General features: G+C 32.9%; 153 protein-coding genes, 1 tRNA gene and 1 pseudogene (1 of these 155 running past the window's edge). 57 read left to right on the top strand and 98 right to left on the bottom strand.

What is annotated here, in order from left to right:
* Positions 1-155 precede the first annotated feature (155 nt).
* Positions 156-1,487 (bottom strand): alkaline phosphatase D family protein, encoded by a 1,332-nt coding sequence (locus NTX22_02445; protein ID MCX6149366.1) that lies wholly within the window; start codon positions 1,485-1,487, stop codon positions 156-158.
* Positions 1,488-1,579: 92 nt separating this feature from the next.
* On the opposite strand from NTX22_02445, the gene NTX22_02440 reads away from it, so the two are divergent.
* A complete protein-coding gene (locus NTX22_02440; GenBank protein MCX6149365.1) occupies positions 1,580-1,984 on the top strand; it encodes a hypothetical protein in 405 nt (134 codons plus the stop codon).
* Between the two features lie 395 nt (positions 1,985-2,379).
* On the opposite strand, the gene NTX22_02435 is transcribed toward NTX22_02440, so the two are convergent.
* A complete protein-coding gene (locus NTX22_02435; protein ID MCX6149364.1) occupies positions 2,380-3,672 on the bottom strand; it encodes a hypothetical protein in 1,293 nt (430 codons plus the stop codon).
* A complete protein-coding gene (locus NTX22_02430) occupies positions 3,673-4,668 on the bottom strand; it encodes an NAD(P)-dependent oxidoreductase (protein MCX6149363.1) in 996 nt (331 codons plus the stop codon).
* 127 nt (positions 4,669-4,795) lie between these two features.
* On the opposite strand from NTX22_02430, the gene NTX22_02425 reads away from it, so the two are divergent.
* The 3 genes from NTX22_02425 (at position 4,796) to NTX22_02415 (ending at position 9,261) form a co-directional block, all read left to right on the top strand.
* Positions 4,796-5,986 (top strand): aminotransferase class I/II-fold pyridoxal phosphate-dependent enzyme, encoded by a 1,191-nt coding sequence (locus tag NTX22_02425; protein ID MCX6149362.1) that lies wholly within the window; start codon positions 4,796-4,798, stop codon positions 5,984-5,986.
* 119 nt (positions 5,987-6,105) lie between these two features.
* The gene (locus tag NTX22_02420) at positions 6,106-7,227 is read left to right on the top strand and encodes a hypothetical protein (GenBank protein ID MCX6149361.1); all 1,122 of its coding nucleotides are present in this window, start codon (positions 6,106-6,108) and stop codon (positions 7,225-7,227) included.
* A gap of 24 nt (positions 7,228-7,251) precedes the next feature.
* Positions 7,252-9,261, top strand: a complete 2,010-nt coding sequence (locus NTX22_02415; GenBank protein ID MCX6149360.1) for a peptidylprolyl isomerase — start codon at positions 7,252-7,254, stop codon at positions 9,259-9,261.
* A 49-nt stretch (positions 9,262-9,310) separates the two neighbouring features.
* Here the strand turns inward: NTX22_02415 and NTX22_02410 are convergent, their stop codons facing one another.
* Complete coding sequence (locus tag NTX22_02410) at positions 9,311-10,192, bottom strand: DUF4835 family protein (protein MCX6149359.1); 882 nt, start codon at positions 10,190-10,192, stop codon at positions 9,311-9,313.
* Between the two features lie 78 nt (positions 10,193-10,270).
* Between NTX22_02410 and NTX22_02405 the strand changes: the two genes are divergently transcribed.
* The 11 genes from NTX22_02405 to NTX22_02355 all read left to right on the top strand — a co-directional run bounded on the left by NTX22_02405 (position 10,271) and on the right by NTX22_02355 (position 26,081).
* Entirely contained in the window at positions 10,271-11,128 is an 858-nt protein-coding gene (locus tag NTX22_02405; protein ID MCX6149358.1) for a hypothetical protein, read from the top strand.
* A 50-nt stretch (positions 11,129-11,178) separates the two neighbouring features.
* Positions 11,179-13,152: a helix-hairpin-helix domain-containing protein gene (locus NTX22_02400; protein MCX6149357.1), complete on the top strand. Its 1,974-nt coding sequence runs from the start codon at positions 11,179-11,181 to the stop codon at positions 13,150-13,152.
* Positions 13,153-13,255: 103 nt separating this feature from the next.
* Positions 13,256-14,434: an isocitrate/isopropylmalate family dehydrogenase gene (locus NTX22_02395; GenBank protein ID MCX6149356.1), complete on the top strand. Its 1,179-nt coding sequence runs from the start codon at positions 13,256-13,258 to the stop codon at positions 14,432-14,434.
* Between the two features lie 12 nt (positions 14,435-14,446).
* The gene (locus tag NTX22_02390; GenBank protein ID MCX6149355.1) at positions 14,447-14,980 is read left to right on the top strand and encodes an HD domain-containing protein; all 534 of its coding nucleotides are present in this window, start codon (positions 14,447-14,449) and stop codon (positions 14,978-14,980) included.
* A 111-nt stretch (positions 14,981-15,091) separates the two neighbouring features.
* A complete protein-coding gene (gene lysF, locus NTX22_02385; GenBank protein MCX6149354.1) occupies positions 15,092-17,101 on the top strand; it encodes a homoaconitase in 2,010 nt (669 codons plus the stop codon).
* A 323-nt stretch (positions 17,102-17,424) separates the two neighbouring features.
* On the top strand, positions 17,425-17,949 hold the full coding sequence (locus NTX22_02380) for an ORF6N domain-containing protein (GenBank protein MCX6149353.1): 525 nt from the start codon (positions 17,425-17,427) through the stop codon (positions 17,947-17,949).
* 66 nt (positions 17,950-18,015) lie between these two features.
* Positions 18,016-19,449 carry an MmgE/PrpD family protein gene (locus NTX22_02375; protein ID MCX6149352.1) on the top strand — a complete coding sequence of 478 codons (1,434 nt, stop codon included), beginning with the start codon at positions 18,016-18,018 and terminating at the stop codon, positions 19,447-19,449.
* Between the two features lie 79 nt (positions 19,450-19,528).
* A complete protein-coding gene (locus NTX22_02370; GenBank protein ID MCX6149351.1) occupies positions 19,529-20,755 on the top strand; it encodes an aldolase/citrate lyase family protein in 1,227 nt (408 codons plus the stop codon).
* Positions 20,756-20,818: 63 nt separating this feature from the next.
* A complete protein-coding gene (locus tag NTX22_02365; protein ID MCX6149350.1) occupies positions 20,819-21,184 on the top strand; it encodes a four helix bundle protein in 366 nt (121 codons plus the stop codon).
* A 116-nt stretch (positions 21,185-21,300) separates the two neighbouring features.
* Positions 21,301-22,857 carry a citrate lyase subunit alpha gene (gene citF / locus NTX22_02360; GenBank protein MCX6149349.1) on the top strand — a complete coding sequence of 519 codons (1,557 nt, stop codon included), beginning with the start codon at positions 21,301-21,303 and terminating at the stop codon, positions 22,855-22,857.
* A gap of 32 nt (positions 22,858-22,889) precedes the next feature.
* Positions 22,890-26,081: an N-6 DNA methylase gene (locus NTX22_02355; protein ID MCX6149348.1), complete on the top strand. Its 3,192-nt coding sequence runs from the start codon at positions 22,890-22,892 to the stop codon at positions 26,079-26,081.
* 99 nt (positions 26,082-26,180) lie between these two features.
* Here NTX22_02355 and acs read toward each other — a convergent pair whose 3' ends face one another.
* Positions 26,181-28,073, bottom strand: coding sequence for an acetate--CoA ligase (acs, locus tag NTX22_02350; protein ID MCX6149347.1), 1,893 nt, complete (start codon positions 28,071-28,073; stop codon positions 26,181-26,183).
* 524 nt (positions 28,074-28,597) lie between these two features.
* Between acs and NTX22_02345 the strand changes: the two genes are divergently transcribed.
* A tRNA-Ser gene (locus NTX22_02345) sits at positions 28,598-28,686 on the top strand.
* 43 nt (positions 28,687-28,729) lie between these two features.
* Here the strand turns inward: NTX22_02345 and pgl are convergent.
* From pgl to gnd, 3 genes are read right to left on the bottom strand one after another with little or no spacing between them, the layout of a single operon-like run.
* Positions 28,730-29,491, bottom strand: a complete 762-nt coding sequence (gene pgl / locus NTX22_02340; protein MCX6149346.1) for a 6-phosphogluconolactonase — start codon at positions 29,489-29,491, stop codon at positions 28,730-28,732.
* Positions 29,491-31,011, bottom strand: a complete 1,521-nt coding sequence (zwf, locus tag NTX22_02335) for a glucose-6-phosphate dehydrogenase (GenBank protein ID MCX6149345.1) — start codon at positions 31,009-31,011, stop codon at positions 29,491-29,493. Before zwf ends, pgl begins: the two co-directional genes overlap by 1 nt.
* A gap of 9 nt (positions 31,012-31,020) precedes the next feature.
* The gene (gene gnd / locus NTX22_02330; GenBank protein ID MCX6149344.1) at positions 31,021-31,923 is read right to left on the bottom strand and encodes a decarboxylating 6-phosphogluconate dehydrogenase; all 903 of its coding nucleotides are present in this window, start codon (positions 31,921-31,923) and stop codon (positions 31,021-31,023) included.
* Positions 31,924-32,459: 536 nt separating this feature from the next.
* Between gnd and NTX22_02325 the strand changes: the two genes are divergently transcribed.
* The 3 genes from NTX22_02325 to NTX22_02315 all read left to right on the top strand — a co-directional run bounded on the left by NTX22_02325 (position 32,460) and on the right by NTX22_02315 (position 35,719).
* Positions 32,460-33,983 (top strand): DEAD/DEAH box helicase, encoded by a 1,524-nt coding sequence (locus NTX22_02325; GenBank protein ID MCX6149343.1) that lies wholly within the window; start codon positions 32,460-32,462, stop codon positions 33,981-33,983.
* A gap of 82 nt (positions 33,984-34,065) precedes the next feature.
* A complete protein-coding gene (locus NTX22_02320) occupies positions 34,066-34,743 on the top strand; it encodes an epimerase (GenBank protein ID MCX6149342.1) in 678 nt (225 codons plus the stop codon).
* Entirely contained in the window at positions 34,736-35,719 is a 984-nt protein-coding gene (locus NTX22_02315; protein MCX6149341.1) for a glycosyl hydrolase, read from the top strand. Before NTX22_02320 ends, NTX22_02315 begins: the two co-directional genes overlap by 8 nt.
* An 81-nt stretch (positions 35,720-35,800) precedes the next feature.
* Here NTX22_02315 and msrB read toward each other — a convergent pair whose 3' ends face one another.
* From msrB to NTX22_02280, 7 genes are all read right to left on the bottom strand, one after another.
* Complete coding sequence (gene msrB, locus NTX22_02310; protein MCX6149340.1) at positions 35,801-36,301, bottom strand: peptide-methionine (R)-S-oxide reductase MsrB; 501 nt, start codon at positions 36,299-36,301, stop codon at positions 35,801-35,803.
* Positions 36,302-36,420: 119 nt separating this feature from the next.
* A complete protein-coding gene (locus tag NTX22_02305; protein ID MCX6149339.1) occupies positions 36,421-37,860 on the bottom strand; it encodes an alpha/beta fold hydrolase in 1,440 nt (479 codons plus the stop codon).
* Between the two features lie 44 nt (positions 37,861-37,904).
* The gene (locus tag NTX22_02300; GenBank protein ID MCX6149338.1) at positions 37,905-38,408 is read right to left on the bottom strand and encodes a rubrerythrin family protein; all 504 of its coding nucleotides are present in this window, start codon (positions 38,406-38,408) and stop codon (positions 37,905-37,907) included.
* Positions 38,409-38,465: 57 nt separating this feature from the next.
* Positions 38,466-39,035, bottom strand: coding sequence for a hypothetical protein (locus tag NTX22_02295; GenBank protein MCX6149337.1), 570 nt, complete (start codon positions 39,033-39,035; stop codon positions 38,466-38,468).
* A 135-nt stretch (positions 39,036-39,170) separates the two neighbouring features.
* Positions 39,171-39,602 carry a hypothetical protein gene (locus tag NTX22_02290; GenBank protein ID MCX6149336.1) on the bottom strand — a complete coding sequence of 144 codons (432 nt, stop codon included), beginning with the start codon at positions 39,600-39,602 and terminating at the stop codon, positions 39,171-39,173.
* 10 nt (positions 39,603-39,612) lie between these two features.
* A complete protein-coding gene (locus tag NTX22_02285; protein MCX6149335.1) occupies positions 39,613-40,248 on the bottom strand; it encodes an outer membrane beta-barrel protein in 636 nt (211 codons plus the stop codon).
* A gap of 327 nt (positions 40,249-40,575) precedes the next feature.
* Complete coding sequence (locus NTX22_02280) at positions 40,576-41,169, bottom strand: superoxide dismutase (GenBank protein ID MCX6149334.1); 594 nt, start codon at positions 41,167-41,169, stop codon at positions 40,576-40,578.
* A 326-nt stretch (positions 41,170-41,495) separates the two neighbouring features.
* On the opposite strand from NTX22_02280, the gene nfo reads away from it, so the two are divergent.
* Positions 41,496-42,356 carry a deoxyribonuclease IV gene (nfo, locus tag NTX22_02275; protein ID MCX6149333.1) on the top strand — a complete coding sequence of 287 codons (861 nt, stop codon included), beginning with the start codon at positions 41,496-41,498 and terminating at the stop codon, positions 42,354-42,356.
* A gap of 63 nt (positions 42,357-42,419) precedes the next feature.
* Here the strand turns inward: nfo and NTX22_02270 are convergent, their stop codons facing one another.
* The 22 genes and pseudogenes from NTX22_02270 to NTX22_02165 all read right to left on the bottom strand — a co-directional run bounded on the left by NTX22_02270 (position 42,420) and on the right by NTX22_02165 (position 62,034).
* Positions 42,420-43,283 carry a DUF1460 domain-containing protein gene (locus NTX22_02270; GenBank protein ID MCX6149332.1) on the bottom strand — a complete coding sequence of 288 codons (864 nt, stop codon included), beginning with the start codon at positions 43,281-43,283 and terminating at the stop codon, positions 42,420-42,422.
* Positions 43,280-44,719 (bottom strand): replicative DNA helicase, encoded by a 1,440-nt coding sequence (dnaB, locus tag NTX22_02265; protein MCX6149331.1) that lies wholly within the window; start codon positions 44,717-44,719, stop codon positions 43,280-43,282. Before dnaB ends, NTX22_02270 begins: the two co-directional genes overlap by 4 nt.
* A 97-nt stretch (positions 44,720-44,816) precedes the next feature.
* Entirely contained in the window at positions 44,817-45,599 is a 783-nt protein-coding gene (locus NTX22_02260) for a uracil-DNA glycosylase (GenBank protein ID MCX6149330.1), read from the bottom strand.
* A gap of 1 nt (position 45,600) precedes the next feature.
* Positions 45,601-46,815 carry a bifunctional phosphopantothenoylcysteine decarboxylase/phosphopantothenate--cysteine ligase CoaBC gene (gene coaBC, locus NTX22_02255; GenBank protein MCX6149329.1) on the bottom strand — a complete coding sequence of 405 codons (1,215 nt, stop codon included), beginning with the start codon at positions 46,813-46,815 and terminating at the stop codon, positions 45,601-45,603.
* Positions 46,812-47,114: a DNA-directed RNA polymerase subunit omega gene (locus tag NTX22_02250; protein MCX6149328.1), complete on the bottom strand. Its 303-nt coding sequence runs from the start codon at positions 47,112-47,114 to the stop codon at positions 46,812-46,814. Before NTX22_02250 ends, coaBC begins: the two co-directional genes overlap by 4 nt.
* Positions 47,104-47,688, bottom strand: coding sequence for a guanylate kinase (gene gmk / locus NTX22_02245; GenBank protein MCX6149327.1), 585 nt, complete (start codon positions 47,686-47,688; stop codon positions 47,104-47,106). Before gmk ends, NTX22_02250 begins: the two co-directional genes overlap by 11 nt.
* A gap of 3 nt (positions 47,689-47,691) precedes the next feature.
* Complete coding sequence (locus NTX22_02240; protein MCX6149326.1) at positions 47,692-48,567, bottom strand: YicC family protein; 876 nt, start codon at positions 48,565-48,567, stop codon at positions 47,692-47,694.
* A 274-nt stretch (positions 48,568-48,841) separates the two neighbouring features.
* Positions 48,842-49,228, bottom strand: coding sequence for a hypothetical protein (locus NTX22_02235; protein MCX6149325.1), 387 nt, complete (start codon positions 49,226-49,228; stop codon positions 48,842-48,844).
* Positions 49,222-49,638 (bottom strand): HEPN domain-containing protein, encoded by a 417-nt coding sequence (locus NTX22_02230; GenBank protein ID MCX6149324.1) that lies wholly within the window; start codon positions 49,636-49,638, stop codon positions 49,222-49,224. The genes NTX22_02235 and NTX22_02230 overlap by 7 nt, the downstream gene beginning before the upstream one ends.
* A gap of 182 nt (positions 49,639-49,820) precedes the next feature.
* A complete protein-coding gene (locus tag NTX22_02225; protein MCX6149323.1) occupies positions 49,821-50,759 on the bottom strand; it encodes an alpha/beta hydrolase in 939 nt (312 codons plus the stop codon).
* Positions 50,760-50,806: 47 nt separating this feature from the next.
* A complete protein-coding gene (locus NTX22_02220) occupies positions 50,807-52,939 on the bottom strand; it encodes a BamA/TamA family outer membrane protein (protein ID MCX6149322.1) in 2,133 nt (710 codons plus the stop codon).
* 24 nt (positions 52,940-52,963) lie between these two features.
* Complete coding sequence (locus tag NTX22_02215; protein MCX6149321.1) at positions 52,964-53,617, bottom strand: hypothetical protein; 654 nt, start codon at positions 53,615-53,617, stop codon at positions 52,964-52,966.
* Positions 53,598-54,221, bottom strand: coding sequence for a L,D-transpeptidase (locus NTX22_02210; GenBank protein ID MCX6149320.1), 624 nt, complete (start codon positions 54,219-54,221; stop codon positions 53,598-53,600). The genes NTX22_02215 and NTX22_02210 overlap by 20 nt, the downstream gene beginning before the upstream one ends.
* Before the next feature lie 306 nt (positions 54,222-54,527).
* Entirely contained in the window at positions 54,528-55,493 is a 966-nt protein-coding gene (locus NTX22_02205) for a phosphate acyltransferase (GenBank protein MCX6149319.1), read from the bottom strand.
* A 66-nt stretch (positions 55,494-55,559) separates the two neighbouring features.
* Positions 55,560-56,783, bottom strand: a pseudogene (locus NTX22_02200) (NADP-dependent malic enzyme).
* 184 nt (positions 56,784-56,967) lie between these two features.
* Positions 56,968-57,522: a ribosome recycling factor gene (gene frr, locus NTX22_02195; protein ID MCX6149318.1), complete on the bottom strand. Its 555-nt coding sequence runs from the start codon at positions 57,520-57,522 to the stop codon at positions 56,968-56,970.
* A gap of 42 nt (positions 57,523-57,564) precedes the next feature.
* Complete coding sequence (gene pyrH, locus NTX22_02190; GenBank protein MCX6149317.1) at positions 57,565-58,284, bottom strand: UMP kinase; 720 nt, start codon at positions 58,282-58,284, stop codon at positions 57,565-57,567.
* A 59-nt stretch (positions 58,285-58,343) separates the two neighbouring features.
* Positions 58,344-59,213 (bottom strand): translation elongation factor Ts, encoded by an 870-nt coding sequence (gene tsf / locus NTX22_02185; protein ID MCX6149316.1) that lies wholly within the window; start codon positions 59,211-59,213, stop codon positions 58,344-58,346.
* 8 nt (positions 59,214-59,221) lie between these two features.
* A complete protein-coding gene (rpsB, locus tag NTX22_02180; GenBank protein ID MCX6149315.1) occupies positions 59,222-60,163 on the bottom strand; it encodes a 30S ribosomal protein S2 in 942 nt (313 codons plus the stop codon).
* A 115-nt stretch (positions 60,164-60,278) separates the two neighbouring features.
* On the bottom strand, positions 60,279-60,665 hold the full coding sequence (gene rpsI / locus NTX22_02175; GenBank protein MCX6149314.1) for a 30S ribosomal protein S9: 387 nt from the start codon (positions 60,663-60,665) through the stop codon (positions 60,279-60,281).
* Positions 60,666-60,680: 15 nt separating this feature from the next.
* Positions 60,681-61,106, bottom strand: a complete 426-nt coding sequence (gene rplM / locus NTX22_02170) for a 50S ribosomal protein L13 (GenBank protein MCX6149313.1) — start codon at positions 61,104-61,106, stop codon at positions 60,681-60,683.
* A gap of 148 nt (positions 61,107-61,254) precedes the next feature.
* Positions 61,255-62,034 (bottom strand): hypothetical protein, encoded by a 780-nt coding sequence (locus tag NTX22_02165; protein ID MCX6149312.1) that lies wholly within the window; start codon positions 62,032-62,034, stop codon positions 61,255-61,257.
* A gap of 93 nt (positions 62,035-62,127) precedes the next feature.
* On the opposite strand from NTX22_02165, the gene NTX22_02160 reads away from it, so the two are divergent.
* From NTX22_02160 to NTX22_02150, 3 genes are all read left to right on the top strand, one after another.
* Entirely contained in the window at positions 62,128-63,165 is a 1,038-nt protein-coding gene (locus tag NTX22_02160; protein ID MCX6149311.1) for an NAD-dependent epimerase/dehydratase family protein, read from the top strand.
* Positions 63,166-63,308: 143 nt separating this feature from the next.
* Positions 63,309-64,352: a deoxyhypusine synthase gene (locus tag NTX22_02155; GenBank protein ID MCX6149310.1), complete on the top strand. Its 1,044-nt coding sequence runs from the start codon at positions 63,309-63,311 to the stop codon at positions 64,350-64,352.
* Positions 64,353-64,666: 314 nt separating this feature from the next.
* Complete coding sequence (locus NTX22_02150; GenBank protein MCX6149309.1) at positions 64,667-65,080, top strand: hypothetical protein; 414 nt, start codon at positions 64,667-64,669, stop codon at positions 65,078-65,080.
* Positions 65,081-65,214: 134 nt separating this feature from the next.
* Here the strand turns inward: NTX22_02150 and NTX22_02145 are convergent, their stop codons facing one another.
* The 14 genes from NTX22_02145 to NTX22_02080 all read right to left on the bottom strand — a co-directional run bounded on the left by NTX22_02145 (position 65,215) and on the right by NTX22_02080 (position 78,663).
* Positions 65,215-65,487, bottom strand: a complete 273-nt coding sequence (locus tag NTX22_02145; GenBank protein ID MCX6149308.1) for a T9SS type A sorting domain-containing protein — start codon at positions 65,485-65,487, stop codon at positions 65,215-65,217.
* 35 nt (positions 65,488-65,522) lie between these two features.
* A complete protein-coding gene (locus NTX22_02140; GenBank protein MCX6149307.1) occupies positions 65,523-65,777 on the bottom strand; it encodes a hypothetical protein in 255 nt (84 codons plus the stop codon).
* A 104-nt stretch (positions 65,778-65,881) separates the two neighbouring features.
* Positions 65,882-66,412: a hypothetical protein gene (locus tag NTX22_02135; GenBank protein MCX6149306.1), complete on the bottom strand. Its 531-nt coding sequence runs from the start codon at positions 66,410-66,412 to the stop codon at positions 65,882-65,884.
* A 233-nt stretch (positions 66,413-66,645) separates the two neighbouring features.
* Entirely contained in the window at positions 66,646-67,545 is a 900-nt protein-coding gene (locus NTX22_02130; protein MCX6149305.1) for a hypothetical protein, read from the bottom strand.
* A 269-nt stretch (positions 67,546-67,814) separates the two neighbouring features.
* The gene (locus NTX22_02125; protein ID MCX6149304.1) at positions 67,815-69,545 is read right to left on the bottom strand and encodes a glycosyl hydrolase family 18 protein; all 1,731 of its coding nucleotides are present in this window, start codon (positions 69,543-69,545) and stop codon (positions 67,815-67,817) included.
* 27 nt (positions 69,546-69,572) lie between these two features.
* The gene (locus NTX22_02120) at positions 69,573-70,517 is read right to left on the bottom strand and encodes a class A beta-lactamase-related serine hydrolase (GenBank protein ID MCX6149303.1); all 945 of its coding nucleotides are present in this window, start codon (positions 70,515-70,517) and stop codon (positions 69,573-69,575) included.
* A gap of 18 nt (positions 70,518-70,535) precedes the next feature.
* Positions 70,536-70,985 (bottom strand): NYN domain-containing protein, encoded by a 450-nt coding sequence (locus tag NTX22_02115; protein ID MCX6149302.1) that lies wholly within the window; start codon positions 70,983-70,985, stop codon positions 70,536-70,538.
* 142 nt (positions 70,986-71,127) lie between these two features.
* Entirely contained in the window at positions 71,128-73,731 is a 2,604-nt protein-coding gene (locus NTX22_02110; GenBank protein MCX6149301.1) for a putative LPS assembly protein LptD, read from the bottom strand.
* Positions 73,732-73,824: 93 nt separating this feature from the next.
* Positions 73,825-74,787 (bottom strand): ROK family protein, encoded by a 963-nt coding sequence (locus tag NTX22_02105; GenBank protein MCX6149300.1) that lies wholly within the window; start codon positions 74,785-74,787, stop codon positions 73,825-73,827.
* A 42-nt stretch (positions 74,788-74,829) separates the two neighbouring features.
* Positions 74,830-75,441, bottom strand: a complete 612-nt coding sequence (locus tag NTX22_02100; protein MCX6149299.1) for a hypothetical protein — start codon at positions 75,439-75,441, stop codon at positions 74,830-74,832.
* A 32-nt stretch (positions 75,442-75,473) separates the two neighbouring features.
* Entirely contained in the window at positions 75,474-76,463 is a 990-nt protein-coding gene (locus NTX22_02095) for a Gfo/Idh/MocA family oxidoreductase (protein ID MCX6149298.1), read from the bottom strand.
* A gap of 1 nt (position 76,464) precedes the next feature.
* Positions 76,465-77,709, bottom strand: coding sequence for a glycogen-binding domain-containing protein (locus NTX22_02090; protein MCX6149297.1), 1,245 nt, complete (start codon positions 77,707-77,709; stop codon positions 76,465-76,467).
* The gene (locus tag NTX22_02085; protein ID MCX6149296.1) at positions 77,702-77,941 is read right to left on the bottom strand and encodes a hypothetical protein; all 240 of its coding nucleotides are present in this window, start codon (positions 77,939-77,941) and stop codon (positions 77,702-77,704) included. Before NTX22_02085 ends, NTX22_02090 begins: the two co-directional genes overlap by 8 nt.
* An 8-nt stretch (positions 77,942-77,949) precedes the next feature.
* Positions 77,950-78,663, bottom strand: coding sequence for a hypothetical protein (locus NTX22_02080; protein ID MCX6149295.1), 714 nt, complete (start codon positions 78,661-78,663; stop codon positions 77,950-77,952).
* Here NTX22_02080 and NTX22_02075 point away from each other — a divergent pair, their 5' ends adjacent.
* The gene (locus NTX22_02075) at positions 78,664-78,801 is read left to right on the top strand and encodes a hypothetical protein (GenBank protein ID MCX6149294.1); all 138 of its coding nucleotides are present in this window, start codon (positions 78,664-78,666) and stop codon (positions 78,799-78,801) included.
* A gap of 146 nt (positions 78,802-78,947) precedes the next feature.
* Here the strand turns inward: NTX22_02075 and NTX22_02070 are convergent, their stop codons facing one another.
* Positions 78,948-79,853, bottom strand: coding sequence for a DUF4097 family beta strand repeat-containing protein (locus NTX22_02070; protein ID MCX6149293.1), 906 nt, complete (start codon positions 79,851-79,853; stop codon positions 78,948-78,950).
* A gap of 369 nt (positions 79,854-80,222) precedes the next feature.
* On the opposite strand from NTX22_02070, the gene NTX22_02065 reads away from it, so the two are divergent.
* The 11 genes from NTX22_02065 (at position 80,223) to NTX22_02015 (ending at position 99,636) form a co-directional block, all read left to right on the top strand.
* Positions 80,223-82,802, top strand: coding sequence for a DUF3160 domain-containing protein (locus NTX22_02065; protein MCX6149292.1), 2,580 nt, complete (start codon positions 80,223-80,225; stop codon positions 82,800-82,802).
* A 17-nt stretch (positions 82,803-82,819) separates the two neighbouring features.
* Positions 82,820-84,220, top strand: a complete 1,401-nt coding sequence (locus NTX22_02060) for a T9SS type A sorting domain-containing protein (GenBank protein ID MCX6149291.1) — start codon at positions 82,820-82,822, stop codon at positions 84,218-84,220.
* Between the two features lie 19 nt (positions 84,221-84,239).
* Positions 84,240-86,780 (top strand): DUF3160 domain-containing protein, encoded by a 2,541-nt coding sequence (locus tag NTX22_02055; protein ID MCX6149290.1) that lies wholly within the window; start codon positions 84,240-84,242, stop codon positions 86,778-86,780.
* Positions 86,781-86,928: 148 nt separating this feature from the next.
* The gene (locus NTX22_02050; protein ID MCX6149289.1) at positions 86,929-89,016 is read left to right on the top strand and encodes a T9SS type A sorting domain-containing protein; all 2,088 of its coding nucleotides are present in this window, start codon (positions 86,929-86,931) and stop codon (positions 89,014-89,016) included.
* Positions 89,017-89,022: 6 nt separating this feature from the next.
* Entirely contained in the window at positions 89,023-90,978 is a 1,956-nt protein-coding gene (locus NTX22_02045) for a CocE/NonD family hydrolase (protein ID MCX6149288.1), read from the top strand.
* Positions 90,979-90,996: 18 nt separating this feature from the next.
* Complete coding sequence (locus NTX22_02040; GenBank protein MCX6149287.1) at positions 90,997-93,120, top strand: hypothetical protein; 2,124 nt, start codon at positions 90,997-90,999, stop codon at positions 93,118-93,120.
* A 9-nt stretch (positions 93,121-93,129) separates the two neighbouring features.
* Positions 93,130-94,410: a YCF48-related protein gene (locus NTX22_02035; protein ID MCX6149286.1), complete on the top strand. Its 1,281-nt coding sequence runs from the start codon at positions 93,130-93,132 to the stop codon at positions 94,408-94,410.
* Between the two features lie 119 nt (positions 94,411-94,529).
* The gene (locus NTX22_02030) at positions 94,530-94,934 is read left to right on the top strand and encodes a hypothetical protein (protein MCX6149285.1); all 405 of its coding nucleotides are present in this window, start codon (positions 94,530-94,532) and stop codon (positions 94,932-94,934) included.
* A gap of 121 nt (positions 94,935-95,055) precedes the next feature.
* The gene (locus NTX22_02025; GenBank protein MCX6149284.1) at positions 95,056-99,078 is read left to right on the top strand and encodes a T9SS type A sorting domain-containing protein; all 4,023 of its coding nucleotides are present in this window, start codon (positions 95,056-95,058) and stop codon (positions 99,076-99,078) included.
* Positions 99,079-99,249: 171 nt separating this feature from the next.
* Entirely contained in the window at positions 99,250-99,471 is a 222-nt protein-coding gene (locus NTX22_02020) for a hypothetical protein (GenBank protein MCX6149283.1), read from the top strand.
* Positions 99,472-99,636 (top strand): CBS domain-containing protein, encoded by a 165-nt coding sequence (locus tag NTX22_02015; protein MCX6149282.1) that lies wholly within the window; start codon positions 99,472-99,474, stop codon positions 99,634-99,636.
* A gap of 7 nt (positions 99,637-99,643) precedes the next feature.
* Here NTX22_02015 and NTX22_02010 read toward each other — a convergent pair whose 3' ends face one another.
* Together NTX22_02010 and NTX22_02005 are read right to left on the bottom strand one after the other, a co-directional pair.
* A complete protein-coding gene (locus NTX22_02010; protein ID MCX6149281.1) occupies positions 99,644-100,027 on the bottom strand; it encodes a hypothetical protein in 384 nt (127 codons plus the stop codon).
* 141 nt (positions 100,028-100,168) lie between these two features.
* Positions 100,169-101,122, bottom strand: a complete 954-nt coding sequence (locus NTX22_02005; GenBank protein ID MCX6149280.1) for a hypothetical protein — start codon at positions 101,120-101,122, stop codon at positions 100,169-100,171.
* Positions 101,123-101,687: 565 nt separating this feature from the next.
* Between NTX22_02005 and NTX22_02000 the strand changes: the two genes are divergently transcribed.
* Together NTX22_02000 and NTX22_01995 are read left to right on the top strand one after the other, a co-directional pair.
* Entirely contained in the window at positions 101,688-102,383 is a 696-nt protein-coding gene (locus NTX22_02000; GenBank protein ID MCX6149279.1) for a hypothetical protein, read from the top strand.
* Positions 102,384-102,736: 353 nt separating this feature from the next.
* Positions 102,737-103,840, top strand: a complete 1,104-nt coding sequence (locus NTX22_01995) for a serine hydrolase (protein MCX6149278.1) — start codon at positions 102,737-102,739, stop codon at positions 103,838-103,840.
* A 37-nt stretch (positions 103,841-103,877) separates the two neighbouring features.
* Here the strand turns inward: NTX22_01995 and NTX22_01990 are convergent, their stop codons facing one another.
* On the bottom strand, positions 103,878-104,771 hold the full coding sequence (locus NTX22_01990) for a DMT family transporter (GenBank protein ID MCX6149277.1): 894 nt from the start codon (positions 104,769-104,771) through the stop codon (positions 103,878-103,880).
* A gap of 74 nt (positions 104,772-104,845) precedes the next feature.
* On the opposite strand from NTX22_01990, the gene NTX22_01985 reads away from it, so the two are divergent.
* From NTX22_01985 to NTX22_01965, 5 genes are all read left to right on the top strand, one after another.
* Positions 104,846-106,177: an MFS transporter gene (locus NTX22_01985; GenBank protein ID MCX6149276.1), complete on the top strand. Its 1,332-nt coding sequence runs from the start codon at positions 104,846-104,848 to the stop codon at positions 106,175-106,177.
* Positions 106,178-106,392: 215 nt separating this feature from the next.
* Positions 106,393-107,802: a citrate transporter gene (locus tag NTX22_01980; GenBank protein ID MCX6149275.1), complete on the top strand. Its 1,410-nt coding sequence runs from the start codon at positions 106,393-106,395 to the stop codon at positions 107,800-107,802.
* A 39-nt stretch (positions 107,803-107,841) separates the two neighbouring features.
* Positions 107,842-109,998, top strand: coding sequence for a hydantoinase (locus NTX22_01975; protein MCX6149274.1), 2,157 nt, complete (start codon positions 107,842-107,844; stop codon positions 109,996-109,998).
* Positions 109,999-110,076: 78 nt separating this feature from the next.
* Complete coding sequence (locus NTX22_01970; protein ID MCX6149273.1) at positions 110,077-110,940, top strand: FAD-dependent oxidoreductase; 864 nt, start codon at positions 110,077-110,079, stop codon at positions 110,938-110,940.
* A gap of 167 nt (positions 110,941-111,107) precedes the next feature.
* The gene (locus NTX22_01965; GenBank protein ID MCX6149272.1) at positions 111,108-111,803 is read left to right on the top strand and encodes an N-acetylmannosamine-6-phosphate 2-epimerase; all 696 of its coding nucleotides are present in this window, start codon (positions 111,108-111,110) and stop codon (positions 111,801-111,803) included.
* Between the two features lie 8 nt (positions 111,804-111,811).
* Here the strand turns inward: NTX22_01965 and NTX22_01960 are convergent, their stop codons facing one another.
* Together NTX22_01960 and NTX22_01955 are read right to left on the bottom strand one after the other, a co-directional pair.
* A complete protein-coding gene (locus tag NTX22_01960) occupies positions 111,812-113,053 on the bottom strand; it encodes an Nramp family divalent metal transporter (protein MCX6149271.1) in 1,242 nt (413 codons plus the stop codon).
* 18 nt (positions 113,054-113,071) lie between these two features.
* The gene (locus NTX22_01955; GenBank protein MCX6149270.1) at positions 113,072-114,301 is read right to left on the bottom strand and encodes a CBS domain-containing protein; all 1,230 of its coding nucleotides are present in this window, start codon (positions 114,299-114,301) and stop codon (positions 113,072-113,074) included.
* 580 nt (positions 114,302-114,881) lie between these two features.
* On the opposite strand from NTX22_01955, the gene NTX22_01950 reads away from it, so the two are divergent.
* From NTX22_01950 to NTX22_01915, 8 genes are all read left to right on the top strand, one after another.
* Positions 114,882-116,183: an FAD-dependent oxidoreductase gene (locus NTX22_01950; protein ID MCX6149269.1), complete on the top strand. Its 1,302-nt coding sequence runs from the start codon at positions 114,882-114,884 to the stop codon at positions 116,181-116,183.
* Between the two features lie 134 nt (positions 116,184-116,317).
* The gene (locus tag NTX22_01945) at positions 116,318-116,884 is read left to right on the top strand and encodes a DUF1003 domain-containing protein (GenBank protein ID MCX6149268.1); all 567 of its coding nucleotides are present in this window, start codon (positions 116,318-116,320) and stop codon (positions 116,882-116,884) included.
* A gap of 5 nt (positions 116,885-116,889) precedes the next feature.
* On the top strand, positions 116,890-118,317 hold the full coding sequence (locus tag NTX22_01940; GenBank protein ID MCX6149267.1) for a phosphoglucomutase: 1,428 nt from the start codon (positions 116,890-116,892) through the stop codon (positions 118,315-118,317).
* 45 nt (positions 118,318-118,362) lie between these two features.
* Positions 118,363-119,733, top strand: coding sequence for a hypothetical protein (locus NTX22_01935; protein MCX6149266.1), 1,371 nt, complete (start codon positions 118,363-118,365; stop codon positions 119,731-119,733).
* A gap of 10 nt (positions 119,734-119,743) precedes the next feature.
* Complete coding sequence (locus NTX22_01930; GenBank protein ID MCX6149265.1) at positions 119,744-122,572, top strand: glycosyl hydrolase-related protein; 2,829 nt, start codon at positions 119,744-119,746, stop codon at positions 122,570-122,572.
* Between the two features lie 12 nt (positions 122,573-122,584).
* The gene (locus tag NTX22_01925) at positions 122,585-124,987 is read left to right on the top strand and encodes a glycosyl transferase family 36 (GenBank protein ID MCX6149264.1); all 2,403 of its coding nucleotides are present in this window, start codon (positions 122,585-122,587) and stop codon (positions 124,985-124,987) included.
* Between the two features lie 151 nt (positions 124,988-125,138).
* The gene (locus NTX22_01920) at positions 125,139-125,324 is read left to right on the top strand and encodes a hypothetical protein (GenBank protein ID MCX6149263.1); all 186 of its coding nucleotides are present in this window, start codon (positions 125,139-125,141) and stop codon (positions 125,322-125,324) included.
* A 17-nt stretch (positions 125,325-125,341) separates the two neighbouring features.
* On the top strand, positions 125,342-126,355 hold the full coding sequence (locus NTX22_01915; protein ID MCX6149262.1) for an aldose 1-epimerase: 1,014 nt from the start codon (positions 125,342-125,344) through the stop codon (positions 126,353-126,355).
* 92 nt (positions 126,356-126,447) lie between these two features.
* Here NTX22_01915 and NTX22_01910 read toward each other — a convergent pair whose 3' ends face one another.
* The gene (locus tag NTX22_01910) at positions 126,448-126,588 is read right to left on the bottom strand and encodes a hypothetical protein (GenBank protein ID MCX6149261.1); all 141 of its coding nucleotides are present in this window, start codon (positions 126,586-126,588) and stop codon (positions 126,448-126,450) included.
* Positions 126,589-126,599: 11 nt separating this feature from the next.
* Positions 126,600-127,001, bottom strand: a complete 402-nt coding sequence (locus NTX22_01905; GenBank protein MCX6149260.1) for a hypothetical protein — start codon at positions 126,999-127,001, stop codon at positions 126,600-126,602.
* Positions 127,002-127,429: 428 nt separating this feature from the next.
* On the opposite strand from NTX22_01905, the gene NTX22_01900 reads away from it, so the two are divergent.
* Entirely contained in the window at positions 127,430-128,104 is a 675-nt protein-coding gene (locus NTX22_01900; GenBank protein MCX6149259.1) for a M50 family metallopeptidase, read from the top strand.
* 37 nt (positions 128,105-128,141) lie between these two features.
* Here NTX22_01900 and NTX22_01895 read toward each other — a convergent pair whose 3' ends face one another.
* The 5 genes from NTX22_01895 to NTX22_01875 form a co-directional block, all read right to left on the bottom strand.
* Entirely contained in the window at positions 128,142-129,359 is a 1,218-nt protein-coding gene (locus NTX22_01895; GenBank protein ID MCX6149258.1) for an MFS transporter, read from the bottom strand.
* Positions 129,359-129,841: a transcription antitermination factor NusB gene (gene nusB, locus NTX22_01890; protein MCX6149257.1), complete on the bottom strand. Its 483-nt coding sequence runs from the start codon at positions 129,839-129,841 to the stop codon at positions 129,359-129,361. The genes NTX22_01895 and nusB overlap by 1 nt, the downstream gene beginning before the upstream one ends.
* A 117-nt stretch (positions 129,842-129,958) precedes the next feature.
* On the bottom strand, positions 129,959-131,053 hold the full coding sequence (locus tag NTX22_01885; GenBank protein MCX6149256.1) for a Glu/Leu/Phe/Val dehydrogenase: 1,095 nt from the start codon (positions 131,051-131,053) through the stop codon (positions 129,959-129,961).
* 36 nt (positions 131,054-131,089) lie between these two features.
* The gene (locus NTX22_01880) at positions 131,090-132,139 is read right to left on the bottom strand and encodes a YdcF family protein (GenBank protein MCX6149255.1); all 1,050 of its coding nucleotides are present in this window, start codon (positions 132,137-132,139) and stop codon (positions 131,090-131,092) included.
* Positions 132,139-132,942 (bottom strand): ABC transporter ATP-binding protein, encoded by an 804-nt coding sequence (locus tag NTX22_01875; protein ID MCX6149254.1) that lies wholly within the window; start codon positions 132,940-132,942, stop codon positions 132,139-132,141. The genes NTX22_01880 and NTX22_01875 overlap by 1 nt, the downstream gene beginning before the upstream one ends.
* A 294-nt stretch (positions 132,943-133,236) precedes the next feature.
* Here NTX22_01875 and NTX22_01870 point away from each other — a divergent pair, with 294 nt between their 5' ends.
* From NTX22_01870 to NTX22_01845, 6 genes are read left to right on the top strand one after another with little or no spacing between them, the layout of a single operon-like run.
* Positions 133,237-134,409, top strand: a complete 1,173-nt coding sequence (locus tag NTX22_01870) for a CHASE2 domain-containing protein (protein ID MCX6149253.1) — start codon at positions 133,237-133,239, stop codon at positions 134,407-134,409.
* Between the two features lie 3 nt (positions 134,410-134,412).
* Positions 134,413-135,345: a hypothetical protein gene (locus NTX22_01865; protein ID MCX6149252.1), complete on the top strand. Its 933-nt coding sequence runs from the start codon at positions 134,413-134,415 to the stop codon at positions 135,343-135,345.
* A 52-nt stretch (positions 135,346-135,397) separates the two neighbouring features.
* On the top strand, positions 135,398-136,762 hold the full coding sequence (locus NTX22_01860) for a C1 family peptidase (protein ID MCX6149251.1): 1,365 nt from the start codon (positions 135,398-135,400) through the stop codon (positions 136,760-136,762).
* A gap of 51 nt (positions 136,763-136,813) precedes the next feature.
* Complete coding sequence (locus tag NTX22_01855) at positions 136,814-137,326, top strand: hypothetical protein (protein MCX6149250.1); 513 nt, start codon at positions 136,814-136,816, stop codon at positions 137,324-137,326.
* A 40-nt stretch (positions 137,327-137,366) separates the two neighbouring features.
* Complete coding sequence (locus NTX22_01850) at positions 137,367-139,337, top strand: caspase family protein (protein MCX6149249.1); 1,971 nt, start codon at positions 137,367-137,369, stop codon at positions 139,335-139,337.
* 25 nt (positions 139,338-139,362) lie between these two features.
* Complete coding sequence (locus NTX22_01845) at positions 139,363-141,600, top strand: T9SS type A sorting domain-containing protein (protein MCX6149248.1); 2,238 nt, start codon at positions 139,363-139,365, stop codon at positions 141,598-141,600.
* Between the two features lie 111 nt (positions 141,601-141,711).
* Here NTX22_01845 and NTX22_01840 read toward each other — a convergent pair whose 3' ends face one another.
* From NTX22_01840 to NTX22_01675, 34 genes are all read right to left on the bottom strand, one after another.
* The gene (locus NTX22_01840) at positions 141,712-143,742 is read right to left on the bottom strand and encodes a thioredoxin domain-containing protein (GenBank protein ID MCX6149247.1); all 2,031 of its coding nucleotides are present in this window, start codon (positions 143,740-143,742) and stop codon (positions 141,712-141,714) included.
* A gap of 322 nt (positions 143,743-144,064) precedes the next feature.
* The gene (locus tag NTX22_01835; GenBank protein ID MCX6149246.1) at positions 144,065-147,238 is read right to left on the bottom strand and encodes an efflux RND transporter permease subunit; all 3,174 of its coding nucleotides are present in this window, start codon (positions 147,236-147,238) and stop codon (positions 144,065-144,067) included.
* Between the two features lie 6 nt (positions 147,239-147,244).
* On the bottom strand, positions 147,245-148,453 hold the full coding sequence (locus tag NTX22_01830; protein MCX6149245.1) for an efflux RND transporter periplasmic adaptor subunit: 1,209 nt from the start codon (positions 148,451-148,453) through the stop codon (positions 147,245-147,247).
* Positions 148,454-148,753: 300 nt separating this feature from the next.
* Positions 148,754-152,140 carry an efflux RND transporter permease subunit gene (locus tag NTX22_01825; protein MCX6149244.1) on the bottom strand — a complete coding sequence of 1,129 codons (3,387 nt, stop codon included), beginning with the start codon at positions 152,138-152,140 and terminating at the stop codon, positions 148,754-148,756.
* Positions 152,141-152,474: 334 nt separating this feature from the next.
* The gene (locus NTX22_01820) at positions 152,475-153,023 is read right to left on the bottom strand and encodes a hypothetical protein (GenBank protein MCX6149243.1); all 549 of its coding nucleotides are present in this window, start codon (positions 153,021-153,023) and stop codon (positions 152,475-152,477) included.
* A gap of 121 nt (positions 153,024-153,144) precedes the next feature.
* Entirely contained in the window at positions 153,145-153,336 is a 192-nt protein-coding gene (locus NTX22_01815) for a hypothetical protein (GenBank protein MCX6149242.1), read from the bottom strand.
* Positions 153,337-153,774: 438 nt separating this feature from the next.
* A complete protein-coding gene (locus NTX22_01810) occupies positions 153,775-154,935 on the bottom strand; it encodes a 6-bladed beta-propeller (GenBank protein ID MCX6149241.1) in 1,161 nt (386 codons plus the stop codon).
* Entirely contained in the window at positions 154,932-155,390 is a 459-nt protein-coding gene (locus tag NTX22_01805; GenBank protein ID MCX6149240.1) for a methylamine utilization protein, read from the bottom strand. The genes NTX22_01810 and NTX22_01805 overlap by 4 nt, the downstream gene beginning before the upstream one ends.
* Positions 155,391-155,616: 226 nt before the next feature.
* Positions 155,617-156,387: a DDE-type integrase/transposase/recombinase gene (locus tag NTX22_01800; GenBank protein MCX6149239.1), complete on the bottom strand. Its 771-nt coding sequence runs from the start codon at positions 156,385-156,387 to the stop codon at positions 155,617-155,619.
* Positions 156,314-156,559: a hypothetical protein gene (locus NTX22_01795; protein MCX6149238.1), complete on the bottom strand. Its 246-nt coding sequence runs from the start codon at positions 156,557-156,559 to the stop codon at positions 156,314-156,316. Before NTX22_01795 ends, NTX22_01800 begins: the two co-directional genes overlap by 74 nt.
* Positions 156,560-156,612: 53 nt before the next feature.
* Positions 156,613-156,840, bottom strand: a complete 228-nt coding sequence (locus NTX22_01790; GenBank protein ID MCX6149237.1) for a hypothetical protein — start codon at positions 156,838-156,840, stop codon at positions 156,613-156,615.
* Positions 156,782-156,946: a transposase gene (locus tag NTX22_01785; protein ID MCX6149236.1), complete on the bottom strand. Its 165-nt coding sequence runs from the start codon at positions 156,944-156,946 to the stop codon at positions 156,782-156,784. Before NTX22_01785 ends, NTX22_01790 begins: the two co-directional genes overlap by 59 nt.
* A 76-nt stretch (positions 156,947-157,022) precedes the next feature.
* Entirely contained in the window at positions 157,023-157,625 is a 603-nt protein-coding gene (locus NTX22_01780) for a redoxin domain-containing protein (GenBank protein MCX6149235.1), read from the bottom strand.
* Complete coding sequence (locus NTX22_01775) at positions 157,618-158,757, bottom strand: 6-bladed beta-propeller (GenBank protein ID MCX6149234.1); 1,140 nt, start codon at positions 158,755-158,757, stop codon at positions 157,618-157,620. Before NTX22_01775 ends, NTX22_01780 begins: the two co-directional genes overlap by 8 nt.
* Before the next feature lie 61 nt (positions 158,758-158,818).
* Positions 158,819-159,115: a hypothetical protein gene (locus NTX22_01770; protein ID MCX6149233.1), complete on the bottom strand. Its 297-nt coding sequence runs from the start codon at positions 159,113-159,115 to the stop codon at positions 158,819-158,821.
* A gap of 71 nt (positions 159,116-159,186) precedes the next feature.
* Positions 159,187-161,004: an O-antigen ligase family protein gene (locus NTX22_01765; protein MCX6149232.1), complete on the bottom strand. Its 1,818-nt coding sequence runs from the start codon at positions 161,002-161,004 to the stop codon at positions 159,187-159,189.
* 95 nt (positions 161,005-161,099) lie between these two features.
* Complete coding sequence (locus NTX22_01760; GenBank protein MCX6149231.1) at positions 161,100-161,555, bottom strand: methylamine utilization protein; 456 nt, start codon at positions 161,553-161,555, stop codon at positions 161,100-161,102.
* A 626-nt stretch (positions 161,556-162,181) separates the two neighbouring features.
* Positions 162,182-162,655, bottom strand: coding sequence for a hypothetical protein (locus NTX22_01755; protein MCX6149230.1), 474 nt, complete (start codon positions 162,653-162,655; stop codon positions 162,182-162,184).
* A gap of 95 nt (positions 162,656-162,750) precedes the next feature.
* On the bottom strand, positions 162,751-163,842 hold the full coding sequence (locus NTX22_01750) for a hypothetical protein (GenBank protein MCX6149229.1): 1,092 nt from the start codon (positions 163,840-163,842) through the stop codon (positions 162,751-162,753).
* A gap of 512 nt (positions 163,843-164,354) precedes the next feature.
* Entirely contained in the window at positions 164,355-164,492 is a 138-nt protein-coding gene (locus NTX22_01745; protein ID MCX6149228.1) for a hypothetical protein, read from the bottom strand.
* Positions 164,493-164,969: 477 nt separating this feature from the next.
* Positions 164,970-165,548, bottom strand: coding sequence for a hypothetical protein (locus NTX22_01740; GenBank protein ID MCX6149227.1), 579 nt, complete (start codon positions 165,546-165,548; stop codon positions 164,970-164,972).
* An 8-nt stretch (positions 165,549-165,556) separates the two neighbouring features.
* Positions 165,557-165,988, bottom strand: coding sequence for a hypothetical protein (locus tag NTX22_01735; GenBank protein ID MCX6149226.1), 432 nt, complete (start codon positions 165,986-165,988; stop codon positions 165,557-165,559).
* 234 nt (positions 165,989-166,222) lie between these two features.
* A complete protein-coding gene (locus tag NTX22_01730; protein ID MCX6149225.1) occupies positions 166,223-166,903 on the bottom strand; it encodes a response regulator transcription factor in 681 nt (226 codons plus the stop codon).
* A gap of 1 nt (position 166,904) precedes the next feature.
* Complete coding sequence (locus NTX22_01725) at positions 166,905-167,876, bottom strand: sensor histidine kinase (protein ID MCX6149224.1); 972 nt, start codon at positions 167,874-167,876, stop codon at positions 166,905-166,907.
* 494 nt (positions 167,877-168,370) lie between these two features.
* Positions 168,371-169,060: a hypothetical protein gene (locus tag NTX22_01720; protein MCX6149223.1), complete on the bottom strand. Its 690-nt coding sequence runs from the start codon at positions 169,058-169,060 to the stop codon at positions 168,371-168,373.
* Between the two features lie 283 nt (positions 169,061-169,343).
* Positions 169,344-169,502 (bottom strand): hypothetical protein, encoded by a 159-nt coding sequence (locus NTX22_01715; protein ID MCX6149222.1) that lies wholly within the window; start codon positions 169,500-169,502, stop codon positions 169,344-169,346.
* 432 nt (positions 169,503-169,934) lie between these two features.
* Positions 169,935-173,138 (bottom strand): biopolymer transporter Tol, encoded by a 3,204-nt coding sequence (locus NTX22_01710; GenBank protein MCX6149221.1) that lies wholly within the window; start codon positions 173,136-173,138, stop codon positions 169,935-169,937.
* An 82-nt stretch (positions 173,139-173,220) separates the two neighbouring features.
* Positions 173,221-175,326, bottom strand: a complete 2,106-nt coding sequence (gene rnr, locus NTX22_01705) for a ribonuclease R (protein ID MCX6149220.1) — start codon at positions 175,324-175,326, stop codon at positions 173,221-173,223.
* Positions 175,326-179,777, bottom strand: a complete 4,452-nt coding sequence (locus NTX22_01700; GenBank protein ID MCX6149219.1) for a hypothetical protein — start codon at positions 179,775-179,777, stop codon at positions 175,326-175,328. The genes rnr and NTX22_01700 overlap by 1 nt, the downstream gene beginning before the upstream one ends.
* Positions 179,774-180,256: a D-glycero-beta-D-manno-heptose 1-phosphate adenylyltransferase gene (rfaE2, locus tag NTX22_01695; protein MCX6149218.1), complete on the bottom strand. Its 483-nt coding sequence runs from the start codon at positions 180,254-180,256 to the stop codon at positions 179,774-179,776. The genes NTX22_01700 and rfaE2 overlap by 4 nt, the downstream gene beginning before the upstream one ends.
* 26 nt (positions 180,257-180,282) lie before the next feature.
* The gene (gene rfaE1, locus NTX22_01690; GenBank protein ID MCX6149217.1) at positions 180,283-181,296 is read right to left on the bottom strand and encodes a D-glycero-beta-D-manno-heptose-7-phosphate kinase; all 1,014 of its coding nucleotides are present in this window, start codon (positions 181,294-181,296) and stop codon (positions 180,283-180,285) included.
* A 90-nt stretch (positions 181,297-181,386) separates the two neighbouring features.
* Positions 181,387-182,469, bottom strand: a complete 1,083-nt coding sequence (locus NTX22_01685; protein ID MCX6149216.1) for a hypothetical protein — start codon at positions 182,467-182,469, stop codon at positions 181,387-181,389.
* Positions 182,470-182,553: 84 nt separating this feature from the next.
* Positions 182,554-183,369: a 3-methyl-2-oxobutanoate hydroxymethyltransferase gene (gene panB / locus NTX22_01680; GenBank protein ID MCX6149215.1), complete on the bottom strand. Its 816-nt coding sequence runs from the start codon at positions 183,367-183,369 to the stop codon at positions 182,554-182,556.
* An 8-nt stretch (positions 183,370-183,377) separates the two neighbouring features.
* On the bottom strand, positions 183,378-183,924 hold the 3' portion of the coding sequence (locus NTX22_01675; protein MCX6149214.1) for a hypothetical protein. 146 nt of this gene lie beyond the right edge of the window; 547 of the gene's 693 nt are visible here — the last part of the coding sequence; its start codon lies beyond the right edge, outside the window; it ends in the stop codon at positions 183,378-183,380.

Raw genomic sequence — 183,924 nt, 5'->3', positions numbered from 1 at the left:
GAACCCAACAGCATTGCGAGCTAAATTGTATCTTACTGCAAATCGTGCAGCTTTTAATCAACTGGAAAATCTCAAAGTTTCTTTCGCTATGAAATTCTAAAAAATATAACTATACGCATCGGGTTGCGTAAGGTGAGTTATTAAATCAATGTGAATTATTTCTTCAAATCATTTGCACTGATATCGTAACTCCACATCTCAATTCCTTCACTATTGAATATTTTACAGTTAAGAACACGATTATTGTTTGGACCAGTTATTTTCATCATTCCAAAATTTCTTTCAGTAACAAGTGTACCAGGTAATCGTAAAGAATTTTTAGAAGGATCTGGTTTAAACACGCCAGCAGAAAATGTTGAAACGGTAAAATCATATAGCGGGTAGTTTCCTTCCCTTTCCATTTTTGTTACTTCAGTAAAATGTCTATCACCAGTAAGAAATATCACACCAGTTATATTTTCATTTTCAATCAATGATAATAATTTATCTCTTTCTTCCGGGAAAGAAACAAAATTTTCCACATCTTTATCCGGAGAGAGAACTTGTCCACCAGTAACAATAAATTTGAAATTTGCTTTAGAGAAAACCAGTGCATCTATTAGCCATTGAATTTGTTCCTCGCCAAACATTTCTTTACTACCAGTTTTTCTTTCGTCCGGCGAGCGATAATACCGATCATCTAAAAGAAAAAATTCTGCATCACCCCATTCAAACCGGGAAGTTATACCTGGTTTACCATTTATTCCATAAGAAAGCGCGGGCCAAAAAAGTTTAAATGTTTCTAAAGTTAAATCCTTATGAATAAAGCTTCGATCGCTGTTGTTCGGTCCAAAATCATGATCATCCCAAATTGCATAATTATGTGTTGAGCCTAGTAAAGGTTGAAGTTCTGGAAGAGATCGAGTGTGAGTGTAACGCTTTAAAATTCCTGTTCGGGTGTTCCAGTCCGGTTCTCTCAAATAACAATTATCCCCCATCCAGATCATGAATTCCGGTCTTTTAGAAAAAATGCTTTTATAAATTTCATAATCACCACCATAAGGTTTCCCGGGTCGATCGTATTGTTCTTCATTAACATATGCGCAACTTCCGATTGCAAAGGATAATTCTGGCGGGTCTCCTCTCCATTGCCATAACTTTAGCGTTTGAAACTCAAGCGGATAATTTACTTTAATTGAATTTCCATCAATATAAACTTCATAGGAATATTTTTTACCTGGTTCAACTTCATCAGCAATTATAGTAGCCGTGCAGGCTTTCTCCTTTAACGTTTCAACTTCATCCGTTTCATATTTCTTACTAGTATTTGATTTATCCCAATATTTAATTTTCACTTTAGCTGGTTTTTTGGTTTGCACCCAAATTGCTACTTCGCGCATTTCTGAATAGCCAAGCATTGGACCAGATTGGAGATTAGAGTTTTGTGCGTTTATTACCACAACACATAAAACTAAAAACAATACTAAATGCTGAAACATCTTGTTCATTTAATTCCTCTAATTGGTTTTAATATTTCCGTTGATAAAATAACAATCTACCTTTATCTTTGAAAGTGTTTTTTATAATAATGGTAATTCTAATGAAATACTTTCTTAGTCTCTGCCTCTCCACATTGTTAATGATTTTTTCCATCAACTGTAAAGATACGGTTACAAATGAAGACCTTGATAAAAAAATAATCCCGGATAAAAATGTTAGTTACATTCAACATATTCAACCTGTTTTCGATTTAAAATGTAACACTGCTAATTGCCATAGCAGTGAAACACGTGCTGGAGGATTAAGTTTTACTTCATACCAAAATACAACTTCAGATTTAAGTATTGTGTTTCCGGGTCAACCTCAAAACAGCAGATTAATTAATTCAATTGAAGGTCCTTCATCATCATCTTATCCAATGCCACCGATCGGCTATCCTCCGCTTACAAAAAATCAAATAGCGGGCATTACTACTTGGGTAAAAGAAGGAGCCTTGAATAATTAGCATCAACTCGGGAATTTATTTTTTAGAAATTTTTGCGTCAGAATCATTTGCTATAAAAAGCAAAACATTCCATCAAACTTTATTTACGGCAGGATATTATTACTATATCGGAAGTGCACAGAAAAATTTATCCCAAAGGATTGAAAGACATCTAAAAAAAGAAAAGAAAGTTCATTGGCACATCGATCATCTCACCTCATTAGAGCAAAACAAAATCCAAAGAGTTTATATTTTTGAAAATGCAGCTAAGGACTTTGAATGCAATTTAGTAGAACATCTTTTAATTACTTACAAACTTGAATTTCCAGTAAAATATTTTGGGAATTCCGATTGTAATAATTGCACTTCACATTTGCTGTTCAGCAAAAAGAAAATAGCTTTTAACTGGAAGGATTTTAAACCAAAACTCGTTCTTTTTTCCGATATGTAATTTCCCACACAAAGAATACAATGATTGGAAGATATTCAATCGCTAATATCCAATAAGATGTTTCCCAGATTCCTTTAAGAACATAATTGATTAGCATTATATTGGCAAGATTAACTAATGTAATAAAAGCAAGTCCACCCCACCGAAAATTTAATGGAAGCAAAATAGCAATCCAGGTTAAATACCAAGGATGAACCGTAGGAGAAAATAAAAAGAACAGCATGAAAATAAGGTACACTTTTTCTAAAAATTCTTTGCGTAAGAAGAACAGAAATCCTCCGCAAATTACAAATAGTACTAAAGAAATTAATCGTGCATTCTGATTGTTTTTTGTAATTTCCAAAATGATTGTAAAAATAGAACTATTGGCAATCCAGTTTGAAGAAAATTGAATTAGTGACTCAAAAGGAAAAACTCCATTTAGAATAAATAGAATGTAAGTTATGATAAGTACTAATACTGGAACAATAATTACAATTATTTTATTCTTCCCTTTTTCGTCCTTAAAAACAAATGGAAGTATCATTCCTGAAACAAATTTAGAACTTATGGATAAACCTATCATCAAATAAGATTTTACCTTTTTGCCAGTTAAATAAAAAAAGAAAAAGAGTAGTAGCAGCGGAAAACCAGTTCCATCAACATGACCATCAACCATAAATTGCATAATAGGTAATGGGCAAAGTGAATATAGAGCTAAATTGATTGCTGGAAGATTTAGTTTCTTTAATAATAAGTACAATAAAAAGATTGAAAGCAATTCTGCAATGAAAAGCAGAATTTTAATTCCGTATACATTCTCTCCAAATAATTTATATCCAAAATAAAACATTAACTGCGAATATGGTGGATAGATAGTTTTCATTGTTGGATGATTTATTTTAGCAGGGAAAGTTTCAGAATGGAGAAAATTCAAAGCCGTATCTGCAGGCGAATACCTGAACGGATTAATCCCATTAGCCATTACTTTACCATCCCAGATATACCGGTAAATGTCGTCTGAAGCTATTGGCTGAACTGGAAATAAGCTAAGTCTAAAAATTATACCGGAAAGTATAATAATAGTAATTAGTATTTGGTTTGCTTCAATCTTCCTTAACAACAACCATAGCACAACAAAAATAACTGAGTTAAAGATCGAGATAAAAGTAAACAATACAATTGGCGGATACGAATTAGAATAAATTGAAAGATAAACTGCTTCTGAAATAATAAGTAAAATGATCAGCAGAATATTTAATAATTTATTATTCAACATTTACTTCAGCCAACCAACTTCTTTATACCAATCGCAGGTTCTTTTTATACCATCCTCAATAGAAATCTGCTGACGATAACCAAGTTCATTTACTGCCTTGCTTACATCGCAGGTCCAGTACGGTTGAACAAGATCTCTGGCTTTTTCCAAATTTAAAGTTGCAGGTTTTGAACTAAACATAGAAAAGAATTGGGCAATTGCAGAAATATTGTAAACAATAAAATGAGGAACTTTAACTTTTATTGGTTTTATTAACAAAACTTTAGAAGTTATATCTCCAATCTGTTTCCAGTTATAAGTTTCTTCAGAACTAAGGAAATAAATTTGTCCGGCTGATTTTTCACTTATCGCAGCCAAATACAACCCATTTACCAAATCCTTAACGTGTATAAGTCCAAGGTATTTATCTTTCATACCAAGAGTTGTCATCAACCCTTTATTAAAAGTTTGAAAGAAAATAAATATTTCAGTGTCTCTTTCACCATAAACTGCATGAGCCCTGCAAATAGTAATTGGCAATTCTTTCATAAAAGATTGAGCAGCTTTTTCCTCTGCTAATTTACTTTTACCATAAGTGGTAATTGGATGCGGTATTGTTTCCTCATTCACAGGTATTCCATCCAAGGAAGGACCGCAAGCTGTTAGACTGCTTACAATAACAATCTTTTTTATTGAATCTTTTGAATCGAGACATGCTGTTAACAGATTTTTTGCAGGTTCAACGTTACCTTTAAAATATCCTTCCGCTTCTTTAGATTTTACAACTCCAGCAACGTGGAAAATATAATTTGATCCTTTAACAACTTTTTTCATTCCTTCAATATCAAACAAACCACAATTATTAATTTCAACATCTTTTCCTTTAAGCCATTTCAAATCGCTCGATTGCCTGGTTATACATTTAACTTTCATACCCTTTTCTAAAAGTAAATCGACTAAGTGACTACCCACAAATCCATTTGCACCGGTTACAACTGCAACACTTTTGTTTTCCATTTTTAATTCCATTTGATTTTGAACCTGATTATAGATAGTTTTGCAATAAATTATTTTGAAAAATACGTCTTAAAATATAGATATTCGTAACCATTTCATACTTTAGTTAATATCCTGGAGGTTTATTTTGGATCTCTTCACAAAGTGTTTTGAATTTAACAGAGCAGATGAAGTTAAAGCTGCCGGACTTTATCCTTACTTTAGACCAATTGAAGAAAATGAAGGACCGGTTGTTAGGATTGGTGGAAAAGAAGTAATTATGGCTGGCTCAAATAATTATCTTGGATTAACTGCACATCCCAAAGTTAAAGAAGCTGCGATTAAAGCGATTGAAAAATATGGAACAGGCTGCTCTGGTTCCCGCTATCTTACCGGTACAATAGATTTACACGTTCAGCTTGAAGAAAAATTAGCAAAATTTTTTAATTCAGAAGCAGCTCTTCTTTTCAGTACCGGCTACCAAACAGCCCAGGGAATACTTGCAACTTTAGTTCAACGTGGAGAATATATTGTTTCTGATAAAGACAACCATGCCTGTATAGTTGCTGGTAATTTAATGGCAAAAGGAGCTACTGCAGAAGTTGTTCGGTATAAACATAATGATATGGATGATTTGGAAAGAGTTATCAAAAAACTTCCCGCCGATGCAGGAAAGTTAATTGTAAGTGATGGTGTGTTTAGTACCGGTGGCGAAATTGTTGACCTTCCTATGTTAAATAAAATCGCAAAAGAAAATAATGCAAGAATTTTAATTGATGATGCACATTCAGTTGGAGTTATTGGAAAAGGTGGTAGAGGAACAGCAAGCGAATTTAATCTTGAGGATGAGATTGATATGACTATGGGTACTTTTAGTAAAACCTTCGCTTCGCTTGGTGGATTTGTTACCGGTAAAGAAAGAGTTATCAATTATTTAAAGCATCATTCACCGGCTTTGATATTCAGCGCATCGCCAACTCCAGCATCTGTTGCATCCGCTTTAGCTGCGTTAGAAATTCTTGAAGCAGAGCCGGAAAGAGTAACCAGACTGATTCGTAATGCAGAAATGGTAAGAGTTGGATTTAAAGAAGCTGGATTTACCGTTATTGAAAGCAGAACTGCTATTGTTCCTGTAATAGTTGGGGATGATTTGCTTGCTTTCAAATTTGGCAGAATGTTATTTGATGATGGAGTTTTCGTTAATGTGTTTATATCACCAGGTGTTCCTCCTGGAAGACAAATGATGAGAACAAGTTATATGTCAACGCATGAAGATCAGCATTTGAATTACATTATTGATGCATTTAAGAAAATTGGAAAACAGTTAGGTTTAATTTAACACCCAATCTTTCCCAGCCTGCATATAGTGGGCAAAAGATTTTTTAGGGAAAAAAGGCGTTGATTCAATAAATATTCTTATCTTATTTCCTTAAAAGATAATTTGGAAAAGAGGATTTAATGAGCGCTATAACCATCCGAACCGTTTCTTCTAAAAAAGATTTGATGCAATTCATAAAACTCCCATGGAAAATCTATGCGGACGATTCTTATTGGGTTCCGCCAATTATAATGGATAGGAAAAAAATTCTTAGCAAAGAAAAAAATCCATTCTACAAACATGCGGAGATGGAAATGTTTCTTGCGGAACAAGATGGTAATGTTGTTGGAAGAATTGCAGCAATCAAAAATGATCTTCATAATAAATATCATAACGATAAAGTTGGTTTCTTCGGATTCTTTGAATGTATAAATGACCAAAATATTGCTGACGCACTTTTTGATAAAGCAAAAATTTGGCTCAAATCAAAAGGATGCGATGCGATGAGAGGTCCTGCTAATCCTTCCAGTAATGATGAGTACGGAATGCTGCTGGAAGGCTTTGATGATTCCCCAAGATTGTTAATGACTTACAATCCCCAATACTACCTGGATCTTTGCGATAACTATGGACTGAAAAAGGTAAAAGATTTGTATGCTTATAAAATAAGTAACGATAAAATAATTAAGTCAGAAAAGCTAAAGCGCGTTTCTGATATTGCGGCAAAGCGCTCCGGTATTAAAATTTCTCAAATCAATATGAAAGATTTTCGGGCTGAAGTAGAGAAAGTTAAATATGTTTATAACAAAGCCTGGGCACCTAACTGGGGTTTTGTTCCTTTTACAGATGAAGAAATTGATACCATGGCAAAGGAGCTTAAACCATTAGCTGAACCATCCTTAGTTTTATTTGGTGAAATTGATAACCAGCTTGTTGGATTCGCTCTTGTAATGCTTGATTATAATTCGGTTTTTAAAGAAATGAATGGACATCTTTTCCCATTTAACTTTATTAAGCTTTGGACTAAAAAGAAAAATATTAAATGGGCAAGAATTATTACATTAGGAATAATTCCTGAGTTTCAAAAGCGTGGATTGGATTCTGTTTTTTATTGGGAAATTGTACAGAGAGCTGAAAAGATCGGGATTTTGTTAGGCGAAGCGAGTTGGATTTTGGAGGATAACGAGATGATGAATCGCGGCGCTGAAGTTATGAAAGGTGAGTTGTACAAAAAGTACAGAATCTATGAGATGGGAATTTGATAAACATTTTTATAAATAATTAAAATGTTTCTAAACTCACTCCGTAATTTTTTTTTAAAAACTGTTTTCCTTGGCGGGATTTTAACTTCTTTACTCTGCGCTCAATATTCCAAAGATGATTATGAACTGGTGAAAACCACTTTTACCAGAACTTTCGATCCAGAAATAATTAATAAATATCTATATTCAGAAAATCCACAAAAAGTAAAAGCTGGTTTATTTAGTGTTAGCCATTGCAACAACCAATCATTCGTAAATGAAATAGCAAATCTGGATTTTAATTCCTTTGGTGATTTAATTTCATTTACACTTAGTCAACTCGGTGAGTCAAAAATTTCCACAGAATTTTTGTTTAGCAAACTTTTAGAAAATTCAAAATACCAGCGTAGCATTTTTGAGGCAATTGGTAAAACCGGAACCAAAGAAACACTTGAGTTGCTGCTAAATAAATATTTCATTGGCAAAGAATTCGACTTTACCGGAATATCACTAACTATCGCCAATTTCAATTCCAGAGGAATTAAAGTAACAGATGGAAAAGATATTGAGCTACTCCAAAAAGAATTTACGAGCAATGAATATCCAATCCAAAGAAAAATTGACGCTTTGTTTGCACTTTATAGAATTGGTCCACAAAAACTCATTCAATCTGATTTAGTAAACCTTCTTAACGAAAGAGATTTTGGTGAAGAATCGATTATCCTTAAACAGTATGCTTTAAGTTCGCTAAGAAAGTTGGAATATTTTACGGATGATTTTCCAATGGTTGAAACACTCCTGCATTACCCTGATTGGCGAATAAGAACGGAAGCAGCAAAAGTAATTTGCTATTATAAATTCAAAAATAAAGATGAATTGAAAAAATATCTTTCTTTATTAAATGATGAAAACCCAAATGTTGCCCGCCAAACCGCCATCGCATTAAAAAACGTTTCAATAGACAGCACCTTACAGAATTATTTGAAATCAGAAATTTGGAATTGCTTATTAAATCATTCAGCTTATACTGCAAATACAATTGGAGAACTTTTCATTACTTACTGTCATCTCTATCCACAAGAAATTTTTGAAGCTATTAGACAATTATCTGGAAAAGTAAAAAGAGTTTTCTTTTATTCATCTCTCTCCGAAAATTTTACCTTTCCCCATCAGAATTTAGATTATTTATTAAAGGAATTTCCCAGAGCTAACAAAAATGAAAAACTGGAAATATTAAATGCACTTATTTCATTGCAAAAATTTTTTCCGCAAAATCCAGACTTTAGGAAAATATTACTCGGCAATCTTAACAGCTCAGATCCTTCAGTTATATCAACAACAGCAGATGGACTTGACTCGGTATTCATTGCAAATAACCGGGAGAATTTGTCGGGAATCATTCTGAATCTAACAAAAAAATATTTAGACAATCCAAAATATTCGGAAAGCATAATTTCGCTGGTTAATCTTTCTAAGAAAATAAATGATGAGTTTCCCAAAAAAGTTCTAACGATTTTAGAAAATTCTGAAAGTTTTACTTTGCGTAAATTTTATTGTAAAGAATCTGGAGTTAATTTTAACGAAACAAAGCCATTAGAAAATTTTGATCAACTTTGGAAGTTTGCCTTCAAATATAAAAAAGCAATCGTAAATACCAGCAAGGGAAATTTCATTATTGAATTTAACCCGGAAGTTTCTCCAATCTCAGTTGGAAATTTTTGTTATTTGGCTTCAAAGAAATTTTACAACAATTTAATTTTTCACCGCGTTGTTCCAAATTTTGTAATTCAGACTGGTGACCCTGAATCCACTGGCTGGGGCGGTCCTGGTTACGAGATCAACTCTGAATTCTCAGCAATTCCATTTAACCGAAGTTATGTTGGAATGGCGAGTTCAGGAAAAGATACTGAAGGCTCCCAATGGTTTGTTATGCACAGCTATTTTCCACATTTATATGGCAGATATTCCAATTTTGGCAAAGTTGTAAAAGGAATGGATACAGTTGATATGATTGATCAGGGGGACAAAATTATTAAAATTGAATTACAGAAATAATTCCCTTCCCACAATTCTCAATCTGCATTCCGAAATCCTCAATCTGCAATCATTCGTTTAGCATTGCTTCATCATACTTTTGTGTATGTGGAGGGTCTATTTTCTTTAGTGATTTAAAAATCATTTTATCAGGATAATCTTTTAAATAATTTACAATTTCACTACTCTTTGCGTCAAAAAATGTTTTTATAAGCACACCACCGATATCAACTTTAGCTTTAAGAGTTTCTAGATTTTTAATAAGTTTAACAATATTCTGAACCGCTTCTTCTTTTTTTGTAGTAAAAATATCTAATCCATTGTAATGATAATTAAAACAATCTTCTCTAAACGGTCTGTATTTTTCGCTTACCAAATCCTCAATCAACCCACGGCGGTTATAGGAATTGCCTTTTGTTTCCCATCCAGCAGATGAAGAATAACTTGCATCAAACACAGCTTGATTGTAAGCTTGTGTAAAATATTGAGAGCCACCTAATTCAGTAAAGGAATCCTCATTCAATCCAATAATCAGGAAAGCATAATAATCTAAAAAGTCGGTTAGCGGATCGTAGTCCGGACTAAAATACATCGATTGTCCGGATTGATACTGAAACTCCCAGGTATTATCGATGACATTCAACATAATTGTTGGGCTGCCACTTTTCTCAACCGGGCGCAAACTTGTAATATTAATTTGTGCTGAATAATGAGTTTCATCGCTGGAACCGGAAAAGAAAATATTAAACGAACATTTAATTTTGTCAAAATTCCATGCATCCCCAGAAAACCGAGTGTTGTTAAGATAGTTTTGAATATCTTCTGAAAAATTTATGATTCTGTCTTTTGAACCAATAGATAATTTTTCAACATTTGTAGTTACAGTGGCATCTAATTCCTGTGAAATTAAAAAACCCGGTAAAAAAAGGAAAGCGAGAATAAATTTCTTCATTTAGATAATATCTCCAAAAAAGGTTGATTTAATATATAAATTTGAATATTATTATTCCACACTAATAAAGAATCTATTATGAGGGGCAGATTCAGCATAGTTCTCTTGGTAATACTTTTTGCACATTGTATTATAGCACAAATAAATCCCGGTGCTCGCCAGATTGCGTTATCAAATTCAGATGTAGCGCAAAGCGATGATGTGTTTTCCAATTTTTCAAATCCCGCCGGCTTATCTCAAATGAACTGGAGAGAAATCGGAATATATTATTCGCCGGCTCCCTTTGGTATGAAAGAATTAGCAAACGGTTATATCGCTTACATTGAACCGACTGATTATGGATCATTTGGTTTGGGAGCAATGACTTACGGTTTTGATCTTTATAAACAAAATAAAATCAGCCTGAGTTACTCAAATCGATTTGAAGAAAAATTTTTTGCGGGTATTACAATTAATTATCACACTATTGCCATAAAAAACTATGGCAGTGCCAATTCTCTTTCTCTAAATTTTGGCAGTATGATTTATTTAATCAGCAATTTAAAATGGGGATTTGCATTCCACAATGTGACCAGGGCAACATTTGGAGATGAAAAAAATCAGATACCCACAGTACTACAAACAGGTTTCAGCTATTCTCCTTTGGATAATGCAACATTAAATACAGCGGTAGAAAAAGAATCGGAATTCCCTTTATCAATTCGATTCGGTCTGGAATATTCTCCGATCAAATATTTTTATTTACGTTCAGGATTCTCCACTGAGCCGGAAAAATTTTCCGCCGGGGTTGGAATAAACTATACTTTTATTCAACTGGATTATGCGGTTTTCACTCACGCTGAATTAGGTTTAACACACCAGGCTGGAATAATTATAAACTTTTCCGGTGATGAGTTGAGAAATGAAAAAATAAAAAAGCATCTCGGTCTTGAATAATAACTCTTACTAATTATATGACATTAAAATTTTTGTTTTTAATTCTGGTGATGAATTTTATCACTGCTCGTTCATTTTATTGCCAGGAAGATTCAACTTATCAATCGGATGAATTAATTGAAAATCTGATTGAAGAATCCACGATTGATGTTGAAGATTCACCTTTGCTTGATGAGTTTGAGATGTTGAAGGAAAATCCAATTGATCTGAACTCAGCTGAATTGGATGACCTGCTTAAAATTCCCGGTATAGATTTACAATCAGCAAAAGCTATTTTAGATTATAGAAAAAAAGTTGGTCATATATTTTCTATCACTGAGCTTTATACAATAAAAGAACTTGATAAGGCAATTTTGGAAAGTGCCATTCCATTTCTAACAGTTGAGACAAAACAAACACAAACAAAAATTGAAAAGCAATCATCAAAGTTTTATGATCGATTGAATACTTTCAAATTGAACGTCCGTTCCCGTATTATCAAAGATATTCAAACAAGAAAAGGATTTAGCGAAAATAAATTTGCGGGATCAAATTATAAAACTTATAATCGTTTTAAATTGCAATATGATAAAAACATTCAAATCGGGTTTCTATCTGAAAAAGATGCTGGTGAAAGAAGTTTGGCTGATTTTACAGCCTATCATTTTGATTTAAAAGATTTTGGAATTCTCCGCCGATTAGTAGTTGGTGATTATAATCTTGCGTTTGGAGAAGGATTAGCGTTGTCTTCACCCTATGGATTTTCGAAAGGTGGGAATGCAGTTACTTCTGTCATTAAATCAACAAAAAATATTATACCATACCTCAGTTCAAATGAAAATCAATTCTTTAAAGGTGCGGCGTTTAATCTTATGTACTCGAATATCAATTTAACAACATTTTATTCTAATAATAAGTTGGATGCTTCCATCGATTCATCTTCAATGGAAATCAGTTCATTGGTTATAGATGGTTACCATCGGACCGAAAATGAAATTGCGAAAAAGCAGATTGTTAATGAACTTTTTTATGGTTGTCATTTAAATTATTCTGTGAAGGATTTATTCTCAACTGGATTACTTTTTTATCATTCTGAGTTTAATATTCCATTTCAACCATCCAATCCATTTGATATATTTGGTAACAATTTTAATTGCTTTTCTTTTAATTACAAACTCCATCTAGATAATTTTTTCTTCTCAGGTGAAGCAGCATGGAATAATTCTTTAGCTTCAATCAACACAGTACAATTAAAACTAACTAACGAATTAACGACTGTTATTTCCATTCGCAGTTATCCGCAGGATTATTTTCCGCTTCACTCGTTTGGCTTTGGAGAAAATTCCGGTTCAACAATAAATGAATTTGGAATTTACACCGGCATCAATTTTAAAACAAAAATAGGCAACTTTAATTTCTTCTTCGATCAATTTAAGTTTCCGGGTGCCACTTACAATAATCCGCTTCCATCAAAAGGAATTGAATTTTATTTGGATTATGAAGTTAAACCAATTAAAAAAGTCGAACTAAACCTTCGCTATAAAAATGAACAAAAGGAAGTAGCTGAAAATTTCAATACTGAAAAAAAATTATACCCTCGTGTCATTCAAAGTTTAAAGACAGAAATTGGTTACCAGGTTTCATCGGCGATAAAATTGAAAAGTAGATTTGATTACACAAATTATTTTATAACTGATGCTGGAATAAATGAACATGGTTATATGTTTTATCAGGATATTAAATACAAACCATCCAAACAATTTTCGTTGAATTTACGGATGATTTATTTTCAAACAGATTCTTACAATTCCCGGTTATATGAATATGAAAATGATCTGAACGGAGTTTTAGCAAATCCTGTACTTTTTGGTACTGGAATCAGGTGGTATTTCCTTGCCAAATATCAACTTCAAAAATTGATAACAATTTCTATTAAATATTCCGAAACAACTAAACCGAATGAAAAAACTTTAGGATCAGGATATTCTGAAATCCAGGGAAACCTAGATAATAGAATAAACCTTCAACTTGATTTCCTTTTCTAATAAAATTATTAAAACCAGTACTTTCTAATCTTGCTTCGCATAACAGAATTATATAATTTATCCCTACTTAAAATTAAACATTCTGAACAAAAAGGAATCATTTATGAGAACAATAGTTGCGATGCCAGGTGATGGAATTGGCAAAACCGTATTGCCGGAATCAATTCGTATGTTAAAAGCAGTTGGATTTGAAGCAAATTATGTTAAGGCTGATATTGGGTGGGATTTTTGGTGTAAAGAAGGTAATGCTCTTCCACAAAGAACATTAGATTTATTAGCTGAACATAAGATTGGATTATTTGGTGCAATTACCAGCAAACCCAAAGATGCAGCGGAAAGAGAACTCAATCCTGCATTACAAGGTAAAGGTTATACTTACTTTAGTCCTATAGTTGGATTAAGACAAAAATTTAATCTTGATATTTGTATTCGTCCCTGCCAGTCATTCAAAGGTAATCCTCTTAATTTTATCCGGTACGGAGCAGGAAATAAAATTGAAGAACCAATTGTTAATACAGTAATTTTCAGACAAAATACAGAAGGATTATATTCCGGTGTTGAATGGACAAATCCGCCGAAAGTAGTCCGTGATGCCTTTGAAACTAATCCGAAGATGAAAACATTTTCACACATCCCAAGTGAAGAGATGGCGATATCTACAAGAATTGTAACTAAAAAAGCATCTGAAAGAATTATAAGAGCCGCGTTTGAGCATGCAAAGAAATTTGATTATAAAAATGTTACTATTTGTGAAAAACCAAATGTACTCCGCGAAACTTCCGGAATGATGTTCAGAATTGGTAAACAAATTGCCAAAGAGTATCCGGAAATCCAGTTGTGGGATACAAACATCGATGCGCAAATGATGTGGTTGACAAAGAACCCGGAAATATATGGTGTAATTGTGGCTGAAAATATGTTCGGTGATATTATCAGCGATGGCTTTGCAGGACTTATAGGAGGATTAGGATTTGCCTGCAGTGCAAACATTGGAGAAGAAGTTGCTGTTTTCGAACCAACGCATGGCTCTGCTCCAAAATACCAGGAGCTTAATCCATCAATCGTAAATCCAATTGCAATGATACTAAGTGCGTGTATGATGCTTGATCATTTAAATGAAAAAGAAAAGGCTGATAAAATTAGAAAAGCCATTGCTAAAGTTGTTGAAGAAGGTAAAGTAAAAACATACGATATGATGAAGCTAAAAGGTGGACCAGATGTATTCAAACATGGCGCTTGCACAACTCAAGATATGACAGATGCAATAATTGCAAATATGTAATTGGAGTTAGAAATGAAAGAAAAAGTTTTAAAAATATGGCCCGAAATTAATTGGATTCTAGATGAAGAGCTTCGTGAAAAAGTTTTAAACTGCTGGATTTATGCAATTGAAAAAAGTGTTTTATCTCCAGAAGATTTGGAGGTAATTCCTTTTTCACTTCTGATTAAAGATTGTAAAATTCCTTTTATGACTCATAAAAGAACGTGTGTTCAGTTAGCAGTTGAAATTGCAAAAATAATGCAGAAGAATTTTGGTGAAGAAATAAAAATTGATATGGATATTTTAATTGCAGGCGCCATTTTAATAGATGTTGGTAAATTGATTGAATATGATAAAATTAATGATGAGCTGACAACAAGTAAAGCAGGTAAATTACTTCGCCATCCATTTAGCGGAGTAGCGTTAGCAGATAGATTTGGATTGCCAACAGAAGTGCTGCACATAATCGCCTATCATGCAAAAGAAGGCGATCTTGCAAATAGAAATGTTGAAGCAATAATTGTTCATCATGCAGATTTTGTTTCGTTCGATCCTTTTAAGGCATAAAAAATAGAACACGGATGACACGGATTCCGCAGATTTTAATCCGTGTTGATCCGCTCAATCAGCGTCATCAGCGTTCCATACTTCTTAATTTTTATATTGAGGTATTAAATAATGAGTCAAACATTAATCGAAAAAATAGCTCAGAAATTTGCTGTTGGAGTAGATCCAAACCATAAAGTTCAAGCAGGTGATTATTTATCAATTCGCCCGGCGTACATAATGACGCACGATAATACCGGCGCTGTAATTCCAAAATTTATGGGACTCCATGCCTACGGCAAAAGTATTGGTGCCACTAAATTAGCTAATCCTCGTCAGGTTGTTCACACTTTAGATCATAATGTTCAGGACAAATCTGAAAAGAATTTAGAGAAATATAAAAAGATTGAAGAATTCTCAAAAAAAATGGGAGCAGATTTCTATCCTGCTGGTCGTGGAATTGGTCATCAGATTATGTGTGAAGAAGGATATGCGTTTCCCGGTACAATGGCAGTAGCCTCAGACAGCCATTCAAATATGTATGGTGGGTTAGGATGTTTAGGAACTCCAATAGTTAGAACTGATGCTGCGGCAATATGGGCTACAGGAAGAACCTGGTGGCAGGTTCCGCCAATTGCAAAAGTTATATTGAAAGGCAAACTCCAAAAAGGAGTAACAGGCAAAGATGTAATAATCGCGTTATGCGGTTTCTTTAACCACGATGAAGTATTGAACCACGCAATTGAATTTGTTGGAGAAGGCGTTAAATATCTTTCGATTGATGAAAGATTAGCAATAGCGAATATGACGACAGAATGGGGTGCACTTGCCGGCGTTTTCCCTATTGATGAAACAACAATTACCTGGTTAAAGAAACGTGCTGAGTTCATCTCCAGACGCGGTTTGGAGGGTGTTAATTCAGATGTTGATGGAAGTGTGGGAAGGGATAACACTGATGTAATTCACCCAAGAATAAATAAAAATAGAATTGAAGAATTAATAAAAGAAAATTTGCAAGCAGATGCAGATGCGTACTATGCAAAGACAATCAGTTTGGATTTATCTTCTGTTCAACCATATGTTTCGGGTCCTAATACTGTAAAGGTGATGAATTCAATTCAATCATTTAAAGAAAAAGAAGTTAAAATTAATAAAGCTTATTTAGTTTCCTGCGTTAATAGCCGGGTTGATGATCTTGCAGAAGCAGCAGAAATAATTAAAGGAAAGAAAGTTGCTGATGGAGTTAGTTTTTATTTAGCGGCAGCTTCCAGTGAAGTGCAAGCCGAAAGTGAAAAACGTGGTGACTGGCAAACATTACTTGATGCTGGTGCTATTCCCCTTCCATCTGGATGCGGTCCTTGCATTGGATTAGGTACTGGATTACTTGAAGATTGTGAAGTAGGTATTTCTGCTACCAACAGAAACTTTAAAGGCAGGATGGGTTCACCAAACGCATTTGCATATTTAGCATCTCCTGCAATTGTTGCGGCATCTGCTGTTGCCGGCAAAATTGATTTTGATTGGAACTCCAAATCAACTGAACTCATCGGAAGCATTATTGAAAACGAAAAACATATTTCTCAAACTTCATCTGTAAAAATAATAAATGGTTTTCCTGAAGTTATTGAAGGTGAAATAATTTTCTGTCATCAGGATAATTTGAATACAGATGGAATTTATCCTGGCAAGTACACTTACATAGATGACTTCACTCCCCAGCAGCAAGCGGAAGTTGTTATGGAAAATTACGATCCAGAATTTGTTAAACTTGCAAAATCAGGTGATATACTTGTGGGTGGATTTAATTTTGGAACAGGCAGTTCACGCGAGCAGGCTGCAACAGCATTGAAGTACAAAGGAATTAGTTTGGTTATAGCCGGTTCATTTAATGAAACATATAAACGCAATGCGCTGAATAACGGCTTCCTTTGCATAGAAGTGCCGGAACTTGTAAACGATCTTAAAAAGAAATACGGTAAAGATAAATTAACCATCACTACAAAGCTGTTTGCCAAAATCGATTTTAAGAATTCCATTATGGAAACAGATAGTAAAAAATATTTGATGAGTCCAGTAGGTGAAGCCGCTCAAGAATTAATTGTGGATGGCGGATTGGAAGAGTGGGTAAAGAAGAATTTGTAGTATACCTCATATTGTCATTGCGAGGAACGAAGCGATTAAAAGAGAGAAACAGGTAAAAGCAGGTTCACGAAAGAAGAAATTAATAATTAATATGAATCCTGAATGGAATGATTTATATAATAAAATAATATGAGATTGCTTCGCTAGATAGCAACGACAAAATATTATTTTGATGAATTTTTTATAATTATCATTCAATTAGCGTAAATAAAAATTAAAGAGAATTTATTATGGAAAAATCAATCTCACGTCAAATTTCAGAGATTGCATTTAATGACAATACATGGTTCTTAAAAAGTAATTAATTCACTTATAAAGTCATTATGGTAACAAAAACACTAATACCACCAGAAAGCTTAATTGATAAAATTCTTGTTATAAGAAATCAGAAAGTTATTCTTGATAGAAACCTTGCAGTTTTATACGGAGTAGAAACCCGCGCTTTAAAACAAGCGGTTCGTAGAAACATCAGAAGATTCCCTGAAGATTTTATGTTTCAATTATCAAAGGAAGAATTTCTTAACTGGAGATCACAAACTGTGATGTCCAAATCTGAAGAAAAAGGATTACGATACCATCCATTTGCTTTCACGGAACAGGGTGTAGCGATGCTTTCTTCTGTACTGAAAAGCGAAAGAGCGATAGAAGTGAATATTTTAATAATGCGTGCTTTTGTAAAACTAAGAGAAATAATTTCAACTCATAAAAAAGTTGAAGAGAAACTGAAAGAATTAGAAAGTAAACTTCAAGAACACGATAATCAAATTGTTCAGATTATTCAAGTAATAAATCAACTAATTACATCTCCAGCTCCATCTAAAAAGAAGATTGGATTTACAATAGATTAATATCAGGAACATAAATAAGTTTGTTAGTCAAATTTTTTTAAACCAAACAATTAAACATAAAACACTATGAACAAATCAATCTCACGTCAAATAGCAGAATTTGCAGTTGGTCTTAAATACGAAGACCTTCCTAAAGAAGTCATTCACGAAGTAAAAAGATATCTTTACGATTCGGTTGGCTGTGCTTACGGCGGCTATCATACAAAAGATGTAAATATTTTAAGGGATATTTATAAGGAAATGGCTGGTAAACCGGAAGCGACTCTTTTTGTTTTTGGAGATAAAATTCCTGCCGTAAATGCATCACTCGTAAATTCGCTTATGATCCGCGCACTTGATTTCAACGATATCTATTGGAAAGAAGATCCATCACATCCATCCGATATTATTCCGGCAGCCATCTCTGTTGGGGAAATGGTTGGGGTTTCAATGAAAGAAATTATTGTTGCAATTGTTCTTGCTTATGAATTTGAACAACGATTATGTGAGTTTGCTGTTCCCGGTGTACGAGAAAGAAAATGGCATCACGCAACTTTAACACAGTTTGTTTCTCCAATTGTTGCAGGTAAAATGCTTGGACTATCTGTTGATCAAATGGTAAACTCAATTGGAATAAGCGGAAGCCATAATCATACAATCGGATGCCCAACCGCTGGAAAATTAACAATGATGAAAAATACTGTCGATCCGATGGCGACGCAGTCTGGTGTATTTGCTGCGTTGATGGCACAGAAAGGATATTCTGGGACCGAAGCGGTCTTTGAAGGTAAAGAAGGATTTATGGATTGCTTTTTCGGGTGGGATACTAAAAATCAAAATGTATCTCCAGCAAGGATGCAGGGAAGAGAAGGCACATCTGAATGGGGCTGGAATTTGGATAAACTAATTGGTAACCTTGGTAAAAGTTATAAAATTCTTGAGTGCAGTATGAAAGCATTTCCAACTGAGGCTTTGACCCACACACATATTTCCTGCACACTAAAAGTTGTTACAAATAATAATATTAGTTACGATCAGATTGAATCAGTTATAGTAACAACAATCGCCCGTGCCTGCGATATTCTTTTTGATCCGCATAAATATCGACCTGAATCCAGGGAAACCGCAGATCATTCACTTCCCTATTGCATTGCGGCAGCGCTGGTTGATCATAAGATAACAACACAATCATTCTCTGATGAGAAGCTAAAGGATCCAAGGATCTGGGAAGTTATAGATAAGATAAAAGGAGAAGCATCTATGGAATTTGAAAAGATGTTCCCGGCTAAACAGCCTTCTAAAGTAGTGATTAGAACCAGGGATGGAAGAGAATTTACAGAGTATCTAGAGTTTCCGAAAGGTGATCCACGCGAACCGATGACAATGGAAGATTTAGAAAATAAATTCAATGCACTTTCAACTCAGTTGTTGGATGTTAAAAAACAAAAAGAAATAAAAGAAATGATTTTTGATTGCGAAAAATTTTCAGGTAAAGAGTTCATGGAAAAACTAATTGTTTAGTTGTTAAAGATATCTTTCCAACAATTTAGCAATTACACAATTTATCAATTGAATTATGAAATTATAACGAGAAATAAAAATGGAAACCAAAGTTTTAAAATCTTCCGCAGGTAAACGCGGAGATAAAATCCGCTCTGATTGTTTTATAGAAATTGAATTAACAAACACTGGCGGGATCAAGTTAGACTTGAAAAGTAAAGTTGCCTCAATGTATGGCGAATCAATTAAAGCACTCATTCACGAGATGAGCAAATTCTACAATCTGAAAGACGCAAATATTTTAATGGAAGACAGCGGCGCACTATTATTTGTCATTGCTGCACGGTTTGAACTGGCAATAAAAAAACTTCTTTCCGGAACGCATAAAGAATTCCTTCTTCCTATGAACGAAAAGAATCTTTACAAAACCACAAAAGATAAACTTAGAAGAAGCCGGCTTTATCTGCCTGGAAATGAACCTAAATTTTATACGAACGCCGGTCTTCACCAGCCTGATGGAATTATATTGGATCTGGAGGACAGCGTTGCACTAACTGAAAAGGATGCAGCGCAACTTGTGGTAAGAAATGCGCTTCGGAGTGTTGATTTTTATGGTGCTGAAAGAATGGTGAGAATTAACCAGCTTCCAAAGGGACTTGAAGATTTGCATTATATAATCCCGCATAATGTTCATGTAATTCTAATTCCAAAATGTGAATCACCTGAGCAGGTTAAAGAAGTTGAAGTGGAAGTAAATCGATTGAAAAAAATTAATGGTGTGAAGGATGATATTTTCTTTATGCCGATTATTGAAAGCGCCAAAGGTGTTCTGAAAGCATATGAGATTGCTACTGCTTCTCATTGTAATTGTGCGCTGGCGATTGGTTTAGAAGATTACACTGCCGATCTTGGAACGCAGCGTACAGATGAAGGGAAAGAAAGTTTCTTTGCAAGATCAATGTTGGTAAACGCTGCAAAGGCTGCAGGAATTCAGGCAATTGATACTGTCTTTTCAGACGTTAATGATATGGACGGTTTGCGTAAAAGTGTAATTGAAGCCAAGGCTTTGGGATTTGAAGGAAAAGGATGTATTCATCCACGCCAGGTAAAAGTTGTTCACGAAGCATTTGCTCCGACCCAAGAAGAAATTGACAAAGCGAAGAAAATAGTTTTAGCATTTGAAGAAGCAGAAAAAAAAGGGATTGGTGTTGTTTCACTTGGAAGTAAGATGATTGATGCTCCGGTTGTAAAACGAGCGCTAAGAACAATCAATTTAGCATTAATGAATAGCCTTTTAACAAACGAATGGAAAACAGGAAATAAATAAAGTTCATGGAATTATAATCTTAGTCATTAGATAGTCAATAATTGTCATTAAGTTGGAGGGCAAATGAAATTGGATGAACTTCAAGTTTATCAATTATCAATGCAAATTGGAGAACAAGTTTGGAATATTATTGATAAATGGAATTATTTTGATAAAGATACTATCGGCAAACAACTGATAAAATCGGTGGATTCTATAGCTGCTAATTTAAGTGAAGGATTTGGAAGGTATTTTTATAAAGAAGAAAGACAATTTTGTTATTATTCAAGAGGCTCCTTGTTTGAAACAGTTACTCGGATAACGAAAGCACATAATCGAAATTTAATTAATGACAATTCCTACGAATTATTTATAAAGGATATAAACCGACTTGGCGTAAAGTTAAACAATTACATTAATTCAATTAGCAAGAAAAATATTGAAAAATAACAATCAAATGATGTTATATAAATAACAACCTAATGACAGCAAAGTGAATAACAGCGAAGCAAATGACAACTTAATGACTAAAAAAACAATGTAACAATTTAACAATAGAGTTTATTATGAAATTAGTTAAAAACGCTGCCGGAAGATTTGTACCAACGCTTATTAATGGAAGAAAAGAAATTCCGTTCGAAGGTGTTGATAAATACAAACCAAAGGGTAACAAAGCAAAACCACCAATAAAAACTTGCATCGATTATCCAAAGGATGTAAACAAAGTAATTAAGAATTTGAAGGAAGCTCTGAAGCGAGCGGGATTGAAAGATGGAATGACAATCTCTACTCATCACCATTTAAGAAACGGAGACGCTCTTACAAATATTTTGTTTGATACAATAAAATCTATGGGAATAAAAAACATACGCTGGTTCCCAACTGCTTCATTCCCCTGCCACGAACATTTGATCAAATATCTTGAAGATGGAACAATCCATCATATTGAAGGAAGTATGAATGGACCACTCGGAAGATTTACCACTAATGGAAAGATGAAAGGAATTGGTGTACTTCGTTCGCATGGCGGCAGATACCAGGCTATACAGGATGGCGAAGTTAAAATTGATATTGCTGTAATCGCAGCGCCAACAGCAGATCCTTTTGGAGATGCGAACGGAGTTACTGGAAAATCTGCTTGCGGATTAATTGGCTTTTCTCTTGCCGATTCTGAATATGCAGATAAAGTAATAGTTGTTACAGATAACCTCGTTCCTTTTCCATGCGTGCCCTGGCAAATACAAGGAAACAATGTAGATTATGTTGTTCAAATCGATTCACTTGGTGATGCGAGTAAAATTGTTTCCGGCACTACAGAGATTACTAAAAGTCCAGACAGACTAATAATTGCCGAATACGTTGCGCAATTTATAGAAGAAGCTGGAATAATGAAAGATGGCTTTTCATTCCAGGCTGGCTCCGGTGGAACTAATTTAGCATTTGTTCTTTATCTGAAAGAAAGAATGAAAGCAAAAGGAGTAAAAGCAAGTTTCGTACGTGGCGGCAGCACAAAATATTTAGTACAGCTTCTGGAAGAAGGATTAACGAATTATATTCTTGATGGACAGACTTTCGATCTTGAAGGTGTTCGTTCAATGAGAGAAAATCCCAGACACGTTAATACAAGTCCGTTTACAAGCTATAATTTTCATGGTAAAGGAAATTTTGCTTCGATTATTGATGTAGCAGTTCTTGGTGCTACAGAAGTTGACATAAATTTTAATGCAAATGTTGTTACACATAGTGATGGTTATCTTCTTCACGGAATTGGAGGATGGCAAAATTGTCTTTACGCAAAGTGTTCTATCCTTGCCATTCCTTCATTCAGAGATCGTATTCCAGTTATTCTTGATGAAGTAACAACTATTTGCGGACCCGGAGAATTAGTTGATGTTATTATTACTGAAAGAGGAATCGCAATAAATCCAAAACGAAAAGACTTGATAACAGCAGTAAAAAATTCCAATCTTCCAATCAGAACGATTAAGCAAATACGTGATGAAGTTTATGAAATTTGTGGTGGGGCTCCGTCGAAACCAACAGTAAACAAAAACAAAGTAGTTGCAGTTGTTAAATGGGTTGATGGAACAGTGCTCGATTCAGTCTTTCAGGTAGTTGATTAGTTGAATAATAATATTATCAGTATTTTGCAAATATGATAAAAAAATACTTAACAAATTTATTTAAGACCCATCAAACAGGCGACGCACGTGAAGAATCCTACTATCCTGCACTCAAATCTTTTTTAGAAGAATTCTCAGAAACAAAACGAAAACATAAAATCGACATTACTGTTTTACCAAAACAGACTGAAGCTGGAAATCCAGATTTTAGAATTTGGGATGGTAAGCAAAAAATAGTTGGTTACATTGAAGCTAAGGATTTAGGTAAAAATCTTGATGTTGTTGAGGAATCAGAACAGCTTGAAAGATATTTAACCACTTTCCCAAACGTTATACTAACTAACTTTACAGAGTTTCGGCTTTATCGTGACGGCGAAATGATAGAGAAGGTTTCTGTTGCAAGACCATTCGTTATAAAAAAATTATCTACTATTCCACCTTCGGAGAATGAAGATAAATTTTTTGTATTGCTTGAAAGATTCCTTGATTTTTCTTTACCAAAAAAATTTACTGCCAAAACCCTTGCCGTTGAATTAGCAAAAAGAACTAAGTTCCTTAAAGATGAAATTGTTACAGAGGAACTAAGAAAAGGAACAACATCTATTCACGGATTTTATGAAGCTTTTCAAAAATTTCTTATTGCGGGAATTGATGAAGATGAATTTGCCGACCTCTACTCTCAAACAATTACTTATGGTTTATTTGCAGCAAGACTGAGAGCCGGCGATGATTTTACCAGAACTTTAGCATTCTCTTACATCCCAAAATCTATTGGAATATTAAGAGATATTTTCAGATTCATCTCGATGGAAGATATTCCAAAACAGATGGAATTAATTATTGATGATATTGCAGAAGTTCTTTCCTGCGCCAATCCTAAAATTATCCTTGATGAATATTACCAGAAAGGAAAAGGAAGCGATCCTGTTTTACACTTCTACGAAACTTTTCTGTCTGAATATGATCCTTCAACAAGAGAAAAAAGAGGAGTTTATTACACACCTGAACCAGTAGTTTCATTTATTGTTCGTTCACTTCATGAAATACTTAAAGATAAATTTGGTTTGAGTGATGGATTAGCTTCTAAGAATGTAACGCTTCTCGATCCTGCAGGTGGAACTTTAGGTTTTATGTACCAGGCTATTGAAATAGCAGTTAAAGAAATTAAAGAAAAAATTGGTGATGGAGCTGTTAGAAGTTTTATCAAAGAACGTGTCTTACCAAACTTTTATGCATTTGAATTGATGATGGCTCCTTATGCAATTGGACACATGAAGATTTCCTTTCTGCTATATGAACTTGGTTACACGATGGATGATGAAGATCGTGTAAAGTATTATCTAACCAATACGCTTGATATGGAGGAGCTTGATGAATCAAAGTTCCCTGGAATGTCTTCTTTATCCCACGAAAGCCACGAAGCAGGAAAAGTAAAAAAGGATGTTCCAATTTTAGTTGTACTTGGTAATCCGCCATATTCAGGTCATTCATCAAATACAGGCAAATGGATCTCGGATGCGATAAAAGAATATTATCAAGTTGATGGCAAACCGCTTGGAGAAAAGAATCCTAAATGGCTTCAGGATGATTATGTTAAATTCATTCGATTTGCGCAATGGAAAATTGACCAGGCTGGTGAAGGTGTTCTGGGTTTTATTACTAACCATAGTTATTTGGATAACCCTACTTTCAGAGGAATGAGACAGAGCTTAATGAACAGCTTTGATGAAATTTACATTCTTGATCTTCATGGTAACAGTTTAAAAAAAGAAAAATCTCCTGATGGAAGCAAAGATGAAAATGTTTTTGATATTCAACAGGGAGTTGCAATTGCTTTCTTTATTAAATACAAAAAAGAAAATAGGATCAATAAAGTATTTCATTCAGAGATTTTTGGTTTAAGGGAAAATAAATATAAATGGCTTTTGAAAAACAATATTAACACAGTTAAATGGAAGAAAGCCGTCCCTTATCCTGAATTTTATCTTTTCCAACCAACAGATAATAAGTTGCTTAATCATTACAGTTCGTTCTCAAAGATAACAGAAATATTCCCGGTTAACAGTGTTGGTATAGTTACGGCGAGAGATAATTTTGTAATTGATTTTGATAAAAAGAAATTAGAGAGAAGAATTGAAGAGTTTCGCAATCCTAAAATTGATGATGATATAATCAAGCAGACTTATGATTTAAACGAAAATCAAAGCTGGAAAATAAAAGTTCAAAGAGAAAAACTTCAAAAGGATTTGGATTGGAAAGATTCCATAACTAAAATTCTTTACCGTCCTTTTGATGTACGATGGATTTTATATCATGATGAAATGGTTGAAAGGTCAAGAAGAGAGGTTATGGAAAATATGGACGAAAACATTGGTTTAATTGCAAGACGTCAGATGCTGCCAAATAAACCGATGAATTATTTTTTTGTTAGCGATAAGATAATTGCCGATGGCGTTATCCGTTCTGATAATAAAGGGGGAGAATCTCTCTTCCCTCTTTACATTTATATAAAATCAACATCAAAGAAAAAAGCCAAATTCACCCAGCTTTTAATATTTGAACCTGAGGAAGAATATGTTACAACACTGCCAAACATTTCTAAAGATGTTATTTCTTTATTATGTAGTTCTTTTGGAAGACCATTTTATGATCCTTTATACCGTGTAAGACAGGAAGAAGAAGGAATTTCAGATTTCAAAAAGGTTGAAGGATTCGGTTCTAAGAATATATTCTATTACATCTATGCTGTTCTTTACAGCAACACTTACCGCACAAAATATGCTGGGTTTTTAAAAATAGATTTTCCCCGCATTCCATTTACTAAGGATTACAAACTATTTATTAAGCTTGGTAAACTGGGAAAAGAACTAGCTGATTTGCATTTGCTTCACTCAAACATGTTGGATAAAACAATTTCAAGTTGCCCGATAAATGGAAATAACAAAGTTGAAAAACTAAAGTATGAACCTGCCCGTTCCGCAGGCGGGGATGGAAAAGTTTGGATAAACAAGGAACAGTATTTCACCGGAGTTAAACCCGAAGTTTGGGAATATCAAATAGGTGGTTATCAGGTTTGTGAGAAATGGCTTAAGGACAGAAAAGAAAGAACTCTTAATCTTGATGAAATTCAGACTTACTGTAAAATTGTTACTGCACTTTCAAAAACAATTGAACTGCAAAACGAAATTGACCAATATTATAAAGATGTTGAAAATACGATTTGAAAATTAAAACTTTTTGAAAGTCGATTGCAAACTACCGGCTGCCTTTTCATTACTTGATAGCAAAAGACATATCTTAGAGATATGTCTTTTCTCAAATATTTAATCCTCCATTGTAGAAATGTTACCAGGATCCACTCCCAACACTTTTGCTTTTAATACACGGCGCATTATTTTTCCGCTTCTTGTCTTAGGAAGCGAATCAACAAATTCTACGTGCTCTGGTTTTGCAATCGGACCAACTTCGTGCCCAACATGCTGGCGCAATTCCTCCGCAAGCTTATCGCTTTTTACAAATCCAGTTTTTAGAATTATAAAAGTATAGATTGCATTACCTTTTACATCGTGAGGTAATCCAATTGCTGCAGCTTCTGCTACAGCTGGATGGCTACCTAATGCGCTTTCTATTTCTGCTGTGCCTAATCTGTATCCAGATACTTTAATAACATCATCAACTCTACCAATAATCCAGAAGTAACCATCTTCATCCCTGCGTGCAGAATCGCCAGTCATATATACTCCTGGGAATTTGCTCCAATACTGATTTATATATCTATCCGGATCGTTATAAACAGTTCTTAACATTGCAGGCCAGGGAGTTTTGATTATTAAAAATCCTTCTTCATTTGCTTTAACTGGTTTGCCAGTTTCATCAACTACATCCATAATAACTCCTGGAAAAGGTTTTGTTCCTGAGCCGGGTTTTAATGGAACGGAAGGAGTTGGCGTAATCATAAACATTCCAGTTTCAGTTTGCCACCATGTGTCCATAATCGGGCATTTACTTTTTCCAATAACCCTGTGATACCATTTCCAAGCTTCAGGATTTATCGGTTCACCAACAGAGCCAAGCAGCCTAATTGAGGATAAATTATACCGGTTGGGCCATGCTTCACCAAACCGCATTAAACCACGAATTGCAGTGGGAGCTGTATAAAGAATATTAATTCCATACTTCTCAATCATCTGCCACCAACGATGTGGAAATGGATGTGTCGGAGCTCCTTCATACATAAAGGAAGTTGTTCCATTTAAGAGAGGACCATAAACAATGTAACTGTGTCCAGTGATCCAGCCGGGGTCTGCTGCGCACCAGTACCTGTCTTCCTCATGAATATCAAAAACATATTTGAGTGTAGCATACACACCAACCATATATCCACCGTGGGTATGAAGAATTGCTTTTGGCTTTCCAGTTGTTCCGGAAGTGTAAAGAATAAAAAGAGGATCTTCTGAATCAACAATTTCTATATTGCAACTATTTCCTCCAATAGGTAAACTCATCAAATCGTGATACCAGAAATCCCTACCCGCTTGCATATTGATCGGCTCGCATGTTCTTCTAACAACTAAAACACTTTCCACAGTAGCTGCACGCTGAAGAGCCTCATCTGCAATAGCTTTAAGCTGAACAACTTTTCCACGCTGATAAGAGCCATCAGCAACAATTAAAACTTTTGATTGGCTATCTTCTAATCTTTCGTGAAGAGCTTCAACAGAAAATCCTCCGTATACAACCGAATGAATTGCACCAATACGCGCACATGCAAGCATTCCAATCATTAACTCAGGAATTCTGCCCATATAAAGTGTAACTCTATCACCTTTTTCCACACCCAAACCTTTAAGCACATTTGCAAATTTGCAAACTTCCCTTCGCAAAGCAAAATAAGAGAATGAGCGGAACTGACCATCTTCTCCTTCCCAAATTAACGCAAGTTTATTTCTACGAAAAGTTTTTGTGTGTCGATCAAGGCAGTTATAAACTATATTTGTTTTAGCACCTGTAAACCATTTATAAAATGGTTTGTTAGTATCATCCAAAACTTTATTCCATTTTTCAAACCAATGAAGTTCTTCGGCTTCTTTTTCCCAGAACGATTCCAAATTATTTTCTGCCAGTCTTTGTACTTCGTCCCAATTTTTTGAATGAGAATATTTTATAACTTCTTCCGATGGATAAAAGACTTCGCCTGTAAGTTGATTTGGATCCATAATTAAGTGCCCTCCAAAATTATTTACTGAAATGAAATTTGTATTAAATTATTTTGTTAAGAACTTTGAAATAAATTAACTTTTGCATAAAACAAAATCAATAGTGATTATTTTTAATTTAACAATTATAAAATTGCATTTATAATAAATTATTATAAGAAACTTCTGAAAAATTAATAATTAGTTGAGTGTCATTCCCACGAACCTGCCGGCGGGAGTGGGAATCTAAAATAAAATCAATGGATTCCTGCCTGCTTACCAGTAGGCAAGCTTTGGCAAGAATGACATATTGAAATTTTTAGAAGTTTCTATAAATTATATTATGGTTCTTCTGAACGAGTGGTTAATTAATGTGATTAAGGTTGTAATAGATAAAGGGCAATAATAATTTGCTTAGAGCTAAAAAATAAGAATTAGTAAAAAAGTAAGGGGCAAAGAAATACAAATAGAAGTAAACTTCCATTTTCTATTTTAGTTGTTTAGTGTTATATTTGGCAGGTGTAAGTTGAAGTTCAGTCAAACCTGGAGAGGTGGGTGAGTGGCTGAAACCAACGGTTTGCTAAACCGTCGTAGGGATAAAACCTTACCCCGGGTTCGAATCCCGGCCTCTCCGCAAGAAAATAATGAGCTCAAGATCATTTGATTTTGAGCTTTTTTTATTCTTCTCTTATAATTTTATCATTATCTAAATTTAATAATTGCGCTGCCGTTTTATCAAGCATCCAAATTAATTCTCCATTGGAAGGAATAACCAGTTTCGCGGGAAATATTTTCGTGCTATTCTGTCCCTCAATAATTTCAGAAGCGATCCTGGCTTTATTATCTCCGGTTACTAAAAAAACAATAAGCTTAGCATTGTTGATTATTTTTCCGGTAAGTGTGATCCTATTTTGGTTTGTTTGTGGATGTTTAGAAACGATGCACAAATCAGTTGAATGAAACAACCCGAGTTGATTTGGAAAAATTGAAGCAGTATGTCCATCCTCCCCAAGCCCAAGTAATACTAAATCAAAAGATGGAACATTATTTTCTCTTTGAACATTATCTTTTATTATCTCAGCATACCGCTTTGCTTCTTCGTTTGGGTTTGCTTCTCCGTGAATTCTAAAAATATTTTTTTCAGGTATTGGTACTTTTACTAGAAATGAATCATAAATCATTTTGTAATTGCTATCGATGTGATCCGGTGGAACGCAGCGCTCATCAACCCAGAATAATTTTATTTTATTCCAATTGATTTTACCGGAATAGTTTTCAGAAATGTATTTAAAAATTTGTTTGGGTGTAGAACCTCCGGAAAGAGCCATTGTAAAGAAATTACCATCAGGAATTTTTTCAATTTTGCTCTTCAAAAACTCTGCAGAATTAATAGCTAATTTTTCAATACTCGGGAATATTTTAATTTTTTGCTTTTTCATTAAAGCTCACAATAAATGCCATCATCAGCTAAATTTTTACAAGGATAACGCCATGTCATTTCTTTTTCTTCAATAAGATCGTCCGCATGTTCAGGTCCCCAAGTACCTGCTGGATAACCATAAAGCGGAACATCGTTATCATTTTCCCAACATTCCAGAATCGGAGTTAAAAATTTCCATGCTTCCAATACTTCTTCTGTTCGTGCAAACAGAGTAGAATCACCTTTGATTGTATCGTGGATGAGCCTTTCATACGCTGATGGAATTCTTAAATTAGTAAGATCGGAGTAATGAAAATCCATATTAACATTCTGCACTTCGAAACCAGTACCGGGAGTCTTCATTCCAAATTTTAACAAAATTCCCTCATCAGGTTGTATCCTAATCACCAATTGATTACATGAGTGGCAATTATCATTTTGCGAAAAAAGAAAATGTGGTGTTGGTTTAAAATGAATTACAACTTCAGTAACACGAGTTGGTAATCTTTTTCCTGTACGGATGTAAAACGGAACACCTCCCCACCGCCAGTTATCAATATAAAATTTAAGTGCAGCATAAGTTTCTGTAACTGATTGCGGATTTACACCTTTCTCTTCTCTATAACCGAGCTCGGATTTTCCCTTAATTGACGCAGCAAGATACTGTCCGCGCAAAGCAATATTTTTAACTTCATCTCGTTTGATTGGTTTGAAAGATTGAAAAACTTTTAAAATTTCATTTCGTATTGCTGATGAATCCAATGATGATGGAGGTTCCATAGCCGTTAAACCAACAATTTGTAAAAGATGGTTTTGCACCATATCTCTTAATGCTCCGGAAGAATCATAATAACCACCGCGTTTTTCAACGCCAATACTTTCTGCAGATGTTATTTCTATATGATGAACAAAATTTCTATTCCAAAGAGGTTCAAAAATTCCATTTGAAAATCTTGTTACTAAAAGATTTTGGACCGTTTCTTTGCCAAGATAATGATCAATTCTGAATATTTGTTTCTCATTCCAATCTTTCAGCAATTCGTCTTTAAGTTTTATTGCTGATTGTAAATCATAGCCGAAAGGTTTCTCGATAATCAATCTCTTCCAGCCATCAGCTTGATTATTTAATTCAACTGCACTAAGATTCTTGGGAATGATACCATACAAACTTGGTGGAGTTGATAAATAAAATATTGTGTTGCCATTTATTTGGTAGGTTTTTCTTATTTCTAATATTTTTTTTTTAAGATTTTGATATGTTTCTGGTTCATTGAAATTGAGTGAAGTATAATAAAATTTACTTATGAATTCATCAATCTTTGAAAGATCATCAATTTCTTTGAATTCATTAATCGCGAGCTTCATTTTATTTCTAAATTCCTCATCGGTGAATTCCGATCTGGAAACTCCAAGCAAAGCAAATTTTTTTGGCAACAAATTTTCAACGAATAGAGAATAAATAGCCGGAACTAATTTTCTTTTTGTAAGATCACCTGAAGCCCCAAAGATTACATAAATATGCTCATCAATATTATTCACATTAACACCTCAATTTTTAGATTTAACTGCGTGTCCGCCGAACTGATTTCTGAGCGCAGCTAAAACTTTCATTGCAAAAGAATCTTCCTGCCTGGATTGAAATCTTGTATAGAGAGAAGCTGTAATAACATGAGCCGGAACATCAAAATCAATTGCTGTTTGAACAGCCCATCTTCCTTCGCCACTGTCCTGTACATAATCTTTTAGTCTTTCCAATTTTGGATCATCTTTAAATGCATTAACTGCTAATTCCAAAAGCCAGCTTCTAACCACACTTCCATATTGCCATACATTTGCAATCTTTGTTAAGTCAAGGTTAAACGGAGACTTTTGAAGTATTTCAAAACCTTCGGCATAAGCTTGCATCATTCCATATTCAATTCCATTGTGCACCATCTTTACAAGATGCCCAGTACCGGATTGCCCACAATAAACATAACCGTTTTGCGGTGCAAGTGATTTGAAAATAGGTTCAACATAATCTGCAGCTTCTTTTACACCACCATACATCAAACAGTAACCGTTTTGTAGCCCCCACACACCACCACTTGTACCACAATCCAAATAATGGATTCCTATTGAAGCTAATTTTTCAGCACGTAATTGTGTGTCTTTCCAATATGAATTTCCCCCATCGATAATTATATCATTCCTATTTAAATAGTTTTTTATAATATCAATATTTTCGTCCACAGGTTTTCCGGATGGTACCATAAGCCAAACTATTTTCCTACCAGGAGGAAGTTTGTTTACTAAATCCTCCAATGATGCTGCTGCAATGGCTCCTTTCTCTTCAGCATCCTTTACAGATTCAATCGTTCTGTTCCATACAACAACCTCATGTCCGTCGTTCAACAATCTTTGAACCATATTAAAGCCCATTTTACCCAAGCCGATAAATCCTATTTTCATTTGCTTCTCCATATTATATTTTTATAAAAACAATAGAAATAACTACATGGTTTCATTTAATTGTTACGCGAAAGTTAACAATATCTACTTTCAATTAAAATCCTGGAAAGAAATGCACTTGATAGAAGTTTCTTCCTTTAGTGATTGTATTACTTGCTCTTCAGTTTTAGATTTAAAAGGATTTAGCACCAATACACAAGAACTCTACAAATTACTTTGCTCCCTTCGTAAATGAATTAGAATTGTAAATAAAATAACCTGATAATTCCGGACCGGGCATGATTTCATATACTCTACACTAAAATAATTTACACAATAAGAAGAAAAAGTCAAGTTATAAATTAACGAGAGGTTGTTTATTAAAATGTAATTAATGTAGAAAATGAAAATTTTATTTATTAATAAAAGGAAAACTATTTGTATGAGGTTTTCTTCTGAACATCGTTTTCCTATTATACAACACCTTCCACATATTTTTCATTTTTTCCATATATTAAGGATGTAGTTATAATTGTTTAACAACCAAATAATTCATCTTGCTTAAAAAAATCACTTCAAAACTCAAAGCCTTGTTCGGCAGCAATACAAAATCAGTTATTGCACCAGCAAATATTTCAACCAAAGAATCTAAATCTTTACCACACGAGCATAAACCATATTTGCACGAAAAAGCCAGCGGGACGCACCTTCCAAGGAAACAGTTTAAGAAAGAAACACGTGAAGAATATCGTTTGCGACATGAAAAGCTTGAACAAAAGCAGCAGTTCAATAAAAAACCACTGCAAATAATTCCTTCAGAACCATGGGATGATATTGTCTTCAAAGTACCGGTTGTTGATGGCAAGACACGCTTCCATGATCTTGATATGTCCAAAGAAATTCTTCATGCTGTATTTGATCTAGGATTTCAATATTGCACAAAAGTTCAAGCCGAAACTCTCCCCAAGTCGCTTGTTGGTGATGATGTTACAGCTCAAGCACAAACAGGTACCGGAAAAACTGCTGCATTTCTAATTACTATTTTCGATCATATTCTCAAAAATCCATTAGAAAAAAAATCCAGGCATGGCACACCGCGCGCACTCATCCTTGCACCAACCCGTGAACTTGTTTTACAAATTGAGAAAGATGCACACGGACTTGGGATGTATGTTCCTTGTTCAATTCTATCTTTGCTTGGTGGTATCGATTATATGAAGCAACAAAATGTTCTGCGCAATGAAACTTGTGATATTCTTATCTGTACACCGGGACGCTTAATTGATTTTATGAAAAAGAGACTTGTAGACTTAAGTAAAGTGGAAATTCTTATAATAGATGAAGCGGATAGAATGCTTGACATGGGATTTATTCCTTCTGTTAAACAGATTGTTATTAACACACCTCAGAAAGCAAAAAGACAGACAATGTTTTTTAGCGCAACCTTAACTGGTGATGTAAAGCGACTGGCAGAATCATGGACCCGGCAAGCATTTGAAGTAACGATAGAACCAGAGGAAGTTGCTGTTCAAAGTATTGAACAGATTACTTATATAACTACCGTTGCCGAAAAACCCACACTATTGTATAATCTTATCATGCAAAAAAATCTTGAACGTGTTTTGGTTTTTGTAAATAGAAAAGATCACGCAAGACGATTAAAAGAAACTTTTGAAATGTATGGAATCAGTTGTGCTTTACTTTCTGGAGATGTTGAACAGACCCAAAGAATTAAGCGATTAGAGAAATTTCGGGATGGTAAAGTGCGCGTGCTTGTAGCAACCGATGTTGCTTCACGCGGAATTCACGTAGAGGCAATTTCGCATGTTATAAATTATAATATGCCTCAGGATGTAGAGGAGTATGTGCATCGCATTGGTCGCACAGGACGCGCTGGTGCGACAGGTATTTCTATAAATTTTGCAGACGAAGAAGATTCTCACGAATTGCATAAACTGGAAGAATTTCTCAATAAAAAAATCTCCTGTATCTTTCCGGAAGATAGCTTACTTATACCAATTCCAGAAATGTATCGGAAAATAATTCCGCAAAAATATCAAAAAAGAAAGTTTAAAAAATGAATTAGTTTACGAAAAATAACATTCGTCATGTAAACTTGTCAAGTATTTTTATTCCAACTTTATTCTATTTGAAAAATAAAATATGAAAATAAAAGCAATAATCTTTGGTGCAACAGGTATGGTTGGAGAAGGTGTTTTGCTTCAAGCTATTCAAAATCCTGATGTTGAATCAGTTTTAGTAATTGGAAGAAGATCATGCGAAATAAAGCATAATAAACTAATGGAACTGATCCATAACAATTTCTATAACTACACCAACATTGAATATTCTCTTGCAGGTTACAATGCTTGTTTCTTTTGTCTGGGTGTTTCTTCTGTAGGAAAGAACGAAGTTGAATATAACAGGATAACATTTGAGTTAACAATGCAAGCAGCAACAACTTTGTCAAAGCTCAATCCCGAAATGACCTTTTGTTACATATCGGGATTAGGAACAGACAGCACGGAAGCAGGACGCGTTATGTGGGCAAGAGTGAAAGGGAAGACAGAGAATCAATTGAAAACATTACCCTTCAAAGCAGTATATTTGTTCAGACCCGGATTCATAAAACCAATTGAAGGACAAAGAAATATAAAATCATATTACAAAGTATTGGGGTATGTGTATCCATTACTTAAAATTGTTTTTCCAAATCTCGGATGTAAATTAGAGGATGTAGGTAATGCAATGATTCAGGTTTCTAAAGATGGCTATTCAAAACAAATTCTTGAAAACAAAGATATTGACCAAATAGCCAGAAGCAGGAAATCAGATGCATAAATTATCCCAGGCAATAGTTAGCAAACCTTTCAATATTATTATTTGCATTTACATATCAGATCGATGGAGCGTGTGGGTGTTTCACTTTTGTAAATTGTTTATCGTAATTATTTTGCTATACATCTTCCCGGGATGCAAAGACAAGTCCACAGAAAACGATGGTAATAACGAAATACCAATCAACAAAAGTCCGAAACGTGGAATCGCATTCGATCTTACTTCAACTGCAGATATGGCTTCCCTTTCTAAGGGTGTAAGTTGGTGGTACAATTGGTATTTAATTCCAAACAGCAAAGTGCCAGCCAAATATAACCAAACATATGGGATGGATTTCATCCCGATGTTATGGGGAGGAAATCCAAGCAATACTGATTTGATAATCATAAAGAATTTCATTCTTTCGCATTCTGAAGTTCAGTACTTACTTGTTATGAATGAACCCAACTTAACTAACCAAGCTAATCGAACACCTATTCAGGCAGCAACAGATTGGTTAAAGTATGAGCAAATAGTTTCGGATCTTTCCGCCCAAGGACGAACAGTTTATCTTGTCGGACCCGCAATGAACTGGGGAACTATGCCCAATTACCAGGATCCAATTGTGTGGCTTGATGCTTTTTATTCCGCTTATAGAACTGCGAATGGAGGCAGAGATCCAAAGATCGATTACCTCGCATTCCATTGGTACGATTACGGATTAAGCAGCCAGTTAGACAGACTAAAAAAATATGATAAGCAAATTTGGATAACAGAAATGGCTAATTGGAATTCTCAGATTAACTCTTATGCAAAACAAGCAGTTCAAATGCAGGAAATGGTTAATATTTGCGAGACACGAACTGATGTCTTCCGGTACGCCTGGTTTTATGGCAGAGGATCATTTCCGGATAATCACTTCTCTTATTTATTCACAAGTAAAGATGGCGATTTATCTGAGATCGGGCAACTTTACATCAATCTCCCCTACACAAAATAAAATTATAATGTTGGATGCAAACCCAATTAATTTTATAAGTACAAATGGTTTTGCTGTATTTGCAAAAATTACTTTTTCATACTATTTTTTTTGAAAATTAAGTGAAGCAGAGTTTAAGCAATAACGTTTTCCGGTCGGCTTTGGACCATCATCAAAAATATGCCCAAGATGTGCACCACAGCGTTTACAAATTATTTCGTCTCTAACCATTCCATGACTATAATCTTTCTGAATTTTTACATTATCCTTATTTGCAGTATCATAAAAACTGGGCCAGCCACAACCCGCATCAAATTTAGCATCGGATTTAAATAATTCTGCTCCGCACACAACGCACTTATACATACCGTTTTCGTATAAATCATAATACTTTCCAGTGAATGGCTTTTCTGTTCCTTTTTCCTGGGTAACAAAATATTGTTCTGGAGTTAAGATTTTTTTTAACTCCTCTTTTGTCTTTAAAACTTTATCATCCATTTTTTTTCCTTTGCTATTTGCACTATTTACATTTTTAGTCTGTCCAAAGTTTACTTGGGTTAACATTTGAACTAACAGCACAATTACAAAAACAAATCTATTCATTTTCATCCTTTCAAGATTTATTAATATGTAAATGATTTTTAGTTGAAAATAGTTCCTTGTAAAAAGCGGTGGGAAAAGAAGCAAGGTTGGAGAATAACTCCAACCTTAATTGGAATAGTTTATTTTTGAATAACTTCTTTAATCCAGTTACCAATTATTTCCAACGCGTTCGGAGAAAATGTTTCTTCAATACTTTGGTATTCGGAAATCTTTCCGGTTTTAGTGGGTTGGAATAAATGATTCAATCCAGGCAACTCAATTATTTTATAATTTTTATTCTTTCCCTTTTTTAAAGCTGCTTCAATAGCAGACAGATTTTCCTTCGGAGGAACTTGCAGATCCTTTTCACCATTTAACGCAAGAACCGGACAAGTAACTTTCTGCAATGTTGGGCGTGGATCGAAACTAATAAAATATTTGAACCAGGGACTACTTAAAGTTTTTACCTGTTGATTAATAAATTGATTCAAATCTGGTATTTGCTTTTTATCCTCTTCATTTAAGGAATTATAATATTCTTTAAGTAGAGTTTCGGTTTTTTGCCGGATAAGAGTTGTATCAGATTCTGATTTCAGTACTGCATACAATTTTTTATTCAGATTTAATGCAAGTTCAGCTTTCTCAGATTTTTCACCTTCAGCTTCCATAATAAGTTTTGCTTGGAGAGCAAGTAATTCATCACCGGGTATTCCGGTGCCAGCAAGTAAAACTATAAATGCAATATCTTTATTATTTATGGCAACCATCGGTGCAATAATCCCACCTTCACTATGTCCAATCAAGCCAATCTTTTTCTGGTTAATTTCCTTTCTCGTTCTCAGGTATTCCACTGCACATTCAACATCTTCGGCAAAATCTTTTGTTGTTCCTTTTCTGAAATCACCAGTTGATGCGCCGGTTCCTCTATCATCAAAGCGAAGAACAGCAATTCCATTTTTAGTCAGATAATCTGCAATTATTAAAAATGGTTTATGATTAAATACCATCTCGTTTCTATCCTGGGGTCCGGAACCTGATAACATAACAACCGCAGGAAAATTTTTACCATCTTTAGGATAAGTTAATGTTCCAGCAAGTTTTATTGAAGCTTTTGTGTTCTCAAAAATAATGTCATCAGAATTATATGGATAAGGTGGTTTAGGTTCTTGAGGTCGTTTTGGTTCTTCAACTTTATCAACTTTTTTTACTTCCAATGGAAATGTTCCACCACCCTGTTTCCAAACACCAACTATTTTCATACTGTCTTTAAACAGCAATCCCTCAAACTTACCTTTAATTAAAATTGAATTTAGAAACAACGAATCGCCTGTGAACAAAACTTCATCCACTGGTATATCTTTAGCACCTTGATCAGGACTATCAATTAACGCCGTAAGCTTTTCTTCTTTCATATCAATCCTAAATACAATTTTCAACTCAAAGGATTGAATTTTCAGTTTCCCAAGCCAGGTGCCGACAAAAACTTTACCATTTTCCGGGAGTTCATATTTTGCTTCAACTTTGCATAAACTAATTAAGGAAAAAAATAATATCAGAAAGAGAGTTTTGAATATTTTCATCATTCCTCCAAATGAAATGTGATTATTTTCTAACGAAAGAATTTCTAAAATTTGATGAATTTATCTTTCTTCACACCACAAACGGGGCACTCATCCGGCGCTTCGCCAATTACAGTATGTCCGCAGGTTGGGCAAATATATACATTAGCTTCTGGGATATCTTTGCCAGCTTCAACTGATTTTTTAGCATCACCATACATTACTTCGTGTATTTTTTCTGCTTCCAAAGCATAGTGGATACTTCGTGTTGCTGCCTTTTCCTCCTGTAACTTAGCAACTGCATCAAATGCCGGATACATTTCAGTTACTTCATAATTCTCGCCACCAATGGCAACTTCAAGGTTAGCCACCGTATCATTTATCTTTCCTAATGCTCTAAAGTGGTTAGTGGCATGCACTTTTTCTGCAAATGCAATAGCTTTAAATAATCGGGCAATTTCTTTAAATCCCTCTCGTTCAGCTTTATCAGCAAAGATAGAATATTTCATAAAAGCCTGGCTTTCTCCTGCAAATGCTGCTTCTAAGTTAGCATAAGTTGATTTTTTCATTTCTTATTCCTTGTGTAATTTTATTATAAAATAGTGTTTTTACTTTCAAATAGGATATTATTTTATTTGAGTCGATTTCCATTGAACATATTCTTTAACATCTTTATTTAATTCATCAAATGTATTTGAAGATTTAACTTTATTGAAGATAGAGTTATTATTTTTTATTTGATCCAGCATTGCTTGGTTGGCTTTACCGATTTCAAAGGAAACCAAAATGTAAGCCTTCCAGTTTTCACCATCTTTTACCACTTCTTTTTTTTGCACGTTGCTGTTGTTTATATTTTGCGTTACAATCAACTTTATAAGAAGGTCGAACTGCTGCAGTAAATTTTGGTCATTACTTAAACCAAGTTCAGTATCAAATTTTTTTAATAAACTTTGAAGCTGAAGATCTACTTGATTGGAAACATCCGTCCGGGCTGCGTAAACTGCTTCATCAACAGCCTGCTGAAGGTCCTTTTGACTTGAAGTCCGGCTTGAAAAAAGATAATTCACATCGCTTGGAACTGACGAATACCACTCTGGTATTTTTACTGCGTCTTTTTGGGAGTCAGTTGATCCGCCACAATTTGAAAAACAAATAACTATAACTAAAGAGAAAAAAAATGTTAAATACTTTTTCATTTTACACTCCTTAAGTTTTGATTTTTTATTATTTATTTGGATACCTTCCAAATATAAAAAAAGCTTGCTCAAGATGAGCAAGCTTTTTCAACAAAATCTTTTTAGTAAAGATTAATCTGACAACAATAAAACCGATTATGGTACGGAATAGTTAAAAGAAGAAGTAAATGCTTGACCTGTTGTACTCCCAATTTTACCAGAAAAAGTAAAGGCCCAAGCTTGACCAGTTTGTAAATTTACTGTAATTGGACCAACATACAGTGGTTGAGTCGAACTAAAAACATCATCAACAATATCTGCATCATTTATTTCATCATTGATGTTTAAGGCTGGACATTTAGCTGCAATTTTAGTTACTACTACACCTGTACTTGGCTTAAATTCGAAGTATGTTTGGTTTTGATTATTTTGAACTATAGCAGTTGTAAATGTTACATTACCAGTATTATTTCCTCCACCACCACCGCCACCGAAAGGATCAGTAGTTGTTCCACCTGAATCGCTTTTACATCCAGCATAGATCAAAAGAAAAAATAAAGGTAAAAGAATTAGTAATAATCTTTTCATATATCCTCCCTTAATCAATTTTGAACTTTAAAGAAGCACCCAGTTTCAAAGATAAAATACTATTACTTTGACCTGGGAAGTTATAAGTATCAGTTATAGGAATGTAAGCAATAAAATCCGCGCCTAAATACATTGTTGGAGATAATTTAAAATTATACCCTGTCCCAACTGCAAAATCAAATCTAATCGATTTTGTTTCTAAATCAAGAGTAGTTACGGTAGGTGCCTGTCCAGTCGCCGATTGAGTTCTTTCACCACTAGAATTAATTTTTACTCCAAAAGATGCACCGCCAAGCATATAGAAACCGCTGAACTCAGCTTTAAACATCGGGTCAAGAGTGAAATAGGAAAGTGATAAAGAGGTTTCTGTAGTTTGATTATTATTTGTTATAGAATTAGAAAAGTTTTTCATATCGAAAGCAGTTAAATTAACCATCATCCCAATATTTTTACTAAACGAAAGATCCACAGTTCCACCAACACCAACTCCAATTCCATTCCACGTACCTGTAAGACCTTTTGCATTATATATATTAAGGTTTCCAGTTACTCTTGGACCAATTAAAACTCCTTGAGCCAGGCTTAAATTTGTTGAGCAAAGAAGAAAAGCAGAAATAATAGCGAGAATGTAAAGAGATTTTCTCATAGTGTACTCCTGAATATTTGTTACGAAAAATAATTTATTCTGATTGATCTTTAATTAAAATATAATAACCGGTTACCTTTCCAACTTTTAATGAAACATGGGAAATCATTGGTTTGATGAATAAAGAAAATAATTAAGTAAAATAATAAAAGGTGTTTTCATTTTAATCTTCACATTTTTTCTGATTAAATGTTAATTACGAAATTTGTAACACTTAGAAAAAGAAACAATTCAGCAACAATCCAGTTATGAAAAAGATAAAACCTTTTATAAACTACAACCATCATTCATAAATGTCAAGATGTTTTATTCTGATTGTGTAATTAATCAAGCCAGGTTTTTATTTACGAAATCCCAATTAATTAATTTCTCTATAAATGTTGATAAATAATCTGGTCTCCTGTTCTGATAATCCAGATAATAAGCATGCTCCCAAACATCAACCGTAAGTAACGGTTTTAAATTATGTACTATTGGAGTATCGGCATTAGTTGTTTTAATAATTTTCAGTTTGTGGTTCTCAATAACTAACCACGCCCAGCCGCTTCCAAATTGTGTGGCACCGGCATTTTTGAATTCTTCTACAAACTTTTGATAGTTGCCAAAGTCAGATTCAATTTTATCTGCAATTTTTCCTGTTGGATTGCCACCACCATTCGGCTTAATTGAGTTCCAGTAAAATGAGTGATTCCACACCTGTGCAGCATTGTTGAATAGTCCTACTCTAAAACTATCACCATAAGTCTTGCTTATAATTAACTCCAGGGTTGCATCTGATAATTCAGTTCCCTCAATAAGTTTATTTGTATTAACCACGTATGCATTGTGGTGTTTTCCATAATGAAACTCAAGAGTTTTAGCACTGATATATGGTTCAAGTGCTTCTTTTGGATAAGGTAGTTCCGGTATTGTAATTGCCATTTTATCTTCCTAATATTTTTAAGAAATATTTAATGATTATCAATTTTATAAAACCTTAAGAATTGCAAAACAAAAATGAACTTCCACAAAACATTAATAATTACTAACTCAAAATTAAATTTTTCATAACTTAAAGCAACAAATTTTTTAAATAATTATGTTTTTTTGCAGAATTTAGATGACAATTCAATAATTTTTTGCTTCTTTAATAATTTATTTTAATTTATGATAAACTACAAATTGGAATCTTTGTCTTGAATTTTCAAAATTTCAGGTTTCAAGATAATTCCAAAAATTAAGTTTTATAAGTTCTAAGGAGAATTATTATGGTCAATCATTTACTCGGTGCGCATACTTCCATTGAAGGTGGAGTTTCAAAAGCTGTTGTACTTGCCAAAGAACTTCAATTCAACACAATGCAAATCTTTACCAAAAATAATAACAGATGGTTTGCCAAACCGCTTTCTGAATCTGAAATTGCTTCTTATAAAAGCCTGTTAAACAAATCAAAAATAAATCCGGATGTAGCCCATGATTGTTATTTGATAAATCTTTGCGCTACAGATGAAACTATCCTTCAGAAATCCCGTACATCTTTTACTGATGAATTAATGCGATGTGAACAATTAGGAATTCCTTACCTTAATTTCCATCCTGGCGGGCATCTTGGTAGAGGAGAAGAAGCTGGAATAAAGCTAATCGTAGAATCTTTGAATCTTGCTCATTCAGAAACCAAAGGATTCAAAGTTAAAAGCATGCTTGAAGCAACTGCGGGTCAGGGAACTTCGCTTGGATACAAGTTTGAACAATTAAAAGAAATAATTGATTTGGTTGATGATAAAAGCAGGATGTGTGTTTGCATAGATACCGCGCATATTTTTGCAGCAGGTTATGATCTGAGAGCGCCGAAAGATTACAATAAAACAATTAAAGAATTTGATGATATAATCGGATTAGATTTACTTAAGTGCATTCATATGAACGATAGTAAAAAAGATTTAGGCAGCAGAGTAGATCGCCACGAACATATTGGTAAGGGATTTATTGGTCTGGATGGTTTTAAAAATATTATGAATGACAAGCGACTTTTATCTATTCCAAAAATTCTGGAAACTCCAAAAACAAAAGGGCAACTGGAAGACCTGGAAAATTTAAAGATTTTAAGAAGTTTAATAATTGAAGATTAGCAAAAAAAAATGAAGATTGGAAATTATTACAATAATCCAATCTTCAATTTTCAAATTAACATTTTATTTACTGGTTAATTCCAAAGGTTTAAGAACTACAATTCCAGTATGGTTTTTATTCTTCGCCAAATAATCGTGAAGAGGTTTTTCGGTTATCTGAACTTTAGCACCACTTAATGGAGCATGCAAAAAATGAATTCTGCCATCATCCAATTTAACGGCAATACCAACGTGGGCAATATCTAATCCATCAACACCAGAAGTAATGGCAATCAGATATCCATTACCAATTTTATCTTCAATCTTACTTACATCTGCTTTAGGAATGTAATAAAATCCCCTGCCATTTATTTCATCTTCCTGTTTTTTAATTAGATTATAAAACTTATCGTTGGTAGCAATTTGAACATATTTATCTCTGTACTTAGTCATAAAACCAACTTTACTTGGGCAGATTTTTCCACCAATGCTTTTGGTAATGTTTTCTACAATTCCTTTTTTTTCATTATCGTAAAACCAATCAGAAAAGTAATGAAGGCGTGAAGGATATTCAGCTATCTTTCCATCTCTGTAACGAACCTTTGTTAGCTCATTTTGATAATCTTCGAAAGATGTTTTGCCGGACTTTACACACCGGGCAAATACCAAAGCATTCTCCAGAAAAGTTGTGCAATCAAGACCAGTTAAATGAACAACTAACCTTTCATCACCTTCCTTTTCAAGAGAGTGGGCTTCATATTCAAGTCCTAAAAAACTTTTTCCAATTTCCGCAATTACATCGTTAATTGCTTTTTGATTTAGCTGTTTATCAACTGCTAATTGAAATTTTGATTTACAAATTTCTTTATCTTTCTCAGTAAAATCTACTTGAGAAAATGTGAGAATTGAAAATAAAGCAGTTATTAATAAAGTGATTAAAGTTTTCAAAATGGATAATCCTCCTCTTTAACTTCTGATTCTTGTCTAGCAAGTTGTGTTCTGTACTTGGATTCTTCAAGGTTTTCGAACCGGGCATAATCTCTTAAAAATGTTAAATGGGCATCGCCTGTAGGACCATTTCTCTGCTTGCCAACAATTATTTCAGCAATGTTTTCCGTACTGTTTCCATCGGCGTCCTGTTTAATTCCGTAATACTCCGGTCGATGAATGAACATAACAACATCCGCGTCCTGTTCAATTGAACCTGATTCTCTCAAATCGGAAAGCTGGGGTCGTTTATCTGTTCGTGCTTCTACAGCTCGGTTTAACTGTGCTAAAGCAAGCACTGGAATGTTTAATTCTTTTGCTAACGATTTTAAAGAACGTGAAATATGCGAGATTTCCCGCTCACGACTTTCCATTTTAGATGAAGAATTCATTAGCTGTAAATAGTCTATAATTATAAGTCCAACTTTTTTTTCAACTTTTAATCTTCTCGCCTTGGCTCTTATTTCCAAAACTGTCTGTGCAGGAGAATCATCGATATAAATCGGCGCTTCGCTAATACGATGAATATTCTTTGTAAGTTTGTGCGCATCTTCCATCGGCAGTTTTCCGGTTCTTACTAAATGAGCATTCAGCCGGGCTTCAGCACATATTAAACGGATTACCATTTGAATTGTCGCCATTTCAAGACTGAAGATGGCAACAGGCACTTTGTAATCAACTGCTGCGTTTCTGGCAAGACACAGGGCTAAAGCTGTTTTACCCATCGAAGGGCGTGCAGCAAGAATTATCAAATCAGAACGCTGAAAGCCACCAAGTATATCATCAAGCAAGTAAAATCCTGTTGGTACGGCAAACTGCTGTCGTTTTTTATCATGTATCAGCTCGATGTATTCCATCGCATCAGTAACAGCTTTATTCATTGGAGTATAAGATTTTTTTAAAGTCTGTTCGGTAATTTCAAATATTTTTCGCTCGGCACTGTCTAATAATTCAAATGCATCATCCGAACCTTCATAAGCCGATTTCGCAATTTCCATCGAAGAAGAGATTAAACTTCTTAAAATGTGTTTTTCTAAAACTATCTTTGCGTGGTACTCAACATTTGCAGCGGAGGAAATATTTTGCGAAAGTTTGCTAATATAAGTTGGACCACCAGCCTGATCGATTTGTCCAGAACGTTTCAATTCTTCATATAGCGTTACAGTATCTACCGGCTCATTTGCTTCAAAAAGATTTTTCATTGCCTCGAAAATTATCCGATGCTCTTTAAGATAAAAATTATCTGCTGTAAGTAATTCTATTCCCCTTGGAACAGCTTCCTTTTCAATAAGCATTGCTCCTAAAACAGACATTTCAACTTCTGGTGCAGCCGGTGGTTTAACACTTGCAGCTTCCATTTTTTGTAAAGCAGTATCGTTTTTTTTTGCTCTTGCCATTACTAAACCTAATTACAGAATTATTTCCAAGCTGTTTCTTAAAATATCAAGTTACTATTTGGAATTTAAGAATCTTTCTAATAAAAAAACGAAGAATTTATTTATTCAATTCATCATACAATTTTCTAAACTTTTGTACATCTTCCCAACATCCTTTTTTCCAATTTGGATTTCTTAAAAGGGCGGCGGGATGATAAGTAACCATAGTTTTTATATTCCCAATCTCAAAAATACTACCTCTCAGTTTTCCTAATGCCTGCTTGGTATTCAGCATAGCAGATGCAGCAACCAAGCCTAAACACAATATCACTTTTGGTTTTATAAGTGCTATTTGATGTTGAAGATATGGCATGCACATTTCCATTTCTTCTGGCAGAGGATTTCTATTTCCTGGCGGTCTGCATTTGATAATATTAGCAATATAAACTTCTTCGCGCTCAAAATTAATTGCTTTTAAAATATCAGTCAACAGCTTGCCTGCTCTTCCAACAAATGGTTCACCCTGAGCATCCTCCTCGGCACCTGGAGCTTCTCCAATCAACATTACATCAGCATTTGGATTTCCAACACCAAACACAAATTTATTTCTTGTTTTGCCAAGCGGACATTTTTGGCATTCACAAATCAGCTTATTAAATTCATCTAAACTATTTACTTCAAAATTCTTATTATTAAATTTATATCCAATTTTCAATGATGGTTCACTTACTACTTCTTTTACTTCAATTTTCTTTTTCACTTCTATTTTCTTTTTCACTTCAATTCCAATTTCTTCATAATCAATTTTACCGGAAGAAGATTTTTCAAACAGAACATCACCAAAAATTTCTTGTTGATCTTTAAGCGCTTCAATTAATAGATTTATATTTTTTTCGAGCATTCTATAAAATTTTAATTAATTCAGAAAGGATTTCGTTAGCTGCCATAAATTTGCTCATTGATGAAAACTCTTTCGTTTCGCCGGATTTGTGAATTACCGTAATTTTATTTGTATCGCTTTCAAATGCACAATTATCCGCGCTAACTGAGTTTAGAACAATGATGTCCAGATTCTTTTCAGCTAATTTCTTTTTTGCGTTATTTAATTGATTATCAGTTTCAAGCGCAAATCCTACAATTTTTTTATTATTATTTTTAAGCGAACCAAGAATATCTTCCGTCTTTTTTAATTTAATGGAAGATAGATTTTCTTCTTTTTTAATTTTTGTTTCAGCTTTAACCAACGGAGTATAATCAGCAACCGCGGCAGACATAATTAAAGCGCTATTATTCTCTAAATTCTGCTTAACAGCATTTAACATTTCTTTAGCGGAACGAACTTGGATTAAATTTATTTCCTGGTAGATATTCTCCGAAGATGGACCTGAAATTAAAGTTACTTCTGCTCCACGCAAGAATGCTGCCTTTGCAATGCTGTATCCCATTTTTCCGGAGGAGCGGTTCCCAATGTATCTAACAGGATCAATATCTTCATAAGTTGGTCCGGCAGTAACTAAAATTTTTTTATTAAGTAAATCCTGATTGTAACCAGATAGGATTATTTCAGATGCATCAACAATTTTATTTACATCAGCCATTCTGCCAATTCCGGATAAACCGCTTGCAAGATTTCCTTTTTCTGCTTCAACAATGTAAGCTCCAACATCTTCTTTCAATTTATTAAAATTTGCTTGAGCTATTTTGTTTGAGTACATATCTATATCCGCCGCAGGAGCAACAATCAAAGGACATCTTAAAGCTGAGACAACAGTGGTTAGTGCATTATCGCAAAAGCCGTGAACAATTTTGGCAATCGTATTTGTGGTTGCCGGTGCAATTATCATTAAGTCAGCCCATAGAGCATATTCTATGTGCCAGGTTTTTAGATCAACACCATTTTTTTGAGTTTCCGGAAATATGTTTACAATTACCGCATTGCCGGAAAGTGTAGAAAGTGTTAGAGGTGCAATAAACTGAAGAGCGGAAGGAGTCATAATAACTCTTACTTCCGCTCCACGATTTACTAAGCTCCTGATTAACAGGCAGGATTTATAAGCTGCTATCCCACCGGTTACACCAAGAATAATTTTTTTGTTTCTTAAAGGATCATAAATCATTTTTCTCTATTCTGCTTGTAATAGAATTCTAATTTTCCATCTAACAAATCATGTAATGCACGAAGATGTGGTTTCGGTCTCTTTTCAAATTCAAGAGAAACCTTAAGCTGATCTGGATTATCTATATCTTCAGCATCATCTTCAATTCCTTTAGCGGGAATGGTTGTTACAAGAGTGTTATATTCCAATCTTGTTTCTTCATTAATTCTTTTTGCTTCTTTAGCAGCCACAATAACAGCTTCATATACGTTCGCCGTTTTTTCATCAAGTTTTTTTAAATCGATTGGTTCAATTCGCATCTATATTCTCCTTTAATTTATTTTCAATTATTCTTTTTACTTCTAAAATTGCTGTTTCTAAATGGTTGTTGATTACAAAATAATCAAATTTATCTTTAAGACTCAACTCCATTTCTGCGCGCTCAATTCTTTTCTTTAGATCTTCTTCTGTTTCGGTATTCCTGTTTTTTAATCTATTAACTAACTCTTCAAACGTTGGAGGTGCTATAAAAACCAAAGTGGCATCCGGATAAAGTTTTTTAATGCTTAGAGCACCATTAACATCAACTTCCATAATAACAGATTTACCTGATTGTATGTTTTTATTTATGAAACTCTTTAACGTACCATAGTAATAATCGTAAAATTTTTCCCATTCAACAAATTCATCATTTTCAATTTTCTTTTTGAATTCATCTTCAGAAATAAAAAAATACTCTCTGCCATCAACCTCATCGTTTCTTTTTTTTCTTGTAGTAGCTGATACTGAAAAAATAATTTGCGGATATGTCTTTAATATTTGCTTTACAATCGTGGATTTTCCGGCACCGCTTGGTGCAGAAACTGCAAATATTTTTCCACCACTATTATTCAATTACTACTCGATGTTTTGAATCTGTTCTCTAATCCGCTCAATCTCTTCTTTTATGGCAACAGTTGAATGAGATATTTCTGTTGATAATGCTTTGCTTCCAATCGTGTTTGCTTCCCTGTTTATTTCCTGGCAAAGGAAATTTAATCTTCTACCAACATCACCTTCGTTATGCATTGTTTCCAGAAAAAATTTTGCGTGGCTGTTTAATCGAACGCATTCTTCAGTAATATCGGACTTATCTATAAGCAGAGCAAGTTCCAGATCTAACCGATCACTATTTTCAACAACATTATCAAGAATTTTTCTTGCTCGTTCTTTCAACTTTTCAAAATATTCGGTGATGTTTTTCTTACTTATTTCTTCTACCTGGCTAACAGAATTTTGAATGCTAATTAATCTTTGTGAAATATCCTTGAATAATTCCTCTCCTTCCTTTTGCCTCATCTCCTTTAGTTCATCAATAGCGAGCAGCAAAGCATCCTGTACCAAAATAAATTCTGCTTCAGATTCTTCTGAAGTTTCAGAAAAAAAGATTTCCTGAAAACTTAAAAGATGACCAAGAGTAATTTTATCTTTTATCTTTGAGTGTTTACGAACGTCTTTAAGAAATCCAATTGCAAATTTAAGATTATCCTTATTTAGGACTGGTTTGCTGTTTTCAAATCCATCCTTTTTAAGTTGAAGACTGATAATCAGTTTACCTCTTTTGATTTTATTCCTGATTAATTCGCGTACTTCATATTCCCTATTAATCAAGCTTTTAGGCAGTTTAAGGGAAATTTCTAAATATCTGCTATTAACACTTTTAATTTCGGCGTCGCAGCAATATCCATCTTTTTGAATTGAACTCTTTCCAAAACCAGTCATACTGGAGATCATTTAACATCCTAAATTTACTGTTAAAATTTACCTAAAAATCGTCTGCCATACAAACCAAAAGAAATGTAGACAGAATAGCGAAAACTGAAAATAGTTTGATGGAATATTTATAAAAGTAAGAAATAAATTAAGGAAATGAATATTGTTGTAAAGAAAAGGAAAAAGGTATTGAAAATGATTAACAAAAATACTTTACTATTGTTCACTATCCCAAAAATTTAAAAAACATCTCATTACTAATGCAAAATGTTGAATAATTTGTAGGTCAGTGTATTTAAAGTCTATAAATCAGAGCATCCTCTATCATTGTGCCATTGATAACATTTTGACTGAATCTAATATTACTAATACCTTTACCAGTTCGATAAGCTGAACGAAGAAGTGATATAAGTTGCTCCTTTTCATCCAAGAGAACGATGTCTGAAAGAGAAATAATAGGAAATTCATTTGGGGAATTTAAAAGTAAGATTTGAATTTTTTTGTAAAGGGACTTAGGTCCTTCCTTTTTTAAATTTTTTTCTGCAATGATGAATTTCCAACTGTTTTTATCAACATCATAAAACCATAAAGCAGCTTCAGGTTGCATTTCTAATGAATCTAACTTCTTTATTAAGCTAATCCCTTCATTTACCATTTCTGTAGATATATTATTTTTTACCATCTTCTTTTAATCCATGTTAATATTCCGTTTTGTCTATTTGTACAAGCATTATATAAATCGAGGGCTTGGTTTTCTGTAAATCCATCACTATATCTTGAAGCTTCGGACCAGTCTTTTACGATAGTCCAGTTGAGTTCAAGGTTAGAATTATTTTTTCTATCTTTATCAAAATCGGTTATTAAACCAGATATTTTAATTAACTTTTCCAAATCATGTGTATGTGATTCTGATACTAATTTCTTATCGGGAAAATCATATTTCTTTATTTGTTTGGATATGCAGGCTTTTAAAGCGCATTCAATTGAATAACCAATTAAATAATAAGCACCACAAAAATGATTTTCCTCTAAAAGTTTTTTAGCTTCCCCAACTCGGATTTTCGAAATCCTTTTAAAAGATGACCTATTCATAATCTATAAAATAAATAATTATTTAAAATTTAACACTAATATATTAAACAGCCTAAATATATTTTGAATGGGAACTCATTAACATTTTTGTAAAACACTTCTTAATTCCAAGATAGAATTGGATTTTGTTAAAGACAAATGTTCTCAACTTAATTAAAAACTTACGTCAACTCTCATAATTATTATTTATGGTCGTTTGCTTTTTCTTTTTGAATTCTGTCGTAATCAATCAGAGCCAGTTTAATACTTGAAATTACTGTTTCAGGATCATCAGTTTGAACAGAATGTCCGGAGTTAGAGCAATAAAAAAACTTTCCATATTTCAATGGATCTAGTAGTGCCATCCAACGTTTCATCTTTAAATTGTTATCAATTCTAAACAACTTCACCTTATCAAAACTTGTTACTCCCCTATCATCAGGAGTTGTGGGATATCCACCAGCCTTGATAAAATGAACAGGAACATCCGGTAAAGGATTACGATTGCATTCTTCAAATTCAGTTTTGGTTAATTGCCTCGATATTTTTACTTCTTCCACATAAAAATTTGGCATTTCGGCATATAGTTTTTTAATGAAATTATCGTAAGGTTTTGCAAACATAGAATCGATTTGATGTTGCTTTAATCCAATTTCCAAATATGGAAGATCTCCATCACCTTTCTTTTTTGTGAAATCGATTGGATCAACAAAAATAAGTCCGGCAATTTCATCTGGATAGTAAGACGCAAAACTTCTTATATATGCACCACCAAAAGAATGTGATACTAATAAGTAAGGTGGATTGAGCCCATTTTCCGAAAGCATCTTTCTTAAATTACTGACGATATGTTCGGTGGTTGGAGGCAGACTGTCATTCTCGGATTCTCCAATTCTTGGTCTGTTATAAGAAAATACTGCGGATGTTTTTGATACTTCATTAATAACAGTTTCCCAGCTACCATATTTACTTGCCATTCCATTTTCGAAAACGATTACAGGTTTCCCGTTCTGGTTGTTCTCTAAACTCGATGTGAATATTTCAACCTTCTTTCCATTCACACTGATGAATTCTTTTTGTCCAAAACTGGAACTACTGATGCCTACAACTATTAAAAATAGTGAGATAACTTTACACTTCATTTTTTTCCATTTATCAATTATTGTTTTGTAAATTTTCTAACTTTAAATTAAAACGCTTCTCCAATACCAAGATGGAATTCTATATTATTGAAGACAGATGAATTTTTAAATTTTTCGAAAAATGTTTTTCCGTCAAATGGATCATAGGCTTTGAATCCGAAATCCACACGTATTGGTGCGAATGAGGAATAAAATCTTAAACCAAATCCAACCGCCACAGCAATTTTATCAAATCGGAATTGTTTATACCCATCCCACGTGTTTCCAAAATCAAGAAATAGTGCGCTTCCTATCGGACCGATCAATCGGTTTCTGGTTTCTATTGAACCTTCGAGCTGGAACGTTCCACCAATTGGAATTTTGTTCAGATATTTATCTAAAAAATTCTGCACCGTTAAATCATAAACGCTATATGAATTGGAAAGTGGGACTAATTCCCGCGCTCTCCAACCTCTAACCGAGTTGCTTCCACCGGAAGTAAAACGTGAGTTAAATGGAATGTCTGAAGATAAACCCTTGTAAGTATGTATATATCCAATTTTCAATTTCATCCCAAATGAGGAAAGGTTTGACTTGTATATGTGAGGGAACAAAGTTCCCTGTACTACAATTTTATAAAACTGTGCTTTAGGCTGGAATTTACTATTGAACCATTTATCTAATAAAGCAGGGAGAAAGTTAGCTTCTTGTAAGGTAACAAAAAGAGAATATCCATTTGATGGAAAAAGCAGATCGTTTGATTTATTGGCATATAAATCAAATCCTATTATTGAAGTAGTAAAATCTCTTTTACCTGCTGAACCCAGATTGTTAGTCAAAGAATCAACAATATCCTGGCGAACATTTTTAACAATACTCTCCAATATTCGCTTTATATAATCACTGTTAAAACTGTATTTTGATCTGTCGATATCGTAATAAAGCTGGAAGGCAGTAAAGTAAACAAACTTTGGTAGTTCAAAATCCAGACTTATTTTTGAACCAAGAGAAGTTGACTTATATTCTTTTTGTTTATTGATTGTTGAATATAATTCAAGTTTCGATCTTATCGGATCTCCAAAAAGATATGGTTGATCAATTGCTATTCTTGCATCTAAATAACCTAAAATTGAAGTATCACTCATGGCGATGAAATTTGGAATTTTTGCATAATTTACGTTAAAAATATCCTGAACAGCAAAACTTGCTCCGATTGTAAAATTACGTGCATCGCCAAGAAAATTTTTCTTTGTATAAGATAAACCTAAACCTAAATTAAAAGCGCTCGCCTGGTTATTCAAAATAATTTCTGGAGAAAATTCATTTAACATTCCAATATCACTGTTGATATTAAGAGGTACCTGATTTCCAACAGTATCTGACAGCACAGTATTAACAAGAACAGAAGAGAATAAACTTGTTCGATAAAGTCTGATTTGACCTTTATTTATATTTTCAAGGCTGTAATAATCTCCAGGTAAAATTGCAACAAGTTTTTTCAATAATGTATCCTGAACATCATCCTTACCCGGACCTGTTTTACCTACTCTTACTTCTTTGATCTTGTATCTGATTCCTGGACTAAATCTAATTCTTGGAGAAACAGTTTTTTTTGAAGTATCAATTAATATTTGAGGTGGAAATTTTTGCGCAAGCATATAACCATGATCAAGCAGAAAAGTTAATATAGTTTCTCTATTTTTTTCAATCGTTTCTTTAGAGTAAACGTCATTTGTATCAATCGTAATATCATTGTTTATCCTTTCTTTAAATTCATCTGGAAGATTCCTCAATCCCCGTACAACAAAACTACTAATCTTAAATTGCTCGTTTTCATCAATGTGGAAAACGATTGTTGCTTCCTTAGCCGGTTTATCGATGTAATATTTCGGAATAACTTTTACTTCAAAAAATCCATTATCCCGGTAATAACTTTCCAGTGCTTTTACATCTTCCGGAATTTTAGTTGAATCAAAATAAGTGGCAGGTTTACCGATATTTTTCCAAATGCTATGTAAAAAAATATAAAACCAATTTGGTGTAGAACGGGAAGCAATTACCCCGGTAAGATCGGAAGTAGAAAGAGAATTATTACCATGAAATTGAATGCTTACCAGTTCAAAATTTTCTGGTTCCTGGGCAAAAATATTTGCTGTAAGGAAAAATGCAAATATAAAAAGCAGCTTTATCCTGTATGGCAATAGAACTCCGTGTTTAATCTAAATTTAAAGCGCTTTATCAAGATTGATATCTTTGTTAACAATACTCAAACCAGGGTAATCCTTTTGAAAATGCTTAACTATAAAATCTTTAATATCAGGTTTGTTTATGTTAGAAGATAAATAAAGAGACACCGGTCTATCTGGTGTTGTAAAAAAATGTGCATAATAAACATTCTTTTCATTCAAGTCGATGAGATAATTAAACACTTCACCACCACCCGAACCCATAAAGTAATCCTGCGAATCATAATAAATCATCTCATAATTATAGTTTGCCATTTTTATTTTTCTTACAAGGCACTCATTAAACGAACCGTTTAGCAGTGGAGTTTCAAATATCTGCTTTGGAGTATTGTTTATGAGTTTATAATAATAAAATTTCATTCCCCATTCCTTGTCACCAATAAATTCCTTTCCAACAACCAATCCTTTTAGGGAGTCACTTTCAAACAAACCTGTATCAAAGATTTGTATTTTATCTCCAAGATTTTTCTTTGCCTCGTTTGCAAGAATTGCTTTATCAATACTTGCAGCAGAATCCGGAGAAACCGTATAGGAAACTTGTTTGTCGGGATCTTTTTTATCACAAGATATAAAAATCATTCCCGCTATTAAAAATAATAAAATGCTGAAAAACCTAATTTTTGATGATAACATCTGTACCTACTTTTATTGCTGAATATAGTTCGTCAATGTCTTCATTGCTTACTGCAATGGAACCGTTAGTCCAATTGTAAACAAATGGCAGATTTTTAAAAATATAATTTAACTTACCAATTCCGTGAATTCCAATTATCAATTTTTCATCTTTAATTTGAGGGCAATCTCCAATTTCAATTTCGGTTACCATTTTATCATATTCATTCTTGGAAATCAATTTCATTGATAGTGCTTCTGCTGCATCCTTCTGGTTTGGATAATTTAATCTAAACAATTTGTGATATTTATAAAAAGTATCAATACTGCAAATCTGATATCTGCCAATTGGGGTTGTATCATCATTTGTAAAAGTTTTATGCGATGAACTATTTCTTCCAAAAACAGCGCTATATGATTTTACTAAAATAGTGTCCGAATACAGATCAAGCTTGAATTTTTTTCTATCAATATGAATAGAAACATTTACCAGATAACGTAATCCTTTAGAGACCATAGCTTCTGGCATAGATGGCTCACTTACTTTCAGAATAACACCATAGGCAATCATTCCTGCGATAAAAACTACGATGCTTCCTATAAAATATAATACGTTTTTAAACAATAGATTGCCAAAATAAATCTTTGTAAGATGAAATATTCTCACATAAAAATTACATTAAAACAAGAAATAATAAAACTAAATTGTTTTGTGATTGTTTTAAGAAAAATTGCCCAAATAATTTGTTTATTTTCTATACGAACCGTTGATTTAATTTTTTTATTGCTCTATTCTAACAAAAAGAATGTGTTTGGTAAACTACTTCAGATTTACTCTGATAAAACATTTACTGATAATTGTAAAATCAAGGTAAAGAAACAAAACTACATTTAATTAATAGAGACGGCTTTCACCGTCTCTAAATAATATTTATTTTGATTTGTGGTGCGCATCTACAACAGCAATTGCCGATAGATTAATTATATCATCAACTGTGGCACCGCGCTGTAAAACGTGGACAGATTTATTCATCCCCATTATGATTGGACCAACAACTGTTGCTTCTCCAATTCTTGCCATCAGCTTATAAGCAATATTACCAGAATTCAAATCCGGGAATATCAGAACATTAACTTTTCCCTTAATTTTGTTGAATGGAAAATCGTTTTCCAGTATTTGCGAAACAACAGCAGCATCAGCTTGCATCTCACCATCAATTTTTAAGTCTGGTCTTAACCTTTGCACAATTTGTACTGCTTCTTTTACTTTTATGGATTCCGGATATGGTGCGCTTCCAAAATTGCTAAAGGAAAGCATGGCTGTCCGGGGTTCAATATCAAATTGTTTTACCGTGTCTGCGGCAGCAATTGCAATTTCTGCTAACTGTGCAGCATTAGGATTAACATTAACCGTACAATCAGCAAAGAAATAAACATCTTTTTTTGTAATTACAATATATAAACCAGAAACCACTTTAAAACCATCTCTTACTCCGATGCACTGTAATGCAGGTCGGATAGTTTCAGGGTAAAATGTGGTTAAACCGCCGATTAAGGTATCTGCGTCGCCCATCTTCACCATCATCGATCCAAAATAATTTGACTGTCGCATTAATTCTTTTGCCAGTCTTACTGAACATCCTTTCCGCTGTCGTGAAGCAAAAAATTCATTAGCGTAGATATTAAATTTTTCAGATTGGAGAGGATTAACAATTATAAATTCTTCCAGGTCATATCCAAGAGAAGCAATTTTCGTTTTAATTATCGTATCGTCACCAAGAAGAATTGGATGACCAATGTTATCATCATAAACTGCATGAGCTGCTCTTATGATTTTTTCTTCTTCACCTTCACTATAAACAATTCTCTGTGGATTTTTTTGAGCTTTATGAACCATAACACGGATAACTTCTTTAGACATTCCAAGCCGTTCTTTTAACTGTTCTTCGTAGGCTGCCCAATCTTCTATGGTAACACGGGCAACTCCGCCTTCGATTGCAGCCTTGGCTACAGCGGGTGCAACGTACCATAGCACTCGCGGATCGAAAGGTTTAGGAATAATGTAATTCCTTCCAAAAGAAAATTCATTTCCACCATAAGCGTTGATTACGATTTCTGGAACTTTTTCTTTAGCTAAATTTGCCAAAGCATGAACTGCCGCCATTTTCATATCAATTGTAATTGCAGATGCACGAACGTCCAACGCTCCACGGAATATAAATGGAAATCCTAAAACATTATTTACCTGGTTCGGATAATCGCTTCTTCCAGTTGCCATAATTATATCACTTCGTGCAGCAGTTCCATCTTCATAAGTAATTTCCGGATCTGGATTAGCCATAGCAAATACTATTGGATCATTTGCCATACTGCGGACCATATCCTTTGTAACAACATTGGCAATTGATAAACCAAGAAATACATCTGCGCCAACCATTGCTTCAGCAAGAGTTTTTAGTTTTGTTTCCCGGGCATACTTTAATTTATATTTATTCAAATCATTTCGATCGGTTGTAAGTACTCCTTTAGAATCGCACATTATAATGTTTTCTAACTTAACCCCAGCTTTCAAATATAAATTACAACAGGAAATTGCAGCAGCACCGGCACCGTTAATAACCATTTTAATTTCATCTAACTTTTTACCAACTACTTCGCAGGCATTAATTAAAGCTGCACAAGAAATTATTGCTGTTCCATGCTGATCATCATGAAATACCGGAATATTCATTGTCTTGATCAACTCCTCTTCAATCTCAAAGCATTCCGGAGCTTTAATATCTTCCAGGTTAATTCCACCAAAAGTTGGTTCGAGCAACTGCACACATCTAATTACTTCTTTAGGGTTGTGCGTTTTCAGTTCAATATCAAAAACATCGATATCAGCAAATCTTTTAAATAGAACCCCCTTTCCTTCCATTACTGGTTTACCAGCGTGCGGACCAATATCTCCCAAGCCCAATACCGCAGTTCCATTAGAAACTACCGCAACCAAATTTCCTTTTGCAGTATAACGGTAAACATCATCATCATTTCTGTAAATCTCCATGCATGGCTCTGCTACTCCTGGAGTATAAGCAAGTGATAGGTCTCTTGATGTAACGCAGGGCTTTGTAGGAACGACTTCAATTTTTCCACGCCTGCCTTCGCTGTGGTATTCAAGCGCTTCCTCTTTTCTTATCTTCATATGGAATTCCTTTTGTTGTTGAACAAGAATGGTTTTTAATATGGGAGGAAACTACAATATTTTATTGAAAATAAAAATAGGTAAATAAAATAAATACGGGTTGTGAATGGGTATTTGGCAAAATTAAAATGAAGATTGCAGATTGTTTTCAATTCAGCAATCCGCAACCTTCAATCATCAATGTCTAAACTTCCATTATTTCTTTTTCTTTATGCTTAATAATTTCATCGATGTTTGTAATATGATCATCGGTAAGTTTTTGAGTTTCCTTTTCTGCTTCTTTCAATTCATCTTCGGTAATTTTCTTTTCCTTTTCCTGCCTCTTCAGATGCTCGTTTGCATCTCTTCTAACGTTTCTAATAGCAATCTTAGCATCTTCTCCCATCTTCTTAATTAATTTTACCATATCTTTTCTTCTTTCTTCGGTTAGGGCAGGTATGGGAATTTTAATATTTGTACCATCACTAAGAGGATTTAAACCTAGATCAGCACTAAGGATTGCCTTATCAATTATTGGCACTAAGGTTTTATCCCATGGAGTAATTGCAAGTGTATGAACATCAAGCACAGATAGGTTACCAACCTGTTTTAGCGGAGTTGGAGTTCCATAATAATCTACCTTTATTCCATCAAGCAAAGCCGTTGTTGCTTTACCTGTTCGTATCTTGGCAATTTCACCCCGGAAAGCTTCAATTGATTTATCCATTCTATGGCTCGCATCTTTAATACTTGGATTCATTTAAACCTCTATATAGTTTATGAATTAATTGATTCCTGTATTTTAGAAATTCCCAACTTTAGTTCCATTATTTTCTCCCATTACTAACTTTAATAAGTTGTCGGGTTTATTCATATTGAAAACTACAATTGGAAGATTATTTTCTTGGCAAAGACTGATTGCTGTTAAATCCATTATTCCTAATCGTTTTTTTAAAACATCCAAATAAGGAATCTGATCATACTTTATTGCGTTTGGATTTTTTTCCGGATCTGAATCAAATATACCATCTACGCGGGTTCCTTTTAAAATAACTTCTGCTTCAATTTCAACTGCTCTTAAAGCTGCTGCGGTATCCGTACTAAAATATGGATGTCCGGTTCCTGCACCAAAGATTACTATTCTTCCTTTTTCAAGATGTCTGATAGCTCGGCGTCTTATGTATGGTTCTGCTATCTCTTCCATATGAATTGCACTTAAAAGTCTGGTAAACATTTCTTTGTGTTCGCAGGCGTTTTGCAAAGCAAGTGAATTTATAACAGTTGCAATCATTCCCATTTGATCACCTGTTACTCGGTCTATACCCTGTTCGCCAGCATTTAGCCCTCTATAAATGTTCCCGCCTCCAATTACAATCCCAACCTGCACGCCAATCTGGTGAACTTTTTTTATTTCAGTTGAATAAAAATCGAGGACATCCGGATCAATCCCGTGTCCGCGTTTACCCATCAATGATTCACCACTGAGTTTTAGAAGAAGTCGTTTATATTTTAGTTGTGTCATAATTTGGCTTTCAAATTAATAAAAAAAAAGGTCTTGTTGAAAGACCTTTTTTAAAAAATTTATTTTTTCTCGTCACTAAGATGATACCTGTGGAAGAGAACCAGCTTTGCGTTGGAAGAATATTTTTTGTTGAATTCCTTAAACAGATCACTGATTGTTTTGGTGTTATCCTTAATAAATGCCTGCTCGAATAAGCAATTTTCCTGGTAGTATTTATTTAGTTTTCCAACAGCTATTTTCTCAAGTAATTGTTCTGGCTTACCTTCTTTTCTAGATAGCTCTTTATAAATGTCAATTTCTTTATCAATAACATCTTTTGGAACTTCTTCCCGGTAAACAAAAAATGGTTTCATTGCGGCAACTTGCATTGCAACATCTTTTTCGATGTTATGCATTTCATCAAGTCCCTCATTAGCAATTTCATCTACGCGTACTAAAACACCAAGTTTAGAACCATGATGAATGTAATCAACTAAAGCTCCATTCTTAGAATTTTCAATTATGAATCTGGAAACAGCGATCTTCTCCCCAATCTTTCCAATTAAACTTTCCAATTCCTGATTAATCACTTTTCCATTCTGAGTTAATGCAAGTAATTCTTCAACATTTTTTGGTTGATGGTTAATAATTGCTTCAAGAGCTAAATTTGCAAAATGAATAAAGTCATCGCTTTTAGCAACGAAATCAGTTTCGCAATTTACTTCAACCATATAAGCAGTTTTTTTATCTTCTGAAATATTGGTAAGTACAATTCCTTCATTAGTAGTTCTTTCTGCTCTTTTTGTAGCAACAGCAGCGCCTTTTTTTCGTAAGACATCAATCGCTTTATCAAAATCACCATCAGCTTCGGTAAGGGCTTTTTTACAGTCCATCATACCTGCGCCAGTTTTATCTCTTAATAATTTTACTTGTTCTGCACTAATCGCCATAATCAACCTTATTTTTTTTCTGTTTCTTTATTTTCTGCTTTATCCTGAGCTGCTTTATCCTGAGCTGCTTTATCCTGAGCTGCTTTTTCCTGAGCTGCTTTTTCCTGAGCTGCTTTTTCCAGGGCAGATTGTTCAATTGCTTTTTGAGCTAATTCTTTAGCTTGTACTTTTTTTGCAGCTCTTGCTTCTTTTACTAATTTTTCTTCATCATCCCGTTCTTTTTTTTGTCTTTCTTTTTCAGCAACTTCCAGGGCGCGCACTTCTTTTGCTCTTCCTAAACCATCAACAACAGCATCAGCCATTACTTTAGAAATTACATCAATTGTTTTTACCGCATCATCATTTGCAGGAACAATATAATCAATCAAATCAGGATCGCAGTTAGTATCTACAATCGCAAAGACAGGAATATTAAGACGTTTTGCTTCTGCAACTGCAATAGATTCTTTTTTAATATCAACTATAAACAAAGCACCTGGAAGTTTTGTCATTGTTTCTACGCCATCCAGAACTTTTCTTAGTTTATCTTTTTCTCTTGTAAGGAACAATCTTTCTTTCTTAGTAATCTTTTCGAATGTTCCATCATTTTCCATTTTATCGATATTGGTTAATCGCTTTACACTTTTGCGTATAGTGGAAAAGTTAGTAAGCATTCCGCCTAACCATCTTTCACTAACCCAGTTCTGTTCACAGCGTTTAGCTTCAACTGAAATAATATGTTTAGCTTGCTTCTTCGTTCCAACAAATAAAACTCTTTTTCCTTCAGCAACAACATCGGATAATTTCTGTGCAGCATCAGTTAAAAGTGTTTTTGTTTTTTTAAGATCGATGATGTGAATCCCATTTTTCTCCATAAAAATATATGGTTTCATCTTAGGATTCCAACGACGTGTTAAGTGCCCAAAATGAGCACCCGCTTCAATAAGTTCGGTGAGTTCTAGTTTTTTCATTTTTCTTTCCTGTTTTGCTTCTACTTTTTTCAACTTTACCTTAAACCATAGCTGCATTTAGTTACACTACGGCACAGCCGGTAAATCCAAAAGTATGAATGTTAATAAATAAGTTTTATCTCTTAGAGAATTGGAATCTTTTTCTCGCTTTAGGTCTTCCGTATTTCTTTCTTTCAACCATACGAGGATCTCTTGTTAAATAACCTTCAGATTTCAAATTTGTTCTGAAATCAGGATTGCTATCTTCCAATGCACGGGCAATACCTAATCTAATTGCTTGAGATTGACCAGTGTATCCTCCACCTCTCACATTTACAATTACATCATATTTGCCAAAGGTATCTGTTACTCTTAATGGAGAAATAATGTCATCCCGATGAGTTTGTAAGGGAAAAGCTTGTTCAAATTCTCTATCGTTTATAATAAATTTTCCATCGCCTGCTCTAAGTATTACACGAGCTACAGAACTTTTTCTTCTACCAACAAAAATTTTATCTATCATTAAATTAACTCTCCGTTAAATACTTAATAATTCTGGTTTCTGGGCTTCGTGTGGATGAGTTTCGCCAGAATATACTTTTAATTTTTTAATAAGTTTTTTCCCTAATCTGCTTTTAGGTAACATACCTTTAACGGCATGTTCTATAACAAATTGTGGATTTGAACCAACAAGGTTGGAAAAGCTTCTTATTTTTCCACCACCTGGGTAACCAGAATAATGGAAATAAGTTTTTAGTGTTGGTCGTTTTCCAGTTAACTGGATCTTATCAGCATTTATAATAATCACATAATCACCAGTATCGGCATTAGGTGTAAATATAACTTTCTCTTTTCCTCTAATTACTCTGGCTACTTTTGCAGCCAATCTTCCAAGAACCTGATCCTTAGCATCAACAATAAACCAATTCTTGTTAGCATCTTCGGTTCTAATAAACCTTGTCATTTTCTCTTGCTTCACGAAAATATCCTCCGGAATCAAATGTTTTTAATAAAAAAGTCCTTAAAATTAACGCCAACAAGGCAGAAAGTCAAGAAATATAATTACTGGAAAATCTGATATGTTGAAATGGATGCAATAATACGGTTTACGATTAAAACAAAAAGGAATTCCCAAACTGAAAAGAATCTACCATCGCAAAGAAAATTGGTTGAAATTTCTTAAAATTTTCTCGTCCATTCATTATAAGTTTAATAATAAAGTCCTTTTCATCATTTGTTTTGATGTAAATTTGCTGTGTTATTTGCGTTTCCATTTCTTCTGGTTCATTATAAAAACCCTCGAATGTTTTGAATTTGTGGGTAAATTTATATCTCGTTGGATTGAACATATATTTATCTACAACTTCGATATGAATGTATGGTGGAGGATCAAAGGAATTGTCTGTAGACCAAAAAGTTATTCCATCTAACTTGCTTTTCCGTTGCTGATCGATATAGATCCAGCCAACAGGGTATTTCAATCGAACATTGAGTGTATGTTCTTTATAAACCTGCTCAAGATTTGTAGAATCTAAACCTGCAGATTCAATATTTGAAAAATATGAAGTTGGTGAATTATTTTCCTGTGACTCTGTTTTTTCACCAGATTTAAGATTATCATCAGTTGCATGATCGACTCTAACTACCTCTTTATTATTTTGCTGTTTTAAATATGTTCCTTTCAAAGTATTTACAACCACATATCCGGATTGCACCAAATCTTTATCAGTTAGTTTAAAGATTATTATAGCTATTACCACACACAAAAGATGCAATAATAGCGAGCATGCTATACTTCCAACCGCTATTTTATATTCTATTTTTTTTTCTAAAGTATAATCCACAGTATCCGCAAAATTCTTTACCAAAAAATTATGGTATTGTAACTGCATTTTCAATTAACAAATTATTTCAATTTTCTTATTTATTTCTGTTGTAGAACTATTTTAGTTATTTTTACCACAAATCTTTTAAGCGAGGGATTAATGAATTTTCTTATTACAGGTGGTGCGGGATTTTTAGGCATCAATCTTATTCGTTTTCTTCTAAATGAAGGGCATAAGATTACATCTTTGGATATTGCGGAATTTGATTATAAAGATGTTAAGAATAAAGTTTCAATAATTATTGGAGATATTCGCGATCCAAACGTTGTTGGCAATGTTATGAAGAATATTGATATTGTTATACATACTGCAGCGGCTTTACCACTTTATACAAAGGAAGAAATATTTTCTACCGATGTTACAGGAACAAGAATTCTTTTGGAAGCGGCTGAAAAATATAGGATTAAAAGATTCGTTCATATTTCATCAACCGCAGTTTACGGAATCCCCAATCATCATCCACTTTACGAAAATGATAAACTTGATGGTGTGGGTTATTATGGTCAAGCCAAAATACAGGCTGAAGAAGTTTGTTTGGAATTCCGAAAGAAAGGAATGTGTGTACCAATCTTAAGACCCAAGTCATTCATAGGTCCAGAACGTCTTGGTGTATTTGCATTGTTTTATGATTGGGCAAATGAAAAACATGGTTTTCCAATGATTGGCAGCGGAAAGAATCGCTACCAGCTTTTAGATGTTGAAGATTTATGCAGAGCAACCTATTTGTGTTGCACTCTTGATGAAAAAACTGTGAACGATACTTTCAACGTTGGTGCAAAACAATTCACAACAATGAAAGAAGACTACCAGGCAGTACTTGATTACGCTGGCTTTGGCAAAAAGATTAAACCGCTTCCTGAAAAGCCGATCATAATTACTTTAAGATTATTGGAAGCATTGAAACTCTCCCCTCTTTATAAATGGGTTTATGAAACTGCTTCCAAAGATTCATTCGTATCGATTGAAAAAGCTGAGAAGATTCTTGGTTATAAACCAAAGTACTCCAACAAAGATGCATTGATTCGAAATTACAAATGGTATTTGGATAATCTAGACTCGTTCAAAAACCAATCAGGTATTTCTCATCGCGTTCCGTGGAAGCAAGGAATTTTAAAATTGGCGAAGAAGGTATTTTAATGTAGAATTAAAAATTTATAATGTATAATGAAGGAAACAGAAATTAATATTTGTGATTGGAAACTAATAACTTATTTCTTTGTTCTTTCATCATTTGTTTTTTTATATTTTGAACAGAAAATTAAAATTGGAGTGAAATAAAAATGGCTGACAAAAAAGAATTATTAAAAGAAATTATTCAACACATAGACATAAAGAGTTATAATGTTGTTCCTTTTGTGGATGCTATGGAAAAAATGGCTTTTACTGCAAGAGATTTGAATCGTGCAGCTAAGATTTATGAAAGAATGTTGATCGATAAAGATTGCACAGTTATTCTTACGCTTGCTGGAAGTTTATTCAGTGCAGGATTAAAGAAAGTCGTTTACGATCTTATAACAAATAATATGGTTGATGCAATAGTTTCCACCGGCGCCATAATGGTTGATCAGGATTTTTTTGAAGCCCTCGGTTTCAAACATTACATCGGTACACCATTTAGCGATGATAACCAACTTCGCGATCTTCATATTGATAGAATTTATGATACATTCATTGATGAAGATGAATTAAGAATTTGCGATGAAACTACTGCAAAAATTCTGGATACATTAGAACAGCGCCCATATTCGTCCAGAGAACTTCTTTGGGAGTTTGGAAAATATTTAGAGATGAACGGTGGACCTAAAGTTGATGACAGCGTTGTTTATACAGCTTATAAAAAGAATGTCCCGATCTTTGTTCCTGCTTTCTCAGATTGTTCAGCAGGTTTTGGATTTGTAATGCATCAAACCAAAAATCCGGATAAACATGTTTCAATCGATTCTGCAAAAGATTTTCTTGAACTTACTCAAATTAAATTACATTCAAAGGAAACCGGAATCTTTATGATCGGTGGTGGTGTACCTAAAAACTTTACACAGGATATTGTTGTTGCGGCGGACCTGCTTCAGGATGATGCACCGATGCACAAGTACGCCATCCAAATTACAGTTGCAGATGTTAGAGATGGAGCCCTTTCCTCTTCAACATTAAAAGAAGCCAGTTCGTGGGGAAAAGTAGAAACTACCTTTGAGCAGATGGTTTATTCCGAGGCTACGATTGCTATGCCGCTTGTGGCAGGGTATGCTTACCACAAAGGTGTCTGGAAAAATCGCAAGGCTAAGGAATTGCAAAAATTATTTTTGAAGCAAACTACACAAGTGTAAAATTATTAATGTAGAATGTAGAATGTAGAATGTAGAATGTAGAATGTAGAATGTAGAATGTAGAATGTAGAATGTAGAATGAAAAATATTGTGTATTTAGTGATATGCAAGAAAAATATATTCAACAATGCCAGATACGTTAGCACACTTAGCAGTAAATGGAATTACAACACGGACATTTATTAAAAAAGCAGATTTCTTGTGGATCTATTTAGGCGCAATTATACCTGATATTCCATGGTTGTTCCAGAGAGCAGTTCATATCATTTTACCGAATATAAATTTCTACAATTTTAGATTATACTGCATAGCACTTGCTTATTTGGACTTCTATTTATTTACTTCTTCCATTCTTCTTTGTTAATTCTATTGAATCAGCAGATAATCATTACGTAAAAACATTGCGCAATTATGATAATCGAGTTGGTAAATACATTGAACTTGACAGGGCTTATATTCAAGACTCTGATAAACAATCTGAGATAATCACGTTTGCCAATGAAAGAATAGAAATATTTAACAAAGATTTCAGGCAATCAGGTATAATTTCCGTTCAAGGAAGATTTATTACTTCTAATATGATTCAAATAAAAAATTATCATATGCATTCTGAAATAAGGGATATTACTTCATACCTGGGATTATTTTTGGTGAGCCTTCTCATTATTATTACACTACGAAAAGAACAGAACACACAATCAAGAAGAGAGTGGAGAAATAATGTTTAAATTGGAAAGTTACTTTTAAAGTAATGAATTTATTTACAATCTCAATTTTCTAAAACTCAGCTTTAACTATATCTCTTTGTTTGGTTTACTTGGAGCGTATTTACAATTGAAACTGTTTAAAATAATATTCTAACCTACTTGGCAACTACCATTTTTTTAATTTCAGTAAAATTGCCTGCCTTTAACCTGTACAAATATACACCTGAGGTTAATTCAGTTGTTGTTAAAACAACAGATTGAAATCCGGCAGGCATGAGTTCATTTAATATGGTCTTCACTTCACTACCAAGTATATCAAATAATTTCAACTCCACATTTTGCTCTGTTGGTAATTTAAAATCTTGAAACAAATTTTTCACTTTCAATATTTGCAACAATGGAAATAATACATCCGATAGAATAAACATCACCCCGTTTCCACATCTCTACCATAATTTGCCTTCTAATAATCTAACTCGTGTTGAATACTCCAGCCGTTGTCAATTGGTACATAAAATTGTAAGCCTAAATTAGGTCCGGATTTAATATCATAATCATGTTTATCTCTCAATTTTATTCCACCTTTAATAGAAATTCCATATTGTTTTTCTGTTAAAGTGATTTTAACTGTATCTACGGAATTATGTGGTCGTTGACATATTTTGGAAATAAAGACTATCAGAGTCATTATTAAAGTGTTTTTGTGGAATTTCACCATAAGTAAAGTAGCTCGTTAATAATACCATAAGTGTAATAAGTTTACCAATATTTTTATTCATTTTGAATGTACATCTTGTTTAAGTGCTATCAGGATAGGAAAATTTATTGACTAAATTTAATTCCAAACGTAATTATTAAAGGTGTAGTTAAAATTTTTCCTCCACCATCTGCTATACCCGAGAGTACTCTTGCATCGCTGTTTATAGTATATGAGGGTGTTACCCTATATTCTAAACCTATTCCATAGTGTATGGAAAAAATTGGAGGATATAAATATGAAGCAATTCCTGCCCCACTTTGTAAATACAGATTTAGAGGAAAGTCATAATTTGTTTTATATTTTGCTGATATTGCTAACCTACCGACCCATCTTCTTTCGTGTCCTTGATGATCAAAAATGTTCCACAAGAATACTTCAAAAGGCAATGACCAATTATAGCTTAATGGTACCTCAACCAATAATCCAGCAAGTGGATTTATATCTTTTACTTTTTCATTTTTTAACTGCAATCCCCCAGCGATACCAATTTGGCTGTACCTAATCGAATCTTTCTGACCAAAATTATTCTGTGCGAATACACTATTTACAATAAAAAGCATTATAAGTGTAGTTGCATAAATTTTATTTTTCATAATTTCCATCTCAAACTAAAATAAATTTACTTCAGGAGTTATCTCCTGACGTGGGAAACAAAAAATAAGCGACCCTATTACTATCATAAAAAATAATTGTAATTGATAAACAATTTTAACCATTTTATTCCTGTCAAGAAAATTATTCGCTATTAACGAACTGACAGGACAGAAACATACTATAAAATATTTCTTATTGTTTTTATTTTGATAATAGTTGCTTTAATGAAACTCTATTTTTTTTTGATCACTTCATTTTTATCAATTACTTTTTTTACGAACTTGCTAATCTTTGATTGAAATTTTTCTGAGTGGTAAAAATTCTTATAGTACGTTTTATAACACGAAACGGCATAATAAGTCAAGGGTGCATTAGGGAATCGTTTTAATAAATTCCATAGTATTTTCTCTGGAATGTCATTAAATTTTTCTATATGATAAGCATCGATGAGGTTATTATAAACAGATAAAAAATAATTTGTATTAGGAAATTCATCAATAATATTAATATATTCCTTTCGTAAGTTTTTAACTTCTTCCTCGTATTTATAAATCAATTCGTCTTTTTTTCGTAATTCATTAAGTTTATTTAATACTGTAATATCTTGGGAATTTTTTGGTTTAACGACCGAAAATGTTACAATATCAGAACAAAATTCTTTTCTTTGCAAACTTTTATTTAAGTCCAAATACATATAATTATATTTTATTTTAACAGAATATTTCCCTTGTAAAAATGAATAGGGTTCGAATCGATTGATTACAATCTTCCCAAATTTTTCATTTCCATACCAAGATGATAAATTTATCTTTTCATATATGCTTTCCCCTGAAGGTAATTTAAAAAAAGTATTTGTAGATAATGAATGTCCACCAGCGTTTAAAGTAGGCAGAAGTATTTTTCCATTTTCATCTAATACTATTATATCAATCCTTGTATCCTCTCTACCTAAAATATTTCCTTCAATTAAGCATTCTTCATTTCCGGTATTTCTTAATTCCATTAAAAATTCTACCTGTTCATATCTTAAAAATGTTTTCTTGTCGAATAATAATTTTAATGATAACTCTTGAGCAAGAATTAAATTACTCATTACTATTATTGCACTTAATAATTTTATAAAGCTATTCATTTTAATTCTCCTAATAATTTCAATTTCCGTAACATCAGGAATTATATCCTGAGGTGGAAAACAAAAAATTAAAGATTCAATTACTATTATAAATAATCGTAATTGATAAACTATTTTAATCCTTTTTTATTCATGTCAAGATCATAAGTTCTGAAAGGACAGGAATAATATTGAAATCTGAAAGGAAGTCTGAAGTTCTGAACTCTTCAGTTATTGAATCGCCAGGTATTAAAATTTTGATTTAATACTTTTGCATAAGTTAAATTTTCCTATCGTACTAACATCATCTTTTTTACTTCATTAAAATTCTTAGATGAAAGTTTATAGAAATATACTCCGGTGGTTAATTTACTTCCATCAATATTAAATCTATGAAAACCTGAATTCATCATTCCCTCATAAAGATTTTCAACATCGTTTCCTAAAAGATCAAAAACTTTGATTGAAATAAATTCATCTGTTGGCAATTGAAAATCTATTCTTGTAGCTGGATTGAAAGGATTTGGAAAGTTTTGCGATAGATAGAATTTAAACGGAGTTAATTCAACTTCAATTATATCTGAGTAATTATAGCTTCCATTTGTATCGATTTGTTTTAACCTGTAATTAACTTTTTTTGAATTTACATCACTAATATCATTATAAAAAACATAGTTTGAAGGTTCAGTAGTAGTTCCGTGTCCGTTTATAAATCCTACTTTTTCCCAAGCCGGTTCTTCTTCAGCTATTGTTCTCAGAATTTCAAATCCCATATTATTTGTTTCAGTAGCGGTGGTCCAACTCAATTTTATTTTGGTTTCGTTTTGAATAGCTGAAAAAGAAGTGAACTCAACTGGAACTTCAGAGTAAAATCGATTTCGTAAAAGATCCCAAAGTTCCTGGCGAGTTCCATCATAACCAAGCGCCCACATTCCAACACCTTTAAGGCTTTTAGAAATTGCCTGATCATATTTTAATCCAAGACTCTGATCATCATCGTACCATTTCTGGTGCCACGTACTGCTTTGTTGATATCGATACCATGGCACCTGGTAAGAACTCTGCCAGATTCTACCATAGGTTAAAGAATTTAAATAATCATCCTTAAACCTGGTTGAACTTATAAAACTTATAACAGTTGAATTAGCTGCGCTTGTTTGTGTTGTCCAATGATCACCATAATATGGAATTCCTAAAATCAATTTACCGGGATTAGAGGCAACCACATTTCCATATCCCCAGCTTGTTGAAGTTAATGAGTTACCGACATTATAAGTTCCACCGCTTAAAGGTGAACTTGGACCGGTAGTAGTACTCCAACTACCATTAAAATCGTAGCCCATTATAAATATATAATCACAGGAATTTGCTAATCCAACAAAATCCCATCCACTCCAATTTACAACTGGTCCATCAAAAGAAACTTCTTTACCAGGTAAATTTGTGTGAACATAATTTGTTAAATCAGCCATAAATCCATTCATCAAACTACCACGGTCTGCGGTGTATGGTCCCTCAAAGTCGATATTGACACCATCAAGATTATAAGTTTGTATCTTTGTTTTTATATTAGCAAAAAATGTGTTTTTAACTGTTGTATTAGTAAGAATTGTTCTGATACCATCTTTATTAAAATTTGTTATTGCCATTATAATTTTAACACCATTGGTGTGGGCAGTATTTATAACATCAGTCCAGGGCCATCCGGAAGGATTGCTGATAACTCCACTGCTGCTAACGGCAAAATCGAAAGCAGCTATGTGTGTAAGAAGATCATATCTCAAATTAAATTTAGCGGTTGGGTATTCCCAATCAGGTAGAAATCCAAACACAGATTTATTCAACGATGTTGTACTTTTTATTACCAAAGGTATTATCTCTTCTCTACTTTCATCAACCGAAACAATTGGTTTTTCTTTTTGACCGAATTGTTCTTTATCTCTTTGATGAACAGAAATATGTTCCTGTGAATATGAAAATTGATTAACAAGTAAAACAAAAAGGAATAAAAATCTCAACATTAAAACCTCGAAAATGGCAGATATAAACTACAATTTTTTATTTGTTATATAGTCGTAAATTTCTTTGGAAACATTAGCAAGAACTTTTATCGCTTCGCTATTGCTTTCAAGATTCTTTGTTAAAAGCACAAGCACATATTTTTCACCGTCAGGGAGAATTATTATTCCTGAATCATGCTGAACTCCATCGACTGATCCAGTCTTATGCGCAACTTTTATATTACCTGGAAGATGGGCAGGAATAACTTCATTAAATTTTTGGTCAGCTAAAATTTTTATCATTTCTCTACAAGCTTCGGCGGAAATTATTTCACTATTTGCAATCTTTTCAAAAATGATCAATAGGTCCAGGGCAGTTGTTGTATTGTTCATTCCAAGGTCGTAAGCCTTCATATCTTCAACTCCACGCATTACCTTAATTTTATTTGCTCCGAGTTGACGCATTGTTTTGGAAACATTTTTAGCTTCAACTAATTCTATTAAAATGTTGGTCGCTAAGTTGCTGCTAACAGTTATCATATCATAAACCAGATCGTAAATAGACATTTTTCCGCCAATCGATTTATAAAGAGATTCACCACCATCTCTATCAATATCTAATTTAAAAGAACTTCCATCCGCCAGGCTTTTGAATTCATTTTTAACAAGGATGGAATCAGTTAATTTAAGTTTCCCTTCAGCTGCCTGCTTAAATACTTCAATCATAACCGGGGTTTTCATTGTACTTGCTGCATGAAAATTTTCATTTTCATTTATAAAGATAACATCAGAAGTATCTACCAAACTTTTAAAAGCCACGGCATAATCACCTTTAATATTTTTTAGCTGGGATTCTATTTTTTCTTTTAATTGTTTGATTGTTAAATTTTCCATTTGAGCAGAAGAATAATTGTTTAATGATAAAATTATAATTATAAACAGCAGCAAGATTCCGGACAATTTCCGGTGATAAAAATAACTAAAGAAATTCATTCTTTTTCCCTTTAATTCTTATACACCAAATAATTTTTTAATTTCGTTGTTGTCTATAGATCTTTCACGATCCTCTTCATCATCAAGATTCTTATGAGCAGAAATTTCAGCAGCAAATTTTTCGGATTTAATAGTTTCGCATCCGCACACACTGGCAAATTGGATTAGATTATTGTCTGAACTAATCATAACTATCTGTCTTGGATTTTTGGAATTCCCAATTTGATTTTTAATTACATCATCTGCGGTTTTTTTTTGTGAATAAATTATTTTTGATTTAGTGGAACGAATTAAGAGATTTTCATAACCGTCATAAAAGAGTAATACTTTAGCATTTTTCCCGGTGAAATAATTGTCAATCATAAAAGCAAGTTTTTCGCGGACACCCTGCCTGTCCTTTGATTGCAAGTCCATCAATGATCTTATTTTGCCAATTAAATTATTGCCATCTATCAGGTACGTTTTCATATAGTTGTATGTCTTCTGTTATCTGTTTTAAATCAACGGTTTATTCAAGACATCGATTGTTAAATTGTTTAGTTGTCGAAATCAAAATCAATTTTGCAATATTGCAATTTTATAATTTTGTAATTTTCAATCATCATTCGTTTCAATATCCAACTCCCTGGAATTGCCCTCGTCTTCGGGTTACTTTAATATCCTGCAATTGCGGTGCTTTAATTCTTATCTCAAATCGGTAACCACGATAAGTGCCAAGAGGATTCCATGTTATTTTCAATTCCCAGCAGTGTAAATCCTTGTAAATATTTATTTGGGGAGCCTGAAATTCCTTTCTGAAAATATCATAGTAAGCAGATAGAGAAAGTTTCCAGGACTTTGTAAGATTTGTATTCAAATTAAGGTTTACATTGGAACTTTTTGTATGTCCAATATTATCAAATCTATAATTATAACTAAGAGAAACATCCCACGGAATTTCAAAATCAGGATCTTCTTCATTGTAAATACCGGAATAATTACTTTGCTTATTTGTCACCTCATTCTCTTCCAGTTTCTTTTTTTCTTCCTTTGTTTCCTTGCTCTTTAATTTTTCACCTGATAGTGAAGCAGATATTGAGAAGTCGAAGTTAGTTAGCTTTAACAATCCTTTTTTTTCATTAATTAAGAATTTATTAATTTTTTGCAAAGAACCGTTTTTATTCAGTGCATAATCATAAAATGAATAAGTAGAACCACCAGAAAAATTCAGAAAATCTGCTACCTGTGTGCGGTATCCTAAATGTAAATCCGAAAGCCTCATACTATCAGCCGCAAAATTATATCCAACAGAAGCATCAAAATTAAGGAGTTGGATTTTTTTAGCTTCGGAAGTTGTATCAGTCGGATCTTTCTTGGTTTTCATTTCAAAAATATTCCCGACAGAAAAACTTAAACTTTGGGATTCGCCTTCACCCGGTCCGGTAAAAACTTCCTTTTCAAATTTGCTATATTTTATTTGCTTTCCGTTTGTGTCTTTGTAGCTATCGTAGTATCCCCATTTTGGTTTGGAAAAATCGGGCGTATAATTGTAAGAAATTGAAGGTGTAATTGTATGTCTTAAAGCATCAATTCCTAACGCATTTGGTTGAATAATCCCATACAATCTTGTTGATGCCGAAATACTAAAATCGAAATCACGAACCATATTAATTTCATTAATATCTTTAGAGATCACATCATTTTTATATCCTGTAATTACATTTGCGGAATTATAAATCGGAACCGGACCAATCGATTTTTCAATTCGTTTGTTATACCATCTTTCTGTGTAAGAAACTCTAGGTGATATATTGATGTAGCCAATCTTGGGAGAAACGCTAATGCCAACATCGTGCTGAATACCGCCCCTGATATTTAAATTACCGGCAGTTTTATTTCTTCTGTTCAAAAACCGTCCTGAGTATGAATATCCTAATAGTTCATACCATTTTTGATCTGATGCATCAACTTTTCCTTTCCGTTTAAAAGGGTATGATTGAGAAAGAGTAAAAGTAAGATTTGGTAATATTTCATCTATTTGTCCAGTTGAAAGATATTGGTTTCTGCTGTAACTTAGGGACAAACTGTTACCAGATTCTTCCCAAGTTTTAAAAAGTGTTGCGCTAGAGACAATATTCTGGGTTAGCAGATCGTCATAGTTAATACTGTTATTATTGATAAAATTTTTCGAGGACATAAAAGTCAAATGTGCATCCAGTCGCATAGTTGGATCGATTACCTGGTTATGGTTTATAGATAAACTCCAATCTCTTTGTGTCTTATAACCCGGGTCCCCGGTTTCACCGAAATGAAGATTTTTATAACCTGCATCAATACTTCCACTCAATGAGTAACGTTTTGCATATCTGAATCTGCTATTTAAACTGAAGCCACCTTTGAAGAAGTAATCCATAGTACCGTTCAAATCCATGTAATCGCTCATTGCCCAAAAGTAACCAAGGTGTGTAAGATACCAACCTTGCTTTTCACTTTGGCCATAAGCTGGTGCAATTATGCCGGAGCGTCTGCCGGATTGAGTAGGAAACGCTCCGAAAGGAAGTGGAATTGGTAAAGGAACACCTCCGATGTATAGCCAAATCCATTTAGCAATAATCTGTTCTTTCATAATAACTTTCATTTCGCTTGCGTAAAAATTATAATGAGGAGTATCATCTGTGCAAGTTGTATACATTCCATTCTGAACAAAGTATGTTTCCTTATCCATTTTTTTTACTTTAGAACCGCCGTAATACGTTCCTTCGGATTTAGTCTTAGCAAGAGAAATAAATCCCTGTTGTGTTTTGAAGTTGTAAGTTAGATTAGTTCCTTCATAGGTTTCACTTGCTTCAGTAAGCACCGGCGTGCCCATTAGTTTTTTCCCGGATTTATCGGCGGTATCAGGCACTCCTGAAGCAGCAATTTGATTTGTTTGAAAATTAACAATGATGTTTGCACTTTTCAGATCAGTTTGTTTGTACTTCATTTCACCATTGCCATAAAGCTCCATCTTCTTTTCTTTCACTTTGAAGATAAGGGAATCTGAAGCTGTTGCGTTGATAACCGCATTTACATCAAACTGTTTCTTTTTTCTTTTAGTGGAATCGGAAACTGCAAGCGAATCTTTTTGAAGGTTGTTAAAGGAAACGGAATCAGGTTTAACAAAAATAGAATCAGGCTTCTGAGCGAGAATTAAACCTGGGAGCAGAATTGTGATATATAATATTACTTTTATCATTTCAGAAGTCAGACGATAGAAGTCAGAAGTCAGAAGTCAGAAGTTAAAAATTGCTTTATTCTTACTCCTGTCTCCTTACTCCTGATTTCTGTATTACGATTTATAAAACACCAATGCAGAAGCGCCCTTTATTCCGGCTTCATTTTTTAATTTTGCAGGATAAATCTTTACTCTATCCTTAAAACATTTTAATGTCCTTTCCTTTGTTGTTTTTTCAACTGAATCGAATAATATTTTACCGAAGCCGGCAACACCACCACCGATAATTATTGTACTTATATCTAAAATATTAATTACTGTTGCCAAGGCATAACCAAGGTATTTACCGGTATCAAAAATTATCGATTTAGCAAATTCATCTCCGGAAACCGCAGCATCGTTAATAATTTTTGGTGTAAGGTGATTCAAATTATTATCGAGCAATTCAAATATTTTAGATTCAGGATGATCCGGCAATTCCCTTGATACCCGTTCTATCATATAATTGTTTCCAATATAAGCTTCAACACAGCCCACACCGCCACAATTACAAGGTTTGCCATCATACGCAATAGTAATATGTCCAATTTCCCCGGCTGCACCAGTTTCACCACGATACAATTTGCGATTCATTATAATTCCACCACCAACACCGGTGCCTAATGTAATCATTATGAAATCAGAGAAACCTTTGCCGGCGCCAAAAATTAATTCGCCAATTGCCGCAGCGTTTGCATCATTTTCAACAACAGTTTTAATGTCATATTCTTTTTCAATAATTTTTCCAAGATGCACTTTCTTCCAGTTGCTCAAGTTTGGCGGATTTTCAACTGTGCCTTTCTTTATCGAAACAACACCGGGCGACCCGATTCCAATTCCAACAATTTCTTTTTTATAATCCTCCAGTAAAAGATCAATCCCTTTTTTAATTTGATGAATGACAATATCCGGTCCGCCATCTGCTAATGTATCTAAAGATACTTTTTTAAGAATTTTCCCTTCCTTAGAAACTACTCCAACTTTAATTGAAGTACCGCCAAGATCAACTCCGATTGCATATTTATTTGGCTTAGCCATAAATCGTCCTAAAATATTAGTAAATATTTCTAAGTTTACTTTTCATCTATACTCGTACGATACAATAGTCAACTCTCCCGGATATGTGATATTACCTATCTGTGTAGCAATAGTTGGTTGAGCAATTAATTTTACATTCGTTGGTGATCCGCTTTGCCCACCAAGTTTTAGAGCAATGTTAATTAATTTTTCATATCCACCATCTCCAAAGAATTGGAACAAATCAAGCTGCATTTGTAAAGGAATAATTGCTTTTTGATTACCACCCGGAACATTAACAGAAGAGCCAATGTTGCCAACAATTGTTTGTTTATCATCAATGATCAATCGCCAGGGAAAGTTAGTTAACGAAACTGCAGAATTTCCTGTTGATTGATTTGAATTTGGATTCATAGCTTCTACATTTAGAGTAAAGGTAACCGGAATTTTTTTATTGGCGAATGCCGCCGATAATCTTAATAAATCTATTGCAGTAAAATCGCTTAGTTTTGATTTATTAGTTATGCTTATTCCATTTATCTGAAAATTTCCGACAGCGCCTAATTTGAATTTCAGATTTGCAAGATCTCTTATTGCATTGAATACTGAACAACTGGTAAAACCAATTGCAAGCATTAGAACTGCGCATATCAGAGTAAACTTATTTTTATTCATAGTATCACATTTATCCGGCTAACTTCAACTAATCAATTAATTTTTGATTTTTCTATTTCCATTATAATTGTTTCTGCAACCTTTAAAGCTTTCAATCCATCTGCACCGGTAACAATTGGTTTCTCCTTCTTGTTGATCGAATCAACAAATAGCTGCAGTTCATACTGAAGAGCATTAACTTCTTTCAATTCCGGCTGTTCATAAATAACTAATTTTTTCTTATCACCAATTCCCATTTCTCCAAAGGAAACGAATGGTTCTTTCAACTGTTCATCGGGAGAAGCAAGCCTGTAAACTTCCGAAGCACCAGTTGTAAAATCGAGAGAGATGTAAGTATCCTTCTGGAACATTCGCATCTTCCGCATTTTCTTTTGAGAAATTCTGGATGCAGTTACATTTGCCACAGCGCCGTTTTCAAATTCAATTCTTGCATTTGCAATATCAATATTATCCGAAACTACAGCAACACCACTCGCGTGAATTTTTCTAACATCACTTTTAACCAGACTTAAAATAATATCGATATCGTGAATCATCAAATCCAATACAACAGCAACATCGGTACCGCGTGGATTAAATTGAGCAAGTCTGTCAGTCTGAATGAATTTTGGATCCAGTTGATATTTTTCAAGCGAAAGCAAAGCAGGATTGAATCTTTCAATGTGTCCCACCTGTAGATTTAAACTTTTTTGAGATGAAATCAGAACAAGTTCCTCAGCTTCTTCAATTGTGGCAGTAATTGGTTTCTCTACAAAAACATGTTTGTCTGCTTCCAATGATTTCTTTGCAAGTTCATAATGAGCGCTGGTTGTTGCAACTATCGAAACAGCATCAACCGCATTTAATAAGTCATCAAGTTTCTCAAAAACCTTCACATCAAATTCTTTTCCACAAGCATTTGCCATTTCTAAATCTTTATCAAATATTCCAACAAGCTGGCAGCCGGTAACTTCCTTAAAAAGTTTTGTATGAAGTCTGCCTAAATGACCTGTACCAATAATTCCAATTTTCAAATTCGACATTTTAATTACTCATAATTTGTTGATAGCCAATTATTCTGTCATAACCACCTTTATCAGGTTCAGAATACCAAAGGAAGATGCTGTAATAATTTTTTGTATTCCAGTTATTTCCTTCCAGAATATACCAATCAATATTGCTTATCTTCCCATCATTTAGATCTGCAGTTACATACTGATAATCATAAATCCCACGCTTAATCTGAACTGTGGTTGTAAATAGACCACCACTATTTTGCATTTCATATTCAGGAAGCACCTGCCAGTTATTAAAAGAACCAACGAGAAATATTTTACTGTTTATTTCTGCAGGTGGTCTTAATCGAAAAGTAACATCAAGATAAGTTGCAAATTGATCACTATATTTTGCAACCAGGGAACCACCGTGCAAATCTTTCCCGGGCGAAACAAAGAATCGTGAAGTTTCCACTCCATCAAATTGCGCGTACACTTGCTTTGCCATATTGATTGTTGTATTTCTTAAATCAACCTGTCGATAAGAATTCCCGGGTCTTATTTCCTTAGACATAAAACTAAATTTATTGCTGCCGTTCCAATAATATGCACGTAAATCGCTGTTGCCTTTTCTATCAACATAATACGGATATTCAATTTTCTGGTTTTCAATTATCTCAATTCCCTGTACATTAGAAGGAAAATAGTTTTCTGGTAAATTCAATTCAAGATCCAATTGAAAAATTCTTCCAAGATCAGTTGGAAAGTAAATTTTTTCAAGTGTTTCATTTTTAATTTTAGCAGAAACTTCGATGAGATTGTTTACAACAATAAATTTTCCCACTGCATAAACTTTTGAAGTATCATTGGATTCAGTTACATAAAATTTCCATTTGCCAGAGAATGGGAAATCTACACTACTTCTATCGTTTGGAAAACTACCCTTGTAATGAAAATCAACTTCTTTAATTTGCGGGGGCAAAACTTCATAAAACATTTGATGTTGAAAAACTGTGTTGTACCCTGTATTGGAAAGAAATAAATTATTATAAGGATTCCAATCTCTATCGCAAAACTTAAAAATGATATTAAACATCGGTTCACCAACTGATTTAACGTCAAATTCAATTGTTAATGAATTTTTCTGACCATCTATGATCGGTATTGAATCTTGGGAACTGCCGGCATAGACTTTTAAAGATTTGATTTCAGTTTGTGCTTCTATTGAAAACAGATTCAAAATAAAAAATAGAGAAGTTAAAAATAAATTCAGAATGAGTTTATTCTTATACATAGTAAATCTCAACACACTTTATAGATAAATGTGATACAAATATTTTAACAGTTTGATTTTCTCTGGTGGTTTCTAAAAGAAGTCCTTCATCGTAAACGCCGATAAGTTTACCGGTTTTGAAAACAATTTCGTAAAGTGGTGATTCAGTTTTGATGTCGTAAACCATTCCGTAGTTTTCCTTCATAGTAATGTTTATGGTTTTGCCAAGGAATTCATTCCAATCTAATTTCATTTTATTTCCTATAATAATTTTTTAATAGCTTCTTTAAACTTTTCTCTGTCATCGCAATTATAATATTGTTGAATTGATTTTTCTGCAACTGCTTTTTCATCAGCATAAATATAATTTACAAAAAGAGCGGCAATAACAGATTTTAATAGCGAAGTGGAATTGCATCCTGTTCCTTTACTTTTGTAAAACTGATCGATAAAGTCAATATACTTTTCATTTTCAGCAATGAAAAAATCATAAAGTTGGTCATTCACAATTGCTAATTCAAAACCTACAAACCCCCAGCAAACCAAAGGCGAATAAATTGTTTCCATTTCCGATGTATTAAGAGAATCAAAATCCGGACTTCCGGTTATTAAAATCACTTCATTCAATTCATCAGAAAAAGAATAGTAAGGTTCTTTTAAGCCAGAATAGATTGAATCAATTAAATAAAACGTATCAACCGTGTTATATAAAAAAGTTGAATAGAAACTTTTTCCCTGGCGTATTGTGAAATCATTCACTAAAAACTCAACCGCCCCATCATTATCCATATCCACTACAAATCCTTTCGGATGGGAAAATATTTTTTCAAATACGATATTACGTTCAAGATTTTCAACTAAGAGATTAGCTCCGGATAGCTTTATAATAAAACTTTCTGTGGAAAATAAATTATCCTGCGCAGACGATTTATCCAATAATAAAAATGCGATAAAAACTAAAAGGAATCTTTTCATATGTTGGAATCAAAAGTATTCAAAAAAGGAGATTTTTACAAGGATAAAGGATTAGTGGAAAGAAAATCAAAGGAAGGAATGGATCATTTTTTTTACAATTTGAAGAGTAATTATTACACGGTAAGCAGCAATGGTTGAGGGATAATGCAAAATGGGAAAGGGATAAGGGAAATGGGGGAAAAGGAATTCAACTTAAAAGCAAGATGAAAATATACAACCACCACCAAGAATCCTGGAAACATTGAGACCAAATCATCTCAATGTTTCCAAATCCCTGATTGGAATTATTTTGTAACTTTTATGTCGCCACCGGTTGTTGAACATTCCATTGAAGGTCCACCACCGTTAATTTCTCCCCTGATTCTAGATGCAGTTATTTTACCTTTGCTTGTAATTGGTAAATCGCAAGTAACATCACCGCCAGTAGTTGAAAGATCTGCATTTGCTGAGAAATCGGATTGAACTTTAACGTAGATATCGCCACCGGTTGTACTTAAATCAATTCCTTTATTCACTGCTAAATAAGTAAGGTTAATATCACCTCCGGAAGTTGAAGCATTTACCTTACCATTTTGTCCTTCCAAAACAATATCTCCACCGGAAGTGGAAACAGACAAATCGCCATCAAATTTTTTAGCATGGATATCGCCACCGGAAGTAGAGAGATCTAATTTTCCCTTGCTCATTTCAATTGTAATATCACCACCAGAAGTTGATGAATGGACCACTCCTTCAGAGTTTTTAACAAAAATATCACCTCCGGATGTTTCAAAGTTAATAGTACCTTTAATATCGTAAATCTTAATATCGCCGCCGGCAGTTGAAATATTAGCGTTATAGTTTGCTGGTAACTTAACCTCATATTTAACATAAACATTGTTCCAATTAAACCAGCTAAACCAGGAATCACGCTTCCCTTCAATGGTAACTCCATTATTGTCTTTATCAAACCTGAATTTCATTTTATCGTGTGCTTTTTTGTTACCACTTATTTTAACATAAACTTCCGGTTTATCCCATGTAGAAATATAAACATCTCCGCTGCTGGTATTTAGCTTAAAGGATTTACCCATTTCCGTTTGAAAAGTTTTTTCGTGGATTACTCTTACATCATCTGCATATACTGAAGCTACCGTAATAAAAATAAATGATAGAAGCAGAAGAACTTTGAAAATTGTTTTGGATTGCATATTAAACCTCTTTTATTCTGTTCTTTAGACGCCGGGAATATTTATTTGGTTACAAAACTATGATAATTTTTCTAATTCAATTTATATTGAAATAAAATTTCGGGAAAAAAGCCACAGGATATACTACACCAGAAACTAAAATCAAATAATACAAAAGTCGATTTACATTATTAAATAAGTTACCTTACACAAAATTGTCATTCTGAACGGAGTGAAGAATCTCGACACCTCGATTTCAAACTGTTTTGAGATATTTCGCTCCGCTCAATATGACAATTACAATTCTTTGCGTAAGGTAATTTAATAATATTCTTGATTTAACTAATCTTATTTTATAGATTACAGCCAGATAAAAATAGGAGGTCAGTTATGAAACTCCGGGGTTACATTGTTTCCACTTTAATGTTTGCTTTCTTTAATGTTTTGGTAAATGCTCAAGCAGGAACTTTTGATGTTCAATCATATAAGCAATTTCTTGAAAGCCACCAGAATATGAATTCAGAAATGCTGCTTAATCTTCATCCTGCCGGTGTTTTTAAAGGAGATCTAAAACTTCAACTGAAAGATGCTGCCTACTTCGATTCGATCAGCATTAAGTATAACCTTACCGAACAGGAAAAATCATTGATTCAAAAAAATGGTTTTATGGTTAGTGAAAGACTTTCCCATAATACATTTGGCGATGCCTTTTTTGATATATACCAGAAAGATTTGCCAGTATATGTTTCAACCGATGCAATTCTTCATGCATTTCATCGATCATATGATAGAATTTTGAAAGATGTTGAACTTGGATTTCTGATCCTTAAACTTGAAAACCTTCTTACCCAAATGCATAGCCAACTTCCGTCACTTGAAGCTACATATTCTAACAATCCTGCAATGGAACAAAAGCTAAAAGATGTAGATGTGTATTTGACGGTTCCATTAAAACTTTTAACTGGTACAGCTACACCGTATTATTCAAGTAATAACAATGTAATAAATGAGATCATGAGTTTAATTGAAAAGGAAAAACCTGCAGACTATGCAATTTTTTCCAATTCATGCCGAACGATTGATTTCAGTCAGTTCAAACCACGCGGTCATTATGTTGATGAACATCTTCCACAGCTTGCAAAATATTTTAGAACAATGATGTGGCTGGGACGAATTGAAATTTATTTATCAGCATCGCGATCGTTTCCATTTCCCTGTCCCACCCCAACCTTTGAGGATATACAACGACAAATAATTGATGCGGTTTTAATTTCTGAACTTTTCGAACAGTCAAATGTTTCTTCAATTTATGATGACATAGAAAATGTTCTTGAGTTCTTTATTGGTCATCCGGATAATGTAACGCTGCCGAATGTTCAATACTTGAAACAGGCTATTCAAATAACCAGTGCGGCGCAACTTCTTAATTCACTTAAGCTGCAGCAATTTGAAGACACACTTAAAGTTCAGTCGTTTGCCAATCAATTGATCCTGTCTCAAATACTTTACAGCGATCCAATGTCGCCTGATAGCATAATTCCGGCATCAGCATTTTTGTTATTCGGGCAAAGATTTGTAATTGATTCATACGTTACCGGAAGCGTTGTATATGATAGAATCAAATATAATGGTGAAAAGATTTGCCGGTTATTCCCCTCCACTCTCGATCCAATGTTTGCGCTCGGAAATGATGCTGCTGCCCAACTGCTTAAACCGGAATTAGATGGTTATCATTATTCATCAAACCTGGCGGCACTGCGGTATTTAATTGATTCCTACGGATCAGATTTCTGGAACGGAACAATTTATAACTCGTGGCTAAATCTTATCAAGCAGCTTAATCCTCCCGAAACCAGGAACAATCTTCCTGCATTCATGCAAACAGCGGCATACTGGCAGAAACTGTTAAATACACAGCTTGCATCTTGGACTCAACTGAGGCACGATAATCTTCTTTATGCAAAACAATCATATACCGGCAGTAGCTTTTGCTCTTATCCATACGCGTTTGTTGAACCATTCCCGGAATTTTTTGAAAGTTTTAAATTGCTATCTCAAATTTCCAAAGAAAAATTTGAAGTTTTAAATTTCTCACCCTCTTACTTAAAAGACAAAATAATAGCCTACTTTAGCGATCTTAAAAATATTACTGATACGCTTATATCGATAACTCATAAAGAAATTTCTTCAACTCCTTTACTTGAAAGTGAAATTTTCTTTCTGAAGAAATTGATTTATACAAATGTACACGAAAGTGGTGCTCCGCCGTTTGGTGGATGGTATGCAAAGCTTTTTTATGATGATCCTGAAGGTTGGGATGGTTTACTAAAGATGGACTTTATTGTTGCGGATATACACACTGTTCCAACAGATTGTTCTGGTGACGATCTTGGAGCAGTTGTTCATGTGGGAACTGGTCCGATAAATCTTGGTGTGTACTTGATCGATATGCCGGATAATAAAACTGTTGCATTCGTTGGACCACATTTAAGTTATTATGAATACACATCAACAAATTTTTTACGGTTAACGGATCAGGAATGGGAAGAAACATATTTAAAGACCTCGCTGCGTCCTTCGTGGGTAAATTTATATTTAGCAGATGAATCAGGCAGTTCAAGAGGTGATGGATTACAATTAATAACTGGAGTTGAAAAAAATGGAAGCACAACACCATTACCGGAAACATTGCTGCTTGCACAGAACTATCCTAATCCATTTAACTCAACAACTATTATTAGATTTACAATTCCAACAAAGCTAAGCAGCCAGAATGTAAAGCTAAACATTTTTGATTTGAACGGTGAATTAGTAAAACAGTTACTGAATGAAAATCTTCCCGCTGGAAATTATCTGACACGATGGAATGGTACAGACAATAATAGCAGAGACGTAACCAGCGGAGTATATTTCTACAACTTAACCGTTGGAGGAAATCAAATATCCGGAAAGATGAGTTTGATAAAATAAATTTCTAAGAAATTTTAATGAAAACAACTATCCTTATATTAGTATTCATTACTCTAAGTACTATTTATACCCAAGAGTTTCAGAAGGTTCCATTTATTACCAACACGGGTAATAATTTTGATTTCGGTATAAGTGGTTACACTTATTCTGATATTTATATTACCTGGATTAATGAAATTGATTCTCTTTATACTGTTTATGTAAAAAAAATAAGTCCTATAATCTCCAAGGATATTATAGTCTCGTCAGATTATCAATTGAAAAGTAATGCTCAAATTGTTCATGGTAAAATTGCTTGGCAGGTATCAGATAAAAATGGATGGCAGATTTATTTAAGATATTTTTCTAATGATTCCTTGGGTTCAACTTTTCTAATATCTGATGAATCAGTCAATAATGAACAAATGACCTTGGCTAATTCTAGAATCGTATGGTCTATTAATGGGAAATTAGTTGGAAAAGAATTAAATCCGTCGATTAGTGATATGTTTACTATAGACTCTAGCAATTGTTCGAATCCCGATTTGGATAAATCTTTTTATGATAATATGGATGAATCAGCAATTGTCTATGAAAAAGAAATCGAAGGAAAAAGAGATATTTATTATGCCAGGCAACAAAAATACGAGTCAGATGATTGGGTAAAATCCAGTATATATTCTGATGGGGACAATAAAAAACCAAAATTTCATAATGGTTTCTTAATATTATTTCAAACCAAAAAAGATTCTGTATGGAACATAGCTTTTGGCAATATTTACTCTACAGATTTTGCAATCACCTCTAATAAATATTGCAATTATGAAAATCCTTTTATTTTTGATTACCCCGTTCCAACAAGTTCAGCAAGGGCGATTACCCCATTTCTTTTAATTTTTAATTCAGATTCATTAATAAACGATACGGAAATTTATGCTGCCCCTTTACTAAGTTATTCTGAGGGTAGTGGTGATACAATTCTAAATATTTCCTCTATGGAAGGGATGGACTTTGAACCAGATGTCTGTATAGTAGAGGATTCAAGTAAATACTATGTATCCATTTTCTGGATTCATGAATCAAATAATAAAAAAGATATTTGGGTTGCACGGACATTATTTATACCCGCTTGGGGTGATGTAAATGATAAATCTCTAAATAAATTACCATTTATCTTATCTCAAAACTTCCCCAACCCATTCAATCCAACAACAAAAATCGTATTTCAAATTGCAAATTTTGGATTTGTAAGTTTGAAAGTATATGACATTCTCGGCAACGAAGTTTCCACTCTTGTTAATGAAGAAAAATCGGCTGGAAATTATGAAGTGGAATTTTCCGCCAATGTCGGAGGTAGCAATCTTTCAAGCGGGATTTATTTTTGTGATTTGAAAGCTGGTGGCAATAGATTTGTTCGGAAAATGAGTTTGATAAAATAAAAAAAACGAGGAAATTAAAATGAAATTTCGAATTTTACTTTGCAATATTAATTTATTCTTTCTGCTGTGTATCTATGCTCAAGCTCAAACGGAACCATTTGATTTGAATTCCTATAAACAATTTCTGTCTAATAATCAGAATATGACTTCAGGTCAATTGCTCAATCTTCATCCTACCGGAATATTTAAAGGAGATTTAAAACTTCAACCAAAGGATGCGGTGTACTTCGATTCGATCTGCTTCAAGTACAATCTGACGGAACAAGAAAAATCTTTGATACAAAAGAATGGATTTATGGTATCCGAGAGATTAACAAATAAAAGCTTTGGCGAGGCTTTTGGAGATATATGGCACAAAGACTTACCAGTTTTTATCTCAACGGATGCAATACTTCATGCTTTACATATGTCATATGATGAGATTCTTAAAACCGTGGAAGTAAATTTTTTAATCCCCAAACTGGATACATTTTTAAAAAAATTAAAAGAACAGCAATCTTACCTCCATACTAAATATTCTAATAATCCTATGATGACAAGAAAATTGTATGATCTGGATATTTATTTAACAGTTGCCATAAAACTGATGGGGGATTTTGCAATTCCATATTACTCTGATTTAACCCGACCGGAAATAAACAAAATATTTAATTACATTAGTGCAGAGAAACCAATTGAAGATTCTCTTTTCTCTTCGACGAATAGAATAATGGATTACAGCCAATTTAAAGTGCGAGGACACTACACAGATTCCAACTTTCCGAAACTTGCAACATATTTTAAGACAATGATGTGGCTGGGCAGAACTGAAATTTATCTTTTATCTCCACGGGCAATTGAACCTGCACCAACTGAAGAAGATATTCAGAGGCAAACAATTGATGCATTATTAGTAAATGAAGCAATTGAATTGGGTAATCTTACTTCCCAATGGAAAGAGCTTGATGATGTTATTAAATTCTTTGTCGGAGAATCTGATAATGTAACCCCACCAAATTTAAAATCACTGGTTCAAGCGATAGATATAAAAAACGCGTCAGATCTTCTTGATAAAAGTAAATTAAAATCATTTCAGGATTCCTTAAAAACAAAGGCTTACGCATTTCAAAGGATTCTTTCCCAAATTATTATGACGGGATTTAATAGTCCGGACAGCATCATTCCTGCCAGTTCATTTTTATTGTTTGGGCAAAGGTTCATTATTGATTCCTATGTTACATCCCAGGTAGTGTTTGATAAAATTTTGTTTAATAATAGCCGAATAAAACGAATGCTTCCTTCTACGCTTGATGTTCTTTATACTTTGGGAAATGATGCTTCAGCTCAGCTTCTTGTTTCTGAATTAGATAAATATCATTACTCATCAAATCTTGCAGCATTAAGATATTTGATTGACGGATATGATAATGATTTTTGGGAGGTTAGCCTATATAATCTTTGGTTGAATTCTATCCGGAAATTAAATCCACCAAACGATAGAACAAATCTACCACAGTTTATGCAATCTGCCGGATGGTGGCAGGAAAAAATGAACACTCAGCTTTCCTCGTGGGCACAACTGCGGCATGATAACCTTCTTTATGCAAAACAGTCTTATTCAGGCGGGGTTATATGTTCCTATCCTTTCAGCTTTGTAGAGCCGGTTCCTGAATTTTACGATGCAGTTAATCAGTTTTGTGCTAGAGGAAAGGAGTTCTTGAAAAATTATCCTGTCTATACAGATTATTATTTTGAAAAATGCGAAGCAATTATGGATACTCTTAGTTCAATCGCTAAAAAGGAATTAAATAAACAATCATTCAGCGAAGCCGAGAAAAGTTTTTTACGCAGGATGTTATATAACGCCAATATTTGTGGACAAACTTTTGATGGTTGGTATTTGGATTTGTTCTATACTGGCGGATTAGGAATGCTAAAAGATGACAAAGTTATTGCCGACGTACACACTGCACCAACTGATGAATTTGGAAATATGGTTGGCTGGATTCTTCATGCAGGAACGGGTCCAATAAATCTGGGAGTATTTATTGCTGAAGCCCCTGATAATCAATCAGTTGCTTTTGTTGGACCAGTGATGAGTTATTACGAACACTTATCAACGAATTTTTACAGACTATCAGACGAAGAATGGAAGACTCTTTATGATGTTGCCCCTTCAATGCGACCGGATTGGGTAAATGTTTACTTAGCTGATTCAAAAGGCAATTCAAAAGGAGAAGGATTAAAATTAATCACTGGCATTGAAAAAGATGACAACACCACAACATTACCAGAAACAATGCTGCTTGCACATAATTATCCTAATCCATTTAACTCAACAACCATAATCAGATTTACAATTCCAGCAAAGCTAAGCAACCAGGATGTTAAGCTAAACATCTTTGACTTGAACGGTGAATTAGTAAAGCAGTTGCTGAATGAAAATTTACCTGGAGGGAATTACTTAACACGATGGGACGGTACAGACAATAATGACAGAGACGTAACCAGCGGAGTTTATTTCTACAACTTAACCGTTGGAGGAAATCAAATTTCGGGAAAGATGAGTTTGATAAAATAATAACAAATTAAAACAATAAATATATTTACTGAATATGAAGAAATTATTTTTTAAGGCTATTTTCATTTGTCTCATAGTACCAACTTCATTCTTTTCACAGGATACTTTCCTTTTAGTTTCAAATTTAAAGATCAATTTTGGGAGCGGAATGTATATTGAGGAATTCTATAAACATAATAACCTTTTATTTACATTGGTCCAGCAGAATAATGGTAATTATTGTGTCGGTATTTATGATATATCTGATATAAAAAATCCTGTTGAACTTGGAAGAAAAGAAAAAAATACTTATGAAGGCAATAAATTTTATGAAAACTGCATTTTATATGAAAAAGACTCAATATTAACCGAAGGATTCTATGCAATAAAATCAAATCCGGATGTTGATATCATTGATCATTATTTTTGGAAGCCAAATTTAGTGATAGAAATAGATGATAGGTTTTTCTATTTCAGGAATTATGATCAAGATATTAAAGTGCTTAAAATGAAAAATCAATTGAATTTCGAACTTATTAAAACTTTTCAGTTGACTACACAATCAAGCGAAATAAGTGGAATTGCGGCTGTTGATGAAGTGATTTACATATCAACTAGATATGCTGGAGTATATTCCGGTTTGATATTAATTGATGCTTCTGACCTTAATAACCTAAAAGAAGTTCAAAGTCCGGTAACTGATCAGGATCTGACTGGGCTGGTATCTGGAAATAAAAGAATTCTTGTTGGTAAAAATTTTGGCGAAGTAATGTTATTTGATTGTTCAGATCCACGCAAACCAAAATTTGTTACAACAAATTATTATCCTCACAACCGGTTAAGAGGATTCTGGCAGGATAAAAATTTTTTTTTATATGGGTATCAAAAGAATATTAGTATTTATGATAGTTCAATTAACTTAATAAAAAAAATATCAACATCTGGGGATGTCTATTCTGCGCACTTAAATCCAACACACCTATTTATTGGGACAACAATCGGTATTGAAATTTGTAATATCAACAATCTAAATAATCCTGCAATTGAATCAATATATGGTGCTAATATTGGACACCCAATTAATTTTATTAAGGAAGGGAATTATATTTATACAACTAATATGGGGGATGGATTAAAAATTATAGATGTTTCTGATAGTTCAGTTCCTAAAATAATAGGAGAACTTGATCTAAATGGTTGTACGAGGAATATCGTAATTTCAGGAAATTATGCCTACCTGGCTGATTATATTAAAGGACTAGAAATAATAGATATAAGTAATCCCAATAAGCCCGAATTAATTTCTACTTTGAATATCCCACTTGCCTCTGACTTAGATATTAGAAAAGATAAAATATTTTTAATCAATGATAAAAATGAAGTCTTTGTAATAGATATAACAAATAAGTATCAACCTGAAATGGAGTATTCAAAATCCATTCAACCTTTTTATTTTCAATACTTCGGAGAATATAAAAAAATTAAAATAACTGGAGATAATATCTGGGTCAAATTTGATAATAGTCCGCTATATGCTTTCCAATACTCAAATAAAAATTTTACCGAAATATTTAAATATGATTACGTAGTTTCAAACGAACCTAATGAGTTGCTATGTTTAGATTCTCTTTTATTTCTTGTGCAAATTAATGGTACGCAAATCTTTGAACCTTATAACTTGCAATTTATTAGTGAAATATCGCCACTCTGGTTTGCAAACATTAAATCCGTTTCGTTAGATATTGCCAAGAAAATATTATATGCTTTAATATCATACGATTTCGGTTCTAGAATACTTAAGTACGATTTCACTAATCCTGCTGAACCAAAACTAATTGAAGGTGGTATCATATTAGATTTTCCACCTGAACATATTTTATTTAATGATGATCTTCTTTTTGTATTAACGAGAGATGGAATTACAATTTATTTACCAGATAAAATAAGTGGTATTTTGAGAGACGAAGAAAAAACATCCAAAATTACTTTTCAATTAAGCCAAAACTTCCCCAATCCATTCAATCCAACAACAAAAATCAAATTTCAGATTGCAAATTTTGAATTTGTGAGTTTGAAAGTATATGACATTCTCGGCAATGAAGTAGCCACGCTTGTTAACGAAGAAATCCCGCTTAGCGGGACTACAGGAAATTATGAAGTGGAGTTTGATGGAAGTAACCTTTCAAGCGGAATTTATTTTTATGTTCTAAATTATGATGATCTAAGGATTTCAAAGAAAATGTGCATTCTAAAGTAAAAAAAAATGAAGAAAATATTTTTTTTATTGTTCTTTTCCATTACAGTTTATGAAGGTAATTCAATTGCGCAGCAAGTTTATAGTTTTATACCGTTATCGATTCCCACGCGCGTAAATTTTCCTTTTAAAAAATCACTTGCTGCCGATCTTTACTCTTTAGATACAAATATTGCTAAACCAGTTATTTTTATTCAAACTCCTTACAATAAGAATCTTTATCGTACAAATATTCATCTGCCACAGTCCGGCGGAGTTACTTTTCCTTTCGATAGTATTAATTACAATTATGTTATAATGGATTGGCGGGGATTTTACGGATCAATACTTGCTAAAATTGATGGATATGATAGAGGATTGGATGGTTATGACGCTATTGAATGGATTGCAAATCAAAAATGGTGTAATGGAAAAATTGGAACTTACGGGGCTTCCGCTTTAGGTTTAATTCAATTTCAGACTGCAAGACATCATCCGCCACATCTTATTTGCGCTGTTCCTCTTGTTAAGGATTATAAAACATCTTACAATAACTATTACTATGGTGGTGATTACAGGAAAGAACACGTAGAATCGCTGGCAAAACTGGGATTCCTTTCCACCGAAGAAATTCTTGCACATCCTAAAAAAGATTTTTATTGGAACGTCATTGAATCAAGTTCTGATTATCCAGAGGAAATTTCCATACCTGTTCTTATGATTGGCGGCTGGTTTGATCATTTTCCAGATGAAGTAATCCGGGCTTTTAACGATCTTTATGAAAGAAGTGATGTAACTGTACTCTTTAAACATAAATTTCTTATCGGTCCCTGGCTTCATTCAGGTATTGGTAAACTTCAACAGGGTGAAATTGAGTATCCTAATGCTTTCGGGTACCCTGATTCTATTGCAATGCAGTTTTTTAATTATTATTTAAGAAATGAATCAAATAGTTATGATAAAAATTCCACAATAATTTATTATCAGCTTGGAGAAGATGAATGGCATTCAACCAACGGGTGGAATAGTATTTCAACCACGACAGATACTTTATTTCTTTGCGAAGGAAATCTACTTTCATTTAACAAACCATTCTCTGAAATAAGCTCGGATTCATTTTACTATGATCCAAAAGATCCTTCGCCGGCTATTGGAGGAGCCAGGTTTAATCCTTTTATTACTGATTTGCCTGACGGTCCAATTGACATAAGCAATTCAATTGAAATCCGGAATGATGTATTAATTTTTTCCACCGAGTCTTTAAGTCATCAGATAAAAATAAATGGTAATGCTATTCTTAAACTTTTTATTTCATCAAATAGAAAAGATACCGACTTTGCTTTGAGGCTATGCGATGTTTATCCTGATAACAGATCGATAATAATAACGCAAGGTATAAGAAGAATGCGTTTCAGAAGTTCATATTCTTCAGACTCTCTAATGATCCCCGGCAAAATTTATCCAGTCGAAATTCAGCTTCAAAATATTGCATTAACAATTAAACCAGGCCATAAATTAAGGATAGTAATCAGTTCTTCAATTTATCCTCATTTTGATATTAATCTTAATAATGGGGATTCACTTTATGTTCCCGGTGATACTCTGATTGCTAACAATTATGTTTACTTTAATAAAAATTATCCATCCTGCTTGGTTTGGCAAACTTCAGAAATTACTGCAGTTCCTAAGGAAGAATTTAAGGTTGTAGAAAATTTTAAATTAGAACAAAACTTCCCAAATCCATTCAATCCAACAACAAAAATAGGTTTTCGGAATTCGAAATTCGGATTTGTAAGTTTGAAAGTATATGATATTCTTGGAAACGAAGTAGCCACACTGGTTAACGAAGAAATCCCGCTTGGCGGGACTGCCGGAAGTTATGAAGTTGAATTCTCCGGTTCTTCACTTCCAAGCGGAATATATTTCTACAGAATTACAACCTCATCAGGATTTAATCAAACTAAGAAAATGATTCTGTTAAGATAATTTTTTTCGGGATGTGTTATGAGAAAAATTTTCTTTTTATTATTGATTATTTTTTCAGAAGCAGCAGGTTCAACGTACCGGGTATCATCCGCTGCAGATATTCATTTGTTAATGAAAAGCGTTCAGCCAGGCGATACAATTATTTTATCCAACGGTTTTTGGATAAATCAGAAAATATATTTTAAAGCAAAGGGGAATGAGCAGAAACCAATAATTATACGTGCTGAAACGCCGGGCAGAGCAATCTTTACAGGTCAATCAAAATTCTTTTTTACCGGCGAGTATATAACAGTAGATGGTTTATATTTTACAGATGGATATATAATTCCTGACAATCCTTATGACAAAATAATTGAGGTAGGCATAAAGGATACTATTAATGGAATCTGGGTTACCGGAAATCACCTTAGGTTAACCAATTGTGCAATTGATAATTTTAATCCTCCGGATAGTTCCATTCACAATTTCTGGGCAGTATTAAGGGGTAACAATAACAGGATTGATCACTGTTGCTTTAAAAATAAGAGACACTTTGGCAACCTTATGGTTATTGATGCAAACGAAGGTGATTTCGGGAATAAAGTAGATTCTAATTACTTTGGTTACCGTTCCCCGAATATTATTGGTGGGGTACTGGTTAACGGAGCAGATATAATTATGGTAGGTGTAGCGGGTTCTCCTTATGGCAATAATAATATTATCGAATATAATTATTTTGAGGATTGTAACGGAGAAGATGAAATCATTTCAAATAAATCTGATGATAATATTTATCATTACAATGTGTTTACCAGATGTGCGGGATTTATTTCGTTGCGCTGGGGGAAAAGAGCAATAGTAGAAAGTAATTATTTTTTCGGACAACATAATATTTCCGGCGGAATAATTATTTTGAGCGAAGACCATAAAATTTACAATAACTATTTTGAGTCGCTACAACAGAAACCGGCAATTTATCTCCTGAGCGGTGATTTCACTTTTCCCTCGTCCGGAAGTTTTCCTCAACCAAAGAATGTACAAATAGTTCATAACACTTTTGTAAATAATCAACTCAACTTTGATATTGGAAATCCTTACTTGTCGGATCCATCTCTTATTCCTCAACCTCCAAAAGATTGCATCATTGCTAATAATGTTATCTACAGAAGTTACCTTGACGAGCAGAATCCTTTTATTATAACCAGGATAGAACCTATAAACCTGAGCTGGACAAAAAATATTATGTTTGGAAGTCCGATCGGGATGCAACCATCTACTGGAATAGACTCAATTGATCCCAAATTGCAGTCATCCTATCCGGATTTTTTATGGAGATTGACTTCGATAAGTCCGGCAATAAATGCTTCAGTTGGTTCATATCCTTTTATTACTGATGATTTTGACGGACAAGTTAGAGATAACAATAAAGATGTTGGTTGTGACGAATACTCATCCTTTCCAATTCAAAGAAAATCGGTTGATAGAATGAGTACAGGACCTTTCTGGTACTGGCAGCCTATACCGGTTGAACTTTGTTCTTTTATTGCAGAATTTAATAACGGTGAAGTTAATATAAATTGGCAGACATCAACAGAAATAAATAATTCGGGATTTTATGTGGAGAAAAAGGGAAACTCACCATCCACTTTAATCTGGAATGAAATAGGTTTTGTAAAAGGTAAAGGAACATCAACAGAAAAAGCATATTACTTTTTTAATGATAAAAATATTACGCCTGGTAATTATAAATACCGGTTAAGGCAAACTGATTTCAATGGAACTGCCTTTTACTCTAATGAACTCGAAGTTACAATTTCAAAAGAGATGAGTCCCAATATAAATCTCAATGAAAATAAATTGGAACAAAACTACCCTAATCCTTTTAATCCAAGTACAAATATAAAATTTACTATTCCAGCCCTCACCTCAGTCCTCTCCCCAAGGGAGAGGATGTCCGAAGGACAGGTGAGGGTAACTCTTAAAGTATTTGATATTCTTGGTAACGAAATCGCAACTCTTTTGAACGAAGAAAAACCCGCTGGAAATTATGAAGTGGAGTTTTCCGCCAATGTCGGAGGCAGCAATCTATCAAGCGGGATTTATTTTTATGTTTTGAAAGCAGGAGAAACCAGATTAGTGAGAAAAATGTGTTTGATTAAATAGGAGCAAATGATGAAAAGAGTAATAATAATTTTATTTCTAATATCATATTATCAAATAACAATAAACGCTCAATGGATTAAACAAAGTAGTGGAACTGATGAAAAACTTACCGATGTAATTATGATCGATTCACTTACTGCTATTGCAGTAGGAAAAGGTCGCTCTATACTTAGGACCAGCGATGCAGGAAAATCATGGAAGAACTTAACTATAATGCTTTCTTCAACTGTACCATGGAATGGCGTTTCATTTCTTGATACTTCTTGTGGAATTGCAACAGGTGATGGAGGAATAAGAATCACATCAGACGGTGGCAGAACCTGGTTATGGCATTCTGCTCCCTATTTTCAAAATTATATTTCTCAACTATATCTTGCACCCGGCAACATTTATATTGGTGCAGACTCCGGCTGGATCTGTCATTCGCTAGATAGCGGTAAAACCTGGGCATCAGAAAAAATAAGCAACTCTCCTATTCGTTCTATTTTCTCGTGGCGTGGACCATATATACAATCCTTACCAATCTATGCTCTTACTTCTAATTCCCTATATCGCAAAATGGAATTCCCGTCTGGTAATTGGGAAGAGATTGCAACTTTCTTTCATGGCTTAGGTTCAGAAGCATTTGATGGGGAATTTTCTTCTGGTAGTGGTCCGGGATATATTGTTGGTGTTCAAGGAGATTTACGTGCAGCGCCAACTGTTCTGCGCAATGAAATGAGTGATTCAGTCTGGCTATCAGTTTCCTCTGAAATAATTGGGGATGGTGTATTTTTCGGTATATCCGCTCCATCTCAAAAGGTCGTTTATGTTTGTGGAAACAATGGACTGATTTTCAAATCCTCCGATAGTGGTGGTTCCTGGACTAAAGAAATTGTACCAACTACAAAAAATATTAATGCAATTTACTTCTTTAATGAATCACGTGGATTTGGTGTTGGGGATTCCGGACTTATTCTTTATAAAGCAAAAGATGTAGCTGCACAAATTGAGAATCATGTGGAACAACTACCGAATCAATTCATACTCTTCCAAAACTTCCCCAACCCATTCAATCCAACAACAAAAATAAGTTTTTGGAATTCGAAATTCGGATTTGTAAGTTTGAAAGTTTATGATATTCTTGGAAACGAAGTAGCCACACTGGTTAACGAGGAAATCCCGCTTAGCGGGATTGCAGGAAATTATGAAGTAGAATTTAATGGTGGCAATCTTTCCAGCGGAATTTATTTTTATCAATTAAAAGCAGGAAATTTTAGTCAAACTAAGAAGCTTATACTGATGAAATAATTTATAAGCAAGAAAAAATTCATTAAAATTTAGTAAAAGAACTCATGTTTAAACAAATATTTAATTACATTAATATAAATATTTTTGTGATAATAAAAAAACCATAAAATCATTTTACATTGAGAACAATATTTGTATTTATAACTATTTCCTTTTTGGCTATTCATTGTGCTTGCATTAAGCCAGCCCCGCCTCCAAACAAAGATGATTTTAAAAATATTGCCGAAAAGAAATTTGGTACAGATTTTCAGTTTTCATTTAACTCAGATAGTAGTTTTGTTCTAATAATCAATCAAAAAAAACCTACTGCCCAAAATCCTTTTCCGTTATTGAAATTTTTTGTTTATGATTTATCAAACAATAAGATAATCTTAGAGGACAATAGACCCAATTCCATGGTAGTATGGAAAAATAGTTACCAGGTAGAAGTGATTATAACTCCCGAAATGGTATCAACTGATGCTAAAAATAATTCTAAAGGATACATTTACGATCTTCGGCAAAAGAAAAAGACTAAACGGTAATAATAATAACTAAACTTAATATATAAATTACAGAGGTACTTATATGTTCAACTTTACAAAAACAATCACATTGTTTTTTATTAGCTGCTTGATTTTTAATTCGGAATCATTTTGCCAAAAAATGATGCTTAATAATAATGATCAACTTTTTTCGCAATCTGATAATCAAAATTTGACTAAAAAGAAAAACAATATTAAAAGAGAAAATTTATTTTCTGAGAAGAAGAAGGTGATAAAAGGTTTTGTGAAAAACGATTCACCAAATAAGTTTGTAGAATATAAAAGATCCTTGATGACAAGAAGCGGTGAAACTAAACCTGGTTACCGCCCTAATTATATTTATGAGGAAGTTGCTAAATCGATACAACAAAAAAAACTTACCAAAGCCACCAATGTTCTCAGTTGGATTGATAGAGGTCCCGGAAATGTAAGCGGTAGAACAAGAGGTTTGATTGTAGATGTATCAGATCCTTCCGGTAATACCTGGTTCGCAGGATCAGTTGGCGGTGGAATTTGGAAAACTACCGATAAAGGTTTTCATTGGGAAAATAAAACTGTAGATTTACCCAACCTTGGAACAACTGTTTTAATTCAATCCCCATCTAATCCCGATATAATTTTCTGCGGAACTGGCGAAGGTTTTTACAATGCCGACGCAGTAAATGGAAGTGGAATTTTTAAATCTACAGATCATGGAAATAGTTGGAATCAACTTTTATCTACTGCAAACTTTGATTTTTATTGTGTTAATAGAATGGCAATCGATCCTACAAATCCTGATGTTGTTTTGGCATGCACTAATGAAGGTCCGAATGGTTCTGTAAATCCACCAAGTATTTACAGATCAACGGATGGCGGGGCAACTTGGACACGAGTGTATCAATCTACATCAAGAGTGCAGGATTTAAAAGCAGATCCGAATAATTTTTTAATTTTGTATGCAGCAATTTATGGTAAAGGAGTAGTTAAATCCACTGATGGAGGATTAACATGGCAAAATTCCAGTGAAGGTTTAAAAGTTGGAGGCAGAGTAGAAATTGCAGTTTCACCTACCGATCCAAACTACATTTATGCAAGCGCAGAATCAGCTGATTCATCTGCATTATTCATTTCAACTGACGCTGCACAGAATTGGCAAACTGTTTATGTTAAAGATGGCACTAGTAAAGATTGGCTAAATGGGCAAGGTTGGTATGATAACACAATTGCTGTGCATCCTTATAAAAAAGGTGTAGTGTTTTTTGCCGGCATTGATGTTTGGAAGGCTGAGGTAGCCCCTTCTCAAACGGCTTTGGGTATTACTAGTGTTGATCAGGAAAACTTAGCTTCATTTATATCTTTTACTAACTGGATAGGATGCTTTAATAATACAGGTGTTGGAATTGGTAAAGATTTTTTCAATTCCAGTCAATTCGATTCAAGCGGATTCCAATTAACTCAAAGCGATTATGTTTCCGTTGAAGTGAGATTTGGAATTGGAGTTTCTCAAAAAGCTCATCGATTTGTGGTTGCAGCAAATGGTGGTTATGAATATAAAGACTTTGTAGTCGTTCCTTTTCAGGTTTGGGATATAACTAATAATAAACAATTAATGGTTTCTTTTAGAGATAATCTAAACGATGGCAAGTTTGACTTAAAATCAGCAAATCAATCCAAGGAATATATTGCTATACATTCTATACTATACAATGCCGATGCTGCAGATCCGCAAGTTGCTTTAACTAACGGAATAATATATAAAAATATTTATGCTATTCATCCATATAAACCATTTGGTACTGTTTGGAATCCAGATAATTTACCAACCTCTACTTTAAGAATTAATTATGGTACTACTCTATTACCGCCTTTGGCAGATTTCTTTAATGTAACAGATGGTTATGGATATTACCAAAAACCATATGTTCATGTCGATCATCATAATCTGGTTATGATTCCAAAGGATGCCCCAACACAAAGTTTTTGGATTTTAAATGGAAATGATGGTGGAGTTGCATTATCAACAAATGGTGGCACTACCTGGCGCGAAGCGCTTTCTGGTGGTTATAATACTACACAATTTTACGGTGCTGATAAAAAACCTTCAGCAAGTGAATACATCGGTGGAACACAGGATAATGGCACCTACCAATCACCTGCTAATGTAAATGCAGACAAATCAACTGCGTATAGATTAGTTATTGGAGGTGATGGTTTTGATGCAATTTGGAATTATAATAATTCTAATTTGCTCGTAGGTTCTTCTCAATACAATAATATTCGACGCAGTTCAGATGGTGGACATAATTGGACTGTTGCAACTAATGGATTAGGTGTTGCTGGATCAGACTCGGGATGTTTTATTTCTAAAATTGCAAATTCCAATACTGATCCCGATATAATTTATACAACCGGTGCTTCTGGTGTTTGGCGATCCGAGAACTTTGGACAGAATTGGTTTAAATGCGGGGTTAAGCAAAGTGACTGGGCATTTAATGGGCTTTCAACTCCGATTGCTATTTCAATTACAGACCCAGGAATTATTTGGGCGGGAACATTTTATTCAAAGGAAAGTAGCAACCTCGTTCTTTCTAAGGATGGAGGAATAGTTTTTAATTTAGTAAGCCCATATTCCGGTGTAACATTAGGAAATATTGCTGGTATAGATACACACCCTACCGATGCAAATACTGCTTATTTAACTTTTGGTATTGCTGATGCACCCAAAATTCTAAGAACAACAAACCTTGGACAATCATGGCAAGATATTACTGGCTTTGGTTCTGGATCAGTTAGTACTAATGGATTTCCGAATGTTGTAACTTATTGTGTTGTTGTTATGCCATTTAATACAAATATAATTTGGGCTGGAACTGAAATTGGATTATTTGAATCGACTGATAATGGTATAAGCTGGCATTACACTAATAATGGATTACCTGCAGTTTGTATTTGGGATATGAAAATTGTTGATGATCAGGTTATACTTGCAACACATGGACGAGGTATTTTTTCTGTTACTCTTAATGAACTTAATGGATATAAACCACCTGTTGTTACTTTATCACCTTTGCTGGTAAATACAGTTGAAGATTTAAACGGAGTTTTAAATTGTGCGGTAAAGTTGCGGTCTGTGTATGATTCTACCCTGGTTTTTATAAATGGAACTAAAAAGATAAAAATATTGAATACATCTGTTGCGGATACTGTAGTTAAATTCCCAGGTTTACTACCCGGAATTATTTCAGTTCAGATTGCTTCTTATAAAAATGAAAAACCCTATCACACCTTTAAAAAGTATGTAATGATTTATGACTATAAACAACCGGTTGTATCGTATGTAAATGATTTTAATTCTAATTCACAGGATTTTTTCGGTAATGATTTTAACATTACGACACTACCAGGTTTTCAATCTTCAGCAATTCATAGTTTACATCCGTACAATACTCAGGTTGATTATTACTATACTTTATTGGTACCAATTACTGTAGCCAATTCAAATGCTTTTATTGAATATGACGATATTGCTATTGTTGAACCTGGAGAAACAGGATCGGTATTTGGGGAAACTCAATTTTATGATTATGTGGTAATAGAAGGCAGCAAAGATGGATTAGACTGGCTTCCCATAGAAGATGGTTACGATTGTAGATTCAATCCAAATTGGCAAAATATCTGGAATTCTAATTTAACTCCAAATTCATCGAACTTCGTTCATCATAAAATTAATCTATTAAACAAATTTAATGGAGGAGATAAAATATTAATCAGGTTAAGGATGTTCTCAGATCCATATATAGTTGGCTGGGGTTGGGCAATGGATAATTTGTCAATTCAAGCTGGTGCTGTTGGTGTAGAAAATGAGAATACAATTCCAACTCAGTTTTCTTTATCACAAAACTACCCCAACCCATTTAATCCAAGTACAAAAATTAAGTACACTGTTCCCTCGTCCCTTTCATTCGTCACTTTGAAAGTGTTTGATGTTCTTGGAAAGGAAGTAGCAACACTTGTTAACAAAGAAATCCCGCTTGGCGGGACTGCTGGAAATTTTGAAGTTGAATTTAATGCTTCGAAATATAATTTATCAAGTGGTTTCTACTTTTATGTTTTGAAATCTGATGGAATAAAAATTTCTAAAAAAATGTGCTTACTTAAATAGCAGATGAAGATTAATATTATTGTAACAGTATTATTGCTTTGCAGTTGGTGATTCCAGCAAGATAATTAAACACTTGATGTTGAAGAAAATTGGAAAGTTATTAGTGAAAAAGACTCAAGTAAATATTTTCTTAATTCTATTTTCTTTGTAGATTCATTATATGGTTTTGCGGTGGGAAGTGTAATACTTAAACCGATGATGGCGGAAAAAGATATTAGCGCATTGAATGTATCTGAAAGTGATGTTATTGTTGGCATTCTTTCGGAACTGGATTACGCAAGGAAAGTCATCTTGCTGGGCAAGTCAACTATAGAAATGACCGTAGATGAAATTATGTCCGAGAATGTTATTTATGTTACTTCGGATCATACCGTAGCAGAATGCACAGCATAAATGACTAATAAGAGAGTTCGCCATTTACCCGTTATGGAGAATAACAAGTTGATTGGAATTCTTTCAATTGGCGATGTAGTGAAAGCAATTATTGATGAAAAAGAATTCGTAATTGAACAGCTTGTAAATTATATAAAAGGAACACCGCCGATTGAAGCAAAATAATTTTACGTTACGGAATAGTAATTCCACGCGATAAAGTTGCTGTTCCTGATGGATATGCGGTTAGTGTATCCCGTATCAGTTCCTTATTATCTGAAAGGATAGTTAAAACAACAAACCCCGTTTCATTGTTTAAAGTAACTTTTAAAAATGTTTTATTGCCGCTTACCCCTTTCTGAGTCCATTTATAACTCCAGCTTGCAGCAACATTTTTTGCTGTAAGCGTATCTCCGTTATAATTAAGATATTTTATTTCTGAGATATTATTAACAATACCGCTTGTTTTATATTCAACATCATACTTTGGTATTTCCGGATCTGTACTTTCTGATTTGCAGGAGAAAAAGCCAATCATAAAAAACAGAAGCAAAATAATACTGGAAAATTTTTTCATAGCAATCCCTAATTTAATTTAGAATAAAAAATTTTGTGCGTTTTAAAAATAATAAAATGGCGGGAAAGATTTTTCACCGCCATTTAAAATGTTTATTCAATTTATGTAATTGAAGCAGAACTAATGCCGAATAAGATTTAACTAATTCGTACGAAAGTTTGGTACCGTATTCTTAACTGCATTTTCCTGGTATTGTGAACTTGATGTAATGTACCTGTGCAAAGGATTTGCGCTTTCACCCGACAGAGATTCATTAATTGCTACTTTACCACTTTTTACAGTAAAAGTAAGGTTAACAATTGGGGACCAATTATTTTTATATTGATCACTTGCATAAACAATTACATCATAATTTCCATCAGTAGCTAAAACTTTTTGCTGGTACTCCTGGTGGTAACCAATTCTTTTACCATATTTCGAGCAATGACCGGGATATGTTTTAAATTTACCCCCTTCATCTTGACCTTCTGTCATTAAAACTTCTCCATTTTTTAAGATCTCAGCCTTCAGCTCACAACTTCTTTCATATTCAGCACTCGATTCCCAAAACCATTTATAATCAGAGGGTCCTTCGAAATAGAAATTAATAATTCCCCCATCCGAGCCTTCGCCACTGTAGAAATAAGCCACTGTTTTCCATGGACCCGTACAATTATAATGGTCTCTTTCTAAATATCTGAGCATAGTAAGTTCAAAATCTGTTTCCCATATGGTTTTTCCGCCTGCTGAAATCTGCAGTTTATAATTCCCGGGAGCAATTTTGGGAAGATTGGGGTAATCACTCTGAGGATGACCTTTGGGACTAAATTTTTTACATCCGGTAATTTTAGCCCAATCACCATCAGAATTTGCATTAAAATCCCAAATGGCAAAAGCAACAGCTTTTCCGGATTTATCCAGTATTGTAGTTTTCAATTCTTCCCCACTTGAAAGTCCTTTACAACTCCAACCTTCCTGAGGATACCATCTTCCGTCTTCATCAACAAAACTTAATATTTTTGTTGTGATGGTACTTAGCGTAGGACCTTTTTGTGCGCTTATAGTAATAGTTAAGAAAACCAGAAATAAACAGAGAGCGGCGATAAATGACTTCACAGCAACCTCCAAGATATTTGGTAAATGTTTTTAAAAAGAGATATTTATATGAAACTGAAATTCATATGCGTTCAAATGTATTATTAGCAATCAAAAATTTCTTTTTAGAATTATTCAATCTCAAATTATAAATCAAACAAAAACTAAATTGACCATACATGTTTCTTAATAAACAATTTTTAAGCTAATCTTTATCATGCCACTAAAATTTTTAAGAAGCTGAATTAAAATTAACTAAAAATTATTTAGCAGGTACTCCCATATTTGTGTCATACCCTTCTTTATTTAAATTTGTAAAAGGTTTTTGAAAAGCTACTCAATCTCGATTCCAAATGAATTTTAGATCAAGTCACACTTTTTTTATGGTTAGAATTTGATTGACTTTAAGTATTAAATTTTTAACATTATTGCCAAGTTTTATAATTGTTTGATATTCAACATCAAACTTTTGAGAGGTACGATGAAGTTTCTAATATTGAGTAAATCTTCCATTTTTAGACAGCACTGCAATGAAAAAACTAATTACTTGTTTATTGCTTTTTTCAATTATACAAAAGGAACAAATATGAAAAACAAACAATCTTTAATTGCAATTATTTTATTTGCAGTTTCATCATTTCTTGCATTCACTTTTGCAGATGATTTCGATAAGGGTTATATAACTGCTTTTGGCTGGGGTTCAATCTGTGTATCTAAAGCAGGTTATCCATCTTTTTCAACCTATAATCCATCTCAATTTGAATTTACAAACGGAAAATTCTATGTTGAAGCTGGTGGGACTATTAATCTTAGAGCTTTTTGTCCCAAGGGTAAAACATATAACGATCTGTTGAAAGAATTTAATTTGAAACATAAAGAGTTCAGCAAGAAGACCGAAGAACTAGTTTACTGGAAAATTTATTCAAGCCACAATTTTGCTGGAAATGTACTATTTACAAAATGGCCTTCCAATCCGGAAGAAATGTTGCACGCAAATAATCCTTTATGTTTTATGACGTACAATACAACAAGTGGTATTAGGGAATGGAATGGTTCCGGTGTAGATTGGGAAGATACCGAAGGCAACGATATGAAAACTGATGTAGGACTTTGGTTATCTAATGCTAAACCTGGTTGGCAGTTATATATTTTACATACCGTTGGCTTTAGAAGAAACTGTCCGGAAAATAAGTTTTGGGATTATGGTCAGGGGAAAGAAGTAGTTCCTATTGCATACGAAATGGCAAAACCGTTTGCAATTACAATTGTTGAGGTAAAATAGTATTTGAGAAGAATAAGAATTACTTTTTTATAATAAAGCTGGTTGTAAAATTTATTTTAGTATTGTTATTGCTTGCCACTTAGAGACACTTAAGCCACATATGACCTGGCCAAAAGTTTTAAGATGATATTGTGGCAATGGCATCTCCAGGTGGAAAGTACTTAGAACCACTCTTAAATTTATAAATGCCATCTCATCTGGGATGGCATTTTTATGTTTTGAAAGCTGGAGAAAATAGACTAACTAGAAAAATGTGTTTAATAAAAAAAACCAAAGTGACCCTTAATTTTCTAGAATATTTTCTTATTCTCTATTGGTGATTTTGCTGGGTATACCAAAATAGGAATACAAATATGAAACAGTTCATTTCAATATTTATTTTATTATTTATGATCACACAAGTTTTTGCGCAAAAAGAAAACAATCATCTGGATTCTCTAATGTCCTCCATCTACCATTCTAATGAACCCGGAGCGGCGATAGCGATAGTTAAGAATGGAAAAGTTATTTTTAGGAAAGGATATGGAGTTACTAACCTTGAATCAAAGAAAGTCATTCGCTCATCAACAAATTTTAATATCTGCTCGCTGACTAAACAGTTTACTGCTTATTGTATTCTAAAATTACAAAGTCATAATAAATTATCCTTGGATGATAAATTAAATAAGTATTTCCCGGATTTTAATTCCAAAGTAGCTGGTTCTGTAACCATTCGCCACTTGTTAACGCATAGTTCTGGAATAGTCGATCATTATTCTTTTGTTGATAAAAAACAATACAAAGAGTTCTGGGACAAGGATGTATTGAGAGCTGTAAAATCTGTCGATTCAAGTTATTTCCCCGCTGGATCTAAATATCGTTATAGCAACACAGCATTTTGCCTGCTTGCATTAATTATTGAAAACGTCTCCAGAAAAACTTACCCTGATTTTATTCTTGAGAACATTTTTAATCCATTAAAAATGAAAAAGAGTGCTGTAATAAAACCCGAATTTAATATTTCAGATCGGGCTATTGGTTATGAATTTGAAAAAGATAGTTTTAAGATTTCTGACGCTAAGGAGAGTTTGTTCTTTTCCACAATGGGCGATGGCGGGATTTATACTTCCATTGATGATTATCTTAAATGGTTAATGGCAATTTTAAAAGGGAGAGTGTTAAATCCATCTTTAGTAAAAGAAGCACGATCAACTCAGTTTCCAATTGATATTTTACGGAAAATTTCTTATGGATTTGGTTGGTTTATCGGTGGTTCCGCTGATAGTAAAGTCGTTTATCATACAGGTTCAAACGGTGGATTCAGATCAATTGTATTTACTGTTCCATCTAAAAAATATTCAGTAGTTATTTTTTCAAATAGAACTGGAATTGACCTTGAGGATCTTGTTCGGGAAATAAATAAAATCTATAATATTGATGATAAAGCTTTTATTAAACTGGATTCGCTTATATCATGATTAATTTGTGAGATTTTTTATCTGGCATTAAATAAATTTATTTCCTCTTTATCTGCACAGCAAATGCTCCACAAGCAGCAAAGATTAGTCCGACTATTTCTTTCGTATCCAAAGTTTCTCCCAGGAAAATCCAGGCAAGAATTGCAATTTGTATTAGCATCGTATTGTTAATTATACTTGATTCTGCTGCGGTGAGTGTTCGTAATGTATGATTCCAGATTGTAAATGCAATTGCCGTATTAATTATCGCCAGCCATATTATTATTAACCAGGAATTCAAACCTAAAGCTGGAAATCCCTGTAATGATATTCCTGTAATCAATAGCAATATTGCCCCAACACCCATACTTAAGACGGTTATTGTAAGCGGACGAAGATTCCCCTTTCTATTAAGACTTCTTCCCAGAACTGATGATAATGCATTTGCAAAAACTCCAATTAAGACTATTAATAATCCAATCCACTCACTTTGAGGAAAGCTGACTGGAATAAAATAAATTACTGCACCAATTGTAAATAAAATTATTCCAATCCACTGAACCAATGAAGGCTTTTCACCTAAAAATAAGATTCCAATTGCAGCTACAATAATAGTGGTAAAGTTTAGCATTAAGGTAACCGTAACTGAGGGAAGATAAAATAGTCCAAGGAATTGTGAACCTTGAGTGATAAAATAAAATAGAATTCCAAGTAAAAATATTTTGAAAAAATCATTTAGATTAATTTTTCCAATCTCGCCCTTAAAATTTTTTGAAAAGACGAATACCGGAACAAGGCAAACAAAAGCAATTGTGTATCTTAATCCTGCAAAAGTTATAGCCGGAATATTTTTCAATCCAATTTTAATTAGTACCCAAGAAGTTGACCAGAGGAAAGTAACGAAAACTGCCAGAAGTGCAGATTTGAAATGAGAGCCGTTTTTATTTATCAAATTAAATAGATTTAATGAATTGTTTTGTATATTTGCCCTTCAAAAATATATACGAAAACAGAGACAACCAAACCATGCAAAAGGAATATAAATTAAGTTGGAAATTTCCACGAGCATTCTGGACTTCTAACATTGTTGAGTTATTCGAGCGTTCAGCTTACTATGCAGTTTTCATAGCAATTACATTATACCTTACGCGCATAGTTGGTTATAATGATATTTGGGCTGCTTGGATTGGCGGAGTTTTTTCAGCCGGGTTATATTTTCTTCCGATGTTCACAGGTGCATTTGCTGATAAGATTGGATTTAGAAAAGCAATTATACTTGCATTCTCTCTGTTAACCATTGGTTATTTTACTTTAGGTGCACTTCCCTATAAACCAACAGTTTTACCTGCATTAGTAATTCTAATGTTTGGTGGTTCGTTTATTAAATCCATAATTACCGGTACTGTTGCCAAAACAACTTCAGAACAAAACCGTGCGCGTGGTTATTCTATCTTTTACGGTATGGTAAACGTGGGGTCATTTCTTGGAAAAACTTTTGCTTATCCGTTACGATTGGAATGGGGCATTGAATCAATTAATTTTTATTCTGCATGTATGACCTTCATCGCTTTGATTGTAGTGGTAATTTTTTATAAGAATGTTGATATTCATGGCGAGGGTAAATCAATAAAGCAAGTGTTAGATGGATTCGTTCGCGTATTAAAAAATGGAAGGTTGTTAACATTAATTCTAATTATAACCGGGTTCTGGATTATTCAATACCAGCTTTACGCAACAATGCCAAAATATGTTTTAAGAACAATCGGAGAGCATGCCTCCCCGGAATGGATAGCAAATGTTAATCCGTTTATTGTGATGACAACAGTTGTGCTTATTACTTCATTGATGAGCAAGGTAAAAGCAATTACTTCTATGACGGTGGGAATGTTCTTAATGCCCTTTTCTGCATTGATGATGGCTTCCAGTTATTTATTGGAATCGGTTGCAGGTACGCAGGTTTCCGTGTTTGGAATATTCACTGCACATCCAATTACAATAATGATGATTATAGGAATAGTTTTCCAGGGATTAGCGGAATGCTTTATTTCACCGCGTTACTTGGAATTCTTTTCTCTTCAGGCTCCAAAAGGAGAGGAAGGATTATACTTAGGTTTCAGCCATCTTCATTCGTTCTTTTCATCAATTCTTGGCTTTGGAATTTCCGGATATTTATTAACCGCTTATGCACCAGACCCCAATACTCTTTCTCCTGAACAATTAAAGACAGCTTATGATCATTCTTACTACATTTGGTTTTATTTTGCTGCAATTGGTGTAACAGCCGCCATTGCATTGGTTATTTATAATAAAGTTACCAGTACCATTGATAAGAGGAGAGGATTTTCGACTGTTGCTTAGTTGTTGCATTTATTAATTGCTGAATGGTTTTTTCTATCCATCAAGTTGGCATCAAACAATAAACGAGACTTTCCAAACTTAATTTCCATTTTCATTTATTATTAAAAGTTGCTAATTTTGTCCAGGTTTTTATACTCATCTAAAGTAATAATTCAATTATGGAAATTTTGCAGCTTATTCTTTTCTTTGTTGTCTTCCTTGTGATGGCAATATCAATGTTTTTACGAAAGATTCCGGCATTAATTGCTCTCCCTATAATGGCGTTTCTAATTGCTCTAATTGGAGGTGTAAAAATTCCTGATATAATTCAATATGTTATTGGGCAAGGTTCTCTAAAACTCTATAATGCTTATACCGTTGCAATGTTCGGTAGCATGCTAAGTGTTATTCTTCAAAAGACAGGTGTTGCAGAAAGTTTTATAAAAAAAGGTGCTGAACTTTCTGGTGATAACCCGTGGATAATTGCAGTTATTATGCTTGTGCTTATTACTCTTCTCTTTACAACTCTTGGTGGACTTGGAGCTATCATAATGGTTGCAACTATAGTTCTTCCAATTATGGCTTCGGTTGGAATTGGTCCGATGACTATTGTAGGAATCTTTCTTATTGGTTTAAGTATTGGTGGAACACTTAATGTTGGCAACTGGGCTGTTTATGTTAGTGTAATGGGTTTAACTGTCGATCAGATTCGTCCTTTCGCTTTAACAATGTTTGGAATGACCTTCGTTGCAGCATTAATTTATATTACTATTCAGCTTTACAAAGATGGACATGATCTTGATCTTAAAAAAATAATTGTTAGAAGTGTTGTTGTTGTATTGGTTGTTGCCTCGGTTTTTTTATCTTACTTCTATTTGCTGGATTCATATTGGCAAGTTAAAGTTATAGATACTTTATCATTGATTTGGCTTGGACTTAAATGGCTAATAGGCGGAGGAATAGTTTTTCTTTTTCTTCTTAACTTGATAAGACTTTTTATAAAGAAATCAAATGAAGTACACTGGAGCGCATATTTCACTCCGGTTATTCCCCTCTTCCTTATATTAATTTTTAATATTGATTTTATAGCAGCGTTTATAGTTGGATTAGTTTATTGCTTTGTTTCAACTTATCAGAAAGGAAGATTAAATTTATTTGTGCGTTCTATCTTTGAAGGTGGCGGACTTGTAATGCCCGCTGTTGCGCTGATGTTTGGAATTGGTATGCTGCTTAATGCAATTATGGGTCCCGGTGTAAAACTTCCAGACTATCCAGACGGTTGGCCTGTTTTAAATCTTCTTCGTCCTTTGATGTTACAAATTGTTCCAACAAACGCTTTTGCATACATATTAATATTTACCATCGCTGCACCGCTTGCTTTGTACCGCGGACCATTAAATGTCTGGGGAATGGGTTACGGACTTGCTGCGGTATTTCTAGCCAGCGGTTTAAATCCTGGTGCAGTAATGGGATTACTGCTTGCAGTTGGACAGATACAAGGAATAAGCGATCCGACAAATACACACAATGTTTGGCTGGCAAACGAAATGCAGATAGATGTTCAAAAAGTTTTGTGGAATACAATTCCATACACCTGGATACTTGCTTTTCTTGGTCTGACTATTTCAGCAATAATGTTTATGTAATAAAAAAAATTATAAAGAAAACTATCTGATTTTCCTTCTATGCGAAAAATAAAAATAGGAATTGATGTTGGCGGAACATTTACTCACGCAGTTGCGGTTGATATAACGGATTATTCAATCATTGGCAAATCTTGCGTTCCTACCACACATAACGCAAACGAAGGTGTTGCAAAAGGTGTTGTTGACTCGATGAACAATCTTATCGCGCAAACTAAAATAAATCCTGATGAAATTATTCTGATTGCTCACTCAACAACACAAGCTACAAATGCACTGCTTGAAGGTGATGTTGCTGTTGTTGGAGTTGTTGGGATGGGAAAAGGTCTTGAAGGAAAAAGAGCAGAAAAGGAAACCAATCTAAACAACATACAGCTTGCACCTGGAAAAATTCTGCCAATCATTTTTACTTTTATTGATGTAAGCAAAGTGAATTGGAAAAATTCCGTAAACGAAGAATTAAAAAAACTGGTGAATGCCGGGGCAAAAATTATTGTTGCCTCAGAAGCTTTTGGTGTGGATGATCCATCGAATGAAGAATATGTAACTTGTGCCGCAGAAGAAATGGGTTTGATGGCAACCGCTGCAAGTAAAATTTCTAAGTTGTATGGATTAAGAGTACGCACACGGACTGCAATAATCAATGCCAGTATGATGCCTAGAATGCTTGAAACTGCAAACATGACCGAAGAATCTATTCGTAAAAGCGGGATAAAAGCGCCACTAATGGTTATGCGCTCGGACGGCGGTATAATGGACATCAATGAAATGCGAAAGAGACCAATACTTACAATGCTGTCTGGACCGGCTGCCGGAGTTACTGCTGCTTTGATGTACGTAAAAATTTCAGATGGAATTTTCCTGGAAGTTGGCGGAACCTCAACAGATATTTCAGTTATTAAAAATGGAAAGCCGCAGGTTAAAAGCGCACAAATTGGCGGCAATCGGTTGTATCTTCGCACTCTTGATGTGCGCACACTTGGAATTGCCGGCGGATCCATTCCCCGTTTTAATGGAAATAAAATTATTGATGTTGGTCCGCGGAGCGCCCACATTGCAAATCTTGCCTACGAAGCATACTCCGATGATGAAGATTTTTCAGATATTGAATTAGAAAAAATTAAACCGAAAGATGGCGATCCTGATGATTATATGGTTGTTAAGAAAAAAAGCAATCCTGAAAAGAAGTTTACAATTACTCCAACTAGCGCGTCTTACCTTTTGGAGTTAGTAAAAGATGTTGGACACGGATCGGCAAATTTAAAAGCAATTAAATCGTGTTATGAATCGATTGGAAAAATTTTCAACTGTGAAGCGAAAGAAATAGCCAAAGAAGTATTAACTATCTCCGCAGAAAAAATTAAACCTGTAATTAAGCAGCTTGCCCGCGAATATAAACTTGATGATGACTTATTGCAATTTGTTGGTGGAGGCGGTGGCGCTTCTGCACTTGTACCATTTACCGCAAACTATATGAAGGTTCCACATAAAATTGCGCAGAATTGCGAAGTTGTTTCTGCTATTGGTGCTGCGCTGGGAATTATCAGAGATTCAGTTGAACGCAATATTGTAAATCCAACGGAGAATGATATTCTTTCCATGCGGCAGGAAGTAATAAACTCAGTTCAGTCAATGGGCGCCATACCAGAATCGATTGAAGTTACTATTGAGATAGATACCAAGAATAAAAAAGTAATTGCAATTGCAATGGGTTCAAGTGAAATGCGGGCAAGGGATTTGGTTGTAAAAATGTTGACCGATGATGAACTACTTGATGTAGCTGCAATTTCCTTCAAAACGAAAAAGCAGAATTTGAATATCTCAGGACAAACTTCGTTTCTTGCTGCAGTATCATACAACAAAACTGATAAACATTTGTTTGGATTGATAAAACAAAATGTTTTAAATATCAGGGTTGTTGACAAAGAAGGAACAATTAAACTTCAGGTAAATGATTGTTTGACTGAACAAGTCGAAGCGCAAAATGTAAAAAGTAAAATCAAAGATATGATTGCGGACCTAACAACATTTGGCGATGCTGGTGCGCTTGTGCCAGATATCTTTCTGCTTGTTTCTGCCAGGATAATTGATATGACAGGATTAGTGCAAGAATCACAAATTTTATCTTTGGTAGAAATAGAATTGAAAAATACATTGCCGACTGAGCCGGTAGTTGTAATTGCAGCTAGAAAAAAATAGATTTAAACAGATTCAGTACAAATCATATTTACAAAAAAATAAATTTCAGGATGGTATTACTATTATTAGGACTAAAACATGTCGGACAAGATTTACGATCATATAGTTTTTGGTGCCTCGTTATCCGGTATAATAACTTCAATAATAAAAAACCAACAAGGTAAATCTGTTTTATTACTAAACTTTTATGGTTTTACAGGTGGGAGCATTTCTGAGAGCTTAAATTGTCTACAGAAAAAACTTTTGGCAGAAGAACAATCTGTATTTATTGTTGATAGAATTCTAAAGAGAATTATAAATGAAAAACAAGGTTTGCTTTGGGAGGATGAGGAAAATCTTTTTCTAAATCCTGAAGTAGTTAAATATATTCTTCAAAAGGAACTGGAAGAAAATAATATTGAAATACTTTTTCATGTTACACCGTCAAGGCTAAAGATCGAGGAAAATAGAATTCAAGGAATAGAATTTATGGCTAAAGAAGGACTGGTAACTTTTTATGCCGATAATTTTTTCGATGCTTCAGATAATCTTCAACTTGTTACTATCGCAGATCCTGATGCAAGAAAAATTAAGAGATCTCTTGTGAACATTTTTATTTCGGGATTAAAACAGCCAACTTATCCAATTCTTGAAGAAGCAAAAAAAACTCTTATACTAAATGATGGAAGAATCTGGGCATCATTTGAGATTATAAAAGATGATGATTTATCAATTGAGCATTCCGTACAAAGAAAGTTAGATGAAATTTCCAGAGCTCTATTACCAGAGAATGCAAGAGTTCAACTTATACCAGCACAATCATTACCTGAAATCAACAAATCAGTTATTTCATTTTCATTGAAAAACTTATCTTCGACTGAAAATTATTTACACCAATCTTTTTCACCGGAAAAAGAATTGATTAAAGCAAAAGAGTTTGAAATTAAATTATTGCAAAATTAAGATGGTCCCAGTTTAATAGAATAGGCTGCGAGAGGAATCAGTTAATCGGAGATTGTAATAAAAACACTCTGGTTTTCTATTAGTAGATTTTGCCAATTATTTAGATTAATTCCAGTATATTAATTCGGAATCATAAATTCATTATATAAGTAAAAGAATTAAAAAGTATGAAAGAAGTATTAATTAAATTGAAAGGAGGATTAATCGTTTCCTGCCAGTCAGAGGAGATTGATCCTTTCAATTCTCCGGAACAAATTTCTCTGTTTGCAAAAGCTGCTGAGATGGGTGGAGCTGTTGGAATCAGGAGCCAGGGAATTGAGAAAACTAAAAAGATTATCCAGGCAGTCAACATTCCTGTTATTGGATTAGTAAAAACAAAATTCCCGGACAACTCAGTTTGTATAACCTGTTCATTCGATGCAATAGAAGAATTGTTAAATATTGGCTGCAACATAATCGCAATTGATGGAACATTTCGTCTTCGAGAACAAGTAACCGGACCTGAGTTCATAACCGAAGTAAAGAAAAAATTTGATTGTACTGTTATGGCTGATGTTGCCTTGTACGAAGAAGGAATTGCTTGTATTAGTGCTGGCGCAGATTGCCTGTCTACAACTCTAAGTGGCTATACACCAGAAACAATACATCTGCCCAAAGATTTACCCGATTTTGATTTACTTGAAAGATTAGCAAAGGAAAGCCCTATACCGGTAATTGCAGAAGGCAAAATACACTCTCCTGAATTTGCAGCAGAAATGATTAAGAGAGGCGCATGGACAGTAGTTGTTGGAACAGCAATTACAAGCCCACGAATAGTAACTGGTTGGTATGTTGATGCAATTAAAAATTCAATTAAAAAGTAGTTTTGAATTTATTTAAAAAATGGTTCTATAGTTAAAATTAAAGTAAGCGATACTAATATTATTATAGTTATCCATCCAATTGAATTTTTTATCCCGCTATTTACATAGTTTCCCATTATCTCTTTCTTATTAATTAGAACAATCATACAGATTAAAACAACCGGTAATAGCATTCCATTTATAACTTGCGACCATATTGTAATGAGAATAAGAGGAGCTTTAGGAATTAATATAATTGCGGCTGAAATAAGAATGATGCCTGTAAAGAACGAATAAAACTCCGGAGCTTCTTTAAGTTTCTTATCAATACCAGCTTCAAAACCAAACGCCTCGCAAATGTAAAATGCGGTTGCTAATGGTAAAATTGTAGCTGCAAAAACCGAAGCAATAAATAATCCCAAAGCAAACAAAGAGGCGGCAAACTCACCTGCTAATGGTTCAAGTGCAAGAGCCGCATCTTTCGCATCATTTATTTGAATTCCTTTTTGGTGCAGTGTCGCTCCACATGCAACTATAATAAAAAATGCAACTACAATTGTTGCCAAACATCCAATTACTACATCCCAGATTACAAATTTATATTCTTCAATCTTAATACGTTTTTCTATTACAGCCGATTGCATATAGAATTGCATCCACGGAGCAATTGTTGTTCCTACAATCCCAATTACCATACTTAGGAAGGTTGTATTTAATTCGAATGACGGTTTTACCATTGCCATACCGATATGAGTCCAATCTGGTTTAGCAAGCAATGCAGAAACCACGTAGGAGAGAAGGAATACACTAAAAATTAAAAAGATTTTTTCTACCGATCTGTAAGTTCCTTTTACAACCAGCATCCAAACAAATACAGCAGCAATTGGAACTGAAATATATTTGCTTACTCCAAATACATTCATGCTACCAGCCACGCCGGCAAATTCTGTAGTTGTGTTGCCAATATCAGCAACCAGCAATCCAACAAAGATGAAAAAAGTTACCTTCACCCCAAAATTTTCCCGGATTAGGTCTGCCAAACCTTTTCCTGTTACTATACCCATTCTTGCATTCATTTCCTGAACAACGAGCAAAACAATAAATGCCGGAATCATTGTCCATAGAAGTCTGTAACCATACATTGCACCAGCAACAGAATATGTTGTAATTCCACCTGCGTCGTTATCAACACTTCCGGTAATTATCCCTGGACCTAAAATGCTTAAGAAGATAACAAAATTTATATACCAAGTTTTTTTCTTTAAAGCCATAAAGATTTTCCTTCTCTATTATGCAATCTTCCTGCGGCTTTTTAGCAGTTCATAAATAATATCGTTAATGATAACACTTCCCACAAGGTTCATTTCACCATCAACAATGGGAATAGCAAACAGATTGTATTTGGATGCAACTTTTACAAGCTCATCAATTTCATCAGTATCTTTCATAAAAACAAAATCTTTATGAACTATAGATTTAAGAATTATATTAGGTTGCGAAATTACAATATCCCTTAAGGATACTGTTCCAATAAGTTTATTTTGCTGGCTGGTAACAAAAATGTAATACATTTGATCTTCATCTGGTTTTAATTCTCTTAACGAATTAATTGTCTGTTCCACTGTGGTATCGCTTTTAAAAGAAACGACATCGGTAGTCATCAGGCTACCAACTAAATCATCATTGTATTCCATCAATTCACGTACTTCATCAGAAGCTTCTTTTTCCATTTCATTCAGAAGCTCTTCAGCCTTGTCTTCTCTTAACCCATCAAGTATATCAGCAACTTCATCGGCTGGCATTTCTTCAAGAATATCTGCAGCTTTTCCGGTTTCCAGATTTTCAAGCATTTTCAACTGCGTTTCTTCTTCCATCTCTTCCAGTACATCAGCACTCTTTTCTTTATCCAATCCGGAAAAAATTATCATCCCGGTTTTTGTATCAAAGTCTTCAATAATGTCAGCTAAATCCGATGGATGAAGTGTAGCAAGCTTGTTATACGTTTTTGAAAGAATAATATTTTCATTTGGTGTAAAAACTGTTTCAACATCACTCCACAATAAAAGTTTTGCAGGTAGTTTTATTCCCAATTTTAGAAGCGGTTTTGCAACTCCTAATCGTCTTAGTAAACCTTCAGTTCCAATATCTACAGCAACAACAAAAAAACCACTGGAAAGTAAAACTAACCTTATATCATTTGCACGCACAACTTTCCTTCCGTTAACATCTATAATTTGCCTGTCAACAACATTCCGTTTTAAAAAAAGGTAATCACCTGCTGGCACTTCTTCTATCCTCGTACTTGTAATATGGTACTGACTCTTTTGTTTCTTAATAGAAAAATGCTCCCAGTTTAAATGTTTTATTCCATCTTTCGTTTTAACTTTTACTGCTGCCACTTTAGGATTTTGTAAATCATGTGTTACACCCAAATCTAATAGTTTACCTATTACCTGGAATTCGTGGGAAATAATTTTAATTCCGATAATTCTACTTAAATAAATGCTTGTAAATTTCATTTTACCTCCAGGATTATACCACAATCACCAGTTAACTATTTAAACGAACAATGAAATCCGGACGAAGATTTAATTGCAATTCGAAATTATTTTGGAAAAGAATAGTTAAAAAATTTCCATTTTTAAAATTCGACTTCAAAAAGGAAATAAAAAATTTTAATTACAGAATTAACTGGTAATAAATATTACTGATAAAGTTTTTTAGGCTTTGCTAAGCTTAATTTAATTTTTTAGAACAATGTTTAGATTTTTTCTTTAGTCCGAGGTACAATCAGCGTGGTTTGCAGAATGGTTTTTAAAATATTCAATAACAAACTTGGAGATTGTACTTCTTGCATCTTTTGAGATAAACAAATCACTTCAATAAAGCAACGCTTATCTCCGCCAGGGTCGTCCACAGAATCTCCTCTGTTTGTTGCTGATATTTTATTTGTGGTAAAAATACCCTTTTCAATTCATCAAATCAACATATTTTTGATAAACAAAAATTTTTTATTTTTTTCCCTTACCTACTTGTCATTCTTTTATGATAAAATTTTTATAATTCTTAAATTTGAATGTAAAAATTAATAGTGCCCTGATGAAATTTTCTTATGATGTAGTTGTTGTTGGAGCCGGAATAGCCGGTATAAGCGCGGCGGTTAAATCTGCCCGAGAAGGAGCCTCTACTCTTTTAATTGAACATTATGGTTTTGTTGGTGGAATGTCGACTGCGGGAATGGTCTCTCCATTCATGAAACACTCAATTAATAATGAAAGCTTGGTGCGTGGTGTGTTTGAAGACCTTGAAATCGAAATGCAAAATATGAATGGAATGATTGATAATGGATTCTATGCTAATTCTTTCCGGTCAGCAGCCTTTGGGCTTTTAGAAAAAGCGGGAGTTGATATTTTTCTTCTTTCGGATATTACCAAAGTTAATCGCAACAATAACAAGATAACTTCAATGGAAATTGTTAAAAGTAGTGAAGAAATAAAAATCGATGGCAAAATATTTATCGACACATCCGGCGATGCCCAACTTGTTTACCTTGGCAACTTTCCCTGGACAAAGGGAGATGAAAAAAATGGCAACCTGCAAGCATTAACACTTTTCTTCCGTATGGGCGGAATAGATATTAAAAAAGCCACAAATTATGTTAATGAACATAGAGAAGATTTTTTTAATTGGGTGAATTACGATTTCGATTTTTCAAAAATTATTTCCGTCGCTGGTTATTTTAGCAATGTAAAAAAAGCAATTTTGGAAAAACGATTGCCGGAAGAAATAGAATATATATTTTACACTACATTACCGGAAAGTGGAGAAGCATCATTTAATACATCTAACATTCTTGGATTGGATGGCTCAACTTCATACGAATTAACAAATGCAGAATTGAAAGGTAGGGATCAAGTTTATAAAATTGTTCTCTTACTCCAGAAAGAAATACCGGGATTTGAAAACTCCTATCTTTTAGAAACAGCTGTTCAAGTTGGTGTAAGAGAAACACGCAGAGCAATCGGTGATTATATTATGAATGGTGATGAAATAAAACATGGCGCTAAGTTCAAAGATGCAATAGCTCGCGGATGCTATGGTATAGATATTCACGGACAAAAAGGTGAAACTAGCAGATTGGAAGAAATACCCGCAGGGCAGTATTATGAGATTCCATTGCGATCTTTAATTGTTAAAGAAGCAGAAAATCTTTTAGTTGCGGGAAGATGTATTTCTGCCACACGTGAAGCACACAGCGCATTAAGAATTATGGCTACTTCTGCAGCAACCGGTGAAGCATGCGGAGCTTTAGCATCAGTAGCGGTTAAACAAGGTACTTTGGTTAGAAATATTCATTACAGCGAGGTTCAAAAATTAATTCCTTACAATTTATCTTTATAATTTAATTTTGTTAAAAGATTTATTGAAGATATTAATGAAAATATTTTTGAATCTTATTCGTGAATTTTATTGATTAATTAATATTCTTCCGAAACCTAAAATATTCCTCAATTCAAACAGATTGGGAAACAATTATGGAAAATGAAAAACGATTAAATGGACTAAGTTTGCTAATTGAGCAAACAAAGAAAGATTTGGAAAATGAATTTCAGAAAAGAATGCTAAATAAAGAAGTAGCTGTTGAAAACATAAATAAAATTGTTGATACGCGACTTACGTACGGAGATAGGATAGCGGATAAAGTTGCTGAAATAGGTGGCAGCTGGGCTTTCATTATAGCGTTCTTTGCTTTTATTGTTGCCTGGATGATTAGCAATACTTTTATCCTGGCTACCAGAGCATACGATAATTACCCATACATTCTGCTTAATCTGGTACTTTCTTGTCTTGCAGCTATTCAAGCACCAATTATAATGATGTCTCAAAACCGGCATGCAAAAAAGGATCGGCTTGAAGCTGATGAAGACTATAAAACAAATGCTCGTTCGGAAATTCAGATACAAGAGTTAAATGCAAAATTAGATTTGTTCATGGAATTATTTATTAAAATGAATTTTGAAACGAAAGAAGATCAGCTAAAGAAAATAAACGAATCATTAAATGAAATACATGACCACTTACATAACCAAAACAAAAAGTAATTAGTATGAATATAATCTTTGGAACCGACGGTTGGCGAGGTTTACTTGATAGTGAAATGAACAAGAAAAGCGTTTCGATTGTGGCTCAGGCGTTCTCTGATTACTTAAAAAATAATTTTAAAAATAATATCACTGCCGCTGTTGGTTTTGATGGACGCAGATTATCTAAAGAGTTCGCAAATATATTTGCCAAAATACTTTCTGGCAATGGAATAAAAGTTTTTTTATCAGATTCCATTTGTCCAACACCAGTTCTTTCTTATTATGTAAAAGCAAATTCCCTGAACGCTGGAATTATGATTACCGCAAGCCACAATCCAGATATATACAATGGAGTAAAATTCAAAGCTAATTATGGGGGACCTTTTCCTACGGAGGAAACATTAAAAGTTGAACAACTACTTGGGATTAATTCAATTAATAAAAATAAAAAGAATGTAATTGAAGAATATTTTTTACCAGTTTATTTAAATCAACTTGAAAAGTATGTTGATTTTGAGATGATAAAAAAGTCAGGATTAAAAATACTTATTGATTCGATGGGAGGTGCTGGACAAGAAATTATTTCATCTCTACTTTCAAAGTATGGAATAGAATCCAAAACGATATTTGGCAAAGCTTCGCAGGATTTTTATGGACGCAACGCTGAGCCGATTAAAAAAAATCTGTATCCATTAAGTAAAGAATTAAAAAAAGAAAAAATCTATGCTTTTGGCATTGCCACAGATGGTGACGCTGATAGATGCGGTGTAATGCTCTCTAACGGCAAATGGCTTAGCGCCCAGGAAACTATTTTACTTTTGACTGATTACATTGTAAACACAAAAAAAATTTCTGGTCATATTGTTAAAACTTCTTCGGTTACAGATAAACTAAGAAGCAACTTTGAAACTGTCACAAGAAAAGTCTACGATGTTCAGGTTGGCTTCAAATATGTCTGCGAAAAAATGATTGAAGAGGAAGTAGCATTTGGTTGTGAGGAAAGCGGCGGATATGGATACAAGAATCATATTCCAGAGAGAGATGGAATTCTAACAGGATTAATATTACTAGAAATGCTGGCAAATTCCGGCAACAATAAATTAAGCGATTTGGTGACAGAAAAAAGGAAACAATTTGGCAATATTTTTTATGATAGGATTGATTTCGATTATGAAAATGAGGATAGAATCCAAAAACTACCTGAACTTTATAGAAATCCACCGCAATTGATTTCTGGATTCAAAGTAAAGTCTATGTATAAATTCTTCAGCAGTCGTGGGGATATCAACGGATTAAAATTTATACTTGAAGGTGATTGTCGCTGGCTGTTACTCCGTGCTTCCGAAACTGAACCAATGGTTAGAATTTATTCTGAAGGACAATCTGATAGCGATGTAAATAATTTATTAGAACAGGGAATGCAATTCATAAAATCAAAAATTCACATTTAATTTTTGAAATTGTTAAATCTAAATTGAAAGAAAGCACAAAATAATATGATTAAAAAATTTGTTAATGAAGAAGAAGCGGCTGAGCTAATCAGTAAACAAGGATTTGAATTCGCAGTAATTCATAACCCGGAATATATTTATCCACCAATTGAGCTTTATCCACTAGCTAAAAAAATTACAACTCCAAGAGAAAAACTTTCTGCGATAGTAATGGATATGGATGGAACCACCACTACTACCGAAGAACTTTGTATCCATTCATTGGAATACATGGTTCGGCAGATAAGTGGAAAACTAACCAAAGAATCATGGAAAGGATTGGATCCTATTATCGATTATCCAAATATTATTGGCAATAGCACTACAAAGCATGTAGAATATCTTATTACCCGGTATAATAACTTCATAGATAAAGATGCTTTTTGCAAAGCATTTTTTCACGCCGCATTATGGACATTAATTTTAGGTCAAGACAAAAACCGAAAAGATGAAGTAACAAATACTCTCATTAACCTTGGTTGTAAAGATGCATTAACCGATGAGAAGCTAAATTATTATATAGCAAATGTGGAATTTACCGGGAGTAAAGCCATAATTATCACTAACTATTTTTTCAACAAATTTGGAAATAATTTTACGATCAACTCTCTTAATGATTCTGTCAGGGCAGCAATTGACATTTACTATCAGCGTTATCACGAAATACTTGAGTTAATTAATAAAAATGGAAGTGAACATTTAAAGTTGGAGTTGCTTGAGAATAAAGAAAAGCCTCTGATTGAACCAACACCCGGGGTAGGAATTTTTCTTGCACTAATTAAAGGATGGCTTGGAGAAGAAATTGAATATCTTATGGATGAGTTGATTTTGGAATTTAAATTAAAACAACAAAATAATTTCGTTTTAGATAAAGAGAAAGTTAAAATAAATCTTTTAAGAATTAGCAAAATGTTTCAGGCTGATCCTTTAAAAATTGCAGTCGTTACATCATCAATTTTTTATGAGGCTAATATTGTTATGGGAGAAGTTTTCCATATTCTATTACAGCAGGTTGATAAATGGAATGTTTCACCCGAAAGAAAAAAGTTTATAAAAGAAAAGTTTACAGATTATAATAATGTTTATGATGCATTTATTACAGCCAGCGATTCCAGCGAAATAAGATTGAAGCCACACCGAGATCTTTATAGCATTGCATTATATAAACTTGGTATTCCAAAAGTTAAATTTGAGGAAGTAGTTGGTTTTGAAGATAGCGAAAGTGGTACAATAGCTATCCGTGCTGCTGGAATGGGTTTATGCGTTGCTGTTCCTTTTGCTAAAACCAAAGGACATGACATGAACGCTGCAACATATGTTCTGAATGGTGGATTACCAGAAACATTAATAAAACACAATCTTTTTATTAAGGAATAGTTACCGCATTATGAATAAAGACTTAATAAAAAATCGTGTTTTTCATGTAATCTCAAATACGCATTGGGATCGCGAATGGCGATTTCCGTTTCAGAGAAATCGTCAAATGCTTGTTGAAATGATCGACAAAGTTTTAGAAATTCTTGAAGCCGAACCAGATTACCGTGCATTTCATCTTGATAGTCAATCAGTTGTTTTAAATGATTATCTCGAAATTCGTCCAGAGAAAGAAAAAGTTATAAAAAGGTTTGTTCAGGAAAAAAGATTATTGATCGGACCCTGGTTTATTCTTCCAGAAGAATTTCAGGTTGGTGGAGAAAATTTAATCCGCAATCTTTTGCTCGGTCATAAAATTTGCTCTGCATTAGGCGGTACTTCAAAAATTGGTTACTCCCCTTTCTCGTGGGGACAGATCTCTCAGCTCCCTCAAATTTATAAAGGATTTGGAATTGATGTAATTATGTTCTATCGTGGAGTTAATTCGATAGACAGTAAAAAAGCTGAGTTCATTTGGGAAGGCGCAGATGGAACTAGGTCGCTTTCATCCCGCTTTTCAACAATGCCGCGGTACAATTTTTATTTCTATATCTACCGCCCTGTTGTTCATAATGAAAAAATTTCTGATGCTGAGTATAAATGGTCTAACGGAGGAACACCATTTCATTTTTCTGACAAAGTACTTTATAAGGAAGATTACTTCATAACAAAACCACTGGATACTTACTTTAAAGAAAATATTATTCCATCTGTAAATGCTATTGTAGAAAACCAGGTTAATGATTTTACAACAGAAAATGTTATCTGGATGGAAGGACACGATTCAAGCGGACCAAACATAAAGACAGTAAGAATAATTAAAGATATTAAAGAACTCATTCCGGAAATGAATATAGTACATAGCACTCTTGAAGAATATTCCAATGCTCTAAAAAAATCTGCCAACCAGCAAAATCTAACTTTAGTAAAAGGTGAAAGAAGAAGTGCCCAAAATGATTTGAGATGTGGTAATCTTTTCGGCTACACTACATCAGCTCGAATGTATTTGAAACAGAAAAATTTTGAAGCCGAGAATTGGATTCAATTCTATGCCGAACCCTTTAACTCAATATGCAGTTTGCTGGGTCTGAACATCAATGATAAATATTTAGAGCGTGCCTGGTATTACATCCTGGAAAATTCTGCTCACGATTCTATTGGCGGCTGTAGCTTGGATGAAGTTCATGACGATATGATGTTTCGCTATAAGCAATCAATTGAAATTTCTAAAGGAGTATTTGAAAGAGCATGCAAATACATCTCTACTAAAATTGATCTAAGTCAGTTCCCGGAAAAAAGTATTCATCTTGTTGTAGTAAATCCTACAAATTATATTCGAAATGATATCGTGGAAGCATTTGTTGATGTACCCACGGAGCTGGATAAAGGTGCTATCGAAATTATTGATCAATACGGAAAGAAGTTGAATTATTTTCTTGTTGAAAAGAAAGATGAGCAACCAGTACTGGAGCAGTTGATAGACCGTCCTCTGTTTTTTAGAATGAAAAGATACCATTGTTATATTGAATTAAATAACATTTTACCATTTGGAATTACTTCTTACTATATAAAACCAGTAAAGCCAAAAGATTCTAATAAACAAATGAAACTCGGGAAATTATTTGCGGGACTTCCGGTTTTAGAAAACGAATACCTTAAAATAAAAATAGGTTTAAATGGTACACTTGATGCACTTGACAAAATAACAGGTAAAGAGTTTTACAATCTTGCTTACTTGTATGATGAAGGAGAGGCTGGACACGCCTGGATTAATAAACCAATAGAACCTTTTGTTACAACTTTAAAATCGAGACCGAAGATTTCATTCGTGGAGAATAATTCTCTTGTTACAAAATGTTCAATCAAATATGAATTGCACATTTTCCCTACTCTTGAAGATCGTTCAAGCAAATCAAAAATTAAAAATAAAATATCAGTGGAAGTATTAGTTTCACTTAAAAAAAATTCCAGGCGAATTGATTTTCAAATCAACGTTGATAATAATGTTGAATCCCACCGGTTAAGAATTATGTTTCCTACTGGTATTCCAGCAGAATACTCCTATGGTGAGGGACAATTTGATGTTGTAGAAAGATCAATTAAAAAACTTGAGACTAAAGATTGGATTGAGCAACCAATGTATGATTATCCAATGCATCATTTTGTTGATGTTAGCGATGGGAAAACCGGTGCAGCAGTTATTGTTAAGGGATTGAAGGAGTATGAAGTTCTGGATAACAAGGATAGAACAATTGCAATTACTTTATTGCGTGCGTTCAAATATATCATACAACCAAGTTCGGTAGAAGATTACAACCACCAAAAAGGTTCTCAATGTTTAGGAAAACAATCTTATAAACTTGCATTCTACCCGCATCAAGGAGACTGGCATAATGGAAAAGTTTACGAGGAAGCTCTTTGTTATAATACAGCTTTAAGAATTTTTGAAATGGGAAGCGGTGATAAAGTGAAACGGGGAAACGGAGAATGGATGATGGAGGGCGCGAAGATAAAGGCTAATACATCATTTTTCCAGATTCAACCAAAGGAATTAGTGTTTAGTTGTTTTAAGAAATCGGAAGATGGGATTGATAATTCGTTAGTTTTGCGATTATACAATCCGACTAATTCTGAAGTTAAAGGCAAAGTAAATTTTTTATTTAGAATTAAGAAAGCAACTGAAATTAGCCTGGAAGAATTACCGATTGCCAAAATTAAATTGGATAATAATAATTCTTTCCAAATTAATGTTGGCAAAAAGAAAATTGCCACATACAAAATTGAATTTGATGAAAAGAAATAAATAAGGATAAAAATGTTTCCTAACAAATATGGTCACTTTTCTGAAGATTACAGAGAATATATTATTACTAATCCCCGTACACCACGCCCGTGGTTTAATTATATGTGGAATGAACATTATGCTGGATTAATTTCCCACACCGGCGGAGGATTTAGTTACCTGGATTCGCCCCGCGATAATAGAATTACAAGAATGCGATACAACTGTTTACCCTGGGATCGCCCCGGAAGATATGTGATTGTAAAAGATACTGAGACGGGTAATTACTGGTCGCTTAGCTGGGCACCGACAACAAATCTGAATTACGATAAATATGAATGCCATCATGGACAGGGCTACACTAAAATCATTACAGAAATTTTCGGTATCAGGGGAGAAATTACTTACTTCGTACCACAGGATGTTAATGCAGAAATCTGGAGAGTGAATTTAAAAGATTTAAGTGGTAAACCAAGAAAGCTCGAAGTTTATTCCTTTACTGAATTGATGATGGGAAACGCTCTGAACGATATCATCAACCAACCAAATGATAAACATTTTACTAAAATTTATTTTGATAAAAAACATTCTGCCCTGGTTGCCACACGCCGCTACTGGGTTCTTAACAGAAAAGTTTCAGTCGCTCAGCCAAATATTGATTGGAAGTACCGAATACTTTTTACCCAAACTTTACCAATAACCGGATTTGATGGAAGTCTTGATAATTTTATTGGAAGATGGCGTAGTGAGACAAATCCTGAATCGATTGAAACTGGCACAATGAAGAATACGGAAATTACCGCCGGCGATCCTGTCGCGGCTCTTCAATCAAAATTAGATCTTCATGCTAATGCATCAACAGAGTTTGCCATTATTATGGCGATAGTTCCAAAAGAAGAAAAGAATGCATATAAAAATTTAAAATGGGAATCACTTATAAAGATTGAAACTCTGGATAAAAAATTTGAACAGCTTAAAGCGAAATGGGATAACCATCTTTCTGCTGTAAAGGTGAATACACCGGACGAAAAATTTAATGCAATGTTAAATGTTTGGAATCAGTACCAGGCGGCTGTTACGTTTGATATGGCAAGAAACTCTGGTTACTATCATGGTGGCTTATTATTCGGAACAGGAATGCGCGACCAATTCCAGGATATAATTGGAGTTGTAATGGTCGATCCGAAAAGAGTCCGTACAAGACTACTGAATGCGTTACGTTTTCAATTTAAGAATGGATCTACACTGCATAATTTCTTTAAGCTTACAGATTATGGTGAAAGAACTAATCATTCAGATACACCGCTTTGGATTCCATTTGGTTTGATAGAATATTTAAACGAAACCGGCGACCATTCCATCCTTGATGAAAAAGTAACTTTTTATGATGGTGGCAAAGCAACCGTTTACAAACACATGGTTAAAGCGTTAGATTTTGCCCTCTCTGCAACAACCAAACGTGGGATGCCGAAAATAATGACAGGCGATTGGAATGACACTCTCGATCATATTGGACCAAAAGGAAAAGGCGAAACAGTTTGGGGAGCATTCTTTTTAGCTTATGCGCTTAGAAAAACATTTGAACTGCTGGAATATAAGAAAGACAAAAAGACATTAAAAAGATGGAAGAGAGAATATGAAAAGTTGGAAAAGATAACTAACAAATATTGCTGGGATGGTGAATGGTATATCCGTGCTTTTAGAGATAATGGCATACCAGTAGGGACTCATAAGGATACTCAAGGAAAAATTTTCATCAACTCACAAACATGGTCTGTAATATCCGGGTTAGCTCCAAAAGAAAGAGCTGATAAAGCACTTGAATCTGTAAAAAAATATTTAGCCCGACCGAAAGGAATCCAAATTTGTTTTCCACCTTTCACTGAGGTTGACGACTCAATCGGATTGATCAGCCGATGCGTTTCAGGTAAGAAAGAAAATGGTGCAATCTTTAATCATGCATCTTCCTGGTTTATTCTTGCTTCAATAATGAATGGAAATGCTGAAACCGCGTATGAAACCTATAAACGAATGATGCCGTTAAACTCAGCCCAGGATATCGATAGATATGAAGTTGAGCCATACGTTTATGCTGAATATGTTACAAGTCCAGACCATATAACTAAAGGACAGGCAAGCCATTCATGGTTAACAGGAACTGCTGTGTGGATGTTACGAATCGGTTTAGATTACATCATTGGTTTCCAACCAACATTAAAAGGAATGAGAATAGCGCCGAGCATTCCTTCTGAGTGGAAAGAATTTAAAGCTGAAAGAAAATTCAGAGGGAAAATTTTGAAACTTCATGTTCAAAATCCTGATGGAAAGAACAGCATTGTAAAATCAATTACTGTAAACGGAAAACAAATAAAGAAGAACCTGATTGAAGTAGAAAAGTACAAAGAGAAAGAGTTGAATATTGAAGTAATAATATAGGAACGAATAAACCATTGCTTTTTGACTTCAACATTCATTATTCATTGTTCGATATTCTAAATTCATTATTGAGTCGGATAGAGTAGCAATCTTTGGAGAGCAACAGCAAAAAGAAATCCCTGGCTGCAGTAAATCATCTGTTAATTTTGAAATGAATTTAATTGAAAATAAATTAATTAATCCATTTAATCAAAATGAAATAAAAGGTTATTACATCCCGCTTGAACTTATTCTTAAAAAAGGAATTCCATTCTTTAAACAGAACCATAATAAACTTTTATGTCCATCAGGTACATGTTCTGCGTGCGATTCCAGAAACCATTTAATTACTGAATAAAAATAACCGGAGCAAAATTGAGTAGATACGAACTAAGAGAAAGTAAATTTGGAAATTATAAGACATTAATTTTGAGTGATGAATTAAACGGAACAAAAGCGGAAATTGCATTGAAGGGAGCGACTCTGCTAAATTATTTTGTTCCTGTTAACAATAAACTTCTAAACATCGTTGATGGTTACCAAACACCTGAGGAATTTGATGAACTTGCTGGTGCCCGATCTTCCATAATGGCTCCTTTTTCTAACAGGATTAAACGTGGTACTTATGAATTCGATGGAAAGCTTTATCAGCTTATCAGTCCTATAAATCCTAATAAAGATGTAATACACGGTTTAGTTCGCGTGATAGATTTTGAAATAAAAGATATCGAAACAATTGATGATAAAATTTCTCTTACATTGTTTACCAACAAAATAAGAAAAGAAGCTTTCCCTGGTTATCCCTTCAATCTTGATGTAACAATTAAGTTTACTTTAAAAGAAAATACACTTGATGTTGAAATTTCAGGATTAAATATTAATGATGCACCTATTCCATTCGCTTGCGGCTGGCATCCATATTTTAAGACTAATGAGGATGGAATTGATAATTTAATTCTACAACTTCCAGCTAATAAAATTGTTTTACTGGATGAAAAATATATCCCACTAATAGGTGAAAAAGCATATTCTAATTTGGACGAACATCCTGAGTTGGATTTCCGAACTGATGATTTGAACAAAAATACACTTGGTAAAAAAATAGTTAATGTATGTTACACTGATATAATTCCCGATTTGGATGGATTTGCCAGAACAAAGCTAACTGATGAAATAACAGGAATACAAATAATTGTTTTTCAGAAAGGTGGAGTTATTTATGCTTTTACCGGCGATGAAGTAAAATATCGTCCACGAAAATCCATAGCTATAGAACCAGTTGAATATATTACAAACAGTTATAATCGTCCAGAATTGTCAGATAAGATCATTCTTAAACCTGGTCAATTAAAAACATTTAAGTTTGGCGTAGAAATTAAAAAATTATAGTTACACCATTCTTAGTGTAGCAAATGATGAACAAGTTTTCTTTCAATTTTTTTTATGAACAAAAGGAAATTACTTATGTTAAAGTAGTTCCATTAATTTATAACCTTTAGCTGGTATAAAAAAACACCATTGGTCAACCTGGTTTCAATCGAGTTTATTTTATGTACTCCTGCTTTCTTTATTTCACATGCCAGAATTTCTATTTCTTCACTAAATGAATTAAATATTTTCAAAAGGTCCCATCTTACTTGTATATTCCTCGTAATTCACCAACACTAAAATTAGGGTATTTAGTAACATCTACATTTGAAGAATAAAACTCTATGGTCCAAAATGTTGATTGTCCTTTTGATAATGGCACACCTATTTGAGTATTGTTACCACCTAATTTAGTTTTTTGTGCAGTATCTGTAAAAAACTGGGCTTCAACATACCAAGGTGAACTGACGGTTGAATTAGTATTGTTTTGTACAATTCCTTTAGCGACCAATCTTTTAGAGGAACCATCTAAATAAGTTGTATCAACAATAAAACTGAGGCTGGATATTTGTCGGTCACTATTGGAACCAACAACCGCATCATTCTCATTACATGCAGTAAAATAGAATATTACTATAAATGTTAAAAAAAATAGATATGGTTTCATTTAATCCTCATGTTATAATATAAAATCCTGATTTTTATAAATTAATATAATTAAATTGCCAGTAACAATTGATCCTTTGCATTCTTTGATATAACAAAACAACTTTTCAAATCACTAATTCAAATTGCCTTATGCGTTCATCATCTTGTGCGATAGTAATTTGTAACTGAAGAATTATCAGTAAAATATGTTAATAAGTTAGTTCATAATTCGTTTTTTGCACAAAATATTTTTTTTGTGGATGAGGATCTTTGCAAATTAGGCAAGAGTAAAAATGATTTAATTTCTTTCAACTGTTCTAAAATATTAAACCAATTGAGACAAATTACTAGCAGAAAAATAAAAATTCTATTTATTAAATCTAAAAAATTATTATAGAACCGGTAATCTCTATTTATTATCTTTGTTTACAATTTTTATAAATGTAAATGAAACTTTCTTCCAAAGGTAAAACAATAATTGAAGTTACAGTACTGTTAATTGCTGTAACTATAACTTACCTATTTTGGAATTCCTTTTTCATTTATCCAGTAAAACTCTTCGTAGTTTTACTTCATGAGTTGTCTCATTGCATTTTCGCACTGGTTTCTGGTGGATCAGTTACGGAGATTAAAATTGATTATCAGGTTGGAGGAGAATGCTTAGTTAAAGGTGGCAATCCTTATTTGATTGCCAGTGCCGGCTACCTTGGTAGTTTACTGTTAGGCGGGTTATTATTTATTTCATCAAATAAATACAAATTTAGTAAATACTTTTGCACCGTACTTTCTTTAATATTTTTAATAGCTTGTATAACATTAATAAAAAGTCCCTTTGGAATTCTATTTACAATTGGCTTCTCGATAATTCTCTTTTTCTCTCCACGGATTTTGCCAAATATTGTCCATTCATATCTATTTAAAATTCTTGGTACAATAAGTTGTCTTTACACTATAATTGATATCAAAGATGATTTGATTACTTCAGAGTACAGAAGAACAGATGCTCAAATATTAGCTGATTTGACCGGTGTGCCAGCAATAATTTGGGGCATTTCAATTTTCATCATCTCTGTTTTAGTAGTTTATTTTTTGGTGCGCTTTAATTTTAGAAAGCAAAAATGAGAGCTTACCGGCTAAAGTCAAATTAAGATTTTTGCGTTTAGTTCAGTAAAGTTTTAGGGTCTTTTACTTTAGTAAGAAGAATTATTCCCACAATAAAAAAGAATGTCATCGATAGAATTGCCACTCTTTGACTGTTAGTTATATAACTAACTAATCCAAATACGAGTGGACCTAACACTGCCGAACTTTTTCCAAAAAAGGAATAAAAACCAAAGAACTCTGTTTTTTTATCTTCTGGTGTTAATTTACTCATTAAACTACGACTAGTAGATTGTGTTGCCCCCATAACGCTGCCAGCTAATAATCCAACGATGTAAAAATTGGTCTTATCTTTAACAAAGAAAGCATAAATAATTGTTCCAAGCCACAGGAACAAAGAAATTATAATTGTCTTTTTCTGCCCGATTGAATCTGACACAATTCCAAATAATATTGAGCCAATAATTGCGGTTGATTGTACTGTAAGGAAGAATATTAATACTTCAGTTGCAGAAAAACCAATTGTAGTGCTTGCATAATTTCCTGCAAAAAAAATAACTGTGTTTACTCCTTCTATATAAAAGAAAAATGCCAGAAGAAATGTGGTAAGGTTTTTATAATTTTTTAAGTGGGTTATTGTATTATAAACGCGATTAAAGCCAATTTTAAAATAAGATTCTTCTATAACAACATTTTTCCGGTTATCCTTTAAGAATATAAAAATTGGAATGGCAAAAATTAAAAAGAAAAGAGCTGCCAACGGAAAAGTTTCCTTTACCATATCATTTTTTACAAATGGTAAAGCAATAGCAAGCGTGGCAAATGAACCAAGATAACCCATCGCAAAACCATATCCGCTAACTCTTCCATAATTTTTTGGCTCTGTTAATTCTGGTAAGAATGAATCATAAAAAACAAGTGCAGCTTCAAAACCAACATTGGAAAGTATAAAAATTATCATCGCCAAAAAAATTGCACCAGATCCGGTAAAGTATAATGACGCTGTGCCTACAATACAGAGAATTGTAAAAAATAAAAGGAATCTTTTTTTTCCAGCGGAGTGATCAGCAATGGCACCCAAAATTGGAGAAATAATAGCAGTAATAATCATTGAGATGCTTGTGGCAAGGCTCCAATAAAAATCACCTATAGCCTCACCACCAGAAATTGTTTTCTTAAAATAGACGGCAAAGATTGCCGTTACAACAACAATTGAAAAGGATGTATTAGCAAAATCGTATAAAGTCCATACAAAAATCTTCCAGCGATTTTTCATTAATCAGTCTCAGTATTTTTCCTTATGGATTCATCAACCAATCCCCTGCCAGTTTTGCTCAAATTACCGCTTGCTTTTAATTCAGCAAGGATTGAATCAAGAATTCCATTAATAAATTTTCCGCTGTTTGGTGTGCTGAAATTTTTAGAGATTTCAATAACCTCGTTTATGGAAACTTTAGGTGGGATATCCGGGAAAAATAATATTTCCGCAATGCACATTCTTAGAAGTATTTTATCGATCAAGGCAATTCGATTCATCTCCCAGTTATCTACACGTTCACTGATACGTTTGTCTAATGCTTTATGGTGGGCAAGGACATTATCAATAAGGAGGCGACAAAAATCTTTATCACTTTTTTCTTCAACATCAGAAAGCATTCCTTCAGTTAAAGAAACTAATCCTTCGCTGTTCATCTCAAAAGCATACAAAATCTGAAGAACTTTTTCTCGTAATTCTCTTCGGTTGGTTTTTTTTGTCATTGTATTTCTAATGTAAAATTAAGAACAATTTAATTAAGTGCATTGTAAAAAAATCCTATCATCCAAATTTGGGAACCAGGCTTATTCATTTATAAAAATTTAAGAGTTCCATTCTAACTAATGTCTTCCGGAAAAATTTGAAGTTCCAGAATAAATTTTCCTGATCTTACCAATCTGTCTAACGCGTTCTTCAGCAATTTTGTTGGAAGCAAAGTGAGTTGGAATATTTTCTTTCTTTGAAGTATCAATCACCTTTGTGAGAATATCGTAAATGCCTTCCGCTTGCTTCATTGCTCTATCCTGCCTGTAACCTTCAAGTTCATTAGCAACGTTTATTAACCCACCAGCATTAATAACATAGTCCGGAGCATAAAGAATTCCCTTTTCCATTAACTTATGCCCGTGAATATTTTCATCTTCCAGCTGATTATTTGCTCCGCCGGCAACTATTTGTACTTTTAGTCTTGGAATTGTATTGTCATTCAATATTCCACCCAAAGCAGCTGGAGTAAAAATATCAGCTTCCACATCATAAATTTCATCTGGTTTTACAACATATGCTTTTATAGTTTCCAATACTCTTTTAATTTTTAGTTCTTTAATATCAGTTACATAAATCTCGGCTCCTTCGTTATAAAGATGCTCGCAAAGGTATCGAGCTACATGTCCAGCGCCCTGCACTGCTACTTTCCTTCCACGTAGTGAATCTGATCCCCATTTTGCGTGTGCACAGGCTTTCATACCAACATAAACTCCGTAGGCGGTAACTGGCGAAGGATCCCCAGATCCACCAAGTGCTTTAGAAATTCCCGTTACGTATTTCGTTTCCATTTTCACATATTCCATATCATTCACATTAGTTCCAACATCTTCTGCAGTAATATATCTTCCGCCAAGACCATCAACAAATTTTCCAAAAGTTCTAAATAGCAATTCATTCTTTTGAGTTGATGAATCACCAATAATAACTGCTTTGCCACCGCCAAGGTTCAAGCCGGAAACTGCGGCTTTATAAGTCATACCGCGAGATAATCTTAATACATCCTTCAAGGCATCTTCTGCGTTTGCATAATTCCACATTCTTGTTCCGCCAAGTGCAGGTCCTAATGTAGTATCGTGAATTGCAATAATCGCTCTTAAGCCAACTTCTTTGTTAGAACAATAAATTACTTGTTCGTGTCCGGATTGTTCCATCATTTCAAAGTTAACCATTTTAATATCTCCTTAAATTTAATTTGAACTTGCACATCAAATTGCAAACAACCAGAACAAAAGTAATGCAATACTATCTCGAAATCTATAATAAAATAATTTTTCCCAGCTAAGTTGCAAATCTGTAGCAACACCTTTGGCGTTTACATTATAAAATTTGCAAATTTCCAATACTCTCTTTAGGTGAAAAATATCCGATACAATTAAAATATTTTTCAGATTTTTCTCTTTAGCCAATGTTTTTTTTATAAATTCAATTTGTTCAGAAGTTGAAGAAGTGTTTTCTTCCATCCAAATATCCGATGCAGCAACGCCATCCTTGATCAAGTATTTATAAGCAACCCTGGCTTCACTAAACTCGCCTGGTGCATTACCACCGGTAACTTGAATTTTGGAAACTATTTTATTCTTATACAATTCACCGGCTTTTTCTATTCTTCCAGAAAGAATAGTACTTGGTTTATTCTTAGACCAAACGGCTGCCCCTAATACTACTGCAACATCTGCATTTTTATATCCTGGCTCCGAAAAATCAATTGTTCTAATGTAATTGCTGCTATAGATGAACGCAAAAATTATTAGCATTAAAACAGTCAATAAAGTATAAATGCCAAGTTGCAAATAAAAAAATCTTTTAACCCGAATAATTATCAACCAAACCAGTACTGTAAAAAGAATTGATAAAACTCCGAAAGCTACAAACAAAGCTGCCACATATACTTTTTCAATTGGATATTCAAACAAATAATCAAAGGGAAATTTAATCTTAACTTTTGATGTGACAAGATAAAATATAAGAGCCAAATTCATTGATACAAGAATGGTTAAAAGAAGGTAGTATTTTCCTTTTTCAATTTTATTTGGTTGAAAATATAATATTATTAATCCTACTGCTGGTACAAGAAAGATTAGGAAATCCAGAATATTACCAACCCGCCAAAAATAAAATTCTTTTAGGGGAAGATTTTTAAAAATGTATTTATGCAGATAAATAAAAATCAAATCGATTAGAAGCACGAGCTCGAATATTAGAAACACTTTTTTCTTTACAGAACTATTTTTACCTATTTTTTTTCTGCCAGCCATTATTTCAAATATGGATTAATTGTAATATTAAGTTTATTTAGATCCGGATGTAAGGAAACAAAAGATTCTACCTCAAAGACACTTTTAATATTTTCTTTATTTAATATTTGATTCGTGCTGGCATCCTTAAATATTTTTCCATCTTTAATAAAAATAATCCTATCACTGTAAAATCCGGCAAGGTTCAAATCATGCGAAACTGAAATAACAGTTAAGTTCTTTTCCTTATTAAGCTTCTTAATTAAATTGAAGATAGAAATTTGATGTTTAATATCAAGATGCGCATTTGGTTCATCAAGAAGAATTATTTCCGGTTCCTGAACAATCGCACGTGCAATGTATGCTAATTGAGCCTCACCGCCAGAAACCTCGTTTATACCCTGATTTTTCAAATGGGAGATTTCCACTAGTTTTAACGCACTTTCAACAATCGCTATGTCTTCATCAGTTTCATAACCAACTAAATTTAAATAAGGAGTTCTGCCCATCATAACAATTTCATAAACTGAAAATGGAAAAACAGATATTGATGCCTGCGGAACAAAACCAATTGTTTTTGCAAGATTTTTTTTAGATAATAATTTATAATCCTTTCCATCAAGTACAAGTCTGCCCTTTTTAGTTTTTAAAACACCGGAGATTATCTTGAAAAGAGTTGATTTGCCGCTGCCGTTAGGACCCAGTAAAGAAACAAATTCACCTTTTTCAAAGGTAAGGTTTATATCACTAAGAAAGAATTTGGAATGATCCTTCTCATTTGCACCATAGTTGAAATAAACATTTTCTATAGAAAGTATCGACATACTATCCTAAATCATTTGTTATCAAATTAGGTAAAAAAAGGAAAGCCTTCAAGAACAGAAAATTTTTTCAGGATGCCGTGGTAGATTCACCAAATCAATAAAAATCAATCTTAGCTATTGACTTAAAGGATTTTTTTTACAAACTTTATTCAGGACAATTGATGAACTTGAATCCATCAACTATCAATTGCCCTTTATATCATTCATATAATAACGCATTCTTTTTCCAGAAGTTATTAATAATGGAATTAAGAAGTAAAACAAAATATCCTGAATCCAATAATTACAGTTCATATGGTTATTAAAAAACTTTTAATCACTTCAATTGTTTTTTTGATTATCGGATTTTTTTCCCTTTTACCAATCAATCTTGGAATTTTAGATCCGATGGGCAAAGCGTTAACTGATTTTGATATTTATGATCTTGTTTTTTCTAAAATACGAGTGGAACAGAATAATGATGAACATATAGTAATTGTAAATATTGGTAATCTTAACAGAACCGAAATTGCCAATCAAATAAATGAATTAGCAAAATATAAACCCAGGGTTATTGGATTAGATGCTTTTTTCATTGAAAAAAAAGATTGGTCGGATGATTCCATATTAGCTGCCACTATATCTTCTGTAAAGAACTTAGTTATTATAAATAAACTTTTAGATTATAATTCCTCAATTGGTAAATACGAATCAATTTTGGAATCGAACAAAATCTTTCAGAATGCAAGTGTTGGTTATGCAAATCTGCCGGAAGATAAAAAAGGTAGTTTTCGTACAATCAGAACTTTCAAACCAAAAGCGTACTTTAAGGAAAGAGTAAATTATTCCTTTGCGGTTAAAATTGTTGAAAGTTACAACAAAACATCTTTCGATCATTTGCTGAAAAGAAATAATCCAATTGAACACATTAACTTTAAGGGAAATATAAATAAGTTCTATTTTTTAGATTCTTATGATATTAATGAAAGAAGCAATTTGCATTTTATTAAAGACAAAATAGTTTTACTTGGTTATACAGGTATTACATTAAACACGCCAACTCTTGAAGATATTTTCTTCACTCCGCTTAATGAAAGATACGCTGGTAAAACATTTCCAGATATGTACGGTATAGTTATTCATGCAAATATTATTTCTATGATTTTAAATGAAAATTATATTAATGAAATTCCGGTATTTTTCAATTTTATTTTGGCTATTATTTTTTGTTATCTTAATGTTATTACTATGCTTTATATAAAGCAAAATTTGTTTGATTGGTTCGGCGGGTTTTCTAAATTGATTATTCTTGTCCAAACGTGCCTTTTACTTTTTATTGGAATTCTACTGTTCAACTTTTTCAATTTTAAAATACAACTTACACTAATAATGGTGGTAATAGTATTGGTACCAACTTCAATTGATTTTTACAATAATTACGTAGAAAAATTTATTAAATCTATCCAGCATAAAACTATTGGCAGGTAAACTATGAAAAAAATTTTACAATACTTTTTATTCATATTACAATTTGTATTTATCTTTAGCAGTAATTCGTATTGCCAGGAGTATATTTTCAAAATTGTTGCCGCAACCAAAAATGTACAAATAAAAACAAATGGCAGTGGTGACTGGAGCCAGCTTAAAACTGGCGATAAACTTTTTACTGACGATATAATTCAATTGAAGAATAATGAATATGTTGGATTGGCACATGTTTCCGGTGCAACATTGGAACTTAGAAATGCAGGCATTTTTAAAGTAAATGATTTAAAAATGTATTTAGCCGGAAAAAACTCATCAGTATTAAAAAAGTTTTCAGACTTTTTAATAAGTGAAATAATAACTACGCGGAACGAAAAAAAATCAGATGATCATGGAGCTGTTTTTAGAGAGCGTGCTAATTATTTAGAAGTTGATTTCCCAAAGTCCACATTTGTATTTGACTCATTAACAACCTTCAAATGGTATAAACATGAAAATCAGAATTTTTATGTTTTTAAGCTGATGAACCCTGCCGGTATTACAGTGTATATGCAAAAAGTTACCGATACAACATTGGCAGTAAATTTTAAGAATCTGAATCTTGATAAAGATACTTGCTATTTCTGGTCAATTTATCTTCAGGATGAAGAACCAATAAGTTCTGATACAAGCTGCATCAAAATAATGAATAGGCAAAAATCAAAAGTATATTTGAGTGAGATGAAGAGTTTGAAAGATGATACTGCTTTTACAAAAAATTCTCTTCAAAATATTCTATTAGCAAAATATTGTGAAGAAAAAGAGCTTAACTATGAAGCGTTTAGATATTATGAAAACGCTTTGCAAAGTGCTGGTAATGTTCAAGAATATAAAGACCTATTTACACAATTCCTTTTTCGTCAAAATTTATTAAAAAGGATTGATCAATTAAAAAATTAAATTAATAGAATTTTAAAAGGCTAAATATTTTTTTTAACTAATAAAAAATGATATGAAAAAAACAATTCCAATTCTCCTTTTAATATTAACAAGCATTGTTGCGCAGGACCGAGGCATGGGTTTATTGTTGGATGAAGCGCTTTATAAAAACGCACCCAGAGCAGCTAAGTTGATGCGCGGTGATTATGAAAACCTACCAAATTCAGTTTCACTAAAACAATATACCCCAACACCATCTGATCAAGGACCATATTCAACCTGTGCCGGCTGGGCAAGTTCCTATTACGCAAGAACAATTTTAGAAGCAATGAAGCAGGGTTGGAATAAGCAAACTATTGATAAAAACACTTTTTCACCTTCGTTTATTTATAATCAAATAAGAAAATCTGATGATTGTTATGGCGGAACTTCTCTTGACGAAGCTTTGGATATTCTTAAAAATGTTGGTGATGTAAAGTTTTCTGATTTCGGATATAACTGTAAAAAGGAAGTTAATGATGAAGATAGAAAAACTGCAAATGATTATAAAATTATTGAGTACAGGTTTCTCGCTTATAAAGATACAGTTAACATTATAAAATATGTTAAAAAGAGTCTTGCGGAAGGTAAGCCAGTTGTAATTGGGATTGAATGCCCTCCAAGTTTTGCTTCTGTAAAGGGAGAACTTTGGACACCTGCCCCATCCGAATATAAAAGCTGGAAAGAACGCGGGCATGCATTAACAATAATTAGTTATGATAACAATAAATTTGGTGGAGCTTTAGAAATAATAAATAGCTGGGGTAAAAACTGGGGAAATAATGGCTATGCATGGATGAAATATTCTGATTTTAAAATCTTTTATATGTTGGCTTATGAAGTTATTGATAAACGAAACATTGATTCAAATGCAGTTGACCTTTCTGGCTCCCTTCAGTTTATGGAAAGTAATGGCAAAGAGATGAAGTCTAAATTTAACGGACAATATTTTGTTATGGAAGAACCTTATTATTCTGGATCATTGTTTGAATTAAGAATTACTAATAACGAACCTGCTTACGTTTATGCATTCAGTTCGGATCTAACTTATAAGACATATAAAATTTTTCCAAATGCAGAAAGAGTGCTCGCATATCTTCCTTACAGACAAAATAACGTTGCAATTCCAGATGAGGATACTTGGAACTTGCTGGATACAACTAGAGGAAAAACTTATTACTGCTTTCTTTATTCAAAAGAAAGTTTGGAAATTGAAAACATTTTAAAGCGAATTGAAAATGAAAAAGGATTATTTTGGGAAAGATTGAATAAAGTACTTAAAAGTAGCTTTGTAGATGTAGGTAATATTGAATTCAAGTATGACCGGGAGATAAAATTTTCTGCCAGAAGCAAAGGTAAAACAGTTGTTCCGGTTCTTGTAGAGATTGAACATCTTTAATAAATTATAATAAGTTCTATTAGAAGTGATAATAAATATCCAGGGAAAAACATGAAAAATTGTATTAAATACTTACTCCTTCCCATACTTTTAATTCTGGCAATTATTAATTCAGTAAATGCACAAGAAAAAATTGATTCATATTTCGAACAAAAAGAAAATAAAATTTATATCTATTACGAATTGAAAGGTGATCCACTTAAAGAATATGAAATAAGTGATTTGATACTAAAAAGAAAAAGCGAACCAAATTTTTCAATAGAGCCCACTTCACTATCTGGTGATATTGGTACAGGTAAATACGCTTCTGGAAAAAGAACCATCATTTGGAGCGTTAATGAATCTGAGCAGGATGAAATTTCTAAATTTTCTGAAGCCGATGATTTTATTTTTGAATTTACTGTTTCTTTAGTTACGGAAGGAACTTCGTGGTACTATTATGTAGGTGGAGCAGTATTACTTGGTGGAGGTACTGCGGCAGCAATCATTTTATTAAAAGGTAAAGACAATAATTCTAATCCACCTAATAATTCCGGATTTCCTCTTCCACCGGGTAGACCGTAAAATTATATAAGAATAATATTTAAATGTTTGAGGACTGAACATGAAAACGAAAATAATTCTTTTAACTTTGATTTTATGCCTAAATACTTTTGGTCAAATAACTGGTACATCTAAACCGGGCAAAATAATTTTTAAAAAGAAAGCTGATATAGAAAAACAGATTATTCCTGATCAAAAAATTCCTATAATTAGCATAATTGAACCAAAAGTTAAAGAAAAGGATACTATTTTTATAAAGGATGGGGTTGTATCTATCAAGTTAAAAGCTGCGGAAAATAGCAACATTAAGGAAATTAAAATTAATGGTTACAGCGCCAATAAGTTAAATAATCTGGAGTATAACTTTACATTAAACCTGAAGAAAGGTGTAAATGATATAACAATCTCAACTATTGATAATTCTATGAATACATCTTACTCAACATTTTATGTTTTAAGTAAGGTGGATAAGATAGGACCAACCATTATATTGCTGGAACCGACATTAATGGAAGGAAACGAAATAACAACTTCCCAAAAAAAGATAACAATAAAATCAAAAATAGAAGATGAAGGTGGTATAAAAGAAGTAACAGTTAACAATAAAAAAATTACTTCTAAAAACGAAATTTATTCTTACGATTTAAATTTATTGGAAGGGATAAATTCAGTTTCAATAAAAGCCAAAGATAAAAATGGAAATATTTCTCAAACAGATTTGGCAATCACTTATAAAGTTGATCTAAGAGGACCTTCAATAACTTTGATAGAACCAGTATTATCTGAAGGTACCGATTTGAAAATAAATGAAAAAAGTCTTGCAGTAAGAGTTAAAATAGAAGATGAAGATGGCATAAACGAAGTTAAAATAAATAATAGTAAAGCCACCTTTTTGGAAGGTTCAGAATATATTTCTAACATTTTTCTAAATGATGGAATAAATATTATTTCAATTAAAGCAAAAAATAAATCCGGCAGAACTGCTGAAAAGTCTTTTACCGTAACACAACTTGGTGATGTTGAAGGTCCAACTATTAGAATCCTGGAACCTTATGCATCCCGTGGTACGGAAACTATTCATAAAAATGAAGTGATTAAAATCCGGGGATTAGCAACAGACGAAAGTGGTATTAGAGAAGTAACCGTGAATAATAGAAAAGCCGATCTTACCAGTTCTGGTGAATTTTCCATTGATATGTTTTTAGATGTTGGGCGTAACCGGATAATTGTGAAAGCAACAGATTTCAAATCCAATATAGCTTTGGATACACTTTTTATTTCGCGAAAAATTGAAGATTTAATTGAACGTGGAAAGTTCTATGCGTTAATTATTGGCATTAATAAATACCATGGTGCTTGGCAAGAATTGAACAACGCTGTTAATGATGCAAAAGCTGTTGAAAAATTATTAAAAGAAGAATATGTATTTGATGAAATAATTACTTTATACGAAGATCAAGCCACCAGAAAAAATATTATACAAAAGATAGAGTGGTTAGAAGACAATGTTAAAAATGATGATAATGTTCTGATTTTTTACTCAGGACACGGGGAGTTCAAACAAAATCAAAACCGGGGATATTGGGTTCCTATTGATGCTACTACACAATCTACCGTGGACTATATTTCCAATCCGGATATTCAAACTCATCTAAACGGAATAGCATCGCGGCATACTCTTTTAATTGCTGATGCATGTTTTAGTGGAGATATATTTAAAGGAAGAACTGAAAATATGACTTTTGAGAATACTGACAGATACTTTAAAGAAGTTTACAGGAAGGCTTCCAGAACTGCATTAACATCCGGTGGTATTGAACCTGTTACAGATGGAGGAAGAGATGGTCATTCAGTTTTTACATATTATTTATTGAAAGCTTTAAAAGAAAACTCTTCCAAATATTTTGCTGCCGGACAACTATTTAGTGAAATTAAAATTCCGGTTACTAACAATTCTGAACAGCGCCCTAATTTTCAACCAATAAAAAACACTGGTGATGAAGGCGGAGAATTTTTATTTATTAAAAAATGATTTCTTCAATTTATTTTGAATGATTATGAAAAATAAAATCTTACTATTTAATCTGATTGCTGCAATATTCATATTTCAAATCCAAACGTTTGGGCAGGATTACTGGCGTGCATCAAGTGGACCATTTAGTACAGCAACTAATTCTGTTGTAGTAGCTCCAAATGGCCATATTTTTGCCGGAACAAATCAAGGAATGTACCGCTCAACTGATGATGGATTTACCTGGGTACTTACGAATCTAACCAATGTAGTTTGGTCAGTTGCTGTAACCACAAATGGAGTATTATTTGCGGGAACATCAGATAATGGTGTAAACCGTTCTACTGATGATGGTGCAACGTGGATATCTGTTTCTTTAGTTACATATAAAATTTATTATGTTAATGTAGCATCAGATGGATTTATTTATTACGCAAATTCACAAGGTGAATTATACCAATCTTCAGATAATGGTGACACCTGGATAAGAAAATGTTACACTGTTCCTCCCTCTCAAATGTGGGCTTTTACTAAAAATCAAGCTGGACACCTTTTTATTGGAACATATAATTTCGGAATTTTTAGATCAACCGATAGTGGAACAAGCTGGACGCAACTAAAAAATGGACTTCCAGACACTACAATTTGGGCTTTAGCTTATAATAAATCAGGTCATATCTTCGCCGGTACCTCTCACGGAGGAGCCTATCGTTCCTTAGATAACGGAAATAGCTGGGCACAAATTAATAATGGACTTAATGCAATTACAATCTGGTCGCTTGCAATTAATGCGGATGGAAATATTTTTGCTGGTACACCGGGGAATGGTGTCTTTAGATCAACTGATAATGGGAATAGTTGGGCAAATATTAGTACAGGTTTATCAGACAGCAGCATTTATTTCCTTTCCATTGACAAAAATGAATATCTTTGGGCTGGAACACAAAATGGAGTTTTCAAAAGTGTTAATCCAACTGGTTCGCCAAATAATATTAATCTTTCTACAAACATTACTTTTGGGGATCCGACTAAAAACAGTAGTTACCAGATGGTAGGATTACCTGGTGATGTAAACTTACCTTTAGCACAAATGATTACGGGTACAGCTGGTACTGATTGGACTGCATATTGGGATAATGGCGCAGTACAAGGAAACTATTTTATAAATTATGATGGTACTAATACTTTTAACTTTCAACCGGGTAGAGCGTTTTGGTTACTTAGTAAAAACACAATTACCATTAATAAACAAGTAACCAAAGTTTCTCTTACTGATAATTATTATTCTATTCCTTTACACTCTGGTTGGAATTTAATCTCACATCCGTTTTTTACAATTACAACCTGGCAGCAAGTACAAACCCTGAATCCAACAGTTAGCCAACCAATTTATTCCTTCTCTAATGGAAATTACACTCAAGCTACAAATTTAGAACCTTATAAAGGATATTACTTTATTAATTCCGGTAATTTATCATCTCTAAAAATTCCTTTCAATACTGGCATTATTCCTAACGGAGCTGCAAGTCCAAATATTTATGCTAAACGAGCAACAACAAATTCACTTAGATTAGTTTTAAGTTCAAGTAGTAAAGTAGAAAAAGCTGCTGAAATTAATTTTATTGAAAAGTGTAAAAATGGTTTGGATGCATATGATATTTTTGCTCCTCCTGGAAATTTTGAAGAACAAAATATTACTATTTATAATGATGAACTTTCAACGTCTTATAAACAATTATTGGTTGACAGTAGGCAAGAAGTTGGTGAAGGTCAACAATTTGAAATAAAAATTAAAAACGAAACTAAGAAGCCTGCCACTTTAAGCATTGAAGGTGTTGCTTATTTTAATGAATACGAAGTTTTATTAATGGATATAAAACAAAACCGATTTTACAATCTTAAGGAAATAAACCAGGTTGAGCTATTGCCAAACCTGGTAAATTGCGAATTTAGTTTATTTATCGGAAAAGAAAATTTCATACAAGAAAAAATAAAACAACTTCAGCCAACTCGGTTTCAATTGTTCCAGAATTTTCCAAATCCATTTAATCCAACTACAACAATAACATATACAATTCCAAATACAGAGACAGGAAATAAAATTGTTCAGCTTAAAGTTTATGATGTTATAGGAAACGAAATTGCTATTTTAGTGAATGAGTCGAAACCTGCCGGAAAGTATGAAGTTCACTTTGATGGTAGTTCACTATCAAGCGGCATTTATTATTATGTTCTTAGATTTGGAGAAAATCGCTTATACGGAAAGATGAGTCTGATAAAATAAATTGATTTGACTTTATAATATTTATACTGATTCTTTCTGGAATATAACCAAATTATTTTACTCCAGAATATTGTTTGGGTTTAATAAATTTTTCATTAACAAACCTTGATCTTACTTCATCAATTTTTTCATTTCATCAAAAGTTGAAATAGGTTCTTTGCATGTGAAATTTTCGCATACATAAATTGCATCTTTTCCTTCAATCAATTCTTTGCCATTTAATAATTCTAAAGCTGATTCAGCACTATCAATTTTGGAAGATATTATTGCGAATGGATAATACTCATTATAAAAGTCCTGAATGAATTTCTTCTGCGATAAGTGATTTTGACAAATCAATGCAATCTCTTTCGGTTTATTGAAATCAAAATAAGCAGCGTTTAGTACATAGGAAAAACTTAATGGATGCTTGATGATAACATCATGAAATTTAGAAATATATTTATGTGCTATTTCAGAGTATACTGGATTGTTCATATATATTGCCATTTGCAATAATGAATTAACCAGGGATGAAGCCCCAGATGGAGTGGCGTTATCATAATTTTCTTTAGTGCGTACAATAAGATTTTTTGAATGAAAGGAAGTAAAATAGAAATCATAGTTTACATCATCGTAAAAATATTTTATTGAAAGCTGCAGAATTTTGTTTGCCCGTTCAAGCCAAAGTTCATTAAAAGTTATTGAATAAAGAGAAATGAAAGCTTCAACAGTAAAACTGTAATCATCAAGAAAACCTTCCTGCTTTGTCTTTCCTATTTTAAAGGAATGATAAATAATCTCTTCTTTAAAACACGTACTCCATATCGCTTCAGCATTTCTTTCTGCTGCCTGTTTATATATATCCTTTCCAGTTGCACCATAAGCAATGCAAAATGGTGGGATCATTAATGCATTCCAACTTGTTAGAATTTTATCATCCAAACCAGGTTTAACTCTCTTTTCCCTTTCTGCAAAAATTTTTTTTCTTATTGAGGTTATCTTCTCAACTAAAACATTCTCCTCCAAATTCAATTCAACAGGTAATTCATCAATCATATTATTCAAAGTTAGAATATTCATTCCATCAAAATTTCCTTCGGTAGATATTCCAAAATATTTTACAACCAAAGAAAATTCTTGCTCATCCAACAGCTTCTTTAACTCATCAAATTCCCATATAAAATATTTACCTTCTTCACCTTCGGAATCAGCATCTTGTGCTGAATAAAATCTACCTGAAGGATCAGTCATTTCTCGAAGGATATATTCTAAAACATCCTCAGCTATTTGTAGGTGGAATTTATTCTTTGTCAATCTAAATGCATCCAGATAAAGCCTGGATAACAAAGCATTATCATACAGCATTTTCTCGAAGTGAGGGATTAGCCAATTTTTAACAGTAGAATATCTATGGAAGCCACCGCCTAATTGATCATACATGCCACCCCGAGCCATTTTTTCTAGACTGTTTTCAACAATCTCCAATGCGGATTGATTTCCAGTTTTCACATAATAATTCAACAGAAACATCAACGACATTGAATGAGGAAATTTTGGAGCAGAACCAAATCCACCAAATTCTTCATCATAATTATTTAAAAGATTTGCAAATGATTTATCAAATTCCAGTTTAGTAAATTCTGAATAACTTTTAGTAATATTTGATGAGCTATTTAATGCAGAAAGAATTTCTTCCTTTTGCAAAAGGATCTCATCTTTTTTATTCCGATAAGAATATATTATACTTTCCAGGACCTTTGGAAAACCAGGTCTTCCAAATTTATTATCAGGAGGAAAATAGGTGCCGCCAAAAAATGGAATTAAAGCCGGTGTAAGAAAAACTGTTAAGGGCCAGCCACCACCCCCTGTAGAAAGCTGCACGAAGTTCATATAAATATTATCTACATCGGGGCGTTCTTCCCTATCAACTTTTATATTAATAAAATTCTCATTCATCAGTCCTGCAATCTTTTGATTCTCGAAACTTTCGTGCGCCATTACATGGCACCAATGGCACGCGCTGTAACCAATACTAAGCAAAATGGGTTTATCTTCTAACACTGCTTTTTGAAAAGCTTCTTCACCCCACGGGTACCAATCTACCGGATTATCTTTGTGTTGAAGTAAATATGGCGATGTTTCATATTGAAGTCGGTTCATTTATTGTTCCAAGTGATATTTTAGTTTATCCTATAACATCAATTGGTAAGTAAAAAGTTTAACAAAACATTTATTTGTCTTAAAACCACAGACTGAGCTAAAGAAAATAGTGATGAATTTCTTTAGATGTCATTTCCATATCTTTCAAAAACAACAATAGGAAAACTTATAAAAAAAAAGAATATTACTTTCAATTCTCCCAGGCAATAAAAAAGGATAGCGAAAGATGAAAATTTATTTTGGTGGTGTAGTAACAAGAATTATTTTGTTGTTATCAGTAGTTGTAAATTTATATGTTGTTATTTATTATTGTTTTTATTTATCAATTCCAACTTTTCTTAATCAAAAGGGTATACAAAACTGGCAAATAAATAACAACAATAATTGCCGATAATGTAATTCCTCCGGCAACGCTAAGACTTAAACTTTTCCAGAAACCGTCTTTAGAACTTAATATTAAAGGAAGCAGTGCAGCAGCTGTAGTTACAGTAGTTGTAAAGATTGGTCTTATTCTGGCATAACTAAATTTAATTATCTCTTCCGGATCTTTGTTTTTTATATGTTTTGAAATGTAATCAATTAAAATAATTGAGTTGTTAACCGACAGACCGATAAGTAAAAGAATTCCGGCATAAGCTCCTCGATCCATTGAATAATCACCAAAGTAAAACAAAAAAACAGTGCCGATAAATGCAAACGGTACTGCAAACAAAACTAGGAATGGTTTTTTAAATGACTCAAATAGTCCGGCAGAAATCATAAAAATGAGTATTACAGATGCAACTAATATTTTCCAAATTTCAAGTTCTTCCTCTTCGTTCATAAAAAAGGCGAATCCTTCCTTTACTACTTTATATCCTTCCGGAACTCTAACCCGGGAAATTGTTTTTTCAACAAATTCATTCCCATACATATATGGTCCCTTATACTCAAATGTAACATATCTTACATATTGTCTTTCTTCGCGATTAATTGATGAGATAACCTTCCGTTCCTGAAACTCAATCACATCTTTAATTTTGGAATTATCCCCTTTTTGATTTATTGTTATCAGGTTTTCCAGTTCATCAAGCTGAATATTTTTGTAGTTTGAAAACTTTATTTCGTAATTGACTTCTTCATTACCCATCCTAAACCTGCTGAATGAAAGGTTACCGCTTGTATTTTTTGCAATTGTTTCAAGCAGCTTATCTATTGTAATATTATACCTGAGTAAATTATCTCTATTAACTAAAGCGGCTATCTCGTAGGTTTCAGGATCAAATCCCCACAAAGAGGACTTATCAATATCAATGTTATCAACCCTTGGATTCTGTTTAATTAATGACGAAAAATCTTCAGCAATCTTTTTTACTCTTTCGTAATTAAATCCCATTATCTTAACACCAAAGGATGAAGATGCGTAACCACCGCCGCTATAAAAACCTGGACCAAAACCCATTACGGATACTTCAAGTCCACCCAACTGAACTGCATAAGCTGTTAAATAATTCTTGAGCATATAAGGAAAGGCTGTTTGGCTTTGCTTTTCTGTAAAATCAATTTTTATGTAAGCAAGTTCTTCATTTAACACACGGGATGTAATCGTTTTGAAATTATTTCTGTAAGCAAGAATTTCTTTCTCAAAATCCTTTGTTAATGAATTGATTCTTTCAATCTCATTTCCATTTGGCAGTTTAAGTCGGACGGACAAATAAGTTTCTTCGCCATAGCTCCATATTTCACCTTTGCTTATATGATTAAAAAATAGATTCATACTTCCGCCAAAAGCATACTCGACATATTTTTTAATATCGCTATAAAGCTCAGAATCAAAAACCGAATTATAGATTGATGATAGAAATGTTTCCCCATTTTGTGGTTCAATCCTTCTGGGAATTAGCCAAACCGGAAGACCTATAAGCAAAATCAAAATAGTAATGCTTAGTTTTTTCCACCTGATCATTCTTGTCAATAAAAAAGAGTATATGCTAAACAGTATTCTATTTTCACTCCGGCTGCTTTTCCTCTTATTATTAAATGCAAATTTTATGATAAAAAGCGGAATGATTGTAAAAGAGACCAGCAGCGATGATGATACGGTAAAAACTGTTGCAAGAGCAAATTGGGAGAAGTATAACTTTAGTTCACCGGTCAAAAAAACAAGCGGGATAAATACAGCTACAGTTGTAAGTGTGGAAGCAAATACTGGGAAAAATATTTCTTTAATGGTAACTGATAACCGTTTTAAGTTTTGTCCTTTGTACTTTCTATCAATATAGTCTACAACAACAATCGAATTATCTACAATTAAACCAAATCCAAGAGTTATAGATGATAACGTTAAAATATTTATTGAAATACCAAACACATAGAAAAGAAGAAATGAAAACAAAAGTGAAAAAATAATGGAGAGGATGATAATGAATGAATACCTGATCTGCCTGAATATTAAGAACAGTACAACTATTATTATAATAAAGGAATAAAAAGCATTTGAATACAACTCATTTAATTCATCTCTTATTCTTTCACTTTTATCAATCTCTTTTGAAATAACATAATCGACGGGTAACATTTTCTTTATTGTTTCCAGCCTTTCAAATACTAAATTTGCTGTTTCAATTGTATTAGCCCCGGGTTCTTTGCTTATTTCAAGTGTAACAGATTCTTTTCCATTTATCCTGTAATAACTTGTCGGTTCCTCATAACCGTCAATAACCTTTCCTATATCTTTTATTCTGATAACGCTTCCGTTTGCTAACACTTTTACAGGTTGATCCTCAAGTACTTTCAGATTTTCAATCGTGTTGAATATCCTTATTGAGTATTGAAAATTGGAGAACCGGATTTTACCTGCCGATAATATTTTTTCAGCTTCAAAAACTGCGGTTGAAATTTCCTCATTTGTTATACCAAGCGATTTGGTTCTTTCATAATCGATAGTAATATTTATCTGTCTTTCATTTCCTCCGCTTATGCTTACGTCTGAAATACCGTCGATTGACAATAAATTATTCCTGATATTCTCCAGAACTAATTTTCTAATTTCATTGGCTGAACGGTTTGCCGAAACAGTATATGTTAAAAATCCCTGTAGTTCTCTGAAATCGTTTGGCACATACGGAGATATTTTAGGAGTTGAAATGCCGTATGGAAGCTCATCTTTAATCGCTCCCAATTTTTCGTTGATCTCAATCCTTGCAAAATCCATATTTGTAGCGGGATGAAATTCCAGATCGATGTAGCAGCTTCCCTCAGATGAGCGTGAAGTTATTTTTTTTACCCCTCTTACTGTCGATAATGAAGCTTCCAGGGGAGATGTTAAAAATGCCTCAACTGCTTCAGGTGAAACACCCTGCCAGTTTGCCGAAACGGATAATCTTGGAAATTCAACCTGGGGAGTAAGTTCAACAGGTATGTTATAAACAGCCGATATGCCTAAAACAATTACACACAACAAAAACATTCCGGTTGTAACCGGGCGGTATAGAAAAGTGTAAATAAGTTTTTTCAACTTTGCTTATTCCAGAACTTTTATCTTTGCATCATGGGCTAACGTAAAATGACCTTCAATAATTACTCTATCTCCCGGCTTTACACCTTCTTTAATTTCAATGTATTTATCGTTTTGCTCACCAATCCCAACATAATGCCATTTAGCCAGATTGCCTTCCTGCACAAAAACCAGGTTCCTTTTATCCCTTACAAGCAAGGCAGTTTTGGGGATAAGAACTCTGTTCTTCAATTTTTGCGAATGCAAATTAACATTTGCAAACATTCCGGGTTTTATTTTATTGCCTGTATTTTTTATTTCTACGGTAAGACGGCAGGTCTTTGTTTCCGTATCTATTGCAGGATTTATAAATATAATTTTCCCATAAAACGTTTCATTAGCAATTGCATTTAATTTAATTTCAACCGTATTTCCAATTTCAATTAAAGATATTTCGTTTTCAAGAACACCAACATCTATTTTCAATTTGTTTGTTTCAAGAAGCTTAAACAATTTTTCCCCGGAATTTATCCTTTTTCCTTCCACCAGATCAAAGTCAGAAACCAGTCCTTCAAAAGGAGCATAAATATTTGTGTAAAATAAATTCAGATTTGCTTGCTCATAATTGTTTTCTGCAGCTGTTAATCCGCTCTTTATTTTAATGTAATTTTCTCTTTCCCCCCCTGCTAAAATATGGTTTGTCTCTATCTCTTCTTTTAATTTTACATATTCATCATTGGTTAATAAACCATTTTTATATTTAGTCTCAAGTTCTTTAAATTCTTTTCCAATATCTACTTTAGTATCCACATCATTATTACCAATAGTTTCCTTTCTAAGAAGCACATTTTGAATTTTAGCTTCTTCTAATCCTGTTTCAGCTTTTTTTAGAGCTATCCTTAATTCTTTATCATCAAGTGCAACAAGTAAATCATTCTTTTTAACTCTTTTCCCCTCGTAAATGGTTATCCTTTCAACATATCCACTGATATTTGAAGTTATTTCCAGTTCTTTATATGCTTTAACAAAACCGTTAGCGCTGATTTTCTTATCAAGATCACCCCTCAATACTTCTGCTGTCTTTACTTCGAATATCACTTCATCAAGCTTATCATAATTAATAATGCTTTTATCCTCTTCGCCCTTCTCTCCATTTTTAGGAATGAAAGAATAAACAGCAATTGCTGCTATTATCACTAAGGAAAAAATAAGGATTGTTTTCAATTTAATTTTCATTTTGGCAGCCAATTATTTTTTTTGAATTAAAAATAAAATACCATTCTTTATGTTATCCTTCATTAAGGAATGATAACTTATATTAACGGTTGTGTGAATTAATAAATATTTGGATGATAAACTGTTAAAACAGTTAACGATTTAGTTCTTACTTTAGGTAATCCACGAATTAATTCGTGGGTTACTTAATAAACCATGCAAATAAAAACCGTTTCAACGGTTTACCATTTGACCCGCCTACCGATTGGTAGATTCACACAACAGGTTTACATTTTAAATAATTAAAAATCTGTCCACTAATTAACTACTAAATTTTTTCCTGGAAAATCTTTCCAGGTAAGTATATAAAACAGGAATTACAATCAATGTTAAAAAGGTAGAAGAAATCAATCCACCTGCAATTGCAAGAGATAAAGAAATTCTTAATTGTGTTGCAGCTCCTATTCCCACCATCATTGGGATCAATCCAAATATAACGGTAAATGAATTCATAACAATCGGTCGGAATCTGTTTTTCCCCGCAGCCACTATTGCATCTCTCACATTTAATCCTTCCTCTCTCTTACGCAAAATAAACTCTACTTTTACAACTGCATCATTATCTGCAATACCAATAAGGATTACTAATCCCATTAAAGAAATGATATTTATACTTTCGCCGAATATATATAGGAGTAAAATTCCGCCAATTAACCCTAATGGAACAGAAAAAATAATTATGAATGGAAACAGGAACGATTCAAATTCCGAAGCAAGAACTATGTACATCAGCAAAATAGAAATAATAATAGCTACATAAAGAATTGAAAATGAGTTTCTTATTTCATCGTTCGCGCCGCCTATAGTTATTATTTCTCCTTGCTGCTTTGGTAAAGATTTCGCGACTTTATTTATTTCATTTATTACATTATCAATGCTTGAACCTGAAAGATCGGCATATACATAAACCGTTCTTGACTGCCCTTCGTGCCATATCTCGTTGTAGCTTTCTGTTAGTTTGTAATCCACCACATTTTTTATCGGGATATTCTTATCACCGCTCTTTATCGGGTTGGCAAGAATTTTCTCAATGTCATCCCTGTTATTTTCCGCAGTCCTTACTTTAATGCCAATTTTCTTATCAAAATCGGTAAAATAAGTCGCTTCATTTCCTTTTACTAAGTTGACGATTTGATTCGCTGCTTCACTTACTGTTATGCCATAAGCAAGACACTTTTCGCGGTTAATAGTAATCTTGTATTCCGGTTCCCCTTTTTCAATTCCCATTCTAACATCGCTTTTACCCTCAATTGATGCCTTCCTTATTTTATTTACCAGGACATTCCCCTTTTCGAATGCTGCATCTATATTTTTATTCTTTATTTTTATTACTATATCATTTTTTGACGGTTTTATTATCTGCGAATATGAAGTCTCAACAGGCTTGAACGAATATTTAATTCCTTTCAGCTTTTCAAGAATTGACTGCACCTTTTCTTTTACTTTATAATATCTTTCCGTATCCTCAATCTTAATTATCATATTGGTTTTATTAACTGAGATTTGTTCCCGGTTAAGGAAATCAAATTCATTAACTCTGCCAATATTGGAAATTACATCGCTAATCCCGCTGATGTTTTTTATCACTGTTTCAACATTACCGGTTAACTCCGCATTCCCTCTTAAAGATGTGCCTGGTGGATAAACCAGTTCAACAACAAATTCATCCTGCGGACCATCAGGAATAAATTCTTTCTTCATATCAACTGCAGCAAAGATGGTTATTATTATTAAAACAATTGTTAAAAGTAAAACCATCCTTTTATTATCAAGCGCCCAGGCAAGCATTGTTTCATATTTTTCTACTGTTTTATCAAGAAATTTGTTCACCTTCTTGAAAAATTTTGCAAAAAATCTTTCGGAGATTTGATTAGACTTAATTATTAAAAACCTAGAATACACTGCAATTGTTTTAATCAATAATACAAATGGCAACTTCAGCCAGAAAAATACTTTTCTTCTTATGCCTTTCCCCTCGGGATATTTAACATAAATATAATCATTCAGGACTTTATCCTTTCTAAACGTAAAACCAAACCTTTCCCTGCTTGCAAGCATCGGCACTAAAGTAAGCGATACTATAATTGATGCCGCTAATGAAAACGCAACAGCATAGGATTGATCTCTGAACAACTCAGCAGTAATGCCTTTTAAAAAAACTAATGGAAGAAAAACAGCTATTGTTGTAAGAGTAGATGCAACTATCGGCATTGCAACTTCATTTGTGCCTTTTATTGCGCTTGCTTTAATGCTTAAGCCTTTTTCCCTGTAGCTTGTTACGTTTTCTATTACTATTATTGCATTGTCTAATAACATTCCTATACCAAGTGCTATACCGCCTAAAGAAATTATATTAAAGCTGATGTTAAATAAATTCATAAGTAATATGGTTAGTATAAGAGATGCTGGTATAGTTATACCGATAATAAAAACGTTTCTAAGGCTTGCAAGAAAAAAGAACAGAACTAGAAATGCAAGAATGCCGCCATAATAAATTTCCTGCTTTACGTTTGTGATTGCATTCTCTATAAACTGTGAGTGGTCGGATACAATTGCCAGTTTAAACTCCGGATATTCTTTTCTAAGAGATATAATTGTATTTCTTACCCTTTGTGCAATATCAACAGTATTGGATTCCGGTTCCTTGTTAATTAATATTCCGATAGTTTCCGAACCATTCAGACGCGTTAATCCTTCCCGTTCTTCAAAGCTCTCTTTAATCCCACCCTGCGGAACGACATCTGAAAGCTGAATAACACTTCCGTTATCGTTCCTTTTAAGTATCGTCTTTTCAATTTCCTGAAGGTTCTTATATTCGCCTATTGTTCTTAATGAGTATCTGAAAAGTCCTTTCATCACAGAGCCGGCAGGAAGATTAACATTTGATGCTTTTAAAGCTGCGCTTATATCGTCAAATGTTAAATTATAAGCGTTCAGTTTTTGCGGATCAGCTTCAATTAATATTTCCCTTTCAAGTCCGCCGGTTATTACTGCCTGTGCAACCCCGTCAATTTGCTCCAACCTTCTTTTAAATACAACCCTTGCCGCTTCCTTCAAATCAATCAATCTTTTAATCTCATCTTCCGAAGAATTATAATCTACGAACGACAATTTATTCTCATTTGCAAATTTACTCTGTTTTCCATTACTCTGCTTTTGGTATTTGGATGTGGAAAAGTTTCTTTCTTCTCCCCTTTCCTTGGGAGAGGGGCTAGGGGAGAGGCTTAGCGTCATTATCGGCGTAGCCGAAGGATCTACTCTTATTATTGTTGGTCTCCCGGCTTCTCTTGGCAAAGCAAATCTTATATTATCTAATTTCTCTCTAAGCGAAAGCAGCGTGTAATCCATATTTGTTCCCCAAAGAAAATCCACAGACAGAACAGATATTCCTTCCTTGGAAACAGAAGTAATATTCTTTACTCCGGTTACTGTTCCTGCAGCGGATTCTAATGGTTCAGTTACAAGTTTTTCTATTTCTTCAGGGGTTGCATTTGAGTATGTTGTTTGTACAATTAAATGCGGCAAGCTGATATTTGGTAGAAGATCAACACCAATCTTGCTGAAGGAATAAATACCAAGAAATGCCAGTCCCAGGTAAAACATGGTTATTGCAACAGGACGCTTTATGGAAAAGGAAGATAAGGACATAAATAATAACTAAGAAAATTTATAAGGTTATAATAAGACTTATATAAGAAAAATGTAGGCATATGTTTCACTTTAATAAAGAAAAAAATTCATAGGCTTACTACTTTTTCTTCTCCCAAATTAAACTACGCAGTATGAATAAAATTTATATATTGCCACAAGCATTCTGAATACATAAAGTTAAGAAATTACAATATTAAATAGAACAATAAGAAAATAGTAATAGGCTACAATAAAAACTTGCTTTTTTACAAAAAATGCGGCATATCAATAATGTAATGTTATAAGAAGTGAAATTTCCATAAAAGCTAGAATTACAGCTTAATTTACTTGATTAAATATCTTTATGATTTAATAAATTATAATAATTAAATAAAATTTCTGATTGAGCAATATCTTTTTGTAAATAATTATCATCAACTATATATAAAAAAATACATCTATTATTTCTTGATAATAAAATAACTATAGAAATATTATCGGGTATACCTAATAAATTAGAAAAATAAAATTCTTTGTCTAAATAAATATTACTAACATTTACATTTTTCAACATATTTCTACTAACACGTTCATTTTTTGATTGCAATAATACACCAAAAGTCAATTCCCTATAATTCTTGATATAATTTTGGTATAAATTTATAACCTGTTCATAACAAGGTTTACAATAACTTGATTTTAATAGAATAAGCAATTTTTCATGATTATCGTTATGCATAGCATTCAATTTTTTAAATTTGTTCAAATCTAAAGTTTTTCCTATTAATATTTTTTTTATTTTATCCTCAATTTCTTCAATATTTCTTTTTTCAACTAAAATATCTTTATTTTGTTTTATTTCTTCTTTTAAAATTACATATTTATGATTAAGAATTATCAACAGTAAAATACTACATAATAAAAATAAATAAATTGCATTATTTATAAAAAATTTTATCATATTTATTAGAATTTTTTTATATAATATTTATAGGGTTCCGTTGCCGGAACCCTTTTAATTACTACCATATTGTACACGTACAAGTTATAGCTAACCAATGTGGACATTCACATACGTAGTATTGTGTGGGAACTATCACAACTTGCCAACCATTATATGCAACCGGCTTTGCATCTGAAGTATTAATATTTATAGCAAGAAAAGTAATAATACTTAAGATAATTAATGTGATTTTTGCAATGTTATTTTTCATTTTTTCCATCCTTTTTTAGTTTATCATTCGACAATAACAACCCTGTACAATTAGTTGCGGACAATCACAATTATGTTGTAGGGTAATAGGATTAAATGTGTCTTTACCAGGTTGATCTACTGGTTTTTCTTTTGCTAAACCAATGATAAATGAACCTGTATAAAAGAGACCAATTAGAAGAATAGAGAATATTTTTTTCATAACAGCTCCTTTAATTATTTAGTGAAATATTTTATTTAACGGACTTCCACACAATATTCTGTTGAGATTAAGACAGGACATTCCTGATACGTTAAATTTGTAATTGGATCAAATACTTGCCTAGCAGGCAAATATCGAAGTTTAGCGTATGAAGCATATGAGATAATAAATGTTGAAAAGATAATTATACTAACTATAACTAAAAAAAACACTTTACGCATAAAACCTCCAAATAATTTATTTTATATTATACTTAGAAATTGTCAGATACTTTAAAGTATCTTTCTCCACAGTATTCTCTGTAAAGTAAAATGAATTTACCTCACCAACACCTATTAATCTTCCTTTTATTTTAATATTCGAAGCCAATGGTTCCAATTTAGTTGAACTTACACGAAATAAATCATAATGAAAATTATAAGAATAATTCTCTACATATTGCGGAAAATAATTTTCCATTGGTTCCCGAAATTCAATTATTAAAAATGGTGCACTATTTAACATGTTTACAGGTACAGTATGATTTCCGATAATTTCACCTATTTTCATTTCCGAAAAATTTGGTTTCTGATTTATTAATTTGTAAGAAGATATTTTATTTTTATCTATTTTTATAAAAGATTCATCATTTATCTCTATAATATTTTCTAAATTCAATTCTTTGCTAAACTTATTTATACGATAAAATCCTTCCTGTGAAATTGCTAACAAATAATTTGGACATTCGCAAAATGTAACAAATGTTTCGAAAGGTCTGGCAAAGGTACCATATGTGTGATAGAATTCTTTAGATGGATTTAAAAAGCTTTTTATATAATTAAATTCTTTATCATATACATTTAAGTAAGAAACATTTTTATATTCAAGAAAACTGAATTTATCCTTTGTTGCACCATTTTCTAGGTTATTTTCTGCACTAATAATAAAATAATTTTTATAAAATTTTATTTTTGAAGGTGTTCTATGATTAAATGATAATTGGAAATTTTTTATGAAATTTCCTTGAGAATCAAATTTTCCAACTTTATGTCCATAAATGTCCAGGACATAAATATTCTTTTCGTTATCAAGTGTAAAATCAAGAATAGAGGCAAATTCCCCGGGTCCGTTTCCTTTATTTCCTATTCGCTTTATTATCTTATTTTTTTCAACAAAAAATATGGATGTCGAGTATGGATCTAAAAATAAAAAACTTGTGTCATTTAATTCAATTAATTTATAAATAGAATATGTTTTATAATCTTTACTATTTGTAATTTCAATTTTACCTTGAAAATTGAGTAAATTTGATGAAATATTTTTATTACTAAACTTTATATGTTCAACATTATTTTTATTTTCTTTACAACCAATAAAGTAAATAATAAAAATTGCCAATAAGTATAATAATTTTTTCATAATTTTTTTTTCTTTTTATTAAACCATAAATTTATACTTATTATAAAAAAAATGATATTTCTTATTATAAGAACTGTATTAAATTTTTGATTATAAATTTTGCCAAAACACCCGCACTCTGCATTAAATCCGGCAATTGTCCCATAAACGCTAAATACAAGGAATGAGAAAAATAAAATACTTGCTAAAACCAAAGTTAATTTTACTTTCACTCTGGCAATTAAAAGCGCCGCAATAGTTAATTCAACCATTGGCAAAGCTGTTGCTATCGCAATTCTTATTTCATCCGATAAAATTTTTATTAAGTTTAATGTATCTAACAATGGTTGGGGATCAATAATTTTGCTTACTCCGCTTACAAACAATACTACAGCAATAAAATAATAACATGTATAATAGAATAATTTATTCAGTGAAAGATTTGCAGCAATATGTTTATAAGAATTTTCAATCATCCTTTTTGTTTTTAATAATTTTAATTTTGGTTAACATAATAATAATCAGATATAATATGGGCAATACGTATTAATACGTATTTTTAGTAAAATATTTTTATAGTTTTTAGATAAGGGATGATATTGGTGCAGTAGTTCTATTGTGTCTTGCAGAAATATTTAATTGGTTCTAATGTACTGGTTCAGCGGAAACAGGAATTTCGGTATAGTGAGATAAGGTAGAAAATCAGTTAGCATTTCTAACCTCAGCTCTGTTTAATTTAGCCTTTGAAAGTTTATCCTCACGTAATTTAAGTTTATCATCAATATGATTCAATAAAAAATCTTCTGGTGTTAGAAAATATAAAGAACTATGCAATCTTTTGGAATTATAAAATTCAATATAGTTAGCTCCGCCTAAGGCGGATTGGTTTCTGGCATCATCAAGATTAACCAATGAAGATTTCATTAAGCATTCTTCGTGAATGGTTCTATGGTACCTATCAATTTTACCATTACTTTGTGGATAAGCAATAGAAGTTCTGATATGCTGCAAACCGGCAAACTTCAGATATTCAGCAAAGTCCTTAGAAATAAACTGAGAACCATTGTCAGAAATAATCCTTGGCTTGTAGCCAGGGTACTTTTCTAACGCTCTCTGGATAGTAATCTGAACATCAAATTCCTGCATAGTTTGCCTTAGCTCGTGATGAACAATGTAGCGGCTGTAACCATCGATAACGGAAATAAGAAAAAGAAAAGCACCTTTGAAGTTTACATACTTAATATCAACATGCTCCCGATTTAATCGGGACTGATGTGGAACAATAGGTTGATCAAATCCTTTTCCTTTAAGGTTTTTCTTAACATTATTCCAACGGTTAAGTAAACCGGCTGATTTAAGTACCCTGTAAGTAGAAGAGGGACTAACAGCAACAATGTCTTCATCCATCATCATACCTGCCTGCGGCAAGGCAGGTAAGTCTGCGGTAGCCTTCAGCAATATGTTTTTTAGCATAATTCATAATGGCTTCTTTTTCCCAATCCAGCAGCCAATTCTCTTTAGGAATTTTACCATTGTGATTATTTGCCGCTCCTTTCCTGTTATTCCAGGAGTAATACTTACTGGAGGTAATACCTATAAGGCTTAACATAGTTTTGTTAGATATGTCAGTTTTAGAAATTATCATTTCAACAAACTCAATGATGGAATCTCTAATGTCCGGTTCAACCCAAAGTCCATTTAGATCTCCCCATCTATACTTTTTTTTATTTCTATGTTCTCTCTTAGCAAGAAAGAAATTGCTTCGTCACGTTTCTTTAGTTTGTCTTCCAGGTTCTGAATCTTCTTTTCTTTATCGCTGGTTTGTTTTGTCTCATTGTTTTTGGGTGAAAAGATTAATGAAGCTGATTCAAAAAGTCTCTTTTTCCAACTTGCCTGCTGCAAGCAGGTTATAAATATCGTTAACATGTACCCCGTATTTTTCAGCTAACTGGCTGATCGGAATATTGTTTTCAAGAAGTTCTCTTAGAATAATTACTTTTTGTTCAGCCGAGTAGTGTTTTCTTTCTCTCATTGTCGGAATCTCCATCTTTTGTTTTACAAATATTATAATTTGGAAATTCCTTTCCCATCCATATTATTAAATTAGATTAATATTTATGGAAAAACTTTTCAATAATATATCGGAAATATACTTCACTCAACTCAGGTAAATCTTTAGAAGGAATAAAAATATATTTCATTTGCATTGTAGAATCAATAATAAAAAAGTAGGGCAAATGATATTGTTCTGGAACTAGACCAAATTCTTGTTCTTTCATATTATATATTTCAAAATTTAATTTATTAAGACGTTTAAACAATATTAAATTTTTTTTCTGCCTATAAGAAGCTAATATTATTATATTTTGGTTTCCTATTTTTTGCGATACTTTTTTAAGATTTTCAATCTGCTTATCTATACAAACTGAACAACCTAATTCGGAATATTTTAGAATTATCTTTGGAGAGTTTCCAATTAAGTTACTTAAGGTAATAATTTGTGATTTATCATTAAATATAGCCATTTCCTGGGGGATTGATTTACTTTCCGCTCTCAGTTGAAATTCGTAAAAATTTTTAAACTCATCAGTTAAAGATTTCCTATCCGTTTTTAATGTCAATTTTGATATATTATTGTAGGTCAATCCTATTATCCCTCCCCCTAAAAAAAATATAACAATATAACGTAAGTATATATTTTTTTTATTCAATTAAAGTATATATTCCTATTAAATAATTACTTGTTTCATTAATACTTTTGGCATAGTCAACCAGTTTTTTTGTTTTATAAACATAATTTTTTGTTGCTGCCGCATTAACAATCGCCATGGGGTTGATAATACCGTAAATTTTGTCTTTATAAATGCAAAGTGAAGAATATAAGGGAAATCCATCTATATCATTCTCAACTAATCCACTATATGATAAATTCGATTTTTTGTCGAAAAACATATCATATTTACGATTTTCTATAATGTATGAAAAATATAAATATTTCTTCAGGTCACAAATATTAAATATTTCTCCAACAACTTTTGTTCGGAAAAGATATGGTGCGAGTTTATTTTTATTTTTTTTGATTTCATCAAAGTCGAAATTATAATTCTCAAAATCCAATTTGTACTTTGGATATAGTTTCTCTTTAGCAAAACTATAAATATAATTATCCCAAGTATCTTTATATAAAATTGTGTTTCTAGATTTAAAAAGTTGATATTCTCCAAAATAATCTAAATTTTCTAATTCCTTTTCAATTTTAAAATACTTTTCTTTTATTTTGATATTTTCATCAGCAATAAAAAGATGATAATTATATCCATATCCCCAAACTTGATAACCAGGTGATAATAAATAAATGTTATCCAATTTAGTATAGGAATGCACGGCAAAGTTAAAATGCATTTCTTTAATAAAATTGCCTTCTAGATCATATATTAAAAATGATTGTTTATGATTATCTAAAATTTCAATTCTGTAATCATCAACATCAAAATCCTTTGGATTTATTAATTCTCCTGGGCCGGAACCATGTCTTCCAATTTTGAATAAAAACTTTCCATTTATGTCAAAACAGAATAATGATTTAGCAGAATATTCATCTAGTATATATATTTTATCGTTGATTACTTTAATTTTCGCTACTTCACCAATCGCACCTTCTAAACTTTCATCTAATTGAATATACTTTATATTTTTTATAATTTTAGATAATTTAAATTTTCCATCAGGATTTTTAATATTAATTACTGTTGAATTATTGTACAAATTTACAGGAATATCTTGTTCTTTTTCCTTTGAGCAGGATATAAAAAATATTAATACAAGAAAATAGATTTTTTTCACTCTATAAGCCTATTTTTTTCAGAGTAATAAAATATTGATTCTACTACACTATTATGTTTTTTTAATTACAAATTGTTGGCTCACAATGCTGCCCACCTAAATCGCATTTCTGTCTTGTTCCAACGATTGTATAAATCCCTTCATAACGTGTACAATTTACTGTGGTTTGATATTTTACATCTGTTGAAGCGAATGTTGAAGAAGTGAAAATTGAAAAATCCAACCCTAATAAATTTATTGAGTTTGTACTATTTGCACTAAATGCAATTTTGATGTTAAATAACATTAAAAATATAAATAAAGATATCCCACCTATTTTGGCGATAATCTTACTTGTTATTTTTTGTTTTACTGACATAAGTACTCCTTTTAGTGTTAGTAATTTTCCAACAATTTTGTTGGGTTAGAAATTAAGTTTATTTAGAATTATTATAAATTGTTTTCTATCAATTTTTTCATTTTATTTTTAATTTCTTTGGTTGCTGGAGATATAATTTTTTCCTTTGTTTCTAATATTTCCTTTGCTATAACAACGGCATCATCTATTTTGTTTATTCTTTTATATAATCCAACTAATAAATATTTTGCATATATTTTATGTGGTATCATATTGGCGGAATATTTATAATATTTTTCAGCAACAGTAAAGTTGTTTAAGCTAGCATAACTATTAGCTAATGATATATAAATATTGGGATCAGTAAATCCTTTTTTGGCATCTTCAAGTAAAATTATCGATTCCTTATATCTTCCAATCAGACTTAACATTCCACCATAGTTAAAAAGAAATTCTGCATTATTCTTAAGCTGGGGTTTTACATTTTCAAATAAACTTTCAGATGCTGGATAATTTCCTGCAAAAGATAATTCAATACATTTTCTCCAGGTTTGATAAGAATTATATTGATTAATTGTATGCTGTAACAACATTACGGCAGCAACTGCTGCAGGTATTATTATTACTCTATTTAATATGACTGGAATATTAAAGATATAAGAGACGTTTTTAGTTGTTGAAATGAATCCTAACAGGAAATAAAAATTAATGAACGTAGGTAGAATATGAAACGGAAATGATGTTAACGAAAAGATTAAAATCGCGATAAACGACGCCTTAGCACAAATATAAAGCTCTAATGGTTCCTTTATTTTTTCATCAGACAACTTTTTAGCGTTTCTAAAAACACTGTATAATATTAAAATAAACAGGACTAAACCTATTGCCCCACTCTCTGCAAATATTTCCAGATATTCATTGTGTGCCCTGTTTACATTCCCGGCAATTTTCTTTTCATATCCGGTTCCTTTACCGCTTGCAAAATAATCCGCCTGATAATTATCATATTCTACGGCAAATCTATCGTATCCAACCCCAAATACCGGGTATTGTTTAATTATATTTGTCGTTACTTTCCAGATAAACAGCCTTCCATTTGCAGAATCAGGTTTTAGATTGAATAAGAATATTACAAAAATACTTAACACCACAACACCGGCTATTATTGCTGATGCTAACTTGATTTTACTATGCAAATATTTTTTTATTTCAGCTTTATATTTGTTAAAAGAAATAAAAGCACAGCAAACTATTGCAGCAAACCACCCACCTCTTATTTGTGTGGCTGACAGTGCAAGAAGTAATATTAAAAATGTAACTAAACCTGCATATTTCATATTACTTTTTTCTTTAGTGTCTTTATTAAATAAATATACACCAAAGGCAAAAGGTATAATTGAAGTTATATATCCGGCAAAAGAATCAGGATTCCCAAACGTACCTGTAATTTTGAAGTAAGGATTATTTGAAGGAATGAAACCATAAAGTTGAAGTAATCCATACGCTCCTTGCAGCATTCCGGCAATTAAAAAGACAAAGACTATTAACTTTTTGTTTTCTTCCGGCTGTAAAACATTCTTTAATATAAAATAAAAAGTAAGCATAAGAACGTGTATTATGAATTGTTCATTCCAAAGGTTCGTATGTTCTGTAAATAACAATCTGACGAATAAATAAAATGCAAATAATATAACAGCAGTATCGAGCTTATTAAAGGTTAACTCTATTTTTTTATTTCTTAATAAAATTATTATTCCAAGAAAGGTTATGATTAGAGACATTATAAGATAAAAGTAAAACCTTTTTGCCGAATCAATTCCATCCATAAGTGTGTTTGATTGTAAAAAGCCTGTTATAAAAACTAAGCTTAGTAATGCCGTTAAAATCTTTTTGTAATTCACACCGCTCATAATACCTATCTTTTATTTGTCAATAATATAATAGTGTTACGTCAAATGTCAGAAGTCAAAAGGGAAATTAGATCAATTATTCAATATTTACCGTCTCACGTTTGACGTTTCACATTTGACACTACAATAGTAGCAATTATCATAAATAAAAAATTCCTCACTACCATCCCCCAACCAATCTCACTTTTAACAGTATTACCAAAACAACCGCAGTCTGCATTAAATCCAGCAATTGTCCCATATAAGCTAAAAGCGAAAAATGCAGAGAATAAAACTGTTGTATGCAGCAAAGTAATTTTTACTTTTATCTTCCCAATAATTAAAACGGCAAGCACTAGTTCGATCATAGGCAGTGCAGTTGCTATTGCAATTCTAACTTCTTCCGGTAAATATTTTATTAAGTTTAACGTTTCTAAGAAAGGTTGCGGATCAATTATTTTGCTTACTCCGCTTACAAACAATACTGCAGCAATAAAATAATAACCTGTATAATAGAATAATTTATTCAGTGAAAGATTTGCAACAATATGTTTATAAGAATTTTCAATCATCCTTTTTATTTTTAATAATTTTAATTTTGGTTAACATATTAATAATCAGATATAACATGGGCAATACGTATTAATACGTATTTTTAGTGAAAATATTTTTTATAGTTTTTAGATAAGGGATGATATTGGTGCAGTAGTTATATTGTGTCTTGCAGAAATATTTAATTGGTTCTAAAATCAAGCGCAAAATGGTAAAATTGAGCAGTACCATAGAACCGTTCACGAAAAATGCTTAATGAAATCTTCAAGGGTTAATCTTGCTGATGTTAGAAAGCAAGTTGCCAATTATATCGAATTTTATAATATAAAAAGATTGCATAGTTCTTTATACTTCCTAACGCCTGAAGATTTTTTATTGAATCGCATTGAAGATAAACTTTATATACTTGAGGGTAAACTTTCAAAGACTAAATTAAACAGATGTGAGGCTAGAAATGCTAACTGATTTTCTACCTTATTTCTCAATACCAAAATTCCTGTTTCCACTGAACCAGTACACTTACTTTACTTAACACTTTTTGCGCCGTTTTCGTTTAAAATCTATTTTTTAATTTACACAACTGGTATATTTATATTATTGTTACCAAATTGAATAATAATTACTTCTTTTGCTCGATGTAAGGCTATTATTTTTTTATATACCTTTTAACAATATCATAAAAATTTTCCGAGGAATGTGAAAAGCCATATTCAGGGAATTCCGCGTAAAGTATTTTTCCTTCAGAATCAACGAATATTATTATTTCTGCAAACCTTCTTATAACTATAGGGTTTTCAACAAATATTGAGTTTATAAAATCTTTTTTCATGAATTCATATTTATTATTATATAAAATGATAACATTTTTAAAACCAACTTCTTTGGCTATTGACCAAAGATGTAAGTAATAACATTTTTCACAAACTAAGGTATCTTTCCAATAAAACAATTTATATGATTTTTTAGTAAGATCCAGTATTTTCTTTTTACTGACTTCTGGAGCTAATATACCAATATCCCAGATGTATTTTCCTTCAACTTCACTACGTTTTAATATATTTTTATTAATCAATTCATATTTATTTATAGAACCTTCCATTTCCTTTAATTTTTCAGTCAAAATTACTTTTTGATTATTAAGAAATATTAGAATGATAAGAATTATAACACTTATAATAGCTATTAATAATATGAGGTATTTATTTTTTAACACTATCACAATATTATTTGATATTTGTATATTAATAAATATTTATCACTTTCCTCAACTACGGTATAGATATATCCATCTTTAATTGCAAAGACATACCCTTCAATTTTATTATCGTATATACATTCCCCATCCTTATTTATTGCACAAAGATAACTTTCCGAATCAGTATATGATCTCGATTTCATCATTTCGAATTTCTGATTTATATAATTAATAAACAGTAAATTATTAGTTATATCAAAAGCAAAAAACTTGTAAAAAGATGTTTGAGCAACTATATTTTTAAAAAAATCGTCATTATTCAAAGATTTGGCTTGTGAAATACTTATATCGGGTGGACTTTTAATATATTTTGGCTTATAGAAATAAGTTTGTATATAATTCCCTTTCTTGTTAAACTGATGGTATTTGTATGTTGCTCGTTGTAAAACAAAATAAGTATTATTAAATCCTTCTGATATTAAAGCATCTCTCATACTTTCATAGTATTTATTATTAATATTTATATCATAATCTTTATCAAAATTACAAAATGCTTTAATTAATGATCCTTCTTTATTAAATATTATCACAGTAGTTATATCGCTAATTCTTTGCTGATTAATTGGCATTTTATTAAAACCTGTTGCCCATATTTTATCTCCATCAAAATAAACTGGATTTGCAAAATTCGTTATGTAGTTAGTTGGTGATTTAATTTTTTTTACAATAAAAAAACTTGAATCTAACAATTTTAATCCTTCACCTGGCCCATATGCAATTAAATTTCCTGAATTATTTGACAGATATTGAGGGGAAGCAAATTCTGATGGTCCATGCCCGAAACCATTGCTACTTTTTAAATAATTTAACCCCAAATCAAATACATGTATTTTACAATTAGCCCTATCTGATATATATATATTATTTCCAATGATTTCTATGTCTCGAATAAGACCAACATATACTGAAGATTTTGAATAAATATATTTAAGCGTATCCTTCAATATTATTTCACCTTTAGCTTTAAATTTTACATTTACGTATTTATTCTGTTCTTTAGAACATGAGCAAAATATAATTGCAATAAGTAATAGTAAATTCTTTGTTTTCATATAATTCTCAAAATATAACTAATCCACATCTGTGGGTTAGATTTTAAAAGTATTTGATATCCTACAAAGCTTTCTAGAATTTTAGTGAAAAACTGATTTTTATAATCCTGGCAATTATTTTTCGCCACCAAAAAAATATTTCGGTAGTATTTTATCACCATCACTGAATTATTACTGCATGTAATGACAATGAATTTCAGCAGGACAACCATATGTAAGTAGACAATAAGGTCCATCGTGAAAGACGACACAATCATTATACCACCCACTGTAAAAACACGGTAGATTACAATTACCAGTTGCATATGCTGATGGAATGGACAGGGACATCTTGAGACCCATTAGATCAATATTTCCATCACTAGAAGGGTTTAAAGATATTTTAACATTGACAAACATTATAATGGCAAAAAAAGCAATAATGAATGCTTTTGTTGTTTTTGTAAGTTTTTTTTTAATAAAAATTTTCATTGGTTACTCCTATTATTATTATATTAATAATTAATCCCCGTTTAGTTCTTTATTGATGCTGGTAAATATTTTATTTCTTCTTTCATTTGTAAAACAGCAGCTGAGTTTACCTTTACTTTTGATTCAAGAATATCATTACATATTAATTTTGCTTTTTCTTTCTTATTTTCTTTAGCCAATAATTTTACTAACATGTATTTTAGATATAACTTATTTGGAATCATATTTATAGAATAATTTATTCAGTGAAAGATTTGCAGCAATATATTTATAAGAATTTTCAATCATCTTTTTTGTTTTTTACTAATCTTAAATCTCGTTACCATTTTAATAATCAGATATAACATGGTCAATACGTATTATTACGTATTTTTAATTTAAAATTTTCCTGTGGTTTTTAAATAAGGTGCAGTATCTATGAATTAATTCTACTTTGTATTGCAGGAAATATCTAATTGATTCTAAAATCAAGATTAAAATGGTGAAAATATTTTTATAATAGCAAAAAGGAACGAAAGATATTTATATTCACCACCGATCAGTGAAGATCATAATTATCCGCGCTTGTCCGCCCTGTACCGTGTCATCCGCATTCTATTTCTTTTTGTTTCCGGATAGGTGGGTTTATGTTATTAATGGTACTACTTTTTGAACTGTTATAAATCGTCTCTTAATCTAATCTTTATTCTTTCGCTGTTTTCATTTATAAATAAATAGAACACCCCAATAAATATTTCAAATGCAGAAGTGAAACAAAAATATAATATCCCTGTTTTTATCTTCAGTATCATAATAAAAAATTTAATTATTATTGTAATTGTATATAATATAAGTCCGGCATAAAACAAATTAATTTCTCTTTTATCAACCATTGCCATAAAAAATATTTTAAGTAACCTGTATAATATCATTACCTGAACAACCACCATCATAAATCTTATTATGTCTCCCTTAACAAAAAAAGTAAATGGTGTTATTATAGTAAGTAATATAACGGACGTAATAAAATTCTTTTTTAATCCAGCCTGGCTGTTCAGAAAGATAAATACAAGTATTGAAGAAGCTAAAAATATTTGTGGTGGATTTATTCTAAATATTATTCCTATCAATAAGTTAATTGGGTCAGTAATTGCCAAAATAAAAAAATAAGGAAATAAAATACTGCCATATTGCCTTACTGCAACTACAATCCAGATAGCCATCGAAATATATAGCAATATTTTTGCTGTTATCATTTACACTTTTAAAAGCATATTGGTGGACAATTTCCGACGTATTCTAATGTATAATTTCCATTTGTAATAGAGAGAACATCTTGCCTCTTTTCAATATATGTGGTTGTACTATTACCTTTATTTAACAATTCTTCCAGTACGGATAAACTTACAACCTTAAATATAACATCATTACTAATTGTTTTGTTTTCCGGGTAAATACTAATTCTTTTATTATCAAGCAGGATCAATTTATTATCAATTATGTTGAACAGCAAATACTTATTTGTCCTGCTCATATACGATTGCAATTCAATAGTATTTATAGCAACCGAATTCAGTACTGGTCCATAAATTTTATCAGCTTCATTACCTGAATAAATCTTTCCATATACCTGCGAAAAAATTGTATTAGCTGCTATTACAATAATTCCGGCAATAATTACAATAATTCTCTTCATTTCTATTCTCCCTAAAATTTTTAAATAATTCCTGGAGAATATATCGCGTAAGTCTTTAATTCAAAATACGTATTAATACGTATTTATAAATATGCGTTTTAGTTGTTGTCCTAAGCAAAACCGCTATTACTGGTAAGGTTTTCGGAAAACACAACAACTGTTTAACAAATAAAAATCGATCTAATTTATCGATAAAATATTCTCAATTGTTCAGGGATTAATTTTTACTCATTACTAATTAATGTTAAATTCTATAAACATGGCAGCGAATTTATAAAGATCAAATTCCGTTTTCAGGTTCAGTTTTTTAATAATGTTGGATCTGTGCGTATCAACTGTTCGTTTGCTTATAAATAATTTCCTTGCAATTTCATCGCTGCATAACCCGCTTTCTATCAGTTTTATAATTTCAGTCTCTCTTTCAGTTAAGTCATTTTCAAATATATATTTCTCCGGGTTGCCTGTATTGCTGTAATTATTAACTAGCTTTTTTAATTTACTTTCGGTCCACTGTTTCCCAAAATAAATTTCCCCATCATATATTTTTTTTACTGCATAATGCAATTCTTCTTTTGCAACGCTTTTCCCAACCAAACCCATCCCGCCTGCTTTTATTATATGGTAAATGTAAGCCTCATCTTCATGCATAGAAAGGAATAATGCCTTAATGTTAACATCGTAATTTTTTATTTCCTTAAATGCCTTTATGCCGCTTAAAACGGGCATCGCCAAGTCAATAATAATTAAATCGGGCTTTAGCTTAAAATATAAATCCACTAATTCCCTGCCGTTCCCGGCTTCGGCTAAAACACTAATCCGTATCGGATAAATCTTAGCCGGGTGTTTTAAAAGACTAATAAATCCTTCTCTTACTAATTTATGATCGTCGGCTATTATTATGTTTATTGTTTGCATTTTAATTTAGTGGAATATCAAAATACAGTATCGTACCGTTACCCGGACTAGTATCAATTTTAATTTTACCACCGTGGATTTCAACTCTCTCTTTCATATTTAATAATCCTAATCCTTTGCTGCTGAATGTAAAGTTATTGTGTTTAAAACCAATACCATTATCGGCAATTATCAGTTTTATTATATTCACAGAATTAAATAACCTTATATTAAACTCATCTGCCTTTGAATGTTTAATAATATTATTAATTGCTTCCTGCGTTATTCTAAACAATAATACTTCCAGTTTATCATCAAGCTTTTTTGTATTAAGCTTTACGTTTATCTCTACCTTTAATCCGGTTTCCTGTTTAACAGCGTCGCATAAACTCCTTAAAGCTGAATCGATTCCCTCTTCTTCAAGAATTCTAGGTCTAAGATTATGAGCAATCTTTCTTAATTCCCTTATTGTGTTTTCAAGAACTTCTAATACTTTAATATAATTTTCATTTCCTTTACTATTTTTTGAATGTTCATCTCCTTTCTGCAGCATAAGTTTTGCAAGAATAATATTCTGTCCAATTCCATCATGAAGCTCATACGAAATTCTTTTTCTTTCACATTCTATTTTCTCCTGGATTCTTTCATGATATTTTCTCAGTTCTTCTTCATATTTTTTTCTAAAGGTTATGTCATGAATATAGACCTGCAGAAAATGTAAATGAGAAATTCCTTTACATATTATTGAATAATATTTGTCTCCGATAGTCTTATAAAATTGCAAAGATTTATTATTTATAATGCATTCCTTTACGTTGTAACTTTTGTCATCTAATAAAACATATATCGATTCTCCAATAAGACTCTTATCATTAATTAAATTAGATACAGCATTATTTACACTTATTATTAAACCGCTTTCATTCACTCTAAGTATCGGGTCGGGATCAAGTTCTGCAAATAAAGCCATTAACCTTGTATTCTTTAATTCCAATTCTTCCTTTTCTCTTTTAGACTTTTTACGGACTGGTATTATTCCATGTTTATAAAAGATATAGAATAAAAAAATTATTATTATCGAAACGAACAACGAAATATAAACCGGGTTATCAAATTGTAATATCAGCTCAAAATATTTGTTAATTTCATTAAATAAATTCATCTTCTTATCCCCCTATAAAGCTATTTATTATTTTGTATCGAAAAATATAGTTGCAACTAATTATAGTCATGTAGTTAACTTTTTGTTTTTTGTGCCTGCTTACTTCAGGCAAGTTAAAATATTTAAAGATTTTCCCATTTTCCATCATCCGTCAAACATCAACCATTGAGGATTGCCGCGCTAGGATATTGCAAACATAAACCTGCATAAGATGAGTAAAAGTAAAAATGTTTTGTATCTCTGTGCCCTAACAGCAATGTTTTTCCGTCCGCCGCCAGGGCACAAAGACACAAAGTTTTGATTAATTAGATTTGCTCTGTCTTCTATTACTTCTTTATCTCTTCTGCTTTCTCCGATTCCTGGGTTTTATGCTTACCGCCTTTATCATAAATAACACGGGCAGCTTTATAGCCTGTATAAAATTCGGGATTCTTATCCACATAAGCCTGCATAAAATTATCAATATCTTCTTTAATGGCTGTATCTCCCTGGGTAATCATTTCATCCAAGGATACGCCTGCGCTAATACGTTTAGAAGCTCCGCTTCCTATGTCAGTAATGCCACCTTTAAATTCATCAGCAATTGTATTTAACTGATTTATATCTGCTGCTTCTACACCGGCAAAAGTAAGATCTTTATCTTTTGCAGCTTCGTAGATTGCTTTTGCCTTGTTTACTTTTTGCGCATCTCTAAGCCCGTTAAATTCCGATTTTTTTATCCCGGCAAGGGCTTTAATTTCATCATTTTTATTTTTCTTGCCCCAAAGGAATAAAGCAGCAGTTACTTTTAACGTTTGCGTTACCAGAGCTGCACCTGATTGTGTTTTTGTATCAATCTTTCCACTTGTTGCCCCGGATTTTTCATTGTCCTTTGCCCATATTGCTTCTGTAAGCTCTTCTAAACTATTAATTGCCTCCTGGAATGCCGTTGAATAGACAATTTTTGTTTTGAAAAGAGCTAGATAAGCAGCAACGCGCTCGAACATATTTACCTTGTTGGTTTGTTTGATGTTCATTTTACTTTCTCCCTATTATTGTTTATTAAATATTCATCCCGTCTTTCGGGATGAATCATCTAACTTCCATAACAATCGAAGCGACGCAATCTTTGTTTTTTCAACAATTTCCATCATTTTACTATTTTCCTAACCAAATCTGTGATTTCCCAACCTATTTTTACATTTTCCATTCTCATTTTGATATTTCTTTCTCCAATTTGATAAATCCTTCATCGTTTTTATCAAATCCAGACATCTATTTATTTCTCCAAAATAAAAATTGTCTTTGCCAAAGAAAAAATTATCTTTTCCGAATATAAACTGCTAATTCCAATTTTATCCCCTCATTTGAAAAATCAATTTTACTTCTTGCTAATTCAATTTTATAATTATTCACTTTTTTTCTGCAAATAGAAAATTCAAAATCACCTACAGCTAAACCAAATTTATTTTCAAACAAACTTATTCTTCTAACAGAAAAAATAATTTACCTGTTCGCAGTTTGAATTTTACAATTGTTCTTTACTAAATGTACTGTAGTAATATTTCGCTTCCCCTCTTTTAATTGATAAAAATATATATTGATTGGAGATTTTATGTGGAGAATAATCGTAAGAGAATACTTTATTAAAATAATATCGTGTACTTTTCGGAAGAATTTACCGACTAACTTTACCAATGCTCCCTTCATAAATAAATTAAACTTTTAACCCGTTTCAGTATAGATAATTTCGCTTATTAAATCAATGAAATTATTTTACTGCCGTCTTGGTTTTTTCAAAAAAATAAATCTTTATACACTATAGGTACAATGATATAGGGGTATAGGAGTAAATGGGTATAAGGGTATATGGTATATATTAAATTTTTATACCCCTATACCCTTTAAAAACTAAAAATCTGCTCCAATAGAAAAATAATATTTTGGTCTGGAGAAAGAATCAAGATTGTATGACCATGCCACATCAAACCTAAGCAGGAAGTATAAGAAATACATCCTTGCACCAAAACCGGTACCGAGCAGCATATCTTTGGTCATCATTTTATCATTTACCTTGGCAATTAATTGTAGTTTCTTTGTATCATTCCAGGCAGAACCCATATCGATAAAAGCTACACCAAGAATGTTTTGAAATAAAATTGGGATTGGACCCGTCACTAAATATCTTATCAAGGGCATTCTTAATTCCAGATTAAGCAAAGCATATTTATGTCCTATCTGTTCAGCATAATCATAACCGCGTAGTGGAAGTGCTGGTGTAAGGAATGCAAAATCAGAAGCTTTGTTAAGCGGAATTTCACCGGTCTTAAAGTTTCTGTTTATCCAGTTTTCTGTTCCACCAATAAAAAAGTTTTGTGGATTTTCACCGCCGGAATAGCCACCAGAAATTCTAAACACAAAAGAATTGTCGTACCAGAATCTGCTGTAATTCCTGTAATCCCAGTTTAATGAATAAAAACTTTGATGCTCACTACCCGAAACAGGATTCCCAAATAATGTTAAATTATATCTTGTTCCATCAATTGGAGAAGTATAACCCCACAAAACATTATCGTGAATAAAACTTAAAGATGGAATTAGGTAACCAACTTTTTCTGAAGGTTCGGATACATCATCAAGGTTTTCAGATGAAATATTAAGCCAGCTAACACCACCATCTACTCTATAAAACTTATTTAGCGGGTAACTTGCGGAAAGTACCATTCCGTAATTACGGAATCTAAACAAATTCCAATTTTGTCCTCTTTGAAGATAAACAAATCGTGCTGTGTGAAATCCTTCAATTCCAAAATCAACTCTGTTTGGCAAATAATAATAAGCTAAACCATAATCACTGTTTTTCAAATCAATTTGCAAACTGGTAATTCCAATTATCCTATGGTTTCCAAGCATATCACTAAATGAAAGAACTGTAGTGCCCAGTAAACCATAGAGCGTACTATAACCGGCATTAGCATAAATAATATCCGGAGAAAAATCAATCTTGTATTTATTTACTAAATAGTTTCCTTTGGAATCGAGGTTGTTTGCCGGATTAAACTCTGGATTATTTTCTGCTGTAGTGCTATCTCTTTTAATCTGTTTATTATCAGAAAAAATATACTTACTGTAATCAACTTTCTTTTTAGTGGTATCCGCTTTTGGTGCTTCTTCAATATTTCCAACAAAGATGCTTGGACTTGTAGCTACTTCAGTTTTGCTTGTATCAACAACATTTGTATTCTTCGTTTTTGAAATTTCCACAAATGATTTAAGAGTGTCTTTAATTTCCTCTTTGGGTAAAATTGATTGTGAATAATATACTGTTGGTTCTAATTGAAGCTTGTCAGTCTTTGGTTCGAACGGATTGTTCAGAAGAAATATATTATAGGCGGATTCATACAAGGAACTAAATACTAACTTCTTTCCATCATTTGATAAGGAAAGCTGGTATAATCCGTTTAAAGAATTAGTAATTGGAGTTGAAGGCAATTGATCAATACTTTTAACAGAATCTTTATCAGTTAAATAAACTCTCTGTTTAAAAATATTATTAATTCCGTTTAGTTCACCAATAAATAAAATCTCTTTACCATCCTGAGAAACTGCCGGTGATATTTCATCACCATAAGGAAAATTTGTTACTCTGAATATATTTTTTTTATCAAGATTAATTCCATAAATGTGTGTACGATTATTATTGAAGTTAGCAATATTAAATGTATCCGGAAGCGCTTGAGGATTCAGATAATTGCTGCGGTCGGAGGCAAAATAAATTATTTTATTATCGGGTGACCAAACCGGATCTAAATCAGTGAAAACATCATTTGTAAGATTTGTTAATTCCTTTTTCCATAAATCATAAATAAAAACATCGGATTGAATTCCATTTTGTCCGATGAAACTAAGGAATTGACCATCGGGTGACCAGTTAACAGATGAGATTCCATCCATACGAATCGGTAATTCTTCTTTATCTTCAGATTCAACATCAATTATATAAATAACATCCCAGCCGCTTGTTTTAGCTGACAGAACAATTTTTTTTCCATCAGGTGACCAATCTAAACCAGGTGAAAGAATATTTAGCTGCTCAAAATCCGGTGATCTGTTCCCTTCAACTAATTTTTTTATAATCTTTCCATCAATCAGATTCATTAGATAAACATCAAAGTAGAAGTTACGGTTAGAAATAAAAGCAACCTTATCCCCTTGTGGTGAAATTGCAGGACTGGTGTTATAGTTGCCGCCTTCTTTTTTGTGATTAGTTAATCTTTTAGCAAATACGTCAGGATCATCATGCGTAGCAATATCTGGCCAATAAGTTTTTTTAAGATCTTTTTTCCATCGTTCATTTAATTCTTCTGTAGTCAATCCAATTGAAGATTTTAAGCCTTCCTCCAAATCTCCCTGTCCCTTGGTTTTATTAATTATTTCGCCAATTTTTTCTCTCCCATATTTCCTGGCGATGTAATTAAATACAGCCTGCCCACCGCGGTAAGCGTAATATCCATTCAATCGATTTATATCCGGCATATTATCATTAATAACCGCATCGCGAATGAACATATCTTCATCAGTATCCCAGCCAACTGATTCGTATTCAGCTAAACCTTCATTAAACCAAAGTGGAAGTTGAATAGAAATTCCTTTTGAAATTACATTCTGAAGAGAACCGCCATAGAACATATCATTAACAACACCGTGCGTTAGTTCGTGGTGAATAACATGACGGAAATGACTGTAGGAACCATCGAATGGGAGCACGATCCTGTTTTTAAATATTTCCGTAAACCCACCAATTCCCTCTTCAAGGTATTCGTCGGTTACATTTGTTTCCTGAAAATCATTTGTTGATTTATAAATGATAAAAGAAATTCTATTATTTATTGTATAATTGAAAGTTTTCTGAACTGATGTTAATGCATCTTCAATGGATTTAGCGGCAAACTCGGCAATCTTTTCTCCACCTTGTGGAAAGTAAATATCGAAATGTTTGGTTTGAATGTAATACCAGGAAAAGTTCTTGTATTGAATTTTATTCTTACCGAACTGACCAAATACAAGATTTGAGGCAAACAGAAATATTAAAAACAGAAATACTTTTTTGCCCATAATATCACCTAACTTATTTATAATATTTTCTTTTCAGTGAATAGCTTTTTACAAAACTCTTGGCAATTCACAAATAAATTATTCAATTAAATTTGTCTTCAACAATCTGAAAATCCAATTCCCGTTTTTCTTTATCAACGCGAATTAATTTTACTGTAATTTTATCTCCTAACCGATAACGTTTTTTTGTACTACGTCCAATTAACGAATAATTTTTTTCATCGTAAACATAATAATCGTCCTCCAGGTCTCTAAGTCTTATCAATCCTTCGGCAAGGCTTTGCGTTAATTCTATGAACATACCAAAGTGTGTTATTCCGGAAACCACACCATGGAATTCCTCACCTACGTGATTAGACAAATATTCAACCTGTTTATGTTTAACAGATGTTCTTTCAGCCTCCAGCGCTTTTCTTTCTGTTGCAGAAATATGTTCGCAAATTTCTTCAAGTTCATCTCCACGAAAATATTTTTGCATTCCCGTTTCCAGATAACTGAAAAGCAACCGATGCGTTATTAAATCTGAGTACCTTCTAATCGGAGATGTAAAATGACTATAGAACTTAAAGCCCAATCCATAATGACCAATATTTTTTGTGGAATAAATTGCTTTTGCCATAGTTCTAATTGCTACATCGTTTATCAAATCTTCTTCTTCGGTGCCCTTTACTTCTTCTAACAATTTTTGGAACTGTTTAGTTTTGTTTGCTGAATTTGGATCAAAAGAAAAACCCAAGGATTTTACAAAATTTGCAAATTCTCTTATTTTTTCTTCATTCGGTAAATCGTGAACACGGTAAACAAACTGCATTTCCGATTTACCTTTACCTCCACCAATATGCTTAGCTACAATTTGATTTGCAAGCAACATATATTCTTCAATTAATTCATGGCTTTCTTTAACTATTTTCTTTTCAATTTGAATCGGTACACCAAGTTCATTAAGAACAAATTTAACCTCCGGACTAATGAAGTTTATACTTCCCTTAGACATCCTTTTGTTCCGAAAAGTTCTGGCAAGATCATTAAGTAGAATAAGTTCGTTAGCAAAATCTCCAGCCTTTTTCTCAATAACTTCCTGCGCTTCATTATAGGTAAATCTTCTTTTACTGTTGATGATTGTCTTCCGAATTTGATAATCAATTAGTTTACCATCCTTAGTAGCTTCTGCAAGTACAGAAAAAGTAAGTCTATCTTCATTTGGAACCAAAGAACAGATACCGTTAGAAATTCTTTCCGGCAGCATTGGTATAACTTTACCAACAAAGTAAACGCTGTTTCCACGCTGGCTTGCTTCAACGTCCAGGTTAGTTCCATCATCAACAAAATGGCTTACATCGGCAATGTGAATACCAACCATGTAATTACCATTTTCCAAAACTTCTATTGAAACTGCATCATCTAAATCTTTTGCGTCTTCGGGATCGATTGTAATAATATTTTTACTTCTAAGATCCAAACGCTTTGCTATTTCTTCTTCTTTAATTTCCAGAGTGATATGATTAGCTTCTTTTAGAACAGATTTTGGAAAAACATATGGAAGGTTGAATTCCCTTGCCAGAGCCGAAATTTCTGTATCATAAGAACCGGATTTCCCCAGAATTTCTTTTACTTTACCTTCTGGATTCAGATTTGATGATTTCCAATCAATTTTAGAAACTACAACTTTATCCCCGCTCTTTGCACCATTCAGATCTTTCTCGCCAATGTAAATATCTCTGTGAATGCTCCTGTCATCGCTTTTAACAAAGTAAAATGCTTTTGTCTTATGGAGGTCGCCAACAATTTCTTCTTTACCTCTTTTGATAATATTTACAATTTCGCCTTCAAGATTTTTACCTTTTTGCTTCGCAAATAAAGATACTTCAACAGTATCACCGCTAAAAGCTGTTCCTAAATTTCTTGATGCAATAAAAATATCACCAGCTTCCGATTTAGTTAAAGTAACAAAACCAAAACCTCCTTCGGTTATGCTGATTGTACCAATTAACTTTCCTTCAGTTACAGAATTGTACCTGAACCGCTTGCCTTTTTTTATCAAAATATTCTCCTCAACCAGGTCGTGTAACATTGATTTCAGAGCTGAATATTCGTGCTCATCTTGCATTTGAAGTTTCTTAGCAAGCTCACTCGTTTTGATGTTAACGCCTGGATTTTTCTTAAAGTACGCAATAATTTTTTTCTTCATTAAAATACAAACTTATATTTAATAGCAATTTCGTTAATTTTTTCAGAGTTATTCATATTCTCAAGTATCGGATCTTTTCGTTCAAACCTGATAAGAAAGTAATCGCTGAACGGGTATTCCAATTTTAAGTTTGCTTTACTAATGTCCTGGAATTCTTCGGTTTTAGTTCCAAGAGAATACTTCAACTTTTGAATTTTGCCGCTGACAGATAATCTTTGAGAACTTCCCCGCTGCTCAAGTTCAATATTTCTAACAACGTCACCAAGATATTCGTTTGCAAAGGAAGATAGAATTCCGCTTAATGCTGAGTTTGCATATCCATTTGGATTAAATAAACCACTTATAGAAGCTTTACTTCCAGCCGTCTGCCCGCTTACAAACTCTCCAGTTAAAATAAAAAATATTGCATCGGCAGCGCTTTTATCAGGTGATGGAATGTCCCGATCAATATTAGTCTGGGTCTCATAGACGGCAATGTTTTTAGAACTTTTGGAAAGGTTCTCTCCCAATTTATCCACTGGACCTTCAAGCCTTATTTTTACAGCAACAGCTGTATCTCCGCGTTCGCTTTGGTAGGTTGCTACAATATCCAACCTGGGATTTGTGGGTTCGCGCTCAAAATAAATTTTTCCTTCAGCTGTAAAAGTTTTGAAGAAAGTTAATTCAGAACCTTCTAATAATTTAAATTCACCTTGTGCAATACCGCCGCTTTCAAAAAGTAAATCGCCGCTTAAGACAGCTTTTAATTTTTGATTAGCTTCCTGGTTTAAAATTAAATTTAAGATTGCTTCTTCTTCAGTTCTAATTCGTACATCGTAACCAAAGTTAGATGATTTTTTAGGTCGATTAATTTTTATTGGATTATGCTTTTTAGAAAGAGCAATCACTTCTTTAAACTCATCTTGCTTTTCATCAATTTTGGATGAATCAACTACGTAACGATAAACGTAATCACTACCGGTGCTGTATGATGTTTCGGTTTGTGGAATAGTAATGTTGGCATTTTTAAGTAATACAATTCCCTTAAAAAAACTAAAGCCATCTTTATAAGTAAACAACCAATCACCGTCAGTTTTAATTGTAAGATCTCCATAAAAATAAGGCATAGCAGATTTTGATTCAGGTGACAACACAACAAGATCTCCACGAATGTTCATATCTGCTGTACTTTCATTAAAATTAATTTTTCCACCCCCAAACATTCTTCCTTTAAAAACTGTTTTGCCAGTATTTCTTAAATTAAAGTTTTCTAGAATGATGGAACTACCTTGAAACAACAAACTCATATCCAAACCATACGGCAGATTATTTTGAAGCGGCGTAAAAGCTCCGTTTGAAAGATACATGTTTCCATTCAAATTGATGTCATTCAACGTTCCACCAATCATTAAATCGGCAAACAGTTTACCTCCTAAATCTTTTACAGCAGGAATGAAATTCCCAAATCCACTTAGATCAAACTCTTTGGATTTAAGAGAAAGTTGAACTGCTTGATCTTTTAATAATCTTTCCTTCGCTCCAACAAATGCTAAATTAATTGGAATTTGACCAAGGATTGCTAAACTTGGATTATCCTGATTGAATGTTGTATCCAGAAACTTTATGTCTGATGTAAGAAGTAATTGACTGTAATTAAATCCTGCTCTTAAAGAACCAAGCTTTATTCCTTTAGCAATAATATTATCAACATTTAATTGAAGTTTAATAATTGGCTGATGTAAGAATCCACTAAGCTGAGCATTAAGATTTATTTTACCTGACAGAGTATTAGGATTTAGTTCAGCTAAATTGTTTATCATTTCCAAATCAAGATTTGATACCTTAGCCGAAATTTCTTCCAAACCGTTGCCAAATATTTTACCGGATAAATCTATGGAAGAGCCGTACCTGACTAACAGAAACTTCTGAAGTTCAAAATAATCTTTGTTATAAAAAGCCTTCAACTCACCATCGTTCTCCCATATAAATTTTTTGTAATCCAGATAAAACTTATCGGTAGATAATTTCAAATTATTATTGGAAAAATCTACCTTACCAGTTACAGCGGCGCTGATGGTAGTATCCAATTGAGCTGATAAATCATAGCCTAAAACGTTTTTGTTTAAATTCAATTTCAAAGAAAAATTATTTACATCAGTTCCAGAAAATACTCTTTCGGTTGTTAATATTAAATTTCCTAAAATATTATCTGTGGCAGCAACTTGGTTTTCTCTGCTTCCATTAAAGCTTAAATTAAAGTTTGAGACATAAACGACATTATCATTAGTGATCATCTTCAAGTGATTGAAAATGGCATTAGTTGAAAATTCAAATTGCCGATCTCCGTTTTTTATACTGCCAAAAATCTTGCCTTCTAAATCAAAGTTTTTGAAGTTGGTTAATGCAGCAATCTTACTTAAATCTTTTATTACTAAATCGTAACTCATGGCAAATTTATTTTTCACAAAGTCAGGAATTTTTTCTTCTTTAGCTAATTGAAGATCAAACTCTTTTGCTTTTCCTAAGTCTCTGAAAAACGCATATGGATTAATTTCATTTACTTTTCTTTTAGCTAAGTTGGAAACTGTTTCAACTTCATAACCGATTACATTAGCCGCATCTTTTAAAGAAAAATTACCTTTTATATTCAGGTCAAAAAAATCAGATGACAATTTGATCAACTGTAAATCTGCACTGGGTCTGGTATAGCTTAGGATAAATTCTGTTGGGTGAATATTTATTGTAGTGTATTTGGAAGAATCAATTCGAACTATTAGTTTGCTATTCATTCTGTCGAGATCAAAACTCTTGCCTCTTAATTCCATTGAAAGATTAAGGTTGGAATTCATTGCAGGATTTTTTAGAATTTTTTCAAGATTCAGGTTTGTTAGATTTCCAAAAATCTCATATACAGGATTTTTGGAATCATAAAAATCAATATTTCCATTTAAGTTAAATCTGCCGCCATCAGCAAGAGTTTCCATTTTAAAATCGAAAATACCATCTTTAGCATCAGTATTTAATTTTAGTGAATCCACTGAATACTTTGCATACGAAGATGGTGACAAATTTATTTTTATTTTTGATGTGAGATTTTGCGGATTAGTTCCTTCGCCTTGTATAATTGCTCTTAAGTTAATGTTGGTTGATGATTTAATTATCGGTGATAAATTTAAACCGGTCGTATTTAATGAAACATCATACTTTATCTTGTCGGATGTAAAATCTAATTTTAAATCCGATTTAATATTACCCTGCGGTAAATCAGCACTAAAACTTGCTTTAAAATTTGTCGGCTTTCCTTCAAAATCTGCTACAATATTTTTTATTTTTAAATCAGGAAATTCATGTAGCTGAACACTTGGTAATAGTTTTGTAATATCCTGCTGGTTGATATAAGAATTTGAAATATGTGCTTTGATAAAAAGATTCTTGGGATTGTGCAAGTCCAATAAGGTTGCAGTTCCTTCAATATGCGTATTCAAATAATCAAGCATTATTTTATCAATTTTTATATTGCCATAAGTGCCGGAAGCATACAATGTTGTAGTAACAATACCTTTAATTAAATCAGTAGCAGGAACAAAACTTGAAAGCTCTGAGAAATTAAATATTCTTGTAGTTAACTTAAGTTTAAGAGGTGAGGTTTTTAATTTTGCATAAGTAAAATTTTTAAATAAATGAAAATTATCCAGCGAAGCATCTAACTCGAAATCTGTGCCTCTTGTTTTAACAGCAAGATTTTTAACTCTAGCATAATTTTCTGTTAACTCAAACTTTCCTGAAAGATTTCTTAATGAAAAGTTACTGAGATTAGTATAACAACTTATTCCATCAATGTTAAGTAAGAAATCTTTTTTTGAAATGTTGATAAAAGCATTTAATGAAAGGTAAAGACTATCAACCCGGAAATCATCAAGGTTGAGAAATGGATAAGACTTTATACTATTTTTATTTTCATAGGTTGCACTTTTAAATTTTACATTTCTTAGGTTAAGGTCGGATATCCTAATTGAAAACGGAAATTCAGATTTTGAAGTATCTTTGGGTGTTGGTTTTGCCAAACGACTTATATTGTATTTCCCTGAAGAATCTTTCATCAATTCAATTTTTGCATCTTCTATAGAAAAGTCTCGGATGTGTATCTGTTTTAATAAAATTCTAAGCGGTGAGGTTTGTAGTTCAATTTTTTTTGCAATAAGGATTGTGTCTTTATCCAGCGTAAGAAGTGTGTTCCTAAGAATTAATGAAGTAAGAATTGTTCCATCAATTTTTTCAAGATAAAGTTTACCATTTATGTTAGCATTTACAATTTCAATTACATTATCCCGCAGAAGATTCCGGAAAGTTTTAGTTTGAGAGAAGCCGATAAAAATTACAATCAGAATAAATATTCCAATAAAAACACCCAGAAACACATTTACAATTTTATGAAACAGTGTTCTATTCTTTTTTACTTTAGTTTCTGTCATCCGTCTTTGTAACGCTCTAAAATTGTTTTTATTATTTTAGAAGTTGATTGATCGTTTACAAAAGTAATTGTCTTAACTTCACCGCCGTTAGCTTCAACTATATCTCTTCCCACAATCTTATCAATTGCCCAATCTGCACCTTTAACAAGAATATCAGGAATCAATTCATCAATTATTTCCTTTGGGGTTGGTTCATCAAAAAAAGTAACATAATCCACAGCTTTAAGATTACTAACGAGAATTGCTCTCTCTTCCTGGCAAATGATTGGACGCTTATCCCCTTTTATAATTTTCATAGATGAATCACTATTGATTCCAACTATTAAAATATCGCCCAGAGTTTTTGCTTTATTCAAATAATCAACATGACCGGCGTGTAGAATATCGAAGCAGCCATTTGTGAAAACTACTTTTTTTCCTTCAGTTTTATGCTGCTTACGAACTTTTATTATTTCTTCACGAGTCAGGGTGTTTTCCATAGTGTAATTTGATGATTTATATTCTATTAAAGTAAATTGTTTTGATGTTCGATATCATATCCAACTTCATCAAAAAGTTTTTCAGCCAAAATTGGAACAATGCCAACTTCCTCACAAACTAAACCACCTGCATAATTAGCAAGGTAAGCTGCCTCGTGTATATTGGCTTTAGCTGCTAATGCCATTGTTAATGTTGCAATAACAGTATCGCCTGCTCCGGAAACATCTGCAACTTTTCTTGCTTTGGTTGGAATTCTAACAACATCATTACCTTTTTCAAAAATTGCAATCCCTTTCTCTCCTAAAGTAAGAAGAACATATTTAGCATTCAATCTTTCCAACAATTTATTTCCAGCTTTAAGTATGTCTTCATCAGATTGTATTCTCATTCCAAATGCATCTTCGGTTTCTTTTCGATTCGGTTTAAATACAGTAACATCCTTATAATTGAAAAAATTATTGAACTTTGGATCTACTGAAATTATAACATTATTTTGTTTTGATAAGTTTATTACTTCATCGATGATCTTTGGTGTTAGAACTCCTTTGTTGTAATCTTCAAGGATTACTCCATCAAGTTGTGATATATTTTCTTTTAAATAATTAAGAATCTTACCTTCGATGTTTTCGGCAATGTAATTTTTCTTTTCTTGATCAATTCTAACAATATGCTGATTGACAGCAATAACTCGGGTTTTTGTTGTAGTTGGTCTCTGGTCATCTGTTATAATACCTTCACTGGAAATGTGAACATCTTCCATTAGTGAATTGAAAATTGAACCATGATTATCGTACCCGATAATTCCAACTGGTACTGGTATTCCACCAAGTGTTGAAATATTATAAGCAACGTTTGCAGCGCCACCAAAACGGTAGAATTCATCATCAACTTCAATTACCGGAACAGGCGCTTCCGGGGATATTCTTTTCACATCACCCCAAAAGTAGCAATCGAGCATCATATCACCAATTACTGCAATTCGTAATCCTTGGAATGCGGATTTTAATTCTTTTAATCTTTCTTTGGGTATGTTGAACATGTTTTGCCTCTGTTAATTCTAATAGCTAAAAATTGAGGATAAGATTAAACTATAATATTCCATAAATAATATAAGCTGAATAAAAACTTTCTATTTTTTCCATCTCGCAAGTTCATTCATTATTTTTATTTTTAATAAACCCGCTTCTGTACCTATCCACATACTTTCATTATCATAATACATACAAATAATTTTATCTGTGCGTAATTCCAATTCATCCTTGCTTATCATTCTAACTCTTTTTGTAATTCTATCAATAAGCGCAATTCCTTGCCCAACCTGCTCTTTATTTGTTTTATCAAACTGGTATAAACTTGCCCATATTAAATTCCCAGTACGCTCCATACAAAATATACCATTGCCTTTAAGTCCATAAGTTTGATCTATTCTTTCCCAAATAGCTTTTCTGTTATACTGGTAAATTCCTCCAATATTAAAATTTGGTCTTTGATCGGTTACAAATTCATCCAGAGCAAACCAAATATTATTTTTTTCAAAAAGGATATCTGCAATAGAAACACCATCTCCTTCGCTATTAAAATTGCCATTCTTGCTGGATAAAAATTCTAACGAAGTTTTATCTTCAATATCTTTTTTCTTATCGTATTTATGAATTCCAGCTTCAGTTCCAAACCATACTAAAGAATCGCCATCCAGTTTAATACTTTTAATGTTGTTAGTTTTTACATCGTTGTTAATTGTTAAATCATAATCGCTGAATTTTTGTTTTCCAATATCAAGTTTTGTTAGATATTTAAAACGCCCAATCCATAAAACATCCTGAAAGTTATCATATGCAATGGCACGTATCCAGTTTCCTAATTCGCCGCCAAGTCCAAACTTTCTTTTCTGCCAGTTATTTCTCTTTTTATTAAATGTAAACAACCCATCGCTTGAACCAGCCCAGACAAAATCTTTACTAATGGTTATGCAATAAAAAAAATCTTGCTGTAAATTTCCACTGGATGTAGAATAATTTATCCATTTATTTTCTTTTTTAAGGTAACAATAAATTCCCTTACCATAAGTCGCCACCCAAGTTTCGGAATCGTTTCCAACTATACCAGAGATTGAAGCGCCATTCAGAAAAGATTCAATTGCAGTTTTATCCTGCGAACAAACTGAAGTTGTTGTAATAAAAATAATCGTCAATATTATTAATAATTTATTCATATGTATTTCGAATTGTGGAATGCTAAATGCCGATTAAAAAATTTTTTATCTTTCTGAAATCTGCAATCAGCAATCTTAAATTAATCAGTAGCTTTCTTTTTCTGATGGGAATTGTTTTTCTTTTATATCTTTTACATAGTTTTTTACTGCTTCAACAATGTTGTTTGCAAGCTCTGCATAGTGTCTAACAAAACGTGGATGGAAATCAACATTTAGACCAAGCATATCTGGTGTAACAAGAATCTGTCCATCACAATATATTCCGGCTCCAATTCCAATCGTTGGGATGGAAATATGTTCCGTTATTCTTTTTGCCAGATCAGCGGGAATTTTTTCCAGCACAATTGAAAACGCTCCGGCTTCTTCCAAAATTTTAGCATCCTTTAAAAGAATTTCTGCTTCCTGTGTGTCAGTTCCACGTGCTTTATAGCTGCCAAATTGATGAATACTTTGCGGGGTTAAACCGATATGTCCCATTACGGGTATGCCGGCGTCAGTAATTTTTTTTATAGTTAGCGCAACTCGCTCGCCGCCTTCTAATTTAACTCCACCTGCCGGGGTCTCTTTCATTATTCTGCCAGCATTTCTAAATGCTTCATCTATGTTTGTTTGATAAGACATAAATGGCATGTCTACCACAACCATCGCTCTATCAACTCCTTTACAAACAGCTTTAGTGTGATAGATCATTTCATCCATTGTAACTGGTAATGTTGTTTCATTTCCCTGGAATACATTGCTGAGAGAATCGCCAACCAAAATCAAATCTATACCAGCTTGATTTAAAAGATTTGCAGTAATAAAATCGTACGCAGTTAATGCGGTAATCTTAATTCCCTTCTGCTTTGATAGGTATAATGTTTTGGTTGTAATTTTTCTAAAATCAGTATGTGTACTCATAGTCCACCTTAAATATCAACTTTTTCTATTAGTTTAATTTCCCATTCTTTTTCAAAACCTTCAACTAAAGCTAAAGATAATTTTTCGTAACCAACAGAGTATTTTAAGATTGAATTTAGATCGATTGTTTTTTCAGAAAGATGTTCTTTGATAATATGAACTTCAGTTTCAGGAAGATTCAAATAATCAATTATTTTTAAATGAAAATCTCCACAAAGAATTGATCCATGCTGAAGAACTACTTTGTCCATCTTCCGCTGAGCACTTCCAATAAGTTTTTTGCTTTTCCATTTAACTTCACTTTTTGCAGAGCTGGCAAAGCAAGCAACGCCTTTAGGATCTTTCAGAAGTTCAGCAAAATCCGGTTGAATATTTTCAAGCTCTACTTCATTTAATTTAGCATCATATGAAACTAAACCACTGACCAGCGCAAGGCTAATTTTTTTATAAATATCAGTTGGGGTTAGTCCACCATTAAGCGGATATACAACTGAATACGTAATTTCTTCGGCGTGTAAAATAGCTCTTCCACCGGTAGGACGTTTTACAACATCA

Source organism: Ignavibacteriales bacterium (genome assembly GCA_026390815.1).
GTDB lineage: Bacteria > Bacteroidota > Ignavibacteria > Ignavibacteriales > SURF-24 > JAPLFH01.
This window is presented reverse-complemented; position numbering and strand designations above follow the sequence as displayed.

Coding starts and splice junctions, on each gene's coding strand:
- NTX22_02130 (MCX6149305.1), bottom strand. CDS start 67,545: ATGAATAGCTTTATAAAATTATTAAGTGCAATAATAGTAATGAGTAAT.
- NTX22_01925 (MCX6149264.1), top strand. CDS start 122,585: ATGTTTCCTAACAAATATGGTCACTTTTCTGAAGATTACAGAGAATAT.
- NTX22_01750 (MCX6149229.1), bottom strand. CDS start 163,842: ATGAAAACAAAGAATTTACTATTACTTATTGCAATTATATTTTGCTCA.
- NTX22_01830 (MCX6149245.1), bottom strand. CDS start 148,453: ATGAAAATTAAATTGAAAACAATCCTTATTTTTTCCTTAGTGATAATA.
- NTX22_02365 (MCX6149350.1), top strand. CDS start 20,819: ATGAAATTGGATGAACTTCAAGTTTATCAATTATCAATGCAAATTGGA.
- NTX22_02285 (MCX6149335.1), bottom strand. CDS start 40,248: ATGAGAAAATCTCTTTACATTCTCGCTATTATTTCTGCTTTTCTTCTT.
- NTX22_02405 (MCX6149358.1), top strand. CDS start 10,271: ATGAGGGGCAGATTCAGCATAGTTCTCTTGGTAATACTTTTTGCACAT.
- NTX22_02440 (MCX6149365.1), top strand. CDS start 1,580: ATGAAATACTTTCTTAGTCTCTGCCTCTCCACATTGTTAATGATTTTT.
- NTX22_02445 (MCX6149366.1), bottom strand. CDS start 1,487: ATGAACAAGATGTTTCAGCATTTAGTATTGTTTTTAGTTTTATGTGTT.
- NTX22_01965 (MCX6149272.1), top strand. CDS start 111,108: ATGAAAGAAGTATTAATTAAATTGAAAGGAGGATTAATCGTTTCCTGC.
- NTX22_01865 (MCX6149252.1), top strand. CDS start 134,413: ATGAAAAAAATTTTACAATACTTTTTATTCATATTACAATTTGTATTT.
- NTX22_02050 (MCX6149289.1), top strand. CDS start 86,929: ATGTATATTGAGGAATTCTATAAACATAATAACCTTTTATTTACATTG.
- NTX22_02435 (MCX6149364.1), bottom strand. CDS start 3,672: ATGTTGAATAATAAATTATTAAATATTCTGCTGATCATTTTACTTATT.
- NTX22_01980 (MCX6149275.1), top strand. CDS start 106,393: ATGTTTTTACGAAAGATTCCGGCATTAATTGCTCTCCCTATAATGGCG.
- NTX22_01960 (MCX6149271.1), bottom strand. CDS start 113,053: ATGGCTTTAAAGAAAAAAACTTGGTATATAAATTTTGTTATCTTCTTA.
- NTX22_02000 (MCX6149279.1), top strand. CDS start 101,688: ATGAAAAACAAACAATCTTTAATTGCAATTATTTTATTTGCAGTTTCA.
- gnd (MCX6149344.1), bottom strand. CDS start 31,923: ATGAAAATAGGATTTATCGGCTTGGGTAAAATGGGCTTTAATATGGTT.
- NTX22_02120 (MCX6149303.1), bottom strand. CDS start 70,517: ATGAATTTCTTTAGTTATTTTTATCACCGGAAATTGTCCGGAATCTTG.
- NTX22_02295 (MCX6149337.1), bottom strand. CDS start 39,035: ATGAAAAAGTATTTAACATTTTTTTTCTCTTTAGTTATAGTTATTTGT.
- coaBC (MCX6149329.1), bottom strand. CDS start 46,815: ATGATTTATGATCCTTTAAGAAACAAAAAAATTATTCTTGGTGTAACC.
- NTX22_01985 (MCX6149276.1), top strand. CDS start 104,846: ATGCAAAAGGAATATAAATTAAGTTGGAAATTTCCACGAGCATTCTGG.
- NTX22_01970 (MCX6149273.1), top strand. CDS start 110,077: ATGTCGGACAAGATTTACGATCATATAGTTTTTGGTGCCTCGTTATCC.
- NTX22_01730 (MCX6149225.1), bottom strand. CDS start 166,903: ATGCAAACAATAAACATAATAATAGCCGACGATCATAAATTAGTAAGA.
- NTX22_02105 (MCX6149300.1), bottom strand. CDS start 74,787: ATGGCTAAGCCAAATAAATATGCAATCGGAGTTGATCTTGGCGGTACT.
- NTX22_02070 (MCX6149293.1), bottom strand. CDS start 79,853: ATGCAATCCAAAACAATTTTCAAAGTTCTTCTGCTTCTATCATTTATT.
- NTX22_02080 (MCX6149295.1), bottom strand. CDS start 78,663: ATGAAAAGATTCCTTTTAGTTTTTATCGCATTTTTATTATTGGATAAA.
- NTX22_02410 (MCX6149359.1), bottom strand. CDS start 10,192: ATGAAGAAATTTATTCTCGCTTTCCTTTTTTTACCGGGTTTTTTAATT.
- NTX22_01930 (MCX6149265.1), top strand. CDS start 119,744: ATGAATAAAGACTTAATAAAAAATCGTGTTTTTCATGTAATCTCAAAT.
- NTX22_02165 (MCX6149312.1), bottom strand. CDS start 62,034: ATGCAGTTACAATACCATAATTTTTTGGTAAAGAATTTTGCGGATACT.
- NTX22_01850 (MCX6149249.1), top strand. CDS start 137,367: ATGAAAACGAAAATAATTCTTTTAACTTTGATTTTATGCCTAAATACT.
- NTX22_01765 (MCX6149232.1), bottom strand. CDS start 161,004: ATGAGCGGTGTGAATTACAAAAAGATTTTAACGGCATTACTAAGCTTA.
- pyrH (MCX6149317.1), bottom strand. CDS start 58,284: ATGACACAACTAAAATATAAACGACTTCTTCTAAAACTCAGTGGTGAA.
- NTX22_02025 (MCX6149284.1), top strand. CDS start 95,056: ATGATGCTTAATAATAATGATCAACTTTTTTCGCAATCTGATAATCAA.
- NTX22_01955 (MCX6149270.1), bottom strand. CDS start 114,301: ATGAAATTTACAAGCATTTATTTAAGTAGAATTATCGGAATTAAAATT.
- NTX22_01935 (MCX6149266.1), top strand. CDS start 118,363: ATGATTAAAAAATTTGTTAATGAAGAAGAAGCGGCTGAGCTAATCAGT.
- NTX22_02250 (MCX6149328.1), bottom strand. CDS start 47,114: ATGCGAATTGAACCAATCGATTTAAAAAAACTTGATGAAAAAACGGCG.
- NTX22_01685 (MCX6149216.1), bottom strand. CDS start 182,469: ATGAATAAATTATTAATAATATTGACGATTATTTTTATTACAACAACT.
- NTX22_02415 (MCX6149360.1), top strand. CDS start 7,252: ATGTTTCTAAACTCACTCCGTAATTTTTTTTTAAAAACTGTTTTCCTT.
- NTX22_02230 (MCX6149324.1), bottom strand. CDS start 49,638: ATGAATAGGTCATCTTTTAAAAGGATTTCGAAAATCCGAGTTGGGGAA.
- NTX22_02215 (MCX6149321.1), bottom strand. CDS start 53,617: ATGTTATCATCAAAAATTAGGTTTTTCAGCATTTTATTATTTTTAATA.
- NTX22_01770 (MCX6149233.1), bottom strand. CDS start 159,115: ATGTCAGTAAAACAAAAAATAACAAGTAAGATTATCGCCAAAATAGGT.
- NTX22_02260 (MCX6149330.1), bottom strand. CDS start 45,599: ATGCTCGAAAAAAATATAAATCTATTAATTGAAGCGCTTAAAGATCAA.
- NTX22_01825 (MCX6149244.1), bottom strand. CDS start 152,140: ATGTCCTTATCTTCCTTTTCCATAAAGCGTCCTGTTGCAATAACCATG.
- NTX22_02355 (MCX6149348.1), top strand. CDS start 22,890: ATGATAAAAAAATACTTAACAAATTTATTTAAGACCCATCAAACAGGC.
- pgl (MCX6149346.1), bottom strand. CDS start 29,491: ATGAAAAAGCAAAAAATTAAAATATTCCCGAGTATTGAAAAATTAGCT.
- NTX22_02045 (MCX6149288.1), top strand. CDS start 89,023: ATGAAGAAAATATTTTTTTTATTGTTCTTTTCCATTACAGTTTATGAA.
- NTX22_01975 (MCX6149274.1), top strand. CDS start 107,842: ATGCGAAAAATAAAAATAGGAATTGATGTTGGCGGAACATTTACTCAC.
- NTX22_02100 (MCX6149299.1), bottom strand. CDS start 75,441: ATGAATAAAAATAAGTTTACTCTGATATGCGCAGTTCTAATGCTTGCA.
- NTX22_01800 (MCX6149239.1), bottom strand. CDS start 156,387: ATGCTAAAAAACATATTGCTGAAGGCTACCGCAGACTTACCTGCCTTG.
- NTX22_01785 (MCX6149236.1), bottom strand. CDS start 156,946: ATGAGAGAAAGAAAACACTACTCGGCTGAACAAAAAGTAATTATTCTA.
- NTX22_02065 (MCX6149292.1), top strand. CDS start 80,223: ATGAAACTCCGGGGTTACATTGTTTCCACTTTAATGTTTGCTTTCTTT.
- NTX22_01700 (MCX6149219.1), bottom strand. CDS start 179,777: ATGACAGAAACTAAAGTAAAAAAGAATAGAACACTGTTTCATAAAATT.
- NTX22_02315 (MCX6149341.1), top strand. CDS start 34,736: ATGCATAAATTATCCCAGGCAATAGTTAGCAAACCTTTCAATATTATT.
- NTX22_02095 (MCX6149298.1), bottom strand. CDS start 76,463: ATGTCGAATTTGAAAATTGGAATTATTGGTACAGGTCATTTAGGCAGA.
- NTX22_01885 (MCX6149256.1), bottom strand. CDS start 131,053: ATGGTTAACTTTGAAATGATGGAACAATCCGGACACGAACAAGTAATT.
- NTX22_01795 (MCX6149238.1), bottom strand. CDS start 156,559: ATGATAATTTCTAAAACTGACATATCTAACAAAACTATGTTAAGCCTT.
- NTX22_01895 (MCX6149258.1), bottom strand. CDS start 129,359: ATGAAAAATCGCTGGAAGATTTTTGTATGGACTTTATACGATTTTGCT.
- NTX22_02035 (MCX6149286.1), top strand. CDS start 93,130: ATGAAAAGAGTAATAATAATTTTATTTCTAATATCATATTATCAAATA.
- NTX22_02380 (MCX6149353.1), top strand. CDS start 17,425: ATGGTAACAAAAACACTAATACCACCAGAAAGCTTAATTGATAAAATT.
- NTX22_02280 (MCX6149334.1), bottom strand. CDS start 41,169: ATGGCAATTACAATACCGGAACTACCTTATCCAAAAGAAGCACTTGAA.
- NTX22_02390 (MCX6149355.1), top strand. CDS start 14,447: ATGAAAGAAAAAGTTTTAAAAATATGGCCCGAAATTAATTGGATTCTA.
- NTX22_02235 (MCX6149325.1), bottom strand. CDS start 49,228: ATGGTAAAAAATAATATATCTACAGAAATGGTAAATGAAGGGATTAGC.
- NTX22_01950 (MCX6149269.1), top strand. CDS start 114,882: ATGAAATTTTCTTATGATGTAGTTGTTGTTGGAGCCGGAATAGCCGGT.
- nusB (MCX6149257.1), bottom strand. CDS start 129,841: ATGACAAAAAAAACCAACCGAAGAGAATTACGAGAAAAAGTTCTTCAG.
- NTX22_02055 (MCX6149290.1), top strand. CDS start 84,240: ATGAAATTTCGAATTTTACTTTGCAATATTAATTTATTCTTTCTGCTG.
- rplM (MCX6149313.1), bottom strand. CDS start 61,106: ATGACAAGGTTTATTAGAACCGAAGATGCTAACAAGAATTGGTTTATT.
- NTX22_01880 (MCX6149255.1), bottom strand. CDS start 132,139: ATGGCTGGCAGAAAAAAAATAGGTAAAAATAGTTCTGTAAAGAAAAAA.
- NTX22_02040 (MCX6149287.1), top strand. CDS start 90,997: ATGAGAAAAATTTTCTTTTTATTATTGATTATTTTTTCAGAAGCAGCA.
- NTX22_02075 (MCX6149294.1), top strand. CDS start 78,664: ATGTTGGAATCAAAAGTATTCAAAAAAGGAGATTTTTACAAGGATAAA.
- tsf (MCX6149316.1), bottom strand. CDS start 59,213: ATGGCGATTAGTGCAGAACAAGTAAAATTATTAAGAGATAAAACTGGC.
- NTX22_01860 (MCX6149251.1), top strand. CDS start 135,398: ATGAAAAAAACAATTCCAATTCTCCTTTTAATATTAACAAGCATTGTT.
- NTX22_02300 (MCX6149338.1), bottom strand. CDS start 38,408: ATGAAAAAATCAACTTATGCTAACTTAGAAGCAGCATTTGCAGGAGAA.
- NTX22_02155 (MCX6149310.1), top strand. CDS start 63,309: ATGGCTGACAAAAAAGAATTATTAAAAGAAATTATTCAACACATAGAC.
- NTX22_01790 (MCX6149237.1), bottom strand. CDS start 156,840: ATGTTAACGATATTTATAACCTGCTTGCAGCAGGCAAGTTGGAAAAAG.
- NTX22_01870 (MCX6149253.1), top strand. CDS start 133,237: ATGGTTATTAAAAAACTTTTAATCACTTCAATTGTTTTTTTGATTATC.
- rnr (MCX6149220.1), bottom strand. CDS start 175,326: ATGAAGAAAAAAATTATTGCGTACTTTAAGAAAAATCCAGGCGTTAAC.
- NTX22_01735 (MCX6149226.1), bottom strand. CDS start 165,988: ATGAAGAGAATTATTGTAATTATTGCCGGAATTATTGTAATAGCAGCT.
- NTX22_02015 (MCX6149282.1), top strand. CDS start 99,472: ATGACTAATAAGAGAGTTCGCCATTTACCCGTTATGGAGAATAACAAG.
- NTX22_02320 (MCX6149342.1), top strand. CDS start 34,066: ATGAAAATAAAAGCAATAATCTTTGGTGCAACAGGTATGGTTGGAGAA.
- NTX22_01815 (MCX6149242.1), bottom strand. CDS start 153,336: ATGAAAAATAACATTGCAAAAATCACATTAATTATCTTAAGTATTATT.
- NTX22_02375 (MCX6149352.1), top strand. CDS start 18,016: ATGAACAAATCAATCTCACGTCAAATAGCAGAATTTGCAGTTGGTCTT.
- NTX22_01840 (MCX6149247.1), bottom strand. CDS start 143,742: ATGAACCGACTTCAATATGAAACATCGCCATATTTACTTCAACACAAA.
- lysF (MCX6149354.1), top strand. CDS start 15,092: ATGAGTCAAACATTAATCGAAAAAATAGCTCAGAAATTTGCTGTTGGA.
- NTX22_02060 (MCX6149291.1), top strand. CDS start 82,820: ATGAAAACAACTATCCTTATATTAGTATTCATTACTCTAAGTACTATT.
- NTX22_01760 (MCX6149231.1), bottom strand. CDS start 161,555: ATGATTGAAAATTCTTATAAACATATTGTTGCAAATCTTTCACTGAAT.
- NTX22_02400 (MCX6149357.1), top strand. CDS start 11,179: ATGAATTTTATCACTGCTCGTTCATTTTATTGCCAGGAAGATTCAACT.
- acs (MCX6149347.1), bottom strand. CDS start 28,073: ATGGATCCAAATCAACTTACAGGCGAAGTCTTTTATCCATCGGAAGAA.
- dnaB (MCX6149331.1), bottom strand. CDS start 44,719: ATGGCAAGAGCAAAAAAAAACGATACTGCTTTACAAAAAATGGAAGCT.
- NTX22_02115 (MCX6149302.1), bottom strand. CDS start 70,985: ATGAAAACGTACCTGATAGATGGCAATAATTTAATTGGCAAAATAAGA.
- NTX22_02430 (MCX6149363.1), bottom strand. CDS start 4,668: ATGGAAAACAAAAGTGTTGCAGTTGTAACCGGTGCAAATGGATTTGTG.
- NTX22_02145 (MCX6149308.1), bottom strand. CDS start 65,487: ATGTTTATTCTATCGGATGTATTATTTCCATTGTTGCAAATATTGAAA.
- NTX22_01805 (MCX6149240.1), bottom strand. CDS start 155,390: ATGATTGAAAATTCTTATAAACATATTGCTGCAAATCTTTCACTGAAT.
- rpsB (MCX6149315.1), bottom strand. CDS start 60,163: ATGAAAAAACTAGAACTCACCGAACTTATTGAAGCGGGTGCTCATTTT.
- NTX22_01710 (MCX6149221.1), bottom strand. CDS start 173,138: ATGGGCAAAAAAGTATTTCTGTTTTTAATATTTCTGTTTGCCTCAAAT.
- NTX22_01905 (MCX6149260.1), bottom strand. CDS start 127,001: ATGAAACCATATCTATTTTTTTTAACATTTATAGTAATATTCTATTTT.
- NTX22_01900 (MCX6149259.1), top strand. CDS start 127,430: ATGAAACTTTCTTCCAAAGGTAAAACAATAATTGAAGTTACAGTACTG.
- panB (MCX6149215.1), bottom strand. CDS start 183,369: ATGAGTACACATACTGATTTTAGAAAAATTACAACCAAAACATTATAC.
- NTX22_01945 (MCX6149268.1), top strand. CDS start 116,318: ATGGAAAATGAAAAACGATTAAATGGACTAAGTTTGCTAATTGAGCAA.
- NTX22_02305 (MCX6149339.1), bottom strand. CDS start 37,860: ATGAAAATATTCAAAACTCTCTTTCTGATATTATTTTTTTCCTTAATT.
- rfaE1 (MCX6149217.1), bottom strand. CDS start 181,296: ATGTTCAACATACCCAAAGAAAGATTAAAAGAATTAAAATCCGCATTC.
- NTX22_02090 (MCX6149297.1), bottom strand. CDS start 77,709: ATGTATAAGAATAAACTCATTCTGAATTTATTTTTAACTTCTCTATTT.
- citF (MCX6149349.1), top strand. CDS start 21,301: ATGAAATTAGTTAAAAACGCTGCCGGAAGATTTGTACCAACGCTTATT.
- frr (MCX6149318.1), bottom strand. CDS start 57,522: ATGAATCCAAGTATTAAAGATGCGAGCCATAGAATGGATAAATCAATT.
- NTX22_02290 (MCX6149336.1), bottom strand. CDS start 39,602: ATGAAAAGATTATTACTAATTCTTTTACCTTTATTTTTTCTTTTGATC.
- NTX22_02135 (MCX6149306.1), bottom strand. CDS start 66,412: ATGAAAAATAAAATTTATGCAACTACACTTATAATGCTTTTTATTGTA.
- NTX22_02420 (MCX6149361.1), top strand. CDS start 6,106: ATGAGCGCTATAACCATCCGAACCGTTTCTTCTAAAAAAGATTTGATG.
- NTX22_01720 (MCX6149223.1), bottom strand. CDS start 169,060: ATGAACATCAAACAAACCAACAAGGTAAATATGTTCGAGCGCGTTGCT.
- NTX22_02110 (MCX6149301.1), bottom strand. CDS start 73,731: ATGATAAAAGTAATATTATATATCACAATTCTGCTCCCAGGTTTAATT.
- NTX22_01740 (MCX6149227.1), bottom strand. CDS start 165,548: ATGATAACAGCAAAAATATTGCTATATATTTCGATGGCTATCTGGATT.
- NTX22_02225 (MCX6149323.1), bottom strand. CDS start 50,759: ATGAAGTGTAAAGTTATCTCACTATTTTTAATAGTTGTAGGCATCAGT.
- NTX22_01875 (MCX6149254.1), bottom strand. CDS start 132,942: ATGTCGATACTTTCTATAGAAAATGTTTATTTCAACTATGGTGCAAAT.
- NTX22_01845 (MCX6149248.1), top strand. CDS start 139,363: ATGAAAAATAAAATCTTACTATTTAATCTGATTGCTGCAATATTCATA.
- NTX22_01810 (MCX6149241.1), bottom strand. CDS start 154,935: ATGAAAAAATTATTATACTTATTGGCAATTTTTATTATTTACTTTATT.
- NTX22_01855 (MCX6149250.1), top strand. CDS start 136,814: ATGAAAAATTGTATTAAATACTTACTCCTTCCCATACTTTTAATTCTG.
- NTX22_02085 (MCX6149296.1), bottom strand. CDS start 77,941: ATGAAATTAGATTGGAATGAATTCCTTGGCAAAACCATAAACATTACT.
- NTX22_02370 (MCX6149351.1), top strand. CDS start 19,529: ATGGAAACCAAAGTTTTAAAATCTTCCGCAGGTAAACGCGGAGATAAA.
- NTX22_01995 (MCX6149278.1), top strand. CDS start 102,737: ATGAAACAGTTCATTTCAATATTTATTTTATTATTTATGATCACACAA.
- rpsI (MCX6149314.1), bottom strand. CDS start 60,665: ATGATAGATAAAATTTTTGTTGGTAGAAGAAAAAGTTCTGTAGCTCGT.
- rfaE2 (MCX6149218.1), bottom strand. CDS start 180,256: ATGGAAAACACCCTGACTCGTGAAGAAATAATAAAAGTTCGTAAGCAG.
- nfo (MCX6149333.1), top strand. CDS start 41,496: ATGGTCAATCATTTACTCGGTGCGCATACTTCCATTGAAGGTGGAGTT.
- NTX22_02395 (MCX6149356.1), top strand. CDS start 13,256: ATGAGAACAATAGTTGCGATGCCAGGTGATGGAATTGGCAAAACCGTA.
- NTX22_02010 (MCX6149281.1), bottom strand. CDS start 100,027: ATGAAAAAATTTTCCAGTATTATTTTGCTTCTGTTTTTTATGATTGGC.
- NTX22_02160 (MCX6149311.1), top strand. CDS start 62,128: ATGAATTTTCTTATTACAGGTGGTGCGGGATTTTTAGGCATCAATCTT.
- NTX22_01940 (MCX6149267.1), top strand. CDS start 116,890: ATGAATATAATCTTTGGAACCGACGGTTGGCGAGGTTTACTTGATAGT.
- NTX22_02125 (MCX6149304.1), bottom strand. CDS start 69,545: ATGTTGAGATTTTTATTCCTTTTTGTTTTACTTGTTAATCAATTTTCA.
- NTX22_02205 (MCX6149319.1), bottom strand. CDS start 55,493: ATGGTTCATAAAGCTCAAAAAAATCCACAGAGAATTGTTTATAGTGAA.
- NTX22_02140 (MCX6149307.1), bottom strand. CDS start 65,777: ATGGTGAAATTCCACAAAAACACTTTAATAATGACTCTGATAGTCTTT.
- msrB (MCX6149340.1), bottom strand. CDS start 36,301: ATGAATAGATTTGTTTTTGTAATTGTGCTGTTAGTTCAAATGTTAACC.
- NTX22_01920 (MCX6149263.1), top strand. CDS start 125,139: ATGAATTTAATTGAAAATAAATTAATTAATCCATTTAATCAAAATGAA.
- NTX22_02240 (MCX6149326.1), bottom strand. CDS start 48,567: ATGATCTCCAGTATGACTGGTTTTGGAAAGAGTTCAATTCAAAAAGAT.